General features: G+C 65.4%; 182 protein-coding genes, 5 tRNA genes and 22 pseudogenes (2 of these 209 cut by a window edge). 109 read left to right on the top strand and 100 right to left on the bottom strand.

All coding sequences use genetic code 11. The features are described from left to right. The 4 genes and pseudogenes from QP181_RS03020 to QP181_RS03005 form a co-directional block, all read right to left on the bottom strand. On the bottom strand, positions 1–395 hold the beginning of the coding sequence (locus tag QP181_RS03020; protein ID WP_333927540.1) for a YihY/virulence factor BrkB family protein. The gene continues 751 nt to the left of window position 1, outside the view; 395 of the gene's 1146 nt are visible here — the first part of the coding sequence; it begins with the start codon at positions 393–395; its stop codon lies off the left edge, out of view. Positions 396–501: 106 nt separating this feature from the next. Beyond that, the gene (locus tag QP181_RS03015) at positions 502–2508 is read right to left on the bottom strand and encodes an ABC transporter permease (RefSeq protein WP_333927538.1); all 2007 of its coding nucleotides are present in this window, start codon (positions 2506–2508) and stop codon (positions 502–504) included. Then, the gene (locus QP181_RS03010; protein ID WP_333927537.1) at positions 2495–2998 is read right to left on the bottom strand and encodes a hypothetical protein; all 504 of its coding nucleotides are present in this window, start codon (positions 2996–2998) and stop codon (positions 2495–2497) included. The genes QP181_RS03015 and QP181_RS03010 overlap by 14 nt, the downstream gene beginning before the upstream one ends. Further along, positions 2995–3667 (bottom strand): annotated as a pseudogene (locus QP181_RS03005) (ABC transporter ATP-binding protein). Before QP181_RS03005 ends, QP181_RS03010 begins: the two are co-directional and overlap by 4 nt. Before the next feature lie 49 nt (positions 3668–3716). On the opposite strand from QP181_RS03005, the gene QP181_RS03000 reads away from it, so the two are divergent. Next, the gene (locus QP181_RS03000) at positions 3717–4430 is read left to right on the top strand and encodes an arylesterase (protein ID WP_333927536.1); all 714 of its coding nucleotides are present in this window, start codon (positions 3717–3719) and stop codon (positions 4428–4430) included. A 181-nt stretch (positions 4431–4611) separates the two neighbouring features. Further along, positions 4612–5340 (top strand): Crp/Fnr family transcriptional regulator, encoded by a 729-nt coding sequence (locus QP181_RS02995; protein ID WP_332754993.1) that lies wholly within the window; start codon positions 4612–4614, stop codon positions 5338–5340. A 145-nt stretch (positions 5341–5485) separates the two neighbouring features. Here the strand turns inward: QP181_RS02995 and QP181_RS02990 are convergent, their stop codons facing one another. From QP181_RS02990 to QP181_RS02980, 3 genes are all read right to left on the bottom strand, one after another. After that, positions 5486–5821 carry a hypothetical protein gene (locus QP181_RS02990; protein ID WP_128454646.1) on the bottom strand — a complete coding sequence of 112 codons (336 nt, stop codon included), beginning with the start codon at positions 5819–5821 and terminating at the stop codon, positions 5486–5488. An 88-nt stretch (positions 5822–5909) separates the two neighbouring features. Next, a complete protein-coding gene (locus QP181_RS02985; protein WP_333927535.1) occupies positions 5910–6743 on the bottom strand; it encodes a transglutaminase-like domain-containing protein in 834 nt (277 codons plus the stop codon). A 26-nt stretch (positions 6744–6769) separates the two neighbouring features. Continuing rightward, positions 6770–7687: a transglutaminase family protein gene (locus QP181_RS02980; RefSeq protein ID WP_333922070.1), complete on the bottom strand. Its 918-nt coding sequence runs from the start codon at positions 7685–7687 to the stop codon at positions 6770–6772. Positions 7688–7703: 16 nt separating this feature from the next. Between QP181_RS02980 and QP181_RS02975 the strand changes: the two genes are divergently transcribed. Both QP181_RS02975 and QP181_RS02970 read left to right on the top strand, forming a co-directional pair. Further along, positions 7704–8492: an N-formylglutamate amidohydrolase gene (locus QP181_RS02975; protein WP_333927534.1), complete on the top strand. Its 789-nt coding sequence runs from the start codon at positions 7704–7706 to the stop codon at positions 8490–8492. A 165-nt stretch (positions 8493–8657) separates the two neighbouring features. Beyond that, positions 8658–10820: a TonB-dependent receptor gene (locus tag QP181_RS02970; RefSeq protein WP_333927533.1), complete on the top strand. Its 2163-nt coding sequence runs from the start codon at positions 8658–8660 to the stop codon at positions 10818–10820. A 31-nt stretch (positions 10821–10851) separates the two neighbouring features. Here the strand turns inward: QP181_RS02970 and QP181_RS02965 are convergent, their stop codons facing one another. Beyond that, the gene (locus QP181_RS02965) at positions 10852–11379 is read right to left on the bottom strand and encodes a gamma carbonic anhydrase family protein (protein WP_333929531.1); all 528 of its coding nucleotides are present in this window, start codon (positions 11377–11379) and stop codon (positions 10852–10854) included. 24 nt (positions 11380–11403) lie between these two features. After that, positions 11404–13476 (bottom strand): annotated as a pseudogene (locus QP181_RS02960) (malate synthase G); the annotation flags it as partial. Between the two features lie 102 nt (positions 13477–13578). On the opposite strand from QP181_RS02960, the gene QP181_RS02955 reads away from it, so the two are divergent. Beyond that, positions 13579–14454 (top strand): LysR family transcriptional regulator, encoded by an 876-nt coding sequence (locus tag QP181_RS02955; RefSeq protein ID WP_333927532.1) that lies wholly within the window; start codon positions 13579–13581, stop codon positions 14452–14454. Here QP181_RS02955 and QP181_RS02950 read toward each other — a convergent pair. Continuing rightward, positions 14409–14909 carry a MarR family winged helix-turn-helix transcriptional regulator gene (locus tag QP181_RS02950; RefSeq protein ID WP_333922065.1) on the bottom strand — a complete coding sequence of 167 codons (501 nt, stop codon included), beginning with the start codon at positions 14907–14909 and terminating at the stop codon, positions 14409–14411. The genes QP181_RS02955 and QP181_RS02950 overlap by 46 nt on opposite strands. A gap of 79 nt (positions 14910–14988) precedes the next feature. Here QP181_RS02950 and hppD point away from each other — a divergent pair, with 79 nt between their 5' ends. The 5 genes and pseudogenes from hppD to trhO all read left to right on the top strand — a co-directional run bounded on the left by hppD (position 14989) and on the right by trhO (position 19598). Beyond that, entirely contained in the window at positions 14989–16059 is a 1071-nt protein-coding gene (gene hppD / locus QP181_RS02945; RefSeq protein WP_333927531.1) for a 4-hydroxyphenylpyruvate dioxygenase, read from the top strand. Positions 16060–16258: 199 nt separating this feature from the next. Beyond that, a pseudogene (gene hmgA / locus QP181_RS02940) lies at positions 16259–17583 on the top strand (homogentisate 1,2-dioxygenase). After that, positions 17580–18224, top strand: a complete 645-nt coding sequence (gene maiA, locus QP181_RS02935) for a maleylacetoacetate isomerase (protein WP_333927529.1) — start codon at positions 17580–17582, stop codon at positions 18222–18224. Before hmgA ends, maiA begins: the two are co-directional and overlap by 4 nt. Next, positions 18221–18586, top strand: a complete 366-nt coding sequence (locus QP181_RS02930) for a Rieske (2Fe-2S) protein (protein ID WP_333927528.1) — start codon at positions 18221–18223, stop codon at positions 18584–18586. Before maiA ends, QP181_RS02930 begins: the two co-directional genes overlap by 4 nt. A 55-nt stretch (positions 18587–18641) precedes the next feature. Continuing rightward, on the top strand, positions 18642–19598 hold the full coding sequence (gene trhO / locus QP181_RS02925; RefSeq protein WP_333927527.1) for an oxygen-dependent tRNA uridine(34) hydroxylase TrhO: 957 nt from the start codon (positions 18642–18644) through the stop codon (positions 19596–19598). 141 nt (positions 19599–19739) lie between these two features. On the opposite strand, the gene QP181_RS02920 is transcribed toward trhO, so the two are convergent. From QP181_RS02920 to QP181_RS02905, 4 genes are read right to left on the bottom strand one after another with little or no spacing between them, the layout of a single operon-like run. Beyond that, positions 19740–20258: an ankyrin repeat domain-containing protein gene (locus tag QP181_RS02920; protein WP_333927526.1), complete on the bottom strand. Its 519-nt coding sequence runs from the start codon at positions 20256–20258 to the stop codon at positions 19740–19742. Next, complete coding sequence (locus tag QP181_RS02915; protein WP_333927525.1) at positions 20251–21420, bottom strand: glutathionylspermidine synthase family protein; 1170 nt, start codon at positions 21418–21420, stop codon at positions 20251–20253. Before QP181_RS02915 ends, QP181_RS02920 begins: the two co-directional genes overlap by 8 nt. Continuing rightward, complete coding sequence (locus tag QP181_RS02910) at positions 21420–22169, bottom strand: PspA/IM30 family protein (protein ID WP_333927524.1); 750 nt, start codon at positions 22167–22169, stop codon at positions 21420–21422. Before QP181_RS02910 ends, QP181_RS02915 begins: the two co-directional genes overlap by 1 nt. A 38-nt stretch (positions 22170–22207) precedes the next feature. Further along, positions 22208–22642 (bottom strand): YjfI family protein, encoded by a 435-nt coding sequence (locus QP181_RS02905; RefSeq protein ID WP_333927523.1) that lies wholly within the window; start codon positions 22640–22642, stop codon positions 22208–22210. A gap of 226 nt (positions 22643–22868) precedes the next feature. Here QP181_RS02905 and QP181_RS02900 point away from each other — a divergent pair, with 226 nt between their 5' ends. Genes QP181_RS02900 through QP181_RS02885 form a run of 4 tightly spaced genes read left to right on the top strand, consistent with a single transcriptional unit; the run spans position 22869 to position 24973 of the window. Further along, positions 22869–23510: a DUF2491 family protein gene (locus QP181_RS02900; protein ID WP_333927522.1), complete on the top strand. Its 642-nt coding sequence runs from the start codon at positions 22869–22871 to the stop codon at positions 23508–23510. Between the two features lie 31 nt (positions 23511–23541). Beyond that, the gene (locus tag QP181_RS02895; RefSeq protein ID WP_333927521.1) at positions 23542–23955 is read left to right on the top strand and encodes a DUF350 domain-containing protein; all 414 of its coding nucleotides are present in this window, start codon (positions 23542–23544) and stop codon (positions 23953–23955) included. An 11-nt stretch (positions 23956–23966) separates the two neighbouring features. Then, the gene (locus QP181_RS02890) at positions 23967–24536 is read left to right on the top strand and encodes a DUF1190 domain-containing protein (protein WP_132897950.1); all 570 of its coding nucleotides are present in this window, start codon (positions 23967–23969) and stop codon (positions 24534–24536) included. A 44-nt stretch (positions 24537–24580) separates the two neighbouring features. Then, on the top strand, positions 24581–24973 hold the full coding sequence (locus QP181_RS02885; RefSeq protein ID WP_333927520.1) for a VOC family protein: 393 nt from the start codon (positions 24581–24583) through the stop codon (positions 24971–24973). A gap of 4 nt (positions 24974–24977) precedes the next feature. Here the strand turns inward: QP181_RS02885 and QP181_RS02880 are convergent. The 3 genes and pseudogenes from QP181_RS02880 to QP181_RS02870 form a co-directional block, all read right to left on the bottom strand. Further along, positions 24978–26464, bottom strand: a pseudogene (locus tag QP181_RS02880) (MFS transporter). Next, positions 26465–27544 carry a LacI family DNA-binding transcriptional regulator gene (locus QP181_RS02875; protein WP_443027511.1) on the bottom strand — a complete coding sequence of 360 codons (1080 nt, stop codon included), beginning with the start codon at positions 27542–27544 and terminating at the stop codon, positions 26465–26467. 208 nt (positions 27545–27752) lie between these two features. After that, on the bottom strand, positions 27753–28379 hold the full coding sequence (locus QP181_RS02870; RefSeq protein ID WP_333927519.1) for a glutathione S-transferase family protein: 627 nt from the start codon (positions 28377–28379) through the stop codon (positions 27753–27755). Positions 28380–28481: 102 nt separating this feature from the next. Here QP181_RS02870 and QP181_RS02865 point away from each other — a divergent pair, with 102 nt between their 5' ends. Then, complete coding sequence (locus QP181_RS02865) at positions 28482–29897, top strand: dihydrolipoyl dehydrogenase (protein WP_333927518.1); 1416 nt, start codon at positions 28482–28484, stop codon at positions 29895–29897. A 146-nt stretch (positions 29898–30043) separates the two neighbouring features. Here QP181_RS02865 and QP181_RS02860 read toward each other — a convergent pair whose 3' ends face one another. Beyond that, on the bottom strand, positions 30044–30244 hold the full coding sequence (locus QP181_RS02860) for a hypothetical protein (RefSeq protein WP_333922050.1): 201 nt from the start codon (positions 30242–30244) through the stop codon (positions 30044–30046). Positions 30245–30352: 108 nt separating this feature from the next. On the opposite strand from QP181_RS02860, the gene paoA reads away from it, so the two are divergent. The 4 genes and pseudogenes from paoA (at position 30353) to QP181_RS02840 (ending at position 35193) form a co-directional block, all read left to right on the top strand. After that, the gene (gene paoA, locus QP181_RS02855) at positions 30353–30997 is read left to right on the top strand and encodes an aldehyde dehydrogenase iron-sulfur subunit PaoA (protein ID WP_333927517.1); all 645 of its coding nucleotides are present in this window, start codon (positions 30353–30355) and stop codon (positions 30995–30997) included. Further along, complete coding sequence (locus QP181_RS02850) at positions 30994–31944, top strand: FAD binding domain-containing protein (RefSeq protein ID WP_333927516.1); 951 nt, start codon at positions 30994–30996, stop codon at positions 31942–31944. Before paoA ends, QP181_RS02850 begins: the two co-directional genes overlap by 4 nt. A gap of 5 nt (positions 31945–31949) precedes the next feature. Beyond that, positions 31950–34143 (top strand): annotated as a pseudogene (paoC, locus tag QP181_RS02845) (aldehyde oxidoreductase molybdenum-binding subunit PaoC). Positions 34144–34203: 60 nt separating this feature from the next. After that, positions 34204–35193, top strand: a complete 990-nt coding sequence (locus tag QP181_RS02840) for an NAD(P)H-dependent flavin oxidoreductase (protein WP_333927515.1) — start codon at positions 34204–34206, stop codon at positions 35191–35193. A gap of 152 nt (positions 35194–35345) precedes the next feature. On the opposite strand, the gene QP181_RS02835 is transcribed toward QP181_RS02840, so the two are convergent. Further along, positions 35346–35810 carry a DUF1465 family protein gene (locus QP181_RS02835; RefSeq protein WP_333927514.1) on the bottom strand — a complete coding sequence of 155 codons (465 nt, stop codon included), beginning with the start codon at positions 35808–35810 and terminating at the stop codon, positions 35346–35348. 143 nt (positions 35811–35953) lie between these two features. Next, the gene (locus QP181_RS02830) at positions 35954–36151 is read right to left on the bottom strand and encodes a YdcH family protein (RefSeq protein ID WP_333927513.1); all 198 of its coding nucleotides are present in this window, start codon (positions 36149–36151) and stop codon (positions 35954–35956) included. 286 nt (positions 36152–36437) lie between these two features. On the opposite strand from QP181_RS02830, the gene QP181_RS02825 reads away from it, so the two are divergent. Further along, on the top strand, positions 36438–36593 hold the full coding sequence (locus QP181_RS02825; RefSeq protein ID WP_082463337.1) for a YdcH family protein: 156 nt from the start codon (positions 36438–36440) through the stop codon (positions 36591–36593). Positions 36594–36707: 114 nt separating this feature from the next. Here the strand turns inward: QP181_RS02825 and QP181_RS02820 are convergent, their stop codons facing one another. Continuing rightward, on the bottom strand, positions 36708–36992 hold the full coding sequence (locus tag QP181_RS02820; protein WP_333927512.1) for a PilZ domain-containing protein: 285 nt from the start codon (positions 36990–36992) through the stop codon (positions 36708–36710). Between the two features lie 230 nt (positions 36993–37222). Then, a complete protein-coding gene (gene dksA / locus QP181_RS02815) occupies positions 37223–37693 on the bottom strand; it encodes an RNA polymerase-binding protein DksA (RefSeq protein ID WP_132738428.1) in 471 nt (156 codons plus the stop codon). 430 nt (positions 37694–38123) lie between these two features. On the opposite strand from dksA, the gene QP181_RS02810 reads away from it, so the two are divergent. Beyond that, positions 38124–39035, top strand: coding sequence for a hypothetical protein (locus QP181_RS02810; RefSeq protein ID WP_333927511.1), 912 nt, complete (start codon positions 38124–38126; stop codon positions 39033–39035). A gap of 71 nt (positions 39036–39106) precedes the next feature. Here the strand turns inward: QP181_RS02810 and QP181_RS02805 are convergent, their stop codons facing one another. Beyond that, entirely contained in the window at positions 39107–39547 is a 441-nt protein-coding gene (locus QP181_RS02805) for a host attachment family protein (protein ID WP_132738434.1), read from the bottom strand. A 146-nt stretch (positions 39548–39693) separates the two neighbouring features. Here QP181_RS02805 and serS point away from each other — a divergent pair, with 146 nt between their 5' ends. The 6 genes from serS (at position 39694) to QP181_RS02775 (ending at position 44858) form a co-directional block, all read left to right on the top strand. Then, positions 39694–40971 carry a serine--tRNA ligase gene (serS, locus tag QP181_RS02800; RefSeq protein WP_333924167.1) on the top strand — a complete coding sequence of 426 codons (1278 nt, stop codon included), beginning with the start codon at positions 39694–39696 and terminating at the stop codon, positions 40969–40971. After that, positions 40971–41735 carry a 5'/3'-nucleotidase SurE gene (gene surE, locus QP181_RS02795; RefSeq protein ID WP_333927510.1) on the top strand — a complete coding sequence of 255 codons (765 nt, stop codon included), beginning with the start codon at positions 40971–40973 and terminating at the stop codon, positions 41733–41735. The genes serS and surE overlap by 1 nt, the downstream gene beginning before the upstream one ends. After that, complete coding sequence (locus QP181_RS02790) at positions 41735–42619, top strand: LysM peptidoglycan-binding domain-containing protein (protein WP_333927509.1); 885 nt, start codon at positions 41735–41737, stop codon at positions 42617–42619. Before surE ends, QP181_RS02790 begins: the two co-directional genes overlap by 1 nt. Next, complete coding sequence (locus QP181_RS02785) at positions 42616–42960, top strand: murein hydrolase activator EnvC family protein (RefSeq protein WP_333927508.1); 345 nt, start codon at positions 42616–42618, stop codon at positions 42958–42960. Before QP181_RS02790 ends, QP181_RS02785 begins: the two co-directional genes overlap by 4 nt. Before the next feature lie 251 nt (positions 42961–43211). Next, positions 43212–44435: a tyrosine--tRNA ligase gene (gene tyrS, locus QP181_RS02780; RefSeq protein WP_333927507.1), complete on the top strand. Its 1224-nt coding sequence runs from the start codon at positions 43212–43214 to the stop codon at positions 44433–44435. 105 nt (positions 44436–44540) lie between these two features. After that, positions 44541–44858, top strand: a complete 318-nt coding sequence (locus tag QP181_RS02775) for a PilZ domain-containing protein (RefSeq protein WP_132738446.1) — start codon at positions 44541–44543, stop codon at positions 44856–44858. 2 nt (positions 44859–44860) lie between these two features. Here QP181_RS02775 and recG read toward each other — a convergent pair. Continuing rightward, positions 44861–46910: pseudogene (gene recG / locus QP181_RS02770) on the bottom strand (ATP-dependent DNA helicase RecG). A gap of 73 nt (positions 46911–46983) precedes the next feature. Between recG and QP181_RS02765 the strand changes: the two are divergent. Both QP181_RS02765 and mfd read left to right on the top strand, forming a co-directional pair. Then, positions 46984–47250 (top strand): FAD assembly factor SdhE, encoded by a 267-nt coding sequence (locus QP181_RS02765; RefSeq protein WP_333927506.1) that lies wholly within the window; start codon positions 46984–46986, stop codon positions 47248–47250. A 118-nt stretch (positions 47251–47368) separates the two neighbouring features. Beyond that, positions 47369–50839, top strand: coding sequence for a transcription-repair coupling factor (mfd, locus tag QP181_RS02760; RefSeq protein WP_333927505.1), 3471 nt, complete (start codon positions 47369–47371; stop codon positions 50837–50839). Positions 50840–51006: 167 nt separating this feature from the next. Here mfd and QP181_RS02755 read toward each other — a convergent pair whose 3' ends face one another. The 4 genes and pseudogenes from QP181_RS02755 to QP181_RS02740 all read right to left on the bottom strand — a co-directional run bounded on the left by QP181_RS02755 (position 51007) and on the right by QP181_RS02740 (position 53494). Further along, the gene (locus QP181_RS02755; protein ID WP_132738454.1) at positions 51007–51633 is read right to left on the bottom strand and encodes a CC0125/CC1285 family lipoprotein; all 627 of its coding nucleotides are present in this window, start codon (positions 51631–51633) and stop codon (positions 51007–51009) included. 123 nt (positions 51634–51756) lie between these two features. Next, a complete protein-coding gene (locus tag QP181_RS02750; protein WP_333927504.1) occupies positions 51757–52173 on the bottom strand; it encodes a secondary thiamine-phosphate synthase enzyme YjbQ in 417 nt (138 codons plus the stop codon). Positions 52174–52259: 86 nt separating this feature from the next. After that, positions 52260–52334, bottom strand: a tRNA-Gln gene (locus tag QP181_RS02745). A gap of 52 nt (positions 52335–52386) precedes the next feature. Further along, positions 52387–53494 (bottom strand): annotated as a pseudogene (locus QP181_RS02740) (branched-chain amino acid aminotransferase). A 120-nt stretch (positions 53495–53614) separates the two neighbouring features. Here QP181_RS02740 and QP181_RS02735 point away from each other — a divergent pair. Beyond that, complete coding sequence (locus tag QP181_RS02735) at positions 53615–54040, top strand: MarR family transcriptional regulator (RefSeq protein ID WP_333927503.1); 426 nt, start codon at positions 53615–53617, stop codon at positions 54038–54040. A gap of 407 nt (positions 54041–54447) precedes the next feature. Here QP181_RS02735 and QP181_RS02730 read toward each other — a convergent pair whose 3' ends face one another. From QP181_RS02730 to QP181_RS02710, 5 genes are all read right to left on the bottom strand, one after another. Then, positions 54448–55242, bottom strand: a complete 795-nt coding sequence (locus QP181_RS02730; RefSeq protein WP_443027510.1) for a pyrroline-5-carboxylate reductase family protein — start codon at positions 55240–55242, stop codon at positions 54448–54450. A gap of 2 nt (positions 55243–55244) precedes the next feature. Beyond that, entirely contained in the window at positions 55245–55751 is a 507-nt protein-coding gene (locus QP181_RS02725; protein ID WP_443027509.1) for a type III secretion system chaperone family protein, read from the bottom strand. A gap of 97 nt (positions 55752–55848) precedes the next feature. Beyond that, a complete protein-coding gene (locus QP181_RS02720) occupies positions 55849–56148 on the bottom strand; it encodes an accessory factor UbiK family protein (RefSeq protein ID WP_333927500.1) in 300 nt (99 codons plus the stop codon). Positions 56149–56176: 28 nt separating this feature from the next. Continuing rightward, complete coding sequence (locus QP181_RS02715; RefSeq protein WP_431358244.1) at positions 56177–56695, bottom strand: TspO/MBR family protein; 519 nt, start codon at positions 56693–56695, stop codon at positions 56177–56179. Between the two features lie 243 nt (positions 56696–56938). Continuing rightward, positions 56939–57712, bottom strand: coding sequence for a TlyA family RNA methyltransferase (locus tag QP181_RS02710; protein ID WP_333927499.1), 774 nt, complete (start codon positions 57710–57712; stop codon positions 56939–56941). Between the two features lie 200 nt (positions 57713–57912). Here QP181_RS02710 and QP181_RS02705 point away from each other — a divergent pair, with 200 nt between their 5' ends. Next, on the top strand, positions 57913–58584 hold the full coding sequence (locus tag QP181_RS02705) for an RBBP9/YdeN family alpha/beta hydrolase (protein ID WP_333927498.1): 672 nt from the start codon (positions 57913–57915) through the stop codon (positions 58582–58584). 161 nt (positions 58585–58745) lie between these two features. Here the strand turns inward: QP181_RS02705 and QP181_RS02700 are convergent, their stop codons facing one another. Beyond that, positions 58746–58913 (bottom strand): hypothetical protein, encoded by a 168-nt coding sequence (locus tag QP181_RS02700; RefSeq protein WP_192145085.1) that lies wholly within the window; start codon positions 58911–58913, stop codon positions 58746–58748. Continuing rightward, complete coding sequence (gene dxs / locus QP181_RS02695; RefSeq protein WP_333927497.1) at positions 58910–60832, bottom strand: 1-deoxy-D-xylulose-5-phosphate synthase; 1923 nt, start codon at positions 60830–60832, stop codon at positions 58910–58912. Before dxs ends, QP181_RS02700 begins: the two co-directional genes overlap by 4 nt. 92 nt (positions 60833–60924) lie before the next feature. Here dxs and QP181_RS02690 point away from each other — a divergent pair, with 92 nt between their 5' ends. Next, positions 60925–61461 carry a GNAT family N-acetyltransferase gene (locus QP181_RS02690; protein ID WP_333927496.1) on the top strand — a complete coding sequence of 179 codons (537 nt, stop codon included), beginning with the start codon at positions 60925–60927 and terminating at the stop codon, positions 61459–61461. Positions 61462–61497: 36 nt separating this feature from the next. On the opposite strand, the gene QP181_RS02685 is transcribed toward QP181_RS02690, so the two are convergent. Further along, the gene (locus QP181_RS02685; RefSeq protein WP_333927495.1) at positions 61498–61965 is read right to left on the bottom strand and encodes a Fur family transcriptional regulator; all 468 of its coding nucleotides are present in this window, start codon (positions 61963–61965) and stop codon (positions 61498–61500) included. Positions 61966–62007: 42 nt separating this feature from the next. After that, the gene (locus QP181_RS02680) at positions 62008–62391 is read right to left on the bottom strand and encodes a MerC domain-containing protein (RefSeq protein WP_056047781.1); all 384 of its coding nucleotides are present in this window, start codon (positions 62389–62391) and stop codon (positions 62008–62010) included. Between the two features lie 314 nt (positions 62392–62705). On the opposite strand from QP181_RS02680, the gene QP181_RS02675 reads away from it, so the two are divergent. The 3 genes from QP181_RS02675 to rpsI all read left to right on the top strand — a co-directional run bounded on the left by QP181_RS02675 (position 62706) and on the right by rpsI (position 64918). After that, positions 62706–63758 (top strand): COX15/CtaA family protein, encoded by a 1053-nt coding sequence (locus QP181_RS02675; protein WP_333927494.1) that lies wholly within the window; start codon positions 62706–62708, stop codon positions 63756–63758. 123 nt (positions 63759–63881) lie between these two features. Continuing rightward, positions 63882–64361, top strand: a complete 480-nt coding sequence (rplM, locus tag QP181_RS02670) for a 50S ribosomal protein L13 (protein ID WP_060524218.1) — start codon at positions 63882–63884, stop codon at positions 64359–64361. After that, positions 64361–64918: a 30S ribosomal protein S9 gene (rpsI, locus tag QP181_RS02665; RefSeq protein ID WP_333927493.1), complete on the top strand. Its 558-nt coding sequence runs from the start codon at positions 64361–64363 to the stop codon at positions 64916–64918. Before rplM ends, rpsI begins: the two co-directional genes overlap by 1 nt. Before the next feature lie 402 nt (positions 64919–65320). Here rpsI and QP181_RS02660 read toward each other — a convergent pair whose 3' ends face one another. Both QP181_RS02660 and QP181_RS02655 read right to left on the bottom strand, forming a co-directional pair. Further along, positions 65321–66169 (bottom strand): polysaccharide deacetylase family protein, encoded by an 849-nt coding sequence (locus tag QP181_RS02660; protein WP_333927492.1) that lies wholly within the window; start codon positions 66167–66169, stop codon positions 65321–65323. Further along, entirely contained in the window at positions 66166–67437 is a 1272-nt protein-coding gene (locus QP181_RS02655; RefSeq protein WP_333927491.1) for a sensor histidine kinase, read from the bottom strand. Before QP181_RS02655 ends, QP181_RS02660 begins: the two co-directional genes overlap by 4 nt. Before the next feature lie 254 nt (positions 67438–67691). Here QP181_RS02655 and QP181_RS02650 point away from each other — a divergent pair, with 254 nt between their 5' ends. Then, positions 67692–68228, top strand: coding sequence for a hypothetical protein (locus tag QP181_RS02650; RefSeq protein WP_333927490.1), 537 nt, complete (start codon positions 67692–67694; stop codon positions 68226–68228). A gap of 86 nt (positions 68229–68314) precedes the next feature. Next, positions 68315–68782: an Lrp/AsnC family transcriptional regulator gene (locus QP181_RS02645; RefSeq protein WP_055880606.1), complete on the top strand. Its 468-nt coding sequence runs from the start codon at positions 68315–68317 to the stop codon at positions 68780–68782. A gap of 218 nt (positions 68783–69000) precedes the next feature. On the opposite strand, the gene QP181_RS02640 is transcribed toward QP181_RS02645, so the two are convergent. After that, positions 69001–70293 carry a hypothetical protein gene (locus tag QP181_RS02640; protein WP_333927489.1) on the bottom strand — a complete coding sequence of 431 codons (1293 nt, stop codon included), beginning with the start codon at positions 70291–70293 and terminating at the stop codon, positions 69001–69003. 163 nt (positions 70294–70456) lie between these two features. Here QP181_RS02640 and yaaA point away from each other — a divergent pair, with 163 nt between their 5' ends. The 5 genes from yaaA (at position 70457) to QP181_RS02615 (ending at position 75725) form a co-directional block, all read left to right on the top strand. Continuing rightward, complete coding sequence (gene yaaA, locus QP181_RS02635) at positions 70457–71206, top strand: peroxide stress protein YaaA (protein ID WP_333927488.1); 750 nt, start codon at positions 70457–70459, stop codon at positions 71204–71206. After that, positions 71203–71889 carry an SDR family NAD(P)-dependent oxidoreductase gene (locus QP181_RS02630; RefSeq protein ID WP_333927487.1) on the top strand — a complete coding sequence of 229 codons (687 nt, stop codon included), beginning with the start codon at positions 71203–71205 and terminating at the stop codon, positions 71887–71889. Before yaaA ends, QP181_RS02630 begins: the two co-directional genes overlap by 4 nt. A gap of 325 nt (positions 71890–72214) precedes the next feature. After that, entirely contained in the window at positions 72215–72493 is a 279-nt protein-coding gene (locus tag QP181_RS02625) for a hypothetical protein (protein WP_333927486.1), read from the top strand. Positions 72494–72612: 119 nt separating this feature from the next. Then, positions 72613–75378 (top strand): DNA gyrase subunit A, encoded by a 2766-nt coding sequence (gyrA, locus tag QP181_RS02620; RefSeq protein ID WP_333927485.1) that lies wholly within the window; start codon positions 72613–72615, stop codon positions 75376–75378. Beyond that, entirely contained in the window at positions 75375–75725 is a 351-nt protein-coding gene (locus QP181_RS02615; protein WP_333927484.1) for a DUF952 domain-containing protein, read from the top strand. The genes gyrA and QP181_RS02615 overlap by 4 nt, the downstream gene beginning before the upstream one ends. 236 nt (positions 75726–75961) lie before the next feature. On the opposite strand, the gene QP181_RS02610 is transcribed toward QP181_RS02615, so the two are convergent. From QP181_RS02610 to QP181_RS02600, 3 genes are all read right to left on the bottom strand, one after another. Further along, complete coding sequence (locus tag QP181_RS02610; RefSeq protein ID WP_333927483.1) at positions 75962–76912, bottom strand: alpha/beta fold hydrolase; 951 nt, start codon at positions 76910–76912, stop codon at positions 75962–75964. A 294-nt stretch (positions 76913–77206) separates the two neighbouring features. Beyond that, a tRNA-Arg gene (locus QP181_RS02605) sits at positions 77207–77283 on the bottom strand. Positions 77284–77334: 51 nt separating this feature from the next. Beyond that, positions 77335–77411 (bottom strand) — tRNA-Arg (locus tag QP181_RS02600). A gap of 94 nt (positions 77412–77505) precedes the next feature. Here QP181_RS02600 and QP181_RS02595 point away from each other — a divergent pair. After that, a complete protein-coding gene (locus QP181_RS02595) occupies positions 77506–78015 on the top strand; it encodes a hypothetical protein (RefSeq protein ID WP_333927482.1) in 510 nt (169 codons plus the stop codon). Positions 78016–78156: 141 nt separating this feature from the next. Here QP181_RS02595 and QP181_RS02590 read toward each other — a convergent pair whose 3' ends face one another. The 3 genes from QP181_RS02590 to hemB are packed head-to-tail and all read right to left on the bottom strand — an operon-like array spanning position 78157 to position 81900. After that, positions 78157–80361 carry a spermidine synthase gene (locus tag QP181_RS02590; protein ID WP_333929530.1) on the bottom strand — a complete coding sequence of 735 codons (2205 nt, stop codon included), beginning with the start codon at positions 80359–80361 and terminating at the stop codon, positions 78157–78159. A gap of 10 nt (positions 80362–80371) precedes the next feature. Further along, positions 80372–80911 carry a GNAT family N-acetyltransferase gene (locus tag QP181_RS02585; protein WP_333927481.1) on the bottom strand — a complete coding sequence of 180 codons (540 nt, stop codon included), beginning with the start codon at positions 80909–80911 and terminating at the stop codon, positions 80372–80374. Beyond that, positions 80908–81900, bottom strand: coding sequence for a porphobilinogen synthase (gene hemB, locus QP181_RS02580; protein ID WP_333927480.1), 993 nt, complete (start codon positions 81898–81900; stop codon positions 80908–80910). Before hemB ends, QP181_RS02585 begins: the two co-directional genes overlap by 4 nt. A 91-nt stretch (positions 81901–81991) precedes the next feature. On the opposite strand from hemB, the gene QP181_RS02575 reads away from it, so the two are divergent. Further along, entirely contained in the window at positions 81992–82876 is an 885-nt protein-coding gene (locus tag QP181_RS02575; protein WP_333927479.1) for a diacylglycerol/lipid kinase family protein, read from the top strand. 184 nt (positions 82877–83060) lie between these two features. Here QP181_RS02575 and QP181_RS02570 read toward each other — a convergent pair whose 3' ends face one another. Then, entirely contained in the window at positions 83061–84122 is a 1062-nt protein-coding gene (locus QP181_RS02570; RefSeq protein WP_333927478.1) for a sensor histidine kinase, read from the bottom strand. Between the two features lie 279 nt (positions 84123–84401). On the opposite strand from QP181_RS02570, the gene QP181_RS02565 reads away from it, so the two are divergent. Continuing rightward, positions 84402–84908 (top strand): Uma2 family endonuclease, encoded by a 507-nt coding sequence (locus QP181_RS02565; protein WP_333927477.1) that lies wholly within the window; start codon positions 84402–84404, stop codon positions 84906–84908. On the opposite strand, the gene QP181_RS02560 is transcribed toward QP181_RS02565, so the two are convergent. Together QP181_RS02560 and ettA are read right to left on the bottom strand one after the other, a co-directional pair. Beyond that, positions 84909–85376, bottom strand: coding sequence for a hypothetical protein (locus tag QP181_RS02560; RefSeq protein ID WP_333927476.1), 468 nt, complete (start codon positions 85374–85376; stop codon positions 84909–84911). It lies immediately after the preceding gene. Positions 85377–85383: 7 nt separating this feature from the next. After that, positions 85384–87063, bottom strand: coding sequence for an energy-dependent translational throttle protein EttA (gene ettA, locus QP181_RS02555; RefSeq protein ID WP_333927475.1), 1680 nt, complete (start codon positions 87061–87063; stop codon positions 85384–85386). A 122-nt stretch (positions 87064–87185) separates the two neighbouring features. Here ettA and QP181_RS02550 point away from each other — a divergent pair, with 122 nt between their 5' ends. The 3 genes from QP181_RS02550 (at position 87186) to QP181_RS02540 (ending at position 89221) form a co-directional block, all read left to right on the top strand. Beyond that, positions 87186–88589: a M20/M25/M40 family metallo-hydrolase gene (locus tag QP181_RS02550; protein ID WP_333927474.1), complete on the top strand. Its 1404-nt coding sequence runs from the start codon at positions 87186–87188 to the stop codon at positions 88587–88589. Positions 88590–88743: 154 nt separating this feature from the next. Beyond that, on the top strand, positions 88744–89010 hold the full coding sequence (locus QP181_RS02545; RefSeq protein WP_031393308.1) for a hypothetical protein: 267 nt from the start codon (positions 88744–88746) through the stop codon (positions 89008–89010). Positions 89011–89145: 135 nt separating this feature from the next. Next, a tRNA-Ile gene (locus QP181_RS02540) sits at positions 89146–89221 on the top strand. A 165-nt stretch (positions 89222–89386) separates the two neighbouring features. Here QP181_RS02540 and QP181_RS02535 read toward each other — a convergent pair. Together QP181_RS02535 and QP181_RS02530 are read right to left on the bottom strand one after the other, a co-directional pair. Continuing rightward, positions 89387–89677 (bottom strand): hypothetical protein, encoded by a 291-nt coding sequence (locus QP181_RS02535; protein WP_333927473.1) that lies wholly within the window; start codon positions 89675–89677, stop codon positions 89387–89389. Beyond that, complete coding sequence (locus tag QP181_RS02530) at positions 89674–90366, bottom strand: hypothetical protein (protein ID WP_333927472.1); 693 nt, start codon at positions 90364–90366, stop codon at positions 89674–89676. The genes QP181_RS02535 and QP181_RS02530 overlap by 4 nt, the downstream gene beginning before the upstream one ends. A 109-nt stretch (positions 90367–90475) precedes the next feature. On the opposite strand from QP181_RS02530, the gene QP181_RS19875 reads away from it, so the two are divergent. Both QP181_RS19875 and QP181_RS02525 read left to right on the top strand, forming a co-directional pair. Further along, positions 90476–90637: a ribbon-helix-helix protein, CopG family gene (locus QP181_RS19875; protein ID WP_443027508.1), complete on the top strand. Its 162-nt coding sequence runs from the start codon at positions 90476–90478 to the stop codon at positions 90635–90637. A 16-nt stretch (positions 90638–90653) separates the two neighbouring features. Then, positions 90654–91955 (top strand): tyrosine-type recombinase/integrase, encoded by a 1302-nt coding sequence (locus QP181_RS02525; RefSeq protein ID WP_333927471.1) that lies wholly within the window; start codon positions 90654–90656, stop codon positions 91953–91955. On the opposite strand, the gene QP181_RS02520 is transcribed toward QP181_RS02525, so the two are convergent. The 9 genes from QP181_RS02520 to QP181_RS02480 form a co-directional block, all read right to left on the bottom strand. Then, positions 91940–92107 carry a helix-turn-helix transcriptional regulator gene (locus QP181_RS02520; RefSeq protein ID WP_333929529.1) on the bottom strand — a complete coding sequence of 56 codons (168 nt, stop codon included), beginning with the start codon at positions 92105–92107 and terminating at the stop codon, positions 91940–91942. The two genes, QP181_RS02525 and QP181_RS02520, sit on opposite strands and share 16 nt — an antisense overlap. A 48-nt stretch (positions 92108–92155) precedes the next feature. Continuing rightward, positions 92156–92938: a hypothetical protein gene (locus QP181_RS02515; RefSeq protein ID WP_333927470.1), complete on the bottom strand. Its 783-nt coding sequence runs from the start codon at positions 92936–92938 to the stop codon at positions 92156–92158. 362 nt (positions 92939–93300) lie between these two features. Then, on the bottom strand, positions 93301–93609 hold the full coding sequence (locus tag QP181_RS02510) for a hypothetical protein (RefSeq protein ID WP_333927469.1): 309 nt from the start codon (positions 93607–93609) through the stop codon (positions 93301–93303). Continuing rightward, entirely contained in the window at positions 93599–93889 is a 291-nt protein-coding gene (locus QP181_RS02505; RefSeq protein WP_333927468.1) for a hypothetical protein, read from the bottom strand. The genes QP181_RS02510 and QP181_RS02505 overlap by 11 nt, the downstream gene beginning before the upstream one ends. Beyond that, positions 93886–94332 carry a hypothetical protein gene (locus QP181_RS02500; protein ID WP_333927467.1) on the bottom strand — a complete coding sequence of 149 codons (447 nt, stop codon included), beginning with the start codon at positions 94330–94332 and terminating at the stop codon, positions 93886–93888. The genes QP181_RS02505 and QP181_RS02500 overlap by 4 nt, the downstream gene beginning before the upstream one ends. Further along, the gene (locus QP181_RS02495; RefSeq protein WP_443027507.1) at positions 94298–94726 is read right to left on the bottom strand and encodes a DUF968 domain-containing protein; all 429 of its coding nucleotides are present in this window, start codon (positions 94724–94726) and stop codon (positions 94298–94300) included. Before QP181_RS02495 ends, QP181_RS02500 begins: the two co-directional genes overlap by 35 nt. A 100-nt stretch (positions 94727–94826) precedes the next feature. Beyond that, positions 94827–95198 carry a hypothetical protein gene (locus tag QP181_RS02490; RefSeq protein WP_333927465.1) on the bottom strand — a complete coding sequence of 124 codons (372 nt, stop codon included), beginning with the start codon at positions 95196–95198 and terminating at the stop codon, positions 94827–94829. A 52-nt stretch (positions 95199–95250) separates the two neighbouring features. After that, positions 95251–95550 carry a hypothetical protein gene (locus QP181_RS02485; protein WP_333927464.1) on the bottom strand — a complete coding sequence of 100 codons (300 nt, stop codon included), beginning with the start codon at positions 95548–95550 and terminating at the stop codon, positions 95251–95253. Continuing rightward, entirely contained in the window at positions 95550–96260 is a 711-nt protein-coding gene (locus tag QP181_RS02480; protein ID WP_333927463.1) for a S24 family peptidase, read from the bottom strand. The genes QP181_RS02485 and QP181_RS02480 overlap by 1 nt, the downstream gene beginning before the upstream one ends. A 99-nt stretch (positions 96261–96359) precedes the next feature. Here QP181_RS02480 and QP181_RS02475 point away from each other — a divergent pair, with 99 nt between their 5' ends. The 8 genes from QP181_RS02475 to QP181_RS02440 all read left to right on the top strand — a co-directional run bounded on the left by QP181_RS02475 (position 96360) and on the right by QP181_RS02440 (position 101728). Continuing rightward, a complete protein-coding gene (locus QP181_RS02475) occupies positions 96360–96668 on the top strand; it encodes a hypothetical protein (protein ID WP_333927462.1) in 309 nt (102 codons plus the stop codon). After that, positions 96665–97105: a hypothetical protein gene (locus tag QP181_RS02470; protein ID WP_333927461.1), complete on the top strand. Its 441-nt coding sequence runs from the start codon at positions 96665–96667 to the stop codon at positions 97103–97105. Before QP181_RS02475 ends, QP181_RS02470 begins: the two co-directional genes overlap by 4 nt. A 12-nt stretch (positions 97106–97117) precedes the next feature. Further along, positions 97118–98089, top strand: a complete 972-nt coding sequence (locus tag QP181_RS02465; RefSeq protein WP_333927460.1) for a phage tail tube protein — start codon at positions 97118–97120, stop codon at positions 98087–98089. Positions 98090–98248: 159 nt separating this feature from the next. Next, positions 98249–98647 (top strand): hypothetical protein, encoded by a 399-nt coding sequence (locus QP181_RS02460; RefSeq protein WP_333927459.1) that lies wholly within the window; start codon positions 98249–98251, stop codon positions 98645–98647. Next, complete coding sequence (locus tag QP181_RS02455; RefSeq protein ID WP_333927457.1) at positions 98632–98835, top strand: DUF7697 family protein; 204 nt, start codon at positions 98632–98634, stop codon at positions 98833–98835. The genes QP181_RS02460 and QP181_RS02455 overlap by 16 nt, the downstream gene beginning before the upstream one ends. Before the next feature lie 87 nt (positions 98836–98922). Beyond that, a complete protein-coding gene (locus QP181_RS02450; RefSeq protein WP_333927456.1) occupies positions 98923–100014 on the top strand; it encodes a hypothetical protein in 1092 nt (363 codons plus the stop codon). A gap of 113 nt (positions 100015–100127) precedes the next feature. Beyond that, entirely contained in the window at positions 100128–101441 is a 1314-nt protein-coding gene (locus QP181_RS02445; RefSeq protein WP_333927455.1) for a hypothetical protein, read from the top strand. Between the two features lie 107 nt (positions 101442–101548). Next, positions 101549–101728, top strand: a complete 180-nt coding sequence (locus QP181_RS02440; RefSeq protein ID WP_333927454.1) for a hypothetical protein — start codon at positions 101549–101551, stop codon at positions 101726–101728. 1018 nt (positions 101729–102746) lie between these two features. Here QP181_RS02440 and QP181_RS02435 read toward each other — a convergent pair. After that, the gene (locus tag QP181_RS02435) at positions 102747–102932 is read right to left on the bottom strand and encodes a hypothetical protein (protein ID WP_333927453.1); all 186 of its coding nucleotides are present in this window, start codon (positions 102930–102932) and stop codon (positions 102747–102749) included. Beyond that, positions 102932–103072 (bottom strand): hypothetical protein, encoded by a 141-nt coding sequence (locus QP181_RS02430; RefSeq protein WP_333927452.1) that lies wholly within the window; start codon positions 103070–103072, stop codon positions 102932–102934. The genes QP181_RS02435 and QP181_RS02430 overlap by 1 nt, the downstream gene beginning before the upstream one ends. A gap of 379 nt (positions 103073–103451) precedes the next feature. Between QP181_RS02430 and QP181_RS02425 the strand changes: the two genes are divergently transcribed. Continuing rightward, the gene (locus QP181_RS02425; RefSeq protein WP_333927451.1) at positions 103452–103823 is read left to right on the top strand and encodes a hypothetical protein; all 372 of its coding nucleotides are present in this window, start codon (positions 103452–103454) and stop codon (positions 103821–103823) included. 166 nt (positions 103824–103989) lie between these two features. On the opposite strand, the gene QP181_RS02420 is transcribed toward QP181_RS02425, so the two are convergent. Beyond that, positions 103990–104232: a hypothetical protein gene (locus QP181_RS02420; protein WP_333927450.1), complete on the bottom strand. Its 243-nt coding sequence runs from the start codon at positions 104230–104232 to the stop codon at positions 103990–103992. Between the two features lie 54 nt (positions 104233–104286). Here QP181_RS02420 and QP181_RS02415 point away from each other — a divergent pair, with 54 nt between their 5' ends. Further along, positions 104287–104724: an HIRAN domain-containing protein gene (locus QP181_RS02415; protein ID WP_333927449.1), complete on the top strand. Its 438-nt coding sequence runs from the start codon at positions 104287–104289 to the stop codon at positions 104722–104724. Positions 104725–104737: 13 nt separating this feature from the next. Here the strand turns inward: QP181_RS02415 and QP181_RS02410 are convergent, their stop codons facing one another. Then, a complete protein-coding gene (locus tag QP181_RS02410) occupies positions 104738–104956 on the bottom strand; it encodes a hypothetical protein (RefSeq protein ID WP_333927448.1) in 219 nt (72 codons plus the stop codon). Positions 104957–105092: 136 nt separating this feature from the next. Between QP181_RS02410 and QP181_RS02405 the strand changes: the two genes are divergently transcribed. Beyond that, entirely contained in the window at positions 105093–105257 is a 165-nt protein-coding gene (locus tag QP181_RS02405; protein WP_333927447.1) for a hypothetical protein, read from the top strand. 857 nt (positions 105258–106114) lie between these two features. Then, positions 106115–106333: a hypothetical protein gene (locus QP181_RS02400; protein ID WP_333927445.1), complete on the top strand. Its 219-nt coding sequence runs from the start codon at positions 106115–106117 to the stop codon at positions 106331–106333. Between the two features lie 75 nt (positions 106334–106408). On the opposite strand, the gene QP181_RS02395 is transcribed toward QP181_RS02400, so the two are convergent. The 3 genes from QP181_RS02395 to QP181_RS02385 all read right to left on the bottom strand — a co-directional run bounded on the left by QP181_RS02395 (position 106409) and on the right by QP181_RS02385 (position 108068). Then, entirely contained in the window at positions 106409–106882 is a 474-nt protein-coding gene (locus QP181_RS02395) for a hypothetical protein (RefSeq protein WP_333927444.1), read from the bottom strand. A 115-nt stretch (positions 106883–106997) separates the two neighbouring features. Then, positions 106998–107558 (bottom strand): hypothetical protein, encoded by a 561-nt coding sequence (locus tag QP181_RS02390; protein WP_333927443.1) that lies wholly within the window; start codon positions 107556–107558, stop codon positions 106998–107000. Between the two features lie 72 nt (positions 107559–107630). After that, entirely contained in the window at positions 107631–108068 is a 438-nt protein-coding gene (locus QP181_RS02385) for a hypothetical protein (RefSeq protein WP_333927442.1), read from the bottom strand. Positions 108069–108484: 416 nt separating this feature from the next. Here QP181_RS02385 and QP181_RS02380 point away from each other — a divergent pair, with 416 nt between their 5' ends. Beyond that, positions 108485–108733, top strand: coding sequence for a hypothetical protein (locus QP181_RS02380; RefSeq protein WP_132897901.1), 249 nt, complete (start codon positions 108485–108487; stop codon positions 108731–108733). Positions 108734–108833: 100 nt separating this feature from the next. Here the strand turns inward: QP181_RS02380 and QP181_RS19870 are convergent, their stop codons facing one another. The 5 genes and pseudogenes from QP181_RS19870 to QP181_RS02360 form a co-directional block, all read right to left on the bottom strand. Then, the gene (locus QP181_RS19870; RefSeq protein WP_443027506.1) at positions 108834–109478 is read right to left on the bottom strand and encodes a CoA transferase; all 645 of its coding nucleotides are present in this window, start codon (positions 109476–109478) and stop codon (positions 108834–108836) included. Next, a pseudogene (locus QP181_RS19865) lies at positions 109396–109904 on the bottom strand (CoA transferase). Before QP181_RS19865 ends, QP181_RS19870 begins: the two are co-directional and overlap by 83 nt. A gap of 183 nt (positions 109905–110087) precedes the next feature. Continuing rightward, positions 110088–111866 carry a DUF885 domain-containing protein gene (locus tag QP181_RS02370; protein ID WP_333927441.1) on the bottom strand — a complete coding sequence of 593 codons (1779 nt, stop codon included), beginning with the start codon at positions 111864–111866 and terminating at the stop codon, positions 110088–110090. 16 nt (positions 111867–111882) lie between these two features. After that, positions 111883–113988 carry a prolyl oligopeptidase family serine peptidase gene (locus QP181_RS02365; RefSeq protein ID WP_333927440.1) on the bottom strand — a complete coding sequence of 702 codons (2106 nt, stop codon included), beginning with the start codon at positions 113986–113988 and terminating at the stop codon, positions 111883–111885. A gap of 151 nt (positions 113989–114139) precedes the next feature. After that, a complete protein-coding gene (locus QP181_RS02360) occupies positions 114140–114280 on the bottom strand; it encodes a hypothetical protein (protein WP_333927439.1) in 141 nt (46 codons plus the stop codon). On the opposite strand from QP181_RS02360, the pseudogene QP181_RS02355 reads away from it, so the two are divergent. Continuing rightward, positions 114278–115270: pseudogene (locus QP181_RS02355) on the top strand (alpha-hydroxy-acid oxidizing protein); the annotation flags it as partial. The gene QP181_RS02360 and the pseudogene QP181_RS02355 sit on opposite strands and share 3 nt — an antisense overlap. A gap of 25 nt (positions 115271–115295) precedes the next feature. On the opposite strand, the gene QP181_RS02350 reads toward QP181_RS02355, so the two are convergent. Both QP181_RS02350 and QP181_RS02345 read right to left on the bottom strand, forming a co-directional pair. Further along, complete coding sequence (locus QP181_RS02350) at positions 115296–115712, bottom strand: YybH family protein (RefSeq protein ID WP_333927438.1); 417 nt, start codon at positions 115710–115712, stop codon at positions 115296–115298. Continuing rightward, on the bottom strand, positions 115712–116773 hold the full coding sequence (locus tag QP181_RS02345; RefSeq protein ID WP_333927437.1) for an EAL domain-containing protein: 1062 nt from the start codon (positions 116771–116773) through the stop codon (positions 115712–115714). Before QP181_RS02345 ends, QP181_RS02350 begins: the two co-directional genes overlap by 1 nt. A 737-nt stretch (positions 116774–117510) precedes the next feature. On the opposite strand from QP181_RS02345, the gene moaA reads away from it, so the two are divergent. From moaA to QP181_RS02330, 3 genes and pseudogenes are all read left to right on the top strand, one after another. Further along, on the top strand, positions 117511–118524 hold the full coding sequence (gene moaA, locus QP181_RS02340; RefSeq protein ID WP_333927435.1) for a GTP 3',8-cyclase MoaA: 1014 nt from the start codon (positions 117511–117513) through the stop codon (positions 118522–118524). Beyond that, positions 118521–119298: pseudogene (locus tag QP181_RS02335) on the top strand (NAD kinase). The gene moaA and the pseudogene QP181_RS02335 overlap by 4 nt, the downstream one beginning before the upstream one ends. Before the next feature lie 88 nt (positions 119299–119386). Beyond that, positions 119387–119461, top strand: a tRNA-Asn gene (locus tag QP181_RS02330). Between the two features lie 389 nt (positions 119462–119850). Here QP181_RS02330 and QP181_RS02325 read toward each other — a convergent pair. After that, positions 119851–120282: a hypothetical protein gene (locus QP181_RS02325; protein WP_333927434.1), complete on the bottom strand. Its 432-nt coding sequence runs from the start codon at positions 120280–120282 to the stop codon at positions 119851–119853. Between QP181_RS02325 and QP181_RS02320 the strand changes: the two genes are divergently transcribed. Next, positions 120272–121432, top strand: coding sequence for a hypothetical protein (locus tag QP181_RS02320; RefSeq protein ID WP_333927433.1), 1161 nt, complete (start codon positions 120272–120274; stop codon positions 121430–121432). The genes QP181_RS02325 and QP181_RS02320 overlap by 11 nt on opposite strands. Positions 121433–121877: 445 nt before the next feature. Here QP181_RS02320 and QP181_RS02315 read toward each other — a convergent pair whose 3' ends face one another. From QP181_RS02315 to QP181_RS02305, 3 genes and pseudogenes are all read right to left on the bottom strand, one after another. After that, on the bottom strand, positions 121878–122192 hold the full coding sequence (locus QP181_RS02315; RefSeq protein WP_333927432.1) for a hypothetical protein: 315 nt from the start codon (positions 122190–122192) through the stop codon (positions 121878–121880). 501 nt (positions 122193–122693) lie between these two features. Next, the gene (locus QP181_RS02310; RefSeq protein WP_333927431.1) at positions 122694–124100 is read right to left on the bottom strand and encodes a hypothetical protein; all 1407 of its coding nucleotides are present in this window, start codon (positions 124098–124100) and stop codon (positions 122694–122696) included. A 473-nt stretch (positions 124101–124573) separates the two neighbouring features. Next, a pseudogene (locus tag QP181_RS02305) lies at positions 124574–125900 on the bottom strand (sugar MFS transporter). Between the two features lie 133 nt (positions 125901–126033). Between QP181_RS02305 and QP181_RS02300 the strand changes: the two are divergent. The 6 genes and pseudogenes from QP181_RS02300 to QP181_RS02275 all read left to right on the top strand — a co-directional run bounded on the left by QP181_RS02300 (position 126034) and on the right by QP181_RS02275 (position 133853). Beyond that, positions 126034–127180, top strand: a pseudogene (locus QP181_RS02300) (aldose epimerase family protein). 34 nt (positions 127181–127214) lie between these two features. Beyond that, the gene (locus QP181_RS02295; RefSeq protein WP_333927430.1) at positions 127215–129008 is read left to right on the top strand and encodes an IlvD/Edd family dehydratase; all 1794 of its coding nucleotides are present in this window, start codon (positions 127215–127217) and stop codon (positions 129006–129008) included. 42 nt (positions 129009–129050) lie between these two features. Continuing rightward, positions 129051–130717: pseudogene (locus tag QP181_RS02290) on the top strand (glycoside hydrolase family 43 protein). 2 nt (positions 130718–130719) lie between these two features. Next, complete coding sequence (locus QP181_RS02285) at positions 130720–132288, top strand: glycoside hydrolase family 43 protein (RefSeq protein ID WP_333927429.1); 1569 nt, start codon at positions 130720–130722, stop codon at positions 132286–132288. A 447-nt stretch (positions 132289–132735) separates the two neighbouring features. Beyond that, positions 132736–133314 carry an outer membrane protein gene (locus tag QP181_RS02280; protein WP_333927428.1) on the top strand — a complete coding sequence of 193 codons (579 nt, stop codon included), beginning with the start codon at positions 132736–132738 and terminating at the stop codon, positions 133312–133314. Between the two features lie 167 nt (positions 133315–133481). Next, positions 133482–133853: a hypothetical protein gene (locus QP181_RS02275; protein ID WP_333927426.1), complete on the top strand. Its 372-nt coding sequence runs from the start codon at positions 133482–133484 to the stop codon at positions 133851–133853. A 160-nt stretch (positions 133854–134013) separates the two neighbouring features. Here QP181_RS02275 and QP181_RS02270 read toward each other — a convergent pair whose 3' ends face one another. After that, entirely contained in the window at positions 134014–134652 is a 639-nt protein-coding gene (locus QP181_RS02270) for an NPCBM/NEW2 domain-containing protein (RefSeq protein WP_333927424.1), read from the bottom strand. Next, positions 134649–135962, bottom strand: a complete 1314-nt coding sequence (locus tag QP181_RS02265; RefSeq protein WP_333927423.1) for a glycoside hydrolase family 27 protein — start codon at positions 135960–135962, stop codon at positions 134649–134651. The genes QP181_RS02270 and QP181_RS02265 overlap by 4 nt, the downstream gene beginning before the upstream one ends. A gap of 708 nt (positions 135963–136670) precedes the next feature. On the opposite strand from QP181_RS02265, the gene QP181_RS02260 reads away from it, so the two are divergent. The 6 genes and pseudogenes from QP181_RS02260 (at position 136671) to QP181_RS02230 (ending at position 144612) form a co-directional block, all read left to right on the top strand. After that, complete coding sequence (locus QP181_RS02260) at positions 136671–136895, top strand: hypothetical protein (protein ID WP_333927422.1); 225 nt, start codon at positions 136671–136673, stop codon at positions 136893–136895. Then, complete coding sequence (locus QP181_RS02255) at positions 136892–138871, top strand: sialate O-acetylesterase (protein ID WP_333927421.1); 1980 nt, start codon at positions 136892–136894, stop codon at positions 138869–138871. The genes QP181_RS02260 and QP181_RS02255 overlap by 4 nt, the downstream gene beginning before the upstream one ends. 22 nt (positions 138872–138893) lie before the next feature. After that, positions 138894–141561 (top strand): annotated as a pseudogene (locus QP181_RS19860) (glycoside hydrolase family 3 C-terminal domain-containing protein). 206 nt (positions 141562–141767) lie between these two features. Then, positions 141768–142910: a fumarylacetoacetate hydrolase family protein gene (locus tag QP181_RS02240; RefSeq protein ID WP_333927418.1), complete on the top strand. Its 1143-nt coding sequence runs from the start codon at positions 141768–141770 to the stop codon at positions 142908–142910. Then, complete coding sequence (xylB, locus tag QP181_RS02235) at positions 142907–143713, top strand: D-xylose 1-dehydrogenase (RefSeq protein ID WP_333927417.1); 807 nt, start codon at positions 142907–142909, stop codon at positions 143711–143713. Before QP181_RS02240 ends, xylB (QP181_RS02235) begins: the two co-directional genes overlap by 4 nt. After that, on the top strand, positions 143704–144612 hold the full coding sequence (locus QP181_RS02230; protein WP_333927416.1) for an SMP-30/gluconolactonase/LRE family protein: 909 nt from the start codon (positions 143704–143706) through the stop codon (positions 144610–144612). The genes xylB (QP181_RS02235) and QP181_RS02230 overlap by 10 nt, the downstream gene beginning before the upstream one ends. Here the strand turns inward: QP181_RS02230 and QP181_RS02225 are convergent. The 4 genes and pseudogenes from QP181_RS02225 to QP181_RS02210 form a co-directional block, all read right to left on the bottom strand. Beyond that, positions 144609–144905 carry a hypothetical protein gene (locus QP181_RS02225; protein ID WP_333927414.1) on the bottom strand — a complete coding sequence of 99 codons (297 nt, stop codon included), beginning with the start codon at positions 144903–144905 and terminating at the stop codon, positions 144609–144611. The two genes, QP181_RS02230 and QP181_RS02225, sit on opposite strands and share 4 nt — an antisense overlap. 47 nt (positions 144906–144952) lie before the next feature. Then, complete coding sequence (locus QP181_RS02220; RefSeq protein ID WP_333929528.1) at positions 144953–146386, bottom strand: sugar porter family MFS transporter; 1434 nt, start codon at positions 146384–146386, stop codon at positions 144953–144955. A gap of 76 nt (positions 146387–146462) precedes the next feature. After that, complete coding sequence (locus tag QP181_RS02215) at positions 146463–148241, bottom strand: IlvD/Edd family dehydratase (protein ID WP_333927413.1); 1779 nt, start codon at positions 148239–148241, stop codon at positions 146463–146465. A 134-nt stretch (positions 148242–148375) separates the two neighbouring features. Continuing rightward, positions 148376–149459 (bottom strand): annotated as a pseudogene (locus tag QP181_RS02210) (LacI family DNA-binding transcriptional regulator). A 236-nt stretch (positions 149460–149695) separates the two neighbouring features. Between QP181_RS02210 and QP181_RS02205 the strand changes: the two are divergent. The 3 genes and pseudogenes from QP181_RS02205 (at position 149696) to xylA (ending at position 153581) form a co-directional block, all read left to right on the top strand. Then, positions 149696–150823: a glycoside hydrolase family 43 protein gene (locus QP181_RS02205; RefSeq protein ID WP_333927412.1), complete on the top strand. Its 1128-nt coding sequence runs from the start codon at positions 149696–149698 to the stop codon at positions 150821–150823. Continuing rightward, positions 150823–152265 (top strand): annotated as a pseudogene (gene xylB, locus QP181_RS02200) (xylulokinase). Before QP181_RS02205 ends, xylB (QP181_RS02200) begins: the two are co-directional and overlap by 1 nt. Before the next feature lie 8 nt (positions 152266–152273). Continuing rightward, positions 152274–153581, top strand: coding sequence for a xylose isomerase (gene xylA / locus QP181_RS02195; RefSeq protein WP_333927411.1), 1308 nt, complete (start codon positions 152274–152276; stop codon positions 153579–153581). Between the two features lie 55 nt (positions 153582–153636). Here the strand turns inward: xylA and QP181_RS02190 are convergent, their stop codons facing one another. Both QP181_RS02190 and QP181_RS02185 read right to left on the bottom strand, forming a co-directional pair. Further along, entirely contained in the window at positions 153637–155031 is a 1395-nt protein-coding gene (locus QP181_RS02190) for a sensor histidine kinase (protein WP_333927410.1), read from the bottom strand. Continuing rightward, positions 155021–155686 carry a response regulator transcription factor gene (locus QP181_RS02185; RefSeq protein ID WP_332755083.1) on the bottom strand — a complete coding sequence of 222 codons (666 nt, stop codon included), beginning with the start codon at positions 155684–155686 and terminating at the stop codon, positions 155021–155023. Before QP181_RS02185 ends, QP181_RS02190 begins: the two co-directional genes overlap by 11 nt. 91 nt (positions 155687–155777) lie before the next feature. Here QP181_RS02185 and QP181_RS02180 point away from each other — a divergent pair, with 91 nt between their 5' ends. The 5 genes and pseudogenes from QP181_RS02180 to QP181_RS02160 all read left to right on the top strand — a co-directional run bounded on the left by QP181_RS02180 (position 155778) and on the right by QP181_RS02160 (position 160554). Further along, positions 155778–156860 carry an ABC transporter substrate-binding protein gene (locus QP181_RS02180; protein ID WP_333927409.1) on the top strand — a complete coding sequence of 361 codons (1083 nt, stop codon included), beginning with the start codon at positions 155778–155780 and terminating at the stop codon, positions 156858–156860. Next, a pseudogene (locus QP181_RS02175) lies at positions 156857–158338 on the top strand (OprO/OprP family phosphate-selective porin). The gene QP181_RS02180 and the pseudogene QP181_RS02175 overlap by 4 nt, the downstream one beginning before the upstream one ends. 216 nt (positions 158339–158554) lie before the next feature. Further along, positions 158555–158974, top strand: a pseudogene (locus QP181_RS02170) (SLC13 family permease); the annotation flags it as partial. Positions 158975–159050: 76 nt separating this feature from the next. After that, positions 159051–159854 carry a citrate:proton symporter gene (locus tag QP181_RS02165; protein WP_333929527.1) on the top strand — a complete coding sequence of 268 codons (804 nt, stop codon included), beginning with the start codon at positions 159051–159053 and terminating at the stop codon, positions 159852–159854. 40 nt (positions 159855–159894) lie between these two features. Beyond that, a complete protein-coding gene (locus QP181_RS02160) occupies positions 159895–160554 on the top strand; it encodes an alpha/beta fold hydrolase (protein WP_333927408.1) in 660 nt (219 codons plus the stop codon). A 9-nt stretch (positions 160555–160563) separates the two neighbouring features. Here QP181_RS02160 and QP181_RS02155 read toward each other — a convergent pair whose 3' ends face one another. The 3 genes from QP181_RS02155 to QP181_RS02145 are packed head-to-tail and all read right to left on the bottom strand — an operon-like array spanning position 160564 to position 163050. Further along, positions 160564–161577 carry an endonuclease/exonuclease/phosphatase family protein gene (locus QP181_RS02155; protein ID WP_333927407.1) on the bottom strand — a complete coding sequence of 338 codons (1014 nt, stop codon included), beginning with the start codon at positions 161575–161577 and terminating at the stop codon, positions 160564–160566. Between the two features lie 40 nt (positions 161578–161617). After that, the gene (locus QP181_RS02150) at positions 161618–162124 is read right to left on the bottom strand and encodes a DUF2141 domain-containing protein (protein ID WP_333927406.1); all 507 of its coding nucleotides are present in this window, start codon (positions 162122–162124) and stop codon (positions 161618–161620) included. Beyond that, positions 162121–163050 carry a hypothetical protein gene (locus tag QP181_RS02145; protein ID WP_333927405.1) on the bottom strand — a complete coding sequence of 310 codons (930 nt, stop codon included), beginning with the start codon at positions 163048–163050 and terminating at the stop codon, positions 162121–162123. The genes QP181_RS02150 and QP181_RS02145 overlap by 4 nt, the downstream gene beginning before the upstream one ends. A 218-nt stretch (positions 163051–163268) precedes the next feature. On the opposite strand from QP181_RS02145, the gene QP181_RS02140 reads away from it, so the two are divergent. Next, the gene (locus QP181_RS02140; RefSeq protein WP_333927404.1) at positions 163269–165296 is read left to right on the top strand and encodes a DUF2334 domain-containing protein; all 2028 of its coding nucleotides are present in this window, start codon (positions 163269–163271) and stop codon (positions 165294–165296) included. Then, positions 165293–165526 (top strand): hypothetical protein, encoded by a 234-nt coding sequence (locus QP181_RS02135; RefSeq protein ID WP_332755092.1) that lies wholly within the window; start codon positions 165293–165295, stop codon positions 165524–165526. Before QP181_RS02140 ends, QP181_RS02135 begins: the two co-directional genes overlap by 4 nt. On the opposite strand, the gene QP181_RS02130 is transcribed toward QP181_RS02135, so the two are convergent. Beyond that, a complete protein-coding gene (locus QP181_RS02130; protein WP_333927403.1) occupies positions 165504–166268 on the bottom strand; it encodes a COG4705 family protein in 765 nt (254 codons plus the stop codon). The two genes, QP181_RS02135 and QP181_RS02130, sit on opposite strands and share 23 nt — an antisense overlap. A 193-nt stretch (positions 166269–166461) precedes the next feature. Between QP181_RS02130 and QP181_RS02125 the strand changes: the two genes are divergently transcribed. The 8 genes from QP181_RS02125 to QP181_RS02090 all read left to right on the top strand — a co-directional run bounded on the left by QP181_RS02125 (position 166462) and on the right by QP181_RS02090 (position 172361). After that, positions 166462–166785, top strand: a complete 324-nt coding sequence (locus QP181_RS02125; protein WP_333929526.1) for an RNA polymerase sigma factor — start codon at positions 166462–166464, stop codon at positions 166783–166785. Continuing rightward, complete coding sequence (locus QP181_RS02120) at positions 166739–167020, top strand: RNA polymerase sigma factor (RefSeq protein WP_333927402.1); 282 nt, start codon at positions 166739–166741, stop codon at positions 167018–167020. Before QP181_RS02125 ends, QP181_RS02120 begins: the two co-directional genes overlap by 47 nt. Before the next feature lie 84 nt (positions 167021–167104). Further along, positions 167105–168085, top strand: coding sequence for a FecR family protein (locus QP181_RS02115; protein ID WP_333927401.1), 981 nt, complete (start codon positions 167105–167107; stop codon positions 168083–168085). Then, positions 167982–169031, top strand: a complete 1050-nt coding sequence (locus QP181_RS02110; RefSeq protein WP_333927400.1) for a TonB-dependent receptor plug domain-containing protein — start codon at positions 167982–167984, stop codon at positions 169029–169031. Before QP181_RS02115 ends, QP181_RS02110 begins: the two co-directional genes overlap by 104 nt. Continuing rightward, positions 169028–170347, top strand: a complete 1320-nt coding sequence (locus tag QP181_RS02105) for a TonB-dependent receptor (protein ID WP_333927399.1) — start codon at positions 169028–169030, stop codon at positions 170345–170347. Before QP181_RS02110 ends, QP181_RS02105 begins: the two co-directional genes overlap by 4 nt. A 250-nt stretch (positions 170348–170597) precedes the next feature. After that, positions 170598–171263 carry a hypothetical protein gene (locus QP181_RS02100; protein ID WP_333927398.1) on the top strand — a complete coding sequence of 222 codons (666 nt, stop codon included), beginning with the start codon at positions 170598–170600 and terminating at the stop codon, positions 171261–171263. Next, complete coding sequence (locus QP181_RS02095; RefSeq protein ID WP_333927397.1) at positions 171260–171847, top strand: hypothetical protein; 588 nt, start codon at positions 171260–171262, stop codon at positions 171845–171847. Before QP181_RS02100 ends, QP181_RS02095 begins: the two co-directional genes overlap by 4 nt. Next, positions 171756–172361 carry a glycosyltransferase gene (locus QP181_RS02090; protein ID WP_333927396.1) on the top strand — a complete coding sequence of 202 codons (606 nt, stop codon included), beginning with the start codon at positions 171756–171758 and terminating at the stop codon, positions 172359–172361. Before QP181_RS02095 ends, QP181_RS02090 begins: the two co-directional genes overlap by 92 nt. 246 nt (positions 172362–172607) lie before the next feature. Here the strand turns inward: QP181_RS02090 and QP181_RS02085 are convergent, their stop codons facing one another. Then, positions 172608–173495 (bottom strand): glycosyltransferase family 2 protein, encoded by an 888-nt coding sequence (locus tag QP181_RS02085; RefSeq protein ID WP_333927395.1) that lies wholly within the window; start codon positions 173493–173495, stop codon positions 172608–172610. Then, entirely contained in the window at positions 173492–175594 is a 2103-nt protein-coding gene (locus QP181_RS02080; protein ID WP_333927394.1) for an HAD-IIB family hydrolase, read from the bottom strand. The genes QP181_RS02085 and QP181_RS02080 overlap by 4 nt, the downstream gene beginning before the upstream one ends. 254 nt (positions 175595–175848) lie before the next feature. Between QP181_RS02080 and QP181_RS02075 the strand changes: the two are divergent. Together QP181_RS02075 and QP181_RS02070 are read left to right on the top strand one after the other, a co-directional pair. After that, a pseudogene (locus QP181_RS02075) lies at positions 175849–176205 on the top strand (glycosyltransferase family 4 protein); the annotation flags it as partial. Between the two features lie 358 nt (positions 176206–176563). Further along, on the top strand, positions 176564–176962 hold the full coding sequence (locus QP181_RS02070; RefSeq protein ID WP_333927393.1) for a glycosyltransferase: 399 nt from the start codon (positions 176564–176566) through the stop codon (positions 176960–176962). On the opposite strand, the gene QP181_RS02065 is transcribed toward QP181_RS02070, so the two are convergent. The 3 genes from QP181_RS02065 to QP181_RS02055 form a co-directional block, all read right to left on the bottom strand. After that, a complete protein-coding gene (locus QP181_RS02065) occupies positions 176878–177744 on the bottom strand; it encodes a glycosyltransferase family protein (RefSeq protein WP_333927392.1) in 867 nt (288 codons plus the stop codon). The two genes, QP181_RS02070 and QP181_RS02065, sit on opposite strands and share 85 nt — an antisense overlap. A 259-nt stretch (positions 177745–178003) precedes the next feature. Beyond that, complete coding sequence (locus QP181_RS02060; RefSeq protein WP_333927391.1) at positions 178004–178492, bottom strand: inorganic phosphate transporter; 489 nt, start codon at positions 178490–178492, stop codon at positions 178004–178006. Then, positions 178404–179666 carry an inorganic phosphate transporter gene (locus QP181_RS02055; RefSeq protein WP_333927390.1) on the bottom strand — a complete coding sequence of 421 codons (1263 nt, stop codon included), beginning with the start codon at positions 179664–179666 and terminating at the stop codon, positions 178404–178406. The genes QP181_RS02060 and QP181_RS02055 overlap by 89 nt, the downstream gene beginning before the upstream one ends. 403 nt (positions 179667–180069) lie before the next feature. On the opposite strand from QP181_RS02055, the gene QP181_RS02050 reads away from it, so the two are divergent. Then, a complete protein-coding gene (locus tag QP181_RS02050) occupies positions 180070–180606 on the top strand; it encodes a superoxide dismutase family protein (RefSeq protein WP_332755102.1) in 537 nt (178 codons plus the stop codon). Positions 180607–180936: 330 nt separating this feature from the next. Here the strand turns inward: QP181_RS02050 and QP181_RS02045 are convergent, their stop codons facing one another. From QP181_RS02045 to QP181_RS02035, 3 genes are all read right to left on the bottom strand, one after another. Further along, positions 180937–182505 (bottom strand): spinster family MFS transporter, encoded by a 1569-nt coding sequence (locus QP181_RS02045; protein ID WP_333927389.1) that lies wholly within the window; start codon positions 182503–182505, stop codon positions 180937–180939. A 102-nt stretch (positions 182506–182607) separates the two neighbouring features. Next, positions 182608–183432 (bottom strand): hypothetical protein, encoded by an 825-nt coding sequence (locus tag QP181_RS02040; protein ID WP_333927388.1) that lies wholly within the window; start codon positions 183430–183432, stop codon positions 182608–182610. Then, on the bottom strand, positions 183429–184640 hold the full coding sequence (locus tag QP181_RS02035; protein ID WP_333927387.1) for a TIGR04063 family PEP-CTERM/XrtA system glycosyltransferase: 1212 nt from the start codon (positions 184638–184640) through the stop codon (positions 183429–183431). The genes QP181_RS02040 and QP181_RS02035 overlap by 4 nt, the downstream gene beginning before the upstream one ends. Before the next feature lie 98 nt (positions 184641–184738). Here QP181_RS02035 and QP181_RS02030 point away from each other — a divergent pair, with 98 nt between their 5' ends. The 3 genes and pseudogenes from QP181_RS02030 to QP181_RS02020 all read left to right on the top strand — a co-directional run bounded on the left by QP181_RS02030 (position 184739) and on the right by QP181_RS02020 (position 187360). Then, positions 184739–184894 carry a hypothetical protein gene (locus QP181_RS02030; protein ID WP_333927386.1) on the top strand — a complete coding sequence of 52 codons (156 nt, stop codon included), beginning with the start codon at positions 184739–184741 and terminating at the stop codon, positions 184892–184894. Then, positions 184887–186248, top strand: a pseudogene (locus QP181_RS02025) (putative O-glycosylation ligase, exosortase A system-associated). Before QP181_RS02030 ends, QP181_RS02025 begins: the two are co-directional and overlap by 8 nt. Next, a complete protein-coding gene (locus QP181_RS02020) occupies positions 186245–187360 on the top strand; it encodes an acyltransferase family protein (protein ID WP_333927385.1) in 1116 nt (371 codons plus the stop codon). Before QP181_RS02025 ends, QP181_RS02020 begins: the two are co-directional and overlap by 4 nt. Positions 187361–187375: 15 nt before the next feature. Here QP181_RS02020 and QP181_RS02015 read toward each other — a convergent pair whose 3' ends face one another. Beyond that, positions 187376–187939, bottom strand: a complete 564-nt coding sequence (locus QP181_RS02015) for a type 1 glutamine amidotransferase domain-containing protein (protein ID WP_333927384.1) — start codon at positions 187937–187939, stop codon at positions 187376–187378. Between the two features lie 63 nt (positions 187940–188002). Between QP181_RS02015 and QP181_RS02010 the strand changes: the two are divergent. From QP181_RS02010 to QP181_RS01985, 5 genes and pseudogenes are all read left to right on the top strand, one after another. Continuing rightward, positions 188003–189069, top strand: a pseudogene (locus QP181_RS02010) (DNA topoisomerase IB). An 11-nt stretch (positions 189070–189080) separates the two neighbouring features. Beyond that, a pseudogene (locus QP181_RS02005) lies at positions 189081–190243 on the top strand (mechanosensitive ion channel family protein). A 154-nt stretch (positions 190244–190397) separates the two neighbouring features. After that, positions 190398–190832, top strand: coding sequence for a MaoC family dehydratase (locus QP181_RS01995; protein ID WP_435368402.1), 435 nt, complete (start codon positions 190398–190400; stop codon positions 190830–190832). Positions 190833–190971: 139 nt separating this feature from the next. After that, on the top strand, positions 190972–192150 hold the full coding sequence (locus QP181_RS01990; RefSeq protein ID WP_333927381.1) for an acetyl-CoA C-acyltransferase: 1179 nt from the start codon (positions 190972–190974) through the stop codon (positions 192148–192150). A 410-nt stretch (positions 192151–192560) separates the two neighbouring features. Further along, positions 192561–193058: a pyridoxamine 5'-phosphate oxidase family protein gene (locus QP181_RS01985; protein WP_132738710.1), complete on the top strand. Its 498-nt coding sequence runs from the start codon at positions 192561–192563 to the stop codon at positions 193056–193058. Between the two features lie 151 nt (positions 193059–193209). Here the strand turns inward: QP181_RS01985 and QP181_RS01980 are convergent, their stop codons facing one another. Beyond that, positions 193210–193800, bottom strand: partial view of a polyhydroxyalkanoate depolymerase gene (locus tag QP181_RS01980; RefSeq protein WP_132738713.1) — the final stretch only. Its footprint extends 642 nt past the window's final position; the window shows 591 of its 1233 coding nt (coding positions 643–1233); the start codon falls outside the window, past its right edge — the gene reads right to left on this strand; it ends in the stop codon at positions 193210–193212.

Here is a 193800-nt window from a genome sequence, read left to right as displayed (position 1 = left end):
AGCGCTATGAACCCGCGCGTCTCCTTCTCTTCGTAAGCGATGTTGAGCGCGGTGACGATCGACGATGCGCCCTTCGTTCCGCCATACAGCGCGATGCCCAGCGCAATCACGAGGCCGAACCCCTTCTTGCCCTCCGACGTGTTGACGACCGTCGCGAGCTGGTCGCCGATCACGCGGGCGGCGTCGTCGGGAAGGACGTTGAACAGCGCGCGGATGTTCGCGACCACCGTCGCGGTGTCGGCGACCAGCCCGTAGACCAGCACCACCGATGCCAGCAGCGGGACGATCGCGGCGAACCCGTAGAACGCGGTGCCCGCCGCGATCAGACCGATATTGTCGTCGTTCCCCTCGGCCCAGGTGCGCTTGAGGACCTTCCACCATTCGCGAGCCGACATCGACCAGGGGCTAGTGGCCTGATGCTTGGGTCGTGTTTCGTACGTGCTCAGCGTCTTGCCCCTCCTCGATATTCCGGCCTAACGCCGCGCGGACGCAAACGTGCCGTCAGAGTTGCCGCAACGCCTGTGCCGGCCGCGCGCCGAGAATGGGCCATGCGCCGATCAAGCCGATCGCCATCGTCAACCCCGCACCACCCAGCAACGTAGCCAACACCGTCGCGTAGTCCGGGCGCCATTCGAAACTGAAGAGCTGCGTCACGACATACCAGGCGCCACCCAGCCCCAACAGCAATGCCAGCACCGACAGCACGATGCTGAGGAACGCGTATTCAAGCGCTTGCACCGCGAGCACCTGCCGCCGGGTCGCGCCGAGCGTCCGCAGGATCACGCCGTCATAGGTCCGTGCCTCTCGCGCCGCCGCGATCGCGCCGATCAGCACCGCCATCCCGGCAAGGATCGCCACCGACGCGGCTGCGGTGATCGCGGTCGCCATCTGCGAGACGATATCGCGAACCTGGCCGAGCACGCCGCGAACCTCGATCACCGAGACCGAGGGGAAGCGCGGCAACAATGCTCGCATGACGGGTGCTTCCTGCCCCGGCGCGAGCTCGATCGTCGCGGCAAGATTATGCGGCGCGTCCTGGATCGCGTTGGGCGAGAACACCATGACGAAATTGAAGCCGAGCGTATCCCAGCTGATCCGGCGGAACGACGCGATATGCGCAGTCCGCTCGACGCCGAGCAAGGTGTAGGTGAGCGGATCGCCGATCTTGAGGTCGAGCACCTTGGCCAGTCGCTCGTCGATCGAGACCAGCGGCGGACCCGTATAGTCACGCGGCCACCACCGACCTGCAGTCAGTTCGCTACCCTCAGGCAAGGTCGCGGAGTAGGTCAGCCCGCGTTCGCCGCGCAATGCCCATGCGCCCTCGGGCAGCGTCTTGAGATCGGCAACACGCGTGGCGCCGTAGCCGGTGATCGTTCCGCGCATGGCCGGCACGGTGCGGATGACCGGATGGATCGACACGCCCTCGATCGTCCGCCGGAACTCCGCCTCGCGGTCGGGCGGAACGTCCAGTGCGAACAGCGCCGGCGCGCGCTTGGGTACGGTGAGTGCGATGTTCGCGTCGATGCTGGTGCGGATGCCCGCGAGGAGGACGAACAGCGTTAGGCCTAGACCGAGTGCGACGACCAAAGTGCCGGTCCGCGCGCCGGGGCGGTGGAGTCCGGCAATGGCGAGGCGGAGCAACGGCTTGCGCGAGCGGGGCAGCGCGGCGGCGATCCGGCGCACGGCCCAGCCGAACCCTGCCAGTACTAACAACACGCCGGCTACCGCCGCGAGGAAACCTGCGCTGAGCCCGGGCTGGTCCGCGGTCGACAACGCGAGCGCGACGATCGCGGCGCCTGCACCAAGGACCCAGGGCAAGGTTCGGCGCAGCGGCACGGCACGATTGCCGAACACGCCGCGCAACAGGCCGGCCGCGGGAATGCTGCCCGCCTCGATTAAGGGAGGCGCGGTGAAGGCCAGCGCGATCAGCATGCCGTAAGCAGCGGCGAGCGCGAGCGGGACGAACTGGAGCGAGAAGCGCGGCGCCACCGGCAGAACGTCGCCTGCGAGCCAGACGATCAACGGCACCGTCGCCGCCCCCGCGATCAGACCAAGAACGATCCCCATCGCCGCCACGATCGCGACTTCGAGGAGGTAGATCTTGGCAATGAGGCCGGACGTCGCGCCGAGAACCTTCAACGCCGCGATGCTGCTGCGGCGGGCGGCGAGGTAGGAGGACACGCCGTTGCCGACGCCGATCCCGGCGATGACGAGTGCGGACAGCCCGACCAGCAACAGGAACTGCCCCATGCGATCGACGAAGCGCTCGGCGCCAGGCGCGGCTCGGTCACGCGTCTTGGTTTCCCAGCCGCCGGTGGGGAATGCCGCCTTGAACCGATCCACTGCGGTCGTCGGCGAGGCGCTTGGCGACAGGCGCACGCGGTACTTGCTCTCGTAAAGGCTGCCGGGCTGGACCAGACCGGTCCGCGCTATACCTGCTATCGAGACGATCGCGACGGGGCCGAGCGTGAAGCCTTCGCCCAGCCGGTCGGGTTCATTCGCGATCACGCCGGCAACGGTGAAGTCCGCGGTCCCCAGCCGTACGCGCGCCGGGCCCAACGCCTAGCCGCTGCGCCAAGGCCGGGACGATCCAGATCGTCTTGGGATCGTCGACCTTCGCGACCGATCCACCCTGTACGGCCAACGTTCCGTAGAGCGGGTAGACCGCGTCAACGCCCTTGAGCTGGACCGGCACGCTGTTGGTGCCGCGGATCGCGGTCGCCTGCATCCGCACGGTCTCGGACACCGTGCCGAACCGCGCCATCGCCGCGCGCTCGTCAGGCGTCGCGGCGCGCTGCGAGGTGCCGAACTCGACATCGCCGCCCAGGATCGCGCTACCGCGGGAAGCAAGCTCGGCGTCGATCGACTGCGTCAGGCTGCCAATCGCGGCCAAAGCGCCAACGCCTAGGAACAGGCAGGCGAGCAACAGTCGCAGCCCGCGAAAGCGAAGATCGAGTTCGCGACGGGCAAGCCGCCACGCCAGCCGCCACTCGCTCACCGTAAGCGATCCGCGAAGATCCGGCCGTCGGCGAGTTCGACGATGCGATCACAGCGCGCGGCGAGGACGGGATCGTGGGTGATGATGATCAGCGTAGCGCCGGTCGCGGCGCGGCGGTCGAAGAGGAGGTCCATGACCGAGGCGCCGGTCGCGGCGTCGAGGTTGCCGGTCGGTTCGTCGCCGAAGACGAGCGCGGGGCGCGGGCCGAGGGCGCGGGCGATCGCCACGCGCTGTTGCTCGCCGCCGGAAAGCTGCGTGGGGTAATGACCGATCCGATGCGACAGGCCGACCGCGGCGAGTTCGGCCTCCGCGCGCTCGAACGCGTCGGGCATCCCGGCCAGCTCCATCGGCACGGCGACGTTCTCGAGCGCGGTCATCGTCGGCAGCAAATGGAAGGCCTGGAGGACGATCCCGATGCGTCCACGCCGCGCGGGCCAGAGCGTCCTCGTCGAGCTTGCCGAAATCGAGCCCGGCCACCTGGACCCGTCCGCTGGTGGCGCGCTCCAGACCGGAGAGGACCGCCATTAGCGACGACTTGCCCGACCCCGAAGGCCCGAGCAGCGCGACGCTGGTGCCCTGCGCAATGTCGAGATCGATGCCCTTGAGGATCGTCGTCGCGGCAGTCGATGCGCCGAGTGTCAGCGTGACATCGCGCGCCGAAATCACCATATCGGCGGAAGCAGGTTCGGACATGGAGACCAATATCTTGGAGAAACGGATGCGACGCTGGCCTCTTTATGGGGGCGGACTGGCGCTTCTCCAAGCGGGGTTGCTGGCCGGCTGCGATCGGACACCCGAGGTCCCTGCCCCGCTGCCTACGACGAACGCGGTCTCGCCAGCTGCTGCGACCCCAGCGCCGCAGAGTCCTGAGCGACTGATCCTCGCCTTCGGAGACAGTCTGTATGCCGGCTATGGCCTCGACCGCGGGCAGAGCCTGCCCGATGCATTGCAGAACCGGTTGCGCAAGGACGGAGTCAACGCGACGCTCATCAATGCCGGCGTCTCGGGCGATACCAGCGCGGCGGGGCGGCAGCGGTTCGCGTTCGCGCTCGACAATATGAAGCGCAAACCCGACCTCGTGTTGATCGGACTCGGTGGCAACGACGTGCTGCGGCAGATTTCGCCGGCCGAGACGCGCACGAACATGACCGCGATGCTCGACGAGGCGAAGCGGCGCGGCATTCCGGTCATGCTAACGGGAATGATGGCGCCGCCTAACCTCGGACCTGAATTTTCATCGCAGTTCAACACGATATGGCCAGATCTTGCGAAGCGCTATGATACGACCCTGTATCCGTTCATTCTAGACGGCGTGATCGGCAACGCGCAGTTGATGCAGGCGGACCATGTCCATCCCAATCAAAACGGCGTGAACAAGATTGCTGCCCGTGTCGCACCGGTCGTCGAGAATGCTTTGAAAAAGGCCGAATGATCGGAAACACTTGGTGCACGGCTCTGTGTTCGGATCGCAAGCGGCTGGCGGGGCCATCGCAGCATCGTCTAGCGTCGTCGTATCGTGTGCCTCGCATTCCCCCTTTCGCAGGGGGCGCGGTTGGTGCAACGCCGACATGAGGGATACAGAGGGCTAGGACACACAGGGCGATGCAATGCAATTGAGCGGTTTGATCGCACGGCTTGGTCGACATCTCGACCTGACCGATGCGGAGCGTGACGCGATCACGCGGGCCGAGCGCGGCGAACGGCGGTTGAAGGCCGGCGACATCCTGATGGCGGAAGGTGGCGAGAGCCATGCGCTGTACGTCGTGCGCCAGGGGTGGCTACACTCCTCGACCAAGCTGATCACCGGCGGCCGGCAGATCCTGAGGTTCCATTATGCGGGCGACCTGATCGGTACGTCGAGCATGGCCTGGTCGCAGGCGGCGGCGACGCTGACCGCGATCTCGGATTGCTGGGTGATCGAATTGCCAAAGACCGAACTCGGGCTGCTGTTCCGCGCGCAACCGCGGATCGCCGGGCTGCTGTATGCGATCGCCGCGGCGGAAAACGTCGCGATGAGCGACCGGCTGACGACGATCGGACGGATGGGCGCGAGCGAGCGACTGTCGACGTTGCTGCTCGACATCATGGCGCGGTTGCGCGTGACGGCGGGCGGGATCGTCGACTCATTCGACCTGCCGCTGACACAGACCGATATCGGCGATGCGCTGGGGTTGACCAAGGTGCATGTGAACCGCACGATCCGCGCGCTGGAGAAGAGCGGCGTGATCGAGCGGACCGGGCGGCGGGTGCGGATCGTCGACGAGGCGGCGCTGGTCGCGGCGACCGGGTTCACCGATCGCTATGGCGAGATCGAGACGGCGTGGTTGCCGCCTGCGGCTTAGGGAAATTCCGATCTCCCCGCCAGGGGGAGGTGTCGCCGAAGGTGACGGAGGGTGAGGACATGGAGCAGGCGTTTCGCTTGCCTCCCCCTCCATCAGCCTGACGCCTGCCACCTCCCCCTGGCGGGGGAGGATCGTTAGTGCAGTTTTAGGTGCGGTCGACGACGAACAGGGTGACGCGGTCGTATTTGATGTCGCCGGGGTTGAAGATCGCGTCGGGGACGAACGGACGATCGATGACCTCGATATCCTTCAGACCGGCGAGCTTGAACGTGCCGAGCTTGATCTCCTTGGGCGGCTGACCGTCGCGCTCTAGCGTGATCGCATCGACGAACACGTCGTCATGCTTGGTGTAGAGGATGTGCGGTGCCAGCGTGCAGACCATCCGGTTATAGGTCGCGGTGATGCACTGGCGCAGCGCGATCGCCTGCAGCAGCAGCGCGTTTGCGTTGGACGGGGCGGACTGGTCTGGGGTCGAGGTCATGTTGTGCATCGCAGCATAAGTTAGGGGATCGGTGCCGTTAGGCCCAACGCGCTACATGCGACAAGGCCTAACTTGAAGCATAGCCGGTTTAACCCGCCTGTTCGACCCGGCCTAGCGCTTCGACCTCGTCGGTGTGGACGTCGAACCCGACCAGACGCGCGGGGCCGAAGCTGGTGGTGAGCGCGGTATCAGTGGCGTCGCGCCCCCGCGCCATCAGGATCCGCCCGATCCGCGGGCGATTGTGGCGCGCGTCGAGCGTGTGCCACGTGCCGCCGAGATACACGTCGAACCATGCAGAGAAGTCCATCGGTGCATCGACCGGCGGGATGCCAATGTCGCCGAGATACCCGGTGCAATAGCGTGCGGGGATGTTCATGCAGCGGCACAGTGTAACGGCAAGATGCGCGAAGTCGCGACAGACGCCCTGGCGTTCTTGATACACATCCCACGCGGTCTTGGTCGAGCGCGCGAAATGATAGCCGAACTCGACATGGTTATGCGTGAAGTCGACGATCGCCTGGACGCGCTGCCAGCCGGCGGGAACGTGGCCGAACAGCGACCAGGCGGTCTCCGACAGGCGATCGGTCTCGCAATAGCGGCTGCCGAGCAGGTAGATCAGGATGTCGTCGGGAAGATCCTGCACCGCATGCTGGACCGCGTCGGGGGAGACGGGATCCGGCAGACCGCTGTCCTCGATCGTGAAGTCGCAAGACAGGGTCAAACCGCCGCTCGGCACCGTGAACCGCGTGCAGACATTCCCGAAGGCGTCGAGATAATCATAGGTCGGCACGTCGGGATCGGCGGCGATCCGGTGCGGGGTCACGAAATCCTTGTTGCGCGACGGATGCACGCTGAGCATCGCCAGCATCGGGGTTTCGACGTCGGTTTCGAAACGAATGTCATAGCCAGCCCGGATCAGCATCGATGTCCCCCTTGTCGCGCCATTGGTCACGCAGTGTGTGATGATTGGTGGTGGTCGGAGGCCTCGTCCGAGTCTTCGTCGACGGTGATGTCGACCGACACGCTCATATCGAGGAAGCTGCCGGGAAAGCCGCTCCAGGTGCCGGAGACGGGCACCGCCTGGTAGATGTCGCGCGCGACGGCGACGCGGACGAGCCCGCGGTTGCCGACGATGCCGTTGGTCGGATCGAACTCGACCCAGCCCGAGCCGGGAATATAGACGCGGACCCAGGCATGCGTGTTGCCGCCCCCGGTGCGATGCTCTCGACGCGTCGGATTGTAGACATAGCCCGATACGAACCGTGCCGCGAAGCCGAGCGCGCGGACCGCCTCGATCATCAGCATCGCGTAGTCGCGGCAAGTGCCCTTGCGCTTGGCGAGCGTCTCAATCGGCGACTGCGTGCCCTTTTCGGGACGCTGGACATAGGTGAACTCTCGCTTGATCGCCGCGGTCATCTCGGACAGCATGGCGAGCGTATCGGTCTGCCCGCCCGGCGCGACGAACCGCCGTGCCCAGCTGTCGATCTCGCGGAGCGGATCATGATGCTGGCGCTCGATCGAGCGGAGCAGGTCGGGCATCTCCTCCGACGAATAGGTGAACGGATAGAAGCGCGCGTAGCGTTCGATATCGACGTTCTGGAGTTCGGCGGGGGTGTGATCGAGCCGGACGCGACTGTCGATCACGAGGTCCTTGGCGCGCTTGTCGAACGTAGCGATCGCGACCGCGTTGCCGAACACGTCGTGCAGCCAACGGACGTCGGAGGGCTCCGGAGTGATCGTGAGCTGCGTGTCGATCAGATGCTGGTCGTAGCTTTCGCGCGGCCGGACCATGATCCTGTGCTCGCCGAACGCAACCGGTTGGCGATACGAGTATTTGGTTACATGAGAGAGCGTTAGAGATGGCATCGAGGATCCACGTCGCATGAACAGCACTGCCAGCCAAACGCTGCTTGGGACCGAAGATGCCGCACCGGTCGTGGTGGTCAACCCCAAAGGCGCGTCATCGTTCCTGCTGATCGGCGATCATGCGGGAAATGCCGTACCGAAGGCGCTGGGGTCGCTGGGCCTGAGCGACGCGGAGTTGGCGCGGCACATCGGCTGGGACATCGGCATCGGCGAACTCGGCGCGCTGCTATCGGACACGCTCGACGCGGTGTTCGTCCGGCAGACCTATTCGCGGCTCGTGATCGACTGCAACCGCAGCCCGAGCCAGCCGGATCTGATCGCCGAGATCAGCGACGGAACCGTGGTGCCGGGGAATGTTGCGCTTGGTGAGGTCGATCGCGCCGCGCGGTTCGCCGAGATCCACGCGCCGTATCAGGCCGCGGTCGAGGCGGAGATCGCGCGGCGCGATGCGGCGGGGATGACGACGGTGCTGGTCGCGTTGCACAGCTTTACGCCGGCGATGAAGGGCGCGTTGCGGGATCAGGCGCGGCCCTGGCATATCGGCATCCTGCACGACGGCGGCAACACCGCGTTCGCGCATGCACTGCTCGACGTGTTGCGCGACGAGGCGGATCTAGTGGTGGGCGACAACGAACCGTACCGGATGGACCTGATCGACTATACCATCCCGCGTCATGCGTATCCGCAGCGGCGGCTTTATGCGGAGATCGAGGTTCGGCAGGATCTGCTGGGGTCGAGCGAGGGATGTGCGGCGTGGGCCGAGCGGCTGGCCCGGGTGCTGCCGGTGGCGCAGGCGCTGGTCTGACCGAGTGACCCGTCTCGTTGCGCAGGTCTTGATCTGTGTTGCATTGCGGTAACAGCGCGATGACCAAAGGCGTACATGGCAAAATTGTCACTTGATATGATGTATCATCAAATTTACCCAACGAGTTGTACAGGGACGATACCCCGACGACGATAAGGGAATTTCATGAAGACGATGCTGTTCGGCGCCACCGCCCTGGCTGCGCTCCTCGCCCCTCAGGCTCACGCCCAGACGGTCGCCACGGATACCACGACGCCCGCCCCTACTTCGGCATCGGTCGGCTCGACCAACCAGCGCGACATCATTGTCACTGCGCCGCTCCAGACCAGCGAGCGCGACGTGTTGCAGGGTACGACGGTGCTGACTGGCCAGGAACTCACGCGTCAATTGCGTCCGTCGCTCGGCGAGACGCTCGCACGCCAGCCCGGCGTTTCGGCCAGTTCGTTCGGACCCAGTGCCTCGCGTCCGATCCTGCGCGGCTTCCAGGGCGACCGCATCCGCGTGCTGACCGACGGTATCGGCTCGATCGACGTGTCGAACACATCGGTCGACCACGCGGTCATCATCGACCCGCTGCTCGCCGAGCGTATCGAAATCCTGCGCGGGCCCAGCGCGCTGCTCTACGGCACGTCGGCGGTTGGTGGCGTCGTCAACGTGATCGACACGCGCATTCCGAGGTCGGTGCCCGAGAACGGCTACCGGTTGAACGGCATCGCCAATTATGGGTCGGCGGCGAACGAGCGATCGGGCGGGCTGGCCGGCGACGTCGCCGTCGGCCAGCATCTCGTGCTACACGCCGATGGCTCGTATCTGAAGTCCGGCGATCTCCGTACCGGCGGCTACATCCTCTCGCGCGACGCCCGCGCCCAGGCGCTGGCAACCGCCGCCCAGCCGGTCGACCCGAATGAGGCCGATCCGATCGACTATGCCGCATCGGCGCAGTTGAAGGGCAAGCTTCCCAATACGCAGGCCGAGACCTGGACGGCGGGTGCTGGCGCATCGATCATCACCGACAATGGCAGCCTCGGCGTGTCGTACAGCCATTACGACAGCCTGTACGGCGTGCCCATCCGCTACGCCACGCAAGCCGGCCAAGAGCAGGAGGCACCGCGTCTCGACGTCGTCCAGAACCGCGTCGACCTGCGCGGCGAGATCGACACCGGCGGCGACGTGTTTTCGAAGATCCGTGTCCGCGTCGGCCAGGCGAGCTATCGTCACTTCGAGCTTGAAGAAGACAATTCGGTCGGCACAGCGTTCTACAACAAGGGCCTCGAAGGGCGCCTCGAAGTCGTACAGGCGAACCGTGGCGGCTGGCAGGGCGCGTCGGGCGTGCAGTTCTACAACCGGATCTTCAACGTAGTCGGCGACGAGGCTTTCCTGCCGAAGAACGAGACCAACCAGACCGGGCTCTTCACGCTTCAGCAGTATGAGTCGGGCAAGTTCCACGCCGAGGGTGGCGTGCGTTACGAGATCACTGATCTCGCCGCGCGGACGCCCGAGGACGATCTGCGCTTCTTCCGGGGGAGCCAGAGCTATCATTCGGTATCGGGCTCGCTCGGTGCGTCCTATGCGCTGACCGACAGCATCCGCGTCGGGCTGAACGGATCGCGGACCGAGCGTGCGCCGTCGGCCGAGGAGTTGTTCGCGAACGGCGCGCATGCCGGCACGCAGGCGTATGAACTCGGCAATCCCGACTTCAAGCTGGAAAAGTCCTGGGGCCTGGAGGGCACGCTGCACGCGCATGGCGACGGTTTCAGCTTCGACGCGTCGGCCTATTACAACTGGTTCTCGAACTATATCTCGGAGAACCAGGTCGCCCCCTCGGTCTGCCAGACCGCGGCCGATCCCTCGAACCGCACCGTCGACCTGCCCTGCTTCCAGTATCAGCAGGCCGATGCGCGCTATTACGGGTTCGAGGCGGATGCTTCGGTGAAGGTGGCGCAGATCGGCGGCTATGCGGTCAACGCCGACGTGCTGGGCGATTACGTCCACGCCAACATCGTCGACCAGGGTCCGGTCCCGCGCATTCCGCCGATGCGCGTGCTCGGCGGGATCGAGGCGCAGGGCGACCGGATCAACGGCCGCGTCGAGGTCGAGCACGTGTTCGACCAGAACCGCATCGCCGCGTTCGAGACGAAGACCAACGACTATACGATGGTCAACGCGTCGATCGGTCTCAGTCCGTTCGGCAAGGATTCGAAGACGACGTTGCTGCTGAGCGCGAACAATCTGTTCGACGTCAACGCGCGCCGCGCGACGAGCTTTCTGAAGGACTTCGCACCGCTCGCCGGCCGCGACTTCCGCGCGACGCTGCGCTTCGGGCTGTGAGGTGACTGGGGCCGGCGCGATGCGCTGGCCCCTAGTCGTCGATCCGTTCGAGCCCTTCGGCATAGACGCGCTGCCGGGTCGCATAGGCCGCGGCTGACATTCTAAGGCCGGCGATCGCTTCCGGCGGCAAGTCCCGCACCGCCTTGGCCGGCGCGCCGACGATCAGGCTACCGGCCGGGAACACCTTCCCCTCGGTCACCAGCGCGTTCGCACCGATCAGGCTGTTCTCGCCGATGACCGCGTTGTTGAGGATCGTCGCGCCCATCCCGACCAGCACGTTGTCGCCGATCGTGCAGCCGTGGAGGATCGCATGATGGCCGATCGTGCACCCCTCACCCACGGTCAGCGGCGCGCCGGGATCGGAGTGTAGCATCGCGCCCTCCTGGATGTTGGTCCGCGCACCGACCAGGATCGGCGTGTTGTCGGCGCGGATCACCGCGCCGAACCAAACGCTTGCGCCCTCCCCCAGTCGCGCGTCGCCGATCACGTCGGCGGAGGGTGCGACCCAGACGTCGTCGGCAAGCGTCGGTCGTCTACCCTCGATCGCGTAGAGTGGCATCAGGCGGCGTCCCTCTTCTTTGCCCGCGCGGAACGCGTGGAGCAGCGGTTCGGTATAGCCGCTCGGCTGCGTCAGGCCATCGAACACGAGTGCGCGGGCGGCCTGGAACGCTAGGCTCTCGTCCTCATGACCCGCCATCGGCCGGTACAGCGGATCGCTCGCATTCTGCGCATCGACCTTCGCCGCCATCCGTCGCAGCGCTGCATCCGCTTCGCCAGGCGTCGCGATGCCGTGGAGCAGCCAGTTCGCCATGTGCTGCGAACTGATCCGCAGCGTCGCGCGGTCCTCCATCAGGCCGATGTCGTGGATATCGGGCACCTTCGAACAGCCCACGCCCTGGTCGACCCAGCGCACGACATAGCCGAGGATGCCCTGCGCGTTGTTTTCCAGTTCCTTGCGCAGCTCGTCGGGCTGCCAGTTGTGCCCCGTCGCGATGGGGATCGTCAGCAGCGCATCGAGCGACGCGATCGGCTCGGCCTTGCGCTCCGCCTGTCGCGCGAACATGTCGACGCGGTGGTAATGCGTCGCGTGCAGCGTGGCCGCGGTCGGCGACGGCACCCAGGCGGTGTTCGCGCCAGTCATCGGATGCGTGATCTTCTGCTCGAGCATGTCCGCCATCCGGTCGGGCGCGGCCCACATGCCCTTGCCGATCTGCGCCTTTCCGCTGAGCCCGCAGGCGAGCCCGATCTGGACGTTGCGATCCTCATACGCCTTGATCCACGACGAGGCCTTCATGTCGCCCTTGCGGATCATCGGTCCCGCCCGCATCGAGGTGTGCATCTCGTCGCCGGTGCGATCGAGAAAACCGGTGTTGATGAACACAACGCGGTCCTTCACCGCGGCGATGCACGCGGCGAGGTTGGCGGAGGTGCGACGCTCCTCGTCCATCACGCCGACCTTGATCGTGTGCCGTGCTAGGTTGAGCAGGTCCTCGATCGCGTCGAACAGGCGATTGGTGAAGGCGGCTTCGTCGGGACCGTGCATCTTCGGCTTGACGATGTAGATCGAGCCCGCGCGACTGTTGCGGATGGGGCCGGTGCTCTTGAGGTCGTGCAAGCCGATCAGCGACGTGACGATGCCGTCGAGGATACCCTCGGGAGCTTCGTTGCCATCCGAGAGCAGGATCGCGGGGGTCGTCATCAGATGGCCGACGTTGCGCACGAACATCAGGCTGCGGCCGGGGAGCGTGAACGCGCTGCCGTCGGGGCCGGTGTACTGCCTGTCGGGTTCGAGAGACCGTGTGACCGTACGGCCGCCCTTGTCGAAGCTGGCGGCCAGGTCGCCCTTCATCAGGCCGAGCCAGTTGGCGTAGGCGGCGACCTTGTCCTCGGCATCGACAGCGGCGATCGAGTCCTCCAGGTCGGCGATCGTGCTGAGCGCGGATTCGAGAACCACGTCGGCGAGGTTCGCGGGGTCGTCGCGCCCGATCGGATGCTGAGAGTCGATCACCAGTTCAACGTGCAGGCCGTTGTGACGCAACAGGATATTGTCGCCTGCGTGCCCAACGAGCTGGCTCGGCTCGGCAAGCTGCGGCGTGCCACCGGTCCAGTCGGTCCACGACCCGCTAGCCAGCGGCACGGCATCGTCGAGGAATGCCTTCGCCCATGCGATCACCTGCGCGCCGCGCGCCGGGTCATAGCCCTTGCCGGACGCCGCGCCGGGGATGGCGTCGGTGCCGTAGAGCGCGTCGTACAGGCTTCCCCAGCGCGCGTTCGCGGCGTTGAGCAGGAAGCGCGCATTCAGGATCGGCACCACCAGTTGCGCGCCGGCGAGCGAGGCGACCTCCGCATCGACTTTGCTCGGCGCGACTGCGAAGGGCGCGGGCTCGTCGACCAGATAGCCGATCTCGCGCAGGAACGCCTGGTACTCCATCTGGTCGATCGGCTTGCCGGCGCGGGCTTCGTGCCACGCGTCGATCTTAGCCTGAAGGTCATCGCGGACAACGAGCAACGCGGCGTTCTCCGGCGCGAACCGGGCGTAGATATCGGACACGCCTTGCCAGAACGCGGCGGCATCGAGACCCGTCCCCGGCAACGCCTGTGTCTCGATGAAGTCCACGAGCGATGCGGCGATCTTCAGACCTGCCTTTTCGATCATCTCGGCCATGCTGCTCTCCTATGCTCTGGCGACACGATAGACGCGCGCCACCTTCGCCACTAGGCACTATAAAGCGAAAGCTGTTGATCGCCTGGAGAACGAATGGATCCCGACATCGTCCTCTTCGCCGAAGTCGTCCGCACGGCCAGCCTAAGTGCGGCGGGGCGATCGCTCGGCATCTCGCCCGCGATGGTGTCGAAACGGATCGCGCGGCTGGAAGCGCGGCTGGGCGTGCGGTTGCTCAACCGGACAACACGGCGGCTGGAGCTAACCGCGCGGGGCGCGGCGTATCACCGCGACATGGTGGAAATCCTCGCCGCGATCCGCGACGCCGAGGCGCGCGTGTCGGACCGCGCTGAGACGCCGGCGGGGCCATTGCGGGTCAGCGCGCCGACCTCGTTCGGGCGTCTGCACATCGCGCCACACCTGAAGCCGTTCCTCGACGCGCACCCTGCGATCGAACTCGACCTCGACCTGTCCGACGGTTTTGCCGACGTCATCGGCGAGCGGCTCGACCTCGCGATCCGGATCGCGCCTGTCATACCGCCGAGCCTGACCGGCTATCGTCTGGCCGACAGCCGCCGCGTTCTCTGCGCCGCACCGAGCTACGTGGCGCCACGGGACGTGGCCGATCTCACGAAACACCGCCTGCTTGCAGCAAAGGGCCAGATGCCGTGGCGGCTTACCGGACCAGAAGGCGAAGTTACGATCGACCGCCCGAGCTACGTCGCTACCAATTCCAGTGAAGTCGTGCGCGAGCTCACACTGGCCGGCGTTGGCATCGCGCTGCGCTCTCTCTGGGATGTGAGCGCTGATCTCGCGAGCGGCCGACTCGTCCGCGTCTTGCCTGAACTCGCCGGGTCTGCGGACGTCGGGATTTACGCGGTGCATGCTCGCGGTGCCGTGTCGTCGGGCACGTCCGCACTGCTTGATTACCTGCGCGGCCTCTGGTCGCCAACGCCGCCGTGGGATTCCTGAACGAGGTCGATCGTCACCGCATCGATCCGTCTCAGCATCACGACGAACTGCTCGACCTCCGCGCCTGAGAACCCGGCAAAGATCCGCCGCTCCAGATCGAGCGCCTTCGGTGCGACTGACGCATAGAGCGTGTGGCCGTCGTCCGTGAGTCGCAGCAGATGCGATCGCCGATCCTCCGGGTTCGCATGCCGTTGCATAAGCCCGCGCTCGACCAAAGCGATCGCCGCGCGGCTCACCGTGACCTTGTCCATCCGCGTCTGCTGCCCGACCTGCTGCTGCGTGATGCCGTCCGCCTCGGCGACCACCGCCACCAGCCGCCATTCCGGGATCGTCAGCCCGAACAGCGCCTCATATGTATCCGCCACTGCCTCGCTGACGAGGTTCGAGGTGATCGACAGGCGATACGGGATGAAATCGTCCAGGACGAGTGCGCGGGTGGCATCGGAGTTGGGCATATCAAAATCGTAACGATTGACACCAGTTGTTCAACCCGCCAGATTGGTAACAACGGATACCAACTGTCAGGATGTGATCATGGACCATATGGACGTAAACCCGATGGGTCTCGACGGGTTCGAGTTCGCCGAGTTCACCTCGCCCGATCCCGACCGGATGGCGGCGCAGTTCGAGCAGTTCGGCTTCGTCGCCGCCTCGACCCACCCGACCAAGGCGGTCACGCGCTACAAGCAGGGCCGCATCAACCTGCTGCTCAACCGCGAAGACGGTGGTCATGCGGCGGCATTCCGCGCGGATCATGGCCCGTCCGCAAGCGGCATGGCGTTCCGCGTCCATGACGCCAAGGCGGCGTTCGACGCGGCGCTCGCTCGCGGCGCCAAGGCGGCCGATGCCACCATGGGTGCGCTCGGCGAGGGCAGCTATGTGCTCGAAGGGATCGGCGGTTCGCTGCTATATCTGGTCGACAAGCACGGCGCGGCCGGCAGCCTGTACGACGACTGGAATGCGGTTCCGGGCGCGGCCGAGGCTGAGGCCGAGAACAATGTCGGGCTCGACCTGCTCGATCACCTCACACACAATGTGAAGCGTGGCCAGATGCGGACCTGGGCCGAGTTCTACGGCCAGATCTTCGGCTTCGAGGAGCAGAAGTATTTCGACATCAAGGGCAAGGCGACCGGGTTGTTCAGCCAGGCGATGATCGCCCCCGACCGGGCGATCCGCATCCCGCTCAACGAGAGCCAGGACGACAAGAGCCAGATCGAGGAATTCATCAAGGATTACAACGGCGAGGGCATCCAGCATCTGGCGCTGACCACCGATGACATCTTCGAGACGGTCGAGAAGCTGCGCGCCCGCGGCGTCAAGCTGCAGGACACGATCGAGACCTATTACGAACTGGTCGACAAGCGCGTGCCGAACCACGGCCATGATCTCGAACGCCTGCGCCGCAACCGTATCCTGATCGACGGCAATGTCGGCGAGGAGGGGCTGCTGCTGCAGATCTTCACCGAGAACATGTTCGGGCCGATCTTCTTCGAGATCATCCAGCGCAAGGGGAATGAGGGCTTCGGCAACGGCAATTTCCAGGCGTTGTACGAGAGCATCGAACTCGACCAGATCCGTCGCGGGGTCATAACGGTCGACGCGTAAGTTCTAAGCCCTCTCCCTCGGGGAGAGGGACAGGCGCTCAGCGCCGAGGGTGAGGGCACGCGCGACGCCGACACGTGCCCTCACCCTTCCGCCGCGCAAGTGCGCGTCTCCCTCCCTCTCCCCTGAGGGAGAGGAACAGAAAGAGTTTGAACGGCCGGCGGTTCGGGCGTTGATCGGAACAGGTGACGGAGAGGAAGCCATGACAATTCACCAGCCAATCGACGCCGCAGGCGAGACCGCCGGCCAGACCGAGTATCTGCCCGGTTTCGGCAATCACGTATCGACCGAGGCTATCCCCGGCGCGTTGCCGATCGGGCGCAATTCACCACAGCGCCCCCCTTCGGGCTCTATACGGAACAGCTCTCCGGCACCGCGTTTACCGCGCCGCGCCCCGAAAACCGCCGTAGCTGGCTCTACCGCATGCGCCCGACCGCCGAGCATCCGCCGTTCGAGCGCTACATCGGCGCCGAGCGGTTCGCGCCCGGCACCACCGACGCGCCGCTCGCACCCAACCGCCTGCGCTGGGACCCGATCGCCGCGTCCTTCCCGGGCACCGACCTGATCGACGGCATGACGACGATGCTCGCCAACCGCGATCCCGCCGATCTCGAAGGCGTGGCGCTGCATGTCTATGCCGCCAACACCGACATGACGGCGCGCGTGTTCATGGATGCGGACGGCGAACTACTGTTCGTACCGCAGGCCGGGCGGCTTAGGCTGCTAACCGAACTCGGCCGGATCGACATCGCGCCCGGCCAGATCGCGATGATCCCGCGCGGCGTCCGCTTTCGCGCAGAACTTCCCGATGGCGAAGCGTGCGGCTATGTCGCGGAGAACCATGGCGCGTTGTTCCGCCTCCCCGATCTTGGCCCCATCGGCGCCAACGGCCTCGCCAACCCGCGCGATTTCGAGACGCCGGTTGCGTGGTTCGAGGACCGCGACGAACCGGTCGAGGTCGTCCAGAAGTTCATGGGCTCGCTGTGGACCACCACGCTCGATCACTCGCCGCTCGATGTCGTCGCGTGGCACGGTAATCTCGCGCCGTGGCGCTACGATCTGTCGCGGTTCAACACGATCAACACGGTCAGCTTCGACCATCCCGATCCGTCGATCTTCACGCTGCTGACCTCGCCGAGCGACGTGCCCGGCCGCGCGAATGCCGACTTCGTGATCTTCCCGCCTCGCTGGATGGTTGCCGAGAGGACGTTTCGGCCGCCGTGGTTCCACCGCAACATCATGTCCGAGGCTATGGGGCTGATCACCGGCGCGTATGACGCGAAGGCTGAGGGGTTCGCGCCGGGCGGTATCTCACTGCACAATCTGATGTCGGGTCACGGGCCGGATCTGGCGAGCTGGCAGGGTGCGAGCGCGGCGGATTTGAAGCCACACAAGATCGATGGGACGATGGCGTTCATGCTGGAGAGCTGCTGGCCGTACAAGCCGACCGCCTATGCGCTGGAGCATTCGCAGCTCGATTACGACGCGGTCTGGTCGGATTTCCCGAAAGCGGTCCTGCCGAAGTGAGCCTGACGCTGCACGGCTATTGGCGCTCGACCACAGCCTACCGCGTCCGCATCGCGCTGGCCTTGAAGGGTATCGCGTACGAACGGGTCGCGCACGATCTCCGCACCGGCGCGCAACGCAAGGCCGAGTATCGGACGCTCAATCCCCAAGGGCTCGTTCCGGCGCTGGAGACCGACGATGTAGTCCTGACGCAGAGCCCAGCGATCCTCGAATGGATCGACGAGACCTATCCCGATCCGCCGCTGCTCCCCACCGACGCGAACGGCCGGGCGATCGTCCGTGCGATGGCCGCAACGATCGCGTGCGACATTCATCCGGTGAACAATCTTCGCATCCTGAACGCCTTGCGCTGCGAGTTCGGAGCGGACGAGGCGGCGGTGAACCGGTGGATCGCGCGCTGGATCGGCGACGGTTTCGCCGCGCTCGAGACGCAAATCGCGCGCTATGGTGACGGCTTCGCGTTCGGCGCGACACCGACGATCGCCGATTGCCACCTCGTCCCGCAGGTCTACTCCGCGGAAAGGTTTGCGGTCGACCTCTCGCCTTACCCGAAGCTTAAGGCGGCGGCAGAGAACGCCCGCGCCCTACCCGCCCTCGCCGCGGCGCACCCCGACCGGCAGCCGGACGCAGACCCTGCATGAGCGACAGCGAACGGCTGACCGCCACACCCAGTGGCATCAAGCTAGCGCCGCTCGACGCGATCGTGGACGGCAAGGCGCGGAACTTCGTGCTTCAGATGCGCGCGGGTCGCTTCCACGGATTTGTCGTGCGCAAGGGCGACGTGGTGTTCGGCTATGTCGATCGCTGCCCTCACATGGGACTTCCGCTCGCGCAGGTGCTCGACGATTATCTCACGCCGCGCGGCGACCTCATTGCCTGCAGCTGGCATTCCGCGCTGTTCGAGATCGACAGTGGCGCGTGCGTCGGCGGACCGTGCGGGGGCACGCGGCTAACGCCGTGGCCGGTCGCGGTGGTCGACGGGATGATCGTCACCGCAGGCTGACGCGGCGGGCGACTTGCGCTAAGGGAGCGCACCTCCTCACCTGCACGATGAACCGATGACCGAAACCCTCCCCATCCGCGTCGTGGCGCTGTACCGCTTCACGCCGTTCGCTGACATCGCCGCGATCCAGCCGCCGCTTGCGCTGGTGTGCTGTTCCAACGGCGTGAAGGGGACTTTGCTGCTCGCCGCCGAGGGGATCAACGGGACGATCGCTGGGTCCGAAGAGGAAATCGACGCGGTGCTCGCGCATATTCGCGCGCTGCCGGGATGCGCCGATCTCGACGTCAAGGAATCACGCGCCGAGACGATGCCGTTCCACCGAATGAAGGTCCGGCTGAAGCGTGAGATCGTGACGATGGGCGAGCCCGCGATCGATCCGCTGGAGGGCGTCGGCCATTATGTCGAGCCGGAGGACTGGAACGCACTTATCGCCGAGCCGGGGACGATCGTGATCGACACGCGCAACGACTACGAGGTCGCGGTCGGGACGTTTGCCGGCGCGGTCGATCCGCAGACGCGGACGTTCCGCGATTTTCCGGCGTGGTTTCGCGAGCATCGTGACGAACTGGTCGGGGACGGCCCGCCGCCGAAGATCGCGATGTTCTGTACCGGCGGGATACGGTGCGAGAAGTCGACCGCGTTCCTGAAGGCCGAGGGGCTGAACGAGGTGTATCACCTTAAGGGCGGCATCCTGAAGTATCTGGAGACCGTGCCCGAGGCGGAGAGCCTTTGGGAGGGGGAATGTTTCGTGTTCGATCAGCGGGTTGCGGTCGGACATGGGCTTGCGCTGGGAAGTCATGTGCTGTGCCATGCGTGCCGGATGCCGATGAGTGTGGAGGACCGTGCCTCGCCGCTGTATGTCGAGGGCGTGAGTTGCCCGGCGTGTCATGATGCGCGGGACGAGACGCAGCGCGCGGGCTATGCGGAGCGCGAGCGGCAAATGCGGTTGGCGGAGGCTCGGGGCGAGGCGCATGTCGGGGCGGTGTTGCCGAAGACTCATGGGGCGGATTGATTTGCAGGAACTTCACGAGTTTTTACCTTCCCCGGCGAAGGCCGGGGTCCAATTGGGAAACGGTGCTAACGAAGCGCAGTCTTCCGTTACTGCGACCTTTCCAATTGGGCCCCGGCCTTCGCCGGGGTGGTAGCGTAGGGACTAACAGGTCGTTGCGAAACGCGCCGCCAACGCCGCATTACCCTGCGACACTGCCAGCGAATGCACGCTGTTCCCTGCCGCATCGACGATCGCCGGATCCGCGCCGTGCTCCAGCAACATATCGATGATCGCCGTCTTGTTCACCAACGCCGCCATCATCAACGCGGTCTGGCCGACGCCATTACGCCGGTTCACGTCGGCCCCAGCATCGAGCAAAATCTGCGCGATCTCGGTATAGCCTTTGAAGCAGACGCCCATTAGCGCGGTATTGCCCCGCGCGTCCGCGGCACCGTCGACCTTCGCGCCCGCCGCGAGCAGCGCCGCGGTGGCATCCGCCTGCCCGTTATAGCTGGCGATCACGAGCGGCGTGTAGCCCTTGGCGTCGGTCACCTCGATATCGACGCCCGCCTGCAACAACGCCGGAATCATCTCGTCCCGCCCCGTCCGCGCGGCGTCGAACATCAGTTCGACCAGCCGTTCCATCGGTGGCAACGGGGGTAGCTCACGCGCGTCAGTCATCATTCGCCTCGATGATATGCGGCACGAACCGCGCGAGATTGCGCGTCACGACCGTGTCATCTTCCCGAACGCCGATGCCGGCCGCTTCGTTGCCGACCATCCACGCGCCGATCACCGGATGGCGGCCGTCGAACACGGGTGGAGGCGCATAGGCCTGGCGGATCGCACCCTCGGCGCCGTAACCTTGGTCGAGCACCGCGTGGCCGCTATCGCCGATCACCTCGACGTTGGCGCCTTCGCGCGAGAACAGCGGCTTCCGCACATATTTCGGGCCGAGGATCTTCGCGGCGGGGTCGTCATCGAAGAACGCGGGCAGCAGGTTCGGATGCTCGGGATGGCGCTCCCATAGCAGCGGCAGGATGCCCTTGTTCGACAGGATCGACTTCCAGGCCGGCTCGATCCAGCGCACGTCGGCGCGCGACAGGTTGGGCGCATAGGGCTCGCGGAGCATGAACTCCCACGGGTACAGCTTGAACGCGGCCTGCACCTCGAAGCCGTCGGTATCGACGAAGCGCCCATCGGCGGCGAGGCCGATGTCCTTCATCTCGACGAACTTCGGCTCGATCCCGACCTGCGACGCAAGATCCTCGAAGAACCGTACCGTCTGGCGATCCTCGATCGCAGACGCATCCGCCGCGAAATGGACGAAGCCGCCGCTCGGAAACAGCGCACGGAACCGCTCGCGCAGCTTGTCGAACAGGCTGTTGAACTGGTCCGTCCCCGCCGGCAGCGCACCGCTCGCGAGCAGATCTTCCAGCCACATCCATTGGAACGTCGCGCATTCGAACACCGAGGTCGGCGTGTCGGCATTATACTCGTAGAGCTTGGCCGGCCCGGTCCCGTCATAGGCGAAGTCGAACCGGCCGTAGAGCGACGGCTGACGCGTTCGCCACGTCTCGGCGACGTAGTTCCACTGCTCGCGCGGGATCGCGAGGCGTTCCATCAGTTGCTGATCGCGGACCACCTCGTCGACCAGATCGAGGCACATCGCGTGCAGCTGTTCGGCGGCGGGTTCCAGGTCGTCCTCGATCTCCGCCAGCTTGAAGCTGTAGGCAGCACCCTCGTCCCAATAGGGTTCGCCATCCGTGTCGTGATAGACGAACCCGATCGCGTCGGCCCGTTCGCGCCAGTCGCCGCGCGGGTCGACCGCGATCCGGCGCATCAGGAGTCCGACGTCTTGGAGTCGTCGCGCTGACCGATCTGCAGAGTCTGGCCGACTTGCGGCGTCTTCGGGGCGGTCAGGCGCGCGAGCACGTCGTCCGCCGATGACTGGCCGGGGCCGATCCCCGCGAGCCGCAGCTTCTCGTCGAGGTCGGCGCCGGTGCGACGGTCTTCCAACTCGCCCGCTGCCTTGATCCGCTCGCCACGGATCGCCTGGCGTTCACGAATACGCGCGAGACTGTCCGCCGCCGAGCCGAGCTTGTTGCCCGCACCCATGCTGCCCGACGCGACCGAGGCCTGCGCCTTCTGCACCGACTCGTTGACCTTCACGACCTCGACCTCGCGGCGGAGCTGCTCGATCTTACGGTCGGTCTGCGCGACCGCGGTGTGGATCTGCTCCTCGGCAGCGCGCATGTCTTCGACCTGCGGGCTTTTCAGCGCGATGTCCTGCTCGAGGTCCGCGATCCGCTGCGCGACCTGGCGCGCGAGATCCATGTTGCCCTTTTCGACCGCGATCCGAGCCGAAGCCTCGTACTTGGTCGCCTGCGCGCGGAAGCTCTCGACCTCGGTTTCGAGGATGCGGCGGCGCGCTACCAGCCCCGCGAGGTCGTCGCGCGCCTTGCCCTGCGCCTTGTCGGCATCGCGAATTTCCTGGTCGAGGATACGCAGCGCGTTCGCATCGACGACCGCCGCGCCCGCTTCGTGCGCGCCGGCACGACCGAGGGTGAAAAGCTTGCTCCAGATGGCCATGCCAGTCTCTCCGTTTGTATCTAAATCAGGCGATGATGTCAGGCGGCGGGGATCTGCGCGTGGCGCAAATCGGTGGCCGCATCGATCGCATTCTCGGCAAGCGTTCGCAGTTCGATGATCACGGTATCGAGCGGGCTCGACGTCGCGAGCTCGCCGAACAGCTCGTAATAGTCGCGGCCCTCGACGGTGCCGATCCCGAAGTTCGACAGCGGCACCAGCTTCTGCGACTTCAGCAGGAAGGTGTTGAACGCCAGCTGGTCCTCCTGCTCGTCGCACGGCCACAGCAAAGTGGAGCACGCAATCTGCGCTTCGCTGACGTTGACGAACAGTTCGAGGTCGCCGTGATGGTGCATCGTCACCAGCAATACCGGGTCCGCGCCTTCCAGGATCCGTGCGGAAAACTCGCCGGCTTTCGCAGGCTCGGACGTGTCGAGCGCCGCCTTCAGGCTGCGGACGGTCCAGATGTCGGTCAATGCAAGAACTCCCGTGCTTGTCGCTCGACCGCACACATAGGCTTTTCGCCAGCGCCTGCCACCCTCCCCACTTCCGTCATCCTGACGAAAGTCAGGACCCAGGGTCACGGAGGGCGGCGCTGTTGGCTCTGGGTCCTGACTTTTGTCAGGATGACGGGGGTTGCGCTTTGCGAGCCCGCCCGCTTTGGCCTAAGAGGCACGCCAACCACAGAGACGCGAGGATTGCATGTTCGATCGCCTGTTCGGCCGCAAGCCAGCGCTTGACGGCAACGCCCTGCCCGTCGTCCGCAACGTCACGCTAGGGCGGACGGTAACGGTCGATCCGCTGGCGTGGCGCCGGTTCGGCTCGGAGCTGCTGTTTCCGTTCGACCGCGATACGCTGGTGATCGTTGCGCAGGGGCTGATCGACCTTAACGAAGGCGGCTTCGTCCACCGGTTCTACACCGACGACGACATCATGTTCCAGGCGGTGTCGAACGACCGCGACGGGCAGGACGTTACTGACGTCACGCTGTTCGCGCCGTGGGACAGCAGCTACCCGTCGTCCGCCGCCGAGCGCCCAGCCTGGAAGAGCCGCCTCAAGGCACGCACCTTCACTGCCGAAGGGCTGCCCGAATACAGCCGCGCATGGTTCGGCCCCGAAGCGAGCGAGCAGGAGCCCGTGACGTTCTGGGAGGAACTCCACGACGACCGTGACGGGATCGTCGATCGCCGGATCTTCCAGACCTGCATGTTGTTCAGCCGCGACCTGCCGGGCGACGACGGCCGCGAATTGCTGCTCGCGATCGACATGGAGACCGAGTCCGGCGACGTCTCGTTCGATATCATGCTGGGCGTGGCACTGGAACTCGGCGAGTTCAGGGCCTAGCGTCGCGCGCAGACGGCTCCGGGGAAATGCCATGATCGACCAATACAGCTTCGGCGCCAGCGCGCTCGCCTTCCTGATCGCGTTCGTTGCGGCGGGGGCGTTCACGATACTGTTCAAGATCGTCTATCAGGTCGCGACGCCGTATCACGAGAAGTCGCTGATCCGCGAAGGTAATACCGCCGCGGCGATCACGCTCGGCGCGGCGCTGCTCGGCTATGTCCTGCCGCTGGCCTCCGCGCTGACGCATACGGTTTCGCTAGTCGAGTTCGCGGTTTGGGCGTTGCTTGCGGGCGTGATCCAGATCGTGACGTTCCTAGTGGTTCAGCATTTCGTGATGCGCGACTTCAACGACCGGATCGTGCGCGGCGAAATCGCGGCGGCGACCTATATGGCAAGCATCTCGCTGTGCGTCGGCATCCTCAACGCCGCCTGCATGACGAACTGAGGGGCATAGCGATGAAGCGTTCCAGATCGATCGTCCTCACCAGCCTGATCGCAGGCTCGGGCATCTCGCTGACCGCGTGCGACGGCGATGTCGGCGGCAAGCCCGTCGAGGCGCAGAGCTATGCGTCGGTGCAGGAGTGCCGCGCGGCGGGTGCCTTGTCGGCGGTCCAGTGCGACACCGCGTTCGAGCAGGCCAAGGCCGATGCGGCGAAGACCGCGCCTCGGTTTGAGGACAAGCAGACCTGCGAGGAGCAATACGGCGCCGCGCAGTGCGAGCCGCGCAACAACGGTAGCGGCGGCAGCTTCTTCACGCCGTTGCTGACCGGATTCCTCGTCGGGCAGGCGCTTAACGGCGGCTTCGGCAACCGCGGCGCGCCGATGTACCGGGATCGTGACGGCAATTATTATGGCGGCGCCGGCGGGCGTATCAACCGCGACTATGTCACGGGCCGCACCCGCGTAGGCTCTGATGCCTTCACGCCAACCACCGCCAGAGCCCCTGCCCGCGTTCAGTCGCGCAGTTCGGTGATCTCGCGCGGCGGTTTCGGTGGCGGGTTCGGCGGACGCAGCTTCGGCGGCTGATCCGCCTATAGCGAACCGGTCTTCCGATCAGGGGGAGAGATACGATGCATGTTCCAGCGGGCTTTGCCGTCGTCACGCCGTATATCTTCGTCGACGGCGCCAACGAGTATATCGACTTCCTCACAGCCGCGTTCGGCGCGCGCGAGATGGGCCGGAGCAGCGATCCGACCGGCCGGATCGCCAATTGCCAGATGCTGTTCGACACCTCGGCGATCATGCTGAGCGAAGCGTCCGACCAATTCCCGGCGAGTTCGGTATCGCTGTACCTCTACGTCGCCGATGCGGATGCCGCGATGGCACGGGCGATCGCGGCGGGCGGAGAAAGCATCATGCCGGTCTCCGACATGCCGTATGGCGACCGACAGGGCGGCATCCGCGATCCGCGCGGGATACTCTGGTGGATGTCACAACGGATGACCGACGCGCCCTATTTCTAAGCGACTAGGCGGCCCGCGGCACTCGTAGCATTGCCAGCGCAGCCACGCCCATCACCCCCGCGGCGATCAGCATCGCCCACACTGCGTCGCCGGGGAAGAACGTCCGCACGACCTGCCCCATCACCGACGACACGATCAGCTGCGGCAACACGATGAAGATGTTGAACAACCCCATGTACACGCCGAGCTTCGCCTGCGGCAGCGCGTTGGACAGGATCGCATAGGGCATCGTCAGGATCGACGACCACGCGATCCCGATCAGGACCATCGATCCGATCAGCAGATACTGGTCGCGCACCACAAGGAATGACGCAAACCCGGCTGCACCGCTGAGCAGCCCGAGGATATGGGCATTCCGGCGGCCGATCCGCGCCGCGAGCGATGGCATCACGAACGCCCACAAAGTGGCGACGCCGTTATACACCGCGAACAGCACGCCGACCCAGTTCGCGCCCTCGTTATACGCCGCACTGGTCGTGTCGGTCGTGCCGAACACATGCTGAGTGACGATCGGCGTGGTGTAGATCCACATGATAAACAGCGCCGACCAGGTGAAGAACTGGACGAGTGCTAGCTGCTTCATCGTTTGCGGCATGGTGCCAAGATCGCCGACGATCTGACTGAGAACGTTGGACTCCCTACCCGATCGGACCAGCGCTGCGCTGGCCAGCAACGCAGCGCCAAACGCGATTAGCCCGCCGCCTAGCAGGTAGACCGGCTTGTCGAGCCCGAACCGCGCCACCGCGGCGATGACGATTGCCCCAAGTGCGATCCACACCGGCGCGAGCTTTGCGCTCGACCGTACGTGCGTGTCGCGCGGTGCAACCTCACCCTCGTCCTCGAACGCTGCCATCTCTGCCGGCGAATATTCGCTGGTTGTCAGCACGGTCCACAGCACCGCGAAGAACAACGCGAGCGCGCCGATGTAGAAGCCGTATTGCACCGAGGGCGGAATGCCGCCCGCGGGCGCGGTGTTGGCGACCTGGAACACGTCGGTGAGGATGATCGGCGCGAGGCTGCCGATCACCGCGCCAGCACCGATGAACCCGGTCTGGAACGCGAACCCCGCGGTCCGCTGGCGGCTGCCGAGCATGTCGCCGACGAACGCGCGGAACGGCTCCATCGCGACGTTGAGCGATCCGTCGAGCATCCACAGCAGCACCGCGGCGACCCACAGCACCGGCGCGTTGGGCATCGCCATCAGCGCGATCGTGGCCAGCATCGCCCCGGCGAGGAAATACGGCCGCCGGCGGCCGAGCTTGCCCCAGGTCCGGTCGCTGTAATGCCCGATCACCGGCTGGACCAGCAGCCCGGTCAACGGCGCGGCGATCCACAGAAAGGCGAGATCATCGACGCTGGTCCCCAGCGACTGGAAGATCCGGCTGACGTTCGCGTTCTGCAGTGCGAAGCCGATCTGGATCCCGAAAACCCGAACGATATGTTCCACAGCCCCCAGAACCCCTGGGCCGGCTTCTCCCTACGTGACAGCATTCAGCGTCCTTCGCCCGACGAACGCCGGATCACGAGTTGGGTGGGCAGCATCATGCTCTCGACCGGGCGATTGCCGATCCGCGCGAGCAGCATCTCGACGAGCCGCCGCCCGGCCAGACCGCTATCCTGCGCTATCGTCGTAAGTGGTGGGTTGGCGAGGCTGGCCGCGGGGATGTCGTCGAACCCGACGATCGCGACATCGTACGGCACGGCGATCCCCGCCCCTGCCAGCACGCGCATCGCCGCCAGTGCGATCAGATCGCTCGCGGCGACGATCGCGTCGAACTGAACGCCGCGCTGGAGCAGTTCGTGCGTGGCCCTGGTCGCGTCCTCCTCGGTCGAGATCGATTCGACCTGGAGTCGCGGATCGACCGTCAGGCCTTGCTCACCGAGCGCTGCGACATAGCCGCGATACCGATCGTGGAACTCGGGATAATGATCGGTCGCACTACCGAGAAACGCGATCCGCTTACGCCCCCGTTCGAGCAAATGCCGCGCCGCCGCCGTGCCGCCTGCGATATTGTCACAACCGATCGTCAGACCAGGCTGGCCTGGCTGGACCGAGCCCCAGCGAATGAAGTGCGTCCCCTGCGCGACCAGCATCTCGAGCCGCGCGCGATAATCGGCATAATCGCCATATCCCAGCAGGATCAGCCCGTCGGCGCGGTGGCTGTCCTCGTAATCGGTGTGCCAGTCGCTGGAGAATTGCTGGAACGATACGAGCAGATCGTAACCGTGCGACGCGCACGCCGCCATCATCGCGCCGAGCATGCCGAGGAAGAACGGATTGACCACCGTCTCGTCGGGTGTCGGATCGCGGAACAGCAGCAGCGCGATCGTCTTGGTCGTGCCGTTGCGCAGGTTGGAGGCGCTACGATCGACGGTGTAGTTGAGCTGTCGCGCGATCGCCTCGATCCGTTGCCGCGTCGCGAGATTGACCGTCGGGCTGCCGCGCAGCGCTCGCGAGACCGTCGGTTGCGACACGCCCGCCAGTTGCGCGATGTCGAACGAAGTCGGCTTTCCCGTGAGCTTGCCCATAGGCTTGGCGGCGGCAGTCACGACGATCGGGTCCTCCAGCATCCTCACGGTTCCACACGCGCCTTGCTGGCGGGGTGACCGTGATCGAGCATCACTCGAGAATGCGGGGCGCGTCAACGAACGGCGCGGCGGCACCGTGACAATCGTGCCACAGAATCAAGCCGCTACCGCTACCATGCCGCTGAATACGTATGCGCAGGCCATGCGGGGTCCGCCATCCCGGCTCTGCGCCGGGATGGCGGTCACGCGATTAGCGGCGCGTTGGCATCAACGGTCCGCCGATCTCCGTTGCGGAGATGAACGCCGGGCGCGCGCGCAGGCGATCGAGATAGGCGGCGACTTCGGGATGCTCCTTCAGCAAGCCCGTGCTCTCCGCGATCGCCAGCATGTAGCACATCTGGATATCGGCCAGCATGAGCTGCTCGCCCATCAGATACGGGCCATCGCCAACGCCTGCAGCGATATAGTCGAGCGTCTTGGTCACCTCGGGGCCGGTGAACTTGGTCAGGCCTTCGGGCAGTCCGCCCATCCGTTTGCCGAACATCGTCATCATGATCGGCAACGCGGCCGAGCTTTCGACATATTGCAGCCACTCGTCGTGGATCGCGGCGGCATCGCTGTCGACCGGCGGCGAAAAGCGGCGGTCGCCGTAGCGTTCGTCGATGTATGACAGGATCGGCGCGCTTTCGGCGAGTGTCAGTGCGTCGTCGACGAGGACCGGCGCTTTGCCGAGCGGATGGATTGCCTTCAGCTCGGGCGGCGCGCGGAAGTTCTCGTCACGCTCGTATTTGGCGAGGTCGTATTCGATGCCGAGTTCCTCGAGCAGCCAGAGGACGCGGATCGAACGCGAGTAGTTGAGGTGGTGGAGGGTTAACATGAGCGTCCTTCGTCAGGGAATGTGCTGCACTGCGGAACGGCTGGGCGGTGTCGAAGGTTTCGTCGACCATGGCTCCGGAATTCTCCGGCAACGGAGAGACTTATGACGAAGCTGACCTGCGACGTGGCGATCATCGGCGCCGGGACCGCGGGCCTTGCCGCCGAGCGCAGTGCGCGTCGCAATGATGCGAAGACGCTGCTGATCGACGAGGGCTTTGGCGGTACGACCTGTACGAGCGTGGGATGTATGCCTTCCAAGCTGTTGATCGCGGCGGGGAATGCGATGCACGCGGTCGAGCAGGCTTCGGTGTTCGGGGTCGAGGCGTCGGGCAAGGTCGACGGCGTCGCGGTGATGGCGCGGGTTCGCGAGGAACGCGACGCGTTCGTCGCCGGGGTCGAGGCTTCAATCGACAAACTGCCCGACGACGTGAAGATCGAGGCGCGTGCGAAATTCGCCGGCGCGACGGTCCTGTCGCTCAGCGATGGTCGCGAGGTTCATGCAAAGGCGGTGGTGATCGCGACCGGATCGAGCCCGATGATCCCCGCAATGTTCGACGCGGTGCGCGACCGGGTTTTGACCAACGAAAGCATCTTCGAACTGAACGATCTGCCCAAGTCGCTTGGTGTAGTCGGTGCGGGTGCGTTGGGGCTCGAACTGGCGCAGGCAATGGCGCGGCTCGGCGTCGAGACGATGGTGTTCGATACGGGTGACACGATCGGCGGGCTGAAGGACCCCCATGTCGGTGAAGCCTATCACGCGATCCTGTCGCGCGAGATGCCGATCCTGCTCGGTGTCGAGCTCGAGGTGACGCCCGAGGATGATGGCGTCATGCTGTCGTGGAGTGGGCCGGCTTCCGGCAAGCAGCGCTTCGATTATCTGCTGGTCGCGACCGGGCGACCGCCGCGCATCAAGGGTATCGGGCTCGAGACGACCGGCCTCACGCTCGATGAGCATGGCATGCCGGAGTATAATTGTGAGACGATGCAGTGCGGCACCGCGCCGATCTTCATCGCGGGCGATGCGGATCATGACCGGGCGGTGCTGCACGAGGCGTCGGCAGAAGGCACGATCGCGGGGCGGAATGCGGCGAGCTATCCCGAGGTGACGCCGGGGAAGCGAACGGTGCCGTTCGCGATAACCTTCACGCATCCTAACGTCGCGGTGATCGGCAAGATCGCCAAGGATGATGATGCGGACAGCGTTATCGGCACTGCGTCGTATGACGATCAGGGCCGCGCCAAGGTCGAAGCATGCAATGCGGGGCTGGTGCGGTTTTATGCCGACCGCCGTGATGGGCGGCTGACCGGCGCGACGATGGCGGGGCCAGCGGTCGAGCATAGCGCGCATCTGATCGCATGGGCGATCCAGAGCGGCTGGACCGCGACCGAGGTGCTCGATCTGCCCTTCTATCATCCGACGTTCGAGGAGGGGATGAAAGGCGCGCTCCGCTCGATTTGTAGCGAGGTGCACGCGCCGACCCCGCCGGATCGCGATGACGGGTTTACGCCGGGGACCTGAGGCTCACTTCTGATCCTCCGTAAGGGGGAGGTGGCTGGCCCTTGCCAGACGGAGGGGGAGGTAGGCGCCACCTTCGTTCCGTGTCCTCCCCCTCCGCCACCTTCGGTGCCACCTCCCCCTGGCGGGGGAGGATCGTTAGATCTGAGCTACTCCTCCAAGTCCAGATACGCGACCACGTCGTTTTCCGTCGCCAGATACAGCCCCGCCTGGACATCTTCCTCCTGTTGCGCGGCGATCGCCAGCGCCTCGCCCAGCGGCCCATAGAACAGCGTAGTCGCGGCCCCGCCCTCGCCGCTGTCGTCGAGATGATACAGCCGAACCGACACGCCGGAAGAAATCGTCCGCATTACAATACCCTACCCAAAGCTTCATGACCGAGAATTCACGGAACCAAATGCGAAGCAGCGCAACTTTGCCGCGCTTCACCCGTTAGGCCAACATATACAGGGGTTTATATGCATCAGGATGAAGGTTTTCCGGTATCGCGCCGTGGCGTGATCGCCGGCGGTGTCGCGTCTGCCACGTTGGCAGCGACACCCGTGGCACAGGCCCAGACCCAGGGTACCGCGCAGTCGGCTCCGCCGACCATGCCGGTGACGCTGAAGGTCAACGGCCGCACCACTAAGCTCAACGTCGACACGCGCATCACGTTGCTCGACGCGCTGCGTGAGAGTTTGAAGCTCACCGGCACCAAGAAGGGTTGCGATCACGGTCAGTGCGGCGCGTGCACCGTGATCGTCGAGGGTCGCCGGATCAACAGCTGCCTGACGCTTGCGGTCATGCACGAAGGCGAGGAGATCACGACGATCGAAGGCCTCGGCACGCCCGAGAAGCTGCATGCGATGCAGGCGGCATTCGTCAAGCATGACGGCTATCAGTGCGGCTATTGCACCCCGGGCCAGATCTGTTCGGCAGTCGCTACGCTCGGCGAGATCAAGGCCGGGATCCCTAGCCACGTTACCGGCGACATCGCCGCGCAGCCTGCGGTTACCACCGACGAACTGCGCGAGCGGATGAGCGGCAACATCTGCCGCTGCGGTGCCTATGCGAACATCATCGACGCGATCCACGACGTCGCGGGTACGGAGCGCAGCGCATGAAGGCCTTCACCTACGAGCGCGCCACCTCGGCGAAGGAAGCCGCCAGCGCCGCAGTCCGCACGCCGGGCGCGAAGTTCATTGCGGGCGGCACCAACTTGCTCGACCTGATGAAGCTCCAGATCGAGACGCCGCAGCATCTGATCGACGTCAATGGCCTCGGCCTCGACAAGATCACGCCGACCTCCGAGGGCGGTCTCCGTATCGGCGCGCTCGTCCGTAACACTGACCTCGCCGCCGACGCGCGCGTCCGGAAGGACTACGGCGTGCTCAGCCGCGCGCTGGTGTCCGGCGCATCGGGTCAGCTCCGCAACAAGGCGACCACCGCGGGCAACCTGCTTCAGCGCACGCGGTGCCCGTATTTCTACGATACCACCAAGCCCTGCAACAAGCGTCAGCCCGGCAGTGGGTGTGCCGCGATCGGCGGGTTCAACCGCAACCTCGCCGTGATGGGCACGAGCGATGCCTGCATCGCGACGCACCCGAGCGACATGGCGGTTGCGATGCGCGTACTGGATGCGACGGTCGAAACGGTGAATGCCACCGGCCAGACGCGGACGATTCCGATCGCGGACTTCCACCGCCTCCCCGGTGCTACGCCGAACATCGAGACGTCGCTTGCGCCGGGTGAGTTGATCACTGCGGTCACGTTGCCCAAGCCCATCGGCGGAACGCACATCTACCAGAAGGTGCGCGACCGTGCGTCCTACGCGTTCGCGCTGATCTCGGTTGCCGCCGTGATCCAGCCGGGTGGCCATGGGCGTCTTGCGTTCGGTGGTCTTGCGCACAAGCCGTGGCGCGTCGAAGCTGCCGAGGCGCAGATACCCAATGGCGCCAAGGCGACCGCGTCGGCCGTCCTCGCCGGCGCCCGCACCACATCACAGAACGCGTTCAAGCTGCCGTTGGTCGAACGCACCATCGGCGCCGTGTTCGAAGAAGCGAAGGCCTGATCGCCATGAAGTTCGATACCCCCGCCACGGCGAACCCGACCGACCGCATGAAGGTGCTCGGCCAGCCGCTCGACCGCATCGACGGCAAGCTGAAGACCACCGGCACTGCGCATTATGCCTATGAGCGCAACGACGCCGCGCCCAATGCGGCCTATGGCTACATCCTTGGCGCGGCGATCGCCAAGGGCCGGATCGAGAGCATCGACACGGCTGATGCGAAGGCCGCGCCGGGCGTGCTCGCGGTCGTCACTTATGAGAACGCCGGCAAGCTCGGCAAGGCAAAGAACCACACGGCACGGATGCTTGCCGGGCCAGAGGTCCAGCATTACGATCAGGCCGTCGCGGTCGTCGTCGCCGAGACGTTCGAGCAGGCGCGTGCGGCCACCAAGCTGCTCCGCGTCAACTACGCACGGGCCGCCGGCAAGTTCGATCTCGCCGCATCGCAAGCGTCGGCCACCAAGCCCAAGAGCGGCAACCCCGACACCGCCGTCGGCGATTTCGCGGGCGCGTTCGCCAAGGCGGCGGTCAAGGTCGACGAGCGCTACACCACGCCCGACCAGAGCCACATGATGATGGAGCCGCACTCCACCACTGCGGCGTGGAAGGACGGCAAGCTCACGCTCTGGACCTCGAACCAGATGATCGCCTGGGCGGTCGGCGACATGAGCGAGACGCTGCTGCTGCCCAAGGAAAGCATCCATGTGATGTCGCCCTATGTCGGCGGCGGGTTCGGGTCGAAGCTCTGGGTCCGCAGCGATGCGGTGATGGCCGCGCTCGGGTCGCGTGCGATCGGCGGACGTCCGGTGAAGCTCGCGCTCGCCCGCCCGCAGGTGATGAACAACACGACGCATCGCCCCGCGACGATCCAGCGCCTCCGCATCGGTGCGCAGAAGGACGGCAAGATCACCGCGATCGCGCACGAAAGCTGGTCGGGCGACCTGCCGGGCGGTGGTCCCGAGACCGCGCCGAACGCGACGCGTCTGCTCTATGCCGGCGCCAACCGGATGACCGCGACGCGTCTTGCCGTGCTCGACCTTCCCGAAGGCAACGCGATGCGTGCGCCGGGCGAGGCGGTCGGCCTGCTCGCGCTCGAAGCGGCGATGGACGAGCTGGCCGAGAAGCTGAAGATGGACCCGGTCAAGTTGCGGATCATCAATGATACGCAGGTCGATCCGGAAAAGCCGGCGCGTCAGTTCTCGCAGCGCGATCTGGTCGGCTGCCTGAAGACCGGCGCCGAACGCTTTGGCTGGAACAAGCGCAACCCCGTCCCCGGTCAGGTCCGCGACGGCCGCTGGCTGGTCGGCATGGGCATGGCGTCGGCGTTCCGCGACAACGTCACTATGAAGTCGGGCGCGCGCGTCGGGATCGACAAGAAGGGCGTCGTCACCGTTGCCACCGACATGACCGACATCGGCACCGGCAGCTACACGATCATCGGCCAGACGGTTGCCGAGATGATGGGCGTACCGATGGACAAGGTCGTCGTCCTGCTCGGCGACAGCAGCTTCCCGGCCTCGTCGGGCTCGGGCGGCCAGTGGGGCGGCAACAGCTCGACCGCGGGCGTGTATGCCGCGTGCATGGCGCTGCGTGACTCGGTTGCACGGAAACTCGGGTTCAACTCGACCGACGTCGTGTTCGAGGACGGCAAGGTGAAGTCGGGCAACCGCAGCGTCTCGCTCGCCGAGGCGGCTGGCGATGCCGGCCTCTCCGCCGAGGATCTCGATCGAGTTCGGCGATCTGACCAAGACCTATGCGCAGGCCACGTTCGGCGCGCATTTCGTCGAGGTCGGCGTCGACTCGGCGACCTGTGAAATCCGCGTCCGCCGGATGAGCGGCGCGTTCGCGGCGGGTCGTATCCTCAACCCGAAATCGGCCCGCAGCCAGGTGATCGGTGCGATGACGATGGGCGTCGGTGCGGCGCTGATGGAGGACGCGATCGTCGACACGCGGTTCGGCTATTTCGTCAACCATGACCTCGCCGAATATCATGTGCCGGCGCATGCCGACATTCCGATGCAGGACGTGTTCTTCATGGACGAACTCGACGAAAAGTCCTCGCCGATGAAGGCCAAGGGCATCGGCGAGCTCGGCCTATGCGGCGTCGGCGCGGCGATCGCCAACGCGGTCTACAATGCGTGCGGTGTCCGCATCCGCGAATACCCGCTGACGCTCGACAAGGTCATCGGCAAGATGGCCTGATACCCTGCCCTCCATCCCGCCGCATCGTAGGCTGGGGTGGAGGGCAAAACCGGGTCTGGCGTGGGCGAATGGGTTGCGCTAGGAAACTGGCATGACCGTACCCGCTATTCTAAAAACCTGCGCCTGCCCGTCATCGGCTCGCCGCTGTTCATAATTTCCGGCCCCGAGTTGGTGATCGCGCAGTGCAAGGCAGGCATCGTCGGCTCGTTCCCCGCGCTCAATGCGCGCCCGCAGGCTATGCTCGACGAGTGGCTGCACCGGATCACCGAGGAACTCAGCGCGCATAACCGCGCTAATCCCGATCGCCCGGCGGCACCGTTCGCGGTCAACCAGATCGTCCACAAATCCAACGACCGGCTCGAGAGCGATCTCGAGACGTGCGCCAAGTGGCAGGTGCCGATCGTAATTACCTCGCTCGGCGCACGCGAGGACCTGAACACCGCGGTACACGGCTGGGGCGGCATCACGCTGCACGACGTGATCGACGACCGGTTCGCGCGGAAGGCTATCGAGAAGGGCGCCGACGGTCTTATCGCGGTCGCAGCCGGGGCCGGTGGTCATGCCGGTCGCCTATCGCCGTTCGCGATCATCCAGGAAATCCGCCAGTGGTTCGATGGTCCGCTCGCGCTGTCGGGTTCGATCGCAACCGGCGACGCGGTGCTCGCGGCGCAGGCGATGGGCGCGGACTTCGGGTATATCGGTTCGCCGTTCATCGCGACGACCGAGGCGAACGCGGACGCAGCGTACAAGGACGGCATCGTCGCGGGCAAGGCCGCCGACATCGTCTACTCGAACCTGTTCACCGGCGTGCACGGCAACTACCTCCGTGCGTCGATCGAGGCGGCGGGGATGGACCCCGACAATCTTCCCGAGGGTGATCTCAAAACGATGGACTTCGGCGGCGGCAACGGGTCGAAGCCCAAGGCGTGGCGCGACATCTGGGGTTCGGGCCAGGGCATCGGCGCGGTGAGCAAGGTCGAAAGCGTCGCCGATCGCGTCGACCGGCTGGAGCGCGAGTATCGCGCGGCGCGGACGCGATTGGCGCTCTGACCGCTCCATCCCAAGCCCTGCTGGGCCTCGTTCGTAAGCCAGTGCCCCCCGCCTCTGCATGTGAAGGCGCGATGCAGCGAATTGACTTAGCCTCCTCGGCTCGAGGCGTATCCGTACTAATCGGTCGGATCGTGACTGCGGCCGGGTAAGCCCTAGAATGATGCCCGTGCGAGCATGCGCTGTATCGACAAGGCGGGGCTGGTGACATCGAGGTCGATCTGGTCCAGTCCCCGATCAAGCCGGCCGACCCGGCGATGCAGATCGGCGCTGGCCTCGATCAGCGTCCGCGCCCGCGTCGGCAGGACGTCGAGCAGGCTCTGGTCGGTCACCGGTGCATCGCCAAGCCGTCGTGCGGGATCGAGCGCATCGCGAGGGTGTAACTCGCCCGACTCGATCGCTCGCTGCGTCAACAACCAGGCAATCACGTGCATCAATCGCGTCGTCACTTTCAGCGACTCGCAACTGAAGCTCACGCGGATCATCGGATCGAGCGTATCCCGGTCCGTGCGCCCTACCTCATCGAAATAGGTGCGTGCCTCATCGGCCAACACCATCGCTTCGCTATACAGCGCATCGACCAGTCGCCGATGCAAAGGCGATTCCTGCAGACCATTCATCGAGGTGCGATGCCATAGGCACCCCGCCCCGCCCAGTGTGATGACCAGTGATCCAACCGGCGGTTTGTACGAAACGTACCAAAACGATGCACCTTGGACACAGACGGTGATCAGTGCGTCCTGATGCTCGTCATCACCGCCGCTTAGGCGATGATATCGGGAACGAGTATGTCCTCGCACGCGGCGATCTCATCGCGCAGCCTGAGCTTCCGCTTCTTCAGTCGTGCAATCTGCAACTGGTCCGGGACCGGCAGCAGGATCAGGGCGGCGATTGCATCGTCGAGGTCGCGGTGCTCGATCCGCATCCCGTCGAGCCGAACCCGAATCTGCGCCTCGTCCACGCCGTCTCTAAGATACATGCCGATCCTCCGTCGCCCGAGTCCTTAGCAAATGCGGACGCGCTGGCGAGCGCTAAAGCGTCGCGAGGATCGCGTCGGGCGCAAGCGCGTCATGCAACGAAACTTCGCGTAAATCGACACGACCGACAATGGGTCTTGATCTTACCACCCAGAAACGGGTCATCGCCTGAACCGGTCGCCCAATCGATTTGGTCCATTTTCGATGAAGACATTATCGTGACATGGTGGTTTACTCAGTACCCAAACCTAATGCAGGAGGTACTTCACTGTGCAGACGACGCATCAGACAGCCCTGGAAACCAAGCACGCCGTGCTCGATCAGCGAATCGCCGCCGAAACGCACCGACCCTTGCCCGACGCTGCTATCCTCGCGAGCCTGAAGAAGCAGAAACTGCGGCTCAAGGAAGAGATCGTCAGCCTGTAATGGTCTGAACCACACCTATCCTGCGATCGCTCTTCAGGCAGGGATTTGAGGAGCGATCGTCACGGTCAAACGCATCCGGTGCCGCTACACGAGGGCATCACTGGACATCAAAGCTCACGAAGACGATTTGACAGTTCCACTAGTTGGTTTGCGCGCCTTTTTAGGATCGATCGGCTTATCGAGCGCGATCCCCATCCGTCCGGCCATGCTCCAGGCGACCTTGCCGACGATCTCACCGATCCCGCGCAAATTCAGCCAGACTCGCGTGCCAACGTCGGCCGGCCTGTCCAGCTCGATCATCAGCCCTCCCTCGGACAGATTGCGGACGCGAACCTCGTGTACGATGCGCTCGTCACCAAGTTGGCATTGCGCGACCAGCAAGAGACTGTCGCGCGCCACTGCCCGCTTTCCGGAACCCGAATCTCCCGACGGTGCATCGTGCACCACGCCGTCCGAAGATCGATCCGTGGCTGTCGTACGATCGAAGCTGTCCATCATTGTCTCGCACCGTCGAGGCCCAGTGGCCGAAGCCACGTTCACGTATAGGCCGAAAACCCGCCGAAATACTTAACGGCGGGCGCCGGCCGATCGCGACTCTAGCTCAGGCTCGATCGAGGGGATATCCCGAATCAATCTTCGCGCGAGACCTTCTCGTTGCGCTCATGCCGCTCCTGCGCCTCGACCGTCATCGTCGCGATCGGTCGTGCCTCAAGCCGGGCCAGGCTGATCGGCTCGCCGGTGACTTCGCAATAGCCATATTCGCCCTCGTCGATCCGGCGAATCGCCGCCTCGATCTTCGAGACGAGCTTGCGCTGCCGGTCCCGCGTGCGGAGTTCGATCGACCAGTCGGTTTCGCTCGACGCACGATCCGTGAGATCCGCCTCGCGCAGCGAATCCACCTGCAACTGCGACAAGGTCTCCTGCGACTCCCGAAGGATCGCCTCCTTCCACTCCTGCAACTTACGACGGAAATACGCCTGCTGCTTCAAGCTCATAAAGGGTTCGTCGGCATCAGGCCGATAGCCTTCCACGTCGCTGTCGTTCGCAGCGTTTCGGTTGGTAGTTCCGGTATCGTCCATACGATTCATCACGGTTGCCATACCACTCTCCCTCTGGCCCCGTCGGATCAACCACGCTGATCTCCGAGGACCGCCCCCAAATGGTGAATGGGCCTATAGTCGTGCGCGGAGACGACCACAAGCGACCGGACTTGCGCAAACATCGCCTACCTCGACATTATATTACAAGTATACAATTTCGCGTTTCACGCCGGGCAGCCGACCATTGGCTGCGGCTCCTCCCCCATTCGCTTCCCAGACGATCAAAGATGTCCCAAGCCGGCACGTTAACGGCGAGTCGGATCCATCGATGTCGGCAAACAGGTGATTCAGCCCGCCGAATGTGGTTAATGCTATTGCACTTAACGGTTTGTTTTGCAGTTAGTGGGATAGCGATGTCGTAATCATCGCACACGGGGATCCGGCAACACGAGGGTGCCGGCAACGAAAGAATGACGCTATGTCGGTTAGGATGGCCTTGGCCAAATTGTGCGCCTGTGCGTGTGGTGGTGCCCTGATCGGCGGCGGCGCCGTGCATGTTGCGGAAAGCTCCAATCGCACCGCCAATACCAAGCGGGTGCTCGTCAAACGCGTTGCCCGCCCGCAGATCGCCGCTGTGCAGCGACCCCGCGTTCGCCGCGTCACCACCACGACCCGGACGACCTGTGCTCCGACCGTCGTCACGGTCGCCAATGCCGCGCCGGTCCCGATCCCCGCGCCGGTTGGCGAGGGGTATATCGGCGGCGGCGGGGCTGGTGCAGCGCCGGTTGTCATTGGCGGCAGCGGTGGCTTTTTCGGCGGCGGGCTTGGCGGTGGCTTCGGCGGCGGCTTTGGCGGAGGCGGCGGCTCGAGCGGCAGTATCGTCATCTCGTCGACGTCGAGTGGCGGATCGACGTCGGCCGGCGGTTCCAGCGGCGATGTGTCCTCGTCATCCAGCGGCAACGTGTCGACCTCGTCGAGCAGCGCATCGTCGGCATCGTCCGCGTCCTCGGCATCGTCGGCCAGCAGCGGCAGCTCGTCGGGCGGCAAGCCTGACAAACCCGGCCATGACGGGTCGAGCTATGGCTCGAGCAGCAAGGGCTGGGGATCGAACGGCGGCTGGAATTCGACCGGCGGGTGGAGCTCGAACGGATCGTCGGGCAGCTCGGCTTCGTCGGGCAGCAGTGCATCGTCGGCAAGCTCGAGCGGATCGAGTGCCAGCAGCGCGAGCAGTGCCAGCAGCGCGAGCAGTGCGAGCAGCGCCAGTTCGAGCGGCAGCACCGGATCCAGCGGCGGGCCACCTGCCCCGGTTCCCGCGCCGCCGATGGTGCTGCTGTTCGGGGCGGCCGCGGCCGCGCTGGTCGCCCGCAAACGCTTCGCCAAGCCGGCCGCGATCGCCGCCTGACGCTTTCGCCTCACACATTAAAAAGGCCCCGCTGGACATGTCCGGCGGGGCCTTTTGCTTAGGCGTTGACGTCAGGCCGCCTTTAGCGCTTTCTCGATGTCCGCGATCGGATGGCCGGTCAGATCCTTGTCGAGCTCACCCGTCAGCCGGCTGCTGACTTCCTTGTGATAATGCTTGCGCAGCTCGCCGAGAGTCTTGGGCGGTGCGACGACGATGAGCGACTCGTAATCGTTCTTGAGCGCGCGGACTTTGAGGAAATCGGCGGCTTCGGCGGCGAAACGATCTTCTTCGAGCTGGTGGAAATCAGTCGGCTCGACCGAGCTCTGCACACCGCCACGCGGCGACGATGCACGCCCGGCGGCATCGGTTGCCTGATCGCGGGTTGCGGGATTGACGTGCTCCTGTGCCTTTTCGACGACCAGATTGAAGTCCGTATTGTCGCCCTCGTTACGCAGAAACAGCATTTTCCGACCGTCCGCGACGAGCACGACCGAGTTATGGGGAAGATGCATGCGATATCTCCTTCTTCGCTGTGCGTGTGATGAATGAACGCGCCGCAAACTCGAGAGGTTGCGGCGCGTTCCGATCCTTCCCGGCAAAGGGGGGATTAGGAGAGCCCGCCTTGCGCCTGCGCACCCGTCTCGGCATAGCCTCGGGCATGCACGACATACGCCTGATCCGCGACGATCCCGCCGCCTTCGACGCCGCCCTCGCCAAGCGGGGCTTCGCACCGCAGTCCGCCGCACTGGTCGCGCTCGACGAGCAGCGGCGGGCGACGATCGCGGAGTCACAGACCGCGCAAACCCGTCGCAACGAGCTGTCGAAGGCGATCGGCCAGGCCAAGGCGCAGAAGGACGAGGCCAAGGCGCAGGCGCTGATGGCCGAGGTCGCGAGCCTGAAGGAGGCGCTGCCGCAGCTCGAGGCGGACGAGGCGCGGCTGAGCGGCGAGCTAGGCGACATGCTCGCGGCGATTCCCAACCTTCCCGCAGCAGACGTCCCCGAGGGCGGTGGCGAGGACGACAACGCGCTCGTCCATACCCGCGGCACGCCCACGATTTTCGCCTTTACCGCTCGCGAGCATGACGCGATCGGCCCTGCGATCGGCCTCGATTTCGAGACCGGTGCGGCGATGTCCGGCGCGCGGTTCACGCTCGTTCGCGGGCCTGCCGCCAAGCTGCAGCGCGCGCTGGGCCAGTTCATGCTCGATCACGTCGCCGACGCTGGCTTCGAGCAGGTCTCGCCGCCGCTTCTCGTCCGCGACGAGGCCGTATTTGGTACCGGCCAGTTGCCGAAATTCTCGGAGGATCTGTTCCGTACCACCGATGGTCGCTGGCTGATCCCGACCGCGGAGGTGAGCCTCACCAACATCGTTCGCGAGCAGATCCTGACCGAAGCCGAACTGCCGCTGCGCTTCACCGCGCTGACGCCGTGCTTCCGCTCCGAGGCAGGCGCAGCAGGGCGCGATACGCGCGGCTATATCCGCCAGCATCAGTTCGACAAGGTCGAGATGGTCTCGATCGTCACCCCCGACATGTCGGAAGCCGAGCACGAGCGGATGACGGCGTGCGCGGAGGGCGTTCTCGACGCGTTGCAGCTGCCGTTCAGGCGGATGCTCCTATGCACCGGCGACATGGGCTTTACCGCGGCACGCACCTACGATCTCGAAGTCTGGCTGCCGGGCCAGGCGCGCTATCGCGAGATCAGCAGCGTCTCGACCTGCACCGATTTCCAGGCGCGCCGGATGAACGCGCGCTATCGGCCCGAGGGCGAGAAGGGCACGCGGTTCGTCCACACGCTCAACGGGTCGGCGCTCGCGGTCGGCCGGACGCTCGTCGCGGTGCTGGAGAACTATCAGCAGGAAGACGGCTCGGTCGCGGTGCCGACGGTGCTCCAGCCGTATCTCGGCGGTCTGACAGTGTTGGAGCCAAAGCGCTGATGCGGATCCTGCTGACCAACGACGATGGCTATCATGCGCCCGGTCTCAAGGTGCTGGAGACGATCGCGCGGACCTTTTCGGACGATGTCTGGGTGGTGGCGCCTGCCGACGAACAGTCCGGCGCGGGCCATTCGCTGACGCTGTCGCGGCCGATCCGCGTGCGGAAGCATGGCGAGAAGCGCTTCGCCGTTGCGGGCACGCCGACCGATGCGGTGATGATGGCGCTCGCCAAGATCATGAAGGATTGCCCGCCCGACCTGATCCTGTCGGGCGTCAACCGCGGCGCGAACCTCGCCGAGGACGTAACCTATTCGGGCACCGTCTCGGCAGCGATGGAAGGCGCGCTGGGCGGCATCCGATCGATCGCGCTGAGCCAGATCTACAGCCGCGAGGGCATGCGCGACAGCGTGCCATTCGAGGCCGCCGCCGCCTGGGGCGAGCGCGTATTGCGCCCGCTGATCGATGCGCCGCTCGCGCCGCGGACGCTGGTCAACATCAACTTTCCCGCCGGCCCGGCCGATGCGGTGAAGGGCGTTCGCGTCGTCGGCCAGGGCCTGCGCGACTATGGTCGGTTGCAGATCGTCAGCAACACCGACCCGCGCGGCTACGAGTATCACTGGTTCGCGCTGGGCCGCACCGTCGAGACGCCCGCGCACGCGACCGACCTCGAGGCGACCGCGGAGGGGTATGTGTCGGTGACTCCGCTGCATCTCGACCTGACGCATTTCGAGTCGATGGATATGCTCGAACGGGCCTATCGCTGATGCGGCGCGCGAGCCTGTTTGCGGTGGCGACAGTGCCGCTGCTCGGGCTCGTCGCGTGTATTCCGCAGGTCGAACGTCCGGCCGGTTACGGCACCGCGCCGGGCCAGCCGTATCGCGATCCCCCGCCGCGGCGCGATGATCAGCCCCGTCGGGACGATGATCGGCCCCGTCGGGACAATGATCGGCCCCGTCGGGACAATGATCGGCCCCGTCGGGACAATGATCGGCCACGACAAGACGACGATCGGCCGCGCCGGGACGACACGCCGCCGCAGGATATTCCTGGCCGCGATACCGGCGAAGTCGCCGCCCTGCCCGCACCGCGCCCCGCCTGGGAAGCGCGGCCGGTCAGTGCCGATGCGAAGACCATTCCCGACTCGACCTATCTCGTTCGGCCCGGCGATACGCTCGCCCGTGTGGTCGACCGCAGCGGCGCGAGCATGGAAGCCATCGCGCGCGCCAACGATCTCGAATCGCCCTACACGATCCGCGCTGGCCAGCGGCTGACGATCCCCGGCGGGCGTTATCACCAGGTCCGCCGCGGCGAGACCGGCATCGCGATCGCGCGCGCGTACGGCGTCGAATGGTCGCGGATCGTTGCCGCCAATGCGCTGGTCGAACCATACGTGCTGCGTGCCGATCAGCGCATCCAGATCCCCGACGCTCCGGGGGCGGCAGGCCAAGTGCCTCGGAACGCGCGCAGGCGTTCAAGCTCGACATCGACGACATCCTCACCGGTGGCGAGCCCGCGCTGGCGAACAATCAGGCGCCAGCTCGGCCGATCGCGACACCGCGTCGCGTGCTGCCGTCAAACGCGGTCGTCACCGCACCAGCCCGGCTCGCAAGCGGCGGCTTTCTGTGGCCGGTCGACGGCAAGCTCGTGAAGCGCTTCGGTCCGGGGGCGAGCGGCGAACGCAACGACGGGATCAAGATCGCCGTGCCGATGTCGACACCGATCCATGCCACGGCGGACGGCGTGGTCGCCTATGTCGGCGACGGCATCGCCGCGCTCGGTGGGCTGGTGATCGTCAAGCATGGCGGCGGCTGGACCAGTGTCTACGGCCATGCGTCGAAACTGTTGGTGCAGCGCGGCCAGAGCGTGAAGCGCGGTCAGACGATCGCGCTGTCGGGCGACACCGGGTTTGCGGATCGTCCGGAACTGCACTTCGAACTGCGCAAGGGGCGGACGCCGGTGGATCCGACGTCGCAGCTGCCGCGAAGCTGATCCGTCCACTACCCGTAACCCACTCCCTTCCCGTCATCCCAGCGAAAGCTGGGATATCCCGGTTCGGGCCACGGCACCCGCCCCACAAAGATCCCAGCTTTCGCTGGGATGACGGTTGAGGCTGGGATGACGGTGATGGCCGGAATGACGTGAATCTCCCCTCCCGCTTGCGGGAGGGGTCGGGGAGGGCATGGGAGCCACGAAGCCCCTCCCTAACCCCTCCCGCAAGCGGGAGGGGAACGAGACGCACCATGACCTACCAGTCCGACCTGCTCACCACGCTGACCTCGCGCGGCTATGTCCACCAGATGACCGACGCGGCCGCGCTGGATGCGCTCGCCGGTAAGCAGGTCGTGCCCGGCTATATCGGCTTCGATCCGACCGCGCCGTCGCTCCACGTCGGCAGCCTCGTCCAGATCATGCTGCTCCGCCGGCTCCAGCAGACCGGGCACAAGCCGATCGTCCTGATGGGCGGGGGCACCGGCAAGATCGGCGACCCGAGCTTTAAGGACGAAGCGCGCAAACTGCTCGGCGAGGACGGGATCAAGGCCAACGTCGCGTCGATCCGTCGCATCTTCGAACGCTTCCTCACGTTCGGTGACGGGCCCACGGACGCGGTGATGCTCGACAACGCGGAATGGCTCGACGCGCTCGAATACATCCCGTTCCTGCGCGATGTCGGCCAGCATTTCTCGGTCAACCGGATGCTCGCGTTCGACTCGGTCAAGCTCCGCCTCGACCGCGAACAGTCGCTGAGCTTCCTAGAATTCAACTACATGATCCTCCAAGCGTACGACTTCCTCGAACTGTCGCGCCGCGCTGAGTGCCGCCTGCAGATGGGTGGCTCGGATCAATGGGGCAACATCGTCAACGGCATCGAATTGTCGCGCCGGATGGACGGCACCGAGGTCTACGGCGTCACCACCCCGCTGATCACGACCGCGGACGGCGGCAAGATGGGCAAGACGATGTCGGGCGCGGTCTGGCTGCACGAAGATCAATTGCCGAACTTCGATTACTGGCAGTTCTGGCGCAACACCGACGACCGCGACGTCGGCCGCTTCCTGCGCCTATTCACCGACCTCCCGCTCGACGAGATATTCCGTCTCGAAGCGCTCGAGGGCGCGGAAATCAACGCCGCCAAGATCGTCCTGGCCAACGAAGCGACGGCAATGTGTCGCGGCCGGGCTGCCGCCGAACAGGCTGCGGAGACTGCGCGAAAGACCTTCGAGGAGGGTGCATCCGGCGATTCCTTGCCAAGCTTTGCCGTTGCGTGTGGCTCGATCGGGATCGTCGAGGCGCTCGTCGGGCTAGGCTTCGTCGCCTCCAACGGCGAAGCGCGACGGAAGATCGCCGAGGGTGCGGTACGGATCGACGGTGCCGTGGAAAAGGAGCCGACCGCCTCGATCGATGTCGCGGCACCGGTCCGTCTGAGCCTCGGGAAAAAGCGGCATGGGATGCTAACTCCCTCGTAACGGAAAGCATTTTGGTTGTGAAAAACACGCCGTTAGGCATCTCCGTTCGCACGAGGTTCACAGCGACGCCGGTAAGCCAATGGTCCTAGAAACGGGGAACATCCGATGCGAAATTATGCCACGGCTGTTCGAGACCACCGCGGCGAGCCACGCGACGAGGTGATGCACCGCACGCATGCGATCGACGGCGATGGTCGGAGCATGAAACTGGTGCTGGTGAACATGTCCGCGAATGGACTGATGGCGCGATGCGAGGGTTCGCCCGAGGCTGGCGATCGGCTGCGGATTACCCTGCCAATTCTAGGCGGCGTCGATGCGATCGTACGCTGGTCGCTTGGTGGACGGATCGGCTGCGAACTCGAACAGACGATTCCGCTGTCGGACTATTATGGCATGCTGACGGTGATGGTCCGCAACATCTGACGTCAGCCGGAGCGGAGCAAGGCAACGCCGGCGTCGCGATCGAACAGATACAGCGCCGTACGCGCCGCCTGTCCCCTCGGCCCTTCGAGCCCGCCGTCGCGGTCGATCAATAACCGCGCGTCGTCGTGCGCGCATTGCAGCAGGTCGGCCATCATGTCGGGGGTCGCGAGCCGGAACGCCATCTCGCCCGACTGCTTGGTGCCGAGCAGTTCGCCGGCACCGCGGAGGCGGAGATCCTCCTCGGCGATGCGGAAACCATCGTTGGTCTCGCGCATCAATGCGAGCCGCGCACGCGACGTCTCGCTGAGCGACGACCCGCGCATCAGCAGGCAGATCGACCGACCGGTGCCGCGCCCTACCCGTCCGCGGAGCTGGTGGAGCTGGGCGAGGCCGAAGCGGTCAGCGTGCTCGATCACGATCAGCGTCGCGTTGGGGACGTCGACGCCGACCTCGATCACCGTTGTTGCAACCAGAACGGACGTGCGGGCGGCGGAGAACTCGGCCATCACCGCGTCCTTCTCCGCGGGTTTCATCCGGCCATGGACAAGCGCCACCTTGTCGCCGAAGCGGGCGCGGAGGGTTTCCGCGCGCATCTCGGCGGCGGCGAGGTCGCTCTTCTCGCTCTCCTCGACCAGTGGGCACACCCAGTACGCCTGCCCGCCATCCGCCAGATGACGGCCGAGCGCATTGACGACGTCGTCGAGGCGGTCCTCGGAGATCACGCGCGTCTCGATCGGCTGGCGGCCGGGCGGCATCTCGTCGAGGCGGCTGACGTCCATTTCGCCATATTGCGCGAGCGTCAGCGTGCGCGGGATCGGCGTCGCGGTCATCGCGAGCAGATGCGGCGGCGCGACGCCCTTCGCCTGCAAGGTCATGCGCTGTGCGACGCCGAAGCGATGCTGCTCGTCGACCACCACCAGCGCGAGGTCCTTATAACCGACCGCATCCTGGAAGATCGCGTGCGTGCCGACGAGGATGTCGATCTCGCCGCTCGCCAGCGCCATCAGCGTCGCCTCGCGCACGCGACCCTTGTCGCGCCCAGTGAGCACGCCAACGTTGATCGGCAGGCCGGCGAGCGTTTTCCGTAGCGTCTCGAAATGCTGGCGCGCGAGGATCTCGGTGGGGGCGAGCATCGCCGCCTGCGCGCCGGCCTCGACCGCGATCAGCATCGCCATCGCCGCGACCAAAGTCTTGCCCGAGCCGACATCGCCTTGCAGCAGCCGGAGCATCGGCGCGGTCTGCGCGAGGTCGCCCTCGATCTCGGCTACCGTTCGCGATTGCGCGCCGGTCAGCGTGTAGGGGAGCTTCAGCAGATCACGCAGCCGCCCGTCGCCGTGGAGAGCACGCCCTCGCCGTTTGCGCGTGTCGGCACGGACCAGCGTGATCGCGAGCTGATTCGCGAACACTTCGTCATACGCCAGCCGCTCTCGCGCCTTTGCGTCCGACGGGTCTGCATGGATACGCTGGAGCGATTCGTGCCAGCCGGGCCATTCGCGTTTTGCCTTCAGGCCGGGCTCGATCCACTCGGGCAGATCCGGCGCGCGCGACCGCCTGCGTGGTCAGCGCCGCCAGCCGCCGCGACGTGAGGCCTTCCGACAGCGGATAGATCGGCTCGCGCTCGCGCAGTTCCTCGTCCGGCTCGACGATGTCGGGATGGACGATCTGCAATTCCTGGCCATATTCGTCGAGCCGGCCCGAGATACGCTTGGCCTCGCCGATCGGGAGCAGTTTCTTCGCCCAGCCCGAACTCCCGCCGAAGAAGACCAGGCTGACGTAATTGCCAAGCTCATCGGTCGCCTGCACGCGGGTTGGACCACGGCCAGCGCTAATCTTGTAGTCGCGCGGGGTCAGCGTGATCGTGATGATCCGCCCGGCATCGCTCGACATCAGTTCGGTGCGCGGCAGGCGATCGACGTATCCGGTCGGCAGATGGAAGGCGACGTCGACGACGCGCGCGAGCCCGAGCCGGTCGAGCGGCTTGGCAAGCGCAGGCCCCACCCCTTTCAGAACGAGGGTTTCGGCGAACAGCGGATTGAGGATTTCGGGTCGCATGACTATCTGGCCTCTATAGCCTAGCCGACGCCCGCCGCCAGCGGGTCGCCGGCTCTTCGTGTTTGGAGATACGATGGACCACGAGACCCGCCTCAAGCGCCTGGGCTTTCGCAGCTCGCACCGCGGCACGCGCGAAGCCGACATGATGATCGGCGGCTTCTTCGAAACCTATGGCCGGACGTGGACGCCCGAGCAGCTCGACTGGTTCGAGGCGCTGCTCGAGGAACAGGACGTCGACATTATGGGCTGGGCGATCGGCTCGATCGCGTGCCCGCCCGAATGGGACGGGCCGATGATGCAGGCGATGCGCGACATCGATTACGTGACGGTCGTGAAGTAACATACTCCCTCTCCCTGCTGGGGAGAGGGTCGGGGTGAGGGGCAGCCAAGCAGTGCAGCGCCCGGAACAGCCCCTCACCCAACCCTCTCCCCGACGGGGAGAGGGCTTTAGGAAACCAATGCCAGATCTCAAGACGATCCTTTCCGCGACGAGCCCGCTGATCCTCTCCGGCGTGCCGTCCGGCTTCCAGCCTTCGCTGCTCGCCGACCTCGCACGCGCTGCGAAGACCCGCGCGGTGTTCATCGCGCCGGACGATGCGGCGATGCGCGCGGTCGCCTCGACCGCGGCGTATTTCGCGCCCGATCTCGAAGTGCTGAGCTTCCCGGCCTGGGACTGCCTCCCATACGACCGCGCCTCGCCGACGCTGCGCATCATGGCCGAGCGTGTCGCCGCGCTCCAACGACTCCAGGGCAAGCCGAAGGGCCCGCAGCTCCTGCTGACCACCGTCAACGCCGCGACTCAGCGCGTCCTCACCCCGTTCCGCATCCGCCAGCTCGTCGCGCGGCTTGCGCCCGGCGAACGGATCGGCCGCGACAAGCTCGCCATGCTGCTCCAGGCGAACGGCTATGTCCGCACCGACACCGTCCACGACCAGGGCGAATATGCGGTCCGCGGCGGGATCGTCGATCTCTATCCCTCGGGCGAAGACCACGCGCTGCGCCTCGATTTCTTCGGCGACGAGATCGAGAGTGTGCGCACGTTCGACGCGGCCGACCAGCGCACCACCGGCCGGATCGACGGCTTCGTCCTGCTCCCCGCCTCCGAAGCGCTGCTTGACGAAGACTCGATCAAGCGTTTCCGCACCCGCTACCGCGACGCGTTCGGCGCGACCGCAACCGGCGATCCGATGTACCAAGCGATCTCCGAAGGCCGGCGGATCGCGGGCATGGAGCATTGGCTGCCGCTGTTCGAGGAGAAGATGGCGACGCTGTTCGACCATCTCGGTGCCGACGACGTGGTGGTGCGCGACAACGGCGTCGCCGCGGCGGTGGAAAGCCGGCTCGAATCGATCGCGGACTATTACGAGAACCGCAAGCGCGCCGAGGCCGCCCAGCCCGGCAGCTACCGGCCGATGCCAGCCAAGGCGCTCTATCTCGACGCGCAGGAATGGTCCGGCGGCGTCGAGGCGTTCGCCGCGCACATCACCTCGCCGTTCCACGAGCCGCCGAGCGACACCGTGCTCGACTTCGACGTCGAAGGCCCGCGCGATTTCGGCCCCGAGCGCGCGGCGCAAGCGAACATCTACGAGGCCGTCGCGGATCACGTCGAGAAGCTCCGGAAACAGGGTCGCAGGCCGATCCTCGCGAGCTACTCGATCGGCGCACGTGAACGCCTGGGGAGCCTCCTCGCCGACCACGGCATGAAGGGGGGCAAGCACGCCGAGACTTGGCAGGAGGCGCTCGGCGTAGCTGACACCGCCAAGAGCTTCGGCGTAGCTCTTATCGTCCTCCCGCTAGACCACGGATTCACCGCACCGGGGATCGCGGTGCTCACCGAGCAGGACATGCTCGGCGACCGACTCGTCCACCGCAAGAAGCGCAAGAAGTCCGCCGACGCGTTCCTCGCCGAACTGGCCACGCTGACGCCGGGTGATCTGGTCGTCCACACCGAGCACGGCATCGGGCGGTACGAGGGCCTGACCTCAATTCCCGTAGGCCAGAGCCCGCATGATTGCGTCGCGCTGAGCTATGCCGGCGGCGACAAGCTCTACGTGCCGGTCGAGAATATCGACGTCCTCTCGCGCTACGGCTCGTCCGAGGAGGGCGCGACGCTCGACCGTCTCGGCGGCGAAGGCTGGCAGCGCCGCAAGTCGAAGATGAAGGAGCGGATCCGGGAGATCGCCGGCGAACTCATCGCGACCGCCGCCGAACGCGCGCTGCATCCGGGCGACGTGCTCGAACCCGATGCGAGCGGCTACCCCAGCTTCGTCGACCGCTTCCCGTACGAGGAAACCGAGGACCAGGACCGCGCGATCGAGGACGTGCTGGGCGATCTTGCCGCGGGCAAGCCGATGGACCGGTTGGTGGTCGGCGACGTCGGTTTCGGCAAGACCGAAGTCGCGCTGCGGGCGGCGTTCGTCGCGGCGATGGGCGGCAAGCAGGTCGCGATCGTCTGCCCGACGACGCTGCTCGCGCGCCAGCACTACAACAACTTCGTCGCCCGCTTCGAAGGCTTCCCGATGAACATGGGCCGCCTGTCGCGCCTCGTCACCGCGAGCGAGGCGAAGGCGACCAAGGAGGGGCTGGCGAACGGCACGATCGACGTCGTCATCGGCACGCATGCGCTGCTGGCGAAGAACATCGACTTCAAGCGGCTCGGGCTGGTGGTGGTCGACGAGGAGCAGCGCTTCGGCGTCACGCACAAGGAGCGGCTGAAGGCGCTGCGGGCGGACGTCCACATGCTGACGCTGACCGCAACGCCGATCCCGCGCACACTCCAGATGGCGATGTCGGGGATCCGCGAGCTGTCGGTGATCCAGACCCCGCCGGTCGATCGCCTCGCGGTGCGGACCTACATCATGCCGTTCGATCCGGTCGTGCTGCGCGAGGCGCTGCTGCGCGAGCATTACCGTGGCGGGCAGAGCTTCGTCGTCACCCCGCGCGTTGCGGACCTACCCGAGATCGAGGATTTCCTGCGCGAACAGGTCCCCGAGATCCGCTTCGTCGTAGCGCACGGCCAGATGTCGCCGACCGAGGTCGAGGAGCGCATGTCGGCGTTCTACGACAAGAAGTTCGAGGTGCTCGTCTCGACCACGATCATCGAGAGCGGGATCGATATCGCCTCCGCCAACACGATGATCGTCCACCGCGCCGACCGCTTCGGCCTCGCCCAGCTGTACCAGCTGCGCGGGCGTGTCGGACGGTCGAAGACGCGCGCCTATGCGTATTTGGTTACCCCGCCCGAGCGGCAGATGACGGTGACGGCGGAGAAGCGGCTGAAGGTGTTGTCCGATCTCGATTCGCTGGGGGCGGGCTTCCAGCTTGCCAGCCACGATCTGGATATCCGCGGCGCGGGCAACATGCTCGGCGACGAGCAGACCGGGCATATCAAGGAGGTCGGGTTCGAGCTCTACCAGGCGATGCTGGAGGAGGCGATCATGGACGCCAAGGCCGGCGGAATGACCTCGTCGCGGCCGCGCGATTTCTCGCCGCAGATCACCGTGGATGCGCCGATCCTCATCCCCGAGGACTACGTGCCCGATCTCGACCTGCGGATGGGTCTGTATCGCCGTCTCAACGATCTCGACGAGGGCCAGGAGATCGAGGCGTTCGCCGCCGAGATGATCGACCGGTTCGGTCCGCTGCCGGATGCGACCGAGAATTTGATCAAGGTCATCGAGATCAAGCTGAACGCGAAACGCGCCTGCGTGTCGAAGATCGATGTCGGGCCGAAGGGCGTGCTGGTATCGTTCCACGACGACAAGCCGCCGAACATCGACAAGCTGCTGGCGTATGTCGAGCGGCTGAACGGCGTCGCGCGGTTGCGGCCGGACAGCAAGCTGGTGCTGCAACGGGCTTGGGGCGATCCGAAGGCTCGGCTGCACGGGGCGCTTCAATTGTCGAAGGGACTGGCGAAGGCCGCATCTTAAGCCCTCTCCCCTCTGGGGAGAGAGTTGGGTGAGGGGCGCCGCGAGCGCTGCCCTTTACAATAACCCCTCACCCCGGCCCTCTCCCCGCAGGGGAGAGGAAGCAGCGTAACAAAAAGGCCGGACTACCCTGGGGTAGCCCGGCCTTTCTGGCATCTCGAAGGTAACGCTTATTTCGGCAGCACGACACTCGGCCCGATGCTGTCCACAACCTTCCGCGCATCGAACGCCCGAATGTTGTCGCGCGGGATCGGGCCCTTGCGCATCACGATCTCCGCGGTCGCCTCATAGCGATCGATCGTACGGATATCGAAGTCGTTGCCCCATGGGCCGCCACCGAACCCGCCATAGCCGCCACCGAAACCACCGCCGAAGCCGCCATACGGGCTCCAGTTGCGCCAGCCGAACCCACGACCATAATAGCGCCACGACGGACCCCAATAGCCGCCGAAGCCGCCATAGCCGAACCCGCCACCGATCCCCGGCGTCGAGTAGGTCCGCGACTGGAGGTTGGTGTCGCGGTCGGCCATCAGGTAGTAATCATAGCCGTTCTGCAACGTCAGCTCGGCGGCGCGGAAGAAGAGGTACCGCTCGACGGTATCGCGCGACGTAACGCTATTGCCGGCGAAGCTGACGAGGAAGCGACCCGGTTCGACCTGGCGGTCGCTATAGCCGGTGCGGCTGAACCCCTGCCCCGTTGCGGGCCGATAAGTGGTCTCGGTCGCGCATCCGGCCAACAGCAGCGTGCCCGTTGCGAGCGCTGCGAGTGCGACCTTGCGACCCTGTGTCTTGAACATGGTGTCGTCTCCGTTCGCGGCGAATGCGGCGAAACGCCGCTTATTAGCCGTCAGTGGTGGAACGGTTGATGAACGACATCGCTCCAATGCGCCACCGGCCTGACGCATTTTTCATGATCTGCGTCAGTCGCCGATGACGTGAAGCGCGAGTGTGCGCCGATGCGGGCGGCGGCGGTGTTCGAACAGGTAGATGCCCTGCCACGTCCCAAGCGCGAGTCGCCCGTCGATCAGCGGGATCGAGAGTTGGACCTGCGTGAGCGCCGTGCGCAAGTGTGCGGGCATATCGTCCGGCCCCTCGTCGTCGTGGAGATACTCACGCGACTCCGGCGCGATCCGCGCAAAATACGCTTCGAGATCGGTGCGAACCTCGGGCGCCGCGTTTTCCTGGATGAGGAGCGAGGCGGAGGTGTGGCGGCAGAATACCGTCAGCAGACCTTCCGCCATCCGCTGATCGCGCACCCATCGCTCGATAGGGTCGGTGACGTCGACAAGGCCCTGACGGCGGGTGTCGATGGTGAGCGATGTGGTGGCTTGGCGCATGCGATACCGAACGATCGACCGGGTGGGTTGCTCCAGCAGTCGAGCAAGGATCGGCTCGAATACGAAGATTGGTCGGGAACCGAGACTGGCTGGGGCGGCAGGGTTCGAACCTGCGCATGGCGGCATCAAAAGCCGCTGCCTTACCACTTGGCGACGCCCCAACAGAGGCGGCCTTATAGCGGGGCGGCGGCGTCTGAAAAGCCCCCGCGGACGTCAATCCGCGAGATGGTGCAGCCAGTTGTTGTCGTCGGGTGCGGTGCCGCGCTGGATCGACACCAGCGCGTCGCGCATCCGCATCGTCAAAGCCCCCGGGCCACCGCTGCCGATCGTGAAGCGACCCTCGGGACTCGCCACCGTACCGATCGGCGTCACCACCGCGGCCGTGCCGCACGCGAACGCCTCGACCAGCCGGCCGCTCGCCGCATCGGCGCGCCACTGGTCGATCGTGTAACCCTCTTCGCGGACCTCGATACCCTGCGCCCGCGCCAGCGTCAGGATCGAGTCGCGCGTGATCCCGGGGAGGATCGTGCCGGTCAGCGCGGGCGTCGCCATGCTGCCGTCGTCGAACACGAAGAAGATGTTCATGCCGCCGAGTTCCTCGACCCAGCGACGCTCGGCCGCGTCGAGGAAGACGACCTGATCGCAGCCGTTGCGGATCGCCTCGGACTGCGCGAGCAGGCTGGCTGCGTAGTTGCCGCCGCACTTGGCCGCGCCGGTGCCGCCCTGCGCGGCGCGCGTATATTGCTGGCTCACCCAGATCGATACCGTCGGGGCGCCGCCCTTGAAATACGCGCCGACCGACGAGGCGAGCACCATGTACAGGTATTCGGCGGACGGCTTCACGCCGAGGAACACTTCGGACGCGAACATGAACGGGCGTAGGTACAACGCGCCGCCATCGCTCTCCGGAATCCAGTTCGCGTCGGTCTTGACGAGCCGCTCGACCGATTCGAGGAACAGCTCCTCGGGCAATTCGGGCATCGCGAGGCGTCGCGCCGAATCCTGGAAGCGGCGCGCGTTCGCCTCGGGACGGAACAGCGCGGTGCCGCCATCGGCGAGCCGATACGCCTTCATCCCCTCGAAGATCTCCTGCGCGTAATGCAGCACCGACGATGCGGGATCGATCGTGAGCGGCGCGCGCGGTGATGCGGGCGTCATGCCAGCCCTCGGTCTCGCTATAGCGGATCATCGCCATGTGATCGGTGAAGACGCGCCCGAAACCGGGGTCGATCAGCCGTTTCGCGCGCTCGTTCGCCTCGACCGGAGTCGCATTCGGTTCATGCCGAAAGGCGGAGGGCGACGTAAAAGCTGGAGCGGACATCGAATTCTCTCTCAAGGCGGGTTGCCGACGACTACGGGCGATGGCTAAACCGGTCAACATGTCTGCCACAGCTTCGCCTGCCTCACCCTGTTCCTTCGCGAACCCGAGCTCCGCCGTGGCATGGAGCTGCTGTACTTCGGCTACAGCCACCTGACGCGATCGATCGACGAGGGGCTCGCGCAGGAAGGCTTGGGACGCGCGCATCATCGTGCGCTGTATTTCATTGCGCGCAAACCCGACATGACGGTGAGCGAATTGCTGTCGTTGCTGGCGATCACAAAACAGTCGCTCGGGCGCGTGCTGAACGAACTGGCCGACCGCAAGCTGGTCGAGACCCGGCCAGGCGAGCGCGATCGGCGGCAGCGGTTGCTAAGGCTGACGCCGGAAGGCTCGATCATGGAGCGAGAGCTGTTCGAGGCGGCGCGGGTACAGATGTCGGCGGCGTATGCGAGTGCGGGACAGAGCGCGGTGTCGGGCTTCTGGGCGGTTCTCGAGGGCCTGGTGCCGGAGAGCGAGCGGTCGCAGGTGATCGGGCTGCGCGGGTAAGCGCACGAGCGCGGAGTGCTGATGCCTGAAGCGCGTTGCGTGCCGGAATGTTGCTCGATACCCGATGCCTGCCGGACCAAAGTCTGATGCACGCCTTACTGAGACTTGCCCGACTGATGACTGCCTGACTGTCAGCTGCTGCCGCCGCCACTGCTCTTCACCCCGCATCCAGTCTTGCCCACTCCTCAACCGTCATCCCAGCGAAAGCTGGGATCTCATGGTTTGGCAGATGTCGCGAGCCACGCTGGGATACCCCAGCTTTCGCTGGGGTGACGGGATAGGGGCGGAGTGACGGGTAAGGTTAGAATGACGCGGTTAGGTTAGAATGACGGGGTAAGGTTGGAATGGCACGGCAAGGTTCGGATAGCGACTGAAGCTGGAGTGACGACCCGCCTACCCTCCACGGCCTAGCGCGCGGCGGCCGCCATTTCAGCGTTGCGGCGTTCGGAGGCGGCTAGCGTTTCCTTTAGCAACGTTACCAGAGCATCGTTGCGGTCGAGGACGTTCAGGCCTTCGCGGGTCGATCCGCCGGGGCTCGCCACGCGGTCCGCGAGCACGGCGGGTGACACGTCAGCATCGGCAGCCATGATCGCCGAGCCCTCTAGCATGGCGATCGCCAAGCGCGCGGCTTGGTCAGCCGGCAGCCCCAACGCTGCGCCTGCCTTGGCGAGTGCGTCGGCGAAGCGGAACACGAAGCCGGGGCCGCAGCCTGCGAGCGCGGTTACCGCATCGAAATGCGCTTCGTCGGCGATCCATTCGTAATGGCCGAGGGGGGCAGCGAAGGCTTCGGCCGCGGCAATCGGTTCGCTGGGAGCGTAGAGCGACGTCACGCCCTTGCCGATCGCGACCGGGAGGTTGGGCATGGCGCGGACGATCATCTCAGCCGCGAACCGCGCCGAAAGTGCAGCATGATCGACCCCAGCGAGGATCGACAACAGCAGCGTCGGTGCGCCCTTCATCGGTGCCAGCAACGCCTGCGCAGCCTCGATCTGCTGCGGCTTGAGCGCGAGCATCAGCGTGGCAGGAGCCTCTTCGTGGGGCAGCGCGATCAGCGAGCGGACACCCTCGGGGACACCCTTCCCGCTCCGCGTGATCACCGTCACGGTCGCCGGATCAAGCCCCGCGGCGATCCAGCGGCGCAGCATCGCGCCGCCCATGTTGCCGCAACCGATCAGCCACAGCGGGCCTTCGGGGAAACTCACGCTCACGCCTCGCCGTGCGTTTCGATCAGCGCCGCAGCGATTGCCTCCTTGGGACTCTTGCCGCCCCACAACACGAACTGGAACACGGGGTAGAAACGCTCGCATTCCTCGATCGCCGATTCGACCAGCAGTTCGGCGGCGTCCAGCGACATTGTCCCTTCATCGCCACCGTCGACCATCGCCGCATGCCGGAACAGCAATATGCCGCTCGACGACCACAGTTCGAAATGGCCGATCCAGAGCTGTTCGTTGACCAGCCCGATCGTCTCATAGACCGCCTGGCGCCGCTCGTCGGGCACCTTGATGTCGGGAAAAGCGAGGAATTGCAGCACGCTATCGTCTTCGCGCCACAACGCGCGGAGTTCGTACGTCGTCCAGCTACCCTTTACGGTCGCAACGATCTCATCCTCATGACGCTCGTGCTCCCAGCCATGCGCGGCATAGTAGCTCTCGAGCATGTCGATCGGGGCGGCGTCTTCGTGGTCGTGGTCTACTTGCTCGAGCATCATAGGGTCCTGGCGGTCCTTATCGCACGACAAAGGGTGCCGAGGCAAAAACGCCACGGCAACCCCATCGAATCCGTTTCTGCGGAAAACTGTGGAAAAGTCAGTCGACCGCCGCCTCGTATGACGCCCCGGACGGCGCATTTACTGTGGATTGCGCGGCGAACTTGGCCTCGAGCGCATCGAGCCTCGCCTTGAGCACGTCGTTTTCGTCGCGGGCTGCGGCGGCCATTGCCTTGACCGCATCGAACTCTTCGCGGCTGACGAAATCGAGCCCGCCAAGCCATTCGCGGGCACGCTCGCGCACGCCCGAACCGGCTTCGCGTCCGACGCCCGCAAGCGTACCGGCCGCACCGTTCAAGACCTTGACGATATCGTCGAACACGCGGTTTTCGGACTGCATTGCTTCAAATTCCCGTAAGATCAGTTCGTCACAGCATTTGGGACGTATGGCTGGCGGGTGCAAGTGTCTCGGCGCCGGGGTTCAACTGCCCGATGCTGAACGCGAGCACGCCGGCAAAGCTGATCCAGACCATATACGGCACCATCAGCCAAGCCGCGGCGGGCCGTATCCGCGCGAAGACGAAGGTCGCGGCGATCGACAAGGCGAGCATCGCGACGATCACCAGCACCGATGCGCCGATCCTGTGCGCGCCGAAGAACATCGGTGTCCAGGCGAGGTTGAACGCGAACTGCCCGACGAACAGCGCAACCGCGAGCCCGCGCAACCGAGCCCCACGCGCGTTCAGGATCATCGCTAGCGCAAGCCCGATCAGAATATAGAGCGTCGTCCAGACTACGGGGAAGACCCAGCCCGGCGGGTTCAGCGCAGGCTTGGCGAGGGCCATGTACCACGCATTGTCGCTACCGACGCTGACCGAGCGACCGGAGAGAAAACCGAGCAACAGGATCAGGGGCACGGTCACGACCGCCCAGCGGAGGAACGACATCCTCAACTGGCCCTTCGAAGCGATACCGCCCACACAAATCCTTCCGTCTCTACGCGCGCTCGTCCTGGCGCGCATTTTGCGATCGGTAAACCGTGCGTTGGCGAGAATCGTTCCGCTAGTGGTTCATTCCGGCACGGTGAGTGGCGGTTAGGCACGCATCAACACCGTCCTCCGTCATCCTGGCGAAAGTCAGGACCCAGAGCCAAGTAGGATCGCCCTCGGTATCCTGGGTCCTGACTTTCGTCAGGATGACGGGAGAGTTTGGGTCGGCTCTGGAGAACCACCGCCGTGCAAGGCGGCGATCAGGAATTCGACATTGCCTTCGGGGCCGGTGATCGGGCTCTCGACCACGCCCTCGACATGCCATCCCTGCCCGGTCAGCCATGCCGCGACCTGGTCGCAGACGCGCTGGTGGATCGCGGAATCGCGGACGACGCCGCCCTTTCCCACTTCCTCGCGGCCCGCCTCGAACTGCGGCTTCACCAGCGCCATCAATCGTGCGTCGGGCTTGGCGAAGCTCATCGGCCGTTCGAGGACCTTGGCGAGCCCGATGAAGCTCGCGTCGCACACGATCAGGTCGATCGGTTCGGGAATATGCGCGGGCGTGAGGATACGCGCGCTGGTCTGCTCGTGGACTATGACGCGGTCGTCCTGGCGGAGCGGCCAGGCGAGTTGGTTGGTGCCGCTGTCGACCGCGTACACGCGCGCCACGCCGTTCTTCAGCATGACGTCGGTGAAGCCGCCCGTCGAAGAGCCTACGTCGATCGCGACCGCGTCGGTCACGTCCCAGCCGAAATGCGCGAGGCCGTGCGCGAGCTTGATCCCGCCGCGCGAGACCCAGGGATGATCGCGTCCGCGAACGTCGAGCACGACGTCGTCGGGGAGCGTCTGACCGGGCTTGTCGACCTTCTTGGTCCCCGCGAACACGAGGCCTGCCATGATCAGCGCCTGCGCGCGCGTCCGCGACTCGACGAGGCCTCTGTCGACCAGCATCTGGTCTGCGCGTAACTTTGCCATGCGCCCGCCTATCGCCCCCAGATCCGATCGCCGCAAGCTGCCTTCCTTTCGCCGCAATGCTATTGCCTACCTATCAAGTAGGATTACGTTGAGGCTTGGGAAGCGTGATCAGCCGGCGTCCCCTAGAGCGTCCTCCCGGTCACGCTTTCCACCCCGAAACGGGCCACCCCGAAACGGGGCCTTGGAGAAGGAGAAGCGCTGTGGGTAGTTTCGCACTGTATGATTCCGTCCAGCCGACCATCCTGACCGTGCCGGGTCTCGGCGGTTCCGGCCCCTCGCATTGGCAGACGCTGTGGGAGGACGCCCGCCCCGACACGGTGCGCGTCGAACTCGGCATGTGGAACACCCCGCACCGCAACGCCTGGGTGACCCGACTCGACGAGGCGATCCGCCGCGCGGATGCACCGGTGATCCTCGCCGCGCACAGCCTCGGGTGCCTCGCGGTCGCATGGTGGGCCGAACTCAGCCCGCAGCCCTACGGATGGCCAGTGGCGGGCGCGTTGCTGGTGGCGCCGGCGGATGTCGATCGGGGCGGTGCGCAGGCGGAGTTGAAAGGCTTTTCGCCGACGCCGCGCACGCCCTTGCCGTTCCCGTCGATCGTGGTGGCGAGCAGCGACGACCCCTGGATCACGCCGCAGCGCGCGCACAGCATGGCGGCCGACTGGGGCAGCCACTTCGTCGACGCCGGCCCGCAGGGGCATCTGAATGCTGCAAGCGGCATCGGATGGTGGCGCGAGGGGCAGGATCTGCTGGAGCGGGTGATCGCGGCGAGTGGCGATGGCCGGGGGCAGGCGCTGCCGCCAAGCAAGGCGCGGTCGATCCTTGCGGTGAGCGCGACCGATGCAGCGCAGACGCATTATCTGGGCGGGTGACTTATCTGGGAGGGTGACGCCCCCCACAAACGATACACCACCCCGGCGAAGGCCGGGGCCCAGTTGGGAAACGTCGCTAACTGCGCGCAATCCACCGTTACTGCGACCTCTCCAACTGGGCCCCGGCCTCCGCCGGGGTGGTGCCTGCCGACAAAGCCAGCTTAAGAAATCCGCGAACCGTCCTCATCAAACAGCTCGGGATTGGCCGCCTGCTCAGCCTTCGCCGCCGCCAGGCCACCGCGCATCCGCCGCCACATCGCAATGTTCAACGACACCATCACGACCACCGCCAGCGCGATGATCACGAGACCCTTGGTCGGCCCGGTCATGCGCGCGCTTCGGCGACCCCGCCCGAATTGTGGCGGAGCGCCTTGAGCACGGTATCCACCAGCGCAGTCGCGTCGAGCCCGGCTTCGGCATACTGGACTTCGGGCTTGTCCTGATCCTGGTAGACATCAGGCAGGCGCAGCGTGCGGAGCTTGAGCCCGCCATCGATCAGCCCTTCGTCCGACGCCATCGTCAGGACATGCGCGCCGAAGCCACCGACCGAATTCTCCTCAATCGTCACAGCAACTTCGTGCGTGGTCAGCAGCTTGCGGATCAGGTCGACATCGAGCGGCTTGGCGAAGCGGAGATCGGCGACCGTGGTCGACAGGCCCTTGGCCTCGAGGATCTCGGCGGCCTTGAGCGCTTCTTCGAGACGGGTGCCGAGCGACAGGATCGCGACGGTCTTGCCCTCCCGCACGATGCGACCCTTGCCGATTTCCAGCAATTCCGGGGTCTCGGGAAGCGCAACGCCGGTGCCGTTGCCGCGCGGATACCGCACCGCGATCGGCCCGGTGTCGTACTGCGCCGCGGTGTGCGTCATGTGAACGAGTTCGGCCTCGTCCGCCGCCGCCATCACGACGAAGTTCGGGAGCGTCGCGAGGTAGGTGACGTCGAACGACCCGGCATGCGTCGCACCGTCCGCGCCGACGAGCCCCGCGCGGTCGATCGCGAAACGGACCGGCAAGTTCTGGATCGCCACGTCGTGCACGACCTGGTCGTACGCACGCTGAAGGAACGTCGAGTAGATCGCGCAGAACGGCCGCATCCCCTGCGCGGCAAGACCGGCGGCAAAAGTGACACCGTGTTGTTCGGCGATGCCGACGTCGAAGAACCGGTCGGGATATGCTTTGGCGAACGCGTCGAGGCCGGTGCCCGACGGCATCGCCGCGGTGATCGCACAGATCCGGTCGTCCTTGGCGGCCTCTGCGACGAGCTGCGCGCCGAACACGTTCTGGTATTGCGGCGGTCCCGGTGGCGCCTTGGTCTGGATGCCCGAGATCACGTCGAACTTCTGGACGCCGTGATACTTGTCCGCAGCGGCCTCAGCGGGGGCATAGCCCTTGCCCTTCTTGGTGACGACGTGGACGAGGATCGGGCCTTCCTCGGCATCGCGGACGTTCTCGAGCACCGGGATCAGGTGTTCGAGGTTATGCCCGTCGATCGGGCCGACATAATAGAAACCGAGTTCCTCGAACAGCGTGCCGCCCATCGTCATGCCGCGCGCGAACTCGTCGGTCTTGCGCATGCCGCTGGCGATCGGCCGTGGCAACCGCTTGGCAAGCTTCCGGGCCAGATCGCGAAAGCCGAGGAACTCGCGACTCGACACGATCCGACTAAGATACGCCGACAGCCCACCGACCGGCGGGGCGATCGACATGTCGTTGTCGTTGAGGATCACGACCAGGCGGTTGCCCGCCTGCGCGGCGTTGTTCATCGCCTCGTACGCCATGCCCGCCGACATCGCGCCATCGCCGATCACCGCGATGCCCTTGCCGGGCGTGCCCGCGATCTTGTTGGCAATCGCAAAGCCCAGCGCCGCCGAGATCGACGTCGAGGAATGTGCCGCGCCGAACGGGTCGTATTCACTCTCGCTGCGCTTGGTGAAGCCGCTTAGCCCGCCGCCCTGGCGCAGCGTCCGAATCCGGTCGCGACGCCCCGTAAGGATCTTGTGCGGATAGCATTGGTGACCAACGTCCCAAACCAGCCGGTCGCGCGGGGTGTCGAACACGTAATGGATCGCGGTCGTCAGTTCGACCACGCCGAGGCCCGAGCCGAGATGCCCGCCGGTGGTGCCGACCGCGGAAATCGTCTCGGTCCGCAGTTCGTCGGCGAGCTGGCGGAGCTGGTCCGGGCGCAGCTTGCGGAGGTCTTCGGGCGTCGAAACGGTATCGAGCAGCGGTGTCGAGGGAAGGTCGGCCATCGGACGGGCTTAATGCAGCGCGCGTATCGTGTCGATTGTTACCGTGTCTTGACGTAGCATTCGCGCTGAAATCGCTCGGGAAGTGCACAATTATGAACTTTACGCACCGTGTTGCCGTCGCGGCGGATATCCCGGCGATCTCGGCGCTGATGGCGCGGGCGATCAGCGCGTTGCAGCGGGATTTCCTCACGCCGGCGCAGGTCGAGGCAAGCCGTGCGGTGATGGGGCTTGATACGCAGTTGATCGCGGACGGGACGTATCTGCTGGTCGAGGTGGAAGGACGGCTGGCCGGGTGTGGCGGGTGGAGTCGGCGGGCGACGCTGTACGGTGGCGATCACAGTACGGCGTTGCGGGATGCGGCGTTGCTCGACCCGGCGCGCGACGCGGCGCGGATCCGGGCGATGTATACCGATCCGGATTTTACGCGGCAGGGTGTCGGGCGGTTGGTGCTGTCGGTTTGCGAAGCGGCTGCGCGCGACGCGAGGTTTGCGCGGGCGGAGATGATGGCGACGCTGGCGGGGGAGCCACTGTACCGGGCTTGCGGGTATCTGCCGATCGAGCGGATCGAGACGTCGGGAGATGTGCCGGTGCCGATGATCCGGATGGGGAAGGATCTGGGTAGAACCTGATCCTCCCCCTGGCGGGGGAGGATTGAGTGGTCGGGGTTACTTCGCCTCGCACTCCGCGCAGCGACCGCGGACTTCGATCACCGGGCGTACGGGAGAGAAGCCGGCCGCCTCAGCCGCGTTGCGGACGCCCTTGGTGATGGTGTCGTTATCGAGATGCGTCGTCTGGCCGCACGAGTCGCAGACCAGGAAGATGCAGTCGTGCAGGCAATCGGGATGCGCGTTGGCGACGTACGCGTTGGCGCTCTCGACACGCCGTGCGAGGTTCGCGCCGACGAACAGGTCTAGGATGCGATACACGCTATTCGCGGCGACGCGGCGGCCTTCGGATTTCGAGACGGCTTCGGCGATGTCGTAGGCAGACGCCGGCTTCTCGAAGCTGGCCAGCGCCGCGAACACGCTGGCGCGCATCGTGGTCCACTGTTCGCCAGCCTTTTCGAGTGTCGATTGTGCTGCGACGGTGAGGTCGGCGCCTTGCGGTTCGGTGTGGGTGTGAGCGTGCGCCATGCTGGATGAAGTAGGATGCCGGAGGGGTTCCAGCAACCCGACTTAACTCTCCGCGCGGCGGTTGAGATCGTGACCGAACGCGAGCAGACCGACGCCGACGATCGTCCACAACGTCTCGCCGCCACCGCTGTCGTGCGGCAGCGTCATCGCGCCGGCCATGATGCCGAGCCCGAGCGCGCCCATTGCGGCGGGCATCATATAGCCGTGGTTGAGAACGCCGCGTCCAAGCGCGAGCGCACCGAGGCCGATCGCGATCGTCAGGCCGACTTCGTGGAAGATCGGATCGAGCAGGAAACCGCCCGCCGTCGACATGAGCGCGACCAGTACGGAGGTCGCGAGGCAATGCACCATGCACAGGCCCGACAGCCCGATCGCATAGCGATCGAGGCCGGCGAAGCGGTGGGTATGCGTAGCCGAAGGCGTCATCGTCCGTCGGATATAGATGGGCAGTTGAAAGGATACAACATTACATTGCAGATTTTCTTGCGAGGAATTTTAGGTTCGTCAGGTCGGATCGCCGCCAGAGATCGCGTAGTGGCTATCCGTCGCCATCCTGACGAAAGTCAGGATCCAGAGCCTCAGGCGGCAGCGTGCGTAACTCTGAATCCTGACTTTCGTCAGGATGACGGGAGGAGCGGCAGGACGCTGCGCCCCCTGCACCTCCGCCAGTCCGGCAACATGAAGCAATGCCTCACCATGAAGGAATGGCGCCGGGCTGCGCAAAGGACTATCTCATCGCAATGCTTCAACCCAGTGCCGCCTTTCTCACCAAAGCCCGTCCTCGTGCGGTCGCCCTGTGGCTGTACACGGTCGCGGGCCTGATCGTCGCGATGGTCGTCATCGGCGGAATCACGCGGCTGACCGAATCGGGGCTGTCGATCACGCAGTGGAAGCCGATCAGCGGGATCATCCCGCCGCTCAACGACGCGCAGTGGCAGGCCGAGTTCGCCGCCTACAAGCGCATCCCCGAATATGCCGCGTTCAACGCCGACATGACGGTCGGCGGGTTCAAGGCGATCTTCTTCTGGGAATATCTGCATCGGCTATGGGGCCGCGTGATCGGACTCGTGTTCGCGCTACCGCTGATCTGGTTCGCGGTGCGCAAGCGCATCCCGGTCGGCTATGGCTGGAGGCTGTCGGCACTGCTCGCGCTCGGTGCGTTCCAGGGCGCGATTGGCTGGTGGATGGTCGCCTCCGGCCTGTCGGTGCGAACCGACGTCAGCCACATTCGACTCGCCGTCCACCTGCTGACCGCACTGACGATCCTCGCGGGGATCGTGTGGACCGCGCTCGACCTGATGGCGCTGAACCGCAACCCGCTCGCCGCCCCTGCCCGCATGCGGCCGGTGGCAATCCTCGCGCTGGCGTTGCTGTTCGTGCAGCTTGTCTACGGCGCGTTCACCGCCGGGCTCGATGCGGGCTATGCGTTCGCGAGCTGGCCGCTGATGGGCGATGGGCTGTTCCCCGCCGACGTGCCGATGGTGAATCCCGCCTGGAGCAACGCCGTCGACAACCCTATCGTCGTCCAGTTCATCCACCGTTGGTTCGCGTTCGCCGCCGCCGCCGGGCTGATCTGGCTCGCGGTCAAAGCGACCAAGACCGGCAGCAGCGCGGGGTTCTTCGTCGTCGGCCTCGTCACGCTCCAGATCATGCTCGGCATCGCCACGCTGATGACCGGCGTGCAGATCGACGTCGCGGTCGCGCACCAGGGTAATGCCGCACTCCTCCTGATCGCGGCGATGTTCGCCGCCCACGCAGTCGGCACCGCACCCTGCATTACGCAGCGGGTATAATAATACCCGTCAGGAAACCGGCGGAAAGCTTGACTTGAAGCCCCCTTTCAGCATTAGGCCGGCATTCGCGCTGCGGGGCCTCCCCTTGGTGCGCTTGCATTCAATCTGGAAGGTCTAACGCCCATGAAGGCGCTCATGAAGACCACCAAGTCGGCGAAGCCGGCTGAGGTGGAGAAGCAGTGGCATATCGTCGACGCGGAAGGTCTCGTCGTCGGTCGTGCCGCATCGATCATCGCCAACGTCCTGCGCGGCAAGCACAAGGTGTCGTTCACCCCGCATGTCGATTGCGGTGACAACGTCGTCGTGATCAACGCCGACAAGATCCGCTTCACCGGCAACAAGGCCGCGAAGAAGATCTATTACAAGCACACCGGTTACGCCGGCGGCATTAAGGGCATCACTGCCGCCAAGGTCCTCGACGGCCGCTTCCCGGAGCGCGTTCTCGAAAAGGCCGTCGAGCGCATGATCCCGCGCGGCCCGCTGGGTCGTGAGCAGATGCGCAACCTGCGTATCTTCAAGGGCACCGAGCATCCGCACGAGGCACAGAACCCTGCCGTGCTCGACATCGGCAGCATGAACCGCAAGAACAAGGTGGGCGCATAATGTCCGACAACCGCCAGTCGCTCGCCGATCTCGCGAGCCTGACCAACCAGCCCGCGCCGGCTGCTTCTGCCGAGCAGGCTCTGCCGACCAGCGAAGGCGATATCGCAGCGCCGGTCTCGAACGAGCCCGTCCGGGAGCCGATGCCGCTCCGCGAGCAGATCCTCGACAAGCAGGGCCGCGCCTACGCGACCGGCCGTCGCAAGGACGCCGTCGCGCGCGTCTGGGTCAAGCCCGGCACCGGCAAGATCACGATCAACGGTCGTGACCAGGAAGTGTATTTCGCACGTCCGACGCTGCGTCTTGTCATCAACCAAGTGTTCGGCATCACCGAGCGCGAAGGTCAGTACGACGTCGTCTGCACCGTCAAGGGCGGTGGCCTTTCGGGCCAGGCCGGCGCGGTCAAGCATGGCATCAGCCAGGCCCTGACCCGCTTCGAGCCGGTGCTGCGCGCATCGGTCAAGGCAGCAGGCTTCCTGACCCGCGACAGCCGCGTCGTCGAGCGCAAGAAGTACGGCAAGGCGAAGGCCCGTCGTAGCTTCCAGTTCTCGAAGCGCTAATTTCGCTTTCAGTATTGCTTACCAAGAGGGCGGTCCGGCAACGGGCCGCCCTTCTTCGTTTGGGGCATTGGTGCAGGACGACATCGTTCTCCCGCGCACAGGAGCCCAAGATAGAAAGCGGCGTCTGCGGCGATCCTCCCCGCCAGGGGGAGGTGGCTGGCTCTTGCCAGACGGAGGGGGAGGTAAGGAAAACGGCTGTTCCGTGTCCTCCCCCTCCGTCACCTTCGGCGCCACCTCCCCCTTCCGGGGGAGGATCATTCGGACGCGACGGCCTATCCCAGCGCGGTGATGATCTCGTCCAACGAGGCATTGCGGATGCCGCGTCGATCCAGTGCGTCGAGCATCGTCGTCCACCATGCATGAAAGCGCTTCAGGTCGGCGGCATCGCGCACATAGGGGGTGTTACCCGGCGCCAGCGACGGCGAGTGGAACGACAAATTGAGCAGCCGCAACCCCTCGCCCGCCGCGACCGCGACGGCTTCCAACGCAGCCTCGATCGGCATGTCCTCGGGCGTCAGCGCGATCCGCGACAACAGGCGCGCGCGCGAATACCCCCTGCCCTTCGGTAGGCGGCCTAGCGCAGTGTACAGCCTGCCGCCGCCCTCGCGCGCGGCCGGTGAAAACGGTGGTTAGCGGCAGTTCGACGATACCGCCTTCGCGATACGCACCGGCATCCGCCAGCGAGAAGTCCGGACCGCCATCGCCGCTATAATCGTAGCCGGGGCGGATCGAGCTATCGATCCGGTAGCCGAGCCCTGCCAGCAGTTCGAAACTGTTCCGGCCAATGCCATAGCGACCAGCGCGATACGCACGCGGGGCGGTGCCGAATGCGGTCGTGATCGCGGCCGTGAGCGTCTCAAGCTTGGCCGCCTCCAGCGCCCGCGACAGGTTGCCTGCATAGCTCACCACCGATGTCGCCACCTCCTCGAACGGCGGATTGACCCAGGCGTGCAACTGCGTGCCGATCTCCGACCGCCCATCTTCGAGGACGCGCGACAGGACCGCTACCGAAGCGGGATCGGTGGCGATCGGGTGGTCGACCATGCAGTTGAGCGCGACACCGCGCTCGGCGAACCGGCGGTGCGCGTCGGGAAACGCCGCCATCGCGGTCGTGGCCCGGTTGCGGCGATCAAGCGGCGCGCGCCAGTCGAACTCTTCCTCGACGTCCACGAAGACAGTGAAGCAGGTGCCGAAATCCTCAGGCCAGATCACCCGCTGCGCATCGGTTGGCCGCGGCGGGCGGTAGGTCACCGCTGATCGTCGGCGACGCGCTCCACTTCCGCGACACCGGCGGTCGGGCGCTCCGCTTCCACGATATCGGCAGCGGGAAGTTGCAGCGTCAGGCGTTCCGCGCCGATCGTCAGGACGCCGCCGAGTTCTACCGCGAGATTCTGCGCGAGACGCAGCGCGAAGCCGGTGCCGAGTAGTGGTGCGCCGTCGTTCTCCTGTTCGGCGTCGATGCTGAGCAGCACGTCGGTCGCATGCGCAGCGAGCGCGGCGGGGCGATCGAACTCGATCGTGATCGTGTCGCCCACCGGCCGCACGACGATCCCAAGCTGCTCGCCCTGGCGCCCGGCCGACACCAGCGCGGCGAGCAGGCGACCGACCAGCCGCTCGACCGCGCGATCGTCACCGAGGATATCGCGGTCACTCGCAGGCATCGCCACCGACAGGCTCGCCCCGCGTAATGCGGCGAGCGGCTGGAGGTCCGTGGTGACGCGGTCGAGCAACGCACGGACCGGCACCGTCGTCGGTCGCAGATCGAGCGCATGGCCTTCGATCCGCGCCGCGGTGTCGAGATCATCGATCGCGGCGAGCAGGTCGCCCGCCTGCGTCCGAATCGCTGTCGCGCGGTCGCGATACGTCGGCGAGACGGGGCCGAGCAACTGCGTCTCGATCAGCTCGGCGAACCCGGCGATCGCATTGGTCGGCGTGCGCAGTTCGTGGACCAGCTGGCGGAGCGAATCGGCGACCGGCGACGATGCGGGCTTTGCCGGCGCCGCGGTCTCGTCGCGACGTGGGCGGCGCGCGGTGCCGCGGAAGCCGATGAAGCGGCCGGACGCGTGTTCGAACGCGGGCACGCCGGACAGCCGCCACGATCCGAACGCGTCCGACAGCCCGCCGACCTCGAGCCGCGCGTCGCTGAACCGTGAGCGACGACGGAATGCGCCAGCCGCGACGCCATCGAGATGCGCCTCGCCCTGTTGCGCGGCATAGGCGAGCGACACGCCGACCAGCGCGGAGCGGGCGACGCCATCGACCATCCGGATGACGCCTTGCGCATCGGTTTCGAAGCGGAAGCCCTCGATCTCGGCCGCCGCGGGTGTTGGCGTTGCGGCGTCGACGGTGCGGTCGCGATTGAACGCCTCGATCCGCGCGACGAGGTCGGAAATCTCGAAGCGGTCTGCCGGCGCGGGTTCAGCCGGTTCGGCGACGGACGCTTCCGTCTCGGCGAGCTTGGCATGGCGAAACGCCTCGGCGACGAACGGCAGGCCGCGGGCGACCGCGCCGAGCGCCATGAACGGGGTTTCGCTGAGGGGGTTTCGCTGGGAGGCGCGGAATAGAGCGACGGTTCGGGTGCCCTGGCGAAGGGCGTGTCGACCGGAGGTGTGTCGATCACCTCGACAGCCAGGTTTTCAGCTAAACTCGGCTCTTCAGCTAACGGCGCCTCTTCAGCCACAGTCAGCGCTGCGATCGGCGCTGGCTCAATAGCGATCGGCTCTGCAACGACCCGCTCGGCTTCGACAGGCTCGGGCTCGGCCGGCGCATCGGGTTGCGGCAGCACGAAGTCGGTCGGACCGAAGCTCTGCAGGCCGCGCTGGACCGATGCGGGCAAATCGCGGCGATGGCGCAACACCGAACGGCTAGCCGGCGTCAGCCGCGGCAGGATCGCCAGCCATTCGTCGGGCTCCAGAGTCGCGGTCCGCAGCACCGGTGCGGCAATTGCCAGCGCATCCTCGGCGAAGAACCCGACCAGGTTCGCATCGGGCCGGGCGAACGCGAGCGCGCGGGCACTGGCGGCACGCACCTCGACCGGCACCGCTTGGCGCAACAGCCGCAACCGCGCGATCGCCGGTTCATCGACAGCCGTCCGCCCGCGGCCCATCAGGTCGACCAGTTGCCGCCACGCGGATTGCGCGCCGAAACCGGTGGCCATGTCGGCAGCGAGGATCGTCTTCAGGCTATCGTCGAACCGCACATCGTTCCCCGGCTTAGGTGGGCGTACCACGCTCTCCGTACCGATTCCTTAACGCCGCCGACTCATCGAAGGAACAATCCATTTTGGTGCGGATACGGGTTCGTCGCATAGTGGGACAATTGCGTTTCACCGCAACAATCTTATCGCTATGAGGAATGAATCGCTTGGTTTGCGATGCCTATCGGGAGTTGCGTGAAATGAGTTTTGACCGGATCGATCGGCAGATCCTGTCGCTGTTGCAGGCCGACGGTCGGATGACCAATGTCGACCTGGCCGACCAGGTGGGGCTTACCGCCCCGCCCTGCCTGCGCCGCGTCCGCGCGCTCGAAGAGGCAGGCGCGATCCGTGGCTATCACGCCGATCTCGATGCGAGCCGACTAGGCTTTCCGATCACGGTGTTCGCCATGGTGTCGTTGCGCAGCCAGGCCGAGCACGACCTCGCCGCGTTCGAGCATCATATCGCGGATATTCCTGAAATCCGGGAATGCCACATGCTCAACGGCGAGATCGACTTCATCCTGAAGATCGTCGCGGCGGATCTGAAGAGTTTCCAGGAAATCCTGACGACGCATTTGACGCCGGCGCCGAACGTGGCGAGCGTGAAGACGTCGCTCACGATCCGGACGGCCAAGGCGCTGTCCGGGATCCCGGTGGTGGTCGACTAAGGGGCGACTTCGATCCTCCCCTTCAAGGGGAGGTGGCTGGCGCTTGCCAGACGGAGGGGTGACACCCTCGCGATGACGCTTCCCCCGTCAGTCCTGCGGACTGCCACATCCCCTGACAGGGCCCTGACAGGGGAGGATCGAGCTTCGAAGCTCCCATCCTCAAACAAAAACGGGGCGGCATCGCTGCCACCCCGTTCTTTAACCAGAGACCGGACCGCTTACGCAGCCGGTGCGCCGAGCCAAGTCGTCCACAGGCTCGCGATGTCCGCCTTGGGCGATGCCTTCACCGCCGAGAACGCCGTCGCTGCGCCAGCCTTGTCGCCCGAGCGCGCAAGCGCGATGCCGAGATGCAGGTTCACGTCATCCGCGTCGATGCCGCCCTTGGTCAGCGCCAGGCGATAGAGCTCGATCGATTTCGCGTAGTTGTTCTGACCGAGATATGCATCTGCCGTACCCGCGGCGAGCTTGCCGTTCGGCGCCGTCGCAGCGCGCTTTTCGAGACCCGACAAGGGGCCGTCCGCCGCGATATTCTTGGCCGCATCTGCGAGCAGACCCTTGGCCATCGTGTTCGACGCCGGGATCTTGCCCGAGGCGAGACCTTCCTTGATCACTGCCTGCGCTTCGCTCGGCAGGCCGCGACGGTTCACGCTGTCCGCATATTGCAGATAGTCGGTCTGATCGGCGAGCGAGTTGGTTGCGCGCATCAGACGGAAGATGTCGACCTTCTGCGGTTCGTCGAGCGTGATCAACGCGTCCTTCTGGATGCCTGACAGGATCAATACGTCGCGCCAGTTCTTTGCCGACGGATACGCGGTGATCCACTTCTTGAGCCACGCCATCGTCTCTGGCTTGCGCTTGGCTGCGTAAGACTTGGCGATCGCGTAGCGGTAATATTCCTCCGGCGCCTTCTGGCCCGACGCGGTCATCTGCGTGATCGCGGCATCGAGATCGGCGGTGGCGCCAGCGACGTCGCCGCTATCCATCTTCGCCTTGATGATCTGCAACGACAGGTTGGGATCGGTGTAGCCGAGTTCCTTTGCCTTCGAGAAATACTGAAGCGCGATCGGATACTGCTTGCCGTTGAACGCCAGCGCACCGCGGCGATAGGCATAGCGACCACGATCCGCGGCGGGCGTCGCCGGGTTGGCGATCAGCGCGTCGAGCGGGGTAGCGAGAGTCGTCTCGTTGATCGGCGCGTTGGGGTTGGCGGTCTGCGCAGCGACGAGCTTCTCCGACTCAAGCTGATACCGGAGCGCGGCACCGATATACTTCTCGTAATCGGTCTTCGCGGCGGCATCGATCTGGTCGATCGCGGTCTGCGCGGTCGGGTAATCCTTGGCCGCCAGCGCGGTCTGCGCGGCGAGGCCGGGCTTCTGGACTTCGGGGCTGAGCTTAACCGTCGGAGCGGCGTCAGCCTTCTTGTCCTTGGCGAAGGCGGGCGTGGTGATCGCCATGCTGCTTGCGCCGGTCGCGAACGCCGCAACCAGTGCAAGCTTGGAAATGGTCTTCATGCGGAAACTCTCCCTCTGCGTCGGCCCGCTTACGTAAGTGGCGCGCCGCGACGCTATATGGTCCGTGGTGCATACGTTCAAGCAAGCGGTCCGGATCCCCTGCCTGCAAATTAGCTGGTGAACGTCGATTGAACGCGCTCACGGCGGTCGCTAGATCGCGAGGATGATCGCTGTCCTTTCGCCCGCCAAGACGCTCGATTACGAGAGCGCGCTGCCCAAGCTCGAGCCGACTACGCCGCGGTTTGCCGACGAGGCGAAAACGCTAGCGCATGCTGCCGCGCACCTGACGCAGAAGAAGCTGTCGGAACTGATGCATATCTCGCCCGCGCTGGCGAAGCTCAACGCCGACCGGTATCGCGATTTCGATACGCTGCCCGAGCGGCCGGCGATGTTCGCGTTTGCGGGCGACGTCTATACCGGGCTGGAGGCGAAGACGCTCGACGAGGCGGCGGTCGATTACGCGCAGGATCACGTGCGGATGCTATCGGGACTGTACGGGTTGCTGCGGCCGCTAGACCTGATGCGGCCCTACCGGCTGGAGATGGGCACGCGGTGGGCGCCGCGGAAGACGAAGCTGACCGACTGGTGGGGGAACCGGATCGCCAAGCTGCTCGCCGACGATGTCGAGGCGGAGGGGTCGGGGACGATCCTGAACCTTGCCAGCCAGGAATATTGGGCGGCGGCGCAAGGGAAATTGCCCTCCTCCATACGCGTCGTCGCGATCGATTTCCGCGAGGGCGAGGCGCAGAAGTTCGTCAGCTTCCATGCAAAAAAGGCACGCGGGATGGTGGCGCGGTGGCTGGTCGAGCACCGCGTCGACACGATCGAGGGGATCAAGGGGTTCGACAGCGACGGCTATGCCTATGACGCGGCGGGCAGCAGCGACGCGCAGTTCCGGTTCGTGCGCAAGTGAGCAGCGCGGTCGTCATCGGCGCCTCGGGCGGGATCGGCAAGGCGCTGGAAGAGGCGCTGATCGAGGAAGGGGCTTTCGACAAGGTCTACGGGTTTGCGCGGTCCGAAAGCGGCGACCGGCATCTCGATCTGGAGGACGAGGCGAGCATTGCGGCAGCGGCTTCGCGGGTTGGGTCTCCGACGCTGGTGATCGTCGCGACGGGACTGCTGCACGACGGCGCCAAGGGTCCTGAGAAGGCGATGCGCGAGCTCGATCCGGTGTGGATGGCGCGCAACTTCGCGATCAACGCGATTGGGCCGGCGTTGGTGGCGAAGCACTTCCTACCGACGACGCCGAAGGCGGGGCGGATCGTGTTCGCGGTGCTCTCCGCTCGCGTAGGTAGCATCGGCGATAACAAGCTCGGCGGCTGGTACGGCTATCGTGCGTCGAAGGCGGCGTTGAACCAGCTGGTGAAGACGATCTCGATCGAGGACAAGCGTCGCAATTCGAGCGGGATCGTCGTGGGATTGCATCCGGGGACGGTCGACACCGGGCTGTCGAAGCCGTTCCAGGGGAATGTGACGCCAGGCAACCTGTTCAAGGCCGATCGCGCGGCGGTGCAGTTGCTCGACGTGATCGACGGCCTGCGCGCCCCGGACAGCGGCAAGCTGTTCGCGTGGGATGGGGCGGAAGTTACCCCATAGCGCGCTCCCCTTCACGTCATCCCAGCGGAAGCTGGGATATCATCGTGTGGCGAACGCCGCCCGCCAAACAGGAATACCCCAGCTTTCGCTGGGGTGACGGCTTGTTGGCTGGGATGACGGAGTGTTGGATGGGGTGACGGATTGGGGGTGGGAATGCAGGCGGCCACCACATGAACCCCTACGCAGACATCTGACGTTCCTAAGCTCCTAGGCTCCTCACACCCTTAGCATGACGCGGATTTCACCTATCCGCCACAATCCGTTCAGGTCCCCCGGCGCACTCTCCGACCATCGTCCACCAAGGCCGAAACAGAGAGGATATCCTATGACCAAGTCTCTCCCCCTCGCGATCCTCGCCGGCGGCGCGCTCTTGTCCGGCACCGCCGCGATCGCCGCAACGCAGGCCAAGACCGTCCAGCCGAAGACCGTCGCGACGCACACCACGACCACCAAGACCACCACGCCGATGGGCAACACCAAGGTCGCCAAGCGCACCACGACCGTCGCCAAGGGCCGCATGGTCACCGCCAAACTCGCGAACGGCAAGACCGTCACGTACAATTGCTCGCTCGCCGGCAACAAGACGAAGACCGCCTGCAAATAAGCCCGAAATTAACGATGAAACCCTTCTCAATCGCGTGCGTAAGCGTGCGCGGGGGTAGTAAGGTGCCCCCCTCGGCTAAGGTGTGTCACAACACCGCAACAAGCCGAAAGCGTTCAGATTTGACCGACGAGACCACACTCGCCGAACCCCAGGGCGGCGAGCCCGCCGGCATCGCCACGATCTCGATCGTCGACGAGATGAAGTCGAGCTATCTCGACTATGCGATGAGCGTCATCGTCGCGCGCGCACTGCCCGACGTCCGCGACGGCCTGAAGCCCGTCCACCGCCGCATCCTGTACGGCGCACACGAGAGCGGCTTCGTCGCCGGCAAGCCGTACCGCAAGTCGGCACGCATCGTCGGTGACGTGATGGGTAAATACCATCCGCACGGCGACAGCTCGATCTATGACGCGTTGGCCCGCATGACGCAGGACTGGTCGATGCGCGTGCCGCTGATCGACGGCCAAGGCAACTTCGGCTCGATGGATCCCGATCCACCCGCGGCGATGCGCTACACCGAGGCCCGCCTCGGCAAGGTGGCGAACGCGCTGCTCGGCGATCTCGACAAGGATACGGTCGACTTCACGCCCAACTATGACGGTTCGGAGCGTGAGCCTTCGGTGCTGCCGGCGCGCTTCCCGAACCTGCTGGTCAACGGCGCGGGCGGCATCGCCGTCGGCATGGCGACCAACATTCCGCCGCACAATCTGGGCGAAGTCATCGCCGCGTGCCTCGCCTACATGGACAATGGCGCGATCACGACCGAGGAACTGTTCGAGATCGTCCCCGGTCCCGACTTCCCGACCGGCGCGATCATCCTCGGCCGTGCGGGCGCCAAGTCCGCCTACGAGACCGGCCGCGGCTCGATCATTGTCCGCTCGCGCCACATCGTCGAGGAGGGCAAGGGCGACCGTCGCTCGATCGTCCTCACCGAGATCCCGTTCCAGACCGGCAAGAACGGCCTGGTCGAGAAGATCGCCGAAGCCGCCAAGGACAAGCGGATCGAAGGCGTCAGCGACATCCGCGACGAATCGAGCCGGATGGGCGTCCGCATCGTCATCGACCTGAAGCGCGACGCTACCGTCGACGTGGTGCTCAACCAGCTCTGGCGGCATACGCCCGCGCAGTCGAGCTTCCCCGCCAACATGCTGGCGATCCGCGGCGGTCGCCCCGAACTGCTCAACCTGCGCGACATCATCGGCGCGTTCATCACCTTCCGCGAGCAGGTCATCACCCGCCGCTCGAAGTTCGAACTCGCCAAGGCACGCGAGCGCGCGCACCTGTTGCTCGGCCTCGTCATCGCGGTCACCAACCTCGACGAAGTCGTCAAGATCATCCGCGGCTCGTCGAGCCCCGCCGAAGCGCGCGGCAAGCTGCTCGCGCGCGAATGGCCGGTCGAGGAGATCGCGCCGTACATCGCGCTGGTCGAGGCGGTCGAGGACAAGCAGGCCGACGGCATCTACAAGCTGTCCGAACCGCAGGTCCGCGCGATCCTCGATCTCCGCCTGCACCGTCTCACGCTGCTCGGCCGCGACGAGATCGGCGACGAGCTGAAGGCGCTGGCCGCGACGATCGGCGAGCTGCTCCACATCCTCGGCGATCGCGCCAAGCTGTACGAAGTGATGCGCGGCGAGCTGATCGCGATCCGCGACGAATTCGCCACCCCGCGCCGCTCCGAGATCGCCGCCGCCGCCAACGGCATCGACGACGAGGACCTGATCGAGCGCGAGGACATGGTCGTCACCGTGACCATGCAGGGTTATATCAAGCGCACCAGCCTCGACACGTTCCGCGCGCAGGCGCGTGGCGGCAAGGGTCGCGCGGGCATGTCGACGAAGGACGAGGACGTCGTCACCGAGCTGTTCGTCACCTCGACGCACACCCCGGTGCTGTTCTTCTCGAACCTCGGCAAGGTCTATCGCTACAAGGTCTGGCGCCTGCCCGAGGGTGGCCCCGCCACGCGCGGCCGGCCGATGATCAACCTGCTGCCGCTGGCGCCGGGCGAGACGATCTCGACCGTGCTTCCGCTGCCGGAGGATCTGAGCGAGTGGAGCCGCCTGCACGTGATGTTCGCGACGCAGCGCGGCCTCGTGCGCCGCAACGCGATGGATGCGTTCACCAACGTGCCGTCGAACGGCAAGATCGCGATGCGCTTCGAGGAAGGGTCCGAGGACAAGCTGATCGGCGTCGCGCTGCTCAGCGAGCATGACGACGTGCTGCTCGCCACCAAGCTCGGCAAGGCGATCCGCTTCGCCGGCGACGACGTCCGCGAGTTCCAGAGCCGGACCTCGACCGGCGTGCGCGGTGTCACGCTGAAGGGCGACGACGAGGTCATCTCGCTGTCGGTCCTGCACCGCGTCGGCGCGACGCCCGAGGAGCGCGAGACGTATCTCAAGTTCGCACCGTGGAAGGGCGAGCGCGAGGGCGATCATGGCATGGGCGCCGACCGCTACAACGATCTCAAGGACCGCGAGCAGTTCATCCTGACGGTCTGCGAGAACGGCTATGGCAAGCTGTCGAGCGCCTATGACTATCGCCGCACTGGTCGCGGCGGCCAGGGCATCACCAACATCGACAATATCGCGCGCAACGGCCCAGTGGTGGCCAGCTTCGCCGCGGCGAAGGGCCATCAGCTGATGCTGGTGACCAACCAGGCGAAACTGATCCGCACGACGCTCGCGTCGCTCCGCGTCATCAGCCGCAATTCGGCCGGCGTGAAGCTGTTCGACGTGGCGAAGGGCGAACACGTCGTCTCGGCTGCACGAATCGAGGAAACCGAGGAAGACGCCGAGGTCAACCTGGCCGACGCGGTTCCCGAGGTCGCTCCGGATGCCGGCGCGACGATCGGCGAGGATACGGCTGCGGGTCCGGAGGACGGCGAATGAGCCGCGATCCGATCGCGTACAAGGTGCTGACGGGCGAGCAGCTGGCGACCCTGGAGAGCGGGAGCTTTGCGGGGGCGCCGGTGGATCTGGCCGATGGCTATATCCACCTGTCGACCGCCGAGCAGCTGACGGAGACGGTCGACAAGCACTTTGCTGGCCAGTCGGACCTGCACGTCGCGGCGATCGATCTCGAAGCGCTCGGCGACGACGTGAAGTGGGAAGAGTCGCGTGGCGGGCAGTTGTTCCCGCACATCTACAGTGGGCCGCTGCTGCTGGAGGTCGTGTTGTCTTACGGCCCGCTGGAGCGCGACGATGCGGGCAAGGTAAAGCTCCCCGTCGCGGGTTGAACGCAACCTAAAGCTTGTTCTCCCGCGAAGGCGGGAGAACAAGGAAGCAGGAGTGCAGTTGAATTAGCGACTGCTAGATGCCGAATCGTCTGCCACCACCCCGGCGAAGGCCGGGGCCCAGGTGGGGATGGTAGCTGACGGAGCGCATCGCTCCATTACATCGACCTTTCCAACTGGGCCCCGGCCTTCGCCGGGGTGGTACTATGTCGGTTAGGTTGGTCTGTTTGCCCTCGCCCTCACCCCGCCGCGAACGCAGCAATCACAAACCGCGCACAAGCCTCCGGCGCCGTCACCGGGATCATGTGCCCGCCTTCGATCGTATCGATCTTCGCCCCCGCAATCGCCGCAGCCGTCCGGTGGCCGTTATACGCCGGATCGAGGATCGCATCCTGCCGCCCGAACAGGATCCGCGTCGGCACGCCGATCTCGCCATACCGCTCGACCATCGGCGTCAGATCGTCGTTCACGCCGCCCAGATCGGCCGCCGCCGCCGCGATCGCGATAGGCCGCTGCGACAGCGCACCACCGCCGCGAATCGCGAAATCCTCGGGCACCGCCTCGGGCGCGAAAATGCCTTCAAGCGTCTTCGCCGAGGTCAGTCGGCTCAGCGGCGTCCCGATGATCTGCGCAAACCCGCGACGCGCGCCCGCCGGCACGCGTGCAAGGCCACGGAAGCTCTCCGGCACCTCTTCCTGCGGCCGGGTCAGCGGCGCGATCAGCGCGAGCGCGCGGACCAGATGCGGATGGTCCAGCCCTACAGCCAAGCCGATCGCTCCGCCGAGCGAATGCCCAACCAGCAACGGCCGATCGAGCCCGAGCTTCTGGATGAAGTCGGCGATGATCGCGCCCTGCGCGACGATCCCCGGCGTCGTGTTGCCGGTCGCGGTCGAATAGCCCGAGCCCGGCCGGTCGACGACGATCACGCGGTAGTCGTCCTTGAGCAGGTCGACGAGCGCGTAGCTGAAGTTCCGCAACTGCCCGCCAAGGCCGTGCACCATCACGATCGCTGGCCCCGACCCCACATCGATATAGTGGAGCCGGGCGCCCGCGACATCGAGGAAGCGCCCCTCCGCAGGCACCAGTTCCTCGGCCCGCCGCGCGACCCGGCTAGAATAGAGCGACAGCGCGATCCCCGACACCGCCGCGAGCACCGCGCCACCGATCAATCCCTTGCCCGTCCGCCTCATCACCATCTCCTTCACTTCGCTTGTGCCCCGAACGCGCAACCAAGTCCAAAGTCGCAACACATTCGAGGCTCGCCGCCCGGGTCGAACGCCCGACCCACGAAAGCGGTGCGCCCGCAGATAGACAAGCTCGCACGATACCGGACACGACCGCCAGGCAAAGCCCGCGTTACGGTCGATCGACAGAAGGGCGGAATGATGCACGTGCTCGTACAGATGGGCACTCGGCTCGACGCGACGCGACGCCGCAATTGCTCGATCGCATCGCCGCGTGGTTGAAGACCCGTTAATGAAGAATGGTGCACCCAGAGCGATTCGAACGCCCGACCCTCAGATTCGTAGTCTGATGCTCTATCCAGCTGAGCTATGGGTGCATCGCCGTTCCGTGTCCGGTTCGACAAGCCCGCTATGAAGCGGAAAAATCCTGGTGCACCCAGAGCGATTCGAACGCCCGACCCTCAGATTCGTAGTCTGATGCTCTATCCAGCTGAGCTATGGGTGCACTGGAGGGGCGCTGATAGCAGGCATTTTCGGGGGCGCAAGGGTTTGCCGCGAGAAAGTTGTGCACGAACGCTTGGCGGCATAGAGCGGCAGGCATGAAACACGCCTTTTCGCTCCGCTTCGCATCGTTCGCGCTGGTCCTCGCAACCGGTGCGTGCATTGAGGATCCGAACACCTATCCGTCGCTCGGGAAGCGCCCGGTCGAGAAGCTGGGATTTGCCGAGCCCGAGGTGAAGGCTGCGGTGGCAGCACCCGATCCCGCGCTCGACAAGGACATTGCGGCGATCTCGGCCAAGCTCGATGCCATCACGACCGGCTTTGCGCGTGATGCGGCGAAGGCGGAGATGCTGGCACGGTCGGCACGCGGTGCGGCGGTCGGCAGCGACGCGTGGATCACGGCGCAGACCGCGCTCGCCGGGCTCGACGACTGGCGTGCGCAGGGCTCGTCGCTGGTGACCGATATCGAGGCGCTGGCGACCGATCGTGCGGCGAAGCTCCAGCCGGATTATCCGGCGCTGGCGGCGATCCGCACGAAGGCGCAGGCGGAGAGCGATCGTCAGGGCGCGACGATCACCCGCATCCAGGCGAGCATGCCGTCAGCGTAAGCGCACCCTTCTAGTCCTCCCCCGCCAGGGGGAGGTGGCGCGAAGCGACGGAGGGGGAGGACACGGAGCGGCGGTTGCACTGACCTCCCCCTCCGTCTGGCAAGCGCCAGCCACCTCCCCGGCGGGGGAGGATCGAGAAACTCAGAACCCCTTCAGCAGCGGCAGGATCGTCGAGTAATCGTCGGTCCACGCCGCAAAGCCTTTCCGCGGTGTCAGCGGGACCCAATCCAGATTCTTTGCGCGCAATGCCGCAATCGCACGCGGGTCACGCGACAACGCCACCCAGTCCGACGCTGACGCCCGGTCGACCAGCAAACTCGGCGGCCGGTATTTCATCTCGACCGCGATCCAACCGCCCTCCTGCGCCGCCGCCGCGATCACAGGTTCGAGATCGATGAACCGGTTCGAGATATGCACCAACAACAGCCCGTCGCGTGCCAGCACCCTGCCATAAGTCGCGAACGCCTCGCGCGTCATCAGATGCATCGGCACCGAATCCGACGAGAACGCATCGAGCGCGAGCAAATCGAGGCTGTTCGACGCATCGTGCGCGAGCGCCACGCGGGCATCGCCCAACCGGATCTCCGGGTTTGGCAGGCACCGCGACAGATAGGTGAACTGGCCGGTATCGCGCGCGATGCGGACGACCGCCGGGTCAATCTCGTAGAACCGCCAGCGCTGGCCTGGCTTCGCGTAACACGACAGCGTCCCCGTCCCGAGCCCGACGACGCCGATCCGCGCGGCCGGACCGTATAACGCCGGTGCGGCCTGCATAGCCTGCCCGACGCCCGAGCCTGCCGCGTAATAGGTGGTCGGCGTGCGCTCGCGGTCGGTTGAGCCGCGCAACTGGATGCCGTGGACGGTCGTCCCATGATCGAGCTCGCGCGTACCGCCATTGGGTCCCGGCTCGTCACGCACGGTATAGACGCCAAAATAACTCCGGACGCGCGCGCCTGATTCGAGCGAGAGTTCGAGGCTGCGATACCCGCCGAACAGGACGAGTGCGCCCGACAGAACGATCATGTACGGGACGCGCGCGCCGATGACGGCAAAGCCGAGCGTCGCGATGACGAGGAAGTCCAGACCTTGCCGACTCTCGCCGAACACGCCGGTCGGGTCGGTAATCCGCAATCCGGCGACGACAACGAGGGTGACGGTAATCGCCGCGAGCGCGATCCACCTGGTCGGCCCCTGCGCCATCCAGATGCTGCGGAACTGGCCGAACAGATACTTTTGCGGCACCAGTGCGCCGGCCGCCAGGATCAGCAGCGGATACTCATAGGTCCAGTCGAACACCACCGGCGCGACTAGCGCGGCAAACACCCCGCCAAGCGCCCCACCCGCCGACATCGCCAGATAGAAGCCGGTCAGCCGATCGGGCGCAGGCCGCTTCCGGTACAGCGTGGTGTGCAGAGCGACCGAGATCATGAACAGCAGCACCAGCGCGATGCCCGCGCTGAAGAACGGGCGTTCGTTGACGCCGCCCATAATGATCCCGCCGAACAGCAATATCGTGATCGGGGCGATCCGTGTCAGCAGGTCGGCGAGCCAGCGATCGTTCGCAAACGCCACGCTGAAGCTCAACAAATACAGCCCGAGCGGGATCACCCATAGCAGCGGCATCGCGACGATGTCGGTGGTGATATAGGTCGACGTCGCGAGCATCAGCCCCGACGGCACGAGGGCGAGCGCGATCCAGTGCGCAATCCGTTTGGTCCCCGGCAGCGGGCTGGTCGCGGCGACGTGGTCGACCGCCGCAGTCTTAGGCAGCCGCGTGGCGCAGGCGAGCACCAGCACGATCAGCAGCAGATACCCGCCGCTCCAGAGCAGGCTCTGGCCGTGCACCGCCATCAACGGCTCGACCAGCAGCGGGTAGGCGATGAGGCCCGCGAAACTGCCGAGGTTGGAAGCGGCATACAGCGCATAGGGATCACCGCCCCCGCTCGCGTCGCTGAACCAGCGTTGGATCAGCGGCGCCTGCGCGGAGACTGCAAAGAACAGCGGTCCGATCGACAGCCCTAGCAGCCAAGGCACCCACAGCGCCGGCTGCGCCTCCGCCGACGGCGCCATCGCGACCAGTCCGATCGGCAGCCACAGCGCCGCAACGATCAGCACGCCGAGGTGGATCGCCGCCTGCGCACGCGGTCGCACCCGCCCAAGCCAGTGCGCGTACGCATAGCCCGCGAGCAGCAGCGCCTGATACACCAGCATCGCCGAGTTCCACACCGCCGGCGCGCCGCCGAGCCGCGGCAACGCCATCCGCGCCACCATCGGTTGGACCAGGAACAGCAGGAACGATCCGGTCAGGATCGTGGCGACGAACATCGTCCGGCACCAGCGCGCCATCAACGGTTTCTCAGACATAGGCGGGACGGTCGATCCGGTAGAGAATATGGCGACGGAGAGGGTCGTCTTCCGCGAGCTTCGGGTGGTCGAAATCGCCGTCGACCACGCGGATCATCCCGAGCCGTTCCATGAGCTTGCGGCTGGCTGCATTTGCGGTGACGGTGATTGCCCAGACCGTCGGGACGCCCAGCTCTCGCCATCCCCACGCAAGTGCGGCCTCCGCAGCTTCCCGAGCATATCCCTGCCCCCACGCGGTCCGGACGAGACTCCAGCCGATCTCGGGTCTCCCGTCGATCGGCGTACCGACCGGGCCCGGCTTGATCCCGCACCAGCCGATGAACGCCCCGGTATCCCGCCGCTCCAATGCCCAGAAGCACGCGCCATAGTCGGCAAGGATCGCGTTCTGGCGCGCTACCACCGCAGCGGAATCGGCTAGCGAAGGCGCCGGTCCGAGATACGCCATCACCGCCGGATCGGCGCACATCGCATGATGCGCGGCGGCATCGTCGCCATGCCAGCCACGCAGGATCAGCCGCTCGGTCTGGATCATCCGCCGAGAAGCTTCGCCGCATGCGCCGCGTGGTACGTCAGCACGCCCGAGCAGCCGGCGCGCTTGAACGCCATCAGCGTCTCCAGCACCATGACGTCACGCTCCGCCGCGCCCGCCGCAACCGCATGCTCGATCATCGCATACTCGCCAGACACCTGATACGCGAACACGGGTACCTCGAACGCCTGGCGAACGCGAACGATGATGTCGAGATACGGCAGGCCGGGCTTGACCATCACCGTGTCGGCGCCCTCCGCCAAGTCCATCGCGACCTCGCGCAGGGCTTCTTCCGCGTTGGCGTTGTCCATCTGGTACGTCTTTTTGTCGCCCTTCAGCAGCCCGCGCGAGCCGACCGCATCGCGGAACGGCCCGTAGAATGCGCTCGCATATTTGGCGGCGTAGGACATGATCTGGACGTTATGGTGCGACTCCGCCTCCAGCGCAGCGCGGATCATGCCGATCCGGCCGTCCATCATGTCCGAGGGCGCGATGATGTCGGCACCCGCATTCGCCTGGTTGAGCGCCTGCGCGACGAGCATCTCCGCAGTGGTGTCGTTGACGACATAGCCGGCAGCGTCGACCAGCCCGTCATGGCCGTGGCTCGTGTACGGATCGAGCGCGACGTCGGTCAGCACGCCGACCTCCGGCACTGCGTCCTTCAGCGCGCGGATCGCCTGGCACATCAGATTGTCCGGGTTGAGCGCCTCGCGACCATCCTCCGTCCGCCGCTCGACCTGCGTGTACGGGAACAGCGCGATACACGGAATGCCGAGGTCGCGCGCCTCGCGGCCGCGCGCGACGATCCCGTCGACCGACCAGCGCGACACGCCAGGCAGGCTGGCGATCGGTTGCTCAACGCCCTCCCCCTCGGCGATGAACAGCGGCCAGATCAGGTCGGCGGGAGTCAGCACGGTCTCGGCATGGAGGCGGCGGCTCCAGGCGGAGGCGCGGGTGCGACGGAGGCGAAGCGCGGGATAGCTTGCGGTCATGCGGCGAGCTTTGCGGGATGCGCGCGGACGGATCAAGCATTACGCAAGAGCGTTACGGATGCGAAACCGCATGCCGTGCGTTGGGGGCCTTATGTCGAACGATACGATCACGTCCGCGGCGCTCGTCGTCAATGCCAAGTCGCGCAAGGGCCAGAAGCTGTTCAAGCGCGCCTGTGCGGCGATGTCGGGGCTGCCCTATGAGGTCGATGCGCATGCGGTCGAGGATCCGAAGGACCTTGAGGCCACCGTCCTGCGCGCGCTGGCGAAGAAGCCCGACCTGCTGATCCTCGGCGGCGGCGACGGCACGGTCAGCGGCTTGGTCGACTTGATGGTCGGCCACGACGTGATCCTCGGTGTCCTCCCGCTCGGTACCGCCAACAGTTTCGCACGCACGCTTGGCATTCCGCTGAATATCGAGGGCGCGGTCGAAGTCATTCGCACCGGCAAGCCACGGCGGATCGATCTCGGCATGATCGACGGCGATTATTTCGCGAACTGCGCCGCGATGGGCATCAGCCCGAAAATCGCCGAAACCGTCCCGCACGGGTTGAAGAAGATCTTCGGCAAGGTCGGTTATCTCGCCTGGGCGACGTATCAATATATGCGCTTCCGCCCGTTCACACTGATCGTCGGCGAGGGTCCGACCGCGGTGAAGATTCGGGTAGTCGAAGTGCGGATCTCGAACGGGCCGTATCATGGCGGCACCGAACTGGTGGATGCAGCCGCGGTCGATTCGGGTGAGATCGTCGTGCAGGCGGTGATGGGCCATGTGAAGCGCCGGCTGGTGCAGAACTGGTTCTCCAGCGTGTTCCGGCTTGAATCGCGGCATGAGAAGGTGCGGGACTTTCGCGGGAAGAGCCTGAAGATCAACACCATCCCGCCCTTGCCGATCTCGATCGACGGCGAGGTGCTGGCGAAGACCCCGGTCACGGCGAAGGTCGCGGCCGGGATCATCCGGGTTATGGCGCCTGCCTGAAAGCGAAGGTCAGCCCCCGCCCCCTTGTTCTCCCGCGAAGGCGGGAGCCCAGTCTGGATCCCCGCCTTCGCGGGGAAACAATTACCGGGCAACATCGTCTGAGATCGCACCACCCCGGCGAAGGCCGGGGCCCAATTGGAAAGGTCGCAGCAGCGAAGCGCCGCGCTCAGTTTAGAGACGCTGCCTAAGCAGCCTCCTCAACCCGCGGATCAGGCACGTCGAGCGTCGCGCACGTCCCTACCGCAGCATTCTCGATCGTCACGGTTCCGCGCAACTGGCGCGCAAGGCTGCCGATCATCCGCATCCCGAGACTCTTGCGTGACGCTACCTTCAGGTCGAAGTCCACCGGCAATCCGCCGCCCTCGTCCGACACCGTCAGGACGATCCGCCCATCCGCGCTGCGCACGGTGATCAGGATCACGCCACCGTCGTCGCCATAGGCATATTTGATCGCATTGGTGACCAACTCGGTGACCAGCAGCCCCATCGGGATCGCCACGTCCGCGCTGATCAGGATCGGTTCGATATCGCAGTCGATCCGGTGGTTGAGCGATTGCTCGCCCAGCCCCGTCGCGATCCCGCAGACCAGATCGTTGAGCGCGACGATGCCGACCCGATCGCCGCGCCAAAGCTGGTCGTGCGTCTGCGCGATCGCGGTGATCCGCGCCTGCGCATCGCCGAGCAGCCGCCGGATCCGCGGATCGTCGTCCTCCTGCATCTGCAGATTGAGCATCGCCGAAACGAGCGCGAGGCTGTTCTTCACGCGGTGGCTCGCCTCGCGGGTGAGCAGCTCCTGATGCTCCATCGCCTCGCTCAGCCGCTGTTCGGCCTGCTGCCGCTCGATCGCGACGCCGATGAGGTTGGCGAACCCTTGCATGAACGCGAAATCGGCGGGCTCGAACTGGCCTTCGTCGGGACTGTCGACCTCGAGCACACCGAAGCGCTTGCCCGACGTCTCGACGAGCACGTTGATCGCGCGCCGGATATTGTGCCTCGCCATGAACTCAGGGGTCCGGAACCGCTGTTCGTTCTCGAGATGGTTCGAGATCACCGGCAGCCCCGTCTCCAGCGCGAACCCGGCAGGCGAGCCGAGATCGGTGCGCATCTCGGTCGACCCGACCACGCCCGGCTCCCAGCCGATGCCTGCCCGCACCAGCAGCGTATCCTGTTCGGGGCGATATTCGAGGAACTTGCAATATTTCGAGCGCATCCCCTCGCCGCACAATTCGGTGGCGCGCTGCAACATCGGCTGCAGATCGCGCGCGCAGAGCCTCGATCCCGAAATCGGCGAGGATCGATTGCTGACGCAGGCGGTACTCAAGCTCGCCCGCACCCGGAGCAGTATCCCCGCCGGGAGAGTTTTCGACGATAGCCACGTTGAACTCCGCTATACTGGACGCGTCCGGGGGCGTGATCGGAACGCCTTGGGGACTCTCGCAGATCATGGTAGATCGCCCCCATGAACGAGATGGTGCCTCTTACCACCGTGCCGCTCCCCGTAAAGCTTCGGGTCGAGGACTATCTGATGCTCGACGCCGCCGGCGCGTTCGAGGGCTATAGCAAGACCGAGCTGCTGGACGGGGAAATCGTCTACATGAACGCGCAGCACCGGCCGCACGCGCGGATCAAGTCACGGCTGTTCCGCCTGATCGCTGATGCGCTCGATAATCTGCCGATCAATCTGGAGGCGTTGGTCGAAGGATCGGTTTCGATGCCGCCCTACAACGTCCCGGAGCCCGATATCGCCGTGACCGCAGAGCCGGAGGGCGAGGGCCTGATCCCGCTTGCATCGCTCGCACTGGTGATCGAAGTTGCCGATACTACGCTGCGCAACGACCTCGGCCGCACGCGCAAGATCTATGCGCGCGAAGGTATTGCCGAATATTGGGTAGTCAACGTCCGCGCCGGGATGATCCACCAGATGTGGGCGCCGGTTGGTGATAGCTTCACCCGGTCACGTGAGATACCCTTCGACACGGGAATCGAGTCGACGACGATCCCGGACTTGAGGGTAAACACCACCGTGCTTTAGTCAGTGCATCGCCTGCCGGACGAAACTCTGTGCGCCTGCCGGATCGAGCAACGCCAACGTGCCGCCCTGAAAGTTCGGATCATACATGACCTCGGACCGGGTCCATTCGGGCACCTGCACCGCGTCCAGCGAGGCGGCATCCGACTGCTCGATTTCCGCAAGCTCAAGCCCAGGCAGCGCCGCGAACAGCGCGTATTCCTCAAGCGTCAGATACGTCGTCACCAGCGGCCGCGCGAGCGGATCAGGGACGTCGTATTTCTTCGACAACTTCAGCACCACGCGCCCGCCGACGCTGTCGGTCATCCGCCGCAGCCCGCACCGCGTATCCATAATGTAGAGATCCTCGATCAGGATCGATCGGCAACCAGCCAGCGATGGCCGCTTCAGAGGATCGACGAGGAACCGCCGCTCACGCTCGACATGCGAGTATTTGTGAGCCGCCAGTTCCTCGTCAAGGCCTCTCAGCACGCCATGATCAGCGAGTCAGCTTCTTGTAGGACAGCGCGGTCGGACGATCCGCCGCATCGCCCAGACGGCGGCGCTTGTCCTCTTCGTAGGATTCGAAATTGCCCTCGAACCATTCGACATGGCTGTTGCCCTCGAACGCCAGGATGTGCGTAGCCAGACGATCCAGGAAGAAGCGATCGTGGCTGATCACCACCGCGCACCCTGCGAAATTCTCGATCGCTTCCTCGAGCGCTCCCAAGGTCTCGACATCGAGATCGTTGGTGGGCTCGTCGAGCAGCAGCACGTTGCCGCCGCGCTTCAACATCTTGGCGATGTTGACGCGGTTGCGCTCGCCGCCCGACAGCTTGCCGACGTTCTTCTGCTGGTCCTGGCCCTTGAAGTTAAACGCCCCGACATAGGCGCGCGTCGACTGGTCGAACCCGTTGACCTTCATCGAGTCGAGGCCGTCGGAAATCTCCTCCCAGACGTTCTTCTTGTCGTCGAGATGATCGCGGCTCTGGTCGACATAGCCGAGCCGCACGGTCGAACCCTTGTCGATCGTGCCGCTGTCCGGGGTCTCCTGCCCGGTGATCAGCTTGAACAGCGTCGACTTGCCGGCGCCGTTGGGACCGATGACGCCGACGATGCCGCCTGCGGGCAGCGTGAACGAGAGGTTCTCGAACAGCAGCTTGTCGCCGTACGCCTTGGAGACGTTCTCCAGCTCGATCACCTTGCCGCCGAGACGCTCGGGCACCTGGATGACGATCTGCGCCTTGCCCGGTGAGCGGTTCTCCTGTGCGGAGACGAGGCGTTCGAAGTTGGCGATACGCGCCTTGGACTTGGTCTGGCGCGCCTTGGCACCCTGACGAATCCATTCGAGCTCGTTTTTGATCGCGGTCTGACGACCGGATTCCTCGCGGTCCTCCTGCTCGAGGCGCTTGGCCTTCTTCTCGAGATAGGTTGAGTAATTGCCCTCGTACGGGAAATACTTGCCGCGATCGAGTTCGAGCACCCAGCCAACGACGTTGTCGAGGAAATAGCGGTCATGGGTGATCATCAGCACCGCGCCCGCATAATCCTTCAGATGGTTCTCCAGCCACTGGACGCTTTCCGCGTCGAGATGGTTGGTGGGCTCGTCCAGCAGCAGGATACCCGGCTTCTGGATCAGCAGGCGGGTCAGCGCGACGCGGCGCTTCTCACCACCCGACAGCTTGTCGACCGGCCAGTCGCCCGGCGGGCAACGCAGCGCCTCCATCGCGACCTCGAGCTGGTTGTCGAGCGTCCAGCCGTCGATCGCGTCGATCTGCTCCTGAAGCGTGCCCATCTCTTCGAGCAGCGCGTCGAAGTCGGTGTCGTCCTGGGGATCGCCCATCTCGGCCGAAATCGCGTTGAAACGGTCGACCATGTCCGCAACGCCGCGCGCGCCGTCCTTGACGTTCTCCAGCACCGTCTTCGAGGCGTCGAGCTGCGGCTCCTGCTCGAGATAGCCGACGGTGACGTTCTCGCCCGGCCATGCCTCGCCGGTATAATCCTTGTCGATGCCGGCCATGATCTTGATCAGCGTCGACTTGCCCGCACCGTTGGGGCCGACGATGCCGATCTTGGCGCCATGATAGAACTGCAGGTTGATGTTCGACAGCACCGGCTTGGGCGCGCCGGGGAAGGTCTTCGTCATGTCCTTCATGACATAGGCGTATTGGCCGGCCACGTGGGTCTCCGTTCGGGTGTTCGTGAGGGCGGGATTGATCTGCGCATGTAAGGGCAGGCGCGAAGGTTGGCAACGCGCGCGCTCGGACCTAACGGTGGGTCGACTACCAAGGGGAATAGCCGATGACGCGTATCGCACCACTTCTGGCGGCCTGTGCCGTCATCACCGCCGTTCCCGTCGTGGCGCAGCGCACCGCCGCCCCGCCGACTGCGGCGGATGCGAAGGTCGCTGCACTCCGCGACAAGGCGCTGACCGACGACACCGCCTACAAGATCGTCGAGGGGATCACGACCGAGGTCGGCCCGCGCATGACCGGCACCGAGGCGGCACCGCGGGCCCGCGCCTGGTCGGTCGCCAAGCTGAAGGCGCTAGGGTTCAAGAACGTGCGGATCGAGCCATACCAGCTGCCGGTCTGGTCGCGCGGCACGGAAAGTGGCGAGCTGGTCGCCCCCTATGCGCAGACACTGCATCTGGTCGGCCTCGGCAATTCGGGCGCGACACCGCCGGGCGGGCTGACGCTGCCGATCGTGTATTTCGCGACGTACAACGATCTGGCGCTCGCCGCCGACGGCAGCCTGAAAGGCAAGATCGCGTTCGTCTCGAACGCGATGCAGCCGACCCAGGACGGGTCGAGCTATGGATCGCAGGGCACCGCGCGCTTCGTCGGACCGAACGTCGCCGCCAAGAAGGGCGCCGCGGCGATCGTGATCCGGTCGATCGGCACCGATCACGGCCGCGGGCCGCACGCGGGCAACACCAATTTCGAAGCGGGCGTGACGCCGATCCCTGCTGCGGCGCTGTCGGTTGCGGATGCCGAGCATGTTGAGCGGCTCGTAAAGTTGGGCAAGCCGGTGACGCTGAAGCTGGTGCTCGAGGACAAGCAGGCCGGGATGCAGGAATCGGGTAACGTCGTCGCCGAGGTTCCGGGCACTGATCCCAAGGCCGGCATCGTGCTGGTCGGTGGCCATCTCGACAGCTGGGATCTCGGCACCGGCGCGATCGATGACGGCGCGGGCATCGCGATCACCGCGGCTGCCGCCAAGCTCGTCATGGACAGCGGCCAGCGCCCACGCCGGACGATCCGCGTCGTCTGGTTCGGCGACGAGGAGAGCGGTGGCTTCGGTGGTGCCGCCTACGCCAAGGCGCACGCCGGCGAGCGCCACGCGACCGCTGCCGAATCGGATTTCGGTGCCGATCGCGTCTGGCGGTTCGAGAGCAGCCTGCCCGCCGCCGCCAAGCCCATCGAGAATCGCCTGGCGGTCGCGCTCGCCCCGCTCGGGATCGTCCGTGGTGCCGACACCCCCCATGGTGGCACCGATGTCGGCCCGGTAATCGCCACGGGGGTAGCCGGAATCGACCTCAATCAATCGGGCCTGCGCTACTTCGATTACCATCATACGCCCGAGGATACGCTGGATCTGATCGACCCCGAACAGCTTCGCCAGAACGTCGCGGCCTGGACCGCGATGATCGCGACGGTCGCCAACGCGCCTGAGGAAATCGGTTCAATCGTGCCCGGAAAGTGACCAGTCGCAGCAACCGAAACGTCATCGTTCTGCCGCAAACCTTGCGGACAGATGAATTTAGCGGATTGACCGCCCGCCGGGGTCCGCTATTTGACGTGACTTCGCGACGGCAATCGGGTCGGCCGCGAGTGAAACTATGCTTGGGAGCATTCGAATGAAGAAGATCGTTCTGATCGCTGCTGCCGCCGGCCTGATGTCCGTCGCAGCCTGCAGCAAGTCGCCAGAAGCCGCCGCCGTTGAGAACAACGCGGACATGCTGGCTGACAACATGGAAATGCAGGCTGACAACATGGACGCCATGGCGGACAACACCTCGAACGCAGTCGCTACCGACGTGCTCGAGAACGCTGCTGACAACATGAACGCAGCTGCCGACAACGTCCGTGACGCTGCCGACGAGAAGACCGACAACATGAACTAAAATCTGTCGGGCGTTTCTACGCTCGATAGGATTTAGTGTCGGAAAGGGCGTTCCTTCGGGAGCGCCCTTTTTCTTTGCGCATTTGCTTTGCGCCCTTTTGCGCGATGATCGCTTGCGCTAACGCAGGCGCCGGTGGGGCCTGTAGCTCAACGGTTAGAGCTGGCCGCTCATAACGGCTAGGTTGCGGGTTCGATTCCTGCCGGGCCCACCAATTTCCTCAATCATCACTACCTTACCTCGTCAAGAAGCCGCAGAAACCCGTGGTTTGTGGGGGTCTTTCTTCTCACACGTTCCATATGGCGAACTGAGAGAGCGGCGCAGATGGGGTAACCCTTGGGGGTATTCCTTGAAACGGCGGCGGCGATACCCCCGAACATCACGATTCGGCGCCGGTTTCCGCGGCTTGACCTGCCTCAGAGGCGGGGGACTGGATTGCCAGTGCCTCCTCCTGGATCTCGTCACGAAGCTGGCTGAGGGCAGCATAGCGCGCGGCGTAGATCGCCTTGTCGGCTGCCAATCGCGGCGGATTGCCGATGTAGTTTCGGCCGTCCGGTGACATCTGCTTCATAGCCTCCATCGCCGTCGCAATGCCGCGCATGGCAGCGATACGCTGCTCCACCAGTTCACGACGCGTATCTCCGTTCATGGTGATGATCGGGCGCATCATGCTTTTTCCGCCTTCGTCCGAGCGAGCGCAGCGACCGATCCCACCTCCGGCTCCCATGCCACGGGATCAGCTAAGCCATGACCTCGGCACTTGCCGGCGCAGAGGAAGCATGACCCACGCGCCTGCGTGAGCTCGGCGAACCTCTCCAGGAAGCGGCGGCGGCCCTCTTCCGGTGACCAGCATTCGACCGTGATCGCGGCGGCCTCGCCGGTTGCGCTCCAGTCGATCTCTGGGCGGGCCATGATCTGCCGCGCTTCGGCCAGGCACATCGCGTTGTCAGCGACCTTCACCGTCGCATCCAGATCGGGCACCAGGTCGAAGCGGTCGCAGACTGCCGACCAGATCCCGGCCTCAATCTCCGCATAGTTCGACAGCCCCCGCTTGAGTGGCCGCGGGATGTCGACGCAATAGGCCTCGGTCGCGTCGTGCATCAGCGCCTGCAACGCGTGCTCCGGCGGCACGATCCGGCTGCACCACACGCTGTGCTCGGCGACCGAATAGAACCGCTGGACGTGACCACCGAAGCGGCAAAGCATCGACAGCCCATGCGCGATATCCTCGATGCAGATCTCATCGGCGCGAGGATCGAACGGCCAGAATGCGCGACCGCTCGCGACCTGCATCCAATCACCCTTCCTCTGCGCCTCGGTGCTCGCGGTGGTCGGTGCGGCGCTGAGTTCTACGGTCATGCTTGCCTCCTGTGGGTGTGTAAGTTGTGTAAGGTATGCGGTTGCACAGGTCAAGTGAGTTGTGTAACTGGCTGTTGTGCAGCGACGTCAGCCACGGCACACGGCGCGGATGGAGAAGAAAGACGTGAGGGTTCAGCTAGTGATCTCGCCGAGCGAGATAGAGGCCCTGGACGCATGGCGAGCGAAGGAGCGCATCTGGTCGAGGTCGGAAGCGATTCGGCAGCTGATCGCGCGCGGCGTGACGCCAGAGCCGCAGCGCCGCGGCGGGTGACCAGCGGCGGCGCCCCATGCTGACCGTTGTCCAAGCCCGCAACGCGAAAGCTGGCCCCAAGGCCTACAAGCTCGCAGACGAGAAGGGTCTGTACCTGTTCGTGACTCCGAAGGGCACGAAGTCCTGGCGGATGAAGTACCGGTACGGCGGGAAAGAGAAGGTCCTGACGTTCGGCCAGTTCCCTGAGGTGTCGATGTCGGAGGCGCGCGACCGGCGCGACGAGGCGCGGGCGACGCTGCGGCGTGACAAGGACCCGGCGATCGAGGCGGAACGCGACCGGCGCGCGGCGATCGCAGCGATAGGTGCGACGTTCCAGGCAAGCGCGTTGGCGTGGCATGAGGACGAGCGGCCGCGCTGGTCGCCCCGGCATGCGGTCGTCGTGTCGAACGCCCTGCACCGCGACGTCTTCCCCGACCTCGGCAAGCTTCCGATCGCGGACGTCGACGGCCCCCTGATCCTGAAGGCGCTGCGGAAGATCGAGCGACGCGGATCGATCGAGACGGCCAAGCGGGTGCTGGGCTACATGAGCGCCATCTTCGTGCGTGCGAAGGGCGAGCACCTCGTGACGGTGAACCCGACCACGGACCTGATCAACGCGCTGAAGCCCACGCCCCGCGGGTCGAAGCAGCCGGCATTGACCGCCCTCCCCGACCTGCTGACCCTCCAGCGCATAGTGGACGCCTCGACGTCCAACCCGACCACAAAGCTCGCGTCGCGCCTGCTCGCGATGACCGCGGTTCGCGTGGGCGTCCTGCGCACGGCGACGTGGGACGAGTTCGAAGGAATCGACTGGGCTGACATCGACTCCCCTGCCCCAGCTGCACTGTGGCGGATCTCGGCGGAACGGATGAAGCTCGAGGTCGAGGACAAGGGGGACGAGGCATTCGACCACGACGTGCCCCTGCCGGCCGCGGCGGTCGACGCGTTGCGCGCGCTGCACCAGATGACAGGGCGCGGGCGGCTGCTGTTCCCGGGGAACCTGGCGGCCAAGGAACCCATGAGCGATGCGGCGCTGAGCTCCCTCTACAAGCGCATGGACGGCGGCCGGTACAAGGGCCGGCACGTCCCGCACGGCTGGCGCTCTGCGTTCTCCACCAACATGAACGAGTGGGCCATGGAGCACGGCAAGGAAGGCGACCGGCTGCTGATCGACCTGATGCTCGCGCACCGGCCGAAGGGCGTATCGGGATCCGAGTTCGCCTACATGCGCGCCAAGTTCAAGGAACGCCGGCGGACGCTGGCCGAGACGTGGGCCGCGATGATCACTGAGGGGCTGGCGCATCCTTACGACCTGATCCGCGATCAGGCGGCGCGGTAGCCGGTCGGGTCGGCGACGAACTTGTCGATGTCGCTTTCGTACCAGGCGACCGACTTCGGCCCGAGCCGCACCTTCGGCGGGAACGTCTTCTGCTCCCCTCGACGGTAGACGGTGGCGACAGATAGACCAGTGCGCCGGCGGACATCGGCGATGCGCAGGAGGCAGTCGCCGCGGCGGTCGACGGTGGCGCGCGGAATCGGTCATTGGTTCGATCCTTGTCCAAACATATGCTCGTTGAGTTCGGGAACCCCCGCCGTCGCCCCCTGCTCAAGGTGCTGGCGGACTGGGCGAGACTGCTTTGCCCAGGCCTCAAACACCTCGCGGTCGCCGTTGCAGCACGACCAATAGGGCTTGTTCGGGCGCGTGCCGTTACGCCCCCAGCTGGACCTACGATCATACCGAAGGGTTGCCGGCGCTATCTGCATGCCGGGAAACTCAAACGACACAGCTACTTGGTCGATATGCCAGCGGCCGTCCTTGGCGGTGGTCGCGTAAGCGTGTGCCCCCTTCTCGCTTCCGATGCCCTCACCTTTGACGATAACTGCATCGGGGAACCTGGCCTTCACCAAACGGCGGAAGCGGCGGATCCACCTCATCTGCACTCGCTCAGCCTTGGCGCGGGTCAACTTGTACTCAGCCTCGCAAACGGCGTTGCAGTAAGCGATTGACCGCTGCGACCCGATGATGTCGTCGAGGGCAATGTCGCGCTCCCAGCACATGTCGCTGTCGATCCGGCGCCCGCAGCTGCCGCACTCGAAGTCCCACCCTGCCTCGACCATCGCGGAAAGGGGGACGTCGCCGTGTTCCGCGTATTCGTCGGCCCATTTGGCGCGGCGACAGGTGACATAGCCGAACTCGCCGTCCGCATACTGGTTTGCGCCGATCCGTCGGGCGGTGATCGCGTGCTTCGCAAACACGATGCCCCCGGTGTTCTCGTTCTCCTCGGTCACGGAAAACGCCTTGAGCCTCGCAATCGCCGCCACGTCAGCCACGACGGGCTGCCAATGTGGTTGGCTGGGCGTCGGCCTCGTCAGCGCGCAGCGGAGGTAGAGACGTCCTGAGGGGCAGGACCGAGGCGGTCGGGGAAACGGGGTGGCGCGCGATCGGCCAGGGGCGCCCGCAGGCGGTGTCCCAGATGCGCGCCCAGTTGGGGACAAGTGAAGCGATGATGACGCCCACAGCGATTGAGGCGATGCACAGCAGGCAACCAATACCGAGGCCGTGCATGAAAGAGGTCCAGTTCACGGGCGAACTCCACGATTGAGGATTGCGAGCATCAGCTCGTTCATGACTTCGGGGGACACGCGACCGCAGAGGTCGGGCACCGGAGGCAGCGGGCGCGGCATCAGTAGCCACCCACGTAGGTCGAGACCTTGCGCGGCTTGGCGCGGGGGTCGGGGTACGGCTCGCCCTGCTCGAGCGTCGCCGCGGCCATCAGCACAACCTTCCGCTGTTCGCGCAGGAAGTCGGGCGGGAAGCCGACCTTCGTGACCTTTGACGGTGCGCGCAGCCGGCCCACGTCAGGGATGCCGACCGTCTTTCCGTCGACCAGCAGAGACAGGACCGCGGCGAACACCTTGTCCGCTGCCCATGTCGCTTCGTCGCGCGCGATCCCGGTCTCGACCAAGCGATCGATCAACTGCTTATCGGCCACGGGGAAGCTCCATCCACTGGGTCCAACCCGACGGAAGGATCACCTTCGCGCGCTTGCCGTCCTTCGTGATCGCGAGGCACGGAAGCACTACCTCGACCTTCGGGGGCGCCATGAACCAGTTGACCGCGTCGACCTCGCCGGCGCGCAGGATAGTTGCGGTGCGGACGACTAGCGGATCCTTGCCCAGCTTCATGAGCACGCTGACCTGCTGAACCGTCCAGCGCGAGCCATCCTGTTCGCTGCCCTGCCAGTTCGATGAGGGGGCGCAGACTATCGTCATGCGCAGGCCCTCAGATATTCGACAGCGGCGACCCCTGCCCCATCCAGATGGCGGCTGCGGCGTGCGATTGATTCCGCCTCAATCGCCAGCGCCTGGTCGGCGATCGCCTGCCGCGCGAGGACATCGGCCGCGGCGGCAACGGACGCCTCCAGCTGCTCCATGTTCGGGCGGCGACCCATCTTCTGGCGAAGGAACTCGTGCTGATCGATGATCAGGCGCAGCGCGGACGCCGGCTTGATGCCCATGCGCCCCGCGCGCATCGACAGCGTGTCTCGGATCGCCGCGGCGTGCGCCACAGCGGCGGGTACGGCGGGGTGCTCTTCCTTGCCCCGGAGATAGATCACGCGGTCCTCAGCCAGCCGCAGACGGTGGCACGCGGACGACATGTCGATGATCGTCTGATCAAGGTCAGGATCGTGGGATTTGATGGTGCGGCCGGTCACGCTGCACGCCCCGCTGCGGCGCTGGATCAGCGGCGAGCTCGCGCTCCCATGCCGATCGGCCCGGCCACTCGGTCCAATATACCGACGACAGCGCAACCGCATCGCCGAGCGGCAGCATCTTCTCGAACGTCATCCAGCCGGCGGAATGCTGAGCCTTGTGGCAGTCGTCGCAGAGCGGGATGCAGGCGCTATCGGGCGCCTTCGACGCCATGCCCTTTCCGCCCGCGTGGTCGACGTGCGCCGCCACGACTGGGTTGGTCAGGTCACCGGTATGCAGGCACTTCGCGCACGGCACCTTACGCAACCAGCGCTTGTATTCCTCAGCGCACTTCCACGCCGGGCGCCCTGCCCGCGGCGGCTTCCGAGTTTGAAATGCTGAACGGGGCAAACCCACGTTGATCTCCCGACAAGCCGGGATGGCCTGTTGGGGTGAGTTAGTAGGACACGTCCTACTCTGTCAACTGGAAAGTGGGACGCGTCCTACTAAACTACCGCTAGTGCAGTACGCCGAGTTTCTGCAGAAGGATCAGCAGTCCGGTCAGTCCGGTCACAGACCCAATGGCGGCCGTCACGACGAACCCCTTGCCGGGGAGCAAGTCTACTTTCGTTTTAAGTGTCGCTAAATCCGTGGGCACGGACGACATGCGCCCGGAAAGCTCGACGAACCTCTCCTTCAGATCCGCTAAACCTTGCGTGTTCAGACGGACATCACTGCGCATATCGGCGAGCTTTCCGTCGACCTTCGCGAAGATGAACTCTTGATCCTGCGGTGTCATCGTAGATCCCTGGATTCCGGCGGGTTTTGATGTCGGCGTTTGGCCAAAGGTGACGCCGGCACCTGTGATCCCGGCACCCATCGCACCCATGACCATTGCATAGCTGGGAAGCTTGGTCGATCCGGAACTGCTCAGTGGCGGCTTAGTCACCCTCTGGCGCACCATGAGTTGCCTCAACCTGGTTCGCAATCTCTAGCAACTGGGCTGCCATGAAACGCAGCGCCTCCCGGGGTGCGGCTATGGTGATCTGGGGGATATAGTGAGGTAGTTCGTTGCGCCCTTTGAAACTGATCGCGCCCAATGTGACGCGAGGAACGTCTCCGACCGTTACGAAACCGACGACGCTGTCGACGAGCACCGTAGGCACCTCGCGCCATACGACGGATAGTTCCGCTGTGTCGCCACCAACCGCGGTTAGGGACGGATCAAGTTCAATCGCCATTACAGATCCCTTGCAAACCGTATCACGCGCCCGCCGATCCGCAGTTCATTGGGATCGACCTCATAATTGTCTACGGACGGATTGTCAGAGACGACAAGAACGCGCCCATCTTTAATCGGCCGGAGTCTCTTGATCGCTGCGGCTCCGTTGATCGATACCGCCCAGATGCGGTCTGCCTGGTTAAGCGTCCGTTGCGTGGTATCAATCCAGACCAAGTCCGCGCTGTTTAGCGTGGGGTGCATGCTGTCACCGACACCTTGTGCGATCCGAAGCATGTCTGGAGCGGTCCGCGTGAAGGAACGGACGTAACCCAGATCGAACGAGACCCGCTCTTCTTCGACATAGTCATCGACATTGGCGCCTGCGCCCATGGAGAAGGCGAGGTCTAGCTTGACGATCTCGACGGTGTCGCCCCCGTCAGCAGCATGTGCGACGGGTTGGTCGGGCTCAGGGACGATCGTGGTGAGGTTCTGACCGTAGACGATGCGCACGAGCTTCTCGGACTCTAGGCCCATAACCTGGGCAATGGCCCGCAATGTCTCGGGCTGCGGGCGCTTGCTGACGCCTCGCATGATGTCGTAAATTGGCTTCCCGGTCTTCCCCATTTTCGTGCGGTAGAGTGTGTCGAAATGCTCGCGCGTTTTCCCCGACATGGAGATGGTTTTTAGCAGGACCTCCTGCAAAGGGGTCACTTGTTCGGGCTCGTCCATGTAGGACGCATCCCACATTTCGACACCAGCGGGAACGATAGGACTGTTCCTACTATTCGCACTTGACGGTAGGAGGCGTCCTACGTACATGGCTGATCCATGGACACGCCACTTCCCCCGCTGCCGGAGACGATCGAAGCGTTCCTGACGCTCCATGACATGGCTCCGGTCACGTTCGGCCGTCTGGCCGCTAAAGACCCGCACTTCGTTCGCGATATTCGCGGCGGTCGCGGGTTTCGCGTCGCCACCAAGGGGCGCAGCGCGCAGGGCCGCGATCCCAAGCCGGTGCTCATGTTCGTCATGGTGCCCAGCGTACGCCTGCCGCGCGTGCTGGATCTGGACGTCGTGGCGCAGCGCTGGGCCGCAAACTTCGAGGCTCGCTTCACCGCGCAACTGGGGGCGAAATGAGCAAGAAGCTGGATATCCTCAAGGCGCTCAAGCTGCTCACTGCGGTTGCAGTTCCTCTCGCCGAGGTGGTCGGGCTCAACGGCGAAGAAGCGGCGCCCGCGCGCGTGCCGGCAAACGGCAGAATCATCATCCGCACCGGCGACCCGGGCGAGCCGGAGATCGATCTCAGCCCGCTCGCCTATAACTGGTCGCACCGCATCCCGATCGAGTTCACGGCCGTCGAGACCGCCACGCTGACCAGCGAGGAAGCCCTCGACGCCATGCTCGTGAAGTTCGGCGCCGCGATCGCCGCGAACCGGCACCTAGGCGGGCTTTGCGACTGGCTCAGCATTGCCGCCCCCGGCAGCGAAGACATCTACACCGACGGCGCTGAGCCACCCCGCGGGGCAGAGCTCGTGTTGACCGCCACCTACGTCACCAATTCCGAACTGTCCTGAAGGAGAAGCCGAATGGCCGTCGCCCCCACCCGCGCCCGCGGCTCTAACGCCAAGGTCGTTGCCGCATTCGAAGACACTCCCGGTGTCGTTCCGGCGTCCAGCGTCCCATGGTTCAATGTGCCGCTCGTCAGCCATTCGCTCGGTGAAGAACGCCCGCTGATCGAAAGCGATCTGCTCGGCATGGGCCGTGAGATGCAGGACCCCACGCCCGACGTGGCGACCAACGATGGCGACATCGTCGTGCCGGTCGACGTGCGCAACTTCGGCCGCTGGCTGCGGCTGTTCTTCGGCGACCCGACCGTATCCGGTTCCGCAGGCGCATACACGCACGTCTTCAAGTCAGGCGCGATCGTGCTTCCATCGATGTCGATCGAGGTGGGCGCTCCCGAGGTGCCGGCATTCTCGGTCAATCGCGGCGCGCGCGGCAACCAGCTTCGCATCTCGCAGTCGCGCTCCGGCCTGCTCAATGCGACCTGCAGCCTGATCTGCATCGGTGAGACCGCGCCGGTTGCGACGACGGTCGGCGCGGCCAGTCCTGCCACGCTTGCGACCACGCGCTTCCCGCAGGCTGTCGGTTTCGTGCGCAAGGACGGCCAGCTGCTCGGCAGCGTCGTCGGCGCGGACTTCACCTATTCGAACAACCTGGAGAAAGTTGAAACGATCCAGCCCGACGGCCGCATCGAGGACAGCGACCCTGGCATGGCGCAGATGTCCGGCTCGGTGAATGTGCGCTTCAAGGATCGCGTTCTGCTCGATGCCGCGACCGCGCAGCCGCCAACGCCAATGGAACTGGCCTTCGGCTGGAACTTCGGCACGTTCAGCCTGATTTTCCTGGTCGGGCGCGTGTTCATGCCGCAGGCGAAGAAGCCCGTCACCGGGCCGAACGGTATTATGCAGGCCTTCAACTGGCAGTCGTCGAAGGCGGCATCTGGCAACTCGGTCGTGGTCACGCTGATCAACGACGTCCCCTCGTACACCGCCTGATGCTCGTCGTCCGCAAGCCGAGGGGGACGTATGGACCCCTGTGATGGGCGCCGAGGTGCTGTTCGTCCCGATTGACCGCCCGATGCTCATGCGCGCGCGCGCGCGGCGCGGGCAGTATCGGTCGCCGAGGCGGACGATGACGGCACATCGGCGATCGATATGCTCGAGGAAATGGGCGACGCCATGAGCCGCGCGCTGATTGTCGAGGGGGTGCGCGACTGGCGCGGCGTGTGCGTCATGGCTGACGAGAGCGATGAAGGCACCGGCGAGGTGCTGGAGTTCTCGGCGGAAAACCTGGCGATGGCGCTCGCCGACCCGGTCACCTTCGAGGCGTTTGACGCTGCCTATGTGATCCCGTTCGTCCAGCGCGAACGGGAACGGGAAGAGCCGGGAAACGACTTCGCCGCCTCTCCGAATGGCATTGGGGCGGCGGCGATGCCGGACAACGATACTGCCAGCAAGCCTGCGCCGCGGAAACGGGGCGGCGCTGCAACGAATGCCCGTACATCGTCGAAGAGCCGCAGACCGAGGCCGAGGAAGGCGTGTGGCGAGTCCTGACCGCCTGCGACCGCCAGCTTCGATCTGGCATGATGGGCGCCCCGGTCGGCCTCGATTTCGGCGCGATCATGACAATGGGCACCGCTCGCAAAGTTGATCTCGGTCTTCTCGCCGACGTCTTGCCCGTGATCGAACCGATCATCATCGACAACCTGTCCGGCCAAGAGCCCGACGACTTCACCGAATAGGAGGTCCGATGCCACGTCAGATCGCCATTAGACTCGGTACGGACGGTACGGGCCAAGCAGATCGCCAACGCGCTGGAAGGCGCGGACGTGCTGATCCCGCGATTCCCGGCAGATACCCTGCCAGCGACGGGATCTGACGGCCATTGCGAGATCGTCGATGGTGACGACCTCCATAGCTTCTTCGCGCTGCGTAAGTTCTCGGGCCAGTGGGTATGCGACAAGTATGCGTATTCGTCGGTCAGCGGCAGCGGCTGGGGTACGGTATCCAATCCTGACAACAGCCGCGCCGCCGGGTGCTCGACCGCCGGCGGGCTGCTGCTGAAGTCGGAGCGTGGCATGGACGTGGTGCCGCACGCGCTCGCGATCGGCCTCGACAAGAACGGCATCAAGGCTGGTCCGGTATGGCCGGCGACGCTCGAAGACTATGCGGGCGGGTACAGCGGGCCATTCCCAATCGGTGCGCTGCTGATGCTCCCCGCCAGCTTCAACGCCGAGGCGCTGGCGTTGCCCGAATCCCGCACGATCGCGCGCACGCTGAAGCTATACGGAGGGCGGATCGTCGATGCGACGCAGGACACGATGAACATATATGCCGAGATCGGCAGCGGGTGGAACCAGAGCTACGTGGACGGGAAGTGGTCGGCATCGTTCCCGGCCGATATGCAGGCGATCAAGTCGGCGCTGCGTCCGGTCGCCTCAGTCGCCGCGTGGAAGGACCGAGACGGCAAGCCGTTCACGCCCACGCCGCCTCGCTCGACGAACCTTCTATCGATGCGCGGACCGTGGAAACCGTATCCCGGCTCGAAGTTGTTCGGCCGCTACGACGCGCGCTCGGACCTATACCAGAGCGAAGCCACCACCGAGGCGCTCGCCGTCCAGCAGAGCCTGTGGACGAGCGACGAAAAGGACAAGTTCGGCTGGCAAAAGTCGTGCTGGAACCTCAACCCCGAACCGGGCGCGACGTACATCGTGCGCGCCATTGGCGGGGGCGCGATCACAGCCAAGATGCAGGTCAAGAAATCTGACTACAAAGCGTCCTATGTGGCTACGGATAAGCTTGCACCAGGCGAGTCCACGACGATCACCTGGCCGATCGAGCCGGGCACGGTAACTGAGGTCTATGTGGACAAGGCTAAAGGCGCCGGCGCCAGCATCCGGCTTGAACTCGTCAAGGCCTAAGATGCGTTATCCATACGGATTTACCCGGAGTAAACTTGGCGGTTCGTATTCTCTCATGCGGGGATCACGTCGCGTCGAATGATGCGGCTTCAGTGTGAGCGAAGGGGCAATTTATGATCGCGGTCGACCACAAGGATATTTTTAGCGATTTGGGGGCAGCCGCAGACTTGCCCGATTACGATCGCCGACGGTTACTCGCTATTCTCGCCAGCGTGCCAGTTTTTGCAGCGGGGGCCTATGCTGCTGTCAATGCTGATGGCAGTGGCGCCGGCGGTGACGGTACAGCGGTTGTGTCCGACAAGGTGACGGTCGTTACCGGCCCTTCCAGCACGCCGGTAGAGATCATGGCAACGGAAGCCGAAGCCGTTGCAACGCCAGCCGCCGCACCCCTGGCTTCCCGTGCGAGCTTGTTCTCGGCACAATCGCCGTGGAACTCCTCGCCTATTAAGCCCAGGCTGGGAGTTTACACTCTGCCAACCGCGAAGCAGATTCCCTGGATTGAAGAGGGGGCGTACTCGTCCAAAATATTTCGCGCGACGGCAAACGACAGTCCAATGACGGTCATCGCCGACGACATAGCCAACCAGCTCGAAGCTGGCGCAGTAACGATCCCACGGTTCCCCGCCGCGACTATGCCGGCGACCGGTCAGGACGGCCATTGCGAGATCTTGGACTCGGTCGACGGTACGCTCCACAGCTTCTACCAGCTACGTCGGACGGCAGGAACCTGGCGTGCTGGGAAGTATGCACGGTCGTCGGCGCAGGGAAGCGGCTGGGGCACGGTGTCAAATCCAGACAATGTGCGCGCGGCGGGCTGCTCGACGGCTGGCGGCCTTCTTCTCGCGTCGGAGCTCGGACTCGACATCGTGCCGCATGCGCTGGCGATCGGCATGGACAAGAACGCGTTCCTGCCGGGACCCGTCTGGCCCGCGACACTGCAGGATTACAACGGCGCTTCCACCTACAAGGGAACGTTCGGGCATCGTTTCCCCATGGGCAGACTGCTGATGCTGCCGGCGAATTTCGACGTCGACAAACTCGGTTTGCCGGAATCAAGAACGATCGCTCGTACCCTCAAGAAATATGGTGGCTATATAGTCGACGCGACGGTCGGCTCGCTAAACTTCTACGCTGAGACTGGTAGCGGATGGAACAAGAGCTATGTCAACGGAAGGTATAGCGCTGCCTTCGGACCCGACATGGAGGCGATTAAGGCGTCATTGCGCCAGTTGATGGTCCACAGCGGTTTTCTCGATCGCGATGGTAAGCCTTATACGCCAACGCCGTTCCGTTCGATGAATCTGTTGTCGATGCGAGGGCCTTGGCAGGGCTACAACGGTTCAAGGTCGTTCGGTAAGTATGATGCGGCGACCGATTTTTTCGGGCCGAGGCGACCACAGACCCGCGCACGATCCGCCAGCTACTAAACACGCATGATGAGTCCGACCTGTTTGGGTACAAAAGACTGAATTGGAACCTAAACCCCGAACCCGGTGTGCGGTATTTTGTACGCGCGATCGGTGCTGGCGACATTATGGCCACACTCGCGGTGAACAGCAAAAGTTTCAAACGGTATGGGGCGACTACCAAGCTTGCGCCCGGTAGTTCTGTTGCGTTCACCTGGCCGAGCGATCCGGCGACCGTGACCGAAATCTTTGTCGACAAGCCCGCGGGTGCAGCGGCAAACATCCGGCTGGAACTGGTTAAGGCCTAGCCGGGTATCGCGGCGTCACTCACCAAGGCAGAGGTGACGCCGCGATCACTCCATTCGTGGACTATGCCGGATGCCCCGACGAGAACGAAATTGACCATATCGAAATCTATTAACCCGTCCATTACGAGCGCGTGGAAGATCCTGTCGTCGTACCTCGAATCGGCTACGATCTGGCGCGCACGTTACAGCAACTCGGTGCTCGGGTTCAGATTTGGGGGACATGCCCCACCTTAAGTGTTAATGGCTTGTCCGGTGCCGCGACATACCTCGCAGGGCTTAGCGCCTACGTAATGGCCCTCCTCGCCCTGGCAAGCGACACATACCGTTCCATCAATCGGTGTATACCGCCATATTTCGGAAAAGATGATGAGCGCCACTATTGCAATACCGACGGATCCGGCGATTGCGATCGGATGTTCAGCAAGGATGGTTGTAATCTTCAGTGTCATCCCAGACCCTTTTCATCGCGTTTGGCCAGCGCGCCTATTGGAACGGCAGATCTTACGACTTGAGTCTTTTATAAATCGTTAGGACGAACCCCCTAACGGTACGGGTCATTTATGCTCCCGTGTCTAGGTATCGCGGCGCCACTCACCAAGGCAGAGATGACGCCACGACGTCGTAGAGCTAGCTTGATGTCGCCGGCTTGTCAGCCCGGAGGCGAGCCAACGCTTTCCCGAGCTCAATGTCCTGCCGCACTCCGATATCCTGACAGATCCTCGCGAACTGGGTTCCCGCCCATGTCACCCGGAAGTCAGGAGGCTGACGATCGCGGCCGAGCAGGGTCAGCCAGAGCGTATCGAACGGGTCGCGGTTCTTCGATAGGCAGGTCGAGTATAGGTATGCCAGCGCGAGACGTACGCCGTGCTGCGGGGGCTTTAGGGAGCCTTCGGATTGAAGCGTCCTGATCGCATCGTCCAGCACCACCAGGGCTATGAACGTCGTTCGGTTAGGCTTCGACACGGCAACACAGCTCCGACTCGTCAGATCGACGTCATACCGTGTTCCCACTATGTTCTCAATGAACGCCTGTCGCGCGAGCCCCTGTGATCTGGTCAACGGCATAGGCGATGCGCCGCCACTCCTCGGCTGCGGGGCGATCGCTCAGGACGTCTGCCAGTTGCCCGAGGATGTAGTCGACGGTGAGTGCACCATGCTCCGCGAGTATGGCACCCGCCTTCAACATGATCTCGCGGTCGTTCATCATATGTCGAGGTTACGCCGCTCGATCTCGGCGAGCAGCGCGTTGGCGACCATGTCGTTCCCCCGCCCCGTCGTCTGCTGATATGCTCGCAGCAGTTCGGCGTCTGCCATCTCGCACGGCTTCGGTGTGGGCTGATCCATCCCGAGAGCCTAGGCGAGCTCGGTCGATTTTTGCAAATGATCGCATGCTGAATGAGCCACCATAATCAAGGAGGCGTTCTAGGATCCCTCCCGACCCTTTGCCCGTACCCTGGGTGGTGCTTCGTCAGCCGCTTCGAGAACAGCGATAGCCTGCTCGACGAAGCTCTCCCACATCTGACGCCCTTCGTACTTCGTATTTTCGGGCAAGCCTTGAAACTTGCATAGGGCGCGCGCGACTCGTTCGACCCGTGTCATAGCTTTTCACCCCGCCCGGAAGCTAACCTACATCAGGCGATCAGGGCAAACCCTGGCGACCGGAATACGAGCGGCTTCCGTTTCACACCGTCAGTTCATAGATCGGGCAGTGAAGGGAACGAGCATGGCAGCGATCACTGAAGCGGCATTACGGGGTGAATGGTTCTACCTCGTGGAGGAGCAGCCCTTAGATCGAGCCAGCGACAACTTTTACATACTCCGCGACGGCGAGGTAATGCAGTCCGGCGATCAGCAGGTGATTGGCGTTTACAGCATTCGCGATGGCGGCTCGGTGATCACCCTGCATCGCACAGTCCCGTTCACGACATCGATCGAGCTCAGAATCACCGATGACGCGTTCGATGAAACGACAGCGGTGCTAGCGGCTGACGCAACCCACACATTGCCCGATGGCGCTGACCCGCTTTACATGTACGGGTCCTTTGTTCGGCGGTTTGCGGACCACCCGAGTACGGCTGACGTGCGCAGTCGCTGACCCTAAATGGCTACGGCCTGCGCATCTCGACCGCGATTGATCACGACGTTTCTCCCGCGGACAAAAAAAGGGCCGCCAAAGCGACCCGGGAAGTTCGTAGGAGAGGATGCCTGAAAGGCGCCACCCTGATATGGTGATGCGCGGCTAATGGCGAATGCAAATTTGGTTAATCTGGAATGCGTTTTTCGCAACTGGCGCTTTTGTCTGTTAGGCGGGCTTGCCGGTTCCACCGCCCCATCAGGGCTTTAACAAGCCCCCCGTTATGAAAATACTCGTGATGCCATCGAGACGATTTTTGCTGCGCAATCCCGTCCAATCGCTTGCCGACGAAAAGCAACCACGAACTTGCGCCAACCAGGGCGACCAGCATGCAAACGCATAAAATCAAATCGAAGGTGCTGAACGGCATGGGGTTTCGAGCCTATGACTTTCCCAATCCTGTGCAACCACATAGTGGATGAGCATGGACGAACTCACCACCTCCATAGTCGGCATCGACTTTCCGAACGAGGACGCGAGCAAGAGCAACAGGCGGATGGAGTGCATGATGTGCGCCCCGGGTGACCTGGTGGAACTGCGCCTCGAGCCGAAGAACCCGTTCGACGAGAATGCGGTCGCCGTCTGGAGCGATCGCGGCACGCAGCTGGGCTACGTCAGCGCAGAGCGTGCGCCCCTGATCGGCAAGCGGATGAAGGAAGACGACGCGACCGCGGTTTTCCAGGCGATGCACGGTAGCGGGGCCTATATCCGGATCCGGTTCGGAGGCGGGTTACCTACCCTGCCCGACCCTGTCCCTGATGTTCCGAAGCCCCAGCCGCCCCAGCCACCGCGACCGATTCTGATTGTGACCGCGACCGGTGTACGATCCCCACGCGTTCTATCCAGACGACGAGGGGCCTGAGTTTGGCGCCTAGTCAGACCCAATCGACTGGGTGATTATCCTGGCCTATCTTCTCCTGACCGATAGCACGGCGCTGCTGAAGCCTAGCTGACCCGCATGCGGCGAGCAGTTGGTCAGATAGGGTTGATGCCGCCTCGACGTTGAGCGTCGCAACAATGCCCGGCGCCTCCATCAACACCTTTCCCTCAGTAGCCGTGATCTCGAACGCGTCTGGTCGCAAGGTTTCAGCCATTGGTTTTCTCCGATACCTAGGCAACGCTCGTCGAACAGGATCGCCCGGCCTACTGCTTTGGCTCAGTACGATTTCGCGCACGGCATCACCGTTTCATCAATGAGCCGTCAATGTTGAAGCTCATAACGGGCCCGGCATGACGAAAACGCCCGACCAAATGCGCCAGCAGGCACAGGAATACCGCAGCCTTCACAATCACATGTCTGGCGCCGTATTAACCGACGCTATCGAGCAGGTCGCTTTGGCCCTCGAACGCGCTGCCAGTGAACTTGAAGCCGAGCTAGCTCGCACGCGTGGCTAGTTTACGTTCTATCCTGATCAGGAAGGGCCGGAGTTCGGAGCGTGACCAGCTAGACTTGGCGCCCTTACCAGACGCGCCCGCGAACTTGGAGCCGCGTTTAGCTTTGTGGCGCCTTCCGATGTCACCAATTCGTTAGGCGCATCGAACGGGCAAACTTCTATCGGCAAACCTAGGAACGATTTCAGGTTCGTTGGCCTGTACCCAAGGACCCGCTCTGTATCCGCAGCGAGCTGCTCGATTGATCCTACGCGAAGTCGCCAGCTGATGACGTACTCGCCGTGTTGTGTCGCACGCACGAAAGCCTCGCGCATGGTATCTCGTATCCCCATAGAAATCGTAATAATTCGCGGCGATAGCGACTGCAATATCGAGATCGAGGTTAGGTTGCTCGATCGTGAACGGCACGATACCGGCCCTCGCCTTGGCTTAATACGATTGCTGTTTTTGCAAACTGGCTGACACTGCCTCACCACCGATCGTTGTAACCTGATGAGGAAACGGCCGCAGTTCAGCGCCTAGGGAAGAGGTATCCTCATCTCGTCGGTGAGATCAAAGTGCGCTGCGCAACCTTCTCGAAAGCCCGCCATCCATTCTGTGAAGGCGATCGACCCCTTAAAATAACGACAGTCTCGCGACCCTCCGCCTGCTCGTCCAACGTCCTCTCCCTGGATAAAATATATCGATGCGCGCAATTGGGTGCGTGGATCATTGAGAGGTGGCATATCGAAGCATATCGCCGCCCCAGCCTCGATGCATAGGCTTGGGCCTGGCTCGATGCTTACAATTCCGGCCATATTAACCTTGGTTAGCCACAAATCGGGTCATCATCTCTGTCCCGTTAAATCTCAACGCGGTAGATGGCCCAAATGCTATTCCCGCCTGATTTTAATCTCATCGACCTCGAGGCTGCTCGGCGACATCACATCATGCTGGCGACATTAGCGGTAACCGTGCCGGTGATGGAATTTCATATGAACCTCGCCCAATTTTACGAAGAGCGAGTGATCGCGCTCTCGCAGGCTGCGGGGCGGCCAGCGCATCACGGTGAACCGAGTTTGAAGCTCGTCGTCGGCTGAAAGGGCAAAGCCGTCGACTCGATTTGCCGATTTCCCCGGGTTCTATCCTGATGAGGAAGGGCCGGAATGGGGTGCTTAGCCCCGAGGTCCAGCAGAAAACGCTTTCACCTCGGCCGGGGTCGCCGGTCGGCTTCTAGTTTCAAGCTCAGGCAAAGTGAGTTTAGGGGCTTTGGTCTGCGTTCTTGGGATTTCACTGCTCACCCGTCGGGGACTGGCAAGAAGCCGGTCTTTTCCCGCGTCAGAAGCAACTGCTGGAGATGGTGTCGACCCTTCGGCCGCATTCGCCTCCAGCACAGCTATCCGCTGGTTTAGAAGATCAAGGTCTAGTTTCTCTGGGGTATTCTCTAACTCGCCGACTTTCCGCTCCAGTTCGTCGATTCGTTTATTCGCTGCAGCTAGGCGCACTCCGTATTCGATCTGCTTAACGTCCTGAGCGACAGGGTCTTCAGCGGTAGCGCTGTTCGCTGCTTGAGGCGCAGGCTTCCCATCGCAGGCCCCTAGCGAAAGACCGAATGCCAACGTCAGCAGAACTATCAATTTGGTGCGCATAGGCGCGGCTTACGTCGAATTGCTGGGGCTGTCAGCGGTAGATCGACACTTACCCACCGTTCTACCCTGATAAGGAACAGCGAAGGAATCTCGTCTCAGCAAAGTGTACGCCGCGCTATCGTATGCTCGACCCCGTAGGCAGGATAGAAATCACTGCTTGAGGCTCTACTGTTTGACCATCTCCACGGCGCCTCCCTGCCCACGCGGCTGCGGCGTTCGCAATGTCGCGGCATAAGGTTGCCACGCTTAATTGTAGAACATTTTCTATAAGGTTGCAGTGAAAATGGCAATCTTCTGTGAATATGAAGCGTTCTAGCGCCTGGCGTGCGCGCTGCGCCGTTATATCAGCTTGGCCTTCGTGTAGAAGCGCGCACCGTAGTGCGTACACGTCATTGCCGGTCAGAAAAATACGGGGTTTTCCGTCCCAGCCGTTAAAAGTGTACTTGCCCACAGCATTCTCGTTCCACCATCGGGAATAACGAACTGCGCTTCCCACATCCGGCGTTTCTACTCGCGCACAAATGTCGGGTACCGCAAGTGCCAACGCGAGAGCTGCGTAAAGTGCGTTCGAATCCACGGCGGCATGTACACCCGCAATCACTTCTTCCATTTCCGCACCCGCCCCACCAAACCAAACAATTAGCCTGGCGGCGTAACATGCAGCGCTGACGGTCATCAGTCTATCTCCCATCGCGCCCGGCCGCTCACCGACTTGACTTCGCCGACTTGGGATAGAGGGTGTCGATGATCATGCGGCGAGCATTTCGTCGGCGCATCGGAACACGTCGCTGGGGCTCCGGATCCTCCGAGTGGGCGTGGGGCCGTTCTCGTCCCAGTCGCAGAAGTGGTCGCGGACCATGCCATCGAGCACGGACCAGGCGGCGTCCTCGTCCCATTCGGGCTCGTAATAGCCGGACATCCCGCCGACCATCGCAGTCCCCTTCAGCGGATGCGACGGCGGGCGCATGACGACACGGTACCCAGCGCGGGTATCAAAGACGATCTCGTCCCCATGTCCGCGATAGGTCGCATGGCAACGCGATCGATCCCAGCATGTCCGGTCTCTGATCCGCAGCCCATGATAGTTGTCGTGCTTCTCCGACAGGAACTGCTGCCGGCGATCGCCGAGCGGGGCGAGGTACGGCGCGGCTCGCGCGGATAGCTTCTTCAGGATGCGGAGGTTCATGCTGCCCACCCCTGCGCACGCGGGGGTATCCCCGGGGGTATAATGCCCGCCGACGAACGCGGCATAAGGGCGTCAGTTCGATAGGTGCCGGGCCCACCAACCGCTCCGCATTTCGCGCCGCATATAATTTGCGCCGAGCCGCTGCCCCCCTGATCCATCGACAACCCTGATCCATCGCAAACCCCGGTTCGCTAAAAACCTTGCGGCGGTTCTCGTGGCTTTAAATTCTCGAATAACAACAGCTTGCCCGCCATATCTAGCCGGGAGCAGCTTGCGGTGAACTGTGGCGGACATACTACCCACCACAACTTTATAAATATTAGTGTCCCGGTCTTTAACGTTTGTGAACATTCGACCCTGCATGTAGGTTTTTGGTGGCTACGGCGGTGTTCGCCGTGCTCTCGGGAGACTTTGTAATGTTTATCAAATCCTTCGCCATGGCGACTGCTGGCCTCGCCCTCGTTGCCGCACCTGTCGCTGCAAGTGCTGCTCCGGCTGCCAGCCTGTCGGTCAGCAAGGCTGCTCGCTCGGGTTCGCAGACCGCAGACAAGAGCAAGGTCGGCGGCGATGGCGGCATCATCATCATCGCGCTCGCCGCGATCGCAGTTGGCGGTGGTCTGTATCTCGCCATCGACGGCGATAGCGACAACTCGGACAGCAACTAATCTACTGGGCCGGTGTGCAAGCACCGGCCCGCATTCTGTCTCGTGCCAGCTATCCGGTAACCGGCTGAACCCGATCGCACCGAACCGCCGACCTTGAGCCTCAGGCGACGACCCCGTCGGTCTTCAACGCCGCGATAACTGCGGTCGTATAGCCGATCTCCGCCAGCACGTTCTCCGTATCGGTCTGTTCGCCCGCCATTTGCGGGGTGGTGGTCGGTGTTGCCGAGTAACGCGGCGCAGGCGCTGGCTGGATCACACCACCCGCCTCGACGAACGTCCCCCGCACAGCATTGTGCGGATGCGCGGGCGCCTCGGCCAGCGACAGTACCGGCGCGAAACACGCATCGGTGTGTTCGAGGATCGCGCACCAATCATCGCGAGTCCGGGTCGCGAACACCGCCGCCAGCTTTTCTTTCAGCGCAGGCCAGCCGCGCGGATCCATCTGGCGATCGAACGCGGGATCTGCCGTCAGCCCCGCCTTCTCGCGCAGCACGGCGTAGAATTGCGGCTCGATCGCACCGATCGACACGTATTTGCCGTCTGCGCAGGCATAGGTGTCGTAGAAATGCGCGCCGCTATCGAGCAGGTTCACGCCGCGCTCGTCGCGCCACAAGCCCTGCCCGCGAAAACTCCAGATCATGCTCATCAGTAGCGCGGCACCATCAGTCATCGCGCAGTCGATCACCTGCCCCTGCCCGGTCGTCCGCGCGTGGAGCAGCGCGCTGACCATGCCGAATGCGAGCATCATCGCCCCCGCCGAAATCGCCGACCATGTTGATCGGCGGCGTCGGCTTCTCGCCTACCCGCCCGAACGCGTGCAGTGCCCCGGCCAGCGCGATGTAATTAATGTCGTGGCCCGCAGCCTGCGCGTACGGCCCGTCCTGCCCCCAGCCAGTCATCCGGCCATAGACGAGCCGCGGGTTGCTCCCAAGCAGCACGTCCGGCCCGAGCCCCAATCGTTCGGTCACGCCAGGCCGGAACCCCTCGACGAAGCCATCCGCCGATGCGACCAGATCGCGGACGACACCGATCCCCGCGGCGGACTTGAGATCGACCGCAATCGTTTTCCGCGATCGCAGGAGGATGTCCTTGGCCGGATCGCCGCCCGGCCCGCCCCTTTCGCGTCCGGGCGCTCGATCCGGATCACTTCCGCCCCGTGATCGGCGAGCATCATGCAGGCGAACGGCGCGGGGCCGATTCCGGCTAGCTCGACGATCCGGATCCCGGCGAGTGGGCCACTCATCGCCGCAGCCCCGTACCGCGCAGACCATCTCCCGTCGCCATGATACCTCTCCGATGGCTTCTTATCGGAGCAGGGTCACAGCATTCGCAGACCCGGTCAAGCGACCGACACTTAGCCGATCGGCAGGTCGAGCAGCAGCTCGCGGACATAGCGGACCGGCGGCGAACCATGCGCGAGCAGCGCATCGTTGTAGCGCTTCAGGTTGAACGCCGCGCCCTCACGCTTCCTGACCTCGTCCCGCAGCGCCATATGCTCCGAATAGCCGGTGAAATAGCTCAGCAGCTGCGTCGAGCCGAGCGACGCGCGGACCCATTTACCTGCCGCCTCGCGCTCCTGCTGGAACGCGGTATGCGTCATCAGCTGCATCGCCTGCTCGCGCGTCATGCCCTCAGTGTGGATGCCGATGTCGAGCAGCGAGTTCGAAATCGACCGCAACCGCATCTTGAGCACGGTCAGCTTGAACAACGGATCGCCGTTCAGATAGCCCTCGTCCGCCATCATCCCCTCGGCATACACCGCCCAGCCCTCGACGAACGGTCCCGAGCCGAGCACCGCGCGCAGCGTCGATTGCGTGGCATTGGCGTGCGCGAGCTGGAGGAAATGCCCCGGCATCGCCTCGTGCACCGCCAGGTCGTGGATCATATAGTCGTTATATTCGCTCAGGAACGACGTCGCCTGCGCCTCGGTCCAATCGTCGGGGATCGGCGACACCGCGAAGAACGTGCCGAGATTCTTCTCCAGCGGGCCCGGTGAATCGCAATAGGCGACCGCGACGCCCTGCTGGAACTTGGGCATCGTGATGATCTTCACCGGACCGTCGGGCATCCCGACCAGCCCCTTGTCGCGGACGAAGGCAGTCGCCTGCGCCAGCGCCTTGGTCGAGGCGTCGATCATGCCGTCGCGTGCAGGCCGCTTGGCGTAGGTGAGTTCGAGCGCGAGCTGGATCCCCGCCTGTTGCTGCGCATCGGAGGGCTTTTCGGGGAGCAGGAGCGCGTCCTTCTTGGCACCGAAGATCTGCCGCGCGATCGCGTACATCTGCGCGCGAGTATCGACGATCGCGGCCTGCGCACGACGCTTGATCTCGGTACGGGTCAGATCCGACTGAAGCGCAAAGCGGAGCTTCTTGTCGTAGAGCGCCGCACCAAGGCGGAAGTCGCCCTTCGCACCGGGGACGAGCGTCTTGTCGAGCCAGACCTGATGCTCGGCGACCGCCGCCTTGAGTTTCACGAGCGCGGCGTCGAAACGTTTGGCGTCCGCTGCCGACAACTCGCTCTTATGCGGCGCGAGCATGCTCTCGGCGATATCGACGATACCGCTGTTCTGCTTCGCCACCGTCGTCGCATAGATCGAGGGCACCCGCGCAACCACGATGTTCGCGCGCGCCTGCGCCAGCAGTGCGGGAAGCGCCTCCATCCGTGCCGTCGCTGCGTTCAGGCGCTGCGGCCATGGCGCGAAATCGCGCGCGGCGAGCGAGTAGAGCGAACTGCCGGCAATGTCGTTATAGACCTGCGGATCCCACGCCCAGCCGCCGAGCGTCTCGGTGTCCCAGATGTCGTAGCGCAGCGCATTGTCGAGCAACGCCGCATCGACCTGCTCCTCGCGCGACAGGGCTTTCCGGTCGATCCGCTGGAGGTCGGCGAGCATCGCCTTCGAGAACGCCTCGCGCTTGGCGCGCCCCGCAGCCGACATGTCGGTGATCTGCGCATCGAACCGGTGATCGCCGAGCGACGTCGCCGACGACGGATTGAGCCGGGCGAGGCCATCGACATAGCGCTTCGACAGCGACGCGAACGCAGGGTTCTCGGTTTGCGCGGCCAGCACGGGCGCAGGGATCGACAAAACGGGGAGCGCCAGGATCGCGGCGCCGAGTAGCAGACGGAAATTACGCATCATGAATTCCTGATGATCAGCGCTGCGGCGCGGTGACGAGTTGCGAGTTGAGATAGACGGTAACGAGCGCCGCACGCTTGGCGTCCTCGATCTTGTCGGCGCCCGCCGCATGGCCGCCCTCGGGGTTCTCGTAATAAAAGAACGGATCGCCATACGCCTCCAAGCGCGCCGCGAATTTCCGCGCGTGGCCTGGGTGGACGCGGTCATCCTCGGTCGAGGTGTAGATGAACGGCAGCGGGTATTTCACCCCGCGCGTGAGGTTCTGATACGGCGAGTATTTCGAGATGAACGCCCAGTCCGCCGGCTTGTCCGGGTCGCCATATTCACCCATCCACGACGCCCCCGCCGACAGATGCGAGTATTTCTGCATGTCGAGAAGCGGTGATCCCATCACGATCGCGCCATACAGGTCCGGCCGCTGCTCCATCGCGACGCCGACCAGCAGACCGCCGTTCGACCGCCCCGACACCGCGATCTTCCGTTTCGCGCTGACACCGGTGCGAACCAGATCGTCGCCGACCGCGTGGAGATCGTCATACGCCTTTTGCCGGTTCTCGCGCAGCGTCGCCTGATGCCAGCGCGGCCCGTATTCGCCGCCGCCACGGATGTTGGCGAGCACGAACGCGTTGCCCTCCTCGACCCAGAACAGCCCCGCCGGGCCCGACCGGTACGGCTGGTCGACCAGATAGGTCGGCGTCTGCGCATTGCGGAACCCGCCATAGGCATGGACGAGCGCAGGCACCGAGCCGGTCGTGCCCTTCTTGCGGACGAGGAAATACGGGATCTTCGTCCCGTCCTTCGAGGTTGCGAACCGCTGTTCGACCTGCATCGTCGAGGCATCGAACCGGGCGGGCAGCGTGTCGACCGCGACCGGCTTGGCGGCGGGGCGGATGGCGTAGAGCGCGGGCGGGCTGAGGAAACTCTCGACCATCGCGAACGCGAGATCGTCTTTCCCCGCGGTCGCATCGAGATGGATCGTCGAGGATGCAGGCAGTGCCGCGACCGATTGCGTCCAGCTGCCGTCCGCATCGCGCGCGAGCGACACCAGCCGCCCGGAAACGTCGTCGAGCATCTTCACCCACAGCACCGACTTGCTCGAATCGACCTGCTCCACCGCCTGCGTCGCGGTCGGCACCAGCACCCGCTCGATCGTCGGCGCACGGCCAGCCAGCACGTCGGCGATGCTGTAGGCGACGATCGCCCCCGCCGGCACCCCGCGCCAGTCGGAGGCGAGCGTCGCGATTAGCCGGCCGTCGAGCACAGTGTTGATCACCGCATCGTCGGGCAGCGGCGATGCCACGAGCCGTCCGTCGCTGGCGACATGGCTCCGCTTCGAATGGAAGAAATCGGTGTCGCGGACGACCAGCGGATAGCGCTGCTCGCCATCCGGAAACACGCTGACGTTGATCCCTACGTCGTCCTGCGTCGCACTGGCGATCTCGGTCGCGGCGGTCAGTGGCGTACCGCGGCGCCACAGCTTGGCGGTGCGCGGATAGCCCGACTTGGTCAGGCTGCCGGCGCCAAAGTCGGTTGCGACATACAGCGCGTCCGGCCCGGCCCAGCTCAGCCGCGTCTTGAAGATCGGCACGACGAAGCCGTCGGTCACGAACTTGCCCGAAGGAATATCGAACTCGCGCTCGACCACTGCATCGCCGCCGCCGTCCGACAGCGCGACCATGCAACGGTCATAAGACGGCGAACGACACGTCACGCCCTTCCACACCCAGCTCTTGCCCTCCGCCTTGCCCAGCGCATCGACGTCGATCAGCGTCCGCCAGACCGGCTTGCCGCCGGTGAACGACGCCAGCGACGCGACCCGCCACAGGCCCCGCACGTTGGTCTTGTCCTGCCACAGGTTGAGCACCTGGTCGCCGAGCACGTCGTCGGGCGTCGCGATCTGGCGGTCGGCCTGCAACAGGTCGAGCGCGCGCTGGCGGTAGCGCGCAAAGCCCGGCTTCGCCTCCAGCGCAGCGAGCGACCGCGTGTTCCACTGCTTCACCGTCTCCAATGCACGCGCGCCGTGAATATCCTCGAGATACATGTTCGGATCGACGGCTGGCGTCTGGGCGATCACGCTCGTCGACAATGCGAGAAGAGCGAGAAGAGGCAGGCGGAGGGACATCGTCGGACTTTCTGTAATCGGTCGCGCATCCTTAGGCACAAGGAATGACTTCGTCACCGGTAGCGCCGTATAAGGTCCGCAAAACATAGGAGAGGATTATGGCCGTGGCCCCGAAGACTGCGCCGCATTTCGGCGATTACCAGAACGCGATTTACTTCGCCGGGCTGAACGGCGTGGTGCCGAGCGTGCCGGTCGATTTCGCGACGCTGGAGGCACGCGCGTCCGCGGCCTTGCCCCCGCGACGCTTGCCTATCTCCAGGGCGGCTGCGGCGACGAGCATACCCAGCGTCACAATGCCGATGCCTTCGCACATTGGGGAATGACGCCGCGGATGATGGTCGACTGCACCCGCCGCGATCTGTCGATCGAGTTGTTCGGGATGACGCTGCCGACGCCGCTGTTCATGGCCCCGGTCGGGATCAACGGGATCTGCACGCAGGATGGCCATGGCGATCTCGCGGCGGCGCAGGCGGCGGCGATCACCGGCGTACCCTTGTGCCAGTCGACGCTTTCCAACGATCCGCTCGAGGACGTCGCCGCGCGGTTCGGCGATACGCCAGGGTTCTTCCAGCTCTACACGCCGAAGAACGACGCGCTGACCGAAAGCCTCGTCCGCCGCGCCGAAGCTGCCGGATACAAGGCGATCGTCGTCACACTCGACACATGGGTGACCGGCTGGCGCCCGCGCGACCTCAACACCGCGAACTTCCCGCAGCTCCGCGGCCAAGTGCTCGCCAATTACTTCAGCGACCCGGTATTCCGCGCGATGCTCGACCGCCCGCCCGAGGAAGACGGCGCGGCAGCGGTGCGGCAATGGGCAGGCGTGTTCGGCAAGGTACTGACCTGGGCCGACATGCCCTGGCTGCGCTCGCTGACCAAGTTGCCATTGGTCTTGAAAGGCATCTGCCACCCCGACGATGCGCGCCGCGCGATCGATGCGGGCGCCGACGCGATCTATTGCTCGAACCATGGCGGGCGGCAGGCGAATGGCGGGATCGCGGCGATCGACATGCTGCCTGAAATCGTAGCGGCGTCGGGCGCGACGCCGGTGCTGTTCGATTCCGGCGTGCGATCGGGCACCGACATGGTGAAGGCGCTCGCGCTCGGTGCCACTGCGGTCGGGGTGGGCCGTCCCTATGCTTACGGCCTCGCGCTGGGCGGCGCGACGGGCGCGGCGCATGTGTTGAAATGCCTGCTCGCGGAGGCGGACCTGCTGATGGCAGTCAACGGCTACCCGACGATCGCCGACGTCCGCGCCGCCGGTGCCACCCGCCAGCACTGACCGATCCTCCCCGCCAAGCGGGGGATCAGCTACTGTGATCGGCGATGATCTGCCACGCTGTACCACGCCGCGCGAAGACCAACGTCGTCATGCCGCTTTCGGTCGTCGATGGCCCGGTCAGCGTCCAGCGCGCGAACAGCATCGCATGACGCGGATCGATTCCGCGCATCTCCAGGAATGCGAACGACAGCGTGCCGCGCGCATTGCCGACGCCGCGAAAACTCGGCCGGTATTTATCGGCGATCGCCGGCTTGCCGCGCAGCAATCCCTTCGGCGTCACGAACACCGCATCATCGGCATACACCGCCATGAACCGCGCGAGATCACCCGCATTCCACCCCGCCGCGCTTGCCTCCATCGCTTGGCGGATCGCGGTCTCGGCGGGCACCGGCGCCGCCGACGTGGCAGCGATCAGCGCGAAGGGAACGATCAAGGCCTGCATCATTCCCTCGCCATCAGTTCGAGCAACCCCGCCTCGCCGACCGGTTCGGACAGCAGGAACCCCTGATACAGGCTGCACCCTCCCGCGGCGAGCAATTCGAGTTGCGACGGCGTCTCCACCCCCTCGGCCACCACTGCGAGGCCGAGCGAGCGCGCCATCGTGATCGCGCCCGCCACCACCACGCGGTCACGCGCGCTGCCGTCGATATCGCGCACCAGCGATTTGTCGATCTTCACGTAATCGAGTGGCAGCGACTTGAGATAGGCGAGGCTAGAATAGCCCGTCCCGAAATCGTCGATCGCAACGCGACACCCCGCCCCGCGCAGCTCCGCGAGCAACGCCGACGCCGCCGCCAGATCCTCGATCAGCCCGGTCTCGGTGATCTCGACGGTCAGCCGCCCCCGCGGAAACCCGCTCTCGTCGATCCGCGCGAGGAACAGCGCCGCGAACCCCGGCCGCGTGATATCCGCCGCAGTCAGGTTGAGCGACACCCGCAGCGTCCCCAGCGCCTCCGGCCACGCCACGGCACGCGCGAGCACCAGCCGCTGGATATGATCCGACAGCGCGATCCCCAGATCCGCGCGATCGGCGGCATCGAACAGTGTATCCGCCCCAAGCGGCCCCAAGGTCCGGTGGTTCCACCGTGCCAATGCCTCGACCCCGGTGATCCTGCCGCTCGCAATCTCGACCTGCGGCTGCCAGCGCAGATCAATCTCGTCGCGCTCGATCGCGTGGTGCAGGTCGATCGCGAGCGCATCGATCGGCGCGACGCCATCGGGCAGCGCGACGTGCAGCACCGACCCGTCGCTCACCTTCGCCTCCGCCAGCGCCTCGCTCGCCCGCCGCAGCAGTGCCGCCGCATCGTCGCCCGGCTGGCGCTGTGCCACGCCGAACCGGCAGCCGAGCACCGCACGCGTATCCGCCACCCGGAACGGCCGTGCGAGCGCCGCATCGAGCGCGGTGATCGCCGCGGTCACCGCAGCCCCCGACGCCTCGATCGCCAGCGCGAATTCGGACCCGCCTAGCCGCGCGACGATCGAGATCGACGCCGATCGCGGCATGCGCGATCGTCTCGGTCCGTCGCACCGCCGCCTCGATCAGCGCATCGACCGCGGGCCGGCCATGCGCGGCATTGACGATATCGAGCCGCGACAACGACACCAGCACCACCGCGACGGGCAGGTCGGCGGCGATCCGCCCGACGATCCAACGACGGACGTCACCGGTCTCGCGGTCGTACAGCGACACGCCGGGGATCCTGCGCCGATCGATCGCGCTGCCCGCAGTGCGCACCGCGTGGCGCCCGGCAAACCGCAACGCCTGGACGAGTTCGCCGTCGCTCGCCGGGCTGGCGAGGAACTGCGTCGCGCCCGCATCGAAGAACTCGCCGACCGCGCCGACGTCGCCGCGCGACACCAGCACCAGCAGCGCGGCGCCATTGGTCGCGATCAGCCCGCCCAGCGACAGCGTCGCCGCCAGCCCCTCTTCGAACGCGCCACGCGCATCGATCAGCGCGACCGCCGCACCGCTCGCCAGAAAGCGGCTTTCGATCGCTTCGGCATCGCTCACGACCTGCGCGTGCCAGTCCGCGCTGACCCCGGCGCACGCCAAAATCTCTGCGATTTCACCGCGTTGACGGAACGATACCGCGAACAGCGTCGTTGCCGTCTGCATGTCTTCCATATCCGTCGCACCCTGCTCCATCGGTGCGAGCCTAGCTAGCGTATCGCCCCCCGCCAATCCATTACCAGCCGATCCGGCCTTGTTCCTGGGACAGTCCGGTCCTAGCTCTGAAGGCATGACGCTCGCGCCCGCCCTCAACCAGAAGCCGTTGCGCGACACGCATGGTCGTACGATCAAGTATCTGCGGATTTCGGTCACCGATCGCTGTGACCTGCGCTGCCGCTACTGCATGTCGGAGAAGATGACGTTCCTGCCGCGATCGAAGCTGTTGAGCCTCGAAGAGATCGCGATCATCGCCGAGCGTTTCATTGCGCGCGGCGTGACCAAGATCCGTCTTTCGGGTGGTGAGCCTCTGGTGCGCCGTGACGTAGCCGAACTCGTCCAGCGTCTAGGTCACAACATCGGTTCAGGCCTCGAAGAATTGACGATGACGACCAACGGCACGCGCCTCGCGCAGCATGCCGAGGCGATGGTCGACGCCGGCATCCGCCGCGTCAACGTCAGCATGGACAGCCGCGACCCTGAGCGCTTCCGCTACATCACCCGCCACGGCGACGTGTCGCAGGTGATCGGCGGCATCTACGCAGCGCGTGACGCCGGCCTCGCGATCAAGATCAACATGGTCGCGTTGAAGGGCTTCAACGAGGACGAGATCGCGCCGATGTTGGCCTGGTGCCGCGACGAGGACTTCGACCTGTCGCTGATCGAGACGATGCCGCTCGGCGCGATCGACGAGGACCGCACCGACCGCTTTCTGCCGCTGACCAAGGTATTCGAAGACCTCGGCCAGCAGTTCACGCTCGCCCGCGATGCGCACAAGACCGGCGGCCCGGCACGCTACTGGAATGTCGACGGCACGCGCACGCGGCTCGGGCTGATCTCGCCGCTGACCGCCAATTTCTGCGACGGCTGCAACCGCGTCCGCCTGACCACCGAGGGCAAGCTGTACATGTGCCTAGGCCATGACGATCAGGTCGATCTCAAGGCCGCCCTGCGCGAGGGCGGCACTGCTGGTCTCGACGAGGCGATCGATGCTGGCCTGTTCGCCAAGCCGAAAGCGCACGACTTCCGCATTGGCCAGGGCGAAGGCCCCGCAGTCGCGCGCCACATGAGCGTCACCGGCGGATGAGCCGATACGAGCGGCGGGCGCTGGTCGCGTCCAACACCCCGCCCGCTCGTGCCGCTGAGGCCCAACTCGCCGACATGGCCGACTGGGTGCCTGTCGAAGACGCCGACGTGATCATCGCGCTCGGCGGCGACGGTTTCATGCTCCAAACGCTTCACGCGATGCTGGAGCGCCGCAAGCCGCCTGTGCCGGTATTCGGAATGAACCTCGGCACGGTCGGCTTCCTGATGAACGAATGGCGCCACCACGGCCTTACGGACCGTCTCGAGCGCGCGAAACCGTTCAAGGTCGTCCCGCTCAGCATGACCGCGCTCGGCGTCGACGGGCGCACGCACACGCTGCCCGCGATCAACGAGGTATCGTTCCTGCGCGAAACCCGCCAGACCGCGAACCTCGAAGTGACGGTGAACGACCGCATCGTCCTGCCCGAACTCGCCTGTGACGGCATCCTCGTCGCCACCCCCGCGGGTTCGACCGCGTACAACCTCTCCGCGCATGGTCCGATCCTGCCGCTCGGTTCGGGGATGATCGCGCTGACCCCGATCAGCCCGTTCCGCCCGCGGCGCTGGCGCGGCGCGATCCTGCCCGACAAGGCGCGCATCGGCATCCGCGTGCTCGATCCCGGCAAGCGCCCCGTCTCCGCGGTCGCCGACCAGCGCGAGATCCGCGACGTCGCGCAGGTCGACATCTGCATGGATCGCGCGCGAACTGACGCTGCTGTTCGATCCCGAGCACGCGCTCGACGATCGGATTACGATGGAACAGTTCGTCTCCTGACCGTGGTTTATCGCGGACTTTGCATTTTTGCGGAGAAACCTGCTTGCATCGTCCGACTGGCCGTTTATAGAGCCGCCTCCGGCAACGTTCCCTGATAGCTCAGCGGTAGAGCTCTCGACTGTTAATCGAGTGGCCGTAGGTTCGAATCCTACTCAGGGAGCCATTTTCTGCCAGGAAATCCTCGGCTTTTGCTGAGATTGGCCGGCGGCAACGCCCCGCCGTTATTACACACATTATGACATTCGCGGTTCGTTCTCACGCGTTGATACGGCCGGTCTGTTGTCACCGCACGATCAGATTGTCATCCGCCCCGCCGTACTCTGCGCCCAAGGAATTAGCGCCAGCATGACCGTCGCTAGCGACAACTCGCGCGGCCCGCTCTTCGCAAAACACTTGCCAGCGTCCAAGACTGAAGCCGGATCTCTCGGCTATTGCATTTATTTACCGAGGGTTAACCCGCCAGCACCTACCCGAAGCCTACGGGCCATTCACGTCGTCCGCGAGAAATCCAGGCCTCTGGCAAGAGAAGGTTCGTTTCATGATCGGTGTGGATCACGACAAAGTTTTTGACGATTCGGGCACCGCAGCAAATCTGCCCGATGTGGATCGCAGACTCATACTTGCCTTTCTCTCCAGCGTCCCCGCTCTTGCATGGGCGGCCGGCAGCGGTAGCGGTAGCGACGCAACGCCTGCGACGGGCGCAGCCTCCGCAACGGACGGCATAACGGTCGTGACCGGCTCCCCCGCTACACAGAACGCGGTCTCGGCAACGGCGGCAAAGACAGTGGCAGCGTCGACGACCTCGAAGACGGCCACGACGCCCAGCTTGTTTTCTGCGCAATCGCCGTGGAACTCGACGCCGATCAAACCCCGGCTCGGCAACAACACCCTGCCGACCGCGAAGCAGGTTCCCTGGATCGAGGAGAGCGCATACTCGTCCAAAATCTTCCGCGCCGCGGCAAACGATAGCCCGATGACCGTCATTGCGGACGACATCGCGAACCAGCTTCAGGCCGGTGCGGTGACGATCCCGCGGTTTCCCGCAGCGACCATGCCGGCGACCGGTCAGGATGGCCATTGCGAGATCCTGGACCCGGTCGACGGTACGCTGCACAGCTTTTACCAACTGCGTCGGACCGCGGGGACATGGCGCGCGGGAAAATATGCCCGTACGTCCGCGCAGGGAAGTGGCTGGGGCACGGTGGCCAATCCAGACAATGTGCGCGCGGCTGGCTGCTCGACGGCCGGCGGCCTTCTGCTCGCGTCTGAACTGGGACTGGATATCGTGCCGCACGCCTTGGCGATCGGCATGGATAAAAACGCGTTCCTGTCGGGGCCGGTCTGGCCGGCAACGCTCCAGGACTATACCGGCGCGACCACGTACAAGGGCGTGCCGGGGCAACGCTTCCCGATGGGCAGGCTGTTGATGCTGCCCGCTAGTTTCGACGTCGACAAACTCGGCCTGCCGGAATCGAGGGCGATCGCCCGGACTCTCAAAAAATACGGCGGGTATATCGTCGACGCGACGGTCGGTTCGCTCAACTTCTACGCGGAGATCGGCAGCGGCTGGAACAAGAGCTACGTCAATGGCAAGTACACGGCTGCGTTCAGTCCCGACATGCAGGCGATCAAGGCGGGATTGCGCCAGCTATTGGCGCAAGACGGTTTCCTCGATCGCGATGGCAAGCCTTACACCCCCACGCCGTTCCGCTCGATGAACCTCTTGTCGATGCGCGGGCCGTGGCAGAGCTATAACGGGTCGAAGTCGTTCGGTAAGTATGATGCGGCGACCGATCTCTTCCAGGCCGAGGCGACCGCCGAGCCGCGCACCGTCCGCCAGGTATTGAATACACATGATGAGGCCGACCGGTTCGGGTACAAGAAACAAAGCTGGAACCTCAACCCTGAACCCGGCGTGCGGTATCTCGTGAAAGCGATCGGCGCGGGCGACATAACGGCCACGCTCGCGGTGAACGCCAAGAGTTTCAAACGATATGCGGCGACCACCAAGCTTGCGCCCGGTGGTTCCGTGGCGTTCACCTGGCCGACCGATCCGGCGACCGTGACCGAAATCTTCGTCGACAAGCCCGCCGGTGCAACGGCAAGCATCCGGTTGGAACTGGTCAAGGCCTAGCTCAAGAGGCCGGCGACGACGCATCGACCAAGGACGAGCCAATAAGGGTGACACCGCAGCGGGGAGGCGTCTTGGGAAAGCTCAACCCGCTGCGATTGGTGTGATTTGCCACTGCCCCATGCGGTAATCAATCCCCCGCGGGTCCCATTTTGACGCATTGTCGCGGCGAACACGTGTGACGAGCACGATTGAATACAGTTCGCCGCGACCTGCACGGCATATCCCGTTCCGGCTTGGCAGGGCACCCTGAATTGACCCGAGCGAGATTAGTGCCACGGCGTCTCTCGGTGACGTGGCGGTGATGCGGCGTCGGCACCGAACTGTATCAGATGTACTGGCCGCACTTCGATGCGCCAATCTCACGCGGACGCGGGCCTGCAGACCTTGGCCAGTTTCCACTGGCCTCCCGACATATCGAACAGTCTGCGATCCTCAACTGGACCGACTATTCCTGGTAATAGTTTGCATACCGCGCGACGCGATAGCGACCCCGGGTCCGGTATGCCCAGCCCGACAAGGCGAGCCCGAACAGCGGAAATACCACTGACAGGACGCTGGTCGCCGTCAGATGCGAAGCGATTGCGAGAACGGACGAAACGCCACCCCCGACGGCAAAGACCAAACACGCCTTCATCACGCGGGTCCGCCGTGGGCGTGTATTCGCGACGAAGGGTACGATCGCGAGCAGGGCAGCAACGCCGACCATCAGCGGGACCAGCGTCCAGATCGAAACGCCGCTGCTGTACAGCCGGTAGCCCACCAACGCGGATATGATAATCGCTATCGAACAGATAGCACGCAACAGACCCATCCGTGATTCCTTGTGGTAGTAAATTGTCCCAAAGAAGGCACCGTCGTCAGGTTACGCGCCGGCGGGTCGTGCTTCCATGCACGCCGCCGGGTTAACGGCACCATACCGACTCCGCTCTGAAACGGCTTCTTGAGCCTATGTAACACATATCAAACTTTTTTTCGGCTTCACAGCGTAACTTACCAGGATGACGACGACGCCGAAGCCCGCTTGGCCAGTCTCGTTCGCCACCCATCCCCTCCGCGAACGCTACGAAGGAAGCGATGCCTTGCGTCACCCCGACGTCACGGATGCAGACGACTTAGACGTCCGCCCAAGTGGTCCGAAATCTGGAAGCGCTGCTCACCCTACCGATTCCCGTTCCCGGAAAGTGAAGCGGCGGGCGCGGCTACGCTGCAACCGTCAGGCGCTGGATGTCACCGCCCTCCCCTGCAGCCCGCTGGACTTCGCTCAGGCTTTGACCAATTCGAGCCGGATGTTGGCCGCGGCGCCGGCGGGCTTGTCGAGATAGATTTCGGTAACGGTGCCCGAATCGGTAGGCCATGTGAACGTCGCCGACTGTCCTGGCGCCAGCTTTCCGGTCGTGCCGTAATTGGCTTTGTAGTCGCTCTTCTTCACGCTGAGCGTCGCCATGATGTCACCGTTACCGATCGCGCGAACGCTGTATTTCGCACCTGGCTCTGGGTTGAGGTTCCAGCTCTGCTTCTTCCATTTGAAGCGGTCGGGATCGTTGTCGTCGTGCGTGTAGAGAATCTGTCGAATGGTGCGGGCGTCGGCGGTCGCCTCGGCTTGGAAGAGGTCGGCCGCCGCATCGTACCGGCCGAACACCTTCGAACCATTATAGCTCTGCCAAAGACCGCGCATCGACAGCAGGTTCATCGCGCGGAACGGGGTCGGCGTGAACGGCGTGCCATCCCGGTCCAGATAGCCGCTCTGCGACACGACCTGACGAATCGCGGCCTTGATCGCCTGCATGTCGGGACTGAACGCGGCGGTGTATTTGCCGTCGACCATGCTCTTGTTCCAGCCGCTGCCGGTCTCGGCGTAGATGTTCATCGACCCGACCGTCGCGTCGACGATATACCCGCCATATTTCTTCAACGTCCGCGCGATCGCCCTCGATTCCGCGAGGCCCAGCTTGCCGACGTCGAAACTGGCTGGGAGCATGAGAAGCGCCCCCATCGGGAAACGCTGCCCCGCCACACCCTTATAGGTGGTTGCCCCGGTATAATCCTCGAGGGTCGCCGGCCAGATCGGTCCTGGCATGAAGGCGTTCTTGTCCATCCCGATCGCAAGCGCGTGGGGCACGATGTCGAGACCAAGTTCGGACGCGAGCAACAGGCCACCGGCCGTCGAGCAACCAGCCGCGCGCACATTGTCCGGATTGGCGACCGTGCCCCAGCCGCTGCCCTGCCACGATGACCGCGCATACTTGCCCGCGTGCCAACTACCGGCTGTCTTACGCAATTGGTAAAAGCTGTGAAGCGTACCGTCGATCGTGTCCAGGATCTCACAATGGCCATCCTGCCCCGTCGCCGGCATGGTCGCTGCGGGAAACCGCGGGATCGTCACGGTGCCCGCTTCGAGCTGGTTGGCGATATCGTCCGTGGTGACGGTCATCGGACTGTCGCTGGCCACCGCGCGGAAGATCTTGGAGGAGTATGCGCCTTCCTCGACCCACGGGGTCTGGTTGGCGCTCGGCAGGGTATCACTGCCGAGTACGGGATTGACCGGCGTCGCGTTCCAGGCCGACTGCGCGGAAAACAGGCTGGACGAGGAGCTCGCTGGAGTCGTTGATGGGGCTGGTGTCACCACCGCTACCGGCGTCGCGACCGGCGCAGCGGCGGAAGCAGGCACGACCGTCACGCTATCTGTGGCCGGTGCTGCGCCGCTCCCGCCACCACAGCCCCCCAATGCCAGAATGGGCGCGCTGGAGAAAAACGCGAGGAGTTGCCTGCGATCGAAATCGGGCAGCTCCACAGCTGTACCCAAATTCCCAAAATTTTCCTGGTGATCCAAGGCGATCATGCAACAAACCTTCTCAAGCCATGGACCCGGATTACCCGCCGGTTAAGGATGGCCCACGACCTGAGAAGTAGTGCTGCGGGGTAAACCGTTAGTAAATTTTCGCTGAGAGTTCATCCAGGATAAGGCACCTGACAAACACCAGGATCATGCCGCGCAGATACGACAGCCGAAAAATCGCCACCGCGAAGCCTCGCGCGGAACCGTCCAGGTACGGCTCCGCGGGGTGGGGCTAGAACGATTACTCCGAGCATCCGGAGACACGGCAATCACGCATTGAAGCGTTCGCCGCATCCCCTGGTAGATCAGTGAACGGTGACGGGATCGGGCAGCGCGTCGGTCACGCGTGAGCCCCACACCGCGTAAAACAGGATGTAGAGTTCGCAGGCCGCGGTCAGCAGGAACGAAATCTGCAACCCGTAGGTATCGGCGAGCCAGCCCTGGACGATCACCAGCGCACCGCCGGCGATCGCCATGATCAGCAGCCCCGACCCTTCCTCGGTCAGCGGTCCCAGGCCGCGGATGCCGAGCGTGAAGATCGTCGGGAACATGATCGAGTGGAACAGCCCGACCGAGATCAGCGCCCACATCGCGACGTGTCCGGTGGTGAAGGTCGCGATCAGCATGACGACGAACGCGCCGATGCTCGCCACCGCCAGCACACGCTCGGCGGGAATTGTGCGCATCACGACGCTGCCGATCAGCCGACCGACCATCATCCCGCCCCACAGGATGAACAGATAGTGCGAGGCCTGTTCATGCGTCAAATTGCCGATCTGCGGCTGGCTCACGAAGTTGATGAAGAGATTGGCGACGCCGATCTCGGCGATCAGGTAGATGAAGATCGCCGGGATGCCGAGCACGAGGTTGCGGTGCGACCAAAGCGACAGGCCCTTGCGGTCGGCCTTCGCCGACCGCTGCGTCGCGGTCCCCATCGCCGGCAGCGGGAAACGCGCGATCACGATCGCGAGAACCACCAGCACGCCTGCAACGATCAGGTACGGCAACACCACCGACTGTGCATCGGCAAGCCGCTCGGCCGGCGTCAGCACCGCGGTCGATCCGGCAACCGCGGTGCCCGAGGTCGAGCGACCCAGGATCAGATAGCCGCCGAACAAGGGGGCAAGCGTCGCCCCAGCCGAGTTGAACGCCTGCACCAGATTGAGCCGCGACGATGCGGTTTCCGGCGGACCGACGACCGCGACGTAGGGATTGGCCGCGACCTGCAGCAAGGTGATGCCGCTGGCGATTACGAACAGCGCAAACAACGTGACGCCGTAGCTTGGCAGCCGCGCGGCGGGCACCATCATCAGCGCGCCGACCGCCATCAGGCCGAGCCCGAACACCATCGCGCGTTGATAGCCGACTCTGCTCGATCAGCTTGGCGGACGGGATCGAGGCGAAGAAATAAGCGATGAACCACACGCTCTCGATCAGCGTGGTCTGCGTATAGCTGAGGTCGAACACGCTGCGCAGGTGCGGCAGCAGCGTGTTGTTGATGACGGTGATGAAGCCCCACATGAAGAACAGGCTGGCGAGCAGGGTCAGCGCGGAGCGGTAACTGGGGCTGCCCGTCGCGGTGACGGGTGCAGCGCCGGTCTGCGTCTGTGTCGGCTGTATCGGCATGGCCATATTCGTTCATCCTCCGCGCCATGTCGGTGACTGGAACAGTCTTTTCCCGCACGGCTTGCCCAGAAATATATTGTCTGACTATATAGCCGAACAAGGCGCGTCAACGGCGTCGGCGATCAGGATGGGAACCGGAATGCGTGCAATCAGGAAGACGGGGATCATCGTGGCAACCTTGCTGGCAGCGCTTTCGGCGCACGCAGCCGACGCGGCAGAGGCGAAGCGCTCGCCCGCCGGAACGCTGAAGGACGGCACCGCGATCGAGGCGGTGACGCTCAGCAACGCGCACGGCGTTTCCGCGAAGATCCTGTCCTATGGCGCGACGCTCCAATCGTTGATGGGGCCCGACCGCGCCGGCAAGATCGCCGATGTCGTGCTCGGCTACGATGACCTCGCCTCCTATATCGACCATCCCAATTTCTTCGGTGTGACGGTCGGGCGCTACGCCAACCGCATCGCCGGTGGCCGCTTCACGCTCGACGGCAAGACCTACCAGTTACCGCTCAACGACAAGGTCAACTCGCTGCATGGCGGCGGCAAGGGCTTCGACAAGGTCGCGTGGACGGTCGTGTCGATAAAGAGCGGACCGACCGCGACGCTCGTGCTCGGTCATCGCAGTCCCGACGGCGAGTCGGGCTATCCGGGCAACCTCGACGTCACCGTCACCTACACGCTCGACGAAGCCGGCAACCTCGGCATTGCGTATGACGCGAAGACCGACGCGCCGACGATCGTCAACATGACCAACCACGCGATCTTCGATCTCGGCGGCGAGGGCTCGACGATGGGCGCGAACGGCCACCGGCTGACAATCCCCGCCAAGGCGATCACGCCCGTCGACGATAAACTGATTCCTGACCGGCGCGCTGCAACCCGTCCAAGGTACGGTGTTCGACTTCCGCAGCGGCCGGATCGTCGGCGAGGGTATTCGCGACGGCCGAGACCAGCAGATCCGCTACGGCCATGGCTACGACCACAATTTCGCGCTCGACAAGGGCCTGACGACTAAACCCGAACTGGCCGCAAGGCTGGAGGATCCCGTGTCCGGAAGAGTCCTCGACGTGCTCACGACCGAACCCGGCGTGCAGTTCTATACCGGCAATTTCCTCGACGGCACGTTCGTCGGCAAGAAGGGCCATCTGTACCGCATGGGAGACGGCATCGCACTCGAACCACAGAAATTCCCGGATGCGCCGAACAAGCCCAGTTTCATTTCCGCCCGCGTCGACCCAGGCAAACCCTATCACCATGCGATGATCTACCGCCTCTCCGTCGCGCGCTGATAGTCGATCTCCAGAAAGCTCTCCGATGACTGACATGCCTAAGCTTCCCCAGCCGCTCCGAAGCCGCGCGTGGTTCGACAACCCCGAGAACATCGACATGACCGCGCTCTATCTCGAGCGCTATCTGAACTTCGGGCTGAGCCTGGAGGAACTGCGCTCGGGCAAGCCGATCATCGGCATCGCGCAGACCGGCAGCGACCTGTCCCCCTGCAACCGCCACCACCTCGTGCTCGCCGAACGCCTGCGCGAAGGCATCCGTGAAGCCGGCGGCATCGCGCTCGAATTCCCGGTCCATCCGATCCAGGAAACCGGCAAGCGCCCGACCGCCGGGCTCGACCGCAACCTCGCCTATCTGGCGCTGGTCGAGGTGCTCTACGGCTATCCGCTCGACGGCGTCGTGCTGACGATCGGCTGCGACAAGACCACGCCGGCCTGCCTGATGGCCGCGGCGACCGTCAACATCCCGGCGATCGCGCTGTCGGTGGGCCCGATGCTCAACGGCTGGCACAAGGGCGAGCGGACCGGCTCGGGGACGATCGTGTGGAAGGCGCGCGAGCTGCTCGCGACCGGCGCGATCGACGACGAGGGCTTCATCAAGCTCGTCGCGTCGTCGGCGCCGTCGACCGGTTACTGCAACACGATGGGCACCGCGACGACGATGAACAGCCTCGCTGAGGCGCTCGGCATGCAGCTGCCCGGCTCGGCCGCGATCCCCGCGCCGTACCGCGACCGCCAGGAGGTCGCCTATCGCACCGGCAAGCGCATCGTCGACATGGTCGCCGAGGATCTCAAGCCCAGCGACATCCTGACCAAGGAAGCGTTCCACAACGCGATCGTCGTCAATTCGGCGATCGGCGGTTCGACCAACGCGCCGATCCACTTGGCCGCGATCGCACGCCACATCGGCGTCGACCTGCCGATCGACGACTGGCAGACGCACGGCCACAAGGTGCCGCTGATGGTCAATCTCCAGCCCGCCGGCGAGTATCTCGGCGAGGATTATTACCATGCCGGCGGCGTCCCCGCGGTGGTCGCCGAACTGATGAAGCAGGGCCTCATCCACGAAGACGCGATGACCGCGAACGGCAAGTCGATCGGCGACAATTGCCGGACCGCGACGATTGAGGACGAGCGCGTCATCCGCCCGTTCGCGACGCCGTTGCTCCAGGATGCCGGCTTCATCGTGTTGCGCGGCAATCTGTTCGACTCGGCGATCATGAAGACCAGTGTGATCTCGCCGGAGTTCCGCGAGCGCTATCTCTCGAACCCCGCCGATCCCGAGGCGTTCGAAGGCCCCGCGGTCGTGTTCGACGGTCCCGAGGATTACCATCACCGGATCGACGACCCCTCGCTCGGCATCACCACCGACACGTTGTTGTTCATGCGTGGTGCCGGCCCGATCGGCTATCCGGGTGCCGCCGAGGTCGTCAACATGCGTCCGCCCGCCTATCTGATCCGCGAAGGCGTCCATGCCCTTCCCTGCATCGGCGACGGGCGGCAGTCGGGCACCTCGGGTTCGCCCTCGATCCTCAACGCGTCTCCCGAAGCCGCGGCGATGGGCGGCCTCGCGCTGATCCGCACCGGCGACCGCGTCCGCATCGATCTCGCCAAGGGATCGGCCAACGTGCTGATTTCGGACGAGGAGCTCGCCGAGCGCCGTGCCGCACTGACCGAGGCCGGCGGCTATGCCTATCCCCGATCGCAGACGCCGTGGCAGGAAATCCAGCGGGCTACCGTCGGCCAGATGGAGACGGGTGCGATCCTCGAAGGCGCCGAGAAATATCAGCGCATCGCACAGACCATGGGCCTGCCGCGCGACAATCACTGAGGTCACCCGCGCGGTACGGATCCGTTCAGACCAGGAGCTCCGATGATTCGATCCATACCGCGCCTCGTGACGACGCTATCAGCACTGGTTGTGGCTCAGGCGGCAGCCGCGCAAACTGCGCGCTTCGACCGCTTCAGCTATGACGGCCGGTCGCAGGAACGCGTCGTGGTGGCCCCGAACGCGTACCGCAATCCTATCCTGTCGGGCTATTACCCCGATCCCTCGGTTACGCGTGTCGGCGACGACTATTACCTCGTCAATTCGAGCTTCGCGCATTTTCCGGGCCTGCCGATCTTTCGCTCGAAGGATCTGGTCAGCTGGGTCCAGATCGGCAACGCGATCTCCCGCCCGAGCCAGCTCGATTTCACCGGGCGCGCCGTGTCGCAAGGCGTCTTCGCGCCCGACATCTCCTGGCACGCGAACGTCTTCTACATCGTCAACACCTGCGTCGCGTGCAAAGGCAATTTCGTGATTACCGCGAAGGACCCGGCGGGGCCGTGGTCCGACCCGATCTGGCTGGCGTTCGAGGGGATCGATCCGTCGCTCTACTGGGAAGGCGACAAGGCCTATATCGTCAACAATCGCGCGCCGAACGAGCCGCCGCGCTATGACGGGCACCGCGCGATCTGGGTGCAGGAATATGACTGGCGCGCGGGCAAGATGGTCGGGCCGAGCACGCAGATCGTCAATGGCGGCGTCGATCTCGCGACCAAGCCGGTCTGGATCGAGGGCCCCCACCTCATCAAGCACGACGGCTTCTATTATCTGATCGCGGCCGAAGGTGGCACCGGCGACAATCATTCCGAGGTCGTGTTCCGGTCGAAAAGCCTGACCGGACCGTTCGCTCCCTATGTCGGCAATCCGATCCTGACGCAGCGCGGGCTCGCCGCCGATCGACCGAACCCGGTGACGTCGGCCGGGCATGCCAAGTTCGTCCAGACGCAGAATGGCGACTGGTGGGCGACGTTCCTCGCGACGCGTCCTTATGCGCCCGAGCGCTATGCGATCGGCCGCGAGACGTTCCTGTTGCCCGTCACCTGGTCCAATGGCTGGCCGCACATTCTCGCGCCGAAGACCCCGATCCCGTTCGCCGCCGCCAAGCCGAAGCTGCCCGTACAACCACGTCCGACGACGCCCGTCACCGGCGATTTCGGCTATAGCGATACGTTCCGCGGCAAGGGCCTGGCGATGCAATGGATCGGCATCCGCACGCCGGCCACGCCGTTCTATACGCTTGGTACTGGCGGACTGACGCTGCACTCGCGGGCCGCGCTGGGCGATCGGCAGGGCGTGCCGGCGTTTCTCGGACGCCGGCAACAGCATCACGTCGCGACGATCACGACGCGCGTGACGTTCGTGCCGGGGACCGATGGTGCACGAGCCGGGCTTGCCGCGGTGCAGAACGACGATCTCGTTCCTGTTCTTCGGCCTGACGCGGATTGCCGGCAAACCCGTCGTCGCGCTGTATGCCCGCGACAAAGCACAATCCGATACGCTCGTCGCCGCTGCACCGGTGGACCTTTCGGGACCGGTCACGTTGACGATCCGTGCCGATGCCGGTGAGATGACGTTCGATTACCAGACCCGGGCTGGTCGCCGCACGCTGAAGTCGAAGTTCGATGCGAACCTGCTGACCACCGCGCGCGGGTGGGTTCGTCGGAACGATCGTCGGCCCTTATGTCTATGACCCCGCCGCCGGGACGCGGTGAGGATGCGCGGCTTGGGCACCGGCTTGCTCGCGATCGCGTTGCTCGGATCGGCCTCGGTGGTGGCAGCGCAGGCGTGGCAATCCGACCGAGGCGACGGCACCTACGCCAACCCGCCGCTGAACGCCGACTATCCCGACCCTGACATTATCCGCGTCGGCGGCGATTTCTATTTCATCACCAGCACCTTCGCCAATGCGCCGGGGCTGACGATCCTGACGTCGAAGGATCTCGTCAACTGGCGGTTCGCGTCGCACGTCGTCGCGACGCTGACCGGGCGCCCGGAATACGACCTGAAGACTGGTGGCGCCTATCGCCACGGCATCTTCGCGCCGAGCCTGCGCCACCACGACGGCGTGTTCTACGTTGCGGTAACGCCGGTCGGCGAGCCGACGCGGATCTACCGCGCTAAAGACGTCGCTGGTCCATGGACGATGAACCGGCTGAGCGAGTCCGCCTTCGATCCGGGGTTGTTCTTCGATGCTGACGGGACGGCCTATATCGCGACCGCAAGCAGTGCCGACGGGACCGAGACGCTCCTGAGCCTCGACCCGACGCTGCGAAGGATCACCGCCCGACGCGTGATCCACTACATCAAGGGCGCCGAGGGATCGAAGCTCGTCCGACGCGGCAATCATTACTACCTGTTCAATGCGATACCGCAGCGGCTCGGGTTGACGGTTTCGCGCGCCACTGCGCTGGCAGGACCATGGGAGACGCGCAACCAGATCGACGACACGACCGGCGGGCATCAGGGCGCGATCGTCGATCTGCCCGACGGCAGCGACTATGGCTTCGTTATGATCGACGCGGGCGCGGTCGGCCGCACCACCAGCATCAGCCCGATCCACTGGCGCGATGGCTGGCCGATCTGGGGAACCCCCGCGGCGCCGAACCGCGTGCCCGCGATCGCCCGCAAGCCGATCCAGGGCATGCCTATCGAAACTCCCGCCGCCGCCGACGACTTCGCGCAGCCGACGCTCGGCCTGCAATGGCAATGGAACCACAACCCGCTCCCCAATCGATGGTCGCTGACCGAGCGCCCCGGCTTCCTGCGCTTGCACGCCGCCCCCGGCAGCTCGATCTGGACAGCACGCAACACGCTTCTTCAAAAGGGACAGGCGCCGTCGAGCCGGGCGACGATCACGATCGACGCTACGCACATCGCGCGCGGCGACCGATGCGGAGCGGGTGTCTTCGGCAAATATAGCGGCGGCGTCGCCCTGGGCCGCGATGCGAACGGTCGCCTGACGCTGTCGATGCAGATCATCGAAGATCGGGCAGGCCCGGCGAAGACGACGATCCAGCACGCCATTCGCGAAAGCCCGGCCATCACGATCGACACGACGCATCTGACACTGCGGACCGAGATGGATTTCGTCCGCAACACCGGCATGGTGGCGTACAGCATCGATGGCACGACCTTCACGCCGCTCGGCACGCCCTTCCCGCTTGCATTCGACTGGCGCACGGGCACGTTCCAGGGCCAGCAGTTCAGCCTGTTCTGCTACAATCCTGCCGGCCGTGGCGGCTATCTCGACATCGACGCTTTTGCGCTCGATGGTCGCCGATGACGGGCCGCCGCCGCGCACTCGTCTAGCGCCCCGTCTCGCGGGCGGCGTGGAAACACTCCCACCGCCCGGTAACGCTGCCTATTCGCCCGGGCACAGGCAGCAATGCTGCGATCAACATCGTGAACAGGGTCCCGGGTAACCGGATTGCAGCGTCATGCAAGCGCGCCTCATGAAGCATCCGCGCTGAACAATTTTGCATGTAGCATCGCGCAGTCGCCAGTTATGCCACCTACAAAGCACAAACCGGCGCACAGGGCTATCATAGCCCCGAACTAATATACCGCACGTCTACCATGCCGATAACGAATACAACAGTCATAAAAATGGTACATTACATTCACTATGAATATACGTTAGCAATCTCGTCGAAACTAATTCCGAATCATCATATCTTCATTTCAAAAGGAATGATTTTATCCGATTCGACACAATATTAAGGACGACTTGATGCGCAAATACACAGTATATTTAGGTGCTATCGCACTGATTATGTGCGGGTCTTCGGCCTATGCTCAGTCCACGACGTTTCGCGGCTTTCGCATTGAAGCGAAAGCTGGCGTCGATCGCCTTCAAGCTCATGGTAATCACGACGACCGCTTCGTCTACGGCGTCGCTGGTGGCTGGGATGGGATCATCGGCGACAAGATCGTCATCGGCCCTGAGGCCAGCTATCTGGATACGCAGGGTAAAAGCTGCGCGGCCGGCGTCCTGGGAGGGGAAGTCTGCACACGTTCGCGACGCGAAGTCGGCGCCGCGGTCCGGGCGGGTTATCTGGCAACGCCGGCTTTGCTGATCTTCGGGAAGGCCGGGTACGTCAGCGACAGCCAGCGCAAGACGTTCACCGGGGATCCGGCTGGCGGGACAGCCTTCAAAACTCGCCACGGCACGGACGGGTATCAGGTTGGCGGCGGTATCGAATATTCACTGGTCCGCAATTTCTACGTTAGCGCAGAGTATAAATACGCAAACTTCCATAATCATACCTCGCGTCAGAATGTTCTGGGCGGTGTAGGCGTTCGCTTCTAGCCAAACCGGCGCGCACCCCGCGGTGCGCGCCCGCCTTCCCCGACGATTTGACCATCAGCCGTCCTGTCGATCCCGTCATAGTCAAAGCGGGACGATTACGGTTGCCGAGCAACCAAGCCTTTACCGCTCACGCGTTATCCCGCGGCATCGATCGATCGGGAGCCGCTATGAACAAGGCGTATTTGGGAGCAACGCTGCTCGGCTTGGCGGGCTGTACGGCCGCTGGGGCTTCGGCGATCAACCCGTCCGATGATCTACACTGCGCCGTCATGATCCGGATTTTGGAGCAAAATGCCGATGAGTTTGGCGCCACCCCTGTCGCCAAAAAGGGGCTGTATGTGCTTCAGACGTGGTATTTCTCGAAGATTAAGCGGGAGAGACTTGCAGAGGCTCAAGGTGTCGTCGAAGCGATGAAAGAGAATCCCGGACAAATATCGTCTGCGAGTCAGAAGTGCTCGAACCGAGCGTTCGGCGATCCCGGTTTTGCCCGCTGGAAGTCGATCGCTTCCGACGATTACGACCAAAAGGCTATGCGCTAGATCGCTGCCGCTCGAACCAGCACTCCCGGAACAGCATGATTGGCACGACCGCAGTTATCCAAGCCGGCGGTTGCAGAGCGACCGCACCGCCTCCTCCCGCTACCGAAATCCGTCGCGTCCCCCGCTGGGAAGGCGACGATCGGCGACAATCATCATCCGGTCATCGTAGCAGCCTTGCATTCGCCCAGACCGCCGGACGCGGTGGCAGGGCGTCGCCCGGCCCGCTCGATCGCGTGACGAGTTCGACGATCTTCACGCCGGAAACGTCGGCCTCCAGCACGGTTGCCGGATCGCCAAAGTCGATCGGCGGCGAGGTCGCGAGCAGCTTGCCGTCACCATAGACCGCGAAGCGCATCGGCCCGCCTGCCGCCAGCCCGGCATCGTCGATACCGACCTCGGCGGCAAACCGGCGGAACCCGGCGTTGCGCACCTCCAACCGTGACCCCGCGAGCACCCCCAACCCCGTGTCATAGTCCTTCCCGGCGACACGCAACACTTGGCCGTATACCGCCCGGTCCGCCCGCGAGCCGCCCCAACCGCCATATTGGACATGCTCGCCCGGCCCCTTCGTGCCCGACCATGCGGTGACCGAATGATGGATCGTCGGGTCCGCTCGCGGCGTATCGACGCCGTCGACCGCAGGATTCACGCGACCGGGCTGCTCGGACACATACATCCCCCCACCAAGCCGCCGCGCACCCTGCGCGCGAAACACCAGCGTCTGGTGCGGCGCCAGCGTGAAGCGCTGCTCGCCGGTGAACCTTGTGGTCGTCTTGCTCCACAGGTCGACCAGCGTCACCGGCACGTCGTCGCGAACTTCAGCTGCCCGGCATGCAGGACGACGTCGACCGGGGCTGCGTCGCGGTTGAACAGCGCGACGCCCTTGCTGCCGTCGGCGAGCGTCTTCACGAGAAACTGCACGTCGTCGCTGTCATAGGCGATCACCGCCTGGTTGCCCGCCGGATCCTGGTTCAGCGCGATGATGTCGCGGTTTCCGAATATCGCGAGCAGGGACGGCGTGAGCCTACGCAGGTCGTAGCCGATCACGAGCGGCGAATTGATCATCGCCCACAGCGCAAAATGCGATTTCGCTTCGGTCATGTGCTGCGCATCGAACTCGCCGGTGCCCACGAACAGCATATCGGCATCGTTCCACGATCCCGGATGTGCATAGAGTTCGCGCTTGGCCGCGGTATCGAAGTTGGTCAGCATCCGCGTCCAGTGCGGCGTGATGTCGTCGCTGGTTCGCGAGATATTGCCGAGATCCTTGCCCCATGCGCGAACATCGGCAGATCCCCAGAGACACAGCGAGAGCAAATAGTCGCCCCGCGGACGTTCGCGGCGGAGCGCCGCGCCAACCGATGTGTAGAGCGCGCGGACTGCGGCGACGTTGGTCCGGCCGAGCGATTGCATATCGATGATCGGTGGAAACGCGCGGTACAGTCCCGACCGGACGCGCGGGTGATCCGCAGGCAACCCGCGTACGCCGCAACCATCGACCTTGATCAGATCGAACCCCCAGTCGGTGAAGAAGAGGCGGATGTCCTGGTCGACATGGCCGTAAAGCCCGACCTCCCGTTCGGCGACGGTTCCAACCGGCTGGTTGTCGAACTGCGCGGTGTAGATCTGACCGCAACTGTTGCGCCCGATGTCCGAATAGATCCCGGCTTTCAGACCCAGGGCATGGAGTCGGTCGGTCAGCGGGCGAAAACTGGTAGTGTCCGCGCCCTGTCCCGATGTGGCCGACGCGCGTGCCGACGGGAATTGCGCGGTCCGGATGACCATGCGTCCGTCCGAGGCGCGCCGTTTGAGCCACCAGCCGTCGTCGATATTGACGTAGCGATACCCCATCGCCGACAGCCCAGTATCGACCAGCGCCTGTGCGGACGCCAGGATCTTCTCCTCGTCGATCCCGCTGTTGAACGCGTTCCAGCTGTTCCAGCCCATCGGCGGCACCGCGGCCTGCCCCTGTTCATTCGCGCTCCAGCGACCGGTCGGGGCGAGCGGGTCGGCCGTCGCAGAACCTGCTACCAGCGTCGATGCCAACAGCACACCGAGTGCGGAGGTCCAGCGGCGACGCGACGTGTCGGACTTGGCACAGTTCGGCATTGCAAATCTCCCGAAGAAACGATTGCGACGGCAAGGTGGAACGCGGCCGTACGCCCGTTGGTCAATAAGTCCCGCCATCGTGTCGGACGGCGGTGGAGGCCGGGCGCATCTCGGCGCGACGTGATGGCATCAGACCTCTATCCCGGATGTGGCAGGATGCTGATATCGCTAACAGACACGGAGCCTTCGCGGACCGGCTTCGCTGCTCCTCGCAAAGGCATCTGCCACCCGAGATCGGCGGGCGATATCCCGCCACTGATCTCACATGCTCGATATGCAACGGAGCCGCCCGATCGGGTCAACCGCAGGTTGGCCTGCATGGCTGCGGTCAGTCATTCCCATGCTTCACGCCCCCTCTCCCGACGCCCGCATTCGCAGCATTATCTGCCGTCGTTCGCAGCCCTTGGCACCGATCCCCGACAGTCGCGCTGACCGCTCGTCTGGGATCTGGACGATGCACAAGATGGCAGGTTCGCGGGTGCAAGAAAAGAGTTGCTGGCGATCTTTGTCCGCGTATAAATCGACGTGTGAGCGATACCATGCGGTGACGTCGGACGATGCCCGGTGTGACGTAAAAAAATGGACCGCTTCACGCTCTCTGCCTGATCGACAGTCGCAGCGGAGAGGCGTCACGAACGCAGGGAGAGGGTGAAGACAGTGGCTTACCGATTAGCGATCACAGCTGCGTCGGCTAACGATATCGATAGCGTGGTCGATGCCACCGAGATCGCGAACACACTGTTCGTCGATTGCACCGGCATGGCGGCCCGTCCGATCGGGATGGCTCTCGGTGTGCCGTTCAAAAACTCCGCAAAAATATACGGTCCGAGTGCGATCTCCGGCCGGCTGCGCGGGCTCGTGGCGCTAAGCCAGCAGCCTGCGCCGTGCAGCATGCCCGATCCCGTTCCTCGCAGCGAAGTAGCACACGTATGAAGATCCGTCCGTCGAACGCCCTGCCTGCTGCCTTGCTCGGGATCGCCGTACCGCTCGGCGCAACGCAACTCGGCGCGGCGGCGATGGCGGAAGAGACGCAGATCGCCCCTAGCCTCGATGGACTGATCGGCGACCACGCCGTTATCCAGCGGGACCAGCCGATCGTGCTGCGTGGCACGAGTGAACCGGGCACATCGGTCACGGCCCGGCTTGCGGGGCGCACCTCGACGGTGAAGGCGGATCGCGATGGCCGGTTCGAGCTGCGCCTGAAATCGCTGCCCGCAGGCGGCCCCTACGATCTGAAAATTGCCGGTAGCACGGGCGTCGCGACGGTGCGTGACCTGCTGATCGGCGACGTGTTCCTGTGTTCGGGGCAGAGCAACATGGAGCTGCCGGTCAACGCCGCGCAGGACCTGATCCCCGATGCGCATCCGCCGCTCGACGATAAGTTGCGCCTCGTGACGATCGCCAAGGCGAGCAGCGAGACACCGCTTACGCGGTTTGCGGCGAGGCCGAAGTGGACAGCAGCGGGCGCCGACACCGTTCCGAGCTTCTCGGCAGCGTGCTTCTACATGGTGCAGGCCTTGCGGCGGAGCGAAGGCGTGCCGATCGGGGCGATCCATTCCAGCTGGGGCGGATCGCGGATCAGCGCGTGGATGGGCGACGCCGCCCTGCGGTCCGCCGGGATGGCGCGCGAGGCGGACTTGCTCGCGCTGCATGCGACAAATCCAGTCGCGGCGGAGCGCGGCGCGTCGACGATCTGGGAGGATTGGTGGCGACGCGGTACCGGCGATGCGCTGGGTCGCGAACCGTGGCAGCCCGACGCCGCGCTCGACTGGAAGCCGGTGCCGAAGATCGGCAATTTCGAGCAATGGGGCGTGCCCGCGCTCGCCGACTATAACGGCATGGTGTGGTATCAGCGCGTCGTGACGCTGACCGCGGCGCAGGCACGCGGTGCAGCGACGCTGGCGATCGGCGTGGTCGACGATGCGGACCGTACCTGGGTCAACGGGATCGGCGTCGGCGGCAACAGCAACGCGGCGCGCGCGCGCGTCTATACGCTGCCGGCGGGCGCGCTGAAGCCGGGGCGCAACGTCATCACCGTCAACGACGACGACGTCTATGCCTATGGCGGGATGACCGGTCCGGCGGACGCGATGATGCTGACGCTGGCCGACGGCACCCACGTGCCGATCGGCGACGGCTGGCGCTATGCGATCGCCAAGCGCGTGCCGGGCAACGCGCCACGCTCGCCCTGGGACGACATCAACGGCGCGGGGACGCTGTACAACGGCATGATCGCGCCGCTCGGGCCGACCGCCCTCGCCGGGATCGCCTGGTATCAGGGCGAGTCCGACACCGGCTTGCCCGGATACGAGACCCGGCTCGCGGCGATGACCCGTGGCTGGCGGCAGCAGTTCGGCAAGCCGACGATTTCGCTGGCGATCGCGCAGCTCGCCAATTACGGCGCGCCGCCGATCGCGCCGGGCGAGAGCGGCTGGGCCGACGTCCGCGAGGCACAGCGGCTGATGGCCGCGCGCGATGGTCATGCCGGCGTCGCGGTGACGATAGATCTCGGCGATCCGCTCGACATCCATCCGGGCGAGAAGCATGCGGTCGGCCAGCGACTCGCGCGCGTCCTCCGCCCGCTGGCCTATGCCGGACGCGAGCCGGTAGGCCCGAGCATCGCCACCGCCAACCGCACAGCCGATGGCGGCGTGACACTGCGCTTCACCGGGGTGACCGGATCGCTCCACGCGCAAGCATCGCGCACCGCGATCGGCTTCGAACTCTGCGGCCCCGCGGCCGGGAGTTGCCGCTACGCCGACGGCCTCGTCCAGGGCGACCGCGTAACGCTAGCGTCAGACGGCAAGCCAGTCGTCCGCGTCCGCTACGCCTGGGCGGACAGCCCGGTCGTAAACCTCGCCGACGACGCGCAACTGCCGGTCGGACCGTTCGAGATCCCGCTTTCCTGACGTGACACGAAAGAGAACCGCCATGCGTGCATATCCAATTTTGTGGCGCGGTGGCGTGGCGCTCGCGGCAATCCTGGCATCAACCGGGCCGATCGTCGCGCAGGCCCCTGCCCCGACGATCGCGCCGACCGCCGTGGAAGCCGACGCCGATCGCGCAGCGGCAGCGCTGGTCGCGAGGCTGACGATCGACGAGAAGATCGCGCAGTTGCTCAACGTCGCGCCCGCGATCCCGCGGCTCGGCATCCCGGCGTATAACTGGTGGACGGAGTCGCTCCACGGTGCGCTCGGGCCGGTGCCGACCACCAATTTCCCCGAGCCGATCGGACTCGCCGCAAGCTTCGACGCGCCGTTGCTGAAATCCGTCGCAGCCGCGATCAGCACCGAGGTGCGCGCGCTCCACACGCTCGGCCGCACGACCGGGCGGCTGGGGAAGATCGGCACCGGGCTCGACACCTGGTCGCCCAACATCAACATCTTCCGCGATCCGCGCTGGGGCCGCGGGCAGGAAACCTATGGCGAGGATCCGTATCTGACCGCCACGCTCGGCGTCGCATTCATCGAGGGCATGCAGGGGCCGAACCCGGCTTTGCCCGACGTGATCGCCACGCCAAAGCATTTCGCGGTGCACAGCGGCCCCGAATCGACGCGCCACAGCGCCAACGTGATCGCCTCGCCACACGACCTCGAGGACACGTATCTGCCCGCGTTCCGCGCCGCGATCGTCGAAGGCAAGGCGGGCTCGATCATGTGCGCGTACAACCGCGTCGACGGCCAGCCGGCGTGCGGCAGCGACCTGCTGCTCAAGGACCACTTACGCGGCGCATGGGGGTTTCGCGGCTATGTCGTGTCCGATTGCGATGCGGTCGTCGACATCTCCGAGCATCACAAATACGCCGCGGACCCGGCGGCAGGCGTCGCGGTCGCACTGAAAGCAGGCGTCGACAATGAGTGCAACGGCGCGACGCTGTCGGGAACGCCGAACCTCGGCGCGCGCTACCAGGAGGCACTGTCCCGCGGGCTGATCGCGCAGGCCGACATCGATCGCGCGCTCGTCCGACTGTTCTCCGCGCGCTATCGCAACGGCGATCTCGCGCACGGGACAATGGCGCGCACGCCGACCCCGGTCGCGGCGATCGACACCGCCGAGCACCGCGCGCTGGCGCAGCGTATCGCGGCCGAGAGCCTCGTGCTGCTCAAGAACGACGGCATCCTGCCGCTCAAGCCCGGCACGCGGATCACGCTGATCGGTCCGCTCGCAGATGCGACACGCGTGCTGCGCGGCAATTACTCGTCGTCGCAGAGCGCCCCGCCGATCTCGATCGACGCGGGCTTGCGACAGGTGATGCCGCCGGAACAGGTGACCCTGGTCCCCTTCACCGCGTCGATCACCGATGGCGACCCGGTCCCCGACACGGCCTTCGTCACACCCGATGGCCAGCCAGGCCTGCGCGCCGACTATTTCAACGCGCGCTTCGGCGGGCAACGGTCCGGCCAAGGCAACCTACGACACCAAAGCGATCGCGACCCGCACGGAGCGCAACGTCCGGTCCGAAGCCGGGCAATTGAGCACCGTCGGCGAGCGCCACAAGATCGTCTGGACGGGCGCGCTGGTCGCCCCCGAAACCGGCACGTACCGGATCGCGCTGACCGGCGTGACGGGCGCGATCACGCTTGGTGGTAATCGCAGCGTCGCCGCCGCCACCGCATCGCGCTGGGCCGAACCGCTCCACCTGAGCGACGTCGACCTGGTCAAGGGCGAGCGCTATCCGCTGCGGCTCGAAGCCGAGTCGAGCGGGTCGGGCATTCCCGGATTGGTCTGGAAACGCATCACCCGGACGCCCGAGCGCGATCTGGCCGCGGGGATCGCCGACGCCGACGTGGTGATCGCGGTGGTCGGATTGACCTCCGATCTCGAAGGCGAGGAGATGCCAGTCAAGGTCGACGGATTCGCAGGCGGCGATCGCACGTCTCTGGCGCTGCCCGCCGACCAGGTCGCGTTGCTCGAACAGGCCAAGCGCGCCGGCAAGCCGCTGATCGTCATCGCGATGAACGGCAGCGCGATCGACCTGCGCTGGGCCAAGGCCAATGCCGCTGCGATCGTCGAGGCCTGGTATCCGGGCCAGTCGGGCGGCCGCGCGGTCGCCGAGACGCTGGTCGGCACGACCAATCCCGCCGGGCGCCTCCCCGTCACCTTCTACGGCGACGTCGCCGCGCTGCCCGCGTTCGACGATTACGCGATGACTGGGCGCACCTATCGCTATTATGCGGGCACGCCGGTCTATCCGTTCGGTCACGGGCTCAGCTACACGACGTTCGGCTATGCACCGCTCCGCCTTGCCCCCGCACCCGGCGGTGCCGAGCATGGGCTGAGCGTCACGACCATCGTTCGCAATACCGGCAAGCGGTCGGGCGACGAGGTCGTCCAGCTGTATCTGAACTTCCCCGACCAGCCAGGCACGCCACGGATCGCGCTACGGGGCTATCGCCGCGTCACGCTCGCACCTGGCGAGAGCAAGCCCGTGACGTTCGCCCTGTCGCCCCGCGACCTGAGCAGCGTGACGCCCGACGGCGCGCGCCAGGTGAGCGCCGGACGCTACCGGGTCAGCGTCGGCGGCGGCCAGCCCGACACCGGCGCTCCCACGCGTTCGGCAGATTTCACCGCCGCATCGACGAGCGCGCTGCCACGATGACCGATCTGGCCCGCCCATCGGTTGCCCGCTTGCAAAGCCTGGATGGACCTCGCTAATGGTACCGCTACCGCATCCGATGCGCGACGTTGGCGATCGAGCGGCGCGCACGGCGCGACCTTCGTCCGATGCTCGCGGGTCGCGCATCATTCCCACCTGATCCCCTTCCGCCCATCCTTTGCCGATACAGACTTGCCGGAGACGTTGCCGTGACATTCGCTTTCGATACCCTCGACGCCCTTGGACCCGATTGGCGCGAGGGGCGCTGGATCGGCCGGATCGACCGCGGCGACGGGCCCACCCCCGTCATCGTCGCAGGCGGCATCGTGTTCGACATGAGCAAGGTCGCGCCGACGGTGGCGGAACTCGTCGCGCGCGACCTGCTCGACGAGAGCGCGGGCGAGGCGATCGGCGATCTCGATACGCTCGGGCTGTCCGCTGAGACCCTTCCGTGGTTGCTCAGCCCGATCGACTTCCAGTGCGTCAAGGCGGCGGGCGTCACCTTCGCCGTCTCCGCGCTGGAACGCGTGATCGAGGAACAGGCGCGCGGCGATGCGGGGGCCGCGACCGCGGTGCGTGCCCGGCTCGAGGAGCGGATCGGCGGCGGGCTCGCGCGCGTCGTCCCCGGCACGCCCGAGGCGGCGGCGCTGAAGACCGCGCTGATCGAGGAAGGCCTGTGGTCGCAATATCTCGAGGTCGCGATCGGCCCCGATGCGGAGATCTTCACCAAGGCGCCGTCGCTGTCGACGGTCGGCTGGGGCGCGCAGATCGGCGTGCGCTCGGACTCGACCTGGAACAACCCCGAGCCCGAGATCGTGCTGCTGGTCGCGCCCGATGGCCGCGCGGTCGGCGCGACGATCGGCAACGACGTCAATCTGCGCGATTTCGAGGGGCGCTCGGCACTGCTGCTCGGCAAGGCGAAGGACAATAACGCATCCTGCTCGCTCGGCGCGTTCGTCCGGTTGTTCGACGAGAGCTTCACGATGGATCACGTGCGCACCGCCGAAGTCGCGCTGCGGATCGAGGGCACCGACGGCTATGTCCTCGACGGCGCCAGCTCGATGAGCCAGATCAGCCGAGATCCCGAGGAACTGGTCCGCCAGGCGCTCAGCGAGCATCAATATCCCGATGGCTTCGTGCTGTTCCTGGGCACGTTGTTCGCGCCGACCAAGGATCGCGACGATGCCGGCCGCGGCTTCACGCACAAGCCCGGCGATACCGTGTCGATCGCGACGCCTGGCCTTGGCCGGCTGATCAACACCGTCACCACCTCGAAGGCCGCACCGCCCTGGACGTTCGGGTTGGTGGCGCTCATGCGCAACCTCGCCGCACGCGGGCTGTTGTCGGCATGACCTATTCGGAGAACAGCGTGCTTCAGAAAACCGCCGGCCGCCACGAAGGCGCCGTCTACCCCTCGCTCCGCAACAAGCGCGTCATCGTCACCGGCGGCGGATCGGGCATTGGTGCAGGGCTCGTCGAGGCGTTCGTCGCACAGGGCGCCAAGGTCGCGTTCGTCGACGTCGCGCAGGATGACAGCCGCGCGCTGATCGAGCGGCTGACCGAGAGCGCGGAGTATGCGCCGAGCTTCCACCCGCTCGACCTGACCGATCTGGATGCGTTGAACACGACGTTCACGGCGATGATCGACGAGCTCGGCGGCGTCGACATCCTGCTCAACAACGCCGCCAACGACGATCGCCACACCGTCGGCGAAGTCACCGCGGATTATTGGGACCAGCGGATGAACGTCAACCTGCGCCACGTGTTCTTCGCGGCACAGGCTGTCGTGCCGTCGATGAAGGCTGCGGGTGGCGGCGCGATCGTCAATTTCGGGTCGATCAGCTGGCATCTCGCGCTCAAGGAACTGATCCTCTACCAGACCGCCAAGGCCGCGATCGAGGGCATGACCCGCAGCCTCGCGCGCGATCTCGGCCGCGACAATATCCGCGTCAACGCGATCGTGCCGGGCAACGTCCAGACCCCGCGTCAGGAAAAATGGTACACCCCCGAGGGCGAGGCGGAGATCGTCGAGGCGCAGTGTCTCGATGGCCGCATCCAACCGTCTGATATCGCCGCGATGGCGCTGTTTCTTGCGTCGGACGATGCGCGTATGTGCACCGGACATAATTATTGGGTGGATGCAGGATGGCGGTGACCGGTGGCGTGAGTGGCGGCGTGGAACGCGTCCTGGGTGTCGGTGCGACGCTCGGCGAAGGGCCGTTGTGGCTCGACGATGCCCTATGGTTCGTCGATATCAAGCAGCACCGGGTTCACCGCTTCGACCCCGCGACCGGCGATCACCGGACATGGACCGCCCCCGCGCAGGTCGGCTGGGTTCAGCCGATGGCAGATGGCGGCATGCTGGCCGGTTTGCAGACCGGGCTCCACCGCTTCGATCCGGCCGATGGCAGCTTCACGCATCTCCACGTGGTGGAGCCCGATGCACCGGGTAACCGGCTCAACGATTCGACCGTCGATGCCGCGGGACGGCTCTGGTTCGGGTCGATGGACGATGGTGAGAGTACCGCATCGGGGCTGATCTACCGCGCGGATGCGGACGGCGTCGCGCCGGCGGTCGACGGGATCGTCATCACCAACGGCCCCGCGGTCTCGCCCGACGGCACGACGCTCTATCACTGCGACACACTGGCCGGCACGATCCACGCCTGCACGATCGGCGACGACGGCAGCCTGCTCGACACGCGCGTCTTCGCAGCGGTCGACGTCGCGACACAGGGGTATCCCGACGGCCCGATCGTCGATGCCGAGGGGCATGTGTGGGTGTCGTTCTACGGCGGCTGGTGCGTGCGGCGCTATGCCCCCGATGGCACGCAGGTCGCCGAGATCCGCCTGCCCGTCTCCAACATCACCAAGATCGCGATCGGCGGCCCCGACGGCCGCACCGCCTATGTCACGACCGCGTCCAAGGGATTGAGCGACGAAGATCGCGCGCGACAGCCGCTCGCGGGCGATGTGTTTACGTTCGATGCCGGTGTGGCGGGGCAACCTGCCTATGAGATTACGTCATCGGCGTTTCGACCGCTCGACGCCTAACGTCGCACCGCCAGGATCGCGCCGACCATGCCGCCGATCCAGGCGGATGCGGCGATTGCGCCACCCACGATGAAAAATGCCGCAAAGGCCATGGCGCCGGCGTCCGTCTCATGCGGACCCGGCGGCTTTGACACGAAGTAGAACGCGGTCGTCCAGAACACCGCGAGAATCACGACGGCGAGCAGCGACCCGCCGACACCGATCGCTAGTCCCCGCGACCAACCCAGGCGGCGCAGGCCGGACGCCATGCGTCCGCCTGCAAACCATCCGATGGCGAGAACGAGCAGGAGCATGACGGTGCCAATCATCGTGATGGTGCCCTACACGCTCCGTCTCTCGATCAGCCGCTCATGTCCTCGAGTTCGCGACCGCGCGTTTCGTTGACCAGCGCCTTCACAAAGAAGAACGAGACCGCCGCGAAGAACGCGTAACCCGCATAGGTCACCGCCAGGCCAGGCGACACCGCCAGCGCGGGGAAGCTGACCGAGATCGCCGCGTTGGCGATCCATTGCGCGAAGCCCGACACCGCCAGACCCGATCCGCGGATCTGGTTCGGGAACATCTCGCCGAGCATCACCCACATCACCGGACCCCAGCTGGCGTTGAAGAAGATGACGTACAGATTGGCCGCGATCAGCGCGATCATGCCGTTGTGGCCGGGCAGCGATACCGCGCCGTCCGCGCCGGTCACCGCGGTTGAGAACGCATAGGCGACCACTGCCAGTGTCACCGCCATGCCGGCCGAGCCGACCAGCAGCAGCGGCTTGCGACCGATCTTGTCGACCGTCGCGATCGTGAACAGGCAGGCCGCGATCGACAGCACGCCCGACAGGATGTTGATCTGCAGCGCGTTGTCCTCGGTGAAACCGACCGCTTCCCACAGCACCGCGCCGTAATAGAACACGACGTTGATGCCGACGAGCTGCTGGAACACGGCCAGGCCGATGCCCGCCCACAGGATCGGACGGATCTTGCCGGTGGTCTTGTCGACCAGATCGCTGAGCTTGGGCTTGTGATGATCGGCGGCGAGCGAGCCCCGGATCTCGACGACCTTGCGGTCCGCCTCGTCGCTGCCGAACAGCCGCGTGAGGACGACGTGCGCCTCGGCTTCGCGACCCTTAGCGACCAGGAAGCGCGGGCTTTCCGGGATCACGAGCAGCGCGAAGAAATAGATCGCCGCCGGGATCGCCTGCAGCCAGAACATCCAGCGCCAGGCGGGATAGCCGAGCCAGAAATCCGCGGTCGAGCCGCCGGCATAGCGGGCGAGCGCGAAGTTCGCGACGAACGCGCCGGTCAGGCCGGAGATGATCATGACCTGCTGCACGCTCGACAGGCGGCCGCGGATCGAGGCTGGCGTGACTTCGGAAATGTAGACCGGCGAGATGACACTAGCCGCACCGACGCCAAGGCCGCCGATGATCCGTGCGAAAATGAAGATTTCCGAGCCCGTCGCAGCACCGGCGAGCAGCGCGCTGAACAGGAAAAGCGCAGCGGCGAGCATCATGACGTTGCGGCGACCGATCGCGTCGGCCATCCGCCCGGCGCCGAACGCACCGACAGCCGAGCCGACCAGGATCGCCCCGACATTGACCCCGATTCCGAGCCGACCGAGACCGAACGCCGCCTCCAGGCCCTTTTGCGTGCCGTTGATCACACCCGAATCATAGCCGAACATGAAGCCGCCGATCGTCGCCACCGCGACGATCGCGGCGATGAAGCCATGATTGACCGCGGCGCTCCCCTGTAGTCCGGCTCCCGGATCTCCGCTGTGCATATTCGCCATGATGTTCCTCTCCTGTGCGCCGACCGTTGCGGCCTGGTGTCGTCTTTGGGTTTGTTCGTCGAACCGGTCAGTGATTATGCCGCGGCGTCCGCGCCGCGATACCGCGGTACTTGACCGCGAAGTCGAGCACCGCGCCATCGGCAAGCTGCCCCGTCTTCTCGCGGTACAGCTCCTCCCACGGCGTGTTGCTCGCTGGCACCGGTGGTGCTGGCTCGCCACGCCGCCGCGCGATCTCGTCATCGTCGACCAGCGCGTCGCACCGCCCTGCTTTCAGGTCGATGCGGATGATGTCGCCGGTCCGCAGCCACGAAAGCCCGCCGCCAACCGCGCTTTCGGGGCTCGCGTTCAGGATCGACGGACTGTCCGACGTCCCCGACTGGCGCCCGTCGCCCAGCGTCGGCAGCGTCATGATGCCGCGCTGGATCAGGTGATCGGGCGGTTGCATGTTGACGACCTCGGCCGAGCCCGGCCAGCCGATCGGCCCGGCGCCGCGGATCACGAGGATGCAGTCCTCGTCGATGTCGAGCGCGGGATCGTTGATCCGGTGGTGATAATCGTCCGAGCCCTCGAACACGATCGCGCGCGATTCGAAAACGTCCTCGGCACCCGATCGCTCGAGATAGCGCGCACGAAAGGCGGGCGAGATCACGCTGGTCTTCATGATCGCGACGTCGAACAGATTGCCCGACAGCACCAGGAAACCGGCCTGCTCCTTCAGCGGCGTGTCGTAGGCGCGGATCACCTCGCGGTCGGTGGCGACGCGGCCGGTGATGTTCTCCGCCAGCGTCCGGCCGGTGACGGTCAGGCAGTCGCCATCGAGCTTGCCCGCCGCGAGCAGCTCGCTCAGCACCGCAGGCACGCCGCCCGCACGGTGGAAGCGTTCGCCGAGGAAACGTCCGGCCGGCTGGACGTCGACCAGCAGCGGCAGGTCATAGCCGTGATCGGACCAGTCGGCGGCGGTGATCTCGATCCCCGCATGCTTCGCCATCGCATGGATGTGCGGCTGCGCGTTCGACGACCCGCCGATCGCGGTCACGACGCGGATCGCGTTGAGGAAGCTTTCGCGGCTGAGGATCTGCGAGGGCCGCAGGTCCTCATACGCCATGTCGACGATCCGCCGCCCGGTCTCGTACGCGAACTGGCCGCGCTCGCGGTAGGGCGCGGGGATCGCCGCGCAGCCGGTCAGCGACAGGCCGAGTGCCTCGGCGACCGCGTTCATCGTCGAGGCGGTGCCCATCGTGTTGCAATGCCCGGCCGACGGCGCACTGTCGGTCGCGCGCTGGAGGAACTCCTCCTCGTCGATCTCGCCCGCCGCGAGCTTGCGGCGCGAGCGCCAGATGACGGTACCCGATCCGACCAGCTCGCCCTCGTGCCAGCCGTCGAGCATCGGTCCGCCCGACAGCACGATCGCGGGGATATCGACGGTCGACGCAGCCATGATCCCCGACGGCGTGGTCTTGTCGCACCCGGTGGTCAGCACGACCGCGTCGATCGGATAACCGTACAGCGTCTCGACCAGCCCGAGATAAGCGAGGTTGCGATCGAGCGCGGCGGTCGGCCGGCGGCAATTCTCGAAGATCGGATGGACCGGGAATTCCATCGCGATCCCGCCCGCGTCGCGGATGCCGTCGCGAACGCGGCGCGCGAGATCGAGATGGATGCGGTTGCACGGCGACAGGTCGCTGCCGGTCTGCGCGATGCCGATGATCGGCCGCCCGGAGCGCAATTCCGCAGGCGTCAGGCCAGAGTTCATGAAACGTTCGAGATAGAGCGCGGTCATGTCCGAGCGCGCGGGGTCCGCGAACCAGTCACGCGATCGGAAGGGCCGAACCGGTTGCCGTTGCACGCAAAACTCTCCTGTCGAACGATCACCGATCCGTCGGCGTCCATTTATGCTGGTATCGCTACCATCTCCTGTGCCGACGTCAAGCGTGCTCCGCTGCCGTCTGCCCTGCGAATTTCCGTCTTACACCGCGTGGCTCATCCCACGTCCGCGCGCGGACGCCGCCGTGGCGCAGCATCCGATTGGCGGCGGATCAGCGTATAATCGAGCAGCCGGTGGCGATCCGCGGGGACGATACCGCTGGGGCGACGAATCGCCGCGACCAGCATCTCGACCGCGATCTCGCGCCATGTCCGCGATCGGCTGGTAGATCGTCGTCAACTCGGGCCAGATCGCGGTCGACATGATCGTGTCGTCGAACCCGCACACCGTCAGATCGCCCGGCACATCGAGCCCGCGGCGATGCGCGACCGCGACGGTGGCGGCGGCCATGTCGTCGTTGGACGAGAAGATCGCGGTCGGTGGTTCGGGCAGCGCGAGCAGCGCCTCGGCAGCATCGAGCCCCGACCGATAGGTATAGAGCCCAGACTGGATCAGCGTCTCGTCGACCGCGATCCCGGCCTCCTGCAATGCGGCGCCATAGCCTTCGAGACGGCGCGCGCTCGCCGAGAGATTGGGGTTGCCGGTAATGAAGCCGATCCGGCGATGGCCCAGCGCCATGATGTGCCGCGTCATCGTCAGCGCGGCCTCACGATCGTCGATCCGCACCGCAAGGACGTCGTCGGACGGACGGCCGCTGGCGACCGACACCGTCGGAATCCGCGCCTCGGCGAGCAGTTCGAGGATCGCCTCGGCTTCGCACAGCGGCGGCGGCAGGACGATGCCATCGATTCCACCCGCGATCAGATGCCGTGTAACCTCGAGTTCATGCTCGCCCAGGTCGCATTTCTCGACGATGATCTGGACGTCGCTGCGCGCCGCCTGGTCGAGACTGCCAAGAAGGAACTCGCTGAGGAAGCCCGCGCTCGGGTTGCTATAAAGCAGGCCGATCCGCGTCTGCCCTGCCCCGGCCAGGCTGCGCGCGGCCGGGTTGGGCGCATAGTTCAGCGCGGTGATCGCGGCGTTGACCGCCTCGCGCGTGACCGGGCGAACGTTGCTCTCGCCGTTGATGACGCGCGAGACGGTCATCGGCGAGACACCGGCGCGGCGCGCGACGTCGCTGATCGTCGGTGCACCGCCGGCGCGGCGTGATGGCTTGGCTGTGGGAAGCGGAGTGGTCATTTGTCATATCGTTAGCGCAACCGCTCGCCGCATGAAATGGCCGACGACTTTGGACCTTCGTCGTGGTGCCCTGTGCAGCATCGCCCGCGTCCAAGCCGCGGTCGACGCACGGCAACATACGCGGCACAAGTCCCCTTGCCCGGCCCGTACAGACTGTTATGGTAGCGCTATTTCCGCAAAACGACGGAAGTCAGATCTCGTAGAAGATCGCTTGAATTAGGAAGGATCGACTGGCCATGCCACTGCGTATACCCACCCTTGCCGCGAGCCTGTCGCTTGCGCTCGTCGGCAGCGTCGCGCTGGCCCAGACCGCGCCAGCGCCTACACCGAAGACGGCCAAGGCCGAACCGCGCAGTCCCGACGGCAAGCGCTATCTCTCGCAGCCGCTGGTGACGTCGATCTACACTGCCGATCCCTCGGCGCACGTGTTCAACGGCAAGATCTACGTCTATCCGAGCCATGACATCGATGCGGCGATCGGCGACGACGATCTCGGCAACCAATATGCGATGCGCGACTACCGCGTGCTGTCGATGGATCGGATCGGCGGCCCGGTGAAGGTCAACGGCGTCGCGCTCGACGTGAAGGACGTGCCCTGGGCGTCGAAGCAGATGTGGGCACCCGACGCAGCCTACAAGAACGGCACCTATTTCCTCTACTTCCCGGTCCGTGACAAACAGCTCGACAAGAACGGCCTCGGCACGTTCCGCATCGGCGTCGCCACCTCGAAGAGCCCGGTCGGCCCGTTCAAGGCCGATCCCAAGCCGATCGCCGGCAGCTTCTCGATGGACCCCGCAGTGTTCACCGACGCGAACGGCGCCAGCTACATGTATTTCGGCGGCATCTGGGGCGGCCAGCTCCAGCGCTGGAAGGACGGCAAGTTCGACGCCAACGGCTCGGACACCGATCTCGGCAAGGATGATCAGCCCGCACTCTCGGGCAAGATCGCCAAGCTCAATCCCGACATGAAGAGCTTCGCTGAGACCCCGCGCGACGTCCAGATCCTCGACGAAGCCGGCAAGCCCGTGCTCGGCGGCGACCATGAACGCCGCTTTTTCGAGGCATCCTGGGTCTTCAAGCGCGGCGGCAAATATTACTACACCTACTCGACCGGCGACACGCACTTCCTGAACTACGCGACCGGCGACAACCCCTATGGTCCGTTCACCTATCGCGGCCATATCCTGAAGCCGGTACAGGGCTGGACCAGCCACCATTCGATCATCGAATGGAACAAGAAATGGTGGCTGTTCTATGCGGACACGCAGCTCAGCAACAAGAACCACCTGCGCAACGTCAAGGTGACCGAACTGAAGTTCGCGCCCGATGGCTCGATCCCGACCATCGATCCGTTCGTCAACTGATGTTCCTCGGAATCGATATCGGCACCTCGGGTGTCAAGGCCGTGGTACTCGACGAGCATGGCAGCGTGGTGGGCCAGGGTACCGCCGCGCTGACCGTGCAGCGGCCGCATCCGCTCTGGTCCGAACAGGATCCCGATGCGTGGTGGAAGGCGACGATCGCCGCGGTCCAGGCGATCGACCCGAGCGTCCGCCGCTCGGTGCGCGGCGTCGGGCTCGCCGGCCAGATGCACGGCGCGACCTTGCTCGACGCCGACGACAAGCCGCTCCGCCCCGCGATCCTGTGGAACGACGGACGTTGCTTCGCCGAATGCGAGGCACTGGAGCGCGCGGTTCCCGATCTGCGCACGATCTCGGGCAACATCGCGATGCCGGGCTTCACCGCGCCGAAGCTGCTGTGGGTCCGCGAGCATGAGCCCGAGGTCTTTGCGAAGATCGCGACGGTGTTGTTGCCCAAGGACTATGTCCGGTTGCTGATGACCGGCGACAAGGCATCGGACCTGTCCGACAGCGCCGGCACCTTGTGGCTAGACGTCGGCGGCCGCTGCTGGAGCGACGAGATCCTCGCCGCGTGCGGACTGACGCAGGCGCAGATGCCGGCCTTGTTCGAAGGGTCGGCGATCACCGGCACGCTGACTGCCGAGGTCGCAGAACTCTGGGGCATGCCGCAGGTGCCGGTCGCGGCAGGCGGCAGCGACAATGCAGCAGGCGCGGTCGGCGTCGGGGTGGTCAAGGACGGCGATGCGCTGTTGTCGCTCGGCACGTCGGGTGTGATCTTCGTCGCGACCAAGGATTTCCGCCCCAATCCAGCGCGCGGTCCACGCATTCTGTCATGCGCTTCCCGGCATGTGGCACCAGATGTCGGTCCATCTGTCGGCCGCCTCGTGCATCGACTGGGTCGCGCGGATCATTGGAGCCGCCGGTGCCGCCGACCTGTTCGCGCGCGCCGAGGCGGCTGGTCCCGCCAGTGGCCCCGAGATCTTCCTTCCCTACCTCTCTGGCGAGCGCACGCCGCATAACGACCCGGAGGTGCGCGGCGCGTTCCTCCGCCTCGACAACGACACCGATGCCGGTCGCCTGTCGCAGGCGGTGCTGGAGGGCGTTGCGTTCGCGCTTGCCGACGGCCTCGACGTGTTGCGTGAGGCGGGCACGACGGTCGAACGCCTCGCGGTGATCGGCGGCGGTGCCCGCTCGCGCTATTGGGGCCAGGTGATCGCCGCGGCGATGGAGGTCGAGCTCGTTTATCTCCAGGGCGGCGAGGTCGGCCCCGCGCTGGGCGCCGCACGCCTTGCCCAGCTCGGCGTCGACGGCGGCGACCCCGCCATAATCTGCGTCGCGCCCCCGTCTCGCACACCATCGTCCCCGACCCTGCCCTCGTCTCGGCGCTCGCCGAGAAGAAGGCCGCGTTCCGCCAAGCCTATTCCCGCATCACCCCAAAATCGTAGGAATCCCAATGTCCGACTTCTTCGCCGATATCCCCCAGATCAAATATGAGGGCCCCGACAGCACCAACGAGCTGGCGTACCGCTTCTACGACAAGGACAAGATGGTCCTCGGCAAGCGGATGGAGGATCACCTCCGCTTCGCCGCGTGCTTCTGGCACACCTTCTGCTGGCCCGGTTCCGACGTGTTCGGCGGCGGCACGTTCGATCGCCCGTGGCACCGCGGCGCCAACGACAGCGCCGCTGCGGCGATGAAGCGCGAGGTCGCGTTCGAGTTCTTCAAGACGCTCGACGTGCCCTATTACTGCTTCCACGACGTCGACGTGATGGCCGACGCCGCCAACATCATCGAGCATCGGAAGTTCTTTGCCGAAGCCGTCGACCATCTCGAACAGCTCCAGGCCGCAACGGGCCGCAAGCTCCTGTGGGGCACCGCCAACCTGTTCAGCCACCCGCGCTTCGCCGCCGGCGGCGCGACCAACCCCGATCCGGAAGTGTTCGCGTTCGGCGCGATGCAGGTCCGCGATGCGCTCGAGGCGACACACCGTCTCGGTGGCCAGAACTACGTGCTTTGGGGCGGTCGCGAGGGCTACGAGACCCTGCTCAACACCGACATGAAGCGCGAGCTGGACAATTTCGGCCGCTTCCTGAGCCTGGTGGTCGAGCACAAGCACAAGATCGGCTTCACCGGCACGATCCTGATCGAGCCCAAGCCGTTCGAGCCGACCAAGCACCAGTACGACTTCGACACCGCGACCGTGTACGGCTTCCTCAAGCGCTATGGCCTTGAGAACGAGGTCAAGGTCAACATCGAGGCGAACCACGCGACGCTCGCCAGCCACACGTTCGAACATGAGATCGCGACTGCCGCGGCGCTCGGTATCTTCGGCTCGATCGACGCCAATCGCGGGGATCCGCAGAACGGCTGGGATACCGATCAATTCCCGAACTCGGTCGAGGAACTGACGCTCGCCAATCTCGAGATCATCCGCGCGGGCGGGTTCACCACCGGCGGCTTCAACTTCGACGCCAAGGTGCGGCGCCAGAGCATGGACCCGGCCGACCTGTTCTACGGTCATGTCGGCGCGATCGACGTCGTCGCGAAGGGCCTGCTCAACGCCGCCAAGCTGATCGAAGACGGCCGGATCGATGCGATCAAGACCAAGCGCTATGCCGGCTGGGACGGTGAGTTCGGTGGCGCGATCGGTGTGCTCGACTTGGCGGGGATCGCCGACCTCGCGATCGAGCGCGGCATCGATCCGAAGCCGGTCTCCGGCCAGCAGGAGCGGATCGAAAACCTGATCAACCGCGTCCTCTAAGCGAACGCTAAACCGCACCCGTCGGGCGACCCCCATGTCGCCGACGGGTGCGGAATTAAGATAAAGGCGGAGCGAACCGCAGGACGATTGCCGTACCACGGTCGACGTCGACAAATCCGACGGTCGCCGTCAGACGGGTGGCCGCTGACCTAACGATCGCCAGTCCGAGACCACTTCCCTCCGGGCTGTTCGCGGTGCCAAGCCGGACAAAACGGTCGAACACCTTCTCGCGATAGGCTGGCGCAATCCCCGGGCCATCGTCGGCGACCACGACCGCGATCTGCGCATCATCCGCCTGCAACGCAACGGACACCATCCCGCCGCGCCGATTGTAACGGATGCCGTTGTCGATGAGGTTCGACAGGATTTCGAAGATCAGCGTCCGGTGACCGGAGACCATGTACTGGGTTTGCACGTCACTTTCGAGAACCAGATCGACACCCGCCCTGATCGCCTGGTTGATCTGACGAGCGATGACCGCAGAAGCGACTTCGCGCAGATCGACCGCTTCGAGCGGGGCCGAAACGCCGGCTTCCTCGGCCCGCGCGAGCGCCAGGAGTTGGGTTACCAGACGTTCGAGACGGACTGCGACATCGGCGATCTCGTCCAATGCCTCGCGGCGTTCGGCGTCGGAGCCGCGGCGGGCAAGTGCAACCTGGACCTTCAGCACCGACAACGGCGTGCGCATCTGGTGTGAGGCGTCGGCGGTGAAGCGGCGGACGCCGACGGTCGCGGTGTCGAGCTGTGCAAGGAGACGGTCGAACGCGCTGGCGAGCGGGCGGAGTTCGCTCGGCAACGGACCAGTGTCGAGCCGCGAGAAATCCGGACGCGCACGTTCGTCGCGCGCTTCGACGGCACCGCGAAGGCGCGCGAGTGGCCGCAGCGACCACCCTAAGGCGGGGCGGAGCAATAGCGCCGCCGCACCGACCAGGACGCATTCGCCGATCAGCAGCGCGAGCATCAAGCGGCGGGTCAATGCGCCGCGGTTGTCGAGTGTCTCGGCGATTTGGACGATCACGGGCTTGTCGATGCGTGGAAGCGCGCGGCGGACTTCGGCGATGCGGATCTGCTGATCGCGGTAGCGGGCGAAGCGGTAGCGCGGCACGTCGATCGCGAGCGTGGCAGGATCGGGCGCGGGGAGGTCCGCATAGCCGGTAAGCAGGTCGTTCCCCACGGCGACACGGTAATAGACGTTGTCGCGCTCGGTGTTCTCCAGCATCCCGAACGCGGCGGCGGGCAGATCGAGCGTCACCTCGCCGCGCTCGACCTGCACCGTCTCCGCGATCGCGCCGAGCGCACCGCCGAGCACGCGGTCGTTGGTTCGGCGGACCACGTCGGCGATCAGCGTCGCGCCGACCACGCCGATCAGGATCGCTGCCGCCAGCAACGGGCCGAGCACCGCTACCAGCAACCGCGTCCTGAGCGCCGGAGTGCGGGGTTTAGCCGGCATCGAGCATGTAGCCGACGCCGCGCACGGTGCGGATGCCGGGGCCGTCGGGCGCAAGCTTGGTGCGCAGGCGGGTGACGTGGACTTCGATCGCGTTGCCGCCGACCGGCTCGTCGAATCCGAACACCTCGCCGATCAGCAGTTCGCGCGGGACGACCCGGCCGGCACGTGTCGCGAGTGCCTCCAGCACCGCGCGTTCGCGGCGGCGCAGGTCCAGTGCTCGACCGGCGATGTCGGCGTCGCCGGTCGAGCGGTTGATCGTCAGCGTACCGACGCTGAGCACCGGCAGCGGATCGCCGCCGCGTCGCCGGCCGAGCGCGCGGACGCGGGCCTCGAGTTCCTCGGGCTCGAACGGTTTACGGAGGTAATCGTCAGCGCCGAGATCGAGCCCGCGAACCCTGTCGTCGAGTGCGTCGCGCGCGGTGAGCATAAGTACGGGAACGCGCTCGCCACGACGCCGCAAGATTTCCAGCACGGTGAAACCATCGATGCCGGGCAGGCCGACGTCGAGGATCACCAGCGCATACGGCTCGCCCGCGACCACCGACAGCGCGTCCTCGCCGGTCGCGACATGGTCGACGGCATTGCCACCCGCGCGCAGCAACGCGCCGATGCTCCGCGCCAATGCCGCATCGTCCTCGATCAGCAGGATGCGCATGAAAAACCATGAAAGGTTGGTGACAGGTTCGGTTCGTACTCCACCGATGCAGTCTATCCGAACACAGAGACGGAAGGCGAGGAGAGTGATGATGGCCCAAATTTTTCTGAAGATTGCACTGCTGGCTACGAGCTTCGCCGCGACTCCGCTCGTGGCGCAGCGTCCGACGGGCTATCCGCGATCCTACGATCAGTTGATCTCCGACGCGCGTGCCGAGCGGCAGGTGCGGATCTACGGCAATGCCGATCGCGCCGAACTTCTCCCGGTCGTCGTCGCGTTCCGGAAGCGGTATCCGGGCATCACCGTGCTGTATGCGGACCTGGGCTCGACAGAGATGTATCGCCGCTTCGTCACCGAAACGCGCGCCAGGAAATTATCCGCCGATCTCGTCTGGTCGTCGGCGATGGACCTGCAGGTGAAGCTGATCAACGACGGCTTCGCGCAAGGCTATGCGAGCCCCGAAAAGCCTGCGCTGCCGCCGGTGTCGGTGTGGAAGAACATGGGCTTCGGCGTCACCGCGGAGCCGATCGGGATCGTCTACAACAAGCGCCTCGTGCCCGCCGGACAGGTGCCGCGCACGCATGCCGCGCTGGAGACATGGCTGCGAAAGAACGTGGGAGCGCTGACCGGCCGCGTCACGACATTCGACCCGGCACGCTCCAACGTCGGCTATCTGTACCTGTCCGAGGACATGGCGATCACCCGCGATACGCGGTCGCTGCTGGAGGCGATCGCGGCGACCAGGCCGGTGCTGTCGCGGACCAGCGAGCCGATGCTGCGCGGCGTCGCCGAGGGGCGGCAGGCGATCGCGTACAACGTCATCGGCTCTTATGCCCTGGAGCGCGCGCGGACCGATCCCCGCATCGGCGTCGCGTTCCTCCAGGACTATACGATCGTCACGTCGCGGATCGCGTTCATCGCGCGCGAGGCCGCGCACCCCGCGGCGGCGAAACTGTTCCTCGATTTCTTGCTGTCGCGCGAGGGCCAGTCGCTGCTCGCCAAGCGCAGCCTGTGGCCGGTCCGCACCGACGTTGCCGCGCGCCGTCTTCCCTCGAGCCAGGCGCGACCGATCCGCGTGGGGCCACAACTTCTCGTCAACCTCGACCGCGTCAAGCGCCAGCGTTTCCTGCGCGACTGGACCGCGATCCTCGCCACCGGAGCCAAAGCCCAATGACCCTCTTCCGTACCGGGTGCGCCGCACTCGCCTTGATTGCAGCAACCCCGGCACTCGCGCAGGCTCCGACCGATGCCGACCTCGCCGCGCTGGTGCGTGCGCAGGCGGCTGAGATCGCCGCGCTGAAGTCGCGGCTCGACCGGCTGGAGAACAACGCCGCCGTCGCGCAGGTGTCCGCGCCCGTGCCGCCCGTCCAAATCGCACCGCAGGCAGTCGCGCAGAACACCGAGCCGCGTCGCACCGTGCCGTTCGCGCCGCAGCTCGCCCTCCCGGCCCCGCCGATCGCAGCGTCGCGCAGGCAGTTGCCGCGCGCGACAATCCGTCGGGCGTGACCACCGAATGGGGCGCCGGCCTGCCCGTCTTCCACTCGGCGGACGGCGTCTACACGTTCAAGCCGCGCGGCCGCATCCTGACCGACGTCAGCTCCAGCTTCGGCTCGAAGTACGACGGCCGCAACATCACCACGACCGGCATGCGCGCGCTGCGCCTCGGCCTCGAAGGCGGCGTCGGCACGCATTTCTTCTACCAGTTCGAGAGCGACTTCTCGGAGAACGAGGTCGACGTCGTCACCGCGTTCGTCGGCTGGCGCAACAAGATCAAGCCGGGCCTCGACTATGACGTTCGCGCCGGCCACCTGTTCAACGATCGCGGCTTCGAAGGCTCGACCGGCTCGGATCTCGACCCCGTTCCTCGAGCGCACCACGGTCGCCACCGCGATCATCCCGCAGCGCGGCTTTTACGGTATCGGCGTGATGCCGCGCATCTTCTGGAAGACCGGCCATGCCTCGGTGACGATCACCGGCGACCGGATCGACGGCACGCAGACCGTCGGCGACAGCCGCACGGTGCTCGGCCGCGCGCACTGGAACCCGATCAAGTCCGATACCGGCGTGCTTCACATCGGCGCGTGGGGCTTCGACGAATCGCTATCGTCGGTCGCCGGCACGCTGACCCGCAACACCGTGATCGGCGGCCGCTTCAACGGCGCGTTGCGCGTGTCTACCGGACCATTGATCGGCGGCACCGGCACGACCGGCTACGGCGTCGAGCTCGGCGGCTATCGCGGGCCGTTGTGGGTGATGGGCGAAGCGGGCCGCCGCAACGCGCGGCTCGACGGCGGGCGTCCCGATTTCGTCAGCAAGGCGTGGAGCGTCTCGGGTGGCCTGTTCCTGACCGGCGACCTGCCGCCGTACAACCCGCGGCTCGGCAGCTTCGGCCAGCCCAAGGTGTTGAAGCCCACGTTCGACGGCGGCGTCGGCGCGATCGAGCTGACCGCGCGCTACGAAAGCCTCGATTTCGACAATCTGCTGACCGGTGGTGACGGCTGGGCGGCGACCGTCGGCGTCAACTGGTACCTCAACTCCTTCACCCGCTTCCAGGTGAACGCGATCCAGTGGAACACCGACAACCGCGCCGGCGACTATGTCGGCAACGACAGCGGCCAGACGCTCAGCGCCCGCGTCGGGGTGACGTTCTGATGCTGATGGTACGAAGATCACTCCGTCACCCCGGACTGGTTCCGGGGTCCACCGTTCCGCAAGCCAAGATCTCTCGGTTCCGCGGCACCGTGGATGCCGGAACGAGCCCGGCATGACGGAGAAGATAGTGCGTCCGTCGACCCGGACCGACCGACCTTCGGCGTCCGCATTCGACACTACGCCAACCCTATTCACGCCCTTTTCTAGGACGATGCGATGAACCTTGCCCTGCTCGGCTTCCTAATGGTCGCCACGTTCATGACGTTGATCATGACCAAGAAGATGACGCCGCTGGTCGCGCTCATCGTGATCCCGTCGATCTTCGGCGTCTTCGCGGGTGAGGCCGCGGGTCTCGGCCCGATGATGATCGACGGCATCAAGAACCTCGCGCCGACCGGCGTCATGCTGCTGTTCGCGATCCTGTTCTTCTCGACGATGACCGACACGGGCCTGTTCGATCCGCTGGTCGGACGGCTGATCCGGATGGTCCACGGCGATCCGATGCGGATCCTGATCGGGACGGTCGTGCTGTGCGCGCTCGTCAGCCTCGATGGCGACGGGTCGACCACCTACATCATCACGATCGCCGCGCTGTTGCCGCTCTACAAGCGCTTCAACATGAATCGCCTATATCTCGTCTGCCTGTTGATGACGACGAGCGGGATCATGAACCTGACGCCGTGGGGCGGGCCGACCGCGCGCGGCAAGTGCGCTGAAGCTCGATCCCGCGACGCTCTTTCTGCCGCTGATCCCAGGCATGATCGCCGGCCTCGCCTTCCTGATCGGGCTCGCCGTGTATTTCGGTCGGAAAGAGCGCGTCCGGATGGGCGAAGCCGGCATCACTGCCGATACCGAGTTCACCGGCATGGCCGTCTCGCAATATCCCGAGGCACGTCGCCCCAAGCTGATCTGGTTCAACGCCGCACTCGTCATCACGCTGCTCACGTTGCTGGTGTGGGGTATCCTCCCCTTGTCGGTGCTGATGATGCTGGCGTTCGCGATCGCGATGATCGTCAACTATCCCGGCGTCGCCGACCAGAAGGAGCGCATCTCCGCGCATGCCGGCAACGTGCTGGCGGTCGTGTCGCTGATCTTCGCGGCGGGCATCTTCACCGGCATTCTCGGCGGCACCGGCATGGTCGAGGCGATGAGCAAGGCGGTGGTCGGCGTGATCCCGCCCGCGCTCGGGCCGTACATGGCGCCGATCACCGCGGTGCTGAGCATGCCGTTCACCTTCTTCATCTCGAACGACGCGTTCTATTTCGGGATGCTGCCGATCCTCGCCGAGGCCGGCGCGCATTACGGCGTCGCGCCCGAGGCGATCGCCCGCGCGTCGCTGATGGGCCAGCCGGTCCATCTGCTCAGCCCGCTGGTGCCGTCGACCTATTTGCTGGTCAGCCTGGTCGGCATCGACCTCGCCGATCACCAGCGCTTCACGCTCGTGCCCGCGATCGCCGTCTGCGTCGTGATGACGATCGTCGGCATGATCGCGCTCGCGTTCCCGTTCGTCGCCTGAGGTGAGCATCCCCGCAACCCGCCGCTACCGGAGATTTCGCATGGTCCGACCGCGTACACCGTTGATGCTGCTCCCCGCGATGGGCTGCGACGGGCAGCTCTGGGCCCGCCAGATCGTCGACCTCGCCGCCGTCGCACAGGTCGATTTCGGCGACCTGTCGCGGGACGATACGCTCTCCGAAATGGCCGCGCGCGTGCTCGCCAGCGCACCGCCGCGGTTCGCGGTCGCGGGGGTCAGCCTCGGCGGCTACGTCGCGATGGAGATGGTCCGCCAGGCGCCCGATCGGATCGAGCGGATCGCGCTGTTCGGCACGCGCGCATCGATGGACGTCCGGCCCCGCACCGTCGCGGGACAGGGCATGCTCGCCACCGCCCCGCACGCCGATCCGCTGCTGAGCACGATCGTCAGTGGCCCCGCGCAAGCGATGGCGGACCGCGTCGGCCCGGTGGTGTTCGAACGCCAGCAGCGTGCGCTGCTCGCTCGGCCGGATATCAGCGAGGCGATCGCCGCGATCCATGTCCCGACCTTGGTCGCGGTTGGCGATCGTGACCGGATCTGCTCGCCCGACGACGCGCTGTCGCTCTCGCTGCAAATCCCCGAGGCGCGATTCCACCTGTTGCGTGCCTGCGGTCATCTTGCGCCGCTCGAACGCCCCGGCGAGGTCACCGCCGTACTGCGCCAGTGGCTCAGGGCCGGCTGATCCCTCGGCCTAGCGGCTCGCGGTGGTCATCGCCGTGGCCTGCGGCACCACGCGCCGTTCTATCCGGTATTGCGCGACGATGCCGATGTGATCCGACAGCATCGAGCCATCCGCGCGACGGCCGAACGGGGCGGCCAAGGCGATCGGCGTGATCCCGACGGTTGGCGAGGAGCGGTACATCAGCCAGTCCTTCGCGCGGCCAAGCGACTCCGCCATCGCCAGCGGCTCGGCAATTGGACACGCAGGCGCGGTTCGGCATGTCACGGCAGCCGCCTGGAGCAAGTCGTTCCCCCCGAACATCCGCAGATCGAAATGCGCGCGCCGCGCCAGATCGCGCCCAACGTTGAAATCTCCCGCCACGAGCACCGGCCGATCGCCCGCGCCCATCGAGGCGATGAAGCGCGAGAGTAGGTCGAGCTGCCGGCGATAGGCGTAGATCGCCCTCGCGTTGGGGGCGCCCGATGCGCCGTTCGAATTCAGATGCGTGTCGACCACCAGGATCGGCGTGGCAATGCCGGGCACCGCGATCAGCGCCGCCAGCGCGCCCTTGTTGGCGAGGCAGTCGTATCCGGCACACACCGGATAGGCCATCCGGCGGACCGCGACGATCGGATAATCGGAGAAGATCGCCAGTCCACTGTCGACATGCTTGCCGAGCCGCTCGCCGACCAGCCGGCTGCCGTCCGCGACGAAGCCGTCGTCGCCGGGGGCGCGTGCGCCATCCGCATCCTCGGCGGGGCCGAACGCGACGTAGCGATAGCCCGCGGTCCGGCCGATTGCCTTGGCCTCGGGCACGAAAGCCTCCTGCACCGCGACGATGCTAGGCTGGACATGCCGCTCGCGCATGACCTTCAATTGGTCGCCGATCGCCTGCAATTCGGTCGAGCGGTCCTCGACGATCGGCCAGGGCAGACCGTGCACGTTATAGGTCATCAGCGTGATGTCGTGCGCCGCCGGGATGGCGGCGGCGGGAGCGATGGTCAGCGTTACGGCGGCAGCGGCCACCATCAGATATCGAAGCATGATATCGTCCTCTTGAAGACACGTAGAAAAAGCGGCGCGGCTAGCGCTTGAGCGGCGCGAACGAGAACAGCCCGCTGCGATAGTTCATCACGACATGCGTGGTGGTCAGGCCATCATGGACGAGGACCGTCGCCTGATCGGCCTGCGGCTTCGAATGGCCGAGCCGGGGATTGCTCGCAAAGCCGATGCCGTCGTGCAGCAGGCTGAACCCGTGCCCGCCGTCACGCGCATGGACGACGCTCAGCGCATAGGCACCCGGCGCCGGGACACGCAGGCACAGCGACACGGTTCCTGCGGCAGGCACGGTGAGCACCGCGCGGCGAAACACCTTGCCCTGCCCGATCAGCACATTGTCGTCGGCGAGAAAATCGCCGTCCTTCGCGGGATAGAGCTCGGCGCGCACCACGCCGACGCGATCCTTGAGACCATCGACGTCGACGATCAGCGCAGGGCCTTGCTCGTGCGGACGGCAGCGCGCTTCGGCGGTGCCAAGCGCCGGGGTCGAGGGCAGCGTAGCGGCCAGCGCCAGCAGGGCAAGCAGGATCACTTGGTACGCTCCATGGTCACGAGTTCGACGGCGGTCAGCGCAGCGCCGAGCAGCAGATGGGTGATGAGCCAGAGGCCGGCGATCATCGTTAGCACCGCGGTCACGTCCGACGTCCGCCCGACGGTGAACGCGACCAGCCCGGCGAACACGATGTCCTTGTTGGGCAGCAGCGGCAGCCGCGATACGAGCAGGCGCAGCGTCGCGAGCGCCAGCCACCAGGCGAGCGGCGCGGCCGGCATCACCGCCGCCCACAGCAATGCGGCGAACAGCGTGGTCGCGACGATCCGAAGGAAATGGATGACCGCGATCCGGCTCAATTCGGGACGCGGCAGGGTCAGCAGCTTCTTGCGCAGGACGAGCGTGACGAGCGACGGAATCGCCATGCTGGCCGCCGATATCGTCATCACCTTGGCATCGGTGCCAAGATGCAGCGCGCCGAGCGCCTGCCAACTGACCACGGCCAACGCCAAGGTGCAGACGTTGGCGACCACCGCGGACAGGATCGAGACGTCCTTGATCGCACCGAACGGCGTGCCGACCATCGTCGCGTGTTTCCGCGCCCAGCCGTAGAAATACAGCTCGCCCGAATAGCCGAGCACGATCTCATTGCTGATCCGCTTGCGCAGCAGTGCGAGGATTCCGCTGGGCGGGAGCTGCCAAAGGCGACGATAGATCACCCATTCGCTGAACGGCGTCACCAGATAGCCGAGCGCGAAGATCGTCCAGAACAGTGGCGAGTGCGGCACCATCCGCAGCATCTCGCGAACGTCGATCCCGCGCAGCTGCCACAAGGCGGCGATCAGGATCGCGGCGGACAATAACGGCGCGAGCCAGCGGCCGAGGAAATTCTTGCGGACGGTCGTCGGCGTCAACTGCGGCAGTTGCACGCGCGGCAACGGTGTCATCGTCAGCGGCATGTCGTTCATGCGGCGCTCCTTCGAACGATACGGGGTCTGGGAAGTCTCGCGGGTCGCGCATCGGCGGGATGGGAGACGGGCATGCAAACCATGATCATGGCCCAACGACGCCGCCGTTCGCGGCCCCCGCAGCCGTGGCTGTCGCTGCGGTGAAATAAATTTTTGCCACACACGGCGTGAGGACTGCGGACGCAGATCCGCGGTGCCGTCCCGTCAACAGCGATGCCATGACGAACGAGAGCTATACGATGGTGCAGACCGAATTCGCCGATCCGGCCCCGTTGCGGGCGCCTCCTCCCGACAAGCGCCTGGTCGTGTCGATCCACGATGTCTCGCCAACTTTCGCGCTGCCGATCGCGATGCTCGCCGAGCGGATCGAGGCGATCCTGGGCGGGCCGCGGTTCGCGATGCTGGTGGTGCCCGATCACTGGGGCGCCGCGCGCCTCGACCAATCCCCCGCGTTCGTCCGGCGGCTGCGCGACTGGGCGGATGCGGGCGTCGAGATGTTCCTCCACGGCTGGTTCCACCGCGATTCCAGCGCACACCGCGGCGGCGCCAGCGCGTTGAAGGCGCGCTACATGACCGCGGGCGAAGGCGAGTTTCTCGGGCTCGACGCTGTCGAGGCTGAAATTCGAATGCGCGCCGGCCGCGACATGGTCGAACAGGCGATCGGCCGCTCGGTCGCCGGGTTCATCGCCCCCGCCTGGCTCTACGGTCCGGGCGCGCACGCCGCGTTGAAAGCCTGCGACTTCGCGCTCGCCGAGGATCATTTCCGTGTCTGGCAGCCGCGGACCGGCGCGATCGTCGCGCGCGGCCCTGTCGTGACCTGGGCCAGCCGTTCGCCTGCGCGCACCGCCAGTTCGCTCGCAGTCGCCGCCGCCGCGCGCGCTGCCCGACTGGATGCCGACGATGCGCGTTGCGGTCCATCCCGGCGACGTCACCAAGAAATCGCTGCTGACCAGCATCGACCGCACGCTGAGCACGCTCGCCGAACGCCGCACCGTGTCGCGCTATGCCGATCTGGTCGCCGAGCCAGTCCCGTTGGCGATGGCGGCATGAAGATCGTCGACGTCTGCGCGTTCTACACCCCGACCGGCGGCGGAGTGCGGACCTATATCGACCGGAAACTGGTCGCGCTCGCCGACCGCGGTCACGAGATCGTCGTGATCGCGCCTGGCGAGGAGGACCGCCAAGAACAGCGCGGCCCCAATGCGCGCGTCCGCTGGCTACGCTCGCCGCGCTTTCCGCTCGACCGCTCCTATCGCTATTTCGCCGATCGCGAGGCGCTGCACGCGATGCTCGACGAAGAGGATGCAGATGTCGTCGAAGTGTCGTCGCCGTGGCGCAGCGCCTCGATGGTCGCGGACTGGCGGACGCGGTCGGGATCGCACGCGCGGCTGTCGCTGATCGCGCATGCCGACCCGCTATCCGCCTATGCCTATCGCTGGTTCGGCAACGTCGCCTCGACGCAGGCGATCGATCGCGCGTTCGACTGGTATTGGCGGCATCTGCGGCGGCTCGATGCGCAGTTCGATCATATCGTCAGCGCGAGCGAAAGCCTGACGCAACGCCTGCGCGACGGCGGTCTGCGCAAAGTCACGACCGATCCGATGGGCGTCGAGCCGGGCCAGTTCTCGCCACGGCTGCGCGATCCCGAGCTACGCCGCGAGATGCTCGCGCTGTGCGGTCTCGGCGAGGATGCGCTGCTGCTGATCGGCGTCGGTCGCCATGCCCCAGAAAAACGCTGGGACATGGTCGCGCAGGCCGCTGCGATCGCGGGCACGCAGGCGCCGGTCGGGCTGCTGATCATCGGCGGCGGTGCGCGGCAACGCCGGGTGATCGACGCGATCGGCGACAATCCGCACGTCCGCCTGCTCGAACCGGTCCGCGATCGCGGCGCGCTCGCCCGCCTGATGGCGAGCGCCGACGCGCTGATCCATGGCTGCGAGGCGGAGACGTTCTGCTTCGTCGCGGCGGAGGCGATCGCGTCGGGGCTGACGCTGATCGCCCCCGACCGCGGCGGTGCGGCCGATCTCGCCTGCGCGAACGACGGCGCCCTGTATCGCTCGGGCGATGCGCAGGACGCCGCCGAGGCGATCCTGGCGGTTGCCGGCACGATCGAGACCTCGGCGCAGCGCCGCCGCCCGGTCCGGACCATGGACGATCATTTCGACGCACTGCTCGCGCTCTACGGGGCCGGCAACGACACCGCGATCGATCACACACGACGGTATCAGCAAGGAACAGGACGATGACCGCGATTGCGCCACCTGCCTTCATCATCAACGAAACGTCCCGTTTCGTCACGCCGGCGCGGACGACGCGGATCGAGCAGGACCGCGTGCTCGACACGCCGCAGACCGTGGCGGCATCCCCGTGGCGCGCGCCGCTCTTCTATCTGTCGTTCGTGGCGGCGGCCCTGCTGCTGGTCGCGGTCGCGATCATCCTGGCGTGGCGGATGATCAGCGGGTTGCGCCGAGGCTGATACGCGCACGCTGCGACGGCAGGGCCAGCACCAGTACGACGATCGCCACTGCCAGGACCGCCGACGCCAGCGGCCGGCTGAACGCGAGCCCGCCATGATCGACCGGCTTGTCGAGAAAATCGCCGACCGCCGCGCCCAGTGGACGTGTCAGGATGAATGCGCTCCAGAACAGCAGGACGCGGTCGACCGCGGTCCACGCATACAGCGCCGCAATCACCACCAGCATCGCGCCGAAGATCACCGCCGCGCCACCATAGCCCAACCCGCCGGTATCCGCGGTCCAGTCGCCCAGCGCGGTGCCGAGCGTCTGCGAAAAGGTGATCGTGATCCAGTAGAACAGTTCCGCGCGCGGTTCGTGGACGGTCTCGACCGCGACCGATCCCAGCACCGACCGCCACACCGCCAGCGACGCGACCACGCACGCGAACAGCAGCGCGGACCCGCCGGCATAGCCGATCCCGAGCGAGCGCGTCGCGAAGTCCGCCATCGTCGTGCCCGCGGTGGTCGAGGCGATGATCGTCGCCCAATATAGCAGCGGGTGATAGCGGCGCGCGGCGATCTGTCGCCAGACCAGCACGATCAGGATCGCCAGGAAGATCGCCGTGCCGATCAGATAGCCGAGGTTCATCGACATGCTGACGGTGTCGCCCGCGGTCTCGCCGAACGTGGTGGCGAGGATCTTGACGATCCAGAACCCCAGCGTCACCGCGGGCACCTTCGCCAGCGCGTCCTTGTGCGTCATGTCCTGCTCCTCTTGTGCCGGCGTATAGTGATTTTTGCCGGGTATCGCATGACTTTACGGTGCCGCAGTCTGACGCCCCGCCCCTTTCCGGGGAAGACGGTTCGGTGCGGACCACTGCGTCGGCCACCATTTCAAACGCGACTTCCGATCCGGCAAGGCGCTAGAGAGCCACCATGTTCGAACGGGGCATGACATTCGGAGCGACGTCGTAGCTGACTCGGATCCTCTTCAGCCTGCCGGTCTGTCGGCGGTACTTGCGGCGCATCGCCCGCAGCTCGTCCGGTTCTTCACCGGGCGGACGGGTAGCATCGCCGAAGCCGAGGACGTCGTGCAGGAAATCTGGCTGCACATCGCTCAGCCAATAACGGGGCCGATCGCCAATCCGCTCGCTTATCTCCACCGGATCGGCATGAACATCGTCCTCGACCGCGTGCGGGCGAACGGTCGGCGAGCGCGACGCGACAGCGGCTATGTCGAGGCAACGACGACAATTACGGGGGCTGGCCGCAGGCGCTGAGGCGATCGACGACGCGCCCTCGGCGTTCGACGCGGTCGCCGGACGCCAGCGAATAGCGCAGCTCGCCGCCGCGCTCGCCGGTCCGCCCGAGGGCGCGATGCGCGTGTTTCGCCGCCACAAGATCGACGGGTTGTCGCATGCCGAAGTCGCCGCTGAATTCGGAATCAGCCGCAGCGCCGTCGAAAAGCATATCGCAGTCGCGCTCCGCCATCTCAGAAAGGCGCTAAATGATTGATTTTCGCGCCGGACTGCGGTGGCTGGCGCGTGGTGGCGTCTATGAGGCGAGCGGGGGGCATCCGCTCGGAACGAGGGTGCCGTGATGGATGCAACGACCCAGGATCCGATCGACGCAGCGGCGACCTGGCACGCGCGGATCGATGCGCCCGACATGGACTGGGCGGGCTTCGGCGACTGGCTCGACGCCGATCCGTCGCACCGCGCCGCCTATGATTCGATCGCGCTGCTCGATGCCGAGATCGCCGCCGCGGCCCCCGCGATCGCCGCGTTGCTGCCGGCGAACGACGACGGCGTTTCCCATCATGCCCCGCCAGCGCGCTCGACCCGCTGGCGGTGGATGGCGACCGGGACCGGCGGCGCCCTCGCCGCAGGTCTGGCGTTGCTGCTCGTCGGGCCAACGTTAACCGACCCCGATAGCGGCGTGCAGACCTATGCGACCGACGCCGGTAACACCCGCGCGGTCACGCTCGCCGATGGCAGTTCGATGCGGCTCGATCGTGGGTCGCGCATGTCGGTGTCGGGCGGTACGACGCCGCTGATCGAGATCGCGGACGGCGCGGCAAGCTTTTCCGTGCGCCACGATCCGACGCGGACGTTGATCGTCCGAGCCGGCGGTTATGACATCCGCGATGTCGGCACGCGCTTTGCGGTCGTCAATGCGCAGGGGCGAATCTCGGTCGCGGTCGCCGAGGGCAGCGTCAGCGTCGGGCCGCACGTCGACGATGGCAGCACATCGACCACATTGACCGCAGGTCAGCGGCTCGACATCGATCCTGCCACCGGGGTCGCCGCACGTCGCACGGTCGCACCGACGTCGGTCGCGGACTGGACCGATGGGCGGCTGGACTATGACGGCGCGCCGTTGCCGCTGGTTGTCGCCGATATATCGCGGTATGCACGGACCCCGCTGGTGGTCGATCCGTCTGCCGCCGGGCTCGTTTTTTCCGGGGTTTTGACGATTGGCGACGGCTCGCGGCTTCTCGATCAGCTTCGCGCGGTGCTGCCGCTACGCCTGCACCGCGCTGATGGTGTCGTCCATATCGAACGCACCGGCCCACGCTGACCCCGCGCGCACCGACCCGACACGCGCGATCGTCCTGCCTGCCGGATCGCTGCGCACCGCGCTCGATGCGCTGGCCCGCCAGACCGGCATCTCGATCGGCATGGCCGGCGCGCTGCCCGATGCGCCGACCCGCAAAATCACGCGGGCCAACGACGTCGCGCAGGCGCTGAAAAGACTGCTCGCGGGAACGCATCTGCGCGCGGTCCGCGTCGATGCGACGACCTGGCGGATCGAGCCCCTGCCCCGCTCTCCCAAAACCGCGCATGCCGTCGCACCGCCGATCGTCGAGGGCGGCGACATTATCGTCACCGCCAGCAAGCGCGACGAACGCCTGTCCGACCTGCCTGCGTCGATCACCATCCTTGCCGGCCCCGCGCTCGACCGGCTCGCCGGCAAGCGCGGTTTGGTCGATCTGCTCGCGACCACCGATGGCGCCTTCTCGACCAATCTCGGCCCCGGCCGCGACCGCGTGTTCCTGCGCGGGGTCGCCGACAGTGCGTTCAACGGCACCAGCCAGTCGCTGGTCAGCCTGTATCTCGACGATGCGCGGATCGGCTATTCCTCGCCCGATCCCGATCTCCGGATGGTCGATATCGACCGTGTCGAGATTCTACGCGGACCGCAGGGCACGCTCTACGGCACCGGTGCGCTAGGCGGCGTGATCCGGATCGTCACGACCGCACCCGATCTCGACGACGTCTCGGGCAATGTCGCGGGCGAGGCGACGGGTATCAACAATGGCGCATTCGGTGGTGCGCTCGACGCCACGCTCAACCTGCCGATCGTGACCAGTACATTGGCGTTGCGTGCGTCGGGCTGGACCGAGACCATGCCCGGCTGGATCGACGACACCGGTCGCAACACGCGCAACGTCAACCGCACCGCGCGCAGCGGGGCCGCGCAGCGCTGCGGTGGGCGATCGGCGATGGTTGGACTGCGACCATGAGCGGCATCGGCCAGCGGATCGATGCGCGCGACAGCCAATATGCGACCAGCGGGCTATCGCGCGCGACGGCGATCGCCGAGCCGCAGGACAATGATTTCCTGTCCGGGTCGCTCGATATTCACGGCCCGATCGGCAGCCTCGACGCGCAGTCGACCACCTCGATTGTATCGCACGAATTCGGCAGCACCTATGATGCGAGCGTCATGGCCGCTGCGCTCGGCACGACCGCACCGGTCGCCTATGTCGAGGACCGCGCGATCCGGCTGGTGACGCAGGAGGTCCGGCTGAGCGATCCGACCGCACGCCACCCCTGGATCGTCGGCGCGTCGATCCTGCATGCGACCACCCGCCTGAAAGGCCGCTTCGAATCCGACGCCAGCACGGTTATCGCGCGCGACGACAAGGAGGCGGTGTTCGAAGCGGCGATGTTCGCCGAGGGCACGCAACGTCTGTCGTCGACGCTCGACCTGAAGATCGGTCTGCGCGGCTTCGTGACGGTGAACGACATCGAACAGCAAGGTCCCGACGACCAGAGCACCACCAAGCTGGGCGTCACGCCGAGCGGCACACTCAGCTGGCACCGCGACGACGTCGGACTGATCTGGCTACGCTATGCCAGCGCGATCCGTCCCGCCGGTGTCACCCGGGCATCGATCAGCACCGAGCAACGCATCCCCGGCGATGAGTTGCAGAGCATCGAGATGGGGTGGCGCATCCACGGCCTCGACGATCGGCTCAGTCTCAGCGGGGCGATCTTCGGATCGTTCTGGGAGCATCTTCGCAGCGACGTCGTCGGATCTGATGGGTTGTTCGGCACGGTCGATGCGGGGAATGCCACGAACTACGGCGTCGAGTTCGGCGGGCGGTTCGACGCGCGGCCCTACACGATCGACTTCGGCACTACGATCCAGCGCGCGCGACTGACATCACCCGCCGACGATCGCGCGTACGATCGCGCCGGGCAGGACGATCGTCGCCTGCCGGTCGTGCCCGATTATTCCGCGCGGCTGGGGATCACGCGGCGGTTCTCGCTGATCGGGATGCCGGCGAGCGGGTATGTCACAGCGCGGTATATCGGCCAGACGCGGTTGAGCTTCGATCCCCTGCTCGATCGGCCGGCAGGCGATTATGCCACGATCGGCGCGGGCGCGACGCTCGACGACGGACCACGACACTGGTCGGTCGCGATCGACAATCTCCTCGATGGACGCGGCAATAGTTTCGGGTTCGGCAATCCCTTCACGCTGGCAACGACCACGCAGACCGTTCCGATCCGACCGCGGGCGGTCACGCTGAGACTCGCGATCGGGCTTTAGCCACGGCGCCCCCGCGCGATGCATCCCGCGCGGCGACTAAACGATGTCATTGTACGTTACCCGACGCGGGGCTAGCGGCATGCTGCCATGTCGATATCGCCCCCATCGCCCGCCAAGTCCTTGAACTGGTTGCAGCCCTTGCCGGGCCTGCAGAATCCTGCGGCGTGGCGACGTACCGATCACGCGCGTCCAGATCTATGGCCAGCGGTGCAGCGGGACCAACCTCGTCACGCGCGCGATCGAGGCGAACATGCCCGGCGTCGAGATCACCGAGGCGTTCGGGTTCAAGCATTGGTTCGTACCGCCGCAGACGCTGTTCGTGAAGGATACGCTGGTGCTGGTCGTGGCGCGCGATGCGTATGACTGGGCGCGCAGTCTCCACCGCCAGCCCTGGCATGCGCACCCCGAGCTGAAGGCCAAGCCCTTCGACGCGTTCATCCGCAGCGACTGGCACAGCTATTGGGACGATCATTTCGGGCATATCGAGCCCGGCCATCCGATGCATGGCGACGAGATGCTGCACGAACGCGATCCCGAGACCGGCGAACGCTTTGCCAATTGCATTGCCAAGCGGACCGCCAAGCTGCGCCATTGGTCGTCGCTGACCAACCGCGCGCACAACGTCGCGCTGCTCGGCTATGACGCGTTCGCGCGCGATCCGGCGGCATTCGTGAGCGCGTTGGCGGCGGCAGCAGGCTTGGCGCACCATCCACAGTTCGTGCCGATCACCAGCTACAAGGGACAAGGCTACGCGCCCTATGTGCCGACAGCCTATCCCGATCTCGCAGCAGCGGATGCGGCGCATATCGCCGCCTGGCTCGATCCCGAGATCGAGGCGGCGTTCGGCTTGAGCGCCGACTATGCTGATCGACATCAATCGCCTTCGCGCGTGGCTCCGGTACAGCAATCGGCATGAGCCAGCCGATCACGTTCTTCATCCATCACCAGGGCCGCGGCCATGCGAACCGCGCGATGGCGATCATCCGCGAACTGCCGCCCGAGCGCATGGTGACGATCCTGACCGCCAAACCGTCGCTGTTCGACGGGTTCGAGCGGCCGATCGCGATCGCGGCGCTGCCCGACATGATCGGCGCGCCCGTGCCGACCCCGGGGCTGTTCGCACAGGCCACGCCCGAGGTGATGCACTGCGTCCCGCTCGGGGTGACGAAGACGCGGGCGACGATGCGGACGATCATCGACCATCTCGACGACGTCGATCCGGCGCTGTTCGTGGTCGACGTCTCCGCAGAGATCGCGTTGCTCGCGCGAGATCGCCAGCGTCCCGGCGATCAGCATCCGGATGCACGGCGACCGGCTCGATCCCGGGCATCTCGGCGCCTATCAGGCGAGTGTCGGCCTGCTCGCGCCGTTCGGCGAAGCGCTCGAGCAAGGCGACACACCAGGCTGGGTGCGCGCGAAGACATGCTACGCGGGCGGCCTTTGCACGACGGTCGATCCGGTCCCGACCAAGGCCGAAGCGCGTGCGAAACTCGGGCTTGATCCGAACCAGGAGATTATCGTCGTACTCACCGGCGGCGGCGGCGCGGGCACGCCCTATGCGCCGCTGACGATGGCGGCGCGGGCGGTGCCGGATGCGCTGTGGCTGGTGCTGGGGCCGGTCCACCGCGAGGGACACGAAACCGATTTCGGCAATCTCGTCGAGCTCGGCTGGGTACCGGGCGTGACCGACCACATCGCCGCGGCGGACGTGGTGATCGCGTCGGCGGGCGACAACACGGTGCACGAGATCGCGCGCGTGGGGCGGCCTTATGTTTGCGCGCCCGAATGGCGGTATTTCGGTGAGCAGACGCGCAAGGCAGAGCGACTTGCGGAACTGGGTGCGGCGGTTGCGCTTCCAGCGTGGCCAGGCGCGCTGGCACCATGGCGCGGGATCCTCGATGCGGCCAAGGCACTCGATCCGGCGGCCCTTGCCGAACTTTACGACGACGACGCGGCGAAGGTCGCGGCGGAGTATCTGGAAGGGCTGGCGGTTTCGCTGTGGGCGACGGGATAAGCACATTCCGGTCCCGCCCCGTCGGGGAGGATCGAAAGTGGGACGCCTTCCAGCCCTTCGCTATATTCGTCATCCCAGCGAAAGCTGGGATCTCATCAAGGGGCTCCCGCCGGCTGTCTCACGAGACTCCCCGGCGTTCCCTGGGGTAATGAAATTGGGGACATGCCGGAAAGCGGAAGAGGCGTAGCGGGAACAGGACAGGCAGAGGCAGCATAGGCTAATGTCGGCAAAGAGAGCATTCACCACCTACACACGTAAAGTCGGGCAGGCACCTGGCCTCAGCTGAACAGCGTCTCCGGTGGCATCTTCGAAGCAATCATTTCCGCCTCGGTCGGCTGGCGCAAGACCGTTATCGTATCCGCATCCCACGCGATCAAACCGTTCTCGGCGAACTGGCCAAGCCAATATTGCATGCACCATCGCCCCCATGTCGCCCGAAACAACCGCGCATTGCGGATGATCGCGTCGAAATGCTGGTAGGCCGGCGTGTGGACGATGTGGTGCTGATGATACGCGCGCGCCTCCAACCCACCACATTGCGACGCCCGCGCGCTCCAGTCGTGCGGCGAAGTCCGTCTCCTCCCCGCCATAGCCGACATAGCGTTCGTCCATCCCCCCGGCTCGCGTCCAGTCCGCGGCGGAAATCCCAAACGACAAGCCCCAGAGTTCGCCATGCGTGGGTGTCGGACGGATCTCGCCGAGAGCGATCGGCGGCTTGTCGGGGTGGCGCTTGCCGATCCGGTCAAGCGCAACGAAATCGATACCGTCCGTGATCGCGCCAGCGGGAAGATACAGAACCTCTCCCAACCGAATGCCGCCAGGCTCGGATCCCGTCTCGACATAGCGTTCGACCAGGGTCGGTGACGGCACGCAATCGACGTCGAGGAAGATAAGTTGCTTGCCTGATGCGGCCGCCGCCGCACGATTGCGTGCCGCGGCAAGCGGCATCGCGTCGCCTGATACGAACACCTCCCGGATCGGAAAGTCGGTCGAGGGTAGATCGATATGCGCCGCTGGCTGCATATAGGCGATCACCAGTTCGTCGGGCTTGCGCCGCGACGCGTTCAACCCGGCAATCAGGTTCGCCAGATGCGCGCGACGCCCGCGGACGAGCGTGAGAACGCTGACGCTCACGAGGCCTGCTTCCGTGCCGCGGTGAGCGACTCCGACTGTTCGGCCGCGGCGCGGAAATACGCCACGCCTTCGATCACCCCGCGCGCATGATGGCCGACCGCGACATAGCCATGCGCGAGGTCGGCGCGCGTGCCGAGGCCATCCGAGTAATTGCCGACGATGATCGCGTGGCGCGACGAGCGCAGCATCTCGATATCGTTGCCGCTGTCGCCCGCGACGATCACCTGACGCGGTTCGAGGCCGAGGCGGCGGCGGACATGCTCGACCGCCGTCCCCTTCGATGCTGCGTGCGGTAGCACGTCGAGATAGCGGCCGTGGCTCTGGATGATCGAGCAGCTATGGCCGTGTTCCGCCAGTAGCGCGCGGACGCGTTCGGCCGCCGCCACGTCGCCGTCAGCGAAATAGCTGAGCTTGAACCGGCGTTGCTCGAGCGGGCTTTGCGGAGTCAGTCCGGCGTGTTGGCCGATCAGCGCGGCAACCGCGTCGCGATCCCATCCAGCGGCGATGATCCCGTCCCATTCGGTGTCACGGTCGTATACCGCACCGCGCACCGTCCGGTAATAGATCTCCGAGCCGACCGACGTAATCAGGATCTCGGGGCGTGGCGCGTCGTGCTGGCCGAGCACCGCCATCGCGCTGTGAAAGCTGCGCCCGGTGGCGATCGCGAACGCAACGTCAGTCTGCGCCGCATGCCACGCTGCGAAATCGCCGACGCCTTGCGCGCAACCGATCAGCGTCCCGTCGATGTCCGAAACCAGCAACAACGCCGGGTCGCGCTCAGCGAGCGGAACCGCGGAGGCGCCGACGACCTCCTCGAGCAGGCCCACGTAAAGCTGTACGTGGCGGTCCCAGTCATACGCCCGGATCGCGACCGACCCCGCCGCTGAATAGCGCGACCAGAGTGCAGGATCGTCGAGGATTTTGAGGATCGCATCGGTAATCGCGGTCGACGAGCGCGGATCCACGAGGATGCCGTTGCCGCACGTCTCGACGATGTCGTTCGGACCACCGCTGTCGGTCGCAACCACCGGCAGCCCGCTGGCCGCCGCTTCGAGCAAGGTGAGCCCGAACGGTTCGTTGAGTGCCGGGTTGACGAAGATGCCGCGTCGGGTCCGTGCATGCGCATACACCGCAGCGATATCGTCGGGGCGGTGGTGCTTGGGATACGCGACCTTGCCGTACAGGTCGTAGCGATCAATCAACTGGAGCAGTTCGGCGATGTTGTCGCGGATCTCGGGCTCGAGCGTCGCGCTGTCGTCGCGCGTGCCAGCCAGGATCACGAGGTTCGCTGCGGCCTGCAAGGCAGGCGACCGGCCATAAGCGTGAACGAGCGCGGCAAGGTTCTTCTTGGTCACCGGTCGCGCGATCGCGAGGATCACCGGTTTGGAAGGGTCGTCGAGGAACCGGTCGATCAACGCGTCGACGCGTGCGTCGGTGCGGCAGTTGGCAAACTGTTTCAGGTCGCTGCCGGGCGCGAATACGCGAATCCGACCGGGATCATAGGCAGCATAATCGGCATACTGGACCTCGGCCTCGTCGCGCGAGGAGGCAATAATCGCGGCGGCACCCGCGATCGCCTCTTCCTCGATCGCGATGCGCCGATCTAGCCCGGCGGTCTCCGCACAGTCGCGGTCGAACGCGGCCAACTTTACGCGACCCAGCGAGTGCGCGGTGAAGACGTAAGGAATGCCGGTGCGCGCCGAAACACGCGCTGCGATCAGCCCTGCATCGGCGTAGTGTGCGTGCATGACGTCGGGTGTGCGGTCGAGCGTGGCGATATGCGCGACGAGGGCCTCGACCAGGCTGTCATGCTCGGTCCACAGGTCTTCCTTGACCAGATACGCATCCGATGCGGTCGGCAGGCGGACGATCCGCGTGGTGCCGTCGATCGTCTCGATCGGTTCGGCATAGCATTCGGCATACGCCATATGACGGAAGGCGCGGGTGACGATTTCCATCCGGTCGATCGCCGGATTTCGACCGCTGGCAGCGACGAGATCGAGCAGATAGCGGATATGCCCGCCGGTATCCGCGGTGAGTCCGTATTCGACGTCGGTTGCGCGTAGACACCCCTGTAACGCGATATGTAGTACGAACACCCTTCCCCGTTCATCTGGAATTCACACAAGGAACCCCCGCGGGGTTGCCGAGTTCCGGGCAGATGAAACGCGAAACCCTTGAATTGACGCAGATTAATACATTCTGTTTGGTACGCCGGTCGCCGTGCGACAACGCATCGTGAGGATTGCTCTACTTACCTGGGCGTATCCCCCTGAAAAGAGCGGACTTACGCGCGCCGCGCGAGATTGCGCAGTCGCTCGCAGAAGCGGGTCATGACGTCACAGTATTTGCGATGGATAGGCGCGAAGACAGCCGCGACGGCAGGGTTTCGGTGTTCGGCTGCGGTTTGCGCGAAGGGTCCTTGCCCGCGCGCCTGCGCAAGATCGCCGGGATCGGGCATCTTGTGGCGCCGTTCGCGTTCCGCCGAGCGGTTGCGCGCGAGCATCGTCGTGCACCGTTCGACATCGTCGAGGCGACCAACTGGTACGCACCCGGTCTGGCGATCGCGCTTACCGGCCCCGCACCTCTGGTGACGCGCAACTCCACCCCGGCGGCAACTTCGGCGGAAACCGTCACGAGCTTGCGGGACCGGTTCGATCGCCGCGCCGCAATGCTGGCGGAACGCATCACCGCGCGCTTCAGCAAGGCTTTGATCTCGAACACGCAGCTTCACGGCGACAAGATCGCAGCTCTGTACGGCGTCGCTGCGCCCGGCGAAGACGCGCGGCACGCGGTTATCGGCCTCAGCCTGCCGCCCGAGATCGTCGCGCGCGGCTCTGCGGCGACCTACCCGCTCGGCGAACCGATCGACCTTCTGTTCGTTGGCCGCGACGAGCATCGCAAAGGGTTCGACGCGCTGATCATGGCACTGCGTATCCTGTCGCGCCGCGCGGATGCCGGGATGCGCGATTTCCGGCTGACGATCGTCGGCGTACGCGCGGAGGACGTCGGTGCGATCCCGGCGTCGGCCCGCGCGGCTGACCTGCCACCACCGCGTCGAGGAGGCCATGCTGCACGATCTGATGGAGGCGGCACACGTGATCGTCGCGCCGTCACGGTACGAGAGCTTCGGGCTGGTGTATCAGGAGGCGATGATGTTCGGCCGCCCCGTCGTCGCCTGTGCGGAGGATCCAAGCGCGCGGCTGTTCATTGGGGAAAGCGGCGCGGGATTGCTGGCGAAGACCTGCACCGGGGACGATCTCGCGACGCAGATCCAGCGGCTGGTCGAAGACCCGGTGTTGCGTGCGCATTATGCCGCTGCGAGCCGCAGGGCCGCAGGGATGTTCACGCGCGACACGCTCGCCGCGCAGACAATCGCGGTCTACCGCACCGCCACGGGATCGAAGGGGGCGAGCAGCAACGCCTCGTCCTCGGGCCTGCCCGCGCCAGTCGACATCGCTTCGTAGATCCGCGTCCGCTCGCGTACCCGCTCGCCATCGAGCCGGTGGTCGAGCGCACCGGCCAGCGCCAGCGAACTTTCGACGAACGGTACGACCGGGCGCTCATGGACGCGTCCGGCAAAGCGGATGTCGCTGCGGTTGAGGCGGTACTGGATGTCCGGGTAGGACGCGGACTGCACGCCGTCGACGAGGTTGCGGCGTGGTAGTCCCAGCGAACGCAGCCCATCGCGATCCGCCGCCGCGACCAGCCAGCCGAGCGCATCGAGCAAGGCAGCGTCGGGGCGTTCGTCGGTGTCGATCTGCAACACCCAGCGGGTCTGCATCATGTCTTGGAGCCGATTGCGCTGGGCAGCAAAATCGCCGTCGAGCGGGCGGTGGGCGACCTCGATCCACGGAAGCCGTGCAGCAAGTTCGCGCGCAGCGTCTGCCGTAGCGTCGAGGAGGACGACGAGCCGGGCAAACGCGCTGCGATAATGTGTTGCGATGTCGACGAGATCGGCGGTGTCGGCGGCACGCGCGATGATGCCGAGGCCAACGGCATGCGGCACGGTCTGCGCAGGGACCGCCTCCGCCTGGGCAGGCCGGTAGTCGTGCGGGAAGCGGACTGCGTTTGGCGCGACGGCGGTCGGTTCGACCTCGAACCCGAACCGCCACGCCGCGTTGCGCAATCCTGCCGGGTCGAGCGCCCAGCGCTCGGCGGGCTCGCGTTCCAGATCGACCACACCGCTTTCGAGCCGGGCGACGATGTCGCGGGCCACTTCGCCGACCTCGCTCACGTCGCGCACCATCAGGCGGCAGTGGCTACACTCGGACCAGTCCTCACGCGGGAGCCAGTCCCAGTTCCCACAGATCGAGCATCGTAATCGCATGGGTCCGGCAACCCGTAGGGCGGGCGAGCGGTTCCGCCGAACTCGATCCTCCCCCATCGGGGGAGGTGGCAGTCCCGAAGGGGCTGACGGAGGGGTATCCGCCCCAAGTTGAGGGGCGGCACCCCTCCGTCTGGCAAGAGCCAGCCACCTCCCCTCAAAGGGGAGGATCTTAGAACGCTCAATACCCCAGCGTATGCGCCAGCATCAGCAGCAGCCAGTACAGCCCGCCCGACAACAGCATCGCCACCGGCAGCGTCATCACCCAGGCCAGCGCCATGTTCATCACCGTGCGCCGCTGCAGCCCGGCGCCATTGGCAACGCTCGCACCCGCAACGCCGGACGACAGGATATGCGTGGTCGACACCGGCATCCCGAAGTTCACCGCCAGCAGGATCGTCGACGCCGCAACCAGCTCGGCCGATGCGCCCATCCCATAGGTCAGATGCGTCTTGCCGATCCGCTCGCCCACCGTCACGACGATCCGCTTCCACCCGACCATCGTGCCCAGGCCCAGCGCCAGCGCGACGGTCACCTTCACCCAGGTCGGGATATAACGCGTGCCCTGCTCAAGCCCGCTATCATAGCTCTTTAGCGTGGTGATCTCCTGCGCGGTAAACCGACCCTGCGCTGCCTTGTCGGCGGCGATCAGCTTGGTCGTGTCGAGCACCAGATACATGTCGTTGCGCAGGTTCGGCGTCGCCGCGGCGGGCACTTTGCCGAGAGAACCATAGCCCGCGATCCGGCTCGACACGTCGTCCGACAACGTTGCCAGCGCGCCATAAACGACCGGGTCGGCGACATGCTTGCTCTTCAGCGCCTGCGTGACCTGCGCGCGCCGCGCCCACGTCGGTCGGTGCGCCATCGGCATGCGCGCGGTAGGCCGCCGACGCCGCCTGCGCGGTCTGGACGAACGCCGGCGTCGCGCTCTCGGGCATCGTCCGGTTAAGCGCATAGGCGGTCGGCGCGCAGCCGATCAGGATGAGCATGATCAGCCCCATCCCCTTCTGCCCGTCGTTGCTGCCATGCGCGAAGCTGACCGCGGTGCACGTGCCGATCAGCAGCGCGCGGATGCCGCGCGGCGGCGGCGTCTGGCCCTCGGGTGCCTCGTACAGCGCCTTGTCGCGGAGAAAGCGCTTCATCACCAGAAGCAGCAAGAGCGCGCCGACGAACCCGACGATCGGGCTGAACGCGAGCGCGGAGAGCACTTTCCAGACCTGCGCCATGTCGACGCCCGACGTCCCGTCCGCGCCGCCGTTCATGAGCTGATTGGCGAGGCCAACGCCGAGAATCGAGCCGATCAGCGCATGGCTCGACGAATTGGGCAGCCCGACCGCCCAGGTCGCGAGGTTCCACACGATCGCCGCGAGCAGCAGCGCGAAGATCATCGCGAACCCGCCGACGCTGCCGACGTTGAGGATCAGGTCGACCGGCAGCAGCGTGACGATAGAATAGGCCACCGCGCCCGACGACAGCATCACGCCGAGGAAGTTGAAGAACCCCGACCAAACGACTGCGAGCGGCGCGGGCATCGAATGCGTGTAGATGACGGTGGCGACCGCGTTCGCGGTATCGTGGAAGCCGTTCACGAACTCGAACCCGAGCGCGATCAGCAGCGCGAGCGCGAGGAACGCGAACGCCCCGCCCGCCAGGCTCTCGCCGACCTGGGCTGTATCGAACGCGATGCTGAACCCGGCATAGGCAAGCCCGCCGATCAAGACGGCCAGGAAGATCCACCGCCCCGCCGGGTGCAGCGAATGATCGAGCTTGGGACCAGTGCGCGGCGCCGATGGAGCGCTCGAATCAGCCATCAGCGTGTCGGGTGCGAATGTGGAGGTAGCCATGGGGGTGCAGTCGGCCCTTACGATGACAATCTTATGACAGATGTAGATCAAGCGACGGCGGGGCCTGATTTGGGACGGATCGGCGCGGGTATATTCCGCAAGGGAGGTCGCTGCATTCGCCTGGCGGAGTAGGCGGTTAGCGCCGTTCAGCTACGGGCCATTCCGCCCGAACCGCGCGGCTGCCTGCTACACATCCCAATCGGCCGGGGTCGACTTTGCGATGGTGCTGCCCGTGCCGCACTCTCGAGCGCGCCCTTCCCGTCATGCGTTCTCATGCTGTACGAAGGCTATCCCGGTCACGCCGGCGCGCTGGACGACCCCGTCGCGCGGGCGGCGCTCAATACCGGGGTGGAACCTGAGCGACGGCGAAGGGTTCGCCAAGAGATCAACAGGGAGAGACGACATGCGGATTGCGACACTGGCACTGCTCGGCGCGGCGACGATGGGCCTGAGCGCCTGCGATAAGAGCGGCATGGACACCGGCACGCCGGTTGCGGGCGGCCAGCGCGCCACCGCCATGCTCCAGACCGCGACCGGCACCGACGTCGGCCGCGCCACCGCCACCGAAGTCGCGGGCGGCCTCCGCTTCACGCTCGACGCCAAGGCGATGCCCCCCGGCACGCACGGCGCGCACATCCACATGGTCGGCCGCTGCGACGCCCCCGACTTCACGACCGCGGGCGGCCACTGGAACCCGACCGGCATGAAGCACGGCAGCATGAACCCACAGGGGCCGCACGAAGGCGATCTGCCCAATTTGATCATCGGCACCGATGGACGCGGCACGATCGGCATCACGATCCCGGGCGCGACGATGGCGGGGTTGATGGACACGGACGGCTCGGCGTTCGTGGTGCATGCAGGTCCGGACGATTTGATGACCGATCCAGCCGGCAACAGCGGCGGACGGATCGCCTGCGGGGTGTTCCAGGCGGGGTAACACCCTTCCCGTTCGTGCCGAGTAGCGACCGAGTAGCTTCGCAGAAGCGTATCGAGGGCGCGTATCGAAGCACAGGTCCCGCGCACCAACCTGTCCTCTCCCCGTTCGCCCTGAGCGAAGTCGAAGGGCCAGCCCCGCGCGCAGGTGCTTCGACTTCGCTCAGCACGAACGGAAAGCCACGCACCTCCAAACCGCGCGATCCTCCCCCGCCAGGGGGAGGTGGCTGGCCCTTGCCAGACGGAGGGGGAGGAAAGGGAAACCTCTGTTGCGTGTCCTCCCCCTCCGTCACCTGCGGCGCCACCTCCCACTGGCGGGGGAGGATCGCAAAGCTCAGACCACCTCCCCCGCCGCCCGCGCCCTTTCCTCCCGCGTAGCCTCGGCGCGCGGCGCCAACCGATACGCCGCAATCGCGCACGCCAACGTAATCGGCGTCACCACCAGCAACGACAGCATCCCGATCGACAGGCTCCCGGTTAGCGTCGACACCCGCCCCGCCATATACGGCCCGAGCGCCAGCCCGATCAGCGTCGTCCCGATAAAGAACGTCGCCGTCGCCGTCCCGCGCATCCGCGGCAACACCATATCCTGCGTCGTCGCCGCCGCCGCCCCCAGCGCGCACGACGCGGTCAACTGCGCCAGGAATATTCCGGTATAGAACGCGGTCGGCGACGACGCGGTGAAGGCGAGCACCAGGAACGGCACCGGCACCACCGCGCCGAAGATCACCACCCAAAGTCGCCCCGCCGGATTGCCGCGCCGCAGCCGATCCGACACCACTCCACCGATCGTCAGCCCCAGAAACCCCGCGGTCGCGCCGAGGCTGCCAATCATGAACCCCGCCGACGACGGCGTCGCACCAAGCTCCCGCAATGCATAGGGCGCCGCCCAGAAACTCGCCGCATAACTCAGGAACGCGTTCAGCCCATACGCCACCACCGTGCACAGGAATGCCGGCGTGCCGACGATCAACGCGAAGGTCGGCGGATCGCGCCGCTTCAGCGCCGACGCCCACGAGAACACCGCATACACGCCGATCCCGATCGCCAACCATTGCGGCCACGGCTCGCCCGCCGCGACCAGCCCCGACACCGCCGCGACCACCACCGCGAGCGCGACGAGGTTATAGCCAAGCGCCCGCGCCCCTCCCATCGCCGCACCGATCAACGTCAGCGGCGGCACGATCGTCACCAGCTCGGCACCGAACGCCCTGAACGGCGCAGGATGCTTCTCCGGCTCGGGCAGGCCCTCGACCAGCCCGCGGATCGGCTCCTTCAACGTCGCGATCCAGACGGCGAGCAACAGCCCCGGCACGCCGACCGCCATGAACGCCGCCTGCCAGCCGACCAGCCCGAGCGGCCCGCCGCCGGGATACGCTTTGTTCCAGCCCTGCACGATCAGCCCGCCGATGAACAACGAACAGCCGCCGCCCACGTACAGCCCGGCGGAATAGATCGACAGCGCGGTCGCGCGCAGCCGCTTCGGGAAATAGTCGGAGATGATTGAATAGGCGGACGGACTGGCCGTCGCCTCGCCGATCCCCACGCCGATCCGTGCCGCTGCGAGGTGCCCGCCGGTCTTCGAAAATCCCGACAGCGCGGTCATCACCGACCACAGCGACAGCCCGATCGTCATCAGTCGCACGCGGTGCCAATTGTCCGCCAGCCGCCCGAGCGGGATGCCGAACAGCGAATAGAACACGCCGAACGCAGTGCCATACAGGAAGCCGAGATCCTGGTCCTTCAACCCCAGGTCGCGCTTGATGTCCTCCGCCAGGATCGAGATGATCTGCCGGTCGACGAAGTTCAGGACGTAGACGAGAAACAGGATCGACAGCACGTACCAGGCGTAGCGCGACGCGCCTTTTTCCGGATCGTCCCCGATGGTTTGCGCACCCGCCATGATCCCTCCTCGATGTTTTTCGAGCTATGGGTATCAGAGGGAATCAGAGAGAAACAGCGGTTTCGATTGGGTCGGGTACGGCAGAGCATCTGCGATCACGCTTTAGTGCGAGCCGATACGCCCCCGCTTCAGCGCGCCCTGTTCGAGCCGCAGGAGCAGTGCCTCGATCGTCGGCGGTGTGGTCGGCTCGGCGGGCGGGCGACCGGGTCGCGCAATCGGGGTCGGCGCGATCATTTCCGGCGTAGGGTCGGGCATGGTTTCGGGCACCGGTTCGGGAGCATCCTCCTCCAACGCAATTTCGACCGGCCGCTCGACCGGCTTGGCCGCGGGCGCAGGCGCGGTCACGAACGTTGCCGGTTCGGCCGAACGCGGCATATCCACCACCGGCGCGACCATCGGCTGCGCAAGCGGCGCTACCGGGCGCACCGGCTCCATCGGCACGGGCAGGATCGCCTTCGGATCGAACGCGGCGAGCGGCAGGTCGAGATCGACCGGTATCGTCCGCTCGTCACGCGCGCCGTTGGCACCGATCCCCAGCTCCATCATCGGCGTGCCCAGATCGGCGGCCGACATGGGCTTACGCGGTGGCGCGTCGGGATGCGCATCGGCGCGGCGCACCACCGGCACGCCGTCTTCGCGCGGCGCACGGCGGACGAGAAACCCGCCCGGCCCGAACAGCAGGAACAGCGACGACCACAGCAACGCGCCGACCAGCAGCCCACTGCCGAGCGCCAGGAGGACGCGCGCGACCATCCCGAGCGGCGGCGCGGCGGCCGGCACCAGTGCGGCCACGCCGGTGGTCCACACCAAAGTCTCCAGCGTGTCGCTCGAGATCACCAGCACGCCGATGGCGGCGAGCAGCCCACCGGCGACCGCGCCGTAAAGCGGCAGCGCGCGGATCAGGGGTTGGCGGCCAAGCGCGATCATCGTTGTTCCCGTGCGGCGGCCGCGATCAGCCGTCCATAAAGAGGATCATAGCGCCGAATGTTTGACGACCAGTTACGTTCATCCTTAACGAACGCGCGCCCCCGCGCCCGCCGCTCGTCCCAACCCGACCGATCCGCGAACATGCCCGCCAGCGCGGTCGCGATCGCCTGCGGATCGTCGGGCGGAAACAGCGTTCCCGTCTCCCCGTCACGGATCAGTTCGCGGTGCCCGCCGACATCCGACGCCGCGACCAGCCGGCCCTGCGCCATCGCCTCGAGCGGCTTCAGCGGCGTGACCAGGTCGGTCAACCGCATCCGTTTGCGGGGATAAGCGAGGATATCGACCAGCCCATAATAGCGCTCGACCTCCTGATGCGGCACGCGCCCAATGAACCGGATCGCATCGGCCACCGGCGACGCCGCCGCCTGCGCGCGCAACGCCGCCTCCATCGGTCCGCCACCGACCATTACAAGCCGCGCCTTCGGCCGCGCCGCGATCAGCGCCGGCATCGCCGCGATCAGGTCGTCGAGCCCCTCGTAATCGTAGAAGCTGCCGATGAACCCGACGACGTCCGCGCCATCGAGCCCCAATTCCGCTCCCAATGCATCGTCGCGCGGCGGCGCCGTCCCGAACAGGTCGAGATCGACGCCATTGGGCGACACCGTGATCTTGTCCGCCGCGATCCCCCGCCCGACCAGATCGTTGCGCAGGCCTTCGCAGATCACCGCCACTGCGTCCGCGCGCCTGACGGCCCAGGTCTCCAGCGCCCGCGTCGCACGGTAGCGCAGCGACGTCGCGGTCCCCGTACCGTTGCCGACTGCCGCATCCTCCCAGAACGCGCGGATCTCGTACACCAAGGGCAGCTTCCGCTTGCGCGCGACGATCAGCGCGGCGAGCGCATCGATCACCGGCGAATGCGCGTGGAGGATGTCGGGCTTGAAGGCATCGACCGCCGCCTCGATCCGCTTTGCGAACGCCGCGATCCCGACGACCTCGCCGACCGGGCCCGGCCTCACCTCTGCCGCGGTGCGGTGAAAGGTCAGTCCGTCGACCGATTCCACCGACGCTGGTGCCACGCCGTGCCGCGGGCCGGTGACGGCTGCGACGGTCCACCCCAGCCCCTCCTGCGCCTTGAGGATCGCCCGGGTGCGGAACGTGTAGCCACTTTGCAGCGGCAGGCCATGATCGAGGATATGAAGGATACGCATCGTCGACGTCGTCTGCCACAGATCGCTTAACGGCGCGTCAACCGACTATGGCTACGCACGAATCTGATGAAGCGCTCAGAGGAAAGGAGGCCGAACCCATGATCGACAATCTCGCGCTCGGCCTCAGCCACGGGCTGATGATGCTCGCCGCGTTCCTCCTGCTCAAGCGCCCCGATCTCGATCGCGAGCCCAGCCCGCACGACGCGCCAGACAAGAAGCGCGCGCCGATAGAGAAACCTCGCCGCGATGCGTGATCTCGCGTTCATCGCCTTTCTGCTCGCGTTCTTCGCGATGGGCTTCAAGCGGCCGTTCCTGCTCGTGCTTGTCTACGTCTATATCGACATCGTATCGCCACAGCGGCTGACCTATCTGCTGCTCAACTCGGTGCCGATCTCGCTGATCGCGGTCGCGCTGGCGGTCGGCGGCTGGATCCTCGCCGACGACAAGCGCGACACGCGGGTCGGCGGCCGGCAGGTGCTGATCGTGCTGCTGCTGCTCTATTGCTGGGGTACGACGATCGCCGCCGATTTCCCCACCGAAGCCAAGGAGAAATGGGACTGGGTGTGGAAGGCGCTCGCCTTCGCCGCCTTCCTCCCCTGACCTTGCGGACGCGCGTCCGGATCGAGGCGTTGTTGCTGTTCATGATCCTCGCCGCGTCGTCGATCATCGTCGTCGGCGGGATCAAAACGATCGCCAGCGGCGGCGGCGGGTACGGTCAGCTGAACCTGATGGTCGACAATAATAGCGGGCTCTACGAGGAGCACGATCAGCGCGGTGGCGATCGCGATCATCCCGATCATCATCTGGTTCATGAGCCACGGGACGATCTTCAAACCCGACTGGCGCGTGAAAAGCTACTGCCTCGCGCTGGTCTTCGCGTGCCTGCTGATCCCGGTCGGCACTTCGACACGCACCGGGCTGCTCTGCATCGGCCTGCTCGCGCTGCTGTCGATCCGCAACGTAAAGCGCAAGGTCGCGTATCTGGCGATGCTCGGCGTGCTGGGGGTGGCGGCGATCCCGTTCCTGCCGTCGACCTTCACCAGCCGGATGAACACCATCAAGACCTATGACGCCGACGAATCCGCCTCGACGCGGCTCGCAGTGTGGCAATGGACGATCGAATACGCGAAGACGCATCCGTTCGGCGGCGGCTTCAACGCGTATCTGGGCAACCGCATCCGCTACGATCTGAAGACCGCACCCGGCACGACCGGACCCGCCTCCGCCGCCCCGGCAACGCCCAAGGTCGAGGTCGACAAGGCCCGCGCCTATCACAGCGCGTATTTCGAGATGCTCGGCGAACAGGGCTATCCCGGCCTTGCTTTGTGGCTCGCGATCAACCTGATCGGCATCGTCCGCATGGAGATCGTGCGCCGCCGCTACCGCGATCCGGACGGCGAGTTCGCCTGGGCCGGACCGCTCGCCGCGGCACTCCAGAGCGGCCACATCGTCTACCTGCTCGGTGCGGCGTTCATCGCGATCGCGTTCCAACCGTTCATCTACATGCTGATCGGCGCCCAGATCGGGCTCGACACGTATCTGTCGCGCAAGCGGAGCGAACAGTCGTTCCGGCCGATGCGCCGCAGTGCCGCGCCATCTCCGGCGTGACGGATCGCGCTCCGGTCCACGAACTCCGCGCGCTGACCGGCGTGCGGGGAATCGCGGCGTGGTTCGTCGTGTTCTACCACATCCGCCTGTCGATCGCGGGTTTGCCGATCGGTCTGCGCGACGTCTTCGCGAAGGGCTATCTCGCGGTCGACTTCTTCTTCCTGTTGTCGGGCTTCGTGATCTGGCTGACCTGGTCCGGCCGTATCCGTACCGGGGGCATGACGAGCATCCCCCGCTTCCTGCAAAAACGCATCGCCCGAATCTGGCCGCTGCATCTGGTAACGCTCGGCGGTGCGGTCGCTTTGGCACTCGTGTTGGGCGCAACCGGCCGCAGCGATCCGCAATTCGTGTTTTCCGAACTGCCGCTGCACATCCTGCTGCTGCAGAACTGGGGCTTCACCCGGCATCTCGCCTGGAACGATCCCGCTTGGTCGATCAGCGCGGAGCTCGGGGCGTATCTGCTGTTCCCGGTGCTGGTGACCGCGGTCAACTGGCGGCGCTTGCCGAGCGTGGCGTTGCTGGCGATCGCGGGCGCGCTGTTTATCGGCCTGCATCTGGCGATGGGCGCCCCGACGCTGGGCATTGACATCCCGCGCTACGGCCTGCTGCGCTGTCTGGTCGAGTTCACCACCGGCAGTATCGTCTGCGCCCTGTGGCTGCGCTGGCGAGACCTGACTTGGGGGCCGGTATATGCCGCACTAGCAGCCGTACTGCTCGCCGCGGCTTGGGTCGCGGGCGCACCGGAGACGCTTGTCGTTCCGGCGATATTCGCCGCCACCCTCCTGCTGCTCGCGCTAACTGCCGGCAAGCGTGGCAATCTGTTCGAATTACGATGGACGCACTATCTCGGCGAGATCAGCTACGCGACCTATCTCAGCCACTTCATCCTGTGGAAAGCGTTCAAGCTCGCCTTCGTCAGCGATGCGACCGCCGTGTCGCCCGCGAAGATCGGTCTGTACCTCTGCCTGGTCCTGCTATCATCGATCGCGCTCTACCACCTGATAGAACGCCCCGCCCAACGCTTGCTCAACAGGCTCCCCTCCCGCTCACGGGAGGGGTTGGGGAGGGGCGGCCATAAAGGTCAGCGCCCATTCCCCTCCCCTAACCCCTAGCGGAAGCGGAACAGTTCAGTCGACCGGTTCGTCGGCCAGTTCCTCTTCCAGCGCCGCAATGATCGCCTTGTTGAACGCGGGGATATCGTCCGGCTTGCGGCTCGTGATCAGATTGCCGTCGACAACAACCTCCTCGTCCACCACGTTAGCGCCCGCATTCTCCAGGTCCGTCCGGATCGACGGGAAGCTCGTCACGCGACGACCGTCGATCACGTCAGCCTCGGCGAGCAACCACGGTGCATGGCAGATCGCGGCGATGATCTTGCCGTCCTCCATGAACTCGGTGATGATCTCGATCGCGCGCTCTTCCTGGCGCATCGTGTCAGGGTTGGCGACGCCGCCCGGCAGCACCAGCGCGTCGTAATCGTCGGTGTCGACCTCGTCGAGCGTCAGGTCGGGCGTCGTCGTCTCGGCCTTGTTGATGTCTCCATTCATGCCCTGGATCGGGTCGGTCTTGATCGACGCGAGCGTAACCGTCGCACCCGCCGCCTCCAGCGCTTTGCGCGGTTCGAACAGTTCGACGGTCTCGAAACCATCGGCAGCGAGCATCAATACGCGAGCTTGGGAAAGATCGGTCATGTCATGTCTCCAGTGAAATCCCGTGCCCCCTCAACCCCGCGCCGCGTGGGTCGTTCCGGAACGATGCGACCTCCCGAACATTTCCAGACGAGAAGGACCCCCGCATTGCCCATCAAGATCGTGTATTCCGACGACTCAAAGCCCGGCATCACCCGCAAGAAGATGCGGAACGGCTGGGGCTATTGGGATGCCAAGGGCGAACGCATCACCGACCGCGATGAGATCGACCGGCTAAACGCGATCGCCTTGCCCCCGCCTATCGCGACGCCTGGTTTTGCCCCAAGCCGAACGGCCATATTCAAGCCGTCGGCTGGGATGAAAAGGGGCGCAAGCAATATCGCTATCACCTCGGTTTCCGCGAAGCGCAGGAGGCTGCCAAATACGAACGCTGCGCCGATTTCGGCCAGGCGCTCCCCAAGATCCGCAAGGCGGTCGAGGCCGACCTCCGCAAACGCTCGCTGACCCGCGAACGCGCGGTCGCCGCGGTCATCCGCCTGCTCGACGGCGGCCATATCCGCATCGGCAATGAGGCATACGCGGAGGCAAACGAAAGCTTCGGCGCCACCACGCTGCGCAAGCGCCACGGCGAAGTGAAGGGCTCGACGCTGAAACTTCAGTACAAGGGCAAGTCCGGCAAGATGCGGACGCTCAAGATCACCGACCGCTCGCTCAGCAGCTTCGTCAAGAAATGCCAGGACCTCGACGAACAGCATCTGTTCGCATGGCTCGACGATACGGGCGTCGCGCATCCTGTCACCTCGACCGACGTTAACTGCTACATCCGCGACGTCACCGGCACCGATTTCACCGCCAAGAACTTCCGCACCTGGGCTGCCAGCGTCGCCGCGTTCGAGGCGCTCGCATCAGCCGAGCGTGACCTCAGCCTGAAGGCGATGCTCGAACCCGTCGTCGCGCGGCTCGGCAACACGCACGCGATCGCGCGAAAGAGTTATGTCCACCCATCGTTGATCGCGCTCGTGAAGACCGGTCAGTCGACCTTCCGCAAGGCACTCCGCCTGCCGCGCGCCAAGCGCCATCTCAGCCGGGAGGAATGCGGCCTGATCGCCTTCCTCGAGGCCGGCACGCCTGCGACCGCCACTATCGCATCCCCACGCGCCAAAGCGGCCTGACGAGTATTTCCATGTCCAATTCCACTGCCGCCAAACAACCGATCTTCGACGCAAGCGACGTCGGCGATCACGCCCAGGGCTTCGTCACCGCCAGCTTCGCCTGGATCCAGGCCTATTGGCTCCAGATCCTGATCGCGTTCGGGATCGGTGCGGTCATCGTCATCGTCCTCCACACCGCGCGCCGCTTCGGCAGCAAGCTCTGCGAACGCCCCCGCGCGCTCAACGGCTGGGGCATCGTCGTCGGCAAGGCGATCGCGCGCACCGGCAACTTCTTCATCGTCATGCTCGCCGCCAAACTGGTGTCGGGCTATTCCGCCGCGCCCGGCGAGGTATCGAAGACGATCGACTTCCTCTTCACCGTTGCCGCGGTGTTCCAGGCCGCCGTCTGGGTGCGCGAGATCATCCTCGGCGCGATCGAGCACCGCACGCAGTCCGAACATTATTCGGGTGAGGCCCTGCTCTCGGCGATGGGCCTGATCCGCCTGCTCGTCACCTTCGTGGTGTTCGCGGTCGCGCTGGTGGTGGTACTCGACAATCTCGGCGTCAACGTCACCGGACTCGTTGCAGGTCTCGGCGTCGGCGGCATCGCGATCGGCCTGGCCGCACAGGGCATCTTTGCCGATCTGTTCGCCGCGCTCGCGATCATCTTCGACCGGCCTTTCCGCCGCGGCGACTCGATCAGCTACGACACGGCCTCGGGCAGCGTCGAGGCGATCGGCCTCAAATCGACCCGCATCCGCGGCATCGACGGCGAGGAACGCGTGATCTCGAACAAGAACCTCCTCAACAAGGAGATCCTCAACAACACGCAGCGCAACCACCGCCGCGCAAAGTTCGTCATCGGCGTTACCTACTCCACGCCCCCGAAGTCTGCTCGCGCATCCCCGCGATGCTGAAGGAAATCGTCGAGGCCAACGACAAGATCTTCACCCGCGCCGGCTTCACCGGCTTCGGCGCGTCGAGCCTCGATTTCGAGGTCCAGTTCGACAGCAAGGGTCCGGATTATGCGAGCTTCTACGACGGCCGCACCGCAGTCGGCATCGCGATCCTGAAGCGCTTCAACGACGAAAAAATCGAGATCGCCTTCCCGACCCAGGTCAACATGATGGCGGCGCCGGATGGCTCGGTGGTCATGCCGTACCCCGAAGGCAGACCGGCGCGCGCCGAAGTTTAGAATGTCGGGTTCGCACCCGCGCCTTAGCAGATACGGGTTTTTCCACTTTTAGGTTGGTCGAGGCTTGCAGGAGGCTTGCCGACGCGTTTAGAGACGCGCTAGCGTTCAGCGCCAACCAGAGAGGAACCCCGTGGCAACGATCACCACCGCCCAGATGCAGGCCCGTATCGGCACGGAAACCGTCTCCGACTGGGTCGAGGTGACGCAGGCCATGATCGATAAGTTCGCCGATGCGACCGGCGACCACCAGTTCATCCACATCGATCCGGTCCGCGCGGCGCAGACCCCGTTCGGCGGGACGATCGCGCACGGCTTCCTGACGCTGTCGCTGATGCCGCTGCTGTCGTCGAAAGTCCCCGACGCGCCGACCATCGAGGGTGCCAAGATGGGCGTCAATTACGGCGGCAACTCCGTCCGCTTTCTCACACCGGTCCGCTCCGGCTCGAAGGTGCGCGGCCGGTTCAAGCTGCTCTCGTTCGACGAAAAGCGCCCCGGCCAGTGGCAGCAGACCAACGCCTTCTCCGTCGAGATCGAAGGCCAGGAAAAGCCCGCCCTGATCGCCGAATGGATCAGCCAGGTCTTCGTCTAAACACCAGCAACCAGACCCCATCAACCAAAGTCGTCATACCAGCGCCCGCTGGTATCTCCCGGTTGGAGCCACAACGCTCACTAACTGGAAGACCCCAGCTTTCGCTGGGGTGACGTGCAAAATCCTTAGGAGCCACTTCATGCGTTCAGCCGTCATCGTCTCCACCGCCCGCACGCCCATCGGCCGCGCCTATCGCGGCGGCTTCAACAACACCCCCGCCCCCACTTTGGCGGCGCATTCGATCAAGGCCGCGGTCGAGCGTGCCGGCATCGATGGCGCCGAAGTCGACGACGTCGTCTTCGGCTGCGCGCTCCAGCAGGGTCATCAGGCCGGCAACATCGCCCGCACGTCGTTGCTGCGCGCCGGGCTCCCCGTCACCGTCTCGGGCATGTCGGTCGACCGTCAGTGCGCGTCGGGCCTGATGGCGATCGCCACCGCCGCCAAGCAGATCATCACCGACAACATGGACATCACGATCGGCGGCGGCGTCGAGAGCATCAGCCTCGTCCAGACCCCGCAGATGCGCGTCGCCCCCGATCCCCAGCTGATCGCGATGCACAAGGACGTCTACATGCCGATGCTGCAGACCGCCGAGGTCGTCGCCAAGCGCTACGGCATCAGCCGCGATGCGATGGACGCCTATGCGCTCCAGTCGCAGCAGCGCACCGCCGCCGCGCAGGCCGCCGGCTATTTCGATGCGGAGATCATCCCCGTCGACGCCAACATGGCCATCGTCGACAAGGCGACCAAGGAAGTCACCTACAGAAACGTGACGATCACCAAGGACGAGGGCAACCGCGCCGACACCACGCTGGAAGGTCTCCAGTCGCTGAAGCCGGTGATGGGCCCCGACTTCACGATCACCGCGGGCAACGCATCGCAGCTGTCGGACGGCTCGTCATCATCGGTACTGATGGAGGAAAAGATCGCCTCGCAGCGCGGTCTCCAGCCGCTCGGCCGCTATGTCGGCATGGCGGTCGGCGGCACCGAGCCCGACGAGATGGGCATCGGCCCCGTGGTGGCGATCCCCAAGCTGCTCAAGCGCTTCGGCCTAAAGATGGACGATATCGGCCTGTGGGAGCTGAACGAGGCGTTCGCGGTGCAGGTGCTATACTGCCGCGACCATCTCGGCATCCCCGACGAGCTGCTCAACGTCAGCGGTGGCGCGATCTCGATCGGTCACCCCTACGGCATGACCGGCGCCCGCGCGACCGGCCACGCGCTGATCGAAGGCAAGCGTCGCGGCGCGAAGTATGTCGTGGTCACGATGTGCGTCGGCGGCGGCATGGGCGCAGCCGGGTTGTTCGAAGTGCTGTGAACTTGAAATCCACGCCGGTGTAGCGCATGTACTATATCGGCGTTGCATACACCGCCTTTCTTGTTTGAGCCTCGGTCGTGTCAGCGGCCGGGGCTCAATACGTTTGGGACTTGGGTGTCAGCCCAAGCCCCTCCCGTGCACCTAGCCTTTGCGTGACACTTCGATGATCTTCACGACTAATGTCGCGAAGGCGAAGAGCATGCCGAGGATCAAGCACAGATCGGCAAGTTGCATACACCTTACCTTTCTTGTTCGGCAGCAAATGCGCTGCCATTGCCATCATGACGCGCCCGAAACGATTATGCCAAGCATCATCGACCCGCGAACCGTCGGTATGATCGCCCAGGCATCGCAACCAACGTCCGCCCCACCCGTTCTCCCAGGCAATCCAAGCCACTAGGAGAATGACGATGGCCGACAAGGATACCCCGCAGGAAGTCGCAGCGAAGTTCATCGACAAGCTGAAGGCGAGCCCGTTCGTGATGATCGGCCTGCACGACGGCCAGCATTCGGGGAGCCAGCATTCCGAGCCGATGACCGCACAGATCGACGACGATCAGCCCAACACGCTGTTCTTCTTCGCCGGCCGCGACAACCGTATCGCCAAGGGCGGCGCGGCGATGGCGCAGTTCGTCGGCAAGGGTCATGATTTCTTCGCGTGCATGTCGGGCGACGTCTCGACGTCGAACGACCGCACGCAGATCGACAAGCTCTGGAACAACCAGGTCGAAGCATGGTTTCCGGGTGGCAAGGAAGACCCGAACCTGACGCTGTTGCGCTTTGACATCGACAGCGCCGAGCTGTGGGAAACCGACATCTCGATCGGCGGGCGTCTTAAGATGCTGTTCGGCGGTACGATCCAGTCGGACGAGTCGAGCAGCCACGCGGTGGTGAACTCGATCGCATAAGACCGGCGGGGAGGGGGCATGAAACTACCGCCCCCTTCCCCTCCGTCATCCCAGCGAAAGCTGGGATCTCCCAGTTCGAGCGTTGACGTCAACCAGGAGGGAGACCCCAGCTTTCGCTGGGGTGACGGACTATTGAAGCGAACTAAAAGCCTTATCCGTTCGCGGTGATGAACTCTTCAACCACCGGCGCGATCTTATCCCGCCAACGCGATCCATTGAAGATCCCGTAATGACCAGCACCCTCCGCCATCAGATAGCGCTTCTTCTCGTCAGGTAGCGCGGTCGCCAGCGTCAGCGCAGCCTTCGTCTGCCCCAACCCCGAAATATCATCACGCTCCCCCTCGACCGCGAGCAGCCCGATGTCGGTAATCGCCGCCGGATCGACCAGCCGCCCGCGATGCGTCATGATCCCGCGCGGCAGTGCGTGGTTCTGGAACACGACGTCGATCGTCTGGAGATAGAATTCCGCAGTCATGTCGCAGACCGAGCGGTATTCCTCGTAGAAATCCTGGCTCTGCGACGCGCTCGCGCCGTCGCCCTGGACGAGATGCTTATACATCTCCCAATGCGAGACCATGTGGTTGCCAAGGTTCATCGACATGAACCCGGCAAGTTGCAGGAACCCTGGGTACACCTTCCGCCCCGCACCCGGATAATTGCCCGGCACCGTCGCAATCACGTTCTGCTCGAACCACGCATGCGGCCGCTCGGTCGCCAGCGTGTTGACCGCAGTCGGCGCCTC

The sequence above is a fragment of the Sphingomonas sp. LR55 genome (assembly GCF_036856015.1).
GTDB lineage: Bacteria > Pseudomonadota > Alphaproteobacteria > Sphingomonadales > Sphingomonadaceae > Sphingomonas.
Note: the sequence above shows the minus strand (reverse complement) of the source record. Positions and strands in the feature narration are given on the sequence as shown.

Excerpts from the sequence above, each read along its gene's own strand:
- QP181_RS02390 (WP_333927443.1), bottom strand. The coding sequence starts at position 107,558 with ATGACCGTCAGCGCTGCATGTTACGCCGCCAGGCTAATTGTTTGGTTT.
- QP181_RS02160 (WP_333927408.1), top strand. The coding sequence starts at position 159,895 with ATGGTCCGACCGCGTACACCGTTGATGCTGCTCCCCGCGATGGGCTGC.
- xylB (WP_333927417.1), top strand. The coding sequence starts at position 142,907 with ATGACCTATTCGGAGAACAGCGTGCTTCAGAAAACCGCCGGCCGCCAC.
- moaA (WP_333927435.1), top strand. The coding sequence starts at position 117,511 with ATGACGCTCGCGCCCGCCCTCAACCAGAAGCCGTTGCGCGACACGCAT.
- QP181_RS02145 (WP_333927405.1), bottom strand. The coding sequence starts at position 163,050 with ATGAACGACATGCCGCTGACGATGACACCGTTGCCGCGCGTGCAACTG.
- QP181_RS02550 (WP_333927474.1), top strand. The coding sequence starts at position 87,186 with ATGACGCGTATCGCACCACTTCTGGCGGCCTGTGCCGTCATCACCGCC.
- QP181_RS02710 (WP_333927499.1), bottom strand. The coding sequence starts at position 57,712 with ATGGCAAAGTTACGCGCAGACCAGATGCTGGTCGACAGAGGCCTCGTC.
- paoA (WP_333927517.1), top strand. The coding sequence starts at position 30,353 with ATGCATCAGGATGAAGGTTTTCCGGTATCGCGCCGTGGCGTGATCGCC.
- QP181_RS02965 (WP_333929531.1), bottom strand. The coding sequence starts at position 11,379 with ATGCCACTCTACGCGATCGAGGGTAGACGACCGACGCTTGCCGACGAC.
- QP181_RS02915 (WP_333927525.1), bottom strand. The coding sequence starts at position 21,420 with ATGCGCCGGATCGCGGTCGACCCGCGCGGCGACTGGCGCGAACGGGCC.
- QP181_RS02675 (WP_333927494.1), top strand. The coding sequence starts at position 62,706 with ATGCTTCAACCCAGTGCCGCCTTTCTCACCAAAGCCCGTCCTCGTGCG.
- QP181_RS02155 (WP_333927407.1), bottom strand. The coding sequence starts at position 161,577 with ATGCTTCGATATCTGATGGTGGCCGCTGCCGCCGTAACGCTGACCATC.
- QP181_RS02645 (WP_055880606.1), top strand. The coding sequence starts at position 68,315 with ATGAGTTTTGACCGGATCGATCGGCAGATCCTGTCGCTGTTGCAGGCC.
- QP181_RS02180 (WP_333927409.1), top strand. The coding sequence starts at position 155,778 with ATGGCCCAAATTTTTCTGAAGATTGCACTGCTGGCTACGAGCTTCGCC.
- surE (WP_333927510.1), top strand. The coding sequence starts at position 40,971 with ATGCGGATCCTGCTGACCAACGACGATGGCTATCATGCGCCCGGTCTC.
- QP181_RS02475 (WP_333927462.1), top strand. The coding sequence starts at position 96,360 with ATGGACACGCCACTTCCCCCGCTGCCGGAGACGATCGAAGCGTTCCTG.
- QP181_RS03000 (WP_333927536.1), top strand. The coding sequence starts at position 3,717 with ATGCGACGCTGGCCTCTTTATGGGGGCGGACTGGCGCTTCTCCAAGCG.
- QP181_RS02320 (WP_333927433.1), top strand. The coding sequence starts at position 120,272 with ATGACCGTCATTGCGGACGACATCGCGAACCAGCTTCAGGCCGGTGCG.
- QP181_RS02870 (WP_333927519.1), bottom strand. The coding sequence starts at position 28,379 with ATGTTAACCCTCCACCACCTCAACTACTCGCGTTCGATCCGCGTCCTC.
- QP181_RS02890 (WP_132897950.1), top strand. The coding sequence starts at position 23,967 with ATGAAGCGTTCCAGATCGATCGTCCTCACCAGCCTGATCGCAGGCTCG.
- QP181_RS02920 (WP_333927526.1), bottom strand. The coding sequence starts at position 20,258 with ATGACTGACGCGCGTGAGCTACCCCCGTTGCCACCGATGGAACGGCTG.
- QP181_RS02050 (WP_332755102.1), top strand. The coding sequence starts at position 180,070 with ATGCGGATTGCGACACTGGCACTGCTCGGCGCGGCGACGATGGGCCTG.
- QP181_RS02345 (WP_333927437.1), bottom strand. The coding sequence starts at position 116,773 with ATGCCGCGATCGGCGTCGATCTCGATCGTCGCGCGGCTAGGCGGGTCC.
- QP181_RS02690 (WP_333927496.1), top strand. The coding sequence starts at position 60,925 with ATGAACTTTACGCACCGTGTTGCCGTCGCGGCGGATATCCCGGCGATC.
- QP181_RS02275 (WP_333927426.1), top strand. The coding sequence starts at position 133,482 with ATGAACAAGGCGTATTTGGGAGCAACGCTGCTCGGCTTGGCGGGCTGT.
- QP181_RS02400 (WP_333927445.1), top strand. The coding sequence starts at position 106,115 with ATGGCCCAAATGCTATTCCCGCCTGATTTTAATCTCATCGACCTCGAG.
- QP181_RS02720 (WP_333927500.1), bottom strand. The coding sequence starts at position 56,148 with ATGCAGTCCGAAAACCGCGTGTTCGACGATATCGTCAAGGTCTTGAAC.
- dksA (WP_132738428.1), bottom strand. The coding sequence starts at position 37,693 with ATGGCAACCGTGATGAATCGTATGGACGATACCGGAACTACCAACCGA.
- QP181_RS02525 (WP_333927471.1), top strand. The coding sequence starts at position 90,654 with ATGCTGACCGTTGTCCAAGCCCGCAACGCGAAAGCTGGCCCCAAGGCC.
- QP181_RS02205 (WP_333927412.1), top strand. The coding sequence starts at position 149,696 with ATGCCACTGCGTATACCCACCCTTGCCGCGAGCCTGTCGCTTGCGCTC.
- QP181_RS19875 (WP_443027508.1), top strand. The coding sequence starts at position 90,476 with ATGGAGAAGAAAGACGTGAGGGTTCAGCTAGTGATCTCGCCGAGCGAG.
- QP181_RS02975 (WP_333927534.1), top strand. The coding sequence starts at position 7,704 with ATGAACAGCACTGCCAGCCAAACGCTGCTTGGGACCGAAGATGCCGCA.
- QP181_RS02895 (WP_333927521.1), top strand. The coding sequence starts at position 23,542 with ATGATCGACCAATACAGCTTCGGCGCCAGCGCGCTCGCCTTCCTGATC.
- QP181_RS02420 (WP_333927450.1), bottom strand. The coding sequence starts at position 104,232 with ATGCCGTTCAGCACCTTCGATTTGATTTTATGCGTTTGCATGCTGGTC.
- QP181_RS02365 (WP_333927440.1), bottom strand. The coding sequence starts at position 113,988 with ATGTCCCTCCGCCTGCCTCTTCTCGCTCTTCTCGCATTGTCGACGAGC.
- QP181_RS02430 (WP_333927452.1), bottom strand. The coding sequence starts at position 103,072 with ATGGATCAGCCCACACCGAAGCCGTGCGAGATGGCAGACGCCGAACTG.
- QP181_RS02875 (WP_443027511.1), bottom strand. The coding sequence starts at position 27,544 with ATGCTGGAGGACCCGATCGTCGTGACTGCCGCCGCCAAGCCTATGGGC.
- QP181_RS02685 (WP_333927495.1), bottom strand. The coding sequence starts at position 61,965 with ATGGCGCACGCTCACACCCACACCGAACCGCAAGGCGCCGACCTCACC.
- QP181_RS02765 (WP_333927506.1), top strand. The coding sequence starts at position 46,984 with ATGGACCACGAGACCCGCCTCAAGCGCCTGGGCTTTCGCAGCTCGCAC.
- QP181_RS02295 (WP_333927430.1), top strand. The coding sequence starts at position 127,215 with ATGCCTAAGCTTCCCCAGCCGCTCCGAAGCCGCGCGTGGTTCGACAAC.
- yaaA (WP_333927488.1), top strand. The coding sequence starts at position 70,457 with ATGATCGCTGTCCTTTCGCCCGCCAAGACGCTCGATTACGAGAGCGCG.
- QP181_RS02585 (WP_333927481.1), bottom strand. The coding sequence starts at position 80,911 with ATGATCCAGACCGAGCGGCTGATCCTGCGTGGCTGGCATGGCGACGAT.
- mfd (WP_333927505.1), top strand. The coding sequence starts at position 47,369 with ATGCCAGATCTCAAGACGATCCTTTCCGCGACGAGCCCGCTGATCCTC.
- QP181_RS02485 (WP_333927464.1), bottom strand. The coding sequence starts at position 95,550 with ATGGCGATTGAACTTGATCCGTCCCTAACCGCGGTTGGTGGCGACACA.
- QP181_RS02980 (WP_333922070.1), bottom strand. The coding sequence starts at position 7,687 with ATGCCATCTCTAACGCTCTCTCATGTAACCAAATACTCGTATCGCCAA.
- serS (WP_333924167.1), top strand. The coding sequence starts at position 39,694 with ATGCACGACATACGCCTGATCCGCGACGATCCCGCCGCCTTCGACGCC.
- QP181_RS02115 (WP_333927401.1), top strand. The coding sequence starts at position 167,105 with ATGGATGCAACGACCCAGGATCCGATCGACGCAGCGGCGACCTGGCAC.
- QP181_RS02460 (WP_333927459.1), top strand. The coding sequence starts at position 98,249 with ATGCTCGAGGAAATGGGCGACGCCATGAGCCGCGCGCTGATTGTCGAG.
- QP181_RS02505 (WP_333927468.1), bottom strand. The coding sequence starts at position 93,889 with ATGACGATAGTCTGCGCCCCCTCATCGAACTGGCAGGGCAGCGAACAG.
- QP181_RS02610 (WP_333927483.1), bottom strand. The coding sequence starts at position 76,912 with ATGAGGCGGACGGGCAAGGGATTGATCGGTGGCGCGGTGCTCGCGGCG.
- QP181_RS02910 (WP_333927524.1), bottom strand. The coding sequence starts at position 22,169 with ATGGCCATCTGGAGCAAGCTTTTCACCCTCGGTCGTGCCGGCGCGCAC.
- QP181_RS02065 (WP_333927392.1), bottom strand. The coding sequence starts at position 177,744 with ATGGTGCGCGACGTGAGCGAGGTCGGCGAAGTGGCCCGCGACATCGTC.
- QP181_RS02790 (WP_333927509.1), top strand. The coding sequence starts at position 41,735 with ATGCGGCGCGCGAGCCTGTTTGCGGTGGCGACAGTGCCGCTGCTCGGG.
- QP181_RS02095 (WP_333927397.1), top strand. The coding sequence starts at position 171,260 with ATGAGCCAGCCGATCACGTTCTTCATCCATCACCAGGGCCGCGGCCAT.
- QP181_RS02385 (WP_333927442.1), bottom strand. The coding sequence starts at position 108,068 with ATGAACCTCCGCATCCTGAAGAAGCTATCCGCGCGAGCCGCGCCGTAC.
- tyrS (WP_333927507.1), top strand. The coding sequence starts at position 43,212 with ATGACCTACCAGTCCGACCTGCTCACCACGCTGACCTCGCGCGGCTAT.
- QP181_RS02655 (WP_333927491.1), bottom strand. The coding sequence starts at position 67,437 with ATGGCGCTCGGCGCGGTCGCCCGCGGCCTGCCGTTCGTCGCCGAGGCG.
- QP181_RS02015 (WP_333927384.1), bottom strand. The coding sequence starts at position 187,939 with ATGACCGATCTTTCCCAAGCTCGCGTATTGATGCTCGCTGCCGATGGT.
- QP181_RS02725 (WP_443027509.1), bottom strand. The coding sequence starts at position 55,751 with ATGATGCTCGAGCAAGTAGACCACGACCACGAAGACGCCGCCCCGATC.
- QP181_RS02615 (WP_333927484.1), top strand. The coding sequence starts at position 75,375 with ATGAGCCGCGATCCGATCGCGTACAAGGTGCTGACGGGCGAGCAGCTG.
- QP181_RS02480 (WP_333927463.1), bottom strand. The coding sequence starts at position 96,260 with ATGGACGAGCCCGAACAAGTGACCCCTTTGCAGGAGGTCCTGCTAAAA.
- QP181_RS02280 (WP_333927428.1), top strand. The coding sequence starts at position 132,736 with ATGCGCAAATACACAGTATATTTAGGTGCTATCGCACTGATTATGTGC.
- QP181_RS02035 (WP_333927387.1), bottom strand. The coding sequence starts at position 184,640 with ATGCGTATCCTTCATATCCTCGATCATGGCCTGCCGCTGCAAAGTGGC.
- QP181_RS02225 (WP_333927414.1), bottom strand. The coding sequence starts at position 144,905 with ATGCTCCTGCTCGTTCTCGCCATCGGATGGTTTGCAGGCGGACGCATG.
- QP181_RS02810 (WP_333927511.1), top strand. The coding sequence starts at position 38,124 with ATGGCCTTGGCCAAATTGTGCGCCTGTGCGTGTGGTGGTGCCCTGATC.
- QP181_RS02700 (WP_192145085.1), bottom strand. The coding sequence starts at position 58,913 with ATGACCGGGCCGACCAAGGGTCTCGTGATCATCGCGCTGGCGGTGGTC.
- QP181_RS02100 (WP_333927398.1), top strand. The coding sequence starts at position 170,598 with ATGCCCGGCGTCGAGATCACCGAGGCGTTCGGGTTCAAGCATTGGTTC.
- QP181_RS02680 (WP_056047781.1), bottom strand. The coding sequence starts at position 62,391 with ATGACGCCTTCGGCTACGCATACCCACCGCTTCGCCGGCCTCGATCGC.
- QP181_RS02370 (WP_333927441.1), bottom strand. The coding sequence starts at position 111,866 with ATGCGTAATTTCCGTCTGCTACTCGGCGCCGCGATCCTGGCGCTCCCC.
- QP181_RS02415 (WP_333927449.1), top strand. The coding sequence starts at position 104,287 with ATGGACGAACTCACCACCTCCATAGTCGGCATCGACTTTCCGAACGAG.
- QP181_RS02410 (WP_333927448.1), bottom strand. The coding sequence starts at position 104,956 with ATGGCTGAAACCTTGCGACCAGACGCGTTCGAGATCACGGCTACTGAG.
- QP181_RS02625 (WP_333927486.1), top strand. The coding sequence starts at position 72,215 with ATGACCAAGTCTCTCCCCCTCGCGATCCTCGCCGGCGGCGCGCTCTTG.
- QP181_RS01985 (WP_132738710.1), top strand. The coding sequence starts at position 192,561 with ATGGCCGACAAGGATACCCCGCAGGAAGTCGCAGCGAAGTTCATCGAC.
- QP181_RS02955 (WP_333927532.1), top strand. The coding sequence starts at position 13,579 with ATGGATCCCGACATCGTCCTCTTCGCCGAAGTCGTCCGCACGGCCAGC.
- QP181_RS02130 (WP_333927403.1), bottom strand. The coding sequence starts at position 166,268 with ATGACGCACAAGGACGCGCTGGCGAAGGTGCCCGCGGTGACGCTGGGG.
- QP181_RS02185 (WP_332755083.1), bottom strand. The coding sequence starts at position 155,686 with ATGCGCATCCTGCTGATCGAGGACGATGCGGCATTGGCGCGGAGCATC.
- QP181_RS02490 (WP_333927465.1), bottom strand. The coding sequence starts at position 95,198 with ATGGGTGCGATGGGTGCCGGGATCACAGGTGCCGGCGTCACCTTTGGC.
- QP181_RS02040 (WP_333927388.1), bottom strand. The coding sequence starts at position 183,432 with ATGATCGCGCTTGGCCGCCAACCCCTGATCCGCGCGCTGCCGCTTTAC.
- QP181_RS02265 (WP_333927423.1), bottom strand. The coding sequence starts at position 135,962 with ATGCCGAACTGTGCCAAGTCCGACACGTCGCGTCGCCGCTGGACCTCC.
- rpsI (WP_333927493.1), top strand. The coding sequence starts at position 64,361 with ATGTCCGACAACCGCCAGTCGCTCGCCGATCTCGCGAGCCTGACCAAC.
- QP181_RS02070 (WP_333927393.1), top strand. The coding sequence starts at position 176,564 with ATGCTGCACGATCTGATGGAGGCGGCACACGTGATCGTCGCGCCGTCA.
- QP181_RS02570 (WP_333927478.1), bottom strand. The coding sequence starts at position 84,122 with ATGTTGCAGCGCGCCACCGAATTGTGCGGCGAGGGGATGCGCTCGAAA.
- QP181_RS02775 (WP_132738446.1), top strand. The coding sequence starts at position 44,541 with ATGCGAAATTATGCCACGGCTGTTCGAGACCACCGCGGCGAGCCACGC.
- QP181_RS02885 (WP_333927520.1), top strand. The coding sequence starts at position 24,581 with ATGCATGTTCCAGCGGGCTTTGCCGTCGTCACGCCGTATATCTTCGTC.
- QP181_RS02990 (WP_128454646.1), bottom strand. The coding sequence starts at position 5,821 with ATGACCTCGACCCCAGACCAGTCCGCCCCGTCCAACGCAAACGCGCTG.
- QP181_RS02030 (WP_333927386.1), top strand. The coding sequence starts at position 184,739 with ATGATCGACAATCTCGCGCTCGGCCTCAGCCACGGGCTGATGATGCTC.
- QP181_RS02470 (WP_333927461.1), top strand. The coding sequence starts at position 96,665 with ATGAGCAAGAAGCTGGATATCCTCAAGGCGCTCAAGCTGCTCACTGCG.
- QP181_RS02350 (WP_333927438.1), bottom strand. The coding sequence starts at position 115,712 with ATGCAGGCCTTGATCGTTCCCTTCGCGCTGATCGCTGCCACGTCGGCG.
- QP181_RS02190 (WP_333927410.1), bottom strand. The coding sequence starts at position 155,031 with ATGCCGGCTAAACCCCGCACTCCGGCGCTCAGGACGCGGTTGCTGGTA.
- QP181_RS02575 (WP_333927479.1), top strand. The coding sequence starts at position 81,992 with ATGTCGAACGATACGATCACGTCCGCGGCGCTCGTCGTCAATGCCAAG.
- QP181_RS02715 (WP_431358244.1), bottom strand. The coding sequence starts at position 56,695 with ATGTCGTTCCTCCGCTGGGCGGTCGTGACCGTGCCCCTGATCCTGTTG.
- QP181_RS02055 (WP_333927390.1), bottom strand. The coding sequence starts at position 179,666 with ATGGCTACCTCCACATTCGCACCCGACACGCTGATGGCTGATTCGAGC.
- hemB (WP_333927480.1), bottom strand. The coding sequence starts at position 81,900 with ATGACCGCAAGCTATCCCGCGCTTCGCCTCCGTCGCACCCGCGCCTCC.
- rplM (WP_060524218.1), top strand. The coding sequence starts at position 63,882 with ATGAAGGCGCTCATGAAGACCACCAAGTCGGCGAAGCCGGCTGAGGTG.
- QP181_RS02435 (WP_333927453.1), bottom strand. The coding sequence starts at position 102,932 with ATGAACGACCGCGAGATCATGTTGAAGGCGGGTGCCATACTCGCGGAG.
- QP181_RS02750 (WP_333927504.1), bottom strand. The coding sequence starts at position 52,173 with ATGCGCCAAGCCACCACATCGCTCACCATCGACACCCGCCGTCAGGGC.
- QP181_RS01995 (WP_435368402.1), top strand. The coding sequence starts at position 190,398 with ATGCAGGCCCGTATCGGCACGGAAACCGTCTCCGACTGGGTCGAGGTG.
- QP181_RS02285 (WP_333927429.1), top strand. The coding sequence starts at position 130,720 with ATGCGCGGCTTGGGCACCGGCTTGCTCGCGATCGCGTTGCTCGGATCG.
- QP181_RS02590 (WP_333929530.1), bottom strand. The coding sequence starts at position 80,361 with ATGGCGCGCTGGTGCCGGACGATGTTCGTCGCCACGATCCTGACCGGA.
- QP181_RS02970 (WP_333927533.1), top strand. The coding sequence starts at position 8,658 with ATGAAGACGATGCTGTTCGGCGCCACCGCCCTGGCTGCGCTCCTCGCC.
- QP181_RS02930 (WP_333927528.1), top strand. The coding sequence starts at position 18,221 with ATGAGCGACAGCGAACGGCTGACCGCCACACCCAGTGGCATCAAGCTA.
- QP181_RS02545 (WP_031393308.1), top strand. The coding sequence starts at position 88,744 with ATGAAGAAGATCGTTCTGATCGCTGCTGCCGCCGGCCTGATGTCCGTC.
- QP181_RS02380 (WP_132897901.1), top strand. The coding sequence starts at position 108,485 with ATGTTTATCAAATCCTTCGCCATGGCGACTGCTGGCCTCGCCCTCGTT.
- QP181_RS02440 (WP_333927454.1), top strand. The coding sequence starts at position 101,549 with ATGGCCACACTCGCGGTGAACAGCAAAAGTTTCAAACGGTATGGGGCG.
- QP181_RS02405 (WP_333927447.1), top strand. The coding sequence starts at position 105,093 with ATGACGAAAACGCCCGACCAAATGCGCCAGCAGGCACAGGAATACCGC.
- QP181_RS02535 (WP_333927473.1), bottom strand. The coding sequence starts at position 89,677 with ATGATGCGCCCGATCATCACCATGAACGGAGATACGCGTCGTGAACTG.
- QP181_RS01990 (WP_333927381.1), top strand. The coding sequence starts at position 190,972 with ATGCGTTCAGCCGTCATCGTCTCCACCGCCCGCACGCCCATCGGCCGC.
- QP181_RS02805 (WP_132738434.1), bottom strand. The coding sequence starts at position 39,547 with ATGCATCTTCCCCATAACTCGGTCGTGCTCGTCGCGGACGGTCGGAAA.
- QP181_RS02835 (WP_333927514.1), bottom strand. The coding sequence starts at position 35,810 with ATGAATGGTCTGCAGGAATCGCCTTTGCATCGGCGACTGGTCGATGCG.
- trhO (WP_333927527.1), top strand. The coding sequence starts at position 18,642 with ATGACCGAAACCCTCCCCATCCGCGTCGTGGCGCTGTACCGCTTCACG.
- QP181_RS02985 (WP_333927535.1), bottom strand. The coding sequence starts at position 6,743 with ATGCTGATCCGGGCTGGCTATGACATTCGTTTCGAAACCGACGTCGAA.
- QP181_RS02950 (WP_333922065.1), bottom strand. The coding sequence starts at position 14,909 with ATGCCCAACTCCGATGCCACCCGCGCACTCGTCCTGGACGATTTCATC.
- hppD (WP_333927531.1), top strand. The coding sequence starts at position 14,989 with ATGGACCATATGGACGTAAACCCGATGGGTCTCGACGGGTTCGAGTTC.
- QP181_RS02445 (WP_333927455.1), top strand. The coding sequence starts at position 100,128 with ATGATCGCGGTCGACCACAAGGATATTTTTAGCGATTTGGGGGCAGCC.
- QP181_RS02140 (WP_333927404.1), top strand. The coding sequence starts at position 163,269 with ATGACGAACGAGAGCTATACGATGGTGCAGACCGAATTCGCCGATCCG.
- QP181_RS02595 (WP_333927482.1), top strand. The coding sequence starts at position 77,506 with ATGAAACACGCCTTTTCGCTCCGCTTCGCATCGTTCGCGCTGGTCCTC.
- QP181_RS02900 (WP_333927522.1), top strand. The coding sequence starts at position 22,869 with ATGTTCGATCGCCTGTTCGGCCGCAAGCCAGCGCTTGACGGCAACGCC.
- QP181_RS02395 (WP_333927444.1), bottom strand. The coding sequence starts at position 106,882 with ATGCGCACCAAATTGATAGTTCTGCTGACGTTGGCATTCGGTCTTTCG.
- QP181_RS02860 (WP_333922050.1), bottom strand. The coding sequence starts at position 30,244 with ATGCGGACGATTTCTTCCGGCGTGTCGGTTCGGCTGTATCATCTCGAC.
- QP181_RS02230 (WP_333927416.1), top strand. The coding sequence starts at position 143,704 with ATGGCGGTGACCGGTGGCGTGAGTGGCGGCGTGGAACGCGTCCTGGGT.
- QP181_RS02220 (WP_333929528.1), bottom strand. The coding sequence starts at position 146,386 with ATGCACAGCGGAGATCCGGGAGCCGGACTACAGGGGAGCGCCGCGGTC.
- QP181_RS02640 (WP_333927489.1), bottom strand. The coding sequence starts at position 70,293 with ATGAAGACCATTTCCAAGCTTGCACTGGTTGCGGCGTTCGCGACCGGC.
- QP181_RS02425 (WP_333927451.1), top strand. The coding sequence starts at position 103,452 with ATGGCAGCGATCACTGAAGCGGCATTACGGGGTGAATGGTTCTACCTC.
- QP181_RS02865 (WP_333927518.1), top strand. The coding sequence starts at position 28,482 with ATGACGAAGCTGACCTGCGACGTGGCGATCATCGGCGCCGGGACCGCG.
- QP181_RS02465 (WP_333927460.1), top strand. The coding sequence starts at position 97,118 with ATGGCCGTCGCCCCCACCCGCGCCCGCGGCTCTAACGCCAAGGTCGTT.
- QP181_RS02565 (WP_333927477.1), top strand. The coding sequence starts at position 84,402 with ATGCTCGACGCCGCCGGCGCGTTCGAGGGCTATAGCAAGACCGAGCTG.
- QP181_RS02325 (WP_333927434.1), bottom strand. The coding sequence starts at position 120,282 with ATGACGGTCATCGGGCTATCGTTTGCCGCGGCGCGGAAGATTTTGGAC.
- QP181_RS19870 (WP_443027506.1), bottom strand. The coding sequence starts at position 109,478 with ATGCTCGCATTCGGCATGGTCAGCGCGCTGCTCCACGCGCGGACGACC.
- QP181_RS02850 (WP_333927516.1), top strand. The coding sequence starts at position 30,994 with ATGAAGGCCTTCACCTACGAGCGCGCCACCTCGGCGAAGGAAGCCGCC.
- QP181_RS02105 (WP_333927399.1), top strand. The coding sequence starts at position 169,028 with ATGAGCGGCATCGGCCAGCGGATCGATGCGCGCGACAGCCAATATGCG.
- xylA (WP_333927411.1), top strand. The coding sequence starts at position 152,274 with ATGTCCGACTTCTTCGCCGATATCCCCCAGATCAAATATGAGGGCCCC.
- QP181_RS02255 (WP_333927421.1), top strand. The coding sequence starts at position 136,892 with ATGAAGATCCGTCCGTCGAACGCCCTGCCTGCTGCCTTGCTCGGGATC.
- QP181_RS02755 (WP_132738454.1), bottom strand. The coding sequence starts at position 51,633 with ATGTTCAAGACACAGGGTCGCAAGGTCGCACTCGCAGCGCTCGCAACG.
- dxs (WP_333927497.1), bottom strand. The coding sequence starts at position 60,832 with ATGGCCGACCTTCCCTCGACACCGCTGCTCGATACCGTTTCGACGCCC.
- QP181_RS02530 (WP_333927472.1), bottom strand. The coding sequence starts at position 90,366 with ATGACCGTAGAACTCAGCGCCGCACCGACCACCGCGAGCACCGAGGCG.
- QP181_RS02045 (WP_333927389.1), bottom strand. The coding sequence starts at position 182,505 with ATGGCGGGTGCGCAAACCATCGGGGACGATCCGGAAAAAGGCGCGTCG.
- QP181_RS02735 (WP_333927503.1), top strand. The coding sequence starts at position 53,615 with ATGGAGCTGCTGTACTTCGGCTACAGCCACCTGACGCGATCGATCGAC.
- QP181_RS02135 (WP_332755092.1), top strand. The coding sequence starts at position 165,293 with ATGACCGCGATTGCGCCACCTGCCTTCATCATCAACGAAACGTCCCGT.
- QP181_RS02120 (WP_333927402.1), top strand. The coding sequence starts at position 166,739 with ATGTCGAGGCAACGACGACAATTACGGGGGCTGGCCGCAGGCGCTGAG.